At 37.8% G+C, this 230,686-nt stretch carries 197 protein-coding genes, 9 tRNA genes, 1 other RNA gene, 2 pseudogenes, 4 riboswitches and 1 other annotated feature (1 of these 214 cut by a window edge); of the genes and pseudogenes, 112 read left to right on the top strand and 97 right to left on the bottom strand.

The window, feature by feature from the left end; translation table 11 throughout:
* Both nadA and mnmA read left to right on the top strand, forming a co-directional pair.
* Nucleotides 1-293, top strand: partial view of a quinolinate synthase NadA gene (nadA, locus tag H8R91_RS05280; protein WP_022233918.1) — the 3' end only. Its footprint begins 625 nt before the window's first position; 293 of the gene's 918 nt are visible here — the last part of the coding sequence; the start codon falls outside the window, past its left edge; its stop codon occupies nucleotides 291-293.
* A gap of 10 nt (nucleotides 294-303) precedes the next feature.
* Complete coding sequence (gene mnmA, locus H8R91_RS05275; RefSeq protein ID WP_022233919.1) at nucleotides 304-1,377, top strand: tRNA 2-thiouridine(34) synthase MnmA; 1,074 nt, start codon at nucleotides 304-306, stop codon at nucleotides 1,375-1,377.
* Between the two features lie 89 nt (nucleotides 1,378-1,466).
* On the opposite strand, the gene H8R91_RS05270 is transcribed toward mnmA, so the two are convergent.
* Nucleotides 1,467-2,510 (bottom strand): HAMP domain-containing histidine kinase, encoded by a 1,044-nt coding sequence (locus tag H8R91_RS05270; RefSeq protein ID WP_186935171.1) that lies wholly within the window; start codon nucleotides 2,508-2,510, stop codon nucleotides 1,467-1,469.
* A 773-nt stretch (nucleotides 2,511-3,283) separates the two neighbouring features.
* Complete coding sequence (locus tag H8R91_RS12400) at nucleotides 3,284-4,063, bottom strand: sporulation initiation factor Spo0A C-terminal domain-containing protein (RefSeq protein ID WP_186935170.1); 780 nt, start codon at nucleotides 4,061-4,063, stop codon at nucleotides 3,284-3,286.
* A 167-nt stretch (nucleotides 4,064-4,230) separates the two neighbouring features.
* On the opposite strand from H8R91_RS12400, the gene H8R91_RS05260 reads away from it, so the two are divergent.
* The 8 genes from H8R91_RS05260 (at nucleotide 4,231) to H8R91_RS05225 (ending at nucleotide 13,311) form a co-directional block, all read left to right on the top strand.
* On the top strand, nucleotides 4,231-4,608 hold the full coding sequence (locus tag H8R91_RS05260) for a helix-turn-helix domain-containing protein (protein ID WP_186935169.1): 378 nt from the start codon (nucleotides 4,231-4,233) through the stop codon (nucleotides 4,606-4,608).
* 126 nt (nucleotides 4,609-4,734) lie between these two features.
* Nucleotides 4,735-6,990 (top strand): lectin like domain-containing protein, encoded by a 2,256-nt coding sequence (locus H8R91_RS05255; RefSeq protein WP_186935168.1) that lies wholly within the window; start codon nucleotides 4,735-4,737, stop codon nucleotides 6,988-6,990.
* A gap of 20 nt (nucleotides 6,991-7,010) precedes the next feature.
* Nucleotides 7,011-7,679, top strand: a complete 669-nt coding sequence (locus H8R91_RS05250) for a hypothetical protein (protein ID WP_186935167.1) — start codon at nucleotides 7,011-7,013, stop codon at nucleotides 7,677-7,679.
* A 217-nt stretch (nucleotides 7,680-7,896) separates the two neighbouring features.
* Entirely contained in the window at nucleotides 7,897-9,033 is a 1,137-nt protein-coding gene (locus H8R91_RS05245; protein WP_186935166.1) for a PP-loop family protein, read from the top strand.
* Between the two features lie 434 nt (nucleotides 9,034-9,467).
* Nucleotides 9,468-10,514, top strand: coding sequence for a sulfate ABC transporter substrate-binding protein (locus H8R91_RS05240; RefSeq protein ID WP_186935165.1), 1,047 nt, complete (start codon nucleotides 9,468-9,470; stop codon nucleotides 10,512-10,514).
* Between the two features lie 76 nt (nucleotides 10,515-10,590).
* Nucleotides 10,591-11,430 (top strand): sulfate ABC transporter permease subunit CysT, encoded by an 840-nt coding sequence (gene cysT / locus H8R91_RS05235; RefSeq protein WP_022233925.1) that lies wholly within the window; start codon nucleotides 10,591-10,593, stop codon nucleotides 11,428-11,430.
* A gap of 1 nt (nucleotide 11,431) precedes the next feature.
* Nucleotides 11,432-12,253 (top strand): sulfate ABC transporter permease subunit CysW, encoded by an 822-nt coding sequence (gene cysW / locus H8R91_RS05230; RefSeq protein WP_186935164.1) that lies wholly within the window; start codon nucleotides 11,432-11,434, stop codon nucleotides 12,251-12,253.
* Nucleotides 12,253-13,311, top strand: a complete 1,059-nt coding sequence (locus H8R91_RS05225; protein WP_186935163.1) for a sulfate/molybdate ABC transporter ATP-binding protein — start codon at nucleotides 12,253-12,255, stop codon at nucleotides 13,309-13,311. Before cysW ends, H8R91_RS05225 begins: the two co-directional genes overlap by 1 nt.
* A 59-nt stretch (nucleotides 13,312-13,370) precedes the next feature.
* On the opposite strand, the gene H8R91_RS05220 is transcribed toward H8R91_RS05225, so the two are convergent.
* Nucleotides 13,371-14,123 (bottom strand): tRNA threonylcarbamoyladenosine dehydratase, encoded by a 753-nt coding sequence (locus tag H8R91_RS05220; protein ID WP_186935162.1) that lies wholly within the window; start codon nucleotides 14,121-14,123, stop codon nucleotides 13,371-13,373.
* Complete coding sequence (locus H8R91_RS05215; RefSeq protein WP_186935161.1) at nucleotides 14,116-14,346, bottom strand: RDAC family protein; 231 nt, start codon at nucleotides 14,344-14,346, stop codon at nucleotides 14,116-14,118. Before H8R91_RS05215 ends, H8R91_RS05220 begins: the two co-directional genes overlap by 8 nt.
* Before the next feature lie 263 nt (nucleotides 14,347-14,609).
* On the opposite strand from H8R91_RS05215, the gene hemA reads away from it, so the two are divergent.
* From hemA to hemL, 6 genes are read left to right on the top strand one after another with little or no spacing between them, the layout of a single operon-like run.
* A complete protein-coding gene (gene hemA / locus H8R91_RS05210) occupies nucleotides 14,610-15,746 on the top strand; it encodes a glutamyl-tRNA reductase (RefSeq protein ID WP_186935160.1) in 1,137 nt (378 codons plus the stop codon).
* On the top strand, nucleotides 15,746-16,351 hold the full coding sequence (locus H8R91_RS05205; RefSeq protein ID WP_186935159.1) for a precorrin-2 dehydrogenase/sirohydrochlorin ferrochelatase family protein: 606 nt from the start codon (nucleotides 15,746-15,748) through the stop codon (nucleotides 16,349-16,351). The genes hemA and H8R91_RS05205 overlap by 1 nt, the downstream gene beginning before the upstream one ends.
* 1 nt (nucleotide 16,352) lies before the next feature.
* Complete coding sequence (hemC, locus tag H8R91_RS05200; protein WP_186935158.1) at nucleotides 16,353-17,216, top strand: hydroxymethylbilane synthase; 864 nt, start codon at nucleotides 16,353-16,355, stop codon at nucleotides 17,214-17,216.
* Nucleotides 17,213-18,697 carry a uroporphyrinogen-III C-methyltransferase gene (gene cobA / locus H8R91_RS12395; protein WP_186935157.1) on the top strand — a complete coding sequence of 495 codons (1,485 nt, stop codon included), beginning with the start codon at nucleotides 17,213-17,215 and terminating at the stop codon, nucleotides 18,695-18,697. Before hemC ends, cobA begins: the two co-directional genes overlap by 4 nt.
* Nucleotides 18,697-19,668, top strand: a complete 972-nt coding sequence (gene hemB, locus H8R91_RS05190; RefSeq protein ID WP_186935156.1) for a porphobilinogen synthase — start codon at nucleotides 18,697-18,699, stop codon at nucleotides 19,666-19,668. Before cobA ends, hemB begins: the two co-directional genes overlap by 1 nt.
* A 12-nt stretch (nucleotides 19,669-19,680) precedes the next feature.
* Nucleotides 19,681-20,943, top strand: coding sequence for a glutamate-1-semialdehyde 2,1-aminomutase (hemL, locus tag H8R91_RS05185; protein WP_186935155.1), 1,263 nt, complete (start codon nucleotides 19,681-19,683; stop codon nucleotides 20,941-20,943).
* A 55-nt stretch (nucleotides 20,944-20,998) separates the two neighbouring features.
* Here hemL and H8R91_RS05180 read toward each other — a convergent pair whose 3' ends face one another.
* On the bottom strand, nucleotides 20,999-21,442 hold the full coding sequence (locus H8R91_RS05180; protein WP_186935154.1) for an RrF2 family transcriptional regulator: 444 nt from the start codon (nucleotides 21,440-21,442) through the stop codon (nucleotides 20,999-21,001).
* 305 nt (nucleotides 21,443-21,747) lie between these two features.
* Here H8R91_RS05180 and H8R91_RS05175 point away from each other — a divergent pair, with 305 nt between their 5' ends.
* The 19 genes from H8R91_RS05175 to H8R91_RS05085 all read left to right on the top strand — a co-directional run bounded on the left by H8R91_RS05175 (nucleotide 21,748) and on the right by H8R91_RS05085 (nucleotide 39,432).
* On the top strand, nucleotides 21,748-22,980 hold the full coding sequence (locus H8R91_RS05175) for an O-acetylhomoserine aminocarboxypropyltransferase/cysteine synthase family protein (protein WP_022235252.1): 1,233 nt from the start codon (nucleotides 21,748-21,750) through the stop codon (nucleotides 22,978-22,980).
* A gap of 16 nt (nucleotides 22,981-22,996) precedes the next feature.
* Nucleotides 22,997-23,857, top strand: a complete 861-nt coding sequence (locus H8R91_RS05170; RefSeq protein ID WP_186935153.1) for a ferredoxin-like domain-containing protein — start codon at nucleotides 22,997-22,999, stop codon at nucleotides 23,855-23,857.
* Nucleotides 23,850-24,095, top strand: a complete 246-nt coding sequence (locus H8R91_RS05165) for a sulfurtransferase TusA family protein (protein ID WP_022235254.1) — start codon at nucleotides 23,850-23,852, stop codon at nucleotides 24,093-24,095. Before H8R91_RS05170 ends, H8R91_RS05165 begins: the two co-directional genes overlap by 8 nt.
* The gene (trxA, locus tag H8R91_RS05160; protein WP_186935152.1) at nucleotides 24,096-24,413 is read left to right on the top strand and encodes a thioredoxin; all 318 of its coding nucleotides are present in this window, start codon (nucleotides 24,096-24,098) and stop codon (nucleotides 24,411-24,413) included.
* A 13-nt stretch (nucleotides 24,414-24,426) separates the two neighbouring features.
* The gene (thiS, locus tag H8R91_RS05155; protein WP_022235256.1) at nucleotides 24,427-24,633 is read left to right on the top strand and encodes a sulfur carrier protein ThiS; all 207 of its coding nucleotides are present in this window, start codon (nucleotides 24,427-24,429) and stop codon (nucleotides 24,631-24,633) included.
* Entirely contained in the window at nucleotides 24,633-25,445 is an 813-nt protein-coding gene (gene thiF, locus H8R91_RS05150; protein ID WP_186935151.1) for a thiazole biosynthesis adenylyltransferase ThiF, read from the top strand. Before thiS ends, thiF begins: the two co-directional genes overlap by 1 nt.
* Nucleotides 25,442-25,852, top strand: a complete 411-nt coding sequence (locus H8R91_RS05145) for a M67 family metallopeptidase (protein WP_022235258.1) — start codon at nucleotides 25,442-25,444, stop codon at nucleotides 25,850-25,852. Before thiF ends, H8R91_RS05145 begins: the two co-directional genes overlap by 4 nt.
* 15 nt (nucleotides 25,853-25,867) lie before the next feature.
* Nucleotides 25,868-26,779: a thioredoxin-disulfide reductase gene (gene trxB, locus H8R91_RS05140; protein ID WP_186935150.1), complete on the top strand. Its 912-nt coding sequence runs from the start codon at nucleotides 25,868-25,870 to the stop codon at nucleotides 26,777-26,779.
* Nucleotides 26,780-26,817: 38 nt separating this feature from the next.
* Nucleotides 26,818-28,500, top strand: a complete 1,683-nt coding sequence (locus H8R91_RS05135; protein WP_186935149.1) for an adenylyl-sulfate reductase subunit alpha — start codon at nucleotides 26,818-26,820, stop codon at nucleotides 28,498-28,500.
* Complete coding sequence (locus H8R91_RS05130; RefSeq protein WP_022235260.1) at nucleotides 28,484-28,798, top strand: 4Fe-4S dicluster domain-containing protein; 315 nt, start codon at nucleotides 28,484-28,486, stop codon at nucleotides 28,796-28,798. The genes H8R91_RS05135 and H8R91_RS05130 overlap by 17 nt, the downstream gene beginning before the upstream one ends.
* 12 nt (nucleotides 28,799-28,810) lie before the next feature.
* Nucleotides 28,811-29,710, top strand: a complete 900-nt coding sequence (cysD, locus tag H8R91_RS05125; protein ID WP_117704912.1) for a sulfate adenylyltransferase subunit CysD — start codon at nucleotides 28,811-28,813, stop codon at nucleotides 29,708-29,710.
* A complete protein-coding gene (locus tag H8R91_RS05120; protein ID WP_186935148.1) occupies nucleotides 29,710-31,401 on the top strand; it encodes a sulfate adenylyltransferase subunit 1 in 1,692 nt (563 codons plus the stop codon). Before cysD ends, H8R91_RS05120 begins: the two co-directional genes overlap by 1 nt.
* Before the next feature lie 163 nt (nucleotides 31,402-31,564).
* Nucleotides 31,565-31,750, top strand: coding sequence for a hypothetical protein (locus tag H8R91_RS05115; RefSeq protein ID WP_186935391.1), 186 nt, complete (start codon nucleotides 31,565-31,567; stop codon nucleotides 31,748-31,750).
* Nucleotides 31,751-31,910: 160 nt separating this feature from the next.
* The gene (locus tag H8R91_RS05110) at nucleotides 31,911-32,531 is read left to right on the top strand and encodes a TetR/AcrR family transcriptional regulator (RefSeq protein WP_186935147.1); all 621 of its coding nucleotides are present in this window, start codon (nucleotides 31,911-31,913) and stop codon (nucleotides 32,529-32,531) included.
* A gap of 97 nt (nucleotides 32,532-32,628) precedes the next feature.
* Nucleotides 32,629-34,383: an ABC transporter ATP-binding protein gene (locus H8R91_RS05105; protein ID WP_207722734.1), complete on the top strand. Its 1,755-nt coding sequence runs from the start codon at nucleotides 32,629-32,631 to the stop codon at nucleotides 34,381-34,383.
* Nucleotides 34,376-36,115, top strand: a complete 1,740-nt coding sequence (locus tag H8R91_RS05100; RefSeq protein WP_186935146.1) for an ABC transporter ATP-binding protein — start codon at nucleotides 34,376-34,378, stop codon at nucleotides 36,113-36,115. Before H8R91_RS05105 ends, H8R91_RS05100 begins: the two co-directional genes overlap by 8 nt.
* A gap of 70 nt (nucleotides 36,116-36,185) precedes the next feature.
* Complete coding sequence (locus H8R91_RS05095) at nucleotides 36,186-36,968, top strand: ZIP family metal transporter (protein ID WP_186935145.1); 783 nt, start codon at nucleotides 36,186-36,188, stop codon at nucleotides 36,966-36,968.
* A gap of 92 nt (nucleotides 36,969-37,060) precedes the next feature.
* On the top strand, nucleotides 37,061-37,315 hold the full coding sequence (locus tag H8R91_RS05090) for a DUF1490 domain-containing protein (RefSeq protein WP_186935144.1): 255 nt from the start codon (nucleotides 37,061-37,063) through the stop codon (nucleotides 37,313-37,315).
* Entirely contained in the window at nucleotides 37,315-39,432 is a 2,118-nt protein-coding gene (locus tag H8R91_RS05085; protein ID WP_186935143.1) for a heavy metal translocating P-type ATPase, read from the top strand. The genes H8R91_RS05090 and H8R91_RS05085 overlap by 1 nt, the downstream gene beginning before the upstream one ends.
* Before the next feature lie 200 nt (nucleotides 39,433-39,632).
* On the opposite strand, the gene H8R91_RS05080 is transcribed toward H8R91_RS05085, so the two are convergent.
* Together H8R91_RS05080 and H8R91_RS05075 are read right to left on the bottom strand one after the other, a co-directional pair.
* On the bottom strand, nucleotides 39,633-41,417 hold the full coding sequence (locus tag H8R91_RS05080; RefSeq protein WP_186935142.1) for a sensor histidine kinase: 1,785 nt from the start codon (nucleotides 41,415-41,417) through the stop codon (nucleotides 39,633-39,635).
* Between the two features lie 2 nt (nucleotides 41,418-41,419).
* Nucleotides 41,420-42,094, bottom strand: a complete 675-nt coding sequence (locus H8R91_RS05075; RefSeq protein WP_186935141.1) for a response regulator transcription factor — start codon at nucleotides 42,092-42,094, stop codon at nucleotides 41,420-41,422.
* Nucleotides 42,095-42,249: 155 nt separating this feature from the next.
* Here H8R91_RS05075 and H8R91_RS05070 point away from each other — a divergent pair, with 155 nt between their 5' ends.
* The 3 genes from H8R91_RS05070 to H8R91_RS05060 all read left to right on the top strand — a co-directional run bounded on the left by H8R91_RS05070 (nucleotide 42,250) and on the right by H8R91_RS05060 (nucleotide 44,801).
* Nucleotides 42,250-42,819 (top strand): M48 family metallopeptidase, encoded by a 570-nt coding sequence (locus H8R91_RS05070; protein WP_186935140.1) that lies wholly within the window; start codon nucleotides 42,250-42,252, stop codon nucleotides 42,817-42,819.
* Nucleotides 42,820-42,892: 73 nt separating this feature from the next.
* Nucleotides 42,893-43,570: a response regulator transcription factor gene (locus H8R91_RS05065; protein WP_186935139.1), complete on the top strand. Its 678-nt coding sequence runs from the start codon at nucleotides 42,893-42,895 to the stop codon at nucleotides 43,568-43,570.
* A complete protein-coding gene (locus H8R91_RS05060; RefSeq protein ID WP_186935138.1) occupies nucleotides 43,563-44,801 on the top strand; it encodes a sensor histidine kinase in 1,239 nt (412 codons plus the stop codon). The genes H8R91_RS05065 and H8R91_RS05060 overlap by 8 nt, the downstream gene beginning before the upstream one ends.
* 145 nt (nucleotides 44,802-44,946) lie before the next feature.
* Here the strand turns inward: H8R91_RS05060 and H8R91_RS05055 are convergent, their stop codons facing one another.
* The 3 genes from H8R91_RS05055 to H8R91_RS05045 form a co-directional block, all read right to left on the bottom strand.
* Nucleotides 44,947-45,270, bottom strand: a complete 324-nt coding sequence (locus H8R91_RS05055) for a GIY-YIG nuclease family protein (protein WP_186935137.1) — start codon at nucleotides 45,268-45,270, stop codon at nucleotides 44,947-44,949.
* A gap of 84 nt (nucleotides 45,271-45,354) precedes the next feature.
* Entirely contained in the window at nucleotides 45,355-46,071 is a 717-nt protein-coding gene (locus H8R91_RS05050) for a queuosine precursor transporter (RefSeq protein WP_186935136.1), read from the bottom strand.
* A gap of 1 nt (nucleotide 46,072) precedes the next feature.
* Nucleotides 46,073-46,768 (bottom strand): radical SAM protein, encoded by a 696-nt coding sequence (locus tag H8R91_RS05045; RefSeq protein WP_186935135.1) that lies wholly within the window; start codon nucleotides 46,766-46,768, stop codon nucleotides 46,073-46,075.
* Nucleotides 46,769-47,088: 320 nt separating this feature from the next.
* On the opposite strand from H8R91_RS05045, the gene H8R91_RS05040 reads away from it, so the two are divergent.
* From H8R91_RS05040 to H8R91_RS05010, 7 genes are all read left to right on the top strand, one after another.
* Complete coding sequence (locus H8R91_RS05040) at nucleotides 47,089-48,099, top strand: hypothetical protein (protein ID WP_186935134.1); 1,011 nt, start codon at nucleotides 47,089-47,091, stop codon at nucleotides 48,097-48,099.
* A gap of 77 nt (nucleotides 48,100-48,176) precedes the next feature.
* Nucleotides 48,177-49,094 (top strand): YihY/virulence factor BrkB family protein, encoded by a 918-nt coding sequence (locus tag H8R91_RS05035; RefSeq protein ID WP_022235285.1) that lies wholly within the window; start codon nucleotides 48,177-48,179, stop codon nucleotides 49,092-49,094.
* A 52-nt stretch (nucleotides 49,095-49,146) separates the two neighbouring features.
* The gene (locus H8R91_RS05030) at nucleotides 49,147-49,860 is read left to right on the top strand and encodes a hypothetical protein (RefSeq protein ID WP_186935133.1); all 714 of its coding nucleotides are present in this window, start codon (nucleotides 49,147-49,149) and stop codon (nucleotides 49,858-49,860) included.
* A 154-nt stretch (nucleotides 49,861-50,014) separates the two neighbouring features.
* Nucleotides 50,015-50,512 (top strand): MarR family winged helix-turn-helix transcriptional regulator, encoded by a 498-nt coding sequence (locus H8R91_RS05025; protein WP_243237763.1) that lies wholly within the window; start codon nucleotides 50,015-50,017, stop codon nucleotides 50,510-50,512.
* Nucleotides 50,513-50,532: 20 nt separating this feature from the next.
* Entirely contained in the window at nucleotides 50,533-52,281 is a 1,749-nt protein-coding gene (locus H8R91_RS05020; protein WP_186935132.1) for an ABC transporter ATP-binding protein, read from the top strand.
* Nucleotides 52,281-54,185, top strand: a complete 1,905-nt coding sequence (locus H8R91_RS05015; protein ID WP_186935131.1) for an ABC transporter ATP-binding protein — start codon at nucleotides 52,281-52,283, stop codon at nucleotides 54,183-54,185. Before H8R91_RS05020 ends, H8R91_RS05015 begins: the two co-directional genes overlap by 1 nt.
* Before the next feature lie 1,027 nt (nucleotides 54,186-55,212).
* Nucleotides 55,213-55,530 (top strand): nucleoside triphosphate pyrophosphohydrolase, encoded by a 318-nt coding sequence (locus H8R91_RS05010; RefSeq protein ID WP_022233941.1) that lies wholly within the window; start codon nucleotides 55,213-55,215, stop codon nucleotides 55,528-55,530.
* Between the two features lie 446 nt (nucleotides 55,531-55,976).
* Here H8R91_RS05010 and H8R91_RS05005 read toward each other — a convergent pair whose 3' ends face one another.
* Complete coding sequence (locus tag H8R91_RS05005; RefSeq protein WP_186935130.1) at nucleotides 55,977-56,519, bottom strand: TIGR01440 family protein; 543 nt, start codon at nucleotides 56,517-56,519, stop codon at nucleotides 55,977-55,979.
* 174 nt (nucleotides 56,520-56,693) lie between these two features.
* Here H8R91_RS05005 and fucO point away from each other — a divergent pair, with 174 nt between their 5' ends.
* The gene (gene fucO / locus H8R91_RS05000; protein ID WP_186935129.1) at nucleotides 56,694-57,839 is read left to right on the top strand and encodes a lactaldehyde reductase; all 1,146 of its coding nucleotides are present in this window, start codon (nucleotides 56,694-56,696) and stop codon (nucleotides 57,837-57,839) included.
* Nucleotides 57,840-57,943: 104 nt separating this feature from the next.
* On the opposite strand, the gene H8R91_RS04995 is transcribed toward fucO, so the two are convergent.
* From H8R91_RS04995 to H8R91_RS04980, 4 genes are all read right to left on the bottom strand, one after another.
* Entirely contained in the window at nucleotides 57,944-59,680 is a 1,737-nt protein-coding gene (locus H8R91_RS04995; RefSeq protein ID WP_186935128.1) for a glycosyltransferase family 39 protein, read from the bottom strand.
* A 15-nt stretch (nucleotides 59,681-59,695) separates the two neighbouring features.
* Nucleotides 59,696-60,658, bottom strand: coding sequence for an NAD(P)H-dependent glycerol-3-phosphate dehydrogenase (locus tag H8R91_RS04990; protein ID WP_022235045.1), 963 nt, complete (start codon nucleotides 60,656-60,658; stop codon nucleotides 59,696-59,698).
* 119 nt (nucleotides 60,659-60,777) lie between these two features.
* A non-coding RNA gene (gene ssrS / locus H8R91_RS04985) (6S RNA) lies at nucleotides 60,778-60,967 on the bottom strand.
* 44 nt (nucleotides 60,968-61,011) lie between these two features.
* A complete protein-coding gene (locus H8R91_RS04980) occupies nucleotides 61,012-61,311 on the bottom strand; it encodes a DUF1292 domain-containing protein (RefSeq protein ID WP_022235046.1) in 300 nt (99 codons plus the stop codon).
* A gap of 507 nt (nucleotides 61,312-61,818) precedes the next feature.
* Between H8R91_RS04980 and H8R91_RS04975 the strand changes: the two genes are divergently transcribed.
* From H8R91_RS04975 to ispE, 7 genes are all read left to right on the top strand, one after another.
* A complete protein-coding gene (locus H8R91_RS04975; protein ID WP_022235047.1) occupies nucleotides 61,819-62,499 on the top strand; it encodes a sugar transferase in 681 nt (226 codons plus the stop codon).
* A gap of 13 nt (nucleotides 62,500-62,512) precedes the next feature.
* On the top strand, nucleotides 62,513-63,997 hold the full coding sequence (locus tag H8R91_RS04970; protein ID WP_186935127.1) for an O-antigen ligase family protein: 1,485 nt from the start codon (nucleotides 62,513-62,515) through the stop codon (nucleotides 63,995-63,997).
* A gap of 87 nt (nucleotides 63,998-64,084) precedes the next feature.
* Nucleotides 64,085-65,992: an NAD(+) synthase gene (locus H8R91_RS04965; protein WP_186935126.1), complete on the top strand. Its 1,908-nt coding sequence runs from the start codon at nucleotides 64,085-64,087 to the stop codon at nucleotides 65,990-65,992.
* 24 nt (nucleotides 65,993-66,016) lie between these two features.
* On the top strand, nucleotides 66,017-66,499 hold the full coding sequence (locus H8R91_RS04960; RefSeq protein WP_186935125.1) for an LURP-one-related family protein: 483 nt from the start codon (nucleotides 66,017-66,019) through the stop codon (nucleotides 66,497-66,499).
* A 57-nt stretch (nucleotides 66,500-66,556) separates the two neighbouring features.
* Nucleotides 66,557-67,036, top strand: a complete 480-nt coding sequence (locus H8R91_RS04955; protein ID WP_022235051.1) for an Lrp/AsnC family transcriptional regulator — start codon at nucleotides 66,557-66,559, stop codon at nucleotides 67,034-67,036.
* Complete coding sequence (locus H8R91_RS04950) at nucleotides 67,036-68,214, top strand: aminotransferase class I/II-fold pyridoxal phosphate-dependent enzyme (protein ID WP_366477276.1); 1,179 nt, start codon at nucleotides 67,036-67,038, stop codon at nucleotides 68,212-68,214. The genes H8R91_RS04955 and H8R91_RS04950 overlap by 1 nt, the downstream gene beginning before the upstream one ends.
* Complete coding sequence (gene ispE / locus H8R91_RS04945; protein WP_186935124.1) at nucleotides 68,204-69,073, top strand: 4-(cytidine 5'-diphospho)-2-C-methyl-D-erythritol kinase; 870 nt, start codon at nucleotides 68,204-68,206, stop codon at nucleotides 69,071-69,073. Before H8R91_RS04950 ends, ispE begins: the two co-directional genes overlap by 11 nt.
* A 138-nt stretch (nucleotides 69,074-69,211) precedes the next feature.
* Here the strand turns inward: ispE and H8R91_RS04940 are convergent, their stop codons facing one another.
* Nucleotides 69,212-69,448 (bottom strand): hypothetical protein, encoded by a 237-nt coding sequence (locus H8R91_RS04940; protein ID WP_186935123.1) that lies wholly within the window; start codon nucleotides 69,446-69,448, stop codon nucleotides 69,212-69,214.
* Between the two features lie 182 nt (nucleotides 69,449-69,630).
* Nucleotides 69,631-70,323 carry a YoaK family protein gene (locus H8R91_RS04935; RefSeq protein ID WP_186935122.1) on the bottom strand — a complete coding sequence of 231 codons (693 nt, stop codon included), beginning with the start codon at nucleotides 70,321-70,323 and terminating at the stop codon, nucleotides 69,631-69,633.
* A 226-nt stretch (nucleotides 70,324-70,549) separates the two neighbouring features.
* Between H8R91_RS04935 and metE the strand changes: the two genes are divergently transcribed.
* The 6 genes from metE to H8R91_RS04905 all read left to right on the top strand — a co-directional run bounded on the left by metE (nucleotide 70,550) and on the right by H8R91_RS04905 (nucleotide 81,799).
* Complete coding sequence (metE, locus tag H8R91_RS04930; protein ID WP_186935121.1) at nucleotides 70,550-72,826, top strand: 5-methyltetrahydropteroyltriglutamate--homocysteine S-methyltransferase; 2,277 nt, start codon at nucleotides 70,550-70,552, stop codon at nucleotides 72,824-72,826.
* A 64-nt stretch (nucleotides 72,827-72,890) separates the two neighbouring features.
* Nucleotides 72,891-73,487, top strand: coding sequence for a stage II sporulation protein R (gene spoIIR / locus H8R91_RS04925; protein ID WP_186935120.1), 597 nt, complete (start codon nucleotides 72,891-72,893; stop codon nucleotides 73,485-73,487).
* A gap of 76 nt (nucleotides 73,488-73,563) precedes the next feature.
* A complete protein-coding gene (locus tag H8R91_RS04920; protein ID WP_186935119.1) occupies nucleotides 73,564-76,896 on the top strand; it encodes a PD-(D/E)XK nuclease family protein in 3,333 nt (1,110 codons plus the stop codon).
* A complete protein-coding gene (gene addA / locus H8R91_RS04915; RefSeq protein WP_186935118.1) occupies nucleotides 76,896-80,432 on the top strand; it encodes a helicase-exonuclease AddAB subunit AddA in 3,537 nt (1,178 codons plus the stop codon). Before H8R91_RS04920 ends, addA begins: the two co-directional genes overlap by 1 nt.
* Before the next feature lie 46 nt (nucleotides 80,433-80,478).
* Nucleotides 80,479-81,279, top strand: coding sequence for an MBL fold metallo-hydrolase (locus tag H8R91_RS04910; protein WP_186935117.1), 801 nt, complete (start codon nucleotides 80,479-80,481; stop codon nucleotides 81,277-81,279).
* Nucleotides 81,280-81,340: 61 nt separating this feature from the next.
* Entirely contained in the window at nucleotides 81,341-81,799 is a 459-nt protein-coding gene (locus H8R91_RS04905; protein ID WP_186935116.1) for a hypothetical protein, read from the top strand.
* A gap of 258 nt (nucleotides 81,800-82,057) precedes the next feature.
* Here H8R91_RS04905 and H8R91_RS04900 read toward each other — a convergent pair whose 3' ends face one another.
* Entirely contained in the window at nucleotides 82,058-82,630 is a 573-nt protein-coding gene (locus H8R91_RS04900; protein WP_186935115.1) for a folate family ECF transporter S component, read from the bottom strand.
* 87 nt (nucleotides 82,631-82,717) lie between these two features.
* A riboswitch (THF riboswitch) is annotated at nucleotides 82,718-82,814 on the bottom strand.
* 47 nt (nucleotides 82,815-82,861) lie between these two features.
* The gene (locus H8R91_RS04895) at nucleotides 82,862-83,515 is read right to left on the bottom strand and encodes an ECF transporter S component (protein WP_022235061.1); all 654 of its coding nucleotides are present in this window, start codon (nucleotides 83,513-83,515) and stop codon (nucleotides 82,862-82,864) included.
* Nucleotides 83,516-83,637: 122 nt separating this feature from the next.
* Nucleotides 83,638-83,759: riboswitch (FMN riboswitch) on the bottom strand.
* Nucleotides 83,760-83,918: 159 nt separating this feature from the next.
* Between H8R91_RS04895 and H8R91_RS04890 the strand changes: the two genes are divergently transcribed.
* Entirely contained in the window at nucleotides 83,919-84,296 is a 378-nt protein-coding gene (locus H8R91_RS04890; RefSeq protein ID WP_186935114.1) for a GSKIP domain-containing protein, read from the top strand.
* A 48-nt stretch (nucleotides 84,297-84,344) separates the two neighbouring features.
* Here H8R91_RS04890 and H8R91_RS04885 read toward each other — a convergent pair whose 3' ends face one another.
* From H8R91_RS04885 to H8R91_RS04865, 5 genes are read right to left on the bottom strand one after another with little or no spacing between them, the layout of a single operon-like run.
* Nucleotides 84,345-85,070 carry a DNA alkylation repair protein gene (locus tag H8R91_RS04885; protein ID WP_186935113.1) on the bottom strand — a complete coding sequence of 242 codons (726 nt, stop codon included), beginning with the start codon at nucleotides 85,068-85,070 and terminating at the stop codon, nucleotides 84,345-84,347.
* The gene (locus tag H8R91_RS04880) at nucleotides 85,070-86,146 is read right to left on the bottom strand and encodes a glycosyltransferase family 2 protein (RefSeq protein ID WP_186935112.1); all 1,077 of its coding nucleotides are present in this window, start codon (nucleotides 86,144-86,146) and stop codon (nucleotides 85,070-85,072) included. The genes H8R91_RS04885 and H8R91_RS04880 overlap by 1 nt, the downstream gene beginning before the upstream one ends.
* A gap of 2 nt (nucleotides 86,147-86,148) precedes the next feature.
* Nucleotides 86,149-86,937 (bottom strand): hypothetical protein, encoded by a 789-nt coding sequence (locus H8R91_RS04875; RefSeq protein ID WP_022235065.1) that lies wholly within the window; start codon nucleotides 86,935-86,937, stop codon nucleotides 86,149-86,151.
* Nucleotides 86,938-86,986: 49 nt separating this feature from the next.
* Nucleotides 86,987-88,363 (bottom strand): Sapep family Mn(2+)-dependent dipeptidase, encoded by a 1,377-nt coding sequence (locus H8R91_RS04870; protein WP_186935111.1) that lies wholly within the window; start codon nucleotides 88,361-88,363, stop codon nucleotides 86,987-86,989.
* Between the two features lie 21 nt (nucleotides 88,364-88,384).
* Nucleotides 88,385-90,841, bottom strand: coding sequence for a YfhO family protein (locus H8R91_RS04865; protein WP_186935110.1), 2,457 nt, complete (start codon nucleotides 90,839-90,841; stop codon nucleotides 88,385-88,387).
* A 155-nt stretch (nucleotides 90,842-90,996) separates the two neighbouring features.
* Here H8R91_RS04865 and yfbR point away from each other — a divergent pair, with 155 nt between their 5' ends.
* Both yfbR and H8R91_RS04855 read left to right on the top strand, forming a co-directional pair.
* Nucleotides 90,997-91,584 carry a 5'-deoxynucleotidase gene (yfbR, locus tag H8R91_RS04860; protein ID WP_186935109.1) on the top strand — a complete coding sequence of 196 codons (588 nt, stop codon included), beginning with the start codon at nucleotides 90,997-90,999 and terminating at the stop codon, nucleotides 91,582-91,584.
* A gap of 156 nt (nucleotides 91,585-91,740) precedes the next feature.
* A complete protein-coding gene (locus tag H8R91_RS04855; protein ID WP_186935108.1) occupies nucleotides 91,741-92,889 on the top strand; it encodes an LCP family protein in 1,149 nt (382 codons plus the stop codon).
* Nucleotides 92,890-93,057: 168 nt separating this feature from the next.
* Here the strand turns inward: H8R91_RS04855 and H8R91_RS04850 are convergent, their stop codons facing one another.
* From H8R91_RS04850 to queA, 6 genes are all read right to left on the bottom strand, one after another.
* A complete protein-coding gene (locus tag H8R91_RS04850; RefSeq protein ID WP_186935107.1) occupies nucleotides 93,058-94,773 on the bottom strand; it encodes a hypothetical protein in 1,716 nt (571 codons plus the stop codon).
* 39 nt (nucleotides 94,774-94,812) lie between these two features.
* Nucleotides 94,813-96,948 carry a YARHG domain-containing protein gene (locus H8R91_RS04845; protein ID WP_186935106.1) on the bottom strand — a complete coding sequence of 712 codons (2,136 nt, stop codon included), beginning with the start codon at nucleotides 96,946-96,948 and terminating at the stop codon, nucleotides 94,813-94,815.
* Nucleotides 96,949-97,275: 327 nt separating this feature from the next.
* Nucleotides 97,276-97,668 carry a TIGR04086 family membrane protein gene (locus H8R91_RS04840; protein WP_022235072.1) on the bottom strand — a complete coding sequence of 131 codons (393 nt, stop codon included), beginning with the start codon at nucleotides 97,666-97,668 and terminating at the stop codon, nucleotides 97,276-97,278.
* Nucleotides 97,669-97,767: 99 nt separating this feature from the next.
* Complete coding sequence (gene yajC / locus H8R91_RS04835; RefSeq protein ID WP_186935105.1) at nucleotides 97,768-98,184, bottom strand: preprotein translocase subunit YajC; 417 nt, start codon at nucleotides 98,182-98,184, stop codon at nucleotides 97,768-97,770.
* Between the two features lie 82 nt (nucleotides 98,185-98,266).
* Nucleotides 98,267-99,397, bottom strand: coding sequence for a tRNA guanosine(34) transglycosylase Tgt (tgt, locus tag H8R91_RS04830; protein ID WP_186935104.1), 1,131 nt, complete (start codon nucleotides 99,395-99,397; stop codon nucleotides 98,267-98,269).
* 43 nt (nucleotides 99,398-99,440) lie between these two features.
* Nucleotides 99,441-100,466 carry a tRNA preQ1(34) S-adenosylmethionine ribosyltransferase-isomerase QueA gene (gene queA, locus H8R91_RS04825; protein WP_186935103.1) on the bottom strand — a complete coding sequence of 342 codons (1,026 nt, stop codon included), beginning with the start codon at nucleotides 100,464-100,466 and terminating at the stop codon, nucleotides 99,441-99,443.
* A gap of 242 nt (nucleotides 100,467-100,708) precedes the next feature.
* On the opposite strand from queA, the gene asd reads away from it, so the two are divergent.
* From asd to H8R91_RS04795, 6 genes are all read left to right on the top strand, one after another.
* The gene (asd, locus tag H8R91_RS04820) at nucleotides 100,709-101,800 is read left to right on the top strand and encodes an aspartate-semialdehyde dehydrogenase (protein ID WP_366477163.1); all 1,092 of its coding nucleotides are present in this window, start codon (nucleotides 100,709-100,711) and stop codon (nucleotides 101,798-101,800) included.
* A 61-nt stretch (nucleotides 101,801-101,861) separates the two neighbouring features.
* Complete coding sequence (gene dapA, locus H8R91_RS04815) at nucleotides 101,862-102,764, top strand: 4-hydroxy-tetrahydrodipicolinate synthase (protein WP_022235077.1); 903 nt, start codon at nucleotides 101,862-101,864, stop codon at nucleotides 102,762-102,764.
* A 24-nt stretch (nucleotides 102,765-102,788) separates the two neighbouring features.
* On the top strand, nucleotides 102,789-103,556 hold the full coding sequence (gene dapB, locus H8R91_RS04810; protein WP_186935102.1) for a 4-hydroxy-tetrahydrodipicolinate reductase: 768 nt from the start codon (nucleotides 102,789-102,791) through the stop codon (nucleotides 103,554-103,556).
* A 715-nt stretch (nucleotides 103,557-104,271) separates the two neighbouring features.
* Nucleotides 104,272-105,111: a transporter substrate-binding domain-containing protein gene (locus H8R91_RS04805; RefSeq protein WP_186935101.1), complete on the top strand. Its 840-nt coding sequence runs from the start codon at nucleotides 104,272-104,274 to the stop codon at nucleotides 105,109-105,111.
* A 2-nt stretch (nucleotides 105,112-105,113) separates the two neighbouring features.
* On the top strand, nucleotides 105,114-105,764 hold the full coding sequence (locus H8R91_RS04800; protein ID WP_022235080.1) for an amino acid ABC transporter permease: 651 nt from the start codon (nucleotides 105,114-105,116) through the stop codon (nucleotides 105,762-105,764).
* 12 nt (nucleotides 105,765-105,776) lie between these two features.
* Nucleotides 105,777-106,577: an amino acid ABC transporter ATP-binding protein gene (locus H8R91_RS04795; protein ID WP_279287568.1), complete on the top strand. Its 801-nt coding sequence runs from the start codon at nucleotides 105,777-105,779 to the stop codon at nucleotides 106,575-106,577.
* 119 nt (nucleotides 106,578-106,696) lie between these two features.
* On the opposite strand, the gene H8R91_RS04790 is transcribed toward H8R91_RS04795, so the two are convergent.
* Complete coding sequence (locus tag H8R91_RS04790) at nucleotides 106,697-107,329, bottom strand: 4'-phosphopantetheinyl transferase family protein (RefSeq protein WP_186935100.1); 633 nt, start codon at nucleotides 107,327-107,329, stop codon at nucleotides 106,697-106,699.
* A 475-nt stretch (nucleotides 107,330-107,804) separates the two neighbouring features.
* Here H8R91_RS04790 and H8R91_RS04785 point away from each other — a divergent pair, with 475 nt between their 5' ends.
* Nucleotides 107,805-108,071 carry a hypothetical protein gene (locus H8R91_RS04785; RefSeq protein ID WP_022235083.1) on the top strand — a complete coding sequence of 89 codons (267 nt, stop codon included), beginning with the start codon at nucleotides 107,805-107,807 and terminating at the stop codon, nucleotides 108,069-108,071.
* A gap of 237 nt (nucleotides 108,072-108,308) precedes the next feature.
* On the opposite strand, the gene hcp is transcribed toward H8R91_RS04785, so the two are convergent.
* Complete coding sequence (gene hcp / locus H8R91_RS04780; protein WP_186935099.1) at nucleotides 108,309-109,946, bottom strand: hydroxylamine reductase; 1,638 nt, start codon at nucleotides 109,944-109,946, stop codon at nucleotides 108,309-108,311.
* 150 nt (nucleotides 109,947-110,096) lie between these two features.
* The gene (gene hemW, locus H8R91_RS04775; protein ID WP_186935098.1) at nucleotides 110,097-111,197 is read right to left on the bottom strand and encodes a radical SAM family heme chaperone HemW; all 1,101 of its coding nucleotides are present in this window, start codon (nucleotides 111,195-111,197) and stop codon (nucleotides 110,097-110,099) included.
* A gap of 283 nt (nucleotides 111,198-111,480) precedes the next feature.
* On the opposite strand from hemW, the gene H8R91_RS04770 reads away from it, so the two are divergent.
* Together H8R91_RS04770 and H8R91_RS04765 are read left to right on the top strand one after the other, a co-directional pair.
* Nucleotides 111,481-113,070 (top strand): peptide chain release factor 3, encoded by a 1,590-nt coding sequence (locus H8R91_RS04770; protein WP_186935097.1) that lies wholly within the window; start codon nucleotides 111,481-111,483, stop codon nucleotides 113,068-113,070.
* Complete coding sequence (locus tag H8R91_RS04765; protein WP_186935096.1) at nucleotides 113,070-114,476, top strand: aminotransferase class I/II-fold pyridoxal phosphate-dependent enzyme; 1,407 nt, start codon at nucleotides 113,070-113,072, stop codon at nucleotides 114,474-114,476. Before H8R91_RS04770 ends, H8R91_RS04765 begins: the two co-directional genes overlap by 1 nt.
* Before the next feature lie 114 nt (nucleotides 114,477-114,590).
* On the opposite strand, the gene H8R91_RS04760 is transcribed toward H8R91_RS04765, so the two are convergent.
* A complete protein-coding gene (locus tag H8R91_RS04760) occupies nucleotides 114,591-115,307 on the bottom strand; it encodes a hypothetical protein (RefSeq protein WP_186935095.1) in 717 nt (238 codons plus the stop codon).
* Nucleotides 115,304-116,683 carry a Mur ligase family protein gene (locus tag H8R91_RS04755; RefSeq protein ID WP_186935094.1) on the bottom strand — a complete coding sequence of 460 codons (1,380 nt, stop codon included), beginning with the start codon at nucleotides 116,681-116,683 and terminating at the stop codon, nucleotides 115,304-115,306. The genes H8R91_RS04760 and H8R91_RS04755 overlap by 4 nt, the downstream gene beginning before the upstream one ends.
* Before the next feature lie 267 nt (nucleotides 116,684-116,950).
* Between H8R91_RS04755 and H8R91_RS04750 the strand changes: the two genes are divergently transcribed.
* Together H8R91_RS04750 and H8R91_RS04745 are read left to right on the top strand one after the other, a co-directional pair.
* The gene (locus H8R91_RS04750) at nucleotides 116,951-119,050 is read left to right on the top strand and encodes a MutS-related protein (protein ID WP_186935093.1); all 2,100 of its coding nucleotides are present in this window, start codon (nucleotides 116,951-116,953) and stop codon (nucleotides 119,048-119,050) included.
* Nucleotides 119,051-119,286: 236 nt separating this feature from the next.
* Entirely contained in the window at nucleotides 119,287-119,700 is a 414-nt protein-coding gene (locus tag H8R91_RS04745; RefSeq protein WP_186935092.1) for a hypothetical protein, read from the top strand.
* 426 nt (nucleotides 119,701-120,126) lie between these two features.
* Here H8R91_RS04745 and H8R91_RS04740 read toward each other — a convergent pair.
* The 20 genes and pseudogenes from H8R91_RS04740 to H8R91_RS04650 all read right to left on the bottom strand — a co-directional run bounded on the left by H8R91_RS04740 (nucleotide 120,127) and on the right by H8R91_RS04650 (nucleotide 137,317).
* Nucleotides 120,127-120,202 (bottom strand) — tRNA-Gly (locus H8R91_RS04740).
* A 37-nt stretch (nucleotides 120,203-120,239) separates the two neighbouring features.
* Nucleotides 120,240-120,315 (bottom strand) — tRNA-Val (locus H8R91_RS04735).
* Nucleotides 120,316-120,369: 54 nt separating this feature from the next.
* Nucleotides 120,370-120,444 (bottom strand) — tRNA-Cys (locus H8R91_RS04730).
* A 109-nt stretch (nucleotides 120,445-120,553) separates the two neighbouring features.
* On the bottom strand, nucleotides 120,554-121,552 hold the full coding sequence (locus H8R91_RS04725; RefSeq protein ID WP_186935091.1) for a nucleoid-associated protein: 999 nt from the start codon (nucleotides 121,550-121,552) through the stop codon (nucleotides 120,554-120,556).
* A 568-nt stretch (nucleotides 121,553-122,120) separates the two neighbouring features.
* Entirely contained in the window at nucleotides 122,121-123,023 is a 903-nt protein-coding gene (locus tag H8R91_RS04720) for a site-specific integrase (RefSeq protein WP_436286326.1), read from the bottom strand.
* A gap of 166 nt (nucleotides 123,024-123,189) precedes the next feature.
* A pseudogene (locus tag H8R91_RS04715) lies at nucleotides 123,190-124,992 on the bottom strand (VirB4-like conjugal transfer ATPase, CD1110 family); the annotation flags it as partial.
* Entirely contained in the window at nucleotides 124,985-125,350 is a 366-nt protein-coding gene (locus tag H8R91_RS04710; protein ID WP_186935090.1) for a PrgI family protein, read from the bottom strand. The gene H8R91_RS04710 and the pseudogene H8R91_RS04715, both read right to left, overlap by 8 nt.
* Nucleotides 125,351-125,424: 74 nt before the next feature.
* Entirely contained in the window at nucleotides 125,425-125,634 is a 210-nt protein-coding gene (locus tag H8R91_RS04705) for a hypothetical protein (protein ID WP_044761234.1), read from the bottom strand.
* Between the two features lie 342 nt (nucleotides 125,635-125,976).
* Nucleotides 125,977-126,342: a glutamyl-tRNA amidotransferase gene (locus H8R91_RS04700; protein WP_186935089.1), complete on the bottom strand. Its 366-nt coding sequence runs from the start codon at nucleotides 126,340-126,342 to the stop codon at nucleotides 125,977-125,979.
* Nucleotides 126,343-126,356: 14 nt separating this feature from the next.
* Nucleotides 126,357-127,316: pseudogene (locus H8R91_RS04695) on the bottom strand (VirD4-like conjugal transfer protein, CD1115 family); the annotation flags it as partial.
* Nucleotides 127,317-127,556: 240 nt separating this feature from the next.
* Nucleotides 127,557-128,813, bottom strand: coding sequence for a plasmid recombination protein (locus tag H8R91_RS04690; RefSeq protein ID WP_186935088.1), 1,257 nt, complete (start codon nucleotides 128,811-128,813; stop codon nucleotides 127,557-127,559).
* Nucleotides 128,734-128,988 carry a hypothetical protein gene (locus tag H8R91_RS12055; protein WP_243237747.1) on the bottom strand — a complete coding sequence of 85 codons (255 nt, stop codon included), beginning with the start codon at nucleotides 128,986-128,988 and terminating at the stop codon, nucleotides 128,734-128,736. Before H8R91_RS12055 ends, H8R91_RS04690 begins: the two co-directional genes overlap by 80 nt.
* A complete protein-coding gene (locus H8R91_RS12050; RefSeq protein ID WP_366477156.1) occupies nucleotides 128,966-129,589 on the bottom strand; it encodes an AAA family ATPase in 624 nt (207 codons plus the stop codon). Before H8R91_RS12050 ends, H8R91_RS12055 begins: the two co-directional genes overlap by 23 nt.
* Nucleotides 129,590-129,668: 79 nt before the next feature.
* Nucleotides 129,669-129,842, bottom strand: coding sequence for a hypothetical protein (locus tag H8R91_RS04680; protein WP_186935087.1), 174 nt, complete (start codon nucleotides 129,840-129,842; stop codon nucleotides 129,669-129,671).
* A gap of 260 nt (nucleotides 129,843-130,102) precedes the next feature.
* Complete coding sequence (locus H8R91_RS04675; protein ID WP_186935086.1) at nucleotides 130,103-134,815, bottom strand: InlB B-repeat-containing protein; 4,713 nt, start codon at nucleotides 134,813-134,815, stop codon at nucleotides 130,103-130,105.
* The gene (locus H8R91_RS04670; protein WP_207722732.1) at nucleotides 134,796-135,518 is read right to left on the bottom strand and encodes a TetR/AcrR family transcriptional regulator; all 723 of its coding nucleotides are present in this window, start codon (nucleotides 135,516-135,518) and stop codon (nucleotides 134,796-134,798) included. Before H8R91_RS04670 ends, H8R91_RS04675 begins: the two co-directional genes overlap by 20 nt.
* Before the next feature lie 214 nt (nucleotides 135,519-135,732).
* On the bottom strand, nucleotides 135,733-135,978 hold the full coding sequence (locus H8R91_RS04665) for a TnpV protein (protein WP_186935374.1): 246 nt from the start codon (nucleotides 135,976-135,978) through the stop codon (nucleotides 135,733-135,735).
* Entirely contained in the window at nucleotides 135,864-136,235 is a 372-nt protein-coding gene (locus H8R91_RS04660) for a hypothetical protein (protein ID WP_186935390.1), read from the bottom strand. Before H8R91_RS04660 ends, H8R91_RS04665 begins: the two co-directional genes overlap by 115 nt.
* A 549-nt stretch (nucleotides 136,236-136,784) precedes the next feature.
* On the bottom strand, nucleotides 136,785-136,964 hold the full coding sequence (locus tag H8R91_RS04655; RefSeq protein WP_186935085.1) for a hypothetical protein: 180 nt from the start codon (nucleotides 136,962-136,964) through the stop codon (nucleotides 136,785-136,787).
* A 276-nt stretch (nucleotides 136,965-137,240) separates the two neighbouring features.
* A tRNA-Arg gene (locus H8R91_RS04650) sits at nucleotides 137,241-137,317 on the bottom strand.
* Between the two features lie 436 nt (nucleotides 137,318-137,753).
* On the opposite strand from H8R91_RS04650, the gene H8R91_RS04645 reads away from it, so the two are divergent.
* The 3 genes from H8R91_RS04645 to H8R91_RS04635 all read left to right on the top strand — a co-directional run bounded on the left by H8R91_RS04645 (nucleotide 137,754) and on the right by H8R91_RS04635 (nucleotide 138,702).
* Nucleotides 137,754-137,924, top strand: coding sequence for a hypothetical protein (locus H8R91_RS04645; RefSeq protein ID WP_186935084.1), 171 nt, complete (start codon nucleotides 137,754-137,756; stop codon nucleotides 137,922-137,924).
* A gap of 272 nt (nucleotides 137,925-138,196) precedes the next feature.
* The gene (locus H8R91_RS04640) at nucleotides 138,197-138,406 is read left to right on the top strand and encodes a hypothetical protein (RefSeq protein ID WP_022235317.1); all 210 of its coding nucleotides are present in this window, start codon (nucleotides 138,197-138,199) and stop codon (nucleotides 138,404-138,406) included.
* The gene (locus tag H8R91_RS04635) at nucleotides 138,406-138,702 is read left to right on the top strand and encodes a sigma-70 family RNA polymerase sigma factor (RefSeq protein ID WP_186935083.1); all 297 of its coding nucleotides are present in this window, start codon (nucleotides 138,406-138,408) and stop codon (nucleotides 138,700-138,702) included. The genes H8R91_RS04640 and H8R91_RS04635 overlap by 1 nt, the downstream gene beginning before the upstream one ends.
* Before the next feature lie 493 nt (nucleotides 138,703-139,195).
* Here H8R91_RS04635 and H8R91_RS04630 read toward each other — a convergent pair whose 3' ends face one another.
* Nucleotides 139,196-139,897 carry a hypothetical protein gene (locus tag H8R91_RS04630; RefSeq protein WP_186935082.1) on the bottom strand — a complete coding sequence of 234 codons (702 nt, stop codon included), beginning with the start codon at nucleotides 139,895-139,897 and terminating at the stop codon, nucleotides 139,196-139,198.
* Nucleotides 139,898-140,042: 145 nt separating this feature from the next.
* On the opposite strand from H8R91_RS04630, the gene H8R91_RS04625 reads away from it, so the two are divergent.
* The 7 genes from H8R91_RS04625 (at nucleotide 140,043) to H8R91_RS04595 (ending at nucleotide 148,268) form a co-directional block, all read left to right on the top strand.
* Nucleotides 140,043-141,230: a hypothetical protein gene (locus tag H8R91_RS04625; RefSeq protein ID WP_186935081.1), complete on the top strand. Its 1,188-nt coding sequence runs from the start codon at nucleotides 140,043-140,045 to the stop codon at nucleotides 141,228-141,230.
* A 55-nt stretch (nucleotides 141,231-141,285) separates the two neighbouring features.
* Nucleotides 141,286-141,493 (top strand) — a binding site (T-box leader).
* Nucleotides 141,494-141,544: 51 nt separating this feature from the next.
* Nucleotides 141,545-143,488: a threonine--tRNA ligase gene (gene thrS / locus H8R91_RS04620; protein WP_186935080.1), complete on the top strand. Its 1,944-nt coding sequence runs from the start codon at nucleotides 141,545-141,547 to the stop codon at nucleotides 143,486-143,488.
* Nucleotides 143,489-143,656: 168 nt separating this feature from the next.
* Nucleotides 143,657-143,860 (top strand): 50S ribosomal protein L31, encoded by a 204-nt coding sequence (gene rpmE, locus H8R91_RS04615; protein ID WP_117706075.1) that lies wholly within the window; start codon nucleotides 143,657-143,659, stop codon nucleotides 143,858-143,860.
* Between the two features lie 378 nt (nucleotides 143,861-144,238).
* Nucleotides 144,239-144,874, top strand: a complete 636-nt coding sequence (locus tag H8R91_RS04610) for an IMPACT family protein (RefSeq protein ID WP_186935079.1) — start codon at nucleotides 144,239-144,241, stop codon at nucleotides 144,872-144,874.
* Between the two features lie 91 nt (nucleotides 144,875-144,965).
* On the top strand, nucleotides 144,966-146,732 hold the full coding sequence (gene dnaG / locus H8R91_RS04605) for a DNA primase (RefSeq protein ID WP_186935078.1): 1,767 nt from the start codon (nucleotides 144,966-144,968) through the stop codon (nucleotides 146,730-146,732).
* A gap of 59 nt (nucleotides 146,733-146,791) precedes the next feature.
* The gene (gene rpoD, locus H8R91_RS04600; protein WP_022235326.1) at nucleotides 146,792-147,877 is read left to right on the top strand and encodes an RNA polymerase sigma factor RpoD; all 1,086 of its coding nucleotides are present in this window, start codon (nucleotides 146,792-146,794) and stop codon (nucleotides 147,875-147,877) included.
* Between the two features lie 13 nt (nucleotides 147,878-147,890).
* Nucleotides 147,891-148,268: a metallopeptidase family protein gene (locus tag H8R91_RS04595; RefSeq protein ID WP_186935077.1), complete on the top strand. Its 378-nt coding sequence runs from the start codon at nucleotides 147,891-147,893 to the stop codon at nucleotides 148,266-148,268.
* A 186-nt stretch (nucleotides 148,269-148,454) separates the two neighbouring features.
* On the opposite strand, the gene H8R91_RS04590 is transcribed toward H8R91_RS04595, so the two are convergent.
* Complete coding sequence (locus H8R91_RS04590) at nucleotides 148,455-148,760, bottom strand: LysM peptidoglycan-binding domain-containing protein (protein WP_022235328.1); 306 nt, start codon at nucleotides 148,758-148,760, stop codon at nucleotides 148,455-148,457.
* 108 nt (nucleotides 148,761-148,868) lie between these two features.
* On the opposite strand from H8R91_RS04590, the gene eno reads away from it, so the two are divergent.
* From eno to pulA (H8R91_RS04575), 3 genes are all read left to right on the top strand, one after another.
* A complete protein-coding gene (gene eno / locus H8R91_RS04585; RefSeq protein WP_186935076.1) occupies nucleotides 148,869-150,125 on the top strand; it encodes a phosphopyruvate hydratase in 1,257 nt (418 codons plus the stop codon).
* 404 nt (nucleotides 150,126-150,529) lie between these two features.
* On the top strand, nucleotides 150,530-153,403 hold the full coding sequence (gene pulA, locus H8R91_RS04580) for a type I pullulanase (protein ID WP_186935075.1): 2,874 nt from the start codon (nucleotides 150,530-150,532) through the stop codon (nucleotides 153,401-153,403).
* A gap of 59 nt (nucleotides 153,404-153,462) precedes the next feature.
* Nucleotides 153,463-156,633, top strand: a complete 3,171-nt coding sequence (gene pulA / locus H8R91_RS04575; RefSeq protein WP_186935074.1) for a type I pullulanase — start codon at nucleotides 153,463-153,465, stop codon at nucleotides 156,631-156,633.
* A gap of 315 nt (nucleotides 156,634-156,948) precedes the next feature.
* On the opposite strand, the gene H8R91_RS04570 is transcribed toward pulA (H8R91_RS04575), so the two are convergent.
* The 3 genes from H8R91_RS04570 to gltB form a co-directional block, all read right to left on the bottom strand.
* Complete coding sequence (locus H8R91_RS04570) at nucleotides 156,949-158,238, bottom strand: hypothetical protein (RefSeq protein ID WP_186935073.1); 1,290 nt, start codon at nucleotides 158,236-158,238, stop codon at nucleotides 156,949-156,951.
* Nucleotides 158,239-158,414: 176 nt separating this feature from the next.
* A complete protein-coding gene (locus H8R91_RS04565) occupies nucleotides 158,415-159,899 on the bottom strand; it encodes a glutamate synthase subunit beta (protein ID WP_186935072.1) in 1,485 nt (494 codons plus the stop codon).
* A gap of 14 nt (nucleotides 159,900-159,913) precedes the next feature.
* Nucleotides 159,914-164,461 carry a glutamate synthase large subunit gene (gene gltB / locus H8R91_RS04560; RefSeq protein ID WP_186935071.1) on the bottom strand — a complete coding sequence of 1,516 codons (4,548 nt, stop codon included), beginning with the start codon at nucleotides 164,459-164,461 and terminating at the stop codon, nucleotides 159,914-159,916.
* 514 nt (nucleotides 164,462-164,975) lie between these two features.
* Between gltB and H8R91_RS04555 the strand changes: the two genes are divergently transcribed.
* Both H8R91_RS04555 and H8R91_RS04550 read left to right on the top strand, forming a co-directional pair.
* Nucleotides 164,976-167,069 (top strand): glutamine synthetase III family protein, encoded by a 2,094-nt coding sequence (locus H8R91_RS04555; RefSeq protein WP_186935070.1) that lies wholly within the window; start codon nucleotides 164,976-164,978, stop codon nucleotides 167,067-167,069.
* A gap of 112 nt (nucleotides 167,070-167,181) precedes the next feature.
* Entirely contained in the window at nucleotides 167,182-168,882 is a 1,701-nt protein-coding gene (locus H8R91_RS04550) for an ammonium transporter (protein ID WP_186935069.1), read from the top strand.
* A 196-nt stretch (nucleotides 168,883-169,078) separates the two neighbouring features.
* Here the strand turns inward: H8R91_RS04550 and H8R91_RS04545 are convergent, their stop codons facing one another.
* Both H8R91_RS04545 and H8R91_RS04540 read right to left on the bottom strand, forming a co-directional pair.
* The gene (locus tag H8R91_RS04545) at nucleotides 169,079-170,059 is read right to left on the bottom strand and encodes an asparaginase (protein WP_186935068.1); all 981 of its coding nucleotides are present in this window, start codon (nucleotides 170,057-170,059) and stop codon (nucleotides 169,079-169,081) included.
* Nucleotides 170,060-170,098: 39 nt separating this feature from the next.
* Nucleotides 170,099-171,322, bottom strand: coding sequence for a chloride channel protein (locus tag H8R91_RS04540; RefSeq protein WP_186935067.1), 1,224 nt, complete (start codon nucleotides 171,320-171,322; stop codon nucleotides 170,099-170,101).
* A 54-nt stretch (nucleotides 171,323-171,376) separates the two neighbouring features.
* A riboswitch (Fluoride riboswitch) is annotated at nucleotides 171,377-171,448 on the bottom strand.
* 268 nt (nucleotides 171,449-171,716) lie between these two features.
* Between H8R91_RS04540 and H8R91_RS04535 the strand changes: the two genes are divergently transcribed.
* Together H8R91_RS04535 and H8R91_RS04530 are read left to right on the top strand one after the other, a co-directional pair.
* Entirely contained in the window at nucleotides 171,717-172,262 is a 546-nt protein-coding gene (locus H8R91_RS04535) for a DUF3793 family protein (protein WP_186935066.1), read from the top strand.
* A 23-nt stretch (nucleotides 172,263-172,285) separates the two neighbouring features.
* On the top strand, nucleotides 172,286-172,711 hold the full coding sequence (locus tag H8R91_RS04530) for a flavodoxin (RefSeq protein ID WP_022233933.1): 426 nt from the start codon (nucleotides 172,286-172,288) through the stop codon (nucleotides 172,709-172,711).
* Between the two features lie 124 nt (nucleotides 172,712-172,835).
* Here H8R91_RS04530 and H8R91_RS04525 read toward each other — a convergent pair whose 3' ends face one another.
* Together H8R91_RS04525 and H8R91_RS04520 are read right to left on the bottom strand one after the other, a co-directional pair.
* Nucleotides 172,836-172,994: a hypothetical protein gene (locus tag H8R91_RS04525; RefSeq protein WP_186935065.1), complete on the bottom strand. Its 159-nt coding sequence runs from the start codon at nucleotides 172,992-172,994 to the stop codon at nucleotides 172,836-172,838.
* Nucleotides 172,995-173,112: 118 nt separating this feature from the next.
* The gene (locus tag H8R91_RS04520; RefSeq protein ID WP_186935064.1) at nucleotides 173,113-173,655 is read right to left on the bottom strand and encodes a stage V sporulation T C-terminal domain-containing protein; all 543 of its coding nucleotides are present in this window, start codon (nucleotides 173,653-173,655) and stop codon (nucleotides 173,113-173,115) included.
* Nucleotides 173,656-173,875: 220 nt separating this feature from the next.
* Here H8R91_RS04520 and H8R91_RS04515 point away from each other — a divergent pair, with 220 nt between their 5' ends.
* The 17 genes from H8R91_RS04515 (at nucleotide 173,876) to H8R91_RS04435 (ending at nucleotide 190,000) form a co-directional block, all read left to right on the top strand.
* Nucleotides 173,876-174,145, top strand: coding sequence for a hypothetical protein (locus H8R91_RS04515; protein WP_186935063.1), 270 nt, complete (start codon nucleotides 173,876-173,878; stop codon nucleotides 174,143-174,145).
* Nucleotides 174,146-174,451: 306 nt separating this feature from the next.
* A complete protein-coding gene (locus H8R91_RS04510) occupies nucleotides 174,452-175,081 on the top strand; it encodes a class I SAM-dependent methyltransferase (protein WP_022235095.1) in 630 nt (209 codons plus the stop codon).
* 18 nt (nucleotides 175,082-175,099) lie between these two features.
* Nucleotides 175,100-175,903, top strand: a complete 804-nt coding sequence (locus tag H8R91_RS04505) for an SDR family NAD(P)-dependent oxidoreductase (protein ID WP_186935062.1) — start codon at nucleotides 175,100-175,102, stop codon at nucleotides 175,901-175,903.
* 17 nt (nucleotides 175,904-175,920) lie between these two features.
* Complete coding sequence (locus H8R91_RS04500) at nucleotides 175,921-176,643, top strand: cohesin domain-containing protein (protein ID WP_186935061.1); 723 nt, start codon at nucleotides 175,921-175,923, stop codon at nucleotides 176,641-176,643.
* Nucleotides 176,644-176,680: 37 nt separating this feature from the next.
* A riboswitch (cobalamin riboswitch) is annotated at nucleotides 176,681-176,863 on the top strand.
* 100 nt (nucleotides 176,864-176,963) lie between these two features.
* Nucleotides 176,964-178,430, top strand: a complete 1,467-nt coding sequence (locus tag H8R91_RS04495) for a DUF4430 domain-containing protein (protein ID WP_186935060.1) — start codon at nucleotides 176,964-176,966, stop codon at nucleotides 178,428-178,430.
* Nucleotides 178,431-178,451: 21 nt separating this feature from the next.
* The gene (locus tag H8R91_RS04490) at nucleotides 178,452-179,864 is read left to right on the top strand and encodes a prenyltransferase/squalene oxidase repeat-containing protein (RefSeq protein WP_186935059.1); all 1,413 of its coding nucleotides are present in this window, start codon (nucleotides 178,452-178,454) and stop codon (nucleotides 179,862-179,864) included.
* The gene (locus tag H8R91_RS04485; protein ID WP_022235100.1) at nucleotides 179,864-180,376 is read left to right on the top strand and encodes a DUF4430 domain-containing protein; all 513 of its coding nucleotides are present in this window, start codon (nucleotides 179,864-179,866) and stop codon (nucleotides 180,374-180,376) included. The genes H8R91_RS04490 and H8R91_RS04485 overlap by 1 nt, the downstream gene beginning before the upstream one ends.
* Entirely contained in the window at nucleotides 180,376-181,239 is an 864-nt protein-coding gene (locus H8R91_RS04480) for an energy-coupling factor transporter transmembrane component T (protein WP_186935058.1), read from the top strand. The genes H8R91_RS04485 and H8R91_RS04480 overlap by 1 nt, the downstream gene beginning before the upstream one ends.
* Entirely contained in the window at nucleotides 181,212-182,810 is a 1,599-nt protein-coding gene (locus H8R91_RS04475; protein WP_186935057.1) for an ABC transporter ATP-binding protein, read from the top strand. The genes H8R91_RS04480 and H8R91_RS04475 overlap by 28 nt, the downstream gene beginning before the upstream one ends.
* Before the next feature lies 1 nt (nucleotide 182,811).
* Nucleotides 182,812-183,495 carry an ECF transporter S component gene (locus H8R91_RS04470; RefSeq protein ID WP_186935056.1) on the top strand — a complete coding sequence of 228 codons (684 nt, stop codon included), beginning with the start codon at nucleotides 182,812-182,814 and terminating at the stop codon, nucleotides 183,493-183,495.
* An 88-nt stretch (nucleotides 183,496-183,583) separates the two neighbouring features.
* Nucleotides 183,584-187,351, top strand: coding sequence for an InlB B-repeat-containing protein (locus tag H8R91_RS04465; RefSeq protein WP_186935055.1), 3,768 nt, complete (start codon nucleotides 183,584-183,586; stop codon nucleotides 187,349-187,351).
* 103 nt (nucleotides 187,352-187,454) lie between these two features.
* Nucleotides 187,455-188,564 carry an AAA family ATPase gene (locus tag H8R91_RS04460; RefSeq protein ID WP_186935054.1) on the top strand — a complete coding sequence of 370 codons (1,110 nt, stop codon included), beginning with the start codon at nucleotides 187,455-187,457 and terminating at the stop codon, nucleotides 188,562-188,564.
* 215 nt (nucleotides 188,565-188,779) lie between these two features.
* Nucleotides 188,780-188,856, top strand: a tRNA-Arg gene (locus H8R91_RS04455).
* A 4-nt stretch (nucleotides 188,857-188,860) separates the two neighbouring features.
* Nucleotides 188,861-188,937 (top strand) — tRNA-His (locus H8R91_RS04450).
* 3 nt (nucleotides 188,938-188,940) lie between these two features.
* Nucleotides 188,941-189,016, top strand: a tRNA-Lys gene (locus tag H8R91_RS04445).
* Nucleotides 189,017-189,080: 64 nt separating this feature from the next.
* Nucleotides 189,081-189,155: transfer RNA gene (locus H8R91_RS04440), tRNA-Gln, on the top strand.
* 527 nt (nucleotides 189,156-189,682) lie between these two features.
* The gene (locus tag H8R91_RS04435; protein WP_243237745.1) at nucleotides 189,683-190,000 is read left to right on the top strand and encodes a hypothetical protein; all 318 of its coding nucleotides are present in this window, start codon (nucleotides 189,683-189,685) and stop codon (nucleotides 189,998-190,000) included.
* Here the strand turns inward: H8R91_RS04435 and H8R91_RS04430 are convergent.
* Complete coding sequence (locus H8R91_RS04430; protein WP_186935052.1) at nucleotides 189,997-190,296, bottom strand: hypothetical protein; 300 nt, start codon at nucleotides 190,294-190,296, stop codon at nucleotides 189,997-189,999. The two genes, H8R91_RS04435 and H8R91_RS04430, sit on opposite strands and share 4 nt — an antisense overlap.
* Before the next feature lie 104 nt (nucleotides 190,297-190,400).
* Here H8R91_RS04430 and H8R91_RS04425 point away from each other — a divergent pair, with 104 nt between their 5' ends.
* Nucleotides 190,401-191,888 carry a PIN domain-containing protein gene (locus H8R91_RS04425; protein ID WP_186935051.1) on the top strand — a complete coding sequence of 496 codons (1,488 nt, stop codon included), beginning with the start codon at nucleotides 190,401-190,403 and terminating at the stop codon, nucleotides 191,886-191,888.
* A gap of 365 nt (nucleotides 191,889-192,253) precedes the next feature.
* Complete coding sequence (locus tag H8R91_RS04420; protein WP_243237743.1) at nucleotides 192,254-192,832, top strand: type III toxin-antitoxin system ToxN/AbiQ family toxin; 579 nt, start codon at nucleotides 192,254-192,256, stop codon at nucleotides 192,830-192,832.
* 201 nt (nucleotides 192,833-193,033) lie between these two features.
* Here H8R91_RS04420 and H8R91_RS04415 read toward each other — a convergent pair whose 3' ends face one another.
* The 23 genes from H8R91_RS04415 to H8R91_RS04305 form a co-directional block, all read right to left on the bottom strand.
* Nucleotides 193,034-193,948: a hypothetical protein gene (locus H8R91_RS04415; protein ID WP_186935049.1), complete on the bottom strand. Its 915-nt coding sequence runs from the start codon at nucleotides 193,946-193,948 to the stop codon at nucleotides 193,034-193,036.
* Nucleotides 193,949-194,084: 136 nt separating this feature from the next.
* Nucleotides 194,085-194,519: a single-stranded DNA-binding protein gene (locus tag H8R91_RS04410; RefSeq protein WP_186935048.1), complete on the bottom strand. Its 435-nt coding sequence runs from the start codon at nucleotides 194,517-194,519 to the stop codon at nucleotides 194,085-194,087.
* 805 nt (nucleotides 194,520-195,324) lie between these two features.
* Nucleotides 195,325-196,665 (bottom strand): helix-turn-helix domain-containing protein, encoded by a 1,341-nt coding sequence (locus H8R91_RS04405; RefSeq protein ID WP_186935047.1) that lies wholly within the window; start codon nucleotides 196,663-196,665, stop codon nucleotides 195,325-195,327.
* Between the two features lie 109 nt (nucleotides 196,666-196,774).
* On the bottom strand, nucleotides 196,775-198,583 hold the full coding sequence (locus H8R91_RS04400) for a type IV secretory system conjugative DNA transfer family protein (RefSeq protein WP_186935046.1): 1,809 nt from the start codon (nucleotides 198,581-198,583) through the stop codon (nucleotides 196,775-196,777).
* Nucleotides 198,573-199,511, bottom strand: coding sequence for a DUF3991 and toprim domain-containing protein (locus H8R91_RS04395; RefSeq protein ID WP_186935045.1), 939 nt, complete (start codon nucleotides 199,509-199,511; stop codon nucleotides 198,573-198,575). Before H8R91_RS04395 ends, H8R91_RS04400 begins: the two co-directional genes overlap by 11 nt.
* 12 nt (nucleotides 199,512-199,523) lie before the next feature.
* Complete coding sequence (gene mobP3 / locus H8R91_RS04390; RefSeq protein WP_186935044.1) at nucleotides 199,524-203,537, bottom strand: MobP3 family relaxase; 4,014 nt, start codon at nucleotides 203,535-203,537, stop codon at nucleotides 199,524-199,526.
* An 11-nt stretch (nucleotides 203,538-203,548) separates the two neighbouring features.
* Nucleotides 203,549-203,944 carry a hypothetical protein gene (locus H8R91_RS04385; protein WP_186935043.1) on the bottom strand — a complete coding sequence of 132 codons (396 nt, stop codon included), beginning with the start codon at nucleotides 203,942-203,944 and terminating at the stop codon, nucleotides 203,549-203,551.
* Nucleotides 203,932-204,399 carry a hypothetical protein gene (locus H8R91_RS04380; RefSeq protein WP_186935042.1) on the bottom strand — a complete coding sequence of 156 codons (468 nt, stop codon included), beginning with the start codon at nucleotides 204,397-204,399 and terminating at the stop codon, nucleotides 203,932-203,934. The genes H8R91_RS04385 and H8R91_RS04380 overlap by 13 nt, the downstream gene beginning before the upstream one ends.
* An 11-nt stretch (nucleotides 204,400-204,410) precedes the next feature.
* Nucleotides 204,411-204,968 carry a hypothetical protein gene (locus tag H8R91_RS04375; protein ID WP_186935041.1) on the bottom strand — a complete coding sequence of 186 codons (558 nt, stop codon included), beginning with the start codon at nucleotides 204,966-204,968 and terminating at the stop codon, nucleotides 204,411-204,413.
* Between the two features lie 55 nt (nucleotides 204,969-205,023).
* Entirely contained in the window at nucleotides 205,024-206,316 is a 1,293-nt protein-coding gene (locus tag H8R91_RS04370) for a CHAP domain-containing protein (protein WP_186935040.1), read from the bottom strand.
* Entirely contained in the window at nucleotides 206,317-208,719 is a 2,403-nt protein-coding gene (locus tag H8R91_RS04365; RefSeq protein ID WP_186935039.1) for a VirB4 family type IV secretion system protein, read from the bottom strand.
* A 2-nt stretch (nucleotides 208,720-208,721) separates the two neighbouring features.
* The gene (locus tag H8R91_RS04360; RefSeq protein ID WP_186935038.1) at nucleotides 208,722-208,985 is read right to left on the bottom strand and encodes a hypothetical protein; all 264 of its coding nucleotides are present in this window, start codon (nucleotides 208,983-208,985) and stop codon (nucleotides 208,722-208,724) included.
* Nucleotides 208,986-208,998: 13 nt separating this feature from the next.
* Nucleotides 208,999-209,895 (bottom strand): conjugal transfer protein TrbL family protein, encoded by an 897-nt coding sequence (locus H8R91_RS04355; RefSeq protein WP_186935037.1) that lies wholly within the window; start codon nucleotides 209,893-209,895, stop codon nucleotides 208,999-209,001.
* A 12-nt stretch (nucleotides 209,896-209,907) separates the two neighbouring features.
* Nucleotides 209,908-210,273: a DUF3852 family protein gene (locus tag H8R91_RS04350; RefSeq protein WP_186935036.1), complete on the bottom strand. Its 366-nt coding sequence runs from the start codon at nucleotides 210,271-210,273 to the stop codon at nucleotides 209,908-209,910.
* A gap of 14 nt (nucleotides 210,274-210,287) precedes the next feature.
* Nucleotides 210,288-210,974 carry a hypothetical protein gene (locus tag H8R91_RS04345; protein WP_186935035.1) on the bottom strand — a complete coding sequence of 229 codons (687 nt, stop codon included), beginning with the start codon at nucleotides 210,972-210,974 and terminating at the stop codon, nucleotides 210,288-210,290.
* 133 nt (nucleotides 210,975-211,107) lie between these two features.
* Entirely contained in the window at nucleotides 211,108-212,193 is a 1,086-nt protein-coding gene (locus tag H8R91_RS04340) for a GH25 family lysozyme (protein ID WP_186935034.1), read from the bottom strand.
* A gap of 129 nt (nucleotides 212,194-212,322) precedes the next feature.
* Complete coding sequence (locus H8R91_RS04335) at nucleotides 212,323-213,240, bottom strand: exonuclease domain-containing protein (protein ID WP_186935033.1); 918 nt, start codon at nucleotides 213,238-213,240, stop codon at nucleotides 212,323-212,325.
* Between the two features lie 341 nt (nucleotides 213,241-213,581).
* Nucleotides 213,582-213,800: a hypothetical protein gene (locus H8R91_RS04330; RefSeq protein WP_186935032.1), complete on the bottom strand. Its 219-nt coding sequence runs from the start codon at nucleotides 213,798-213,800 to the stop codon at nucleotides 213,582-213,584.
* Between the two features lie 4 nt (nucleotides 213,801-213,804).
* A complete protein-coding gene (locus tag H8R91_RS04325; RefSeq protein WP_186935031.1) occupies nucleotides 213,805-214,638 on the bottom strand; it encodes a class C sortase in 834 nt (277 codons plus the stop codon).
* A 56-nt stretch (nucleotides 214,639-214,694) separates the two neighbouring features.
* Complete coding sequence (locus tag H8R91_RS04320) at nucleotides 214,695-216,203, bottom strand: SpaH/EbpB family LPXTG-anchored major pilin (RefSeq protein WP_186935030.1); 1,509 nt, start codon at nucleotides 216,201-216,203, stop codon at nucleotides 214,695-214,697.
* A gap of 68 nt (nucleotides 216,204-216,271) precedes the next feature.
* Complete coding sequence (locus H8R91_RS04315) at nucleotides 216,272-219,400, bottom strand: SpaA isopeptide-forming pilin-related protein (protein WP_186935029.1); 3,129 nt, start codon at nucleotides 219,398-219,400, stop codon at nucleotides 216,272-216,274.
* A gap of 155 nt (nucleotides 219,401-219,555) precedes the next feature.
* On the bottom strand, nucleotides 219,556-220,494 hold the full coding sequence (locus H8R91_RS04310; protein ID WP_186935028.1) for a hypothetical protein: 939 nt from the start codon (nucleotides 220,492-220,494) through the stop codon (nucleotides 219,556-219,558).
* Between the two features lie 123 nt (nucleotides 220,495-220,617).
* Complete coding sequence (locus H8R91_RS04305; protein WP_186935027.1) at nucleotides 220,618-221,352, bottom strand: hypothetical protein; 735 nt, start codon at nucleotides 221,350-221,352, stop codon at nucleotides 220,618-220,620.
* Between the two features lie 737 nt (nucleotides 221,353-222,089).
* Here H8R91_RS04305 and H8R91_RS12260 point away from each other — a divergent pair.
* Nucleotides 222,090-222,212 carry a hypothetical protein gene (locus tag H8R91_RS12260; protein ID WP_278286537.1) on the top strand — a complete coding sequence of 41 codons (123 nt, stop codon included), beginning with the start codon at nucleotides 222,090-222,092 and terminating at the stop codon, nucleotides 222,210-222,212.
* Between the two features lie 59 nt (nucleotides 222,213-222,271).
* Here H8R91_RS12260 and H8R91_RS04300 read toward each other — a convergent pair whose 3' ends face one another.
* The 7 genes from H8R91_RS04300 to H8R91_RS04270 all read right to left on the bottom strand — a co-directional run bounded on the left by H8R91_RS04300 (nucleotide 222,272) and on the right by H8R91_RS04270 (nucleotide 227,854).
* Nucleotides 222,272-222,853, bottom strand: a complete 582-nt coding sequence (locus tag H8R91_RS04300) for a hypothetical protein (RefSeq protein ID WP_117704789.1) — start codon at nucleotides 222,851-222,853, stop codon at nucleotides 222,272-222,274.
* A 3-nt stretch (nucleotides 222,854-222,856) separates the two neighbouring features.
* Entirely contained in the window at nucleotides 222,857-223,405 is a 549-nt protein-coding gene (locus H8R91_RS04295) for a molecular chaperone GrpE (RefSeq protein WP_186935026.1), read from the bottom strand.
* A gap of 365 nt (nucleotides 223,406-223,770) precedes the next feature.
* Entirely contained in the window at nucleotides 223,771-224,358 is a 588-nt protein-coding gene (locus tag H8R91_RS04290; protein ID WP_186935025.1) for a dockerin type I domain-containing protein, read from the bottom strand.
* A gap of 86 nt (nucleotides 224,359-224,444) precedes the next feature.
* On the bottom strand, nucleotides 224,445-225,698 hold the full coding sequence (locus H8R91_RS04285; RefSeq protein WP_186935024.1) for a ParB/RepB/Spo0J family partition protein: 1,254 nt from the start codon (nucleotides 225,696-225,698) through the stop codon (nucleotides 224,445-224,447).
* The gene (locus tag H8R91_RS04280; protein WP_186935023.1) at nucleotides 225,691-226,491 is read right to left on the bottom strand and encodes a ParA family protein; all 801 of its coding nucleotides are present in this window, start codon (nucleotides 226,489-226,491) and stop codon (nucleotides 225,691-225,693) included. The genes H8R91_RS04285 and H8R91_RS04280 overlap by 8 nt, the downstream gene beginning before the upstream one ends.
* A 103-nt stretch (nucleotides 226,492-226,594) precedes the next feature.
* Complete coding sequence (locus H8R91_RS04275; protein ID WP_186935022.1) at nucleotides 226,595-227,620, bottom strand: ArdC-like ssDNA-binding domain-containing protein; 1,026 nt, start codon at nucleotides 227,618-227,620, stop codon at nucleotides 226,595-226,597.
* A 12-nt stretch (nucleotides 227,621-227,632) separates the two neighbouring features.
* Entirely contained in the window at nucleotides 227,633-227,854 is a 222-nt protein-coding gene (locus H8R91_RS04270) for a hypothetical protein (protein WP_186935021.1), read from the bottom strand.
* 117 nt (nucleotides 227,855-227,971) lie between these two features.
* Here H8R91_RS04270 and H8R91_RS04265 point away from each other — a divergent pair, with 117 nt between their 5' ends.
* Complete coding sequence (locus H8R91_RS04265; RefSeq protein WP_186935020.1) at nucleotides 227,972-228,874, top strand: tyrosine-type recombinase/integrase; 903 nt, start codon at nucleotides 227,972-227,974, stop codon at nucleotides 228,872-228,874.
* Nucleotides 228,875-228,972: 98 nt separating this feature from the next.
* Here H8R91_RS04265 and H8R91_RS04260 read toward each other — a convergent pair whose 3' ends face one another.
* On the bottom strand, nucleotides 228,973-229,257 hold the full coding sequence (locus H8R91_RS04260; protein WP_177379022.1) for a hypothetical protein: 285 nt from the start codon (nucleotides 229,255-229,257) through the stop codon (nucleotides 228,973-228,975).
* Nucleotides 229,258-229,469: 212 nt separating this feature from the next.
* Between H8R91_RS04260 and H8R91_RS04255 the strand changes: the two genes are divergently transcribed.
* Nucleotides 229,470-229,544: transfer RNA gene (locus H8R91_RS04255), tRNA-Gln, on the top strand.
* Nucleotides 229,545-229,603: 59 nt separating this feature from the next.
* Here the strand turns inward: H8R91_RS04255 and H8R91_RS04250 are convergent.
* On the bottom strand, nucleotides 229,604-230,686 hold a 1,083-nt coding region (locus H8R91_RS04250), incomplete at its 5' end, for a PBECR3 domain-containing polyvalent protein (RefSeq protein ID WP_207722731.1).

The following is a 230,686-nucleotide window of genomic DNA, read 5'->3' as shown; positions in this document are numbered from 1 at the left end:
CGGATTATGTAGGCTCAACATCGGGCATTATGAACTACGCAAAGAACAGTGATAAAAAGGAATTTATCATCGGTACCGAAATCAGTATTGCAGAGCATTTGCAGTATGATTGTCCCGATAAAAAATTCCATATTCTTACACAAAAGCTCATTTGTCCTAATATGAAAGCTACCACTCTTATGGATGTGTTCAATTGCCTTAAAGGCGAGGGCGGCGAGGAAATTATCCTTGATGAGCAGACTATTACAGACGCAAAGAAATGTATTGACGAGATGATAAGACTTGGCGGTTAAGGAGAATAATATGACCGAAAGGGCATTAATAGCAATGAGCGGAGGAGTTGACAGTTCGGTAGCGGCTTGCTTGATAAAGGAGCAGGGCTATGACGCTACGGGCATTACTCTTAAGCTTTTTGATAACGAGGATATTGGCGAAAAGAAGGAGAAAACCTGCTGTTCGCTTGATGATATTGACGATGCGAGAAATGTTTGCAGAAAAATCGGAATACCTTATTATGTTTACAATTTTAAAGACAGCTTTAAAGAAAATGTAATTGACCGTTTTATTTCTGCATACGAAAACGGCTGTACGCCTAATCCTTGCATTGACTGCAACAGATATATTAAATTTGAAAAGCTTATGCAGAGAGCCGATGAGCTTGACTTTGATTATGTAGTTACAGGTCATTACTCTGTCATTGAGTATGATGAGGGATTGCAAAGATATTTATTGAGAAAGTCCCCCGATGTAACAAAAGACCAAAGTTATGTACTTTACTCGCTTACTCAAAGACAGCTTTCAAGAACCTTGCTTCCGCTTGGAAAACTTACAAAGCACGAAGTAAGAAAAATAGCGGAAAAATATAACCTTATTAATGCTCAAAAACACGACAGTCAGGATATTTGTTTTGTACCTGACGGAGATTACGCAAAGTTCATTGAGCAGTACACGGGCAGAAAGTATGATTTTGGTGACTTTGTTGATGAAAACGGCAATGTTCTCGGTACACATAAGGGCATTATAAGATATACGATAGGGCAGAGAAAGGGACTTGGTCTTGCTTTGCCTCACCCGATGTATGTCAAGGAAAAGGATATTGCAAACAACAAGGTTATACTTTGCGATAATGACAGACTGTTTTCAAAAGAGCTTTACGCAAAAGATATTAATCTTATTGCTTACGAAAAGCTTGACAAACCTTTGCATATAAAAGCAAGGGTAAGATACAATCAGCCTGAACAGGATGCAACGGTAGAACAGCTTTCAGATAACAAACTGCACATTGTATTTGATAAGCCGCAAAGAGCAATTTCAAAAGGTCAGGCAGTGGTTCTGTATGACGAAGATGTAGTAGTAGGCGGCGGAACAATAGAATAATTTTAATCTGCTTGCTTTAGGTGAGCCGATTTTTATGCAAAAGGCACAGCGAAAATGCTGTTCCTTAATTACTTCATATAAACAAAATATTAATTATAAGTAATTAAAATATCTTCACGGACGATTTTTTCTTTGAGAATTTCGCATCTGTAAGATCTTATAATAAAGTTTCCTTGACCGTCAAACCTGAAAGTAACGGTTTTGGTAAACGGCTTATCGGGTTCGTATTCGGTAATAATAAGACTTGCCTTTGAATTTTTCAGAGAATCAAAAGTTGTCATAAAACCTATGCCGTTGCCGCCGCTTTCTTTGTGAGTGGTAACTCTTTCGGTACCGAGTTTTTGTAAAGTATCGGTTTCAAATTCAATTCCGTTGTCGCTTACGGAAATTTCATATATTCCGTCAACCGAAGAAACAGATGTCAGAATATTTCCGTTCCTTTTGCCTGTGCTTTCAACGGCTATGACAGCGTCTTTTATATGGTCACAAAGCAGGGTTTCAAGTTCGGTTTGCGAAAGAAAATGATTGATAAGGTAGTTAATATCTGTATTTGCTATCAAATCAAAATTAATTTCGTGAGCAGAGGCTTTTATATACATATTAAGCAGAGCGCCGTCAATAACAGAATTTCCCGTAGATGCAAGCACCTTATTTTCTGCCTGTTCTTTTTGCACGAGTTCGTTTCTTTCTTTTGCAAGAGTAAGAAGTTCAGTGATTATTTTGCTTTCCTTTTGTTTATCGTTACAATTGCAAAGTTCTTCTAAAGAATATTGCAAAGAGCTCATAAGGTGGTTGTCACGGTGCACTATTTTTGAAAGAAAGGCATTGGATTTTGTAAGTTCCTCAATATTACTGTTTTTTTCTGCAATAACCGAATTGAAATGTTCGTCAGCTTTTTGCTGCAGTCGGTTTTTATAGTACCGTGTTATGTTTGTTCTTATCCAAATTACAGCACCTATACAACAAATTATCAATCCTATAAACATATATACAAATATAGATTTGTAGTTATCGCCGTCTTGTGCAAGCAGAGCTATGATTAAGAAAATAAAACCTGATATTAACAGACCTATGCCAAAGTTATCGGAATTATTGAAAAAGGCAAGACCGTTTTTTAATCTCTTAATTTTCATTATATAGAATGTTGATAATAAATGTATTATGCCTATAAAAATTGCCGTAAAAATACTTTTCGAATTCAAGAAATCATATGTAACTAATGATATATAGTGTGATGCAATTGCAAAAATCAAGGCAATGATAAATCGTACGCAATAGGAAAGTCCCATTGAAACAATGGAGATGGAAATGGTATTTTTTATATTGTTTTTAGTAAACAGTGTGATAGTTACAATAAACAATATACAACTTGCCAAGAATCCCAAACTGTTGTCAAATAAAAGTACAACAGACGAAATTATATTGACGACAAAAAATGCAGTCAAAAGCAAAGCTAACTTTGATTTGCTGCATTTAATGTTTGTTGTTTTAATAAAAATATAGGCTGATGAAAATAAAGTCGGAGCTTTAATAAAAAAATTCATAGCAAAATTATATAAAAGCTCTGTAATGTTTGTTGACATAATATTTAACTCCGTATTACTATAATGATAATATTATATCATACAAGCTAAATAATGTCACTATATTATTTTCCTAAAAGTTGTTTTAAAAATTCATAAATATCATCCCACATACTTCAGTACCTCCTTTACTTTTGTTTTACAAGTAAAGTGTACCTTTTTTGCGGGAAAATTCTGATTTGTTGCTGTAATTGCTTTATTTTTAATATAGTGAGTAAATATCACATAATGTAAAAATAATAATTAGAAATTGTTATTTTATGATGAATTTATAAATTTTTGTTGCAAAAAAAATCCCGATGCTAATAAACATCGGGATAAATTTACAGGCTTTTTTTGATTTTGGAAGAATAATAATAGATAAATTCCATAACTGTGGGAACGCCTTTTTGCGGATTTATGTATGTGGTATAGTAGCGTTCAAGACTTTCAATATCGGTGTTTCGCCAAGCGTGGTTTATGGCGGTTTGCATTGCACGCTCAACACTTGCATCGGTTTTTTTATATTTTTGCGCCACAATACTGCAAAGATTGGTTACACGCTGATTGCAAGTGATTTCAATAGCGTCTGCAAGGTAATTTCTGCCCTTAAGTTTTGGGCTGATTCCTATTAAATCAAGCTCAACAGAGATTTTATTTCTTATAATTTCGCTGTTGCTTATGCGTTCAGCGGCTTTTGCGGCGCTCGGTGAACTGAAATTTGAGGTCAGCGTTGTTTGTACAATTGAGTTGAGAAACTCAAGTACCATTTTACAGCTGAAATCATTTTGATTTTTAGTTATTATAAAGTCTGCACCTAAATTTCTTGCTATGGAATGAGTAACATTACTGATATTATTGGTAACTACCAGTATAAAAGGCTTGTTTGGCAATGCAAGTTCAGACAACCCTTTTAAAAATAAAAGACCGTTGCCACTGCCCTGATGTAGTTCCAAGTCGAGAATAACAGCATGAGGACAGTATTCTTTTACCATTTCTACGGCTTTTGAGGAGTTGTTTGTAGTGCCGACAATATAAAAATTTTCAAAACCTTTAATATCAGATTTATACTCTTCTACAGTATTATTATCATCTTCTACAATAAGTAAGTTAACTTTGTTCACAATATCACCTCATTATTATATTATACTACAAAAACTAACGAAAACCAACATTTTATAATATTTTGTGTAATAAAAAGTAATATTATTTATTATGTTTGAGTTTTATAATTATACTAAGATTATATTATGAAATCAATGAATAATTTGTAGTATTAAAGGTGAGGGTTATGAGCGATAATTTTGGCGATTTCATTAAGGAAAAAAGGGCAAGATGTAACTATTCTCTTAAATATGTGGCAGAAATAATCGGTATTTCTAATGTGTATCAGTCAAGTATTGAAGCAGGCAAAAGACCTGCGCCGTCATATGATGTTTTAATGAAATTGAGAGATGCGCTAAAACTTAATGATGATGAATTCGGTGAAATGCTTGACCTTGCAGCCGAAAGCAAAAATTCAAGGGCGGTTGCTTATGATCTTGCCGATTACATAAACCAAAATGATTTTATACATAAAACACTGCGATTTTCATTGAAAAATAAAATTCCCGAATCGGAGTGGGTCAGATTTTTTAATGCAATGAATGAAAAATATAAGGATAAATAAATTTATAGGTTTTATTGATATTATAATTAAGTGTATAGATATAGTTAAATAAAAGATTTGAAATTAATTTAATAGAAAGAAGCATCAGTTATTTTTATATAATACTATTTAGAGGAGAGATTATTCATGAAATCAAAAAAATTATTATCAATTGTGTTTGCTTCCTTAATAGTTAGTTCAACAGTGTTTTCATCGAATGTGTTAGTTAAAGCTGTTGAGTTAAGGAAAAATTATGGACTTGATTTAGATACTATTTATAAACCAAGTTTACCTGATAGCGATATTCCAAATATTGGTATTAGTTCTTCGTACGATCCAAGAGATAGAGGTTATACTACTCCGGTGAAGAATCAATATAATCAAGGCACATGCTCCGTGTTTGCAAGTATAGCGATGTTTGAAGAAAAGGCATTTATGCAAACTGGAGTTAAAAATGCTTATTCCGAAGAAACTGCAAAATTTATAACAAGTAAAGAATTGAAAGTTAGTAATAAAGCAAGTAATTATGACGGATTTTACAGTTACGGCTTAACTTCTGGTAGAAATATAGAAACTAATATCCAATATTTGACTAATAGAAATAATCCGCTTATAGATAATAATTCTATTCCTTGGTTATCGTCAAATTATGAAGTTGATGTTCCATATACATATGATTATAATAATGAATTCTATTTATCAAATTATTCCTGTCCTAAAAATATGGACACTTCATATACAAATGCATATGTTTCAGGTATGCAATATATAAGTTTTGATGAAATAAAGGAAAATATAAGAGATAATGGAGCGGTATATATAACAATAGGTTATAATGGTGATTATATATCAAATAATTCCCTTTATAATTCGTCAACGACAATTCTTAATCATGCAGTCACCATTGTTGGTTGGGATGATAATTATTCAAAATCGAATTTTAAGCAAGGTGAACAACCACCACATAATGGAGCTTGGCTTGTGAAAAATAGTTGGGGAGTCCAAAATAATGATAATGGATATTTTTGGGTATCTTATTATGATTTACCGTTAAACGAAAGTGGTTTTGCTTCTGCGATTACAAATGTATCAAAAATGTCAAAAAATGAGTATATGTTATCGTATGATTTTACTCCTTTAACTAGCAAGTCTTTTGCAAATGTTAGCCAAAATAGTTATTACATTGCTAATGTTTATAATTTTAAAGAATATAATGATTTATATGATTCAATAAACAAAGTAATGTTTTATGCAAGTAATATAGGAGATATATATGATATATATATATCTCCTGTAGATAATGGAATGCCTGATGTTTCAAGTTTAGAAGAAAGTTTAGCTCAAGGAGTTGTAAACCATGAAGGTTATATAACAGCAACACTTGACAATATCTATAAAATGTGCGATGATAATAAATATGCAGTTATAGTTAAATTTACTACAAATAATAGTAGTGTATCTATTTCAAGGGAAGCTACTTCAACATCGTACAAAGCTGTAGCTAATAAGGGAGAAAGCTTTTATTATAGAGACGGTGTTTGGAAAGATATGTGTGGCAGTAGAAACAAAACTACAGCATACGGTAATTATTGTATTAGACCAATGCTGTTAAGAAAAAATTCTATAACTGAAAATTCCGAACTTTCTGAGTACGAAAAAAATAATACTGGTAGTGATTTATCAATTACGATGAAATTGAATGGTAATCAGCTTTACTCTATAAAAGAAAACGATAGTTCAGTTTTGTATGAAGATATTGATTATATTTATAATCGTAATAATAATGAAGTTACTTTCAAGAAAGATTATATTAATAATTTAGATACAAATTCAGATACTAAAATTACATTTGAATTTACTGATGGTTTAGATCAAATATTAATTATTAAAGCTAAAGAACGCTTGGGTAAAGTAGTAGTTGATGGCAATTTTGCAATAGGAAGCAAACTTAATGCTACTACATATAATAAACAAAATAATAAAATTGATGGTAATATTTTATCTTATCAATGGCAGTATTCTGATAAAATAACAGGACCATGGAGCAATATTCCAAATGCTAACAGAAGTACATATACAGTTACTGAAAATTATTTTATGAAATATATTAGAGTTAATGTAAAATCAGATAATTATACTTCTGTTGTTTATCCGGGAAATATTTCATCAACTCCTGATATGCAGACAGGACAAGTAATTTTGTATGGAGATGTTGATCTAAATAATACAGTAAATGTCAATGATGTAACAACTTTAAATTACTATCTTTCAGGATTTAGTGCTCTTAATTCGATACAAAAAAGAGCAGCTGATGTTGATGGAGATAGGTCATTAACGATAAATGATGTTACATTGATACAACAGCGTATTTCAGACGGAATAGATAAATTTCCTGTTGAATAATTTTAAGGAGAGGTTTGAATATGAAAAAAATATTGGCTTTTGTAATGGCAGTTGCCACAATTTCCGCAAGCAGTGTTGCTTCTGTAAATGCAGTAAGCTACAACAAACCTAAATTTGAAAATGAATTTAAGAGTTATATTGAAGAAATTGCAGGTTCATCGGCATATTGCGGTGATTATAATGAAAAATATTATCATTACGATGAAAACGGTAATATTGATTGGTGCCTTATAAGTGCATCACTGTCAACAGATCCGGGAATTTGTCATGGTATATTTGATGATATAATTATTTCAAATGCCGGCAGTACCAATCCGTTTAGTTTTGGATTGGCAGTATATGATGTTACAAACAATGAGTATTATGACATTTGCTATGCATGGGACATGGATTTTGCAGATTTACATAACAGCTTTTATAATGTAATGCTTGACGAAAATTCATCTTATAGTTATGGTAATGTTGTTGTTCTCGGTGATGTTGATGGAAACGGTAAGTTGGATATTAACGACACAACACTTATTCAAAAGACAATAGCTGATAATAATACTGTTATTTTTTCACTTGATTTTGAACATAGCGAATTAAAATATGGAAAACCGATTAAAAACCTTTGTGACTATAACAAGGATGGAGTTTGTTCTGTATCGGATGTAACAAGTCTTCAGTTAAAACTTGCAAAAGGATAATTTTAATTTGAATATAGAATATATTGGATTATAACATTTGTAAATAAATATGCCGCTATTAGTGATTAAAAAATCTCCTTTTATTCACTATTTAAGCTGTACCGTTTCCTGTTTTTACAGAAAATCGGTGCAGCTTTTTATTATTTGCGTTAATTGTATTGCTGACAGACGGATTTGGGAGTATAATAGTAGCATATTACTAACAGCAGAGGTAAGTATGAACAGAGAAGAATATGAAATTTCTATTGAAGAATTAAAGAGAGTTGATAAAAACACTTGTACGGTGATTGATATAAGAGATGAGATTTCTTATAACTACGGAAATATTCCAAACTCGGTAAATATTCCGCTTGAGAAAATTAAAAATGATAAAAGCATTTTGCCGAAAGATAAGAGATTGATTATTTGCTGCAAAAGCGGTCAAATAAGCGATACTCTTGCAGAAGAGTTGCGGGAAGACGGCTACGATGCGGTAAATCTTGTGAACGGATATTACGGCTGGCTAAAGGATAAATTTACCGATGATGATTATGCGGCAGATGTTGAAAAAAGTATAAGAAAAAAATTCAGCAAGACCATATGGGGCAGATTTACAAAAGCTGTAATTGAGTATGAACTTGTAAAGCCGAACGACAAAATAGCCGTATGTATTTCGGGCGGCAAAGATTCTATGCTTATGGCAAAACTTTTTCAGGAACTTAAAAGGCATAATAAATTTCCGTTTGAGCTTGTATATCTTGTAATGGACCCGGGATACAGCGTTGAAAACAGAGATGTTATTGAGAACAACGCAAGAAAGCTGAATATTCCGATTACGGTTTTTGAAACACAGATTTTTGAGTCGGTATATAATGTGGAAAAGTATCCGTGTTATCTCTGTGCAAGAATGAGAAGAGGATACCTCTACAAAAAGGCTAAGGAACTTGGCTGTAATAAAATTGCACTCGGACATCATTATGACGATGTTATAGAAACCATATTAATGGGTATGCTTTACGGCGGACAGGTGCAGACTATGATGCCGAAACTGCATAGTACAAATTATGAGGGAATGGAGCTTATAAGACCGCTTTACCTTATAAGAGAGGCGGAAATAAAGCATTGGAGAGATTACAATAAACTTAATTTTATACAGTGTGCGTGCAGATTTACGGATACCTGCACATCGTGCAACCCGAGCAATACAGGCTCAAAAAGACAGGAAATAAAACAGCTTATTGCACAGCTTAAAAAAATAAATCCCCAGATAGAGAGCAACATTTTCCGCAGTGTTGAAAATGTAAATCTTAACACGATTATCTCGTATAAGAAAGATGATTATCAGCACAGTTTTCTTGATGATTACGATAAATAATTTTTAATCAAACTCAGTCATTTTGTGGCTGAGTTTTTTCTTTGGATTTTTAATAATCGGAGTTTATAAAAAGCGGCTGCTTGTCTTAAAAATTGCCAAATCATAATTTTATCACTATTTTTATAGAATTATTAACCGAGTAATTGTATTTATCTGCCAAATAATGTACAAGTTTGAAAAAACACTTGACTTTTTGGCGATATGGATATAAAATATCTCTATCAAGCAAACATACTAAAATGATAGGTATTATAGGTTATTCAAAAATAAGTATGTTTGGCATTATGAAAGGCAAGGGTGGTTTGTATGAAAAATCATTTTAACCGAATAAATAAACGAATGTGCGGTTCTTTTGGCGGTAAGTCGATGTGTTAAAACATTTTATCGGTTTACTTATTAATTTATGATAAAGCTAAAAGAAAGGTTAGATTAAAATGAAAAAAGTGTTTACTAAAAGACTTATATCCGCAATTCTTACAACAGCCCTTATCGGTACTTCTGCCTTTGCTCTTTTCGGCTGCGGAAAAGCTTCTAAAGATACTTCTAATGATGCTAAGGTACATATAACCAATGTTTCATATGACCCTACACGAGAACTTTACGAAAGCTATAATAAAATTTTTGCCGACCATTGGAAAGCAAAAACAGGTCAGGAAGTAGAGGTTACTCAATCGCACGGCGGTTCGGGCAAGCAGGCTCTTGAGGTTGCAAACGGACTTGAGGCAGATGTAGTCACACTTGCGCTTGAGTACGATGTTAATGCCGTAAGAGATGCAGGTCTTATAAATGACGGTTGGATAAATAATTTTGAAAACGATTCTTCACCTTATACATCTACAATTGTATTCCTTGTAAGAAAAGGCAATCCGAAAAATATTAAGGATTGGAACGATCTTATAAAGGACGGCGTCGGCGTTATTACTCCAAACCCTAAGACCTCGGGCGGCGCAAGATGGAACTACCTTGCCGCATGGGCATATGCCGATAAGCTTTATAACGGTGATGAAAGCAAAATTGAAGACTTTGTAAAAAAGCTTTATCAAAATGTACTTGTACTTGATTCGGGTGCAAGAGGAGCAACAACCACTTTTGTGGAAAACGGACAGGGCGATGTGCTTTTAGCTTGGGAAAACGAGGCTTATCTTTCTATTAAGGACCATCCGGACGAATATGAAATTATAACTCCGAGCGTAAGTATTCTTGCACAACCGTCGGTTGCCGTTGTTGATGAAGTAGTTGACAGCAGAGGAACAAGAGAGGTTGCTACCGAATATCTTAGCTACTTATACAGCGATGAGGCACAGAGGATTGCAGGCGATAATTATTACCGTCCATACAATCAGGATATTTTGAAAGAGTATTCAGATGTATTCGATTTAAATATTAACCTTGTTACAATTAGTGACTTCGGCGGTTGGGACGAGGCACAAAAAACACATTTCGCAGACGGCGGAATATTTGATAAAATTTACGAAAAATAATTAACTATGCATATGTGTTCGGCTGTTTTGCGGCTGAACACTATGCTTTGTATTTACAAGAAAAGCGGGTGTAAGAATGAATAAAACTAAAAAAGCAAAACGAGTTATCCCCGGCTTTGGCTTATCTATGGGAGTTACTGTATCAATACTTAGCATAATCGTATTGATTCCGCTTGCTTCTCTTGTGATTTACACAGCACAGATGAGCTGGTCAGATTTTATAGATACGGTTACAAGCGAAAGAGTAATGGCAAGTTATCAGGTAAGCCTTATTACCGCATTCATAGCCTCTGCAATAAATGCGGTTATGGGTGTTATACTTGCATGGGTGCTGGTTCGTTATAAATTTCCGGGTAAAAGAATACTTGACGGAATGATTGAACTTCCTTTTGCACTGCCGACAGCGGTTGCGGGTATTGCGCTTACTTCTTTAACAGCCGATACAGGTTACATAGGCAGTTTTTTCGCACGGTTTGGCATAAGCATTGCGTACACAAGGGTAGGTATTACTTTTGCGCTTGTATTTATAGGTATTCCGTTTGTTGTAAGAGCGGTTCAGCCTGTACTCGAAAAACTTGACCCTGTTTATGAAGAGGCTGCAGGTGTAATGGGTGCGAGCAGAATAAAGATTTTTTGGAAGATTATTTTTCCTGAAATTCTCCCGTCAATTCTTACAGGTTTCGGACTTGCGTTCGGCAGATGTCTAGGTGAGTACGGCTCGGTAATTTTTATAGCAGGCAACAAGCCTTTTGAAACTGAAATTACACCGCTCATTATTATGTCAAAGCTGCAGGAGTTTGATTATAAGAGCGCTACAGCAATTGCACTTGTAATGCTTGCGGCATCATTCTTAATCTTGTTTGTTGTAAATCTTATTCAGGCAAGAAATTCAAAAATATTAAAGGGAGGAAGATAATATGCACGAAGAAACAAAAGGTTCAAAGGTCGTAAAGTGGATATTAATAGGTATCAGCGCTTTGTTTTTATTCATTATGCTTGTACTTCCTCTTGCAACCGTGCTGACAGAGGCATTGAAGAGCGGCTGGCAGGTATTTTGGGACGCAGTAAGCGACGAATATACTTTAAAAGCTGTTTTGCTTACACTTGAGGCAACAGCGTGCGCAGTTGTTTTCAATACAATATTCGGATTGTTCGCTGCGTGGTCTGTAACAAAGTTTCACTTTAAAGGTAAAAAAATTCTTACCACGCTTATCGACTTACCCGTTACCGTATCGCCTGTAATTGCAGGTCTGATATTTGTACTTACCTTTGGCAGACAAAGTGTTTTGTATCCTCTTTTACAGGAACTTGATATAAAAGTAATTTTTGCGGTTCCGGGTATTATTCTTGCAACAATATTTGTTACATTTCCGTTTATCTCACGAGAGCTTATTCCCGTTCTTGAATCGGAGGGAACAGATGAGGAAGAGGCTGCCGCATTAATGGGAGCAAAGGGACTTACAATTTTCAGAAAGATAACATTTCCGCATATTAAATGGGCATTTCTGTACGGCATAGTTTTGTGTGCGGCAAGAGCAATGGGCGAGTTCGGCGCAGTGTCTGTACTTTCGGGACATCTGCGTGGAAAAACCAATACATTGCCCCTCCATATAGAAATTTTATTTAACGAATTTAAAACCGTACCTGCTTTTGCGGTATCGGCAATTCTTGTAATTATGGCGGTAATAATTCTGATTATCAGAAGTGTAATTGAATACAAAGGAAAGAAGGAATCGTAATGTATGTAGAACTTAAAAATATAAATAAAACCTTTGGCAATTACAAGGCGTCTGATAATGTGAATTTCACAATTGAGCAGGGAAAACTTATAGGACTTTTAGGTCCGTCGGGCAGCGGAAAAACCACAATTCTAAGAATGATTGCCGGACTTGAAACTCCCGACAGCGGCGAAATTATTATTGACGGCAAGGTCGTAAATGATATTCCGGCAAGCAAACGAGGAATAGGTTTTGTATTTCAGAATTACGCACTTTTCAGATATATGACTGTATTCGACAACATTGCGTTTGGTCTTAAAATTCAGAAAAAGGACAAAAAATATATAAAAGAAAGAGTAAGCGAACTTGTTGAACTTATCGGATTAAAGGGACTTGAAAAGCGTTATCCGAGTCAGCTTTCGGGCGGTCAGAAACAGAGAGTAGCGTTTGCAAGAGCACTTGCACCTAACCCGACGCTTTTGCTGCTTGACGAGCCGTTTGCGGCTATTGATGCAAAGGTAAGACAGGAGCTTCGCTCGTGGCTTAAAGAAATGATTGAAAAACTCGGAGTTACAAGTATATTTGTAACTCACGACCAAGATGAGGCAATTGAGGTTGCCGATGAAATCATTATTACAAACAAAGGCAGAATCGAGCAGATAGGCACACCGATAGAAATATATCAGAAACCGCAGACAGCCTTTTCCGCATCTTTCTTCGGTCAGACAACCGTGCTTGACGATTATACAAAATTTAAAACCTTTGATGTTGTGGATGGTGCGGACAAAGCTATTGTAAGACCTGAATTTATAAAGATTACCAAGTTGAACGAACCGTTCAGACAAAAAGCGTCCGTATCGGTCGGCGAGGTAGTGAAAACAGCTTTCAGAGGCAACAACATTGAAGTTACGGTAAAATGTGACGGCGGCGTAATTAACGGAGTACGAGGACTTGAAGAACCTGCAGTTTATCACGGCGAAAAGGTAAATGTATTCTTATACAGACTGTTTGTTACAAAGGGAGATAACGCATTTATTCTTGAAAACAAATCTCTCACAGAGGAATCCGTAGTAATTTAATTTACAGACAAACTTAAAACACACCGATTGGCTTTTCAATCGGTGTGTTGCTCTATAGATTATTTTATTAAATCTTTAACCACTTCGCCTGCAATTATAAGACCGACTACTGACGGTACAAATGCTATACTGCCGGGTACTTGTCGCCTTTGTGTGCATTTTCTTGCAGTTCCGGGAGGGCAGATGCAGGTTGTTTTGCAGCTTATTGCCATATCTTCAATAGGGGTGATAGGCTTTTCCTTTGAATATACAACTTTAAGTTTTTTAATGCCGCGCTTTTTAAGTTCATTACGCATTACTCTTGCAAGAGGGCATACGGAAGTTTTGTAAAGATCGGCAACTTCAAAAGCACTTGCATCAAGTTTATTTCCCGCACCCATTGAACAGATTATAGGGGTGTTCGCTTTTTTTGCCTGCATAACAAGTTCTATTTTGCCTGTTACCGTGTCGATAGCGTCTACTATGTAATCATACTGTGTAAAATCAAATTCGGCGGAGGTTTCGGGAGTGTAGAATTTCTGATGCTTGTTTATGATTATATTCGGATTGATTTCTTTCAGCCTTTCTTCGGCAACATCTACCTTGTATTTGCCTACTGTTTTTCTTGTGGCAAATATCTGACGATTAATATTTGTAAGGCATACTTTGTCATCGTCTATAAGGTCAAGCCGGCCTATTCCTGTGCGTGCGAGCGCCTCGGCAGTGTATCCGCCTACACCGCCTATTCCGAATATTGCAACCTTTGCATTTGCAAGTTTTTCCATTGCCTCTGCTCCGAGCAAAAGCTGTGTTCTTGAAAATTGATTAAGCATTGATTTTCTCCTTAATATAAAAACTTAGTTTATCGTCCGAAATTTGTATCTTGTAATTCATATTACGAAAAAAGTTTTCTGCGTGTTTTAATACTTCATCACTCGGTACTTCGTCAAACGAAAAATATTGTCCGCCGCAGGCATCGTGAAAATGCAGATAAGTATTAAAGTTATCCATAAGTTCGTCTTTCAAAATTTTTACCGTATCAAATTTAACTGTCATAGCTGCTCCTTAATTTATAATTCCTATCTATACAATAAGTATTATATTTCAATCATTTGTTTTGTCAATAGCAAAATTAAAAAATTATTGACTTTACTTATCGGTAATAGTATAATAAAACATATTAATTCAGTAGGTTTAATATGATATAGCCCGTTTGTTTATTTTTATTATAAATCTTAACTTAAAAATAATGCATAAAATTGACAACGCTATACCTTAGTATTAAAATAACAGGGTAGAATTAAATTGGGTGGATAAAGATGTATTGCATAAGTGTAAATTATAAAAATTCAGATGTGAATATCAGAAAAAAACTTGCTTTTTCCGAAAATGTACAAAAAGAACTTCTAACTGAACTTATAAACGGAAAAACCGTAAGCGAGTGCGTTATTCTTTGCACCTGTAACAGAACAGAACTTTATTTTTGCGGAAATGAAGACAGCCTAAATACAGTGCAAAATCTGCTTTCAAACTATTCGGGAATAGAATGTGATTTGCTTAAAAAGCATTTGTATTTGTTCTATTCCGATAAAGCGGTAATGCATCTTTTCAGAGTGGTAAGCGGTATTGAATCTATGGTTATAGGTGAGGACGAAATTCTCGGACAAATAAAACTTGCTTACACTATGGCAAAAGACTTGGGTATGACGGGTTACGAGTTAAATATGACTTTTCAATCCGCAATGGCTTGCGCAAAAAAAATAAAAACTCAAACCGCACTTTCAAAAACTTCTGTTTCAACCGCAACCCTTGCGGGAAATGAAATCGCACATTTTAAGGATAAAGTAAATGTTCTCGTTATAGGCGCAACGGGGAAGATAGGCACTGTACTTGTAAAAAATCTTTTGTCGCATAAAAATGTAAGCGTTATTGCAACATCAAGAAAACACAGTGCGGAGTCGGTACAGACCAAAGCAAACATTACAATTGCTAATTATGCCGATAGGTACAGTTATATGGATTCTGCCGATTGCGTAGTCAGCGCTACCGCAAGTCCGCATTACACTGTTACATATTATGATTTAAAGAAGAATATAAAAACCGATAAGCCAAGACTGTTTATAGATCTTGCCGTACCTCCTGACATTGACGGCTCGGTTGCAGAGATAAAAGGTTTAAAGCTGATCGGAATAGATTATTTTGAAAAACTCGCAAAGAACAACAATGAGCTTAAACTTGACAGTGTGGAAAGCGCAAAAGAGATTATAAAAGAAGAAAGCGATGTACTTAAAAAAGACATAGCTTTTCACTTTTTTTTACCGCATATGGAGAGTGTAAAAAATAAACTCAGTGAAAATTCCTTAGAAGAAATATTATATAAATTCAAAGCCGAGTTACCGTCAGAAGAATTTATAAAGATACTTGATGCATTTAAAAGCTGTGGAGAAAAGATATAATGGCATATTTTCCTTTTTATATTGATATAGAAAATAAAAATATTCTTGTAGTGGGCGGCGGAACGGTAGCTTTAAGAAAGATAGAAAAGCTGTCACCTTTTAAGCCGAGTATTACCGTGGTATCTCCGAAAATCTGCGAGGAGATTTTAAAATTTAATGTGAAAGTCGTTGAGCGTGAGTTTGATGACAACGATTTAAACGGTGCTTTTTGTGTTATCAGTGCTACCGATAACGAACAGGTGAACTCGCATATATTTGAATTATGCAAGGAGAAAAATATTCTTGTAAATACTGTTGATGACAAAGAAAAATGCGGATTTATTTTTCCTGCGCTTGTACAAAAAAATTCCGTTACTGTCGGTATTACCACATCGGGCAAAAGTCCGATATATGCAAAGTATTTAAAAGAGCAGTTTTTAAATATGCTTGAAAATACAAATTCCGATACCGCAGAAACATTGTGGCAGTACAGAGAATACATAAAGGAAAACACGGCGGACGAAGAGTTAAGAAAGAAAGTTTTTTCGGCACTTATGAGTATGTGCCTTTGCGGAGAAAGTATTGATACCGATGTTGTTAATAAAATTATAAAGGAAAACAGCTGATATGAAAGTAAGAATAGGTACAAGAAAAAGCAAACTTGCCATTGCACAGACAGAGATGTTTGCAAATGCTTTGAAAAAGAGATTTGACGATATAGATACAGAAATAGTTTGCATTTCAACAAAAGGAGATAAAATTCTTGATAAGCCGCTTGCAATGATAGGCGGAAAGGGAGTTTTTATCTCTGAACTTGAGAATGCTTTATTAAGCGGAGCGGCAGATATGGCAGTGCACAGCGCAAAAGATCTGCCTCTTGAACTTGCAGACGGACTTGAAATATCCTCTGCTTTAAATCGTGGCAATTATCGTGATGTGCTTGTTACAAGAAAAAATGAGCCGATAAAAAACGAAGAAAAATTTATTGTCGGCACAGGCAGTCTTAGACGCCGTGGCTTTATAAAAAAACAGTATCCGCTTGTACAGATTAAAGATATAAGAGGAAATGTTGACACAAGAATTAATAAACTTATTAATAAAGAATATGACGCAATTATTCTTGCGGCGGCAGGACTTGAAAGATTGTCGCTTTATAACAGTGAAAAATACGATGTAACACCTTTTGAATATTCTGATTTTCTCCCTGCGCCTTGTCAGGCAATCGTAGTTGCGGAGAGTAAAACAGGCAGTGCGATTTCAGAAAGGTTAAAAGAAATAAGTCATACAGAAACTATGCTTGAATTTGAAACAGAAAGACAGATTCCAAAGTTGCTAAACGCAGATTGCGGTATGCCTGTCGGCGCTTTTTCAAAGGTAACAAACGGCAAAATAGAGCTTATAATTTCTACAGATTGTAAAAAAACAATATCGGGCAGTGCCGATATTAAAGACAGGTTTAATCTTGCAAAAAGGTTGGTGAGCAAGTTGTGAACAACGGAAAAGTTTATCTTGTGGGAGCAGGGTGCGGCGATTATGACTTAATAACTCTGCGTGGACAGAATTGTCTGAAAAAATGCGATGTCGTTGTATATGACAGCCTTACCGACAAGCTGTTGCTTGAGTATGCGGATAATGCAGAAAAAATTTGTGTCGGAAAACGAGCAGGAAAGCATAGTGAAAAGCAGGAGAATATAAACGAAATTCTCATTGCAAAAGCAAACGAAGGCAAGACTGTTGTGCGCCTAAAAGGCGGAGATCCGTTTGTTTTCGGCAGGGGAGGAGAGGAAGTACAGGCACTTCAAAGTCACAATATTCCTTATGAAGTTATCCCCGGTATTTCCTCGGCAATAGCAGTTCCCGAAATTGCGGGTATTCCCGTTACTCACAGAAATTTAAGCCGCAGTGTACACATAATCACAGGTCATACGGCGCAGGATACCTTACCGAAAAATATACGGGAATACGCAAAACTTGACGGTACACTTGTATTTTTAATGGGACTTAGAAAATTACCCGAAATTGTAAAAGGTCTTACAGAAAACGGCAAAAACGAAAATACGCCTGCCGCAATTGTGTCAAACGGTGCATATGCAAAGGAAAGTACGGTAAGAGGTACTTTAAAAAATATTTGCAGTCTTGCAGAACAAAGCAAAGTTGAACCGCCTGCAATAATCGTAGTGGGAGAAGCAGTGAGGCTTGATTTTTCCGCTACAATAGAAAAGCCGCTCAAAAATAAAACCGTTGCGGTTACAGGTACGCATAAATTGTCTGCGAAACTTGGCAGAGAACTTATGTCGCTTGGTGCGAGAATCAACCGTATTGATTATCTTAGTGTAAAGGAATACCGACAAAACGAGCAGCTTGACAAAGCGCTTTCAAACGTTAATAATTATAATTACATAGTGCTTACAAGTATGAACGGCGCTGAAATTTTTATTAAAAAATTGAGAGCGTTAAAGGTCGATGTTCGCAAACTGTGTAATATAAAATTTGCCGTTATCGGCAGCGGAACAGCGGGTATTCTTGAAAAATACGGCATTTTTGCCGATATTATTCCAAAGGTTTATACTTCTGCAAATTTGGGAAATCTTTTGGCAGATACGGTAAACAAAAATGAGCGTGTGTTGATTTTGCGTGCGGAAAACGGCTCAAAAGAACTTACTGAAATTTTAAGTCGCAATAATATAATTTATGACGATGTAAAGACCTATGACATTCAGTCGGAAAGTAAGTCGGAGGGCGGAATTATTACCTCCGATTACATAACCTTTGCAAGTTCTTCGGGCGTAAACGCTTTTTTTGAAAGCGGATATGCTGTTAGCGAAAACACAAAAATTGTTTGTATTGGCGAGATAACCGCAAAGGCTTTGCATAAGTACAATATAGCCGATTACAAAATTGCAAAAACAAAAGATGTAGTCGGAATTATCAATACAATTATTTCAGATGTTAAAAAAGAGAGTGATTTTTAATGAGAAGATTCAGACGACTGAGATCAAATGAAAGTATACGCAGTCTTGTGCGTGAAACAAGAGTAGATAAGAAAGACCTTATTTACCCGATTTTTGTTGCCGAGGGCGAAAATATAAAAAAGCCCGTGGAATCTATGCCAAATGTTTATCAGTATTCACTTGACAGATTAGATGAAATTTTAGCGGAAATAAGCGAGAGTTCGATTGCGGGAATATTAATTTTCGGTATTCCGAAACACAAGGACGAGCTTGCAAGCGGCGCTTATGACGAAAACGGAATTACCCAGCAGGCTATCCGATATATAAAAGTTAAATATCCGTCAATGCTTATAATTGCCGATGTGTGTCTTTGCGAATATACAAGTCACGGACATTGCGGTGTTGTATGCGGTCATAAAATATTGAATGACGAAACCCTGCCGCTGCTTTCAAGAATGGCGGTAAGCCTTGCAAAGGCAGGTGCGGACATTATTGCTCCGTCAGATATGATGGACGGCAGAGTGTCTGCAATCAGAAATGCTCTTGATGAAAACGGCTTTGCAGATACTCCTATACTTTCTTACAGTGCAAAGTTTGCGTCTGCATATTATTCACCGTTCAGAGATGCCGCCGAGTCCGCACCTGAATTCGGCGACAGAAAAAGCTATCAGATGGACTATGCAAACGGCAAAGAGGCATTGCGAGAGATTGAAGACGATATAGAAGAGGGCGCAGATATGGTTATGGTAAAGCCTGCGCTTGCGTACCTTGATGTTGTAAAAGTCGCAAGAGAGCGTTTTGATTTACCGCTTGTAGTGTACAATGTCAGCGGCGAATATGCGATGGTAAAGGCAGCGGCAGAAAAAGGTTGGATAGACGAAAAGAAAGTTGTTTCCGAAAATTTAATCGCTATGAAAAGGGCGGGTGCGGATATTATAATTACATATCACGCACTTGACGCCGCAAAGTGGATTGACGAATTTTACAAGTAAGAGGTGGCAAAAATGAATATTCAAAATTCGGAAAAGTTTTATGCCCAAGCTCAAAATTTTATGCCCGGAGGAGTAAACAGCCCTGTTCGTGCGTGCCGTGCGGTTGGCAGAGCGCCGTTGTTTATCGACCACGCAAAGGGTTCAAAAATCTATGATGTCGACGGCAACGAATACATCGATTATATTTGCTCATGGGGCCCGAATATTCTCGGACACGCTAACGAAAGAGTTATAAATGCAGTAACCGAAACCTGTCAAAGAGGACTTACATTCGGTGCTTGTCACAGCGGAGAAATCGAACTTGCCAAACTTATAAAAAAGCATTTTCCGTCAATGGAAATGTTAAGACTTGTAAATTCGGGTACAGAGGCGGTTATGAGTGCAATCCGTGCCGCAAGGGGTTATACAAAGAGAGATAAAATAGTTAAGTTTGAGGGTTGCTATCACGGTCATTCGGACGGTCTGCTTGTGAAATCGGGTTCAGGACTTCTTACCAATTCTATCCCCGACAGTGCAGGTGTTCCTAAAGGATATACGGATAATACCCTGCTTGCAAAATACAATAATAAAGAGTCGGTAGAAAAACTTTTTGAGGAGCACGGTGATGATATTGCCTGCGTTATTGTAGAGCCTTGTGCCGCCAATATGGGTGTTGTACCGCCGCAGGAGGGCTTTTTACGGTTTTTGAGAGATATTACGCTAAAATATAATTCTCTGCTTATTTTTGACGAAGTTATTACGGGTTTTAGACTTAGCATTGGCGGTGCTCAAAAATATTACAATGTTAAACCCGACCTTACCACACTTGGCAAAATTGTAGGCGGAGGTATGCCTTTGGCTGTGTACGGCGGTAAAAAAGAAGTTATGCAGTGCGTTGCTCCGCTCGGTTCGGTGTATCAGGCAGGCACACTTTCAGGTAATCCCGTTGCCGTAAGTGCGGGAATTGAAACCTTAAAAATCCTTGAGGAAAACGAAGCTGAAATTTATACAAGGCTTGAGAAAATTTCATTGCAGCTTGAAAATGCTATGCAAGAATCGGGAATGAATGTGAATCGTGTAGGTTCAATTATGACGGTTTTCTTTACCAATGAAAAGGTAAAAGATTATGATACAGCCAAAACTGCCGATACTGCCCGATTTGCCGAATATTTCAGACATATGCAGGACAACGGAATATACACAGCTCCGTCGCAGTTTGAGGCAATGTTTGTTTCGTTTGCACATACCGATGAGGATATAGATAAAACAATCAATGCAATCAAAAGTTTAGAATAATAACGAAAAGAAAAAGTGCAGCAATTCTATAATCTTGCTGCACTTTTTTTCTTTATTACACAGCCTTAGCCTGTGCAATAATTTCGTTTTGTTTGTAATGTTCTGCAATTTCTGCCAGAGTTATACTTTCGGCATAGTTTTGCAGGTATGATGACATTGCGCTCCACAATCTGTCGTTTATAAGCTCCGTCATCATATCGTTTTTATCTCTGCTGTCAAAATAAACATCATTAAGCACCCTTGTGTCAAGAGCGTTTAATATGTCTTTAAAAGTAATTTTACTCAAATCTCTTGCAACTACATAACCGCCGTTAAGTCCCTTTTGCCCACGAATCAGATTTGCGGAGGTGAGGGACGGCAGTATTTGTTCAAGATATTTTTTAGATATATTGTGCCTTTTGGCAATATCGGGAGCGGTGACCGAACAGCCGTTTTGAGAATAAACCGCTATGTCGATTATCGCCATAATGCCAAATTCAACTTTTGTTGATATTTTCAATTAATAATCAGCCCCTTATACAGAAGAAAAGCCTGTTTTGGAGCAGAATATGCCTGACTAAGCGTATTAAATATAGATTAACATTTTTTAAGGAAAAAATCAATACTTACCAAATAAATATGTATTGTATATAATGACAGATTTTAGAATAATATGGAATAAAATTTGTAAAATAGGGAAAATCCTACAAAACCTATTGAAATACTAAGTTAAATGCGTTATAATCTACAGTATCATCTTGCAGATAAGCTTTTGCAGGATAAGCATTGACTAAGCAAATATGATTTAAAAGGGATGGGAAGCTTATGGAGTTTAATACAGCGTTATTGCACAAAAATTTTAGCGGTGATAAGGCGTCGGGCTCTACTATGACTCCTATTTATCAGGTAAGTGCATTTTCGCACAGCTCTGCTGAACAGCTTGAAAAAGTGTTCAACAACAAAGCGCCCGGATATGCTTATTCAAGAATAGGCAATCCTACGGTGACTTCTTTTGAGGCAAGAATTGCCGCCCTTGAAAACGGTGCAGGTGCTGTTGCGTGTTCGTCAGGTATGGCAGCAGTTACAATGGCACTTCTTAATATATTGGAGTCCGGTGACGAAATAATAGTAGGCGCAGGTCTTTTTGGCGGAACTATTGATTTGTTAAAGGATTTAGAGGCATTCGGCATAACCGCTCACTTTGCAGACGAGGTTACACCGCAGAATGTTGAACCGCTTATCAACGAGCGCACAAGAGCAGTGTTTGCGGAACTTATCGGCAATCCGAAACTCGATATTGTGGATATTGAATCGGTATCAAATCTTGCACACAGATACAATATACCTCTTATTATAGACAGCACCACGGCAACACCGTATCTTGTTCACCCGATTGATTTCGGCGCTGACATTGTTGTTCATTCAACCTCAAAGTATATTAACGGCGGCGGAAACGCAATCAGCGGTATAATAATTGACAGCGGTAAATTTGAATGGGATACAGAGAAATTCAAAGGTATGAAAGAATACAAAAAATACGGTAAACTTTCGTATCTTGCAAAACTGCGAAACGGTATATGGCGAAACTTCGGTTGTTGTCTTGCTCCGTTTAATGCATTTTTAAATTCTGTCGGTCTTGAAACATTGGGACTGAGAATGGAGTGTCTTTGCAGCAACGCATTGAAACTTGCACAATTTTTTGAAACCTGTAAAGATATTGAGGTTAATTACCCGGCACTTGAAAGTTCAGAGTATTACGCACTTACACAAAAACTTTTAAAAGGCAAAGGCGGTGCGATTCTTACAATAAGAGCCGGCAGTAAAGAAAAAGCCTTTGAACTTATAAATAATTTGAAGTTTGCAACCAACGCAACAAATATCGGTGACACACGAACATTGGTAATTCATCCGTCAAGCACAATTTACGCACACAGTACAGAACAGCAGAAAGAGAACGCAGGTGTGTTTGACGATACAATCCGAATCAGCGTTGGTATAGAGGACATTGCAGATCTGATTGAGGACTTCGGAAATGCAATAAGTAAAATAAACAATTAGTTTTGGGGGATTCACAATGGCAGTTGATTATTCAACATTAAAAAAAGGCGGATTTATGCGCCAAAAACAAAAAAATAATTTTTCCCTTCGTTTAAGAGTGGTAGGCGGAAATCTTACGGCAAAACAACTTGCCAAGATTGCAGAAGTAGCAGAAAAATTCGGTGACGGCTATGTGCATCTTACCTCAAGACAAAGTGTTGAAATTCCGTTTATTAAACTTGACGATGTTGAAAATGTAAAGGCGGCACTTGCCGAGGGCGATGTTGAACCCGGTGTATGCGGTCCGAGAGTAAGAACAATTACAGCTTGTCAGGGACAGGCAATTTGCCCGAGCGGCTGTATTGATACATATTCACTTGCAAAAGAACTTGACGACAGATATTTTGCAAAAGAACTTCCGCATAAATTTAAATTCGGTATTACAGGATGTCAGAACAACTGCCTTAAGTCAGAGGAAAACGACCTGGGAATTAAGGGCGGAATAAAGGTTGACTGGAGAGAAAGTGACTGTATAGGCTGCGGCGTTTGCGTAAAGGCTTGCCGACAGGGTGCTATCACTCTTGAGGACGGAAAAATTTCCGTTGACAAGTCAAAATGTAATTTCTGCGGAAGATGCTATAAGGCTTGCCCGACCGACGCTTGGGATACCGTTCACGGTTACATAGTTTCATTCGGCGGACTTTTCGGCAACTCAATTAACAAAGGTGAAACAATCATTCCTTTTGTTGAAGATAAAGAAAAACTTTTGAAAATCTGCGATGCGGCTGTTAATTTCTTTGAAGAAAACGCAAAGCCGAGCGAACGCTTTAAGTTCACAATCGACAGAATAGGCAGAGAAAAATTTGAAGAGAAGATATTGGAGGCATACAATGGCTGATTTTATTATTGACGATACGGTAGATATTACCGATGTTGTCTGCCCGACAACATTTGTTAAGGCAAAGGTTGCTCTTGAGGAGCTTGACGACGGTCAGATTTTAAGTGTTAAAATGAATGACGGTGAGCCTGTACAGAATGTTCCGAGAAGTATCAAGGAAGAGGGTCACCAAATTTTAAAACTTATTGATAACGAGGACGGCACTTATAATCTTATAGTTAAAAAGGTTGGTGATTAAATGCCGACAAGAATCAGTAAAGACAATTTTGAAAAAGAAGTTTTACAGGCCGATAAAACTGTACTCGCTGATTTTTATTCAGACAGTTGTGTGCCTTGTAAAAGACTTTCACCGGTACTTTTCACACTTGAAGAAGAATATGCCGAAAAGCTCAAAATTGTTAAAATCAATATAAATTTTGATTCCGAACTTGCCGAAAAATACGAGGTACAGGCAGCGCCGACTTTGGTATTTTTTAAAAACGGCGAAGAGATTTCAAGACTGCGAGGCGCAGTAAAACAAGCAGAAATTAAAGAAGTTATTGAAAAATCAGTTTAAAGGGGTTATTATTATGACAATCACAGTTGCAGGTAATAAAAAAGAAGTAGCAGAAGGACTTACAGTAGCACAGCTTATTATTGACGAAGATGTAGAAACACCGGAGTATGTAACAGTAAGTGTAAACGACGAATTTCTTGCAAGCGGTACTTTTGAAGAAACCGTACTCAAGGACGGCGATGTAGTTGAATTTCTTTATTTCATGGGAGGCGGTCAGTAATGGCATTTACTAACGAACAGCTTGAGCGTTATTCCCGTCACATCATTCTCAAAGAGGTTGGTGCAAAGGGACAGAAAAAGTTGCTTAACGCAAAAGTGCTTATAATCGGTGCAGGCGGACTCGGTGCACCCGTAGCAATGTATCTTGCCGCTGCCGGTATCGGTACAATCGGTATTGCCGATGCTGATGAGGTTGACCTTTCAAATCTTCAGCGCCAGATTATTCACGCTACAAAAGATGTAGGCAAGCCAAAGGTAGAATCGGCAAAGGAAACTATGGAGGCTATGAACCCCGATGTTACAGTAAAAACTTACCATACATTTGTTACAAGCGAAAACATTATGGACCTTATCAAAGATTACGATTTCATCATTGACGGTACCGATAATTTTCCGGCAAAGTTTCTTATCAATGACGCTTGCGTAATGGCTAAAAAACCTTTTTCACACGCAGGTATTATCAGATTTCAGGGACAGCTTATGACATATGTGCCCGGTGAAGGTCCTTGCTACCGTTGTGTATTTAAAAACCCACCGTCAAAGGACGCAGTTCCTACTTGTAAGCAAGCGGGTGTAATCGGAGCAATGGGCGGTGTTATCGGTAGTTTGCAGGCAATGGAGGCTATTAAGTATATTCTCGGCAAGGGTGATTTGCTCACAGGATATTTACTTACATACGATGCACTCAAAATGGAATTTCGTAAGATAAAACTTCCGTCAAACACACATAATTGTGCGGTTTGCGGTGATCATCCTACAATTACCGAGCTTATAGATTACGAACAGGCAGAATGTGACGGTGTTCATTTATGATTAAATTATCAAAAGCTGATTATAATAAAATTGTGGCTCACGCAGAAAGTGAGTTGCCTGACGAGGCTTGCGGATTGATTGCGGGTACGGTTGACGGCGAAAACAAGGAGATTAAAAAAGTTTATCTTCTTTCAAACATCGACCATTCAAACGAGCATTTTTCGCTTGACCCAAAGGAACAGCTTGCGGCGGTAAAGGATATGCGACAGAACGGTTTTGTACCGCTCGGTAACTGGCATTCACATCCCGAATCTCCGTCAAGACCGTCAGATGAGGACAAGCGACTTGCATATGACAGCAAGGCAAGCTATATGATTTTGTCACTTATGGACAGAGAAAATCCCGTGCTAAATTCATTTAAAATCAACGGCACAGCTTCAGAAAAGGAAGAATTGGTTATTTACTAAACAAGGAGGGAAATTATGTACGACATAGTTATTATCGGAAGCGGTCCGGCAGGACTTTCTTCGGCAATTTATGCTCAACGAGCAGGACTTAAGGCAGTTGTGGTTGAGAAAAACTACCTTGGCACAGGTCAGATTTCAGAAAGCGAGCGTGTAGATAATTACCCGGGATTATACGGCGAAAACGGCTTTGATTTGGGCGAAAAGTTCAGATCACACGCAGAAAGCCTCGGTACTGAATTTATAGAGGGAGAGGCTGTTAAAATCAGCAAAAACGCAACTGATTACAGCATTGAACTTGACAACGGAAATTCATTAGAAACTCACACTGTAATTTATGCGGTCGGTACGGAACGCAGAAAACTTCAGGTTGAGGGTGAAAAAGAGTTTTCGGGCAGAGGAGTATCGTATTGCGCAGTTTGTGACGCTGCATTTTATAAAGATAAAATCACAGCTGTTGCAGGCGGCGGAGATACCGCACTTGGTGATGCGGCTTTGCTTTCAAAGTTTGCGAAAAAAGTTTATCTTATTCATCGCAGAGATAAATTCAGAGCCAATAAAACCTTACAGCAAAAAGTTGAAAATATTTCTAATGTAGAAATATTGCTTAATTCGCAGATAAAAAAGATTAACGGCAGTAATAAGGTTGAGTCGATCACAGTTGATAAAAACGGCGCAGAAACCGAAATCAAAGTTGACGGCGTTTTTGTTGCAGTCGGCAGTGTGCCTAATTCGGCAATTCTTAAGGATTTGGTTGAAGTTGACAATAACGGCTATATTGTTGCAAATGAGGACGGAGTAACTTCGGCAAACGGAATATTTGTTGCAGGCGATGTTCGTACCAAAAAGTTAAGACAGGTTGTAACAGCTGTATCGGACGGTGCTAATTGCGTATTATCTGCGGAAGATTATCTTGAAAAAATAAAATGATATGAAAATAAGGTGAGTGTAAAAGGGAGAGGCAGCCTATGAAAATTGAAAAATTAAGTACAGATATTCTGATAATAGGCGGAGGTACAGCAGGCTGTTATGCCGCACTCACTATTTCAGAAAATTCAGATAAAAAAGTTTTAATTTGCGAAAAGGCACACATCAAGCGCAGCGGATGTCTTGCGGCAGGAGTAAACGCTCTTAACGCATACATCGTTGATGGAAGAAAGCCGCAGGATTATGTTGATTACGCAAAAAAAGATGCAGACGGAATTGTAAGAGAAGATTTACTCCTTACAATGTCCGAAAAGCTGAATGAGGTAACGGATAGGCTTGAAAAGTTAGGTCTTGTTATTTTAAAGGATGAAAACGGTAAGTATGTTACAAGGGGTAATAGAAACCTTAAAATAAACGGTGAAAACATCAAGCCTATTCTTGCCTCGGCTGTTGAGCAAGCAAAAAATGTTGAAATCCTCAACAGAGTAAACATTATAGATTTTGCCGTAAAAAACAATAAAATCAACGGTGCTTACGGTATAGGCATTGAAAACGATACATTTTACATAATAGAAGCAAAAGCCGTAATCGTTGCCACAGGCGGTGCGGCAGGTCTTTACAAGCCGAATAATCCGGGCTTTTCAAGACACAAAATGTGGTATCCTCCGTTTAATACTGGCGCAGGCTATGCAATGGGTATTAATGCGGGTGCGGAGATGACAACCTTTGAAATGCGCTTTATCGCACTTCGTTGTAAAGATACAATTGCTCCGACAGGTACACTTGCACAGGGCGTCGGCGCAAAACAGGTAAATTCCCTCGGCGAGGTATATGAAACCAACTACGGACTTACAACTTCACAGCGAGTTTACGGCACAGTAAACGAAAACCAAGAGGGCAGAGGTCCGTGCTATCTTCGTACAGAGGGTATAACAGCCGAGCAGGACGAATCGCTGTTAAAGGCTTATCTTAATATGGCGCCGTCACAGACAATCAAGTGGATAGAAAGCGGCAAGAACCCGTCACAGCAAAATGTTGAGATTGAGGGAACGGAACCGTATATTGTCGGCGGTCACACAGCGAGCGGCTATTGGGTTGATACCAAAAGAGCCACAACAATTGACGGATTGTTTGCAGGCGGTGATGTTGCAGGCGGCTGCCCGCAGAAGTATGTAACAGGTGCACTTGCAGAGGGTGAAATCGCAGGTATGTCGGCTGTTGAGTATGTGAACAATCATACACAAGCACCGCAGCTTGAAGATGAAATAACCGATAAGCACATTGCCGAGGCTGAAGAATTTTTAACAAAAAAAGATACCCGTTATACAACAGAACAGCTTGAAGAGGCAATGCAGACTGTAATGGACAGCTATGCAGGCGGTATAAAAACAAACTACCGTTTTAACGAAAAACAGCTTGATATTGCAGACTACAAAATCAAACAGCTTATTAAACTTTCAGACAGTTTATATGCGGAAGATTTTCAGGAGCTTATGTATATTTACGAGCTTAGGGAAAGACTTACGGTTTGCAGAAGTGTAATTGCTCACTTAAAGGCAAGAAAGGAAACCCGTTGGCACAGCTTTGCGGAAAACCTTGATTATCCGAATAAGGATGACAAAAACTTTAATAAATATGTAAATTCACGCCTCGAAAACGGCGAAATTAAAATAATTATCAGAGATTTGGTAGAGGGAGGTAAAAGCTATGAGCATTGCGATTGACAAGCAGAAGTGCATAGGCTGCGGAAGATGCCGAAATGTATGTCCCGGCAGTCTTATAAAGCTTGACAGTGACAATCGTGCTTACATAAAGTATCCGAAAGATTGCTGGGGCTGTACTTCATGTATTAAGGAATGTCCTGCATATGCAATCAGCTTTTATCTTGGTGCAGATATCGGCGGTATGGGCAGTCTTGTTCATACCGAGAAAAAGGGCGATATACTTAGTTGGATAATTGACAAGCCCGAGGGTGAAACCATTAAGATAGATATTAACCAAAAGGAATCGAATAAGTACTGAGGAGGAATAAGAATGAGTCAGCTTTCACATTTAGATGAGCTTGAAGCAGAGGCTATATATATAATCCGAGAGGTAGCCGCAGAGTGCGAAAAGCCTGTTATGCTCTATTCAATAGGCAAGGACAGCTCTGTTATGCTCCACCTCGCAATGAAGGCTTTTTACCCTGAAAAGCCGCCGTTCCCGTTTATGCACATAGACACTACATGGAAGTTTAAAGATATGATTAAATTCCGTGACGATACAGCAAAAAAACTTGGCATTGAGATGATTGTTTATTCCAACGAAGAGGGAATAAAGCAGGGAATCAATCCGTTTGACCACGGTGCTGCTTATACGGATATTATGAAAACACAGGCTTTAAAGCAGGCACTTACAAAGTATGGTTTTACAGCGGCATTCGGCGGCGGCAGACGAGATGAAGAAAAGTCAAGAGCAAAAGAGAGAATTTTCTCTTTCAGAAATCAGGCGCAGGCTTGGGACCCTAAAAATCAGCGCCCCGAGATGTGGAAACTTTACAACACTAAAATCAACAAGGGCGAAAGCATAAGAGTTTTTCCAATTTCAAACTGGACAGAAAAAGACATCTGGCAGTACATAAAGAGAGAAAATATAGATATTGTTCCGCTGTATTTTGCGGCGGAAAGACCTGTTGTATATCGTGACGGCAATATTATAATGGTTGACGATGACAGATTCCCGCTCAAAGAGGGTGAAGTACCGGAGTACAAGTCGGTTCGTTTCAGAACACTCGGCTGTTATCCTCTTACAGGCGGTATTGAATCAACCGCAACTACCCTTGACGAAATCATTGACGAAACTTTAAGCTCTGTGTCTTCCGAGCGTACCTCAAGAGTTATTGACAACGAGGCGGCAGGCAGTATGGAACGCAGAAAAAGGGAGGGCTATTTCTAATGAAAGGTTTATTGAAGTTTATTACCTGCGGAAGTGTGGATGACGGTAAATCTACACTTATAGGTCATATTCTGTATGATGCAAAGTTAATTTACGCCGACCAGGAAAAAGCTCTTGAGCTTGACAGTAAGGTAGGCAGCCGTAACGGTGACATTGACTATTCGCTTTTGCTTGACGGTCTTATGGCAGAGCGTGAACAGGGCATCACAATAGATGTTGCTTACCGTTATTTTACAACCGATAACAGAAGTTTTATTGTAGCCGATACCCCCGGCCATGAGGAATATACAAGAAATATGGCGGTAGGTGCGTCTTTTGCAGACCTCGCCGTAATTCTTATAGACGCATCTCAGGGTGTACTTGTGCAGACAAGAAGACACGCAAGAATCTGCAAACTTATGGGTATAAGACATTTTGTTTTTGCGGTAAATAAAATGGACCTTGTAAATTACAGTGAACAGCGTTTTAATGAAATCGTAGCACAGATTGACGAGCTTAAAAAAGAGCTTTCCCTTGAAAATATCTACATTATTCCGCTTTCTGCCACAGAGGGCGACAATGTTACGGTAAAGTCACAGAACATTCCTTGGTATAACGGAGTTCCGCTCCTTGAATACCTCGAAAAAGTTGATGTATCTGCCTCGGAAGAGGAAGAGGGCTTTTATATGCCTGTTCAAAGAGTTTGCCGTCCCGATCACACATTCAGAGGTTTTCAGGGACAGATTGAGTCAGGCAGTATAAATGTTGGCGATGAAATCATTGCATTGCCAAGCAACGAAAAAGCTAAGGTTAAGCAGTTGCTTGCGGCAGGCAAAGATGTAAAAACCGCATTTAAGGGTCAGCCTGTTACAATTACACTTGATAAAGAAGTTGATGTGTCAAGAGGCTGTGTAATTGCAAAGGACACAAAACTTGCGTCTTATCAGAAACTTAATGTATCAATTCTCTGGATGGACGACGAACCTCTTGCGGTCGGTACAGATTATCTTGTAAAACTCGGTACAAAGACAATCAGCGGTATTATTACAGGTATTGAATATGCTGTTGATGTAAATACAGGCGAGCATATCAAGGCAGATACTTTAAGTAAAAACGGTATTGCGGTATGTAATCTTTTACTTACCGAGCCGATTGTTGCCGACTTGTTCTCTGCTCACAAAACTTTGGGTGAACTTATACTTATAAACCGTGTAACGAATATGACTTCGGCTTGCGGCGTGGTTGAAAAGGTAAGCCAAAAGGGTGTAGCAGGCTCTGAAAAGGCATCGTTCAAAAACGGCGAGCTTGAGGCAAGAGGCGACATTTTCGAGGAATTTTATTACGATACCACAAGCCTTAATGTACTTAAATATCAGCCTGTAAGAGAAACTTACACTTTCGGTGACGAAATTCCGACAAGCGGCGACAGCTACTCATACCCCGACAACTTTGATATTATTGTACTTCGTGATCTTGTTGCGGTAAGCGTTCGCAATAAGGTGGTTACAGCCATTACTTCGGTTGATGATTACAAATACAGCGGTGTTCCTGTTATTAACGGCAGAGGCTTTGAAATTCTTGCAGACAGCGATGAAAAAATCAAGGCTATGCTTGACGAATACAAAAATCTTGAAGATATTAACGATTCAAAATTCTTTGCGAAATGGGTAAAGTTTAATACATACAGAAAAATTGTAATTCAAAAGCTATAATAACCACAATACATAAAAACAGATGTAAAACGAATTTGAGTTTTGCATCTGTTTTTTTAGCGTTAACATTGCCGATGTAACGATTATCAGAATTTGTCACTTGAAAAAATGTAGATTTGTGGTTTAATAAGTTAGTTAAAGCTAATTTAAAGGCGGTTTGCGTATGATGATAAATAAACGGCTGATCGGTACAGTCTCGGAAAGTAAAAAATATATTGCAGGCAATGTGGTAAGTCAGTGGGTGTCGCTTTGCTCAAATGTTGTAATAATGGGCAGCATAGCAACTTTTGTTGGAAAACTTGCCTGTGCTAAGCCGCAGGCAAACGATATACTTTTACTTGCAGAATAAGCTTTCTGCAAATTTAATTTTCTTACAATATATTCTTAATTTTTTTAAGAGAGTGTACCTTATAACCTGTTTGTTTATGTAAAAAATGTTGACAAAATTATAAAAAAATGATAAGATAACAGTGTTATATAACACTGTTATCTTTTGCGAGGTAATTTAAATGACAGGTAATGAAGAAACAAAGGCAAAAATCGAAAAAGCGGCTCTTGATGAATTTATGGAAAAAGGTTTTGCCAATGCCTCATTAAGACAAATAGTAAAAAATGCAGGACTTACCACAGGTGCGTTTTACAAATATTTTTCTACTAAAGAGGATTTATTTGCTTCGCTGGTTGAACCGTATGCAAATAAAATATATTCTATTTATGATGTTACTTTGCAAAATTTTCAGACTTTGTCGAGCAGTGAACAGCAAAATGCTATGACCAGAGTTTCAACGGATTCCATCACGCAAATGCTCAACTATATTTACGAACATTACGATAATTTTAAATTGCTGCTTTGTAAGGCTGACGGCACGGAGTTTACTTCTTTTATACATAATCTTGTTGAAAGAGAAACGCAGTCAACCCTTAAATTTATTGAAGATATGCGAAAAAGCGGAACGGAAATTCCGCAGCTTGACAAGGACTTTATTCATATGGTGTCGAGCGGTATGTTTTCGGCAATGTTTGAAATTGTGGTTCACGATATGAAAAAGAGCGTTGCGATTGAGCGTGTCAAAAAGCTGAAAATGTTTTATACCGGAGGCTGGGAAAAACTTTTCGGTATATCATTTTAAAATCAGTATAATTTTTTCGTATCTGTATAGGCAGATACGAAAATTTTTAAATAATAGTTAGCTTAAACTAACCATTTTATCAAAGGAGAGTGGAATAATGAAAAAAGAAAAATCCTCTGCGGCATGGATTATGCAGTGGGCAGGCAGGCACAAATCTCTTTACGCAGTAAGCGTAGTGCTTGCGATTTTGAATGTATTGTTCAAGCTGATACCGTTTTTCATTATAGGTGATGTTATAAACAAACTGTTAAACGGTGAGAAAAACTTTTCGGTGTATCTGATTGAAATTGCAATGATAGCGGCTTCTTTTGTTATAGCCGAAATATTCCATTCGATTTCAACTGCTTTTTCACACAAAGCTACTTTCAGCGTACTCGGTCAGATTCGTAAAGAAACCTGCGACAAACTTTCAAGAGTGCCGCTCGGATATGTTAAAGATACATCATCGGGTACGCTTAAGAACATAATGGTCGAGCGAATAGACAGCATAGAAACAACGCTTGCGCATATTTTGCCGGAATTTACTTCAAACATAATTCCTCCGATTGTTGTTCTTGCGTATTTATTCATAATTGATTGGCGAATGGCTCTGCTTTCGCTTGTAACCGTTGTGCTCGGCTTTTGCTCAACCTTTGGAATGTTTATCGGCTATGAAGAAAACTTTAAAAATGCGGTCGAAAAAACCAAGGCGCTTAACAATGCGGCAGTGGAATACATAAACGGCATTGAGGTTATAAAGGTATTCGGCAAGGCGGACTCCTCTTACGAAAAATTCACAAAAGCCGCTAAAGAGGGAGCAGAGGCGTATATCGGCTGGATGCGCAAATGCTGTATTTACCATAGCATTTCGCTTGTTCTTACCCCGTACACACTTCTCACCGTTTTGCCGTTTGGCGCAATGTTTATTTTAAACGGCAGTCTTTCTGTTGCAAATTTTGTAATGTGCATTATTCTTGCACTGAGCATTGTAGGACCGCTCATTGCCGTTATGAGCTACACCGATGACCTCGGCAAAATAGGCACTGTTGTGGGCGAAGTGGCAGGTATTCTCACCCAAAAGGAACTTGACAGACCCGAAAAATCAAAGAAAAAGCCTTATGATTATTCTATAAGACTTAAAGATATATGCTTTGGTTATCACGATGAAGAAGTCCTGCACAACATAAATATGTGTATGGATTCGGGCAGTGTAAACGCTATTGTAGGCCCGTCTGGCAGTGGAAAATCTACTGTTGCCAAGCTGATTGCCTCGCTTTGGGATACCGACAGCGGAAGTATTGAAATCGGCGGAGTAAACATAAGGGATTTGTCGCTTGAAGAATACAATAAGAGCGTAGCTTATGTTGCACAAGACAATTACCTTTTTAACGAAACAGTAAGGGAAAACATCAGACAGGGCAATCTGAATGCGACTGACAAAGAGGTTGAGCAGGCGGCAAGGCTCAGCGGCTGTTATGACTTTATAATGTCGCTTGAAAACGGCTTTGACACCGTAGCAGGCGGTGCGGGCGGACACCTTTCGGGCGGCGAAAGACAGCGAATTTCCATTGCGAGGGCAATGCTTAAAAATGCGCCGATTGTAATTCTTGACGAGGCTACTGCATATACCGACCCTGAAAATGAAGCGGTAATACAGTCGTCTGTTGCAAAACTTGTGGCAGGCAAAACTTTAATTGTAATTGCACACAGACTTTCTACAATTACAGACGCAGACAAAATTTTTGTTATTGACGACGGCAGAGTTTGCGAACAGGGAACTCACAAGGAATTGCTTGAGGATAACGGATTATACAAGCAAATGTGGCAGGCTCATATTTCTGTTAAAGATAACGGAGGTGATATTAATGCTTAAAATTTTAAATAAGTTTTTTGATTTTTGCGGAAGTGTAAATAAAAAGAAGTTTCAAATTTCAATCGTGCTCGGAGTTATTCAGGCTGTTTGCGAGGCTATGAAAATCCCTGCGATTATGATTGTTCTTATGGATATAACCGATAATACGCTTAGTTCAAAAACTGTATTTTTGTCGCTTGCTATAATGTTTGTTTCAATTACGGTTGATTTCTTTGTAAGGAAAAAATCAGCTATGCTGCAGACAGAAGCAGGTTATAATGCGGCGGCAAACAAGAGAATTGAAATTGCACAGCATTTGCGTTATCTCCCAATGGGCTATTTTAATAAGAACAGCCTTGGTTCAATTACCTCCGTAGCAACCAATACAATGGAAAATCTCGGAGATGTTGCAACCCGAGTTGTAATGATGAGCACACAGGGGATTTTAAATACAGCGCTTATAATTGTAATGCTGTTATGTTTTGATTTCAGAATAGGTCTTATTGCCGCCGCAGGCGTAATTTTATTTTTTGTTGTTAATTCTCTTCTACAAAAAGCAGGCGATAAACTTTCTGCCGAAAAAGTTGAATCGGACCAAAAACTTGTAAGTGAAATAATGGAGTATGTGCAAGGCATAGCGGAAGTTAAATCATACAACCTTTTCGGCAAGCAAACTAAAAAACTGAATAAAGCTATTGATAACAATGTAAAAGTAAACACCGAAATGGAATTTGCATTTATTCCGTATATGACAATTCAGAATATTATAACAAAACTTACGGGTGCGGTTATGATGTTTGTTTCTGTTTTGCTTTATCTTAACGGTTCTATGAGCCTTATGATTTGCATTGGTATGACAATTTGCGCATTTATGCTTTACTCAAGTCTTGAACAGGCAGGAAGTTACTCGGCACTTTTGCGTACGATTGATATTTGTATTGACAAAGCGCAGAAAATTCTTGACCTTGATACAATGGATATTGACGGAAAAGATATTATTCCGCAAAACTACGATATAGATGTTAATAATATTGAATTTTCATATGACAAACGAAAAATTATTGACGGCATTTCATTGCATATCCCGCAAAAGACCACAACCGCAGTTGTCGGTCCGTCAGGCGGAGGCAAATCAACCCTTTGCAATCTTATTTCAAGGTTTTGGGATGTTGACGGAGGTAATATCCGACTGGGCGGTATTGATGTACGGGAATACAGTATGGACAGCCTTATGAAAAACTTTAGCTTTGTGTTCCAGAATGTTTATCTTTTTGCGGATACAATAGCAAATAACATTGCTTTTGGCAGAGAAAACGCTACAAGAGAAGAAATTGTAACTGCCGCAAAAAAGGCTTGCTGCCACGATTTTATTATGAGTTTGCCCGATGGTTACGATACAGTGATAGGTGAGGGCGGTGCAAGTATTTCAGGCGGTGAAAAACAGAGAATTTCAATAGCAAGAGCAATTATGAAAAATGCACCTATAATTATTTTGGACGAAGCAACCGCAAATGTTGACCCCGAAAACGAAAAAGAGCTTGTTGAAGCGATTGACGCTCTTACAAAGGAAAAAACAATAATTATGATTGCGCACAGATTAAAGACGGTGCGCAATGCAGATCAGATTGTTGTTGTTGACAGCGGAAAAATAGCACAGCTCGGAACACATACGCAGCTTATGCAGGAGGGCGGAATTTACAAGAACTTTGTTAATGCCCGACAGCAAGCGGCAGGTTGGAAAATTAATGCATAAACTTAAAGAAAGACTGCTTTTTACAGACTTTCTTTGCATATTATAAAACAGTAATATAAGGTGGTGGAAGATGCTTTATCAACAAACAGCAATACTTTTAATACCGTTTTTAGGAACTTCTTTGGGTTCTGCAATGGTTTTCTTTACAAAAAATAAAATCAACGAAAAATTCCAGAAATTTTTACTCGGTTTTGCCTCGGGAGTAATGATAGCCGCATCGGTGTGGTCGCTGATTATTCCGTCTGTTGAAATGTCCGCTAAACAAAATGTAATCGAATGGCTGCCTGCTGCGGTGGGATTTTTGCTCGGAATAGGATTTTTGCTCTTGCTTGACAGTGTAATCCCTCATTTGCATCTTAACAGTGACAAACCTGAGGGTGTAAAGTCAAGACTTTCAAAAAATACTATGCTTGTGCTTGCGGTTACATTGCATAATATTCCGGAAGGTATGGCTGTGGGCGTAACTTTGGCAGGTGCAATTACAGAAAATACGGGTATAACCGTGGCAGGTGCGATTTCACTTGCAGTCGGAATTGCAATTCAGAATTTCCCGGAGGGAGCAATAATATCTCTGCCGCTCAAAGACGGCGGCTGTTCAAAGTTAAAATCATTTTATTACGGCGTGATTTCGGGTGCGGTTGAACCGATAGGTGCAATGATTACTTTGATTTTTGCGGGAATAGTAACACAAATTCTGCCGTATCTGTTGTCTTTTGCGGCAGGTGCTATGATTTATGTTGTAACGGAAGAATTAATACCCGAATCGCAGAGCGGAAAACACTCAAATATCGGTACAATCGGAGTTGCAATTGGGTTCGTAATTATGATGATTTTAGATGTTAGTTTGGGATAACCTACAAATTTCGATTAGATTTTTCTTACAGTATTGACAAATTGTGACAAGTGAGTATAATATAATTATCATAAATCTTAGGAGGAACAGTTATGAAGAATTTTTTTAAAAATGAAAAATTATGGTGCGTTGTTGCAGGCGCAGCAGCAGTTATTGTAGGTAAAAAAGTATTTACTTCACCAAAGACTCGCAGCGTTGCAGTAACCGGTCTTGCAAAAGGTATGAAGCTTCAGAAAGATGCTAAGGCTAAATTCCAGAGCATGAAAGACGATGCGGCAGATCTTTGCTACGATGCAAAGGCAGAAGCCGGCATTGAAGCAGAAACTGAAACAGAAGTTGAAGAATAATGAAATATTCTATTGTATATGATAAGCCGCAGCGAATCAGATTCCGCTGCGGCGCATATGCTTTTGATAAGGCGTATGAGGGTTGTATTTATAATTTTCTTATAGAGAAAAATTATGTAAAAAAGGTTGAAGTAAATTCTGAAAACGGCGGTATCCTTGTTATGTATGACAAAGGCTATCGTCAGAATGTAATTGATGTTATAGCGTCAATAGAGCGCAGTTCTCTTGTAAAAGTTGAGGCAAAGAAAACTGTCAGCGTTCAAGATATTGACAATAATTTTAAACATAATCTGATTTCTTGCGTGGCAAAAAGACTTTTGCAAAAATGGCTTTTGCCCGCACCTATCAGAATGGTAGTTACAATTTACACAAGTATAAAATACATAAAAAAGGCTTTAAAGGCACTTTGGAACTGCAAACTTAATGTTGATGTGCTTGACGGTGCGTCAATTGCAACCTGCTTGTTACAGAGAAACTTTAAAACCGCAGGAACAATAATGTTCTTGCTTACCGTATCCGGTATGCTCGAGGATTATACTCATGCCCGTACAAAAGCTGTGCTTACGGACAGCCTTGCTATTAAGGCGGACAAGGTATGGCTTGTAACCGATGATAATTCAGAAGTACTTATTCCTATGTCTGATTTGACAGAGGGTGATAACATCAGAGTACAGACAGGCAATGTTATTCCTGTTGACGGTGTTGTTGTATCGGGTGAGGCAACAGTAAACGAGTCGTCTATGACAGGTGAGCCGCTCCCTGTTGCAAAGCGTGAGGGCATAACCGTATTTGCCGGTACTGTTGTGGAAGAGGGAAACATTGTAGTTAATGTAAAGGCTCTTTCTTCAAACACAAAAATAAGTAAAATTATTGACCTTATTGATAATTCGGAAAATCTCAAGGCAGGAGTACAAAGCCGTGCCGAAACCTTGGCGGACAGAATTGTACCGTTCAGCTTTTTAGGTTTCTTGGCTACTTTGGTTCTTACAAGGAATATTACCAAAGCTGTTTCTTTGCTTATGGTTGACTATTCCTGTGCTATCAAACTTTCTACTCCGATTGCGGTTATTTCCGCAATCAAGGAGGCGGCCGACCACGATATTACCGTTAAAGGCGGCAAGTATCTTGAGGCATATGCTCACGCAGATACCATTGTATTTGATAAAACAGGTACACTGACAAATGCCGAGCCGAAGCTTGAAAAAGTAATTTCTTTCAGTGATTATTCAGAGGAAGAAATACTCAAAATTGCAGCTTGTCTTGAGGAGCATTTCCCTCACAGCGTTGCGAATGCCGTTGTAAATGCAGCGAATGAAAGAGGATTATCTCACATAGAGGAGCACTCTGATGTTCAGTATATTGTTGCACACGGAATTGCAACCACACTGCACGGCAAAAAGGCTGTAATAGGCAGTAAGCATTTTGTAGTGGAAGACGAGCAGATTTCTGTAACCGAAGAACAGCAGAAAACTATTGATGAAAAATCAGGCGCTTGCTCTGTGCTTTATCTTGCTATCGGCGGTGTGCTTGTCGGTGCGTTATGTATAAGTGACCCGCCACGAGAAGAGGCTGTGAGAGCTATTCAAATGCTTAGAAATCAGGGTATTAAAAGAGTTGTAATGCTTACCGGCGACAGTCAGAAAGCGGCTCAAATGACCGCAGAAATGCTTGGCATTACCGAATATAAATGTCAGGTACTTCCCGAGGATAAACATAAATATGTTGAAGAACTCAAGAAGAGCGGCAAGGGCGTAATTATGGTTGGTGACGGTATTAACGATACACCGGCGCTTGCGGCTGCAAATGTATCTGTTGCTATGCGAGATGCGTCTGATATTGCAAGAGAAACCGCAGATATTACAATCAAAAGCTCCGACCTTACCGAACTTGCGAGAATAAGAACAATAAGTCAGACATTAATGGATAGAATTAACCGCAATTACAGATTTATTGTAGGTTTTAATTCAGCACTGATGGCTTCGGGATTTTTAGGTCTTATTTCTCCGTCTATGTCTGCATTATTGCATAATTCTTCCACCATGCTTATTTGTGCCAAGAGTATGACTCCGCTCACAGAGAAAAAGCATAAAAGAAGAAAACCAAAAGAGAATAATTAACTTATAAAAATAACCGCTCTGTATTTTATGTGCAGAGCGGTTTTTATATGAAAGTTGAGCAATTATGTTTTAGCAAATTGATTTGCCAATCAATTATAAAAGTTTGGTCAACCTTTAAAACTGAATTTTTTAATTATTCCGCTTAACTTGTGCGTTAAACCATAATTTATTAAGATTATCGGCAAATTAAAGACATAACCTTAAATATAAAATCCGATAATCAATCTGCCGCCCGAATATTCGGTATACGGCTTTATTCTATGCAGTTTAAGAATATGCTTTACTATGGAAAGTCCTATACCTGTGCCACGCACCTCTTCGTCTTTTTCCAAACGGTTATACGGTTTCCATATCTTTTTTAAATCTTTTTTAGAAATTTCATCACATTCGTTTGAAATATTAAAATTATTATTTGCAAAGGATATTTTAATATCGGAATTATCTTTTGAGTATTTAACAGCATTCTCAATCAGATTTTCAAACACAAGCTCCATAAGTTCTTTGTCTGCAAAAATTTCCTTGTCATCTGCAGTTACGATAATATTTTTACTTGAAATATTATTGTATTTCTTCGCAATATTTTCAAGTTCTGTTTTAATATTGAACGATTTTATATTAAGTTTTGCAGAGTCTGTTTCAAGTTTTGAGAAATCAAGCATTTTATGTACGAGTATATCCATTTCATTTGCTTGTTCCTGAATAACATTTATGTAATGTTGCTTTGTAAGATAGCCGCTTTCTTCCCGCAGATTTTCGGAAAAACCGTTTATTATGCATAGCGGTGTTTTAAGATTGTGGGCAACTGCGTTTGTCATTTCCATTCTGTGTTGTTCTCGGATTGCCCTGTTTTTAAAGTTTCTCCAAATAATCAGAGAAAGCAAAATGCCGATTAAAATAAAGAAAGCAAGAATAATGCTGTTGCCGATTATAAGAGTAGCCATACAGGCTTTCAGAGGTTCAAGTTTTTGATATACGGTAATCTTGCATGTTTTTTGATTATATGAGTTCATCTCATCAACAGATGAAAATCCATCTGTATAATTTGGGCTTGCTTCGTAGATTTGTCTGTATATAAATGAAAAATTATCAAGAGGTATATATGCGGTGAAAATATCAGAATCTTCGGGATTATTTTTGTTGTATTCTTTTAATTCGTTTTCCTTGCCTCCGTTAAAGAAAAAATCCTTTGTAATTTCATTTTTCTTCATATCGCCTATTGAGTGAATAGGTCCGATTAATACGGTATTGGAAGCGCTATCATTATTTATTTTGTAATTTTCTTCCACTTGTTTTTGTAATTCTTTTATCTCGCTTATTTTGTCTGATGATAAGTCAAAATACTCAATATGTTCATCTTCGGCATACCAAACATGGTTTTCGTTTGTACGCAGAATTTCTAATCGTATTGGTATCATCTCGTCTGTACCGACGCCGTTGTAATTATCCATTGCATATTGATTGACGGACAAAATATAATAATTACCGTTTTCGTCCGGTTCGGAATTAAGATAATCGGCAATTTTATTATACTGCTCATCGGTCATACTGTTTCGGAGAGTAAAATAATCAAGATACCCCCCCAGGCTGTAATCATTTACCATGTTATCGGTATCGGAAAAAGTATCAAAACTTGAATAATAATCGTCAAGTTTAATTGTCATTTTATTTGCGCTGTCAACCGAAATATTATAGTAATCATTTTCCAATGATACATATATGTCATTGTATGAGGAATTACCGTAATAGTAATTGTTGAGATTTGTCACAATAAATGTATTTATTTGACCGCTTTCGGTTATATCAATATATTTTGTATTGTCATAAATATATTTAGATTGCAGTTCAGCCTGATATTGATCGATTTGTTTTGTGAAATTGTATGTCAGGTAAGAAAAAGTACCGATTGTCAGCAGGCAAATAAGCAGAACTATTGAAATTATATTTATGAGAATTTTTCTATTTTCTTTTTTCAGCTTTTTATTCATAATTATTCCTCAATTTTGTAACCTCTGCCGATTACCGTCTTAATCAGCTTTGAGTTATCTTTTAATGCTTTTCGGAGATTTTTTATATGCGTGTCAAGTACACGAATATCAACATTAGAGTCATAGCCCCAAAGCTTGTCTATCAGTTTTGTTCTGGAGATTACAATGTTTTTGTTCTCTAAAAGAAATTTAAGTATTTTGTATTCTTTAGCTGTCAAATCAACTTCGTCACCGTCGGAAATTACGATTCCGTTGTTTGGATTAAGTGTAAGAGTTCCTGCCGTAAGTACAGAGGAACGCACAAGTCCCTTTGACCGCTTGATAAGAGCCTTTACCTTTTCAAAAAGAACAGGCAGGGCAAAAGGTTTTATTATGTAATCGTCACATCCGAGGGCATAGCCGTTAAGCACATCTTCTTCGTTTACCCGTGCGGTAATGAACATAATAGGCACATCGCTGTATCGTCTGACCTCTTTACAGATAGAAAATCCGTCCATTTTGGGCAGGTTTACATCGAGCAGAAGTAAATCATATGGATTTTCGTATGCCATTTGCAATCCGATTTCTCCGTTTGCCGCAACAGAAACAGGAAAGTTTCCTTTGCCTTTGTTAGAAAAATATTCAACAACCATTTCTCTTATGTTTTTGTCATCTTCTACAAGAAGTATTTTGTACATTGCAATCACCATATATAAAGTAACTTTTTTATTTGTGTTTTGTGTGAAGAATAATATTTATTAATAATTTTATACCAAAAAAATTTTATTTGCAACAGCTTGCTAAGCAGGTGCGGTTATGCTAAAATTTGCGTATATATAAAGGAATGATGAAAATGAAGATAGGCGAATATAATGTTGAGGTAAGACGAAGCAAAAGAAAAAGCGCAGCAATAAAAATAACTGCGGATATGCAAATTGTTGTATTTGTACCTCTGTATGTCAGTGACAATGAAATTGAAAGAATGGTAATTTCAAAATCCAAATGGATAGATGAGCATATGCTGAAAGTACAAAGTACAATTGACGAAAGAAGTAAACTTGAAAAAATAACATTTGAACAAGTAAAAGAGCTTGCGGATCAGGCAGTTGAGTATATTCCAAAGAGAGTTAAATATTATGCCGAAAAAGAAAATTTTGTTTATAATAAAATAACAATTAAAAATCTTGTGTCAAGGTGGGGGAGCTGTTCAACTAAGGGTAATCTTAATTTTAACTGCCTGCTTATGCTCACGCCGGACTATGTAATTGATTATATTGTTGTGCACGAACTTTGTCACCTGCGTGAAATGAATCACTCTGAAAAATTCTGGGCAGAGGTAGAAAAAATTATGCCCGACTACCAAAGAGCCGAACTTTGGCTAAAGCAGAACGGTGGAAATTTAATTTCACGAATGAGAGGGTAATATAGGTAATTTAAACTAATCTTAAGGTTTTGACTGTATAATTAAAAAAACAATAATGAGTGGAGGAATAAGTGTGAGATTATTACTTGCAGAAGACGAAAAGGAGCTTTCAAATGCACTGGTTGTAATATTAAAACACAGTAATTATTCCGTTGACGCTGTTTATAACGGACAAGATGCCCTTGATTACATAACAAACGGTGATTATGACGGTGTGGTGCTTGACATAATGATGCCGAAAATGGACGGAATCACAGTTCTTAGAAAGGTAAGAGAAAGCGGAAATTCCGTTCCTGTTTTACTTCTTACCGCAAAATCGGAGATTGACGACAGGGTAACGGGGCTTGACAGCGGTGCTGACGATTATCTTACCAAGCCGTTTGCCACAAAAGAACTTCTTGCGAGAATCAGAGCAATGACAAGGAGAAAAGGTGAGAATACAGGCTCGCTTTTAAAATGCGGAAACATCACTTTAAATCGCAGTACCTTTGAAGTTTCATCTCCAAAAGCAACACTAAGACTTGCAAATAAGGAATTTCAGATGCTTGAAATGCTTATGTCAAACGAAGGTATGATAATTTCTACCGAAAGATTTATGGAGAAAATATGGGGATATGATACCGAAACAAATCAAAATGTTGTGTGGGTTTATGTTTCTTATCTTCGTAAAAAACTTGCGGCACTTGATGCTAATGTTGCAATAAAGGCAGTACGCAACCGTGGTTATGCGTTGGAGGCTGTAAATGATTAAAAAATTAAGACGGCATTTTATTCTTATAACGCTTATTTCTATAGCGTTGGTGCTTGGTGTGATGATGTCGGCGATTAATATTGCCAATTACCATAGCGTAAATGTGAGAGCCGATGAAAAAATATCTGTAATTGCAGATAACGGCGGTACTTTCCCTAAAAAAGACGGTGAAAAAGCCGACAGCAAACCTCTTGATGATAAAAAGCCCGACAGAAAAATGTCGCCCGAAGCTCCTTTTGACACAAGATATTTTACCGTAAAAGTTACAGATATAAATACAATTGTTTCTGTAAACACAGGTATGATTGCGGCGGTTTCCACCGAAAAGGCTATAAATTATACCAATCAGCTTACCGAAAAGAACAAGACAAGCGGATTTATTGATAATTACAAATACACTTGCGTTGATACCGATGACGGAAAAATGTATATTTTTCTTGATTGTGAAAGAGAACTTTCAACTTTTTATAATTTTCTGATTGTTAGCATTCTTGCAAGCGTTGGCGGAATTATTCTTGTGTATCTGCTTGTGCTCGTTTTTTCAAAAATAGTTTTCAAACCTGTTGCAGAAAGCTACGAAAAGCAAAAGCAATTTATTACAGACGCAAGTCATGAGATAAAAACTCCGCTTACCATTATAGACGCATCGACCGAGATTATTGAAATGGAAAACGGCGAGAATGAGTGGACCGAAAGTATTAAAAATCAGGTAAAAAGGCTGACTGCTTTAACGGAAAAACTTATTTTTCTTTCACGAATGGACGAGGAAAGCACAAAACTTATTATGCTTGATTTTTCAATTTCCGATGCCGTACTTGAGGTTGCACAAGGTTTTGAGGCAGTTGCGACTTCTCAAGGTAAAACACTTAACCTTGACATAGACAATAACTTGAGCTATTGCGGAGATGAAACAACAATCAGACAGCTTGTTTCATTATTGATTGATAACGCTATGAAATATTCCGATGAAAACGGAAATATCACAGTTTCTTTAAAATCAAACGGAAAAAGCCGTGTTATTACCGTTACAAACAGTGTTGAAAAAATCGAAAGGGGTAAACACGATGAGCTTTTTGAAAGATTTTATCGTGCCGATTCGTCAAGAAATTCCGAAACAGGAGGTCACGGTATCGGACTTTCGGTAGTAAAAGCAATAGCTAATGCCCATAAAGGCAAGGCAGCTTGCTATAGCAATGACGAAAATTCAATTACTTTTAAGATTACATTGTAAATAAGTTACTGTCTTTAATCATTAAAAAACTTGACCTAAGTTTTAAATTGTTTTGTTTAAACCTGTTATACTAAACTATAATTTACTTAACTTTTATAAAGCTGATAAAAAATAAAAGCCCGACTTCGATGGTCGGACTTTTTGCTTAGTTTACGGAATTTAATTTCATATCGGAATAATTATAATTTTCAATCGGAAGTTTATCTTTTAATACTTCAAGGCTTTTTAAGGATATGATTTCTTCTTTTTGCTTTTTGGTAAGATGTTTAATATGGTATTCAAGTTTAGAGGCTGTGGCTCGGTTTTCGCTTATCCACAGCGATTCGAGTTTTTTAGCTTTATGAGTGCGGGTGTATTTTGCACATTTTTCATTTTGCAAAAAATGCTCGTTCATTCTTTTTTCTATATCCAAGGCAATACCTGTATAAAGGGTATTGTCGCAACACCGCAGTATGTATGTGTAGTACATAAAATCACCTGTAAAATTATAGCATATTCGCATAGTTTTTTGCAATAAAAATCCTGACAATTCAAATGAACTGTCAGGAAAGTTTTATGCTTTTTCGGCTTTTGCATTAAGCTTTTTATCATGAATTTTTCTTGCAATATAAACAAACGGGGTATCGAGCAAACTTGTGAAAATATAGATAACATAGCTTGAAATGAAAATTGAAATAAGTGTCGGAATATCGTATGTGCCCCAGAAAGCGAATGCTGTGAAAAGAGCAGTGTTAAGAATCTGACTGATAAGTGTTGAACCGTTATTTCTAAGCCACAAAAATCTGCGTTTGCTGCCAAACTTCTTTTCTGTAAAATTCCACCATTTATGGTAAAGCCAAACATCAAACATCTGGCTTACGGCATATACAACAAGAGATGCAAGAATCATTCGTGGTGTGTTTGAGAACACTGCTTTTATTGACGGCATAATTGTATCTGTTGCGCTTGGTGTATAAAGCATCCAGCTTTGCGAAAGCACAAGGAAGAATATTGAACAGAATATACCGGCATATACGGCGGTTTGTGCGGCTTTTTTGCCTTCACATTCCGACAAAATATCGGTTATCAAAAATGTTACGGCAAAAAGAACATTACCGAGTGTTTGTTCCATTCCGAATGCGTTTATCATTATTGTAACTTCAATATTTGCAAGAATAGTTGCAATTACAGATATACAATAAAGTCCTGTTTTTCCAAAAAATTTGTATCCTAAAAGTGCTGCACCGTAAATAAATACTACGGAAAATATAAGTATAAGTTCGTTTGGCATATCAGTCACCCACTCCAAAATCAGTATTGTTAATTAAAATATCGGCTCTGTCGTTATCCTTATATATAGGATAAATTTCTTTTATAAAAGCCTTTATAAGTTCTTTATCGGGTTTTACGCTTGTGGAATTTTCGCACATTATATTAATGCAAATTCGTTCAAAATATTTGAGTCCAAGTTCAATATCGTTTCTTATAGACTCAACGGTCTGACCTTTAATTCCAAAAAGGAAATTTGCCTCGTCAAAGTTTTCAGAGATTTTTTCGGGAGATTTCTCTTTAATTCCCTTTTTAAGTACATTTTCTCTGAAATCATAATCAAAGGTTTCAAGACCGAGTTTCATTTTAAGCGTAAAGTCGGAAAACTCTTTTCTCAAATCAGCAATTCTGTTGTTGTAAAGATAGTGCGACTCAAAATGAATTGTGTGGATATTCTTTTGTTTACAAACCTTTTTTATAAGCTCGACGGTATTTTTGTCAAGTTCAAACACCGACCCCGAGTTTATTACTTCAAGGTTTTGAAAGATGCCTGTTACATTTTCAAGCACCTTGCTGTTCAGCCTGAAATTTTCTTCTTCATTTTTACAGCTGTCACTGTAATAGTCGCAGAATGTGCATTTGGTATAAACACACCCACTGCCACGCAGAAGGACAATTTCACGACTGTTTTTTTCGTGAATTATACTGTACCTTTCCATAAATTTGGCATAAAAAAACACCCACAGGGGGTGTACGGACACAGTAAGTCCTATGCCTTTCCTCCTTAGTTTTGATTGAGCAAGCCCCTTTTGGTTAATTGCTCGAGCAGGATGGTTACGAACTGCTTGACTAATATGTTATCACAATAGAGGCTTTTTGTCAAATTATCAAGAACAATATATTTAATAGCAATTATACTTGAATTTATAAGCAAAATTGTATATAATTTATATTGCAAATGATAATATGATATGGCAAATGATAATATGAAATTGTCGTTTGTTGATAAATATTTTATGAAGTTTTGAAAGGTGAAAAAATGAGAGGATTTAGTTTTTATGGAGATACTACTGACAGATTTCCGTTTAGCGGAAAAGAAATGCAGCAGTATCAGGAGCGTGTAAAGCGTATTCGCAGTAATCACAGACTTACGGTGCTTTCTTTTGTACTGTTGGTACTTGCAATAGTCGAAACTATGTTTTTTGTTACGGTTCAGTTAATGCTTAAAAGTTCGGAGTATGTCGGTTTGCTCAGCGTAATTCTTGAGGCTCTTACATTAATAATTGTTGCCGCCACAGTACATGGATACAGAAAAATGTCAATTGACTTGCGTTCGGTTGATTTAGCGGTTCTGATAATAGCGGAATTGCTGTTTGGTTTTTCCGAATTTATGATGTATGTATACAAACAGCCGTTTTATATGTATGTCATTGCAGGCATATCATTTGTACTGATTTTGTATATTCTGCTTTTTGTTAAGGCAAAAATAAAAGAAAGAGTTACTTTTGCCGCTCTGCCGCTTGTAATGCTTGTTGCGGCAGGTTTTTTGAGTATAAATACATCAATATTTACGGTAAGATATGTCTATCTTTCTTCCGATGGTTATTATAATGATGTGAGCAATAATGATATGGCTCATTTTTACTACACAGAGTCTGTTAATGTAACAAACTTTTCAAAGCTCCCGTCATACGGTACAAAAGGAATATACAGTATGAGCGAGTATGAAAATTTTTGCAACTCTTACAAAGGTTCGGTAAATATGAGTGAATTGCTTAATTTCAGCCGCAACTACAGTGACGGATTTTTTAACAGCAATTGCCTTTATGTTGCTCCTGTTGAGCTTGAATCGTCGGCAGACAGAGTCAACTTTAGGGGACTTAGCTATGCAATCAGTTCACAGATTCCGTGTGTTCAATATCAGAAATCAAAGGACAGCAATCAATCAAAGGGCGTTTGTCTTATGCTTATTGAAGTACCTCTAAAAGATGACGAAAAAATCAATAACATAGTAGAACTTAAAACCGATAGCGTGATTATGGCACAATAATTTTTTAAAATCAGATTAAATCAGTCCTAAGTGTCATATAAATACATTATATCTACTCATAAAACAGGAGATTTGCTATGAAAGCAGTAAAAAAAGCTTTTGCTTTTTATGATAAAATAATGAAAAAATATGATCCTATAATAAGCAAATGTATTCACGATAATATTTTTGCCATAGCCGGACAGTCTGCTTTTTTTATTGTGCTTTCATCTGTTCCTTTGTTAGCGTTTTGTTTGTCGATTCTGCAAGGCTTGCATATATCGACTTCGTTTATTGAACAGGCGCTGCAAAGTGTATTTACAGATGTATTTCTTACACAGATAAAGTATTTTTTAACCGAAACATATCAGAATACTATCGGAATTTCTTTTGTTTCAATTGTGGTTACATTGTGGTCTGCATCGCAGGGAATACATGCAATCACTAACGGACTTAACAGAGTTTATGATGCATATGAAAACCGTATGTGGATAGTTTTGCGCTTTCGTGCAATGTTTTATACTGTTATTTTCTTTATATTAATGTCTGCGTCGTTGGTAATAATTGCTCTCGGTTCATATCTTGACGATTGGATCCAACCGTTTATAAGCAGTTTGCCAAACATAATTACAGCAATTTTCAGATCAAGATATTTACTTGTATTTTTAATTCTGACTTTTACTTTTGCGTCTATATACAGGAATTTCCCGTGTATTTCCAAAGAGCAGAAAAAGGAATATAATTTTAAATCTCAACTTCCGGGTGCGGTTTTGTGTACAATTTCGTGGTTTGTATTGGCTCTCGGAATCTCAATATATGTAAAAAGTTTTAATGGCTTTTCTGTTTACGGCGTAATTACAGGTCTTGCTATCATAATGGTTTTGCTGTATTTTTTAATGCTGCTGTTAATGATATGTGCTGAAATAAATTATGTTTATCACGACACTATAAAGAAATTTTCATTTAAAAAGTTAGTTTCACTGATAAAACGGAAAGTTAAAAGGAAAAGTAAATAATAAGTGTGTTAAAGCGCCTTTTTGAGTTATACTAACTCAGGAGGTGCTTTTTATGTTAAAAAAATTTACCTGTACGGCACTTGCTGTTTTAATAATGATTTCCGGTATGATATGCGTATCTGCAACTTCAAAGGCAGATTTTTCACTTGAAAATGCCAAAGAATACTTTACACTTATGAACGGATGTTCAAGGACCGCTCTGAAAAATTATAATGACGAAGATACTGTAGACGCAATTGTATATTGCGGTCTAGATTTAAGCAGTCCGAAAATAATGTTTTATTTATCAATGTTTTATATTGCAAATGATATTGATACGGAAAAAATAACCGCAGACCCCGCATATTGTACACAGATAATCGGTAATCTTAACGCATATCTTGAGAAAAAAGGTATTGTAAACGGCAAGTCGGACGAGTTTTTCAGTAATTATAAAAATGAAATTTCACAGAATAAACTCAGGTTTTCAACGGTAGGCGCATACACTTTTAAGGCTAAAAAAACCGTAGTGCAAAAAATGCTTGATGACGGCAATACGGATTTTGTGATTGTGGGAACAGGATTTATGCTGAAAGAGTGCGATGTAAATGCCGACGGTAAAATTAACGATAACGATGTTAAAACAGTGCAGAATTTGAGTGCGGATATTATTAAAACAGAATGTTCTGATGAAGAAAAATTTGTGTTATATTCGGCAGATTTAGACGATAACGGAAAAATTAATATAAATGACGCTACAGCGCTACAACAAAAAATGACAGCGTAAAGCTGTCTTACATAAAATTAAAATTAGTTCTTGACAAATAAAAACAAAAAGACTATAATGTTATAAAAGTTCGGTATCAAACAATTTAATATATAACAGTTTTATACCGAACTTATATTGAGTTACGATTCGGAGGTGTTTTTTAGTGTGTGATATGTTTGGGGAGGACGAAAAATTAAATGCGGATACAGAGAAAAATTTTGAAAAGGATTGCCATATATGTGACGCAATAGGTCACGAAATTAAGGCGGTAAACCACCTTATGCACAGGAAAATGCTTGAAAGTGCGGCAAAAAACGGTGTGGATAAGGTAACGATTATGCACGGCTGGATAATCGCGTATCTTTACAATAATCAGGACAACGATATTTTCCAGAAAAATCTTGAAAGCGAGTTTTCAATTTCACGCTCATCCGTAACTAATATTTTACAGCTTATGGAAAAAAAGGGGTACATAAAGAGAGAGTCTGTTGAAAATGATGCAAGACTTAAAAAAATTGTGCTTACCGAAAAGGGAATGAGCATAAAAAGCTCGATAGATAAAGCAATTATATCTAACGAGCAGGAATTTGACAGTATTTTTACACCCGAAGAAAAGCAAACCTTTTTGTTTTTAATACGAAAACTTAAGACAGGCATTTCGGGACAATAATATGGTAAAGGAGAAAAAGTATGATAAAAACTTTATCAAAACAGATTAAGGGATTTGTAAAAGAATCTGTACTGACGCCTGTTTTTATGATACTTGAGGTTGTTTTTGAAACGCTTATCCCGCTTCTTATGGCCTCAATTATTGATGACGGTATCAACAAAGGCGATATGAATCATATTCTCTTTGTCGGAGGAGGAATGGTTCTTTGTGCTATCGGCGGACTTATCTGCGGTATTCTCGGCGGCAGCTTCGGTGCAAAGGCATCAGCCGGTTTTGCACGAAATCTTCGCCGCTCAATGTTTGCGAATATTCAGACATTTTCGTTTTCAAACATTGATAAATACTCAACCGCAGGTCTTGTTACAAGACTTACTACCGATGTAACCAACTTACAAAATGCGTATCAGATGATACTCAGAATGTGTATGCGTGCACCGACAAGCCTTATTTGTGCAATGGTTATGGCATTTATAATCAACGCAAAACTTGCAAGTGTGTACCTCGTTGCAATTATTTTTCTTGCGATTGTTCTTGCTTCCCTTATGAAATTTACTATGAAATACTTTAATCAGGTATTTAAAAAGTACGATGATTTGAACGCAAGCGTTCAGGAGAATGTATCCGGTATCAGAGTAGTAAAGGCTTTTGTTCGTGAGGATCACGAAACCAAAAAATTCTCAAAAGCCGCAAACAACCTTTACAAACTTTTTGTTAAGGCTGAAAACTGTATGGTATCTGTAACGCCTATAATGCAGCTTACCGTTTATGCTTGTATCATTGCAATAAGCTGGTTTGGCGCAAATATGATTGTCGGTTCAACACTTACAACAGGTGAGCTTACAAGTATGCTTACATATTGTATGAACATTCTTATGTCACTTATGATGCTCGGTATGGTATTTGTAATGATTACTATGAGTGCCGCAAGTGCAAAGCGTGTAGCAGGTGTTCTCAACGAGAAGAGTAACCTTACAAACGGCGAAAATCCTGTTAAAAATGTGCCTGACGGCAGTATTGAATTTAAAGATGTATATTTCAGTTATAACGAAACAGGCGCAGAACCTGTACTTGACGATATTAACTTAAAGATTAAGTCAGGCGAAACAGTCGGTATCCTTGGCGGTACGGGCAGCTCTAAAACAAGTCTTGTAAACCTTATCGGCAGACTTTACGATGTAACAAGCGGTGAAGTTCTTGTCGGCGGCAGAAATGTTAAAGAGTATGACCTTGAAAAGCTCCGTGACGAGGTATCTGTAGTTCTTCAGTCAAATGTACTTTTCAGCGGTACAATTTTAGATAACCTCCGTTGGGGTAACGAAAACGCAACGGAAGAGGAATGTGTAAATGCCTGCAAACTTGCGTGCGCTGATGATTTTATTCAGACATTCCCCGAAAAGTATAATACATTTATTGAGCGTGGCGGTACTAATGTATCGGGCGGTCAGAAACAGCGTATCTGTATTGCGAGAGCATTACTTAAAAAGCCTAAAATTCTTATTCTTGACGACTCTACAAGTGCGGTCGATACAGCAACGGATGCAAAGATAAGAAAGGCTTTTGCAGAGGAAATTCCTAATACAACAAAGCTTATTATTTCACAGAGAATTTCAAGTGTTCAGAATGCCGATAAGATTATAGTTCTTGATAACGGTAAAATCAGCGGCGTAGGCTCACACGATGAACTCTTGAATAAAAATGATATTTACACCGAAATTTATGAGGCCCAAACTAAGGGCAGCGGTGACTTTGACGCAAAGGGGGAGATGTAATGCCGGGTCCTATGGGTGGCAGAAGACGCCAGATGGGTGCAAAACCTAAGGTTAAAAATCCGGGAAAAATTCTCGGAAGAATTTTAGGATATACCTTTAAGAATTATAAAATTCATATGATAATCGTGTTTATATGTATTATCGTCAGTGTACTTGCAAATGTACAGGGTACATTATTTATTCAGTCGCTTATTGATGATTACATCACTCCGCTTATGAATACAAGTTCGCCTGATTTTACTCCCTTGCTTTTCGCAATAGCAAGAGTAGCAGGTTTTTACTTGCTCGGTGCTGCTTCAACTTTTGCGTATTCAAAACTTATGGTTTATGTAACACAGGGTACAATGCGTAATTTGAGAATTGATATTTTCTCACATATGGAGAGTTTGCCGATTAAATTCTTCGATACTCATTCTCACGGCGATATTATGTCGGTTTATACAAATGATATTGATACTCTCCGTCAGATGATTAGCCAGAGTATGGTTCAGCTTTTCTCAAGTACAATTACAATCGTATCTGTAATTGTAAGTATGATTTCAATCAGTATTCCGCTTACACTTCTTACACTTGTTATGGTTGCCGTAATGTTTATTGTATCGGGCAAAATCGGCGGCAAGAGCAGTAAATATTTTACGGCTCAACAGGATGACCTCGGCAAGGTAAACGGCTACATTGAAGAAATGATGAACGGTCAGAAAGTTGTAAAGGTATTTAATCACGAGGGTAAGGCTGTTGAAGAATTTAACGAACTCAACGACAAACTTTTTGACAGCGCATATAATGCAAATAAATTTGCAAATATTCTTATGCCTATCAATGCACAGCTCGGTAATATCAGCTATGTGCTTTGCGCAATAGTCGGCGGTGTGCTTGCGTTTAATCACTTTGCAGGACTTACACTTGGCGGACTTGTTGCTTTTATGACATTTAACAAAAATTTCAGTCAGCCAATTAACCAAATCAGTATGCAGCTCAACAGCATTATTATGGCTCTTGCAGGTGCAGACAGAATTTTCAAACTTCTTGACGAAAAACCTGAAGAGGACGACGGATATGTAAATCTTGTAAATGCAAAAATTGTTGACGGCAAAATCGAACCGTCTAAAGAGAGAACAGGTGTGTGGGCATGGAAACATACTCACAGCGAGGACGGCACAACAGAGTACCGTCAGCTCAAGGGTGACCTTGTAATGGACGATGTTGACTTTGGTTATACCGATGATAAAATGGTTTTGCACAACATTGACCTTTATGCAAAACCCGGTCAGAAGATTGCGTTTGTAGGTTCTACAGGTGCAGGCAAAACTACAATTACAAACCTTATCAACAGATTTTATGACATTCAGGACGGTAAAATCCGTTATGACGGCATAAATATCAATAAGATTAAGAAAGCTGACTTAAGACGCTCTCTCGGTATTGTATTGCAGGAAACGCATCTTTTCACAGATACAGTAATGGAAAATATCCGTTACGGCAGACTTGACGCTACCGATGAAGAAGTTATTGCGGCGGCTAAACTTGCCAACGCAGACAGCTTTATCCGCAAGCTTCCGCACGGATACGATACGGTTCTTACAGGTGACGGCGGAAACCTTAGCCAGGGACAACGCCAGATGCTTGCAATCGCAAGAGCCGCAGTTGCCAATCCGCCTGCACTTATTCTTGATGAGGCAACAAGTTCAATTGATACCCGTACAGAAAAGATTGTACAGGACGGTATGGATAAGCTGATGAAGGGCAGAACAACATTTGTAATTGCTCACAGACTTTCAACCGTAAGAAATTCAGATTGTATTATTGTTCTTGAGCACGGCAGAATTATAGAAAAGGGCACACATGAACAACTTATAGAGCAGAAGGGTAAGTATTATCAGCTCTATACAGGTAAAACCGCTTAAGGATAGTTAAACACTTTATAATATAGCGCCGACCGATACATAAAGACTGTATCGGTCGGCGCTTTTAGTAAATATTATCAGTTCTGTAAATAGTTTACGCAACTTAATAAAGCCACAAAACAAAAATCTACCGACAGAGTATTCTCTGTCGGTAGATATTGCTTTTATTGAAATTTTAATTTATTATCATCATTACCCGGTAACAATACTTATGTTATCGGCTTTTTATAAACTAAATTTCGGACTCATCTCCAATTATGTATAATTTAGAAATCGTTAAAGTTTACATCGGAATTATCTCCTATACTATAGTATATCTAAATATAAACTTCCTCGTACATCGGCCTTATCTCCAATCTTTAGATTTTTATTAGATAAATTTTATCTGTACATTGGTACGACCACCATATTAACAAGATTTTAAATTATATTAAGTTGTAATCATAATCTCGGATAAACCTGATTACCTTAGAATTGTGATTACTCAAAAGCTCATTTTTACGAATAATAACCTAACAACTACTTTCGCAGACAATCTATATAAAAAATATGAAGTTCTTTTTTGTATTCGTACGCTTTGAATGCAATTGTTTGATTGGTAGTAATCGGAAACCTTGTCTGATTTAAATTAATAATATGTTTAATAACATTGAAATTATCAGCTGCCCGACAAACAAACGAGATATTATAACCTTTTCTAATGTATCAGGTTATTGTTTGTTTGGGGGAAGGCTCCGCATGAAATCTCTGATATATCTTATGTAATGGACTTTTACTTTCATATTAGAAACCTCCTTTTGTTCCTTTTCTTTGTCTATATTATACAGAATAAATCAACCTTTGTCAATATAAATATTAAAAATATTTATATTTTTATTTTATCAAAATCTATTGAAGTGCATTTTGCATTGTGGTATAATTAAATAGTTGGGGTATTGCAAAATACTCCTTTTATTGACTTTTTTGTTGCTGTTGTGTATAATAATTACATATTAATATGATTTTCAACGGATAAGAGGTGTGGTATATGATTAAGAAGTATAATAAACTTGTGAGAGATAAAATTCCGAAGATCATTGAAGAAAACGGTCAGATGTGTGAAACCGAAATTCTTTCTGACGAAAGATACCTTGAAATGCTTGAATTAAAGCTTTCAGAGGAGTGTACAGAGTATCAGATTGATAAAAATACCGAGGCGCTTGCCGATATTCTTGAAGTTGTTTATGCCATTGCCAATGCAAGAGGTATGACAGACGGTGAACTTGACAGATTAAGACTTGCCAAGGCTAATAAAAACGGAAGATATAAAGATAAAATATTTATTAAAGAAGTTACTGAGTGGTAAACAAAAGCACGGTGCATTAAACGCATCGTGCTTATTTTTTTGTGGTTCTTTGTCAAAAGTTGGGGCAAATTATGGTTTAGCAAATTGTTTCGGCAAGTAATTATAAAAGTTTGGTCGACCTTTTCAAAGGTCGTGGGTGTGGGCAAAGCCCACAAATACTTTCCGTTTACGCAATCTAACAATAGCCAAACAGCTCGCTGTTTGGCGGCTTGAACGCAACGGCGTTAGCCTTTAAAAGCGATAGCAATATAAGAAAAGAAATTCGTTATTTCATAATAAAATATAGGTTTTTTAATGTCTGTCGCCTGTTTTAACAAAATTAGTTTTAGCACGCAAACAGCGTGGCTGTTTGCGCCTGATAAATTGTTGTATCGGAAGATTTTATGGGCGCTGCCCAAACCCGCAATTTTTGAAAAAATTGAGTAAACTTTTTTATTTGTTATTATTTACATATTTTCATCATAAACCGCTCTGCAGCCGCCGATAAATTTCGGTCTGGTTCTTGCGGCAAGTAAAATAGCGTTGCCGATATGGTCAAGGCTCAGTCTTACGGGAACAGCTACTTTTTTAAGGTGCATACCTATTAATGTACCGCCAATGTCAAGTCCTGCGTCAGCCTTGATTTCTTCAAGAGCAACAGGATTTTTAAATGTTTTATATGCTGTTGTGGCAAAAGAACCGCCTGCCTTTGGTTGCGGAACAACATTTACAATTTCAGCATACGGAACGGCATCACGCTCTACAATGACTGCACGGTTCAGATGTTCGCAGCATTGAGCGGCAAGATAGATTTTCTTTTCGGTAAGCACTTCATAAATACCCTTGAAAACCTGCTCGGCAACCTCAAGATTAGAGTTTTTGCCGATAGTTCCTCCGGCAACTTCACTTGAAGAACAGCCGACTACAACTATACTGCCTTCCTTAAGTTTGGCAACATTACAAAGCTCTTCGCAAGCCTGTTTTGCTTGAGAATAAATATCAACTGACATATATATCAACTCCTAAATTATCATCTATACTTATTATAGCATTATTTTTATAAAGTACAAGTCTATTAGCTTTTTAAGATAAAAATAATAGAATTTATATAACAATCTTGATTTTTTAGTAAATATGTTATATAATAAAGCTACAAAAATTTTTTAGCAAAGGATGAAAAATATATGAATAGATTTGTATTAAACGAAACTTCTTATCACGGTGCAGGTGCAATCAATTCTATCCCTGAAGAAATTAAGGGAAGAGGTTTTAAGAAGGTGCTTGTAGCGTCTGACCCCGACCTTGTAAAATTCGGAGTTACAAAAAAAGTTACGGATGTGCTTGAAAATGCGGGCATTGAATATACTTTATATTCAGACATCAAACCTAATCCTACCATACAGAATGTTCAGCACGGTGTTGAAGTATTTAAAGAGAGCGGAGCAGATTGTATTGTTGCAATCGGCGGAGGTTCTTCAATGGATACGGCAAAGGCAGTCGGCATAATTATTAATAATCCCGAATTTGCGGATGTTCGCTCGCTTGAGGGTGTTGCACCCACAAAGAACAAAGCAGTGCCGATTATCGCAGTTCCTACAACGGCAGGTACAGCCGCTGAAGTTACAATTAACTATGTAATTACAGATGTTGAAAAGAACAGAAAAATGGTATGCGTTGATGTTCACGATATTCCTGTAGTTGCAGTAGTTGACCCTGATATGATGTCAACTATGCCAAAAGGTCTTACCGCCGCAACAGGTATGGACGCACTTACGCACGCAATTGAGGGCTACATAACAAAGGGTGCATGGGCACTTTCCGATATGTTCCATTTAAAGGCAATTGAAATTATTTCAAAGTCTTTGCGTGGCGCAGTGGATAACACACCGGAGGGCAGAGAGGGAATGGCTCTCGGTCAGTATGTTGCAGGTATGGGATTCTCAAATGTCGGACTTGGTATAGTTCACTCAATGGCTCATCCGCTCGGCGCTTTGTACGACACACCGCACGGTGTTGCAAATGCCATTATTCTTCCGACAGTTATGGAGTATAACGCTCCTGCCACAGGTGATAAGTACAAATACATTGCCGCCGCAATGGGTGTAGATGGTACAGAGAATATGACTGTTGATGAATACCGCAAGGCAGCAGTTGACGCAGTTAAAAAACTTTCTCAAGATGTAGGTATTCCTGCGGATTTAAAAGAAATTGTCAAACCTGAAGATGTACCGTTCCTTGCACAGTCGGCATATGATGACGCTTGCCGTCCCGGCAACCCAAGAGATACCAGCGTAGAAGAAATTGCCGAACTTTATAAGAGTCTTATGTAATTATAATTCGGTAACAGAATATTTATATAACATTGAAAGCCTGCGATTTTCGCAGGCTTTTTGTATAACAAAAATGCAGTCAAAACCGACTGCATTTTTTCGTATTATTTAGATTTTCTTTTGAAGATTTTGCCGTAAAGTTTGGTATCTTTAAAGCCTTTCGGTTGTTTGTCGGGGATTTCTTTTAAGCTGTTTACTACTTTCTTTATGCCTGTATATTCGCTTTCAAGAATTGTGCAGAGCGCATATGCGGCATAGGGGAGGAGAAGAACAATGTATGTCAGTATATACTGCGATTTTCCTTCGAAAAGCAAGTGATAGCCGAATCCTCCGAGCAATACAAGCGGCAGCAATACCGTAGAAATGTTTGTCTTTTTATACAGGAACATAAAGTAAATGCCGAGTGTAAAGAGTATAAACACTGCCATCATATAGAAGTTAAAGTACAATTCAAGGAACTGTCCTGTACTGCCGTCATAAACAGCCTTGCCAAGACCCTCCTGTACATCAACATCGTGTCCTTTAACCTTGCTTACCCAAATGCTTTCGTATGACGGTTCATTCCACTGACTTAAAATTTTGTTGCCAAAGAAATTAATTGCATATTCGGAATCGTTTTTCATTTTATTAAGACGGCTGTTAATATCTGACCATGCTTGCGATTCTGCGGCATCAATATCACAATTGTTGCTTGTATAAAGACTTAGTGCGATATTGTTGTACCAACCGGGAGCCATATAGGATTCGTTAAGTCCCATATCAAGATAAAGTACCTGTGAAACACCGCCCTTAAGTTCGGTGTTTGCTCTTGATGCGTAGCTTTTGATTACAAGATTACTTGTACCGACAACGGCAATACAGAGAGCAAGTGCAAATGCGATACTCTGCCATTTTTTAGCCTTTACGGTGTGAATGATAAGCATAATTACAAAGGCAACAAGGTAAATTAAGTTGTTGTACTTTGCAAGTGCCGATACAACGAGCAGAACTCCGCAAGGGATAAGCACAAGATATTTATCGGTTTGGAAATATTTGATTAGGAAGTGTGACGCCCATATTGCACAGCACATACCGATTATGTTGCCGTATACGAATGTGCAGAAAAGTACAGGCTGAATACAGCCGGCAAGTGCGAGAATTACTATAAATTCAATTTTGTTTCTGCCGAAAATCTGCTTTGTGATTTTTGCAATGCCAAGATATGCCGCCGCAACGCAAAGTACATTTATAACTTGTAGAGGCATTGTGCTGTCTGTACCGAAAATTCTGTAAACGATTTCGCTTATAAGCACAAAGCCGAGTTGGAACGGATAACAATTGTAGTATGAGAATCCGCTGTAGAAATCCTTGTTATAAAAATCGGAACCGTTATGTAAATATGCATAATTGCCTTGTGCCGTTTGTGAGGCGGTTTCGTAAATATTGTAACTGTCTGCCGCAGGAATTGATTGTACAGAGAATATCCATACAAGTCCGATGATTGCAGAAAAAGCAAACAAGCCTGCCTCCATAAATTTCATATTTACTTTGGCGAAAAATGCGGTATGCTTATTAATCTTAAAAAGCAAAGCTGTAAATATCACAAGGCAGAATATATTTATTACAAATAAATCGTCTTGAAACAAAATAACTTCGGAGCTGTAGTTTGCAGGGTCAATAACGCAGGTCTGAAATATACTCATTATTGCAATGTAGCCAAAAACTAAAAACAGCAGTCCGCATATTATATTCACCGCTATGCTTTCGGTAAGGCAATGCTTTGCAACAGCAGTTTTAACCGTGGTTTGAGCCTTTTGCTTAGGCTCTTTGTTTTTTTCTTGATTAGTTGGGTTATTGCTCATTTTTGCACCTTCCTGTTAAAATTCTTTTTTTACAGAGCGCATAAAGAGCTTTCCGAGTGCGTCTTTAGGGTCTACATTGTCAAACAAAACGCTGTAAACGCTTTCGACAATCGGAAGCTCAACATTATTTTCTTTGCCGAGTTTGCACAATGCTTTTGATGTCATAACACCCTCGGCAAGTTTTTCAAATTTAATACCTTTTACATAATTTTCACCGTAACTGCGGTTATGACTCCATTTTGAGAATAAAGTTGCCTCATAGTCGCCGAGATGACAAAGTCCGTAGGCGCTCATTTCATTGCCGCCGAGAGCTTTTATAAGTCTTGCAATCTCTCGTGTGCCTCTTGCCATAAGCGCACCTTTTAATGACGCATAGCCAAAGCCGTCAAGCATACCTGCGGCAATGCCGATAACATTTTTAGCGGCCGCACCGATTTCGCTTCCGATAAGGTCTGTGCCGACATAAAATCTTATGAGTGAGCTTGAAAAACTGTTTACAAGCTTTTCTTTTATTTCGTGATTTTTGCTGTCGATTACCATACAGTTTGGAATACCCTTTACATAATCCTGCGGATGTCCCGGGCCTACCCATACGGCAATAGGTGTTTTTTCTTCGTCAACAAAGTCACCGACAACTTGGCTGAGTCTTTGACCCGTTGCTGCCTCAACACCTTTCATACAAAGCACAATAGTTTTGCCGTCAAGATTGTTTTGAGCGATGCTCTGCATATATGAACGCAAATGTTGAGATGAAATAGAAATAACAATTACTTCTGCGTGATTGACCGCCTTTGCAAGGTCAGAAGTAACCTCTATTGATTCGGGAAAAGTAAGGTAGTCGTTTTTATGTGTTGTGCTTAACTGTATAAATTCGGGAGCGTCGGCAAGTCCGCAGGAAATTACATTGTTGCCTATCTTATCAAGATACCAGGCAATGCAGCTGCCCCAGCGACCGCAACCCAAAACAGAAATATTCATTTATAATCACCTGAAATTTATTTTTTTAATAATATAAACGCAGCCCGCAAAAGGCCTTATCGGCACAAATGCAGGCAAAGTCTGCTTTTAATATGTAATAATATTAAATAAAAAAACAAAATAACCCCGCCTGACCGTATGATTTTTATAATAACCTGCCTACGAGAAAGCAGGTGGGTGCTCTCCTTTAAACATTAGGCTTCCTTCTTCCGCCAAAGCGGGAGGTCTGCACACCGATTAAAGAGCCGGGCTCCCGATTTAAGAGTTGTAGGGTTATTTTAAAATCATTCACGCATCAGGCAGGGAATTTGTCAAATTGCCATTACTGATATTATATGACAGAAAGAGAAAAATTACTCTTCTTCGTCTTCCTCGTCATCATTGTAATAGTTTTCTTCAAAAATAGCAGCGATTCTGTCGAGTTTTTCATCGTCTTCGATTTCGGCAAGCTCTTCTTCACCGTCTTTTTCAAATACTTCCATAATATAGTATTCGCCGGGATCGTTTACAGCGTCTGCCGGGTTCTCATAGTAAGGGAAGAGTACATAGAACTTACCTTCTTCATTTTCAATAATATCAAGAATTTCAAATTCTATTTCTTCGCCCTCATCACTGATTAAAGTAATAAGATCTACATTAAATTCGTTATCCATAAAAATATATCCTTTCGTTTGCACTTAGCAAATAAAAACAGCATTTATATTATAAAACCAAATTTAAAAGAATTATAAAAAATAATTACCCATTGCTGTTTTAATTGTTCAAGATTATTTTACAATTTTTTAAGCGATTAGTCAAGCATTATTCGTATTTAATTAAAATATATATTTTTTTTGCATAAATATTGATAAAAGTATTGAAAAATTACAATTAGTATGATATATTATAGATATATTAAACAATAACTCCCTTTCAATGTGCTTGAGTACTCCATAAAATTACCTAAAAACCGGCGACTTCTCAGTCGCCGATTTTTACTGTATGTAAAAAGTGTTCAGTTAAAATCAAACTTATTTGTATTATCATAGTTATAATTACGCTTGAAAAAACTTTTCAAAAGATATATAATGCTAAATAATGCTGTCTTTAAACAGATTATTGTGCTTATATAAGCGATATTTTAATTTTACGGCAAAATTACTCTAATGAAGGGTGGAACTATGAGAGCTTTTGAAAAATTACCTCCTAAGTTTCAAAATGATGAGGTAAAGCATTATTACGATATTATTGCCAAAAAGTCTTTTTCTCTTGTATTAAAAAGGATTACGGATATTATCTTCTCCCTTATTATTCTGGTTATTCTTATAATACCGATTGCGGTTATTGCCGTAATAGTTAAAGCAACCTCGAAAGGCCCTGTTTTTTACAGGCAGGAGAGAGTTACTTCTTATGGCAGGGTATTTAAGATTTTTAAATTTCGTACTATGGTGCAAAATGCCGACCGTATTGGCACACTTGTAACAACAAGTGGAGATGCCAGAGTAACTAAGGTGGGCAGAATCTTAAGAAAATATCGTCTTGACGAACTCCCGCAGATTTTTAATGTACTTGCAGGCTCAATGACCTTTGTCGGTACTCGTCCGGAAGTACAGAAGTATGTGGATATGTACAAAGACGAATACAATGCAACCTTGCTTATGCCTGCGGGAATAACCTCGCTTGCTTCTATTATGTATAAAGACGAGGAAAAACTTTTACAAAATGTCGAAGATGCGGATAAGGTTTATGTTGAAACTATTTTACCCGAAAAAATGAAGTATAATCTTATGTATCTTGAAAATTTCGGCTTTTTGTCCGACATAAAACTTATGTTTAAAACAGTTAAAGAGGTACTTAGGTAACAGGGGGTGTATAATGAAAGAGCTAAAGAAAAAAATAAAGAGCTTTTCTTGTTACAGAAAGGTTTATATTTTTACTCTGTTTTTTTGTAATGTATCATTTTTACAAATTCCTGCGTATATTCTTGTAGCATTTTTGTTTTGCTGGGGCATATGGCTTACCTATTATAAGCAAAAAACAAACAATACATTTTTTAAACTGCGCTTTGGCTTGTGGGTGTGGGGATTCCTTGCGGTTTCTCTTTTAACCATGCTGCTAAACTTTACTTATACTATTTTTTACAGTGCGTTAATGTTTTTACATATACTGATATGCTTTTTTATATTTTACGGTATGCACACAGAACCTGATTTTGATTTCAAAAACGAGCTTTATACCGTGGCAAGAGGTATTGTGTATATTACTACAATTGCAAACTTCATCGGTATTTTCTGCCTTATGTTTAACATAAGGTTTGAATGGTACTGGATTAAGTTTACAATATACGAAAACAGATTTACGGGTATTTACATAAATCCTAATTTGCTTGGCTTTGTTTCCTGTGTAGCAATTTTTTGCTGTCATATTCTGTGTAAACCTGATTTTCAAAATGCGGTTAATCAAAGGAAAGTCAGCAAAATATGGATAATTGCCTGTGTGTGTACAAGCTTGTTTTCGCTTTTGCTTTGCGATTCAAATGCGTCTATGGTACTTATTCTTGCATATATGATAGTTTATATTGTATATCAGTTTTTTGCTGCAAAAGACGGACTTTCTCCCGCAAAAGTCACGATGAGAATAGTGGCGCTTGTACTTGTAGGAACTTTTCTTGTGGGTTCTTCACTTATGTTCAGGGAAATCTGTCAGCAGGGATTTGCTGTTGTTACGGCAAAGACTTATTCTTTACTTGATGAAATTACAGAAAAAGAGCAGTCGGATACCGATGAACAGCCAAAGCAAAATGATTCCGACAATAATAAAACCGCTGCGCCGTCCGACAAAGGGCCGATAACATTTGAACACGAAAATTCCAATATTGACAGCGGTCGTTTTAAGCTGTATAGAGAATCTTTAGATTTGTTCAAAATATCGCCTGTCTTTGGAATAAGTAACGGAAACATCGTGTTCTACAGTCAGGAATATGCAAACGGTACTTTAAAATATACTTACCATAACAATGATTTGCACAACGGATTTTTAACTATACTTGTATCTACAGGTGTGCTCGGATTTGTTATTTTCGGTATATTCGGTTTCCGCTTTGCAAAACACGCCGCACAACATTTATTCCTGCAAAAAAAGACCTTTAAAAATGACGCTTATCCGTGTATGTTCGCATTTTTAAGCGCATATCTTTTCTATGCGTTATTTGAAAAGGCACTGCTTTACGATATATCGTTTATGGTAATGTGGTTCTGGCTGATAATGGGTTACACAAGCTGTTATATAGCTAAGTTTGAACCGATGCTTGAAACACGCTATCTTTTTCATCAAAAAAGACTCCATAGAAGTCTGCTTTGATACTTGTATAATTACAATTTTTAGGCTATAATAACCGTAGGTATGTTTACCTGCGGTTTTTATTTTTCTGAAAAGGAATTGATATAAATGAAATACGGATTTGTAAAGGTTGCGGCGGCTACACCTATTATCAGAGTATCTGATTGTAAAAAGAATACCGACGCAATAATTGCGCAAATAAAAGAGGCAAATATTGAGGGTGCCGCACTTGTGAATTTTCCCGAATTATGCATAACCGGCTATACTTGCAGCGATTTGTTTTTACAGCAAACTCTTCTTAAAACAGCAGAAAGCTCGGTTTACAGAATAATTGAAGAAACCAAAAATCTTGATATTATATCCGTTGTGGGCGTTCCGGTTGCTTTCAGAGAGGCTCTTTACAACTGTGCGGCAGTTATTTTTAAGGGCAAATTACTCGCTCTTGTGCCAAAGGCAAATATTCCGAATTATTCAGAATTTTACGAGGCAAGACATTATACAAGCGGAAAAAATACGGATTTTGAAATTGAGTATGCAGGTCGGAAAACTGTTTTGAGTGACAAGGTTTTGTTTCAAAATAAAAATATGTCTGACTTTACCCTCGGTGTGGAAATTTGCGAGGATTTGTGGGTGGCGGAGTCGCCGTCAATAGCTCTTGCAAAATCGGGAGCAACGGTTATTTGCAATCCGTCAACCTCCGATGATACCATAGGCAAAGCAGAATACAGACGCTCGCTTGTGAGAATGCAGAGCGGCAAACTTTGCTGTGCATACATTTATACCGATTCAGGATTTGGGGAAAGCACAACAGACACAGTTTATTCTGCACAGAATATAATATGTGAGAACGCATCTTTGTTGAGCGAAAGCGAGCGCTTTACGACAGGCATTACTTATGCGGATATTGATGTTCAAAAACTTATGGGCGAGCGCAGAAGAATGAGTACATTCTGCTACGACAATGAAAATGTCAGAAGAATTTATTTTGATATGCCGCTTACTGATACAAAGCTCTCAAGAAAATTTGAACAGACTCCGTTTGTACCGTCGGCAAAAGATGACCTTAGCAGAAGATGCAAGGAAATTATAACAATGCAGGCAACAGGACTTGCAACCAGACTTGCTCATACAGGAATTAAGAATGTTGTGCTCGGACTTTCGGGCGGTCTTGACAGTACACTTGCGCTTATTGTTTGCGTTCACGCTTTTGATATGCTCGGTATTGACAGAAAAAATATTCACACTGTAACAATGCCTTGTTTCGGTACAACAAAGCGTACCAAATCAAATGCCGAAAAACTTGCAGAGGCTTATAATGTTTCTTTTGAAGAAATTAATATTACCGCAGCGGTAAGACAGCATTTTATAGATATTAAGCACGATGAAAGTGTAACAGACATTACCTATGAAAATTCACAGGCGAGAGAGCGTACTAAAATTCTGATGAACCTTTCAAATAAGTACGGCGGTCTTGTAATCGGTACGGGCGATTTGTCGGAACTTGCGCTTGGTTGGGCAACCTACAACGGCGACCATATGAGTATGTATGCGGTGAATGTTTCTATTCCTAAAACACTCGTCCGTTACCTTACAGCGTACGAGGCTGAAATCAGTGACGGAGAATTAAAAACGGTTTTGCTTGATGTGCTTGATACACCTGTAAGTCCGGAGCTTTTGCCGCCTGATAAAAACGGAGAAATCGCACAGAAAACCGAAGATGTGGTCGGTCCTTATGAATTGCACGACTTTTTCCTTTATTACTTTGTGCGTTTTGGATTTACTCCGTCAAAAATATATTATCTTGCAAGGCATTCCTTTGCGGGAAAGTACAATAACGATACAATTAAAAAATGGCTTGTTACATTTTTAAAGAGATTTTTCTCTCAACAGTTTAAGCGCAGTTGTTTGCCTGACGGCCCAAAGGTAGGCTCGGTAACGCTTTCTCCTCGTTCGGACTGGAGAATGCCAAGTGACGCAAGCGTAAGAATTTGGCTTGATGAGCTTGAAAATCAGTAAATCTGAAATTCAAGGGGGCTTTTTGTGAAATATTTTATTAAAAGAGATGTTTGTGCGGATTTTGGCGCTTTTGAAATTTATGACGAAACGGGCATAGAAAAATATCTTGCTGAATTTTCAAAAAGCAAACGAAGCCGAAAAATTATTATTCACAGTGCTGACGAAATTTTTGTTAAGATAAGATGCTTGTCGGTGTCAAACATTATTGCCTGCAATATAAACGCAGACGGTAAAAAAATGCGCATTTTAATGGGCGTAAACCGCAATGAACTTGTTTGTATTTGCTCCGGTGTAAATTGGAAAATTTGCGGAAATATAGCGCAAAAAAGTTTTTCCGTACATGATGTTGACAATACGGTTATTGCAGTGCAAAAGAGAGTATTTTCGAGTACGGAAAGTTATGAACTCGATGTGTATTCGCCGTCAAATGAACTGTTATCAATATCTGTTGCGGTTTGTATAAATATGCTCAATACAGTTGACAATCCCGTCAGACAGGCGGTATAATTATTAAGTACCCGATTTTTGTCGGGAAAAGTATAAATTCACAGGGGAGGATTTATTATGGATAGATTACTACAGCTTTTAAGTACAAACTCAGGCTTTACCACAGCCGAGATAGCGACAATGCTCGGTGAGCCGGAAGATTACATCAAGGCTCAAATAAAGGAATACGAAACTCAGGGCATTATCAAGGGATATCAGGCAGTTGTAAACTGGGAGAATACCAAAGAAAACTATGTTGAGGCACTTATTGAGCTAAAGGTTACTCCTAAAAAAGATGCAGGCTTTGACGAAATGGCGAAGATGTGTATGGCGTTTGACGAGGTAGATTCTGTTTACCTTATGGCGGGTACATATGATTTTGCGCTGATAGTTAAGGGCGAATCTATGCAGGATATCGCAATGTTTGTATCTAAAAAACTCTCCACAATCGACGGAGTGCTTTCAACAGGCACACATTTCATTATGCGTCGCTACAAAGACAGCGGAATGAATCTCATCGATTTTGAAGGGTCGGATGAGAGGAGTTTAATTCTGTGATTGACTATTCAAAATTTTTAAATAATTCTATACAAGAAATAAAACCGTCGGGTATTCGTAAATTTTTTGATATTGCAAGCGAAATGGACGATGTTATCTCTTTGAGTATCGGTGAACCTGATTTTCAGACACCGTGGCATATCCGTGAAGAGGGTATAAATTCTCTTAAAAACGGCAAGACTTGGTATTCACCGAACCGTGGTTTCGCACAGCTTAGAGAAGAAATTGCCAATTATTATGCAAGACGCTTTAATATATCATATGAGGGCAAAACTCAGGTGCTTGTTACAGTTGGCGGCAGTGAGGCTATTGACCTTGCTTTCAGATGTCTTGTTTCAGAGGGTGACGAGGTAATTATTCCCGAGCCGTCTTTTGTTTGTTACGAACCGCTTACTCATATGGCAGGCGGTAAGGCAGTTATAATTAATACAAAGGCAGAGGATCAGTTCAGACTTAAAGCTGATGACCTCGAAAAGGCAATTACCGATAAAACTAAGCTCGTTGTTTTGCCGTTTCCTAATAACCCAACAGGCGCTATTATGGAGAAAGCTGACCTTGAGGCTATTGCAGAGGTAATTAAAAAGCACGATTTGTTTGTGCTTTCGGATGAAATTTACTGCGAGCTTACATACGGCGGAAAGAACCACATTTCTATTGCCGCTATTGACGAAATGTATGAGCGTACTGTTGTTATTAACGGCTTTTCAAAGTCTTATGCAATGACAGGCTGGCGACTCGGTTACGCTTTAGGTCCTGTTCCGATTATTGCACAAATGACAAAACTGCATCAGTATGGCATTATGTCAGCGCCTACAACCGCACAGTATGCGGCTATTGAGGCTTTGCGCAACGGAGATCCTGATGTTGTAAATATGCGCAATGAATATGATATGCGCCGCCGCCTTGTTGTTGATTCATTCAACGCAATGGGACTTACTTGTTTTGAGCCTTACGGTGCATTTTATGTATTTCCTTGTATTAAGAGCACAGGTATGACTTCAGAGGACTTCTGTACAAAGCTTATTATGGACAAGCATGTTGCAGTGGTTCCGGGAACAGCCTTTGGTGAATGCGGCGAGGGTTTTGTAAGAGTTTCTTATTCTTATTCATTAAACCATCTTAAAACTGCTTTACAGCGTATCAGGGACTTTATAGAGGAGCAGAAAAATGGAAATTAAGGTTCTTGCACCTGCAAAAATCAATCTTACGCTTGATGTCACCGGCAAACGACCTGACGGCTATCACAATATTTTGTCGATAATGCAAAGTGTTGATTTATATGACACAATTACCGTTACCGATAATGACAGCGGTCAGATTACCGTTTCATGTAATTATGAGGGCGTCCCTTGTGATGAAAAAAATATTTGTTACAAAGCGGCGGAAAGATTTTTTATTGCTACCCGTAACGAAGGACAGGGCGTACATATAAATATTGATAAGGTTATTCCTACTCAAGCGGGACTTGCAGGAGGAAGTACAGACGGTGCGGCTGTTCTTATGGGACTTAATAAGATGTTTGACGCATTTTTAAAGCCCGATGAATTGCACGAAATTGCTGAAAAAATAGGAGCGGATGTTCCGTTCTGCCTTGTGGGCGGCACAAAGTATGCTACGGGAATCGGTACAAAACTTCAAAAAATGCCTAATTTTTTGGCATCGCATATTGTTATCTGCAAACCTGATAATATAAGTGTTTCCACGGCCGAGGCATATAAAAAAGTGGATGCGTTAAATCCGCACCCACCTTATACAGATGAAATGATAAAGTCACTTTTCAGCCGTGATATGTTCAGAATTACATCTACTTTATTCAATGATTTTGAGCTTGCATTAAAGCTTGAAGAAGTGAATGATATTAAAAGAATTATGTACAAGCGCAAAGCACTTGGAGCAAGTATGTCGGGTTCGGGTTCGGCTGTTTTTGCAGTCTATAATTCCGAACGCAAGGCTAAAAAGTGCGTTGACGCATTAAAAGAAAAATATGATAAAGTTTTCCTTTGCCATCCGACAAAGGAAGGCTGCAAAATAGTCTGATTATTATCAGGCTATTTTATTTTGTCTTAATTTTTGTTGTTTTTTATCAAAAGTTGGGGTAAATTATGGTTTAGCGGAGTGTCAGTCGGGCATTGAAATTTAGCTAACGCTAAATTATCCTCCCAAAAACAAAAAAGTTTACTCAATTTTTTCAAAAATTGCGGGTTTGGGCAGCGCCCATAAAATCTTCCGATATAACAATTTATCAGGCGCAAACAGCCACGCAGTTTGCGTGCTAAAATTAAGTATGTTAAAACAGGCGACAGCCATTATAAACAGAAATGCTAAAAACATAGTCAACGCATTGCGTTGACTATGAAAATGATGTTTATTTCCTTTTGTTGCTCTCGCAAAGGCTTTCGCCTGTTTGTTCAAGCCGCCAAACAGCAAGCTGTTTGGCTATCGTTAAATTGCATAAACTGAAAGTATTTGTGGGCTTTGCCCACACCCACGACCTTTGAAAAGGTCGACCAAACTTTTATAATTGCTTGATAAAGCAATCAGCTAAACCATAATTTATTAATATTATCCCAACATTTAAAATACAACCCAAAAATCTATTTTAACTTACAAGTCTGTTTATCCTCTTCTTCGGCTTGCAAAAACATAAGAAGAAAACCTGCAAAAAGCAATATGCAGCTGCACCAGATTGTATATTGTTTACAAAATCCGATTATAACATTTTCAATAACCGCTCCGAAAGCAAAGAAGAATATAACTCCGTAGTATATAAGCGATTTTCTAAGACATTCTTTATCTTTATTAAAAATAAAATTAAATAAATTTTGTGTACCTGAACGCAGGTTGCCGATGCACATTGTGGTTGCCGAAGCATTGCCCTTTACTTTTCTGAAACTTTCAACCTGTATACCGCAGGCGAATGAAACAAGCGAGTTCGCAATCATATTGTATTCTTGGGATATAAATCCTACAGAGAATAAAATAATACATTCAAGCAAGACGGTGTATTGTCGCCAATGCAGGATATTGTCAATCGTGCAAAAGCGGTGCACTACCTCCGCAAGAATTATTCCGAACGCAAAGGCAATTACCGGAAAAAGGTACTGCAACATTTTCTCAAAATTTCCTTCCGATAAATTGATTGCAAGCAAAATTATGTTGCCCGTCTGTGCATTTGCAAATACTTCACCGCGAAAAGTGTAAGTATAGGCGTCCATAAATCCGCCCGATACCGCAAGCAATATTGCAAGTCGGCGTGATTCCGAAATCTGTCCTCTTAACTTTTTCATAATCTATTTCTCCTAAAAATTTTTCCAATATGTATTATAGCCTTTTTTGTTAAAAATGCAAGTATATGGATTATAAAACAGAAAATTAAGTTAATCGTATAATTTATAAAAGCAGCGTTAGATATAGTTTAAAACTATATCTAACGCTATTTTTTTAGTATTAACACTTTTTTTACTTTAGCTGTATAATATTTACAGACTTCTTTGAAAGGATTTGTAAATAAATATGAAAACTTCGATAATCGGTTATCCGAGAATAGGTAAACTTCGTGAACTTAAATTTGCGAGTGAAAAATATTTTAGAAATGAAATTGCACAGTCAGAGCTTTTCGATACAGCAAAAAAGTTAAGAACAGAAAACCTTACAGAACAAAAGAACAGCGGTCTTGATTTTATTCCCTCAAACGATTTTTCTTTTTATGACGGAATGCTCGACACGGCTTTTCTTTTGAATGTTGTTCCCGACAGATACAAAAACCTCGGTTTATCTCCGCTTGACGAATATTTTGCGGCTGCAAGAGGTTATCAGGGAGAAAAGGGAGATGTTAAAGCTCTTGCAATGAAGAAATGGTTTAATACAAACTATCATTATATGGTACCTGAAATTGACGATAATACGGTTTTGAAATTATCCGATAACAAACCTTTTGAACTTTTTACCGAGGCATTGGATAACGGAGTAAAAACCACTCCTGTAATAATCGGTCCGTATACTTTCCTTGAGCTTGCAAGATATATCGGCACAAAGACCAAAGAAAACTTTTTCGGCAACATTACAGACGCATACATTCAGATTATCGGTAAGTTTGTAACTCTCGGCGCAGAATGGCTGCAGCTTGACGAACCTTGTCTTGTAAAAGATATGAGCAGAGAGAACATAGAGTTCTTTAATTCATTGTACACCAAGATTCTTGAGAATAAAAACGGTCTTAAAATCCGCTTGCAAACTTATTTTGGCGATGTAAGAGATTGCTACAAAGAAATATGCGCTCTTGATTTTGACGGAATAGGTCTTGATTTTATTGAGGGTAAAAAAACACACGAACTTATTGAGAAAAACGGTTTTCCGTGTGACAAAGTGCTTTTTGCAGGTGTGGTAAACGGTAAAAACATTTGGAGAAATAACTATGAAAAGACAGTGGAGTTATTAAAGAATTTACAGAATAAATCAATTAATACTGTAATCAATACTTCGTGTTCGTTACTTCATATTCCGTATACACTTAAAAATGAAGTTAAGCTTTCGGATACATATAAAAAACATTTTTCATATGCAAGCGAAAAGCTGGTTGAATTAAATGAAATCAAAAAAATTATCGAAACCGAGGATTATTGCAATTTACCTGAATATACAGCAAACATCAAACTGTTTTCCGAAGAAAGAAGCGGCTGCAATACAAATGTAAAAGAAAAGGTAAACGCTTTATCGGAAAAAGATTTTACAAGATTGCCTGTATTTTCGGAGCGTGAAAAAATACAGAAAGAAGAGTTTAAATTACCGCTTTTACCTACAACAACCATAGGTTCTTTCCCGCAGACTTCCGATGTTCGTCAGACAAGAGCGTCATACAAAAAAGCAAATATTTCCGAAACCGATTATGAAAAGTTTATGAAGTCAAAAATTGCGGAGTGTATTGAGCTTCAGGAAAACATTGGTCTTGATGTACTTGTTCACGGTGAATTTGAAAGAAATGATATGGTAGAGTATTTCGGTGAATGCCTTGACGGATATATCTTTACCGAGAAAGCCTGGGTACAGTCATACGGTACAAGATGTGTTAAACCTCCTGTTGTATGGGGTGATATTTCAAGAGCAAAACCAATGACTGTTAAATGGTCAACTTATGCTCAAAGCCTTACAGAAAAGCCTGTTAAGGGTATGCTTACAGGCCCTGTTACAATATTAAACTGGTCTTTCCCGAGAGAGGATATTTCTTTAAAAGAAAGTGCATATCAGATAGCTCTTGCAATTCGTGAGGAAGTTTTGGATCTTGAGGCAAGCGGAATTAAGATTATTCAGATTGACGAAGCTGCTTTAAGAGAAAAATTACCGTTGCGTAAATGCGATTGGAACAAGGAATATCTTGACTGGGCTATTAAAGCATTTCGTCTTGTACACAGCGGCGTAAAATCTGAAACTCAAATTCATACTCATATGTGTTACAGCGAATTTGCCGATATTATTGAGGATATTGACAATATGGATGCCGATGTTATTACTTTCGAGGCAAGCCGTTCTGACCTTACACTTCTTGATGTACTCAAAGCAAAGAAATTCCGTACAGAGGTTGGCCCGGGTGTATATGACATACATTCGCCGAGAATCCCTACAGTTGAGGAGATTAAATCGGCGATAAATAAAATGCTTTCCAAGGTATCTTATAATAAATTGTGGATTAATCCCGATTGCGGTTTAAAAACAAGAGGTAATGAAGAAACTGTACAAAGTCTGAAAAATCTTGTAAAAGCAACAAAAGAAATCAGAGAAGAAAATAATTTATAATTCAGATGAATATTTTAAAAGTAACCTGTCCATACTCCTTAAAAAGAGAGGGCAGGTTATTTTTATGAAATTACTTATAAAATCACTTTGTATTGCATTTGTACTTACCGTCATTTACTCTGTAATACCGTTTGAGGCAGAGTGCGAACAGATTTCCGAAGAAGTGTTCAGACTGCATATTCTTGCAAATTCCGACAGTGCGGAGGATCAGGCATTAAAGCTGAAAGTGCGTGACGCTTTGCTTGAATATACCGATATGCTTTTTGATAAAGCCGAAGACAGTGATGAGGCAGAGAACATTGCAAGGGAAAATTTAAAAACTTTGCAAACCGTTGCACAAAATGTTGTTTATGAAAACGGATATGATTATAAGGTAAACGCTCAAGTTGTAAAAATGTATTTTAATACAAGATATTATGATAATTATACAATGCCTGCGGGTATATATGATGCATTGAGAATTACTGTGGGTGACGGTAAAGGGCATAATTGGTGGTGTGTAATGTATCCGTCAATTTGTATATCATCTGCGGTCGATACGGATGAAAAGGTGGAAAAAACTTTTTCGGAAAATCAGCAGGAAATCGTTAAAGGAAATGATTATCAATATAAGTTTAAGGTTGTGGAGATATTTGAAAAAATAGTTTCTTTTTTTGAGTAATGTTCTTTAAATGACACACCTGTTATGGTATCATAGTAGTATAATTTATTTACTACACTTGAAACGGGGGATAGATTTGCTTAGATTTGTACTCGGAAAAAGCGGTACAGGCAAAACGGAATACCTGTATAATACGCTTACAAAACTTGCGGAATCGGGAGAAAATCGCATAATTATGCTTATTCCCGATCAGAGTTCTTTTGAAACAGAAAAAGTGTTTCTCGACAGGCTCGGCGCAAAAAAGTGTCAGAATGTAAAAGTATTCGGTTTTTCACGCTTTTGCAGATATGTTTTTGATACGATTAATTTTGAACAGAAAAATGTTATAGATGACAGCACAAGAGCGGTAATTATGAGCCTTGCACTCGAACAGCTTGACACAAGCCTTGAAATGTTTGCAAACAGCAGCGGTAAAAAGAGTGTGATTGAGGCAATGCTTTCTGCGCTTAAGGAATGTAAAAAGGCGAAGATTTCTACCGAGATGTTAAGAAATGTATCGGCTTTGGTTGATGATAAAACATTGAAAACCAAACTAAGGGAAACTGCGTTAATAATAGACACTTTTGACGCTATTGTTGAACAAAGTTATATAGACCCACTTGATAATCTTACAAGAGCAGCGGAAATTTTAAAAGAGAAAAATATTTTTGACGGTTTTACGCTTGCTGTAGATTCTTTCAGCGGATTTTCAAAACAACAGCTTGAGGTGTTAAGACTGTTATTTATGCAGTGTGAAAGCGTTATTGTCGCACTTACATTAAATCCTTTTGAAGATGAACAACAAAGCCTTTTCAGCACCACAAATGATACATATAAAAGTCTGAAAGCTATTGCAAAGGCAGAAAATATTGATATAAAATCGCCGATAAAACTTGAAGAAAATTTCAGAAATGAGAGTGAAGAACTAAAAATTCTTGAAAAGAATTTTTATCAAAACAAAAATAATAAATATGAGTTAAAAACAAATGCAATAACTGCTTTTTCTGCCGATACCGTGTACGGAGAATGTGAGTTTGTTGCAAAACAGATTAAAAAACTCATTATCGAGCAAGGGTATTTGTATTCCGACATTGCCGTAATTTGCAGAGATATTGCACCGTATGCGGGTGTTTTGAATACTGTGTTTGACAAATACGAAATTCCATATTTTATGGATATGAGCTATGATATTTATATTAAGCCCGTTATTCGATATGTATGCTCGATTTTCAATGCTGTTTTGAACGGTTGGCAAAAAGATGATTTACTCGCAATTTTAAAAACAGGACTCAGCAATAATTCCGATGAAGAAATATCAGCCTTTGAAAACTATGTTTATGTGTGGAATATTAACGGAGCGGCTTTTAAAAAGCCGTTTGAAAATAATCCCGACGGTTTTTCCGAAAAAATGAGAAAAACTCAAACAGAACAGCTTGAAATGGCTGAAAAAGTAAGAAAAAATCTTGTTGAACCGCTTGTAAAATTCAGAGAGGACATCAAGGATAAAACAGGTAGAGAAATTACCGAAAAGTTATATAATTTGCTTGAACAACTTGAGGTGACAAACGCTGTTTCTCAAATGTTTGACAAGCTGAAAGCCGACGGTGAAATTGCACAGGCAAAAGAGCAAATCAGACTGTGGAATTTGCTTATGGGCACTCTTGACCAAACCGTTGCGGTTGCAGGTGATTTAAAAATATCTTTGAAAAGGTATTTTGAGTTGTTGTCGCTAAGATTGTCGGCACTGCAAATTGCAGATATTCCCCGTACGGTTGACAGTGTATCGGTGGGTACGGCAACCCGTGTAAGACTTAATAATGAAAAAGCCGTTTTCCTTATAGGTTGTATTGACGGAGTATTTCCGGCAGTACCTTCCGCATCGGGACTTTTTTCTGCATACGAATTAAAAACGCTTATTGCCAATAATCTTCCTTTCGGAGATGAACCTGCCGAACTTGCGGATTTTGAAAATTATATGGCTTACAAATCCGCAACAGCGCCGTCGCAAAAACTTTTTGTTTCATTCTATAAAACCGACCTTACGGGCGGCACATATATGCAATCTTCAATTATAAATGAAATAATCGCTGTTTTTCCGAATATTTTATTGCACAGAGAAGAAGAGTATTGCTCGGTTGCGGACAGCATATGGGCTATATTGCCTGCGTTTGAGGAGTGTGCAAGAAATTTTAACAGTGACAGCAATGAAGAAAGAGCGTTAAAAAAATATTTTTCCGAAAACGAAATATTTAAAGATAAGTACAGTGCCGTTGCAAACGCAAGCAAAGCAAAGCCTTTTGTATTTGACGATAAAAGCAATGTAGGTCTTTTGTTTGGCAATGATTTAAACATATCCGCCTCGCAGGTTGAAAAATTCAGTTTATGCAGATTTTCATATTTTTGCAATTACGGTCTGAATGTTCGTGAACGCAGAAAAGCGGAGATAAATCCCCTTGAATACGGTACTTTTATTCATTATATTATGGAAGTATTTTTCAGCAAATACTCTAAAAACGAATTTTCAAATATGAGTGAAGATGAGATAAACAAGGAATGTGACAGTATTCTTGATGATTATGTCAATAAACATTTCGGCGGTTCACAAAAAAATACTCCCCGCTTTATGTACAGGTTCAATAAGATAAGAGAAAATGTACATTTTCTTGTTTTGCATATCATAGAAGAGCTTAAGAACAGCGGTTTTGAACCTGTGGATTGTGAACTTAAAATAGACGGAGATATTCCGGGGTACGAAGTCGTTTTGCCTACGGGGCAGAAAATATTGTTGAGAGGCAGTGTTGACAGGGTAGATATTCTGAAAAAAGGCGAGGAAAATTATATCAGAATTATTGACTATAAAACAGGTTCAAAGGAATTTAAACTGTCTGATATTTTGTACGGACTTAATTTGCAAATGCTTATCTATCTTTACGCCATTACGCTTGGCGGTGAAGAGCGTTACGGTAAGGTTACTCCTGCAGGAATACTCTATATGCCTGCCACCGTAAAGCCGATTTCTGCCGATAATACCATAAGTGACGAGCAGATAAACGAGCAGGTTTCCAAGGGACTTAAAATGAACGGTATGCTGTTAAATTCTCTTGATGTTATTGATAATTCGGATGCCGCTTATATTTCATTCAATACCAAAAATGGAACGCTTACAGCGGGCGGAAGTCTTGCGAGCCTTGAAGAATTGGGTATGATTTTCAAAAAACTTGATATGACGGTTGCCAAAATGGGTACAACGCTTTATTCGGGCAATGTAGAGGCTTCTCCGCTTAAAGGCGGTAAAGATTCCTGCGAATATTGTCCGTATGACAGTATTTGTGCATATCATATGAGTGACTGCAGAAACAGTTTTTCACTTAAAAATGACGAGGTATGCAGAATACTTGAAGAAGAACAGGAAAACGGGGGTGAGGAGTAATGGCTGTTTTTACTGATGCGCAGACCGATGCGATAAATGCTCAAGGCGGCAGTGTGCTTGTATCTGCGGCTGCGGGTTCGGGCAAAACTACCGTACTTATCGAAAGAATTATAAGAATGATAACACGCAGAGAAAATCCCATAGATGTTGACCGATTGCTTATTGTAACTTTTACGAGAGCAGCGGCAAGCGAGATGAAAGAAAGACTTGCCAAAGCCATTAATTCACTCCTTGAAAATGACCCGTACAATTCTCTGCTTTTGCGCCAGCGACAGCTTATGTACAATACAAGCATATGTACAATAGACAGCTTTTGCGGTTCTGTGGTAAGAGAGTATTTTCATATTCTCGGCGTGCAAAAGGATTTTCGCCTTGCCGATGAAAACGAAATAAAAGTAATCGGCAGTGAGGCGCTTGAAAGCGTACTCGAAGATTTTTACAGAGAAAATACCTCCGATTTTACGGCGCTTGTTGACGCTTTTGCAAATAAAAACGGTGACGATAATTTAAGGGCGGCGGTGCTGAAAATTTCTGATTTTCTTGCAACCCAACCGTTCGGCGAAAAGTGGCTTGACGATATGTTGTTAAAGTACAGTCCCGAAATTCCCGTTGAACAATCGCTTTTTGGCAAAATATTAATTAAATATGCAAGGTCTATGGTTGACCACTCGCTTTTGATTACGATTAATTCAATTAAATTGCTTGATGGGGACGAAAAACTCCGAGATGCAAATTTGCCGCTGCTGCTTGACGATAAAGCATATTTTGAAAAATTGTCGGAGCGTTTTGAGGACGGTTCGTGGGATGAAATAAAAAGATTTGCCGAATCTTTTGTGAAAGGCAGACTTAAAACTCCTAAAGGATATAAGGATGACCCGATAAAAATTTCAATAGCAAATTCCCGTGATGATGTCAAGAAATCGGTTGAAAGTATTTGCAATATCTTTATGTGGAGCAGTGAAGAAATAAAAAACGAGATTGGTTATTTAAGCAAAACAGTTGCCGAGCTTTTTGAGGTAGTGAAAGCGTATTTAAGCAAATTTTCTGAAATGAAGTATGCAAAGAATATTCTTTCCTTTTCGGATGTAGAGCTTTTGACCGTAAAATTACTTGCCGAGCCTTGCGGTGACGGATATACAAAAACCGAGCAGGCAAAGGAAATTTCAAAGCGTTTTGACCAGATTATGGTCGATGAATTTCAGGATGTAAACGATGTTCAGGACCTTATCTTTAAATGCGTAAGTACGGACGAAAACAATATGTTTGTTGTTGGCGATGTAAAACAGAGCATTTACGGATTCAGACAGGCAAAGCCCGAAATTTTTATTGACCGCAAGGATAAATACAATGAATATGACCGAGAAAACGAGATTTTCCCTGCGGCTATAATTCTTGATATGAATTTCAGAAGCCGCAAAGAGGTTTGTTCGGCAGTCAATTTTATCTTTAAAAATCTTATGACGAAAACTTCGGCAAAAATGGATTACGGTACTGACGAATATCTGAATGTCGGCGCGGAATATCCTCCGAGTGAAGGCTGTAATTTTGAAGTTGACTATATTCAGTATGAAAGTTCGGACGAAAGCGTAGAGAATGAGGCTGTATTTATAGCAAACAAAATTCTTAAAATGAGGGCAGAGGGATTTACCGTAGGCAAAGATAAAAAGCCTCTTGAATACGGTGATTGTGCAATTCTTTTGAGAAGTACAAAGAGTACGGCGACTGCCTTTGTAAATATTTTAAACAGCCTTGGTGTGCCTGCAAGTTCAGAGATAAAAGAGAGCTTTTTTGATGCGAACGAAATAAAGGTTATGCTTAACTTTTTGCGCTGCATAGACAATCCGTCGCTTGATATTCCTTTGCTTTCTGTAATGTGCAGTCCTGTTTACAGCTTTACCGTTGACGAACTCGCAAAAATCAAAGGCAACAACAGGCATACTAATTTGTATTCGGCAGTTGCCGCTTACGCTAAAAATGACGGTCGCACAGCCGAATTTTTAAAGGAACTTAATTTGCTCAAAACATATTCCTGCACCTGTTCCGTTGATGAACTGTTGGGCAGAATTTATGAGCTTACTTCTTTTTCTGCAGTCATTTCCGCAATTGACGGTTCAAAAGGCATAAAAAATCTTAATCTTTTAAGGGAATATGCCCGTGGCTTTGAGTCGGGCGGTTACAGGGGATTGTCGGCATTTATAACATATATGGATAAGCTGATTGAAAACGGTGCCGACCTTGAATCGTCATCGGGTGCAAACGGTGAAACCGAAAACACAGTAAAAGTAATCAGTATTCATAAATCTAAAGGTCTTGAGTATCCTGTCTGCTTTATTGCCTGTTCATCAAAAAAGTTTAATAAAACCGATTTGAGCGCAGATGTGCTTATTGACAGTAAGGCAGGTCTTGGCATAAGGAGAGTTGACGGATTTTGCAGATACAATACATTGCCGAGAATGGCGGTGGGAGTGGAAATATCGGAAAACGAAATTGCCGAGGAGATGCGTGTTCTTTATGTTGCGCTAACCCGTGCAAAAGAAAAGCTGATTGTAATATCATCGCAAAAAGACCCGAAAGATTATCTAGTAAAATTAAATTCAAAACTTGCAGGCGGTGTAATTGACCCGTATGCGGTTATGAAAGCAAGGTCAATAAGCGACTGGGTGAGTATGTGTGCGCTTGTTCATCCGCTGCATAACGAATTGAGAATGAAATTGCAAATAGGTGAATCGGATTTAATGGGCACGGCATCGGAAGAATTACCGTGGCATATTAATTTTATAAGTCCGTCTGATTTTGTAAGTGAAACAGATGAACGAAGTAATGATGTAAAAAATAATTCTGATAACGAAATATACGATAATTCCGTAATAGATTTATTAAAAGAGAGAACAGGTTTTGTATACAGAAATCAAGCTGTTCTAAAAATTCCTCAAAAAGTCAGTGCCTCTGAACTTGCCCATAATGAGGGCGACAGCTTTGATAAAATTTTTCTTAAACCTGCATTTATGTCTAAGGGGAATACATCGGCTGTTGAAAAAGGTACGGCTCATCATAAATTTTTGCAGTTTTGCAATTTTAAAGATGCTAAAAATAATTTGCAGGCAGAACTTGACCGACTTTTATCAGAAAATATTTTGACGCAAGAGCAGTTTGACGCCATTAATAAAGAGGAAGTTCAAAAATTCCTTGACGGCAGTCTTGCAAAGCGAATTACAGCTTCGCCGTTAATTATGCGAGAAGAACGCTTTACCGTAAATATCAAAGCAGGTATGCTCGACAGCACGCTTGAGGGCGATTCTGCCGATACAAGAGTGGTAATGCAGGGTGCTGTTGACCTTATTTTTAAAGAGGATAACGAACTTGTTGTGGTTGATTATAAAACTGACCGTGTTCGTGATATAAGCAGATTGAAAGAGCTTTATGCTAAGCAGTTAAATCTTTACAAACTTGCGGTAGAGGAGTTTACCGACTATAAGGTAAAAGAATGTATAATTTATTCAATTCACCTTAACGATTATATTTCGGTCGACTGCTAAATAGACAATTAACGGGAAATATGGTATTATTTTACAGGGTGATATTTTGAAACTGACAATACTCGGCACAGGGTGTGCAAGCGTAACCGACTGTTACAATACTTGCTTTGTGCTTTCGGATAACGGGCAGAATTTTATGGTTGACGGCGGTGGCGGAAATACGATTTTTAAACAGCTAAAGTCATCGGGAATCAACTGGAAAAGCATAAGACATATTTTTATTACACACAAGCATATGGACCATTTATTTGGTATAATGTGGTTTGTACGAATGATTTGCCAACATATAAACCGCAATACATATGAGGGAGAGGCGTATATTTACGGTCATGACGAAGTAATAAAAATCATAAGAGATATTGCAAACCTGCTTTTGCTCAAGCGTGAGCTTGACCTTATCGGCAGCAAACTGCACCTTGTTACGGTTGAAAACGGACAGGAGCTTGATATAATAGGGCACAGAGTGCGGTTTTTTGATGTTAGGTCAATTAAGACAAAGCAGTTTGGTTTCACCATGCATTACGGCGACGGTAAAAAACTTACCTGTTGCGGTGACGAGCCGTTCCACGACTGCGAAAAAGAATATGTCTATGGCAGTGAATGGCTTTTACACGAGGCTTTTTGCCTGTATTCGCAGGCGGATATTTTTCAGCCGTATGAGAAAAATCATTCTACAGTTGCAGACGCCTGTAAACTTGCGGAAGAATTGAAAATTAAAAACCTTGTTTTGTATCATACGGAGGATAAGAATTTGCAAAACAGAAAAACTCTGTACTATAACGAGGGCAGAGAGTATTTCAGCGGAAATCTGTATATTCCGAATGACCTTGAGGTGTTTGAGGTTTAATAAAGGGTTGATCACAAAATATATTCTACAACTTTTATTTCAATGAAAGGAGGAATGTAAAGTGAAAAATAAACATATTACAGAAATATTGGCTCCGATAATGACGAGTGTGTTAATTTTTGGAACTATGATTATTGTATGTGGTTGTTTTTTAAATTCTGATTTTGCATTTGCAGAATATACATATTGCTTATTTATGTCAATTTTTTATTTTCCACTTTTTTTATTGACTATTTTTGGTTTTGAAATAAGTGCATTAAGTGTTTTAATAACCATTCTGATTTTAGCAATGTTTTTTGTTTGTCTATATTTAGCTTGGAGTGCGTACAAGAAACCCAGTAAGATGAAATATGGAATATTAATTCTATTGCTTGTAATTGACATTGTCGGCTCTTTTGGTGTTTTTATGTTTAGCTTTATTATAGGTTTAATCAATGTCTGTTTTAAGATAGCCTTAATACTATGCTATGCAAAAAATATAAAATTGTATGACGAAGATATGTACGATTATGCCAATTAACAAACTCTGACAGCTAAACGGTTATTGAAATATTGATGAGATTTTGTGGTCAATCCTAAACATCAAGCCGCTTGGCTATCAAGAATTTGTTATAGTTAAAGCATTTGTGGGCATTGCTCACACCCACAACCTTTTACTTTTGGACTGAAAGTTTAGCTTTTGCTTTACTTTGTTGCCAGACCAAAAGTGTGCTAAAACATTTAGAATAAAACAAAAAATAACGGCTGTTGCAAATTACTGCAACAGCCGATTTTGTTATCAGTTAGCTTTTTGTGGGAGTTTTACTCGTGACATTATCTTACCGCAGGCAAGAATAAGTAAAATTTCAGGAATACATTTAACAGCCTGACTGATAAGTCTTGCTGAAAGGTAAATGAAATATGACTTGCCCGAAGAAGTGCCATACAAGAAGAAGAGCCAATATGCGATAAGGAAGATTTCAACAGCAATGCAGTTGATAACCCAAGCAATGACTACCTTTGGAACAGTTACTTCATTCTTATAGAGAAATAAACCGTAAATAAGGCCTGTGAGAATACCGTTAATTGTAAAACCGGGGAAGTAAGCACCGCCTGTCGGATTCATAATGAATGAAAGAACATCACCAAGCATACCGACAATCATAGCAGGTACAGGGCCAAACATCGAGCCTGTAATTGCTATCGGCAAAAATGCACCGCTTAATTTTACATTGTTGCCAAAGAAAGGCAAGGTGCTGTTGCCGATGAATCCGAGGATGATTCTAAGAGCAAGCAACATTGCAATCATGGCTAGTGACTTAACTGACTTTAGTTCTGTAAAAGAATTATAGAACTTTTTAGAAATTGACATATATTTTCCTCCTAAAGATTTTTTCGGTGTTGCTTTAGGAGAAAAATAAAAGCGGACAGAAATTCTGCCCGCTATCAGTCCCAAAGTAACAGCGGGATGCGAAACTTGTACCGCAGGATACCCTTTCGTTTTTGTGGCAACTCCCCGTCCACAAAACACTTTACGCACAAATTTCTACTCTGTTAAGCAAAAATGCTTACGAATTACATTATATCACTATGTCGAAAAAAGTCAAGCCTTTTCAGCTTTTGAATCACGCTTTTTTGTAAAAGCCGTATTCATACGAACAATCATATTTGAAAGCGGCTTGTAAATAATCATAGCTATAACTGCATCAACTATACCTTTAAATAAGGTAAAAGGCACATTAAAGATGATTAAAGATTTGAGCAATGTGTCTGAAGACGGAAGAAGTAATTTGTACATATTTACAATTACATTCATATCACCGCCTGCCCATAACTCGGCATAAACAGGATAAACTATAAAGTAGTTTGTAACTACGCTTAATACAGCCATTGCAAATGCACCTGCTACGCAACCGATTAAAGCGCCTTTTTTAGTTTTGTTATACTGATAAATAATGCCTGCAACAAACACAAAAATAGCACCGAGTATAAAGTTTGAAAATTCGCCGACAAACATTGAACTTGATACAGGTAAATGAATAAGATTTTTAAGCAGGCAAATAATTATGCCGTACTGCGGGCCCAACACAAATGCGCCGATGAGTTCGGGCAGATCCGAAAAATCAAGTTTTAAGAATGACGGTACAAGCGGAATAGGAACTTCAATGTACTGAAGTGCAATGGCAACGGCAGTTAAAAGTGCCGTTACGGTGATTTTGGTTGTCATAATTTTTTGACTGTTTTGTGCTGTTCTCATAGAACACACTCCTTAGAAATAAATTCAGATGTCCCGAGAAAATAAAAATCCCCGCTACTGCCGTAACGGGGAAATTTTCTGCACAAAAGGTTCAACAAAGCCAAAGGCAATGTTGATTGTTTGCGTTTCTTCTTTCATCCGGACTATACCGTCGGTGTCTGAATTTCACAGACTCGGCAAGCAAATTGCTTGTTCGTGGACTTTTACCACCGGTGGAGAATTTCACTCCGCCCCGAAGACAACTGTTAATTATATTATAATCCTTATGTTTGATTTGTCAATATGAAATAAGATTTGTTTATGTAATGCACAATTTTTGAAACAAACATTTATTATATTGATTTATATTGACAATGAATTATTTATACCTTAAAATAAAATTAACATATTGTGAGGTGAGTGTATGAAAAAATTTCTGATTTTTTTAATTTCAACTCTTATTTTACTTGTCGGCTGTCAGAGTAACAAGGTTAATAATGATGTATATTTTGATAAAATTGCAAGTATTTCTTGGCTAAAACCTGATGAAAATGAAGTCAATTTTAATAAAGAAGATTCAGAGAAAATACTTGATATTCTCTCTAAAGCCGAGTTGTCATCGGATAACGAAGAAACGAACGGCGGGTTATGGCTTAACGCATATACTGATGATAACGAAAAATACAGTATTACGATATGCGGTTATAAAAATATCAGTTTTAGTTTTGATTCGGAGCACAAGTACAAAATATCCGAAAGTGATTACGATACTATAAACAATTTAATAGATTCATACAGGTAATATTAAAGCCAATTAATCAATATGCGATTAATTGGCTTTTGTTATTAATTATTTATGCCTTTTAAGAGTTCTTAAAAACTTTTTATCATCATCTGTAACCCGTCTGCTTTCAATGCACTTTTGAATAGCTTTATTAAAAGTAGCGTCATTAAGGTTATTGTTCAGAAAATATTTATGAGTTTTTTCTTTTTGCTTTGCATATGCTGTTGCAAGCATCCATGCTTGCGCCATTAAAATATAATATTTATCACTGTTTACGCTGTCACAACGAGCAAGCACATCGTCTATAAATTCACTCTCAAGGTAATAATTAAGCATAATTACAAATGCAAAGCGAATGTACCACTCATTTTTGCTTTCTAAGTAATTTGAAAGGAATTCAAAAAATTCCTTTTTATATTTATTGACTTCCTTAAGTCCCGCACAAAAGCCGTCACAAACTGCCCAATTATTTATTTTGGGGACAAAAGCATTTACAAGAGAAACAAAATCGTCAAAACTTTCGGTTTTTATCAGTCCCATAACAAGGGCGGAGATAATACGCTGCTCATAATATTCTGTTTGAGAAATATCAAGAAATTCCCGTGCATTGCCTTTTGAAATTTCTTTTGCAATTTTGCGCATTATCGGCATACGAATTCCAATAATGCTGTTGCTTTCGGTATCGGGAACAAGCGAAGAATGAAAATCTCTGTATTTTAAATCTGCATTGCTTTTAAGGTACTCGGTAAGATTATCGTAGTCATCCGCTGACCAATTGTCGAGTGTAAACATCAGCGTTCCTCCGGTTTCAGGGTATTCTGAATTACCTTGCGTCTTACCTTTTCAATCTTTTCTTTTGCATTACTGTTTTTTATGCTTTTCTGCCATGACGGAATCTGAATTAAGCCGACTATTGTGCCTATTCCGTATGCAATATGGAGCATAGGGAAGATGAACGGCAAAAGTACAAACTGCGGCTGAACATTTTTCATTGTACAGCAACCGACTGTATTTACAATGTCAAACATTCCGTAAACTGCAAGCAAAACATATAAAAACAGCGGAAGTCCGATAAATGCGAGGATAGAACAGAACAGCAATGCCATTACGAAAAGAAACGGAGCAAAATGAAAATAGGAAAGACAACCCGGACATTCCGATAGGGTAAGTCCTATCCACCTGCCGTTTGAATATTTTTGATGAACCATATATTTAAGGTTGTTTCTTGCGTGCTGATATGACACAATGTCAGGGCAACAGCACATCTTATAGCCTGCTTTTCTTATGCGGTAGTGAAACTCATTATCCTCTGTTCTTCCGAGATTTTCGTTAAAACCGCCGACTTTTGCGATTACTTCTCGTCTGTAAGCAGCGTGAAAAAGGCTGTCGAGGTATTCTTTTTGTGCAGACGGTCTGCGATATGAGGCTACCGAACTGCCGAAAAGCGAGTCTTCGGCAGCAAGTAAAGTGAGTTTCCATGAAGAGATGTCGGATGTAATGTTTGGTCTGCCGCCGCCGACTACATTCTCACCGTCTTCAAGATTCATAATATTTCGTGATACAAAATCTTTTGGAATACGGGCATGGGCGTCAACTCTTATTATTACATCGCCACGGGCAGTCATCAAAGCGGCATTCCATGAACTCGCCTGATTTTTTTTCATACACTGTACAATGGAAATATTGCGGAATCCGTAACCGGTTTCTTTGAATTTTTCCATCATTTCATAGGTTTTGTCGGTGGACATACTGTCAACAAATACAACCTCTATTTTGTTGTGAGGATAGTCCTGTAAAGAAATATCCTTAAAAAGTCCGCTAAGAGCGTCCGCCTCGTTGTAGGCTATCATACACAGAGAAACTATCATAGTTAATTCCTACCTTTTTCAATTGATATAAGCCACTTTGCAGAGGTAGCAAAGGAAGTTGAAATATAAGGTAATACATAAAATGCCGGAACCACAAAAAAGCAAAGTGCAATCCAGCCGGCAAAACCGAAATACAATTTCATTGTGTTGCCAAAGTTTTTAACAAACATTTTTACGCCTTTGCCAAAGCAACAAAATACATTTGAATTTGAATCGTCAATAAATAAAAACATAGCATAATTTACGAAGAACAAATAAACAAATGAAATCAAAAGTACCGATACAGCGCCGAATACAATATTTAATACGGCAGTTATAAGCGTAGTAAGAGCGGTATTGCTTGTTTTAAGCGAATCTGTAATCATAGTTACAAGGTAACCAAAGTCAAATGCGAAAAACGCCAAAGACAGAATTACAACAAAAATAAGATTAAGCAGGATAGTCTTAAAATACAATTTAGGTGATTTAAAAAAGCTGAATATTTCCCAAAAGCTCGGTATTTCATTGTGAGCAACAGTATAAACAGATTTAAAAAATCCGTTTATAAGAGGTGTTAAAAAGAACATTACAACCAAATCTATTATGCTTATAAGAGTAAAAGTAAATTCTTTTCCCGATTTTGCCATACCTGTGGCAGTATCAAGTGACTTTGTAATTAACTGAACTATACTTCCCATACTGTATATTGCAATCATTACGGCAGATATTGTAAGAACCATTGCAATCAGAATTATCCATGAGCCTTTTAAGGAGGTCAGCGCCTGATTTTTTATAAGTTTTTCTTTATTCATAAAAAAATCCTTTGTTAATTAAAGTGTGTCTATAAAACAATATAATTTATTAATTTTCGTTGTCAGAAATACCGCAGTACATTCTGTACATTGCCTCAAGGCAGATTTGTGCGTGGGTAAAGAATTTTTCTTTATCAATGCTTTCGTCTGCATTGTGCATATTAACCTCATCATCTTTAAAAGCAGGGCCAAATGCAAGACCTTTACCGCCGAGTTTCCTTGCGTAAGTTCCGCCGCCTGTGGTGTAAAGTTCGGGGTCTTCGCCTGTTACTGCTTTATATGCGCCCGAAAGGAGCTTAACAAGCTCACTGTCCTTTTCAATGTAAAGAGGTTTTTCGTGGTTAAGTACCTTAACATCTAATTTATTATGTTTAGCTGCATATCTGAACTGTCTGTAAACACTGCCGCCTGTAATTGAAACAGGATAGCGAATGTCGAATGCGGCTCTTGCCTCATTACCCTCAATATGAATATAACCGAGGTTTACGGTAAGGTCACCAGAAATACTGCAATGAGTTTTAAGTCCGAGGGAACAACCGTCGGTTTCGTTTCCGAGGGCAATATCAATAAAGTCACAAATCGTACCGATTTCGGTTGATGTATATGCCTTAGCAAGAAGTTCAACAAGCGCTGCTGCGGCATTAAATCCTTTATGCGGTTCGCAGGCATGAGCGGCTTTACCACGGCTGATTACCATAAGACCGTCAATTGTTGAGTTAAATTCAAAATTACCCTCTGTCTTTTTTGAAAGCTCAAGAAGATTTTGCTCATCATAGTTTGAAGAATCAAGCAATGCATAGGCAATATCGGGTACGGCGTTAATTGCTTTTCCCGAATGTAGCTGTGAAAGTACGGTTGCGAGGTTTCCTTTTGTGCTTACTTCAATCTGTAAAATACCTTTTTCGGCATAGCAAATACCGTAATCGCTGTCGGGAGTGAAAGAAAGGTCGGGAACAGGCATTTTTTCAAAATAGCCGTCAATATCTTCCATACCGCATTCTTCGCTTGTACCGTAAATGGCACGGAGAGTATTTACACCGTCAATACCCTCTTCTTTTAAAGCTCTAAGACAGTACAATGTAACGAGTGCGGCACCTTTGTCATCGGCTATTCCTCTGCCGTAAAGTCTGCCGTCCTTTTCTGTGAGAGAATAGGGGAGTACGCTCCAATTATTGCCTGCGGGTACAACATCAAGATGGCTTAAAATACCGCAAAGTTTACCCTTGCTGCCAAGCTGAATGTGCATACTTTCGTCGGTAACCTGTTCACCTGTAAGACCAAAGTCATTTGCTCTCTTGAGCATAAAATTTATTGCATTCTGACATTCTTCGGGCTTTTCGTTTGCAACCGATTCAAAGCCTATGAGCGTGTTGAGATCTGCAAGAAGTTCGTCTTTGTATTTTAATATTTTGTCACCAAACATCATTTTAAAATCCTCCGAATGTAATTATTTCCTCTTTTTTATTAATCTGAATATAATTATTGATAAAATGTAAACAGCAAATGCTGCGGCTGAAAGTACAGAAATAAGAATACCTGCGGAAAGTCCCGGAGTTTCGTAAACAAACTCAATACTGCATTTTGTATTTTCGGGAATATAAACAGCCATAAGTCCGTTATTTACTTTTTCTATATCTGTTTTGTTACCGTTTACATATGCCGTAAAACCGTCACTGTAAGGAACGCTGAAGAAAAGTAAATTTTCGTTGCCGTCCGTATTATCAAACTCGGCAGTAAAGCCGTTATTAGTGTATTTAAATTCCGAACAAGAATTATCGGCGTGGCTTTTACAAATCTTTGTATAGGTGTCTTTATCGTAAGAATAATCGTTAACCTTACTTGTAAATTTTTCGGGTGTTTTACTGTACAAATATTTATAATCTTTATCGGAATATCCTGTAACAGAGGCATATTTTTGCATCTGCTCACGGCTTAAAACCATTGAGTACAGAATAGCCTCGGTTTTGTGAGAATTTGTAATAAGGTCAAATTCTTCGTTTGTAATGAAAGAATCATAGGTAAAGCCCATCGGAATGTAGCAGGTGTTTTCGTAAATTCTGAAACCGTTTTCCGCTTTTAAGAATTTCCAGTAAGGCATTTTTGTTTTGCCGTCTTTTTCTGTAAATGACTTTGAAATATCGGCATCGTCACCCATATAATCAAAAAGATATTTACAGCTTAATAAAGAGCGTATGCCGTACATATTTGTTTCGGGACGTGAGGCAACATCTCTGGTCATTCCGAGAGAATCGTAGAACTCCATAATTGAAGGTGAAACCGAACTTTGGAAACAATTGATGGATTTAATCTGCCAAAACATTGCCGTGTTATCGGGACATTCGTAAAAATCACTTCTTACGCTGTCATCGTCAAGGTCTTCGATATGAATAGTGTCACGCTTGTTTATTATATTTTCTTTTATCGGCTTTATGGTAGAGCTGTATGCGGTTCCCGAGCCGATAATAAATCCGCTTGTGAGCAGAATTGTAAAGCAAAGTGTGACGGTTGTTGTAATATAAAATGCTTTTGTATGGAAACCGAATTTTTTAAATATAAGCACAAATCCTAAAATGCAAACAACTGCAATGAGTGCGTATATCCAAAATCTTCGTGTGTCGCCTGCAATGCCGATTGACCATTCATCTGTTTCGACATCGTTTGTTGTAACGGTGGTAATTTTTGGCATAAATCCTATAAGAACCGTCATAGCAAGGGTGATTCCCGTTGACCATCTTACAGCCCTGCCCCAATCGGACTGATGACTTTCAAATGCACGGATTGTGGCAAGTGTGAGCATCAGTACAAGCATATAGTACCATCTTGCATAGTAAATTGAGCTGTTGAGCATTTGAAAAGCGGAGTTTAAAACAGGGACAAATGCCATAATTATAAGCAGACTGATTATTTTCTTTATCCAGTCACGCTTTTTTAATTGCAGATAAGCAATTGCTCCCGTCATACCGACAAGCGGCAGCCAACCTGCGACAGAAGCCCATTTACAGTTTGAATCGGGCGTAAATGTCGGGAATGCAGGCATATCGGCAGGGAAGAAAAAGCTTGCAATCGACAGCCAGTACCGTTGCGGACTGCTGTGAACAAGTGCGTCCCAACCGTTTGGCAGAGTGTTGAGTCGAGGATTGCCCATAATGCCGAGAACCGACGGCAAAAGTATGAAAGCAGACGCAAGAAAACCTGTTAAAACCTCTACCGCAAGAAGTAAAAATTCTTTTATAGAAAATTTATATGTTTTTGTAAATACAAGCATAAGGAAGTAGATAATCACAAACAGAACTTGTCCCGTAAAGAAGTAGTAATTAACTACGCAGGCGCAGAACACTGCCGGAGCAAAAATGCCACGCTTTTTATCAAATAAAAATGAATCCAATGCCGCAAGCAGTAACGGAAACATTATCATAGGTTCATGAAAATGGAAAAAGAATATATTATAAATCGAAAAACCCGAGAATGCATACAGAAGTCCGCCGATAACGGCAAATTGCCCGTGGCGTACATATCTTTTTAAATAAAGATATGCTGAAAGCGAGGCGAGCGATAATTTCAGAATTAACAATGGGCCTATAAGATAGGGAACAGCCTCACTCGGAAACGGAATTGTCAGCCAAAAGAACGGACTGCCCAACAGATAAAAGCTGTAACTTGAAATTAAATCGGAACCTAAGTCCGTAGTTGTATTCCACCCGAGATTACCGCTTTTTATCGCATCGTGTACCATTTGGTAAAACGGAATTTCCTGTACATTAAAGTCACCGTAGTAATAAAACACTCCGCCGTCAAAAATAATAAACGGAATAATAAGCACACAGGCAGTTACCAAAGCTATCAAAAAAGCCTGTAATCCAAAGTGATGATTTTTATTTGTGTGTCTTTCAAGTTGCCTGCCCATATTATCCTCCATAAAGGGTTAATATTAAAATCAAAATTCTTTACAAAGCCTTTAAATACGGCTATAATTATATTAAAATTTATACTTAATATTTATTATACCACATTGTATGGTAATTTGCACTATATTTTTGGAAAAAACAGGAGAAATCAGCTATGGAACAGTCGAACTTTTATGCTATGATGTCAAGAATGAAATACATAAATCGCTGGGGACTTATGAATAATACAAAATATGAGAATTTAAGCGAGCACAGTTTGCAGGTTGCAATGATTGCGCACTGTCTTGTGCTTATTCATAACAAAAAATTCGGAGGTAATCTGAATGCTGAAAGAGCAAGTATTCTTGCGATTTTCCACGATACCACAGAAATTATTACAGGAGATATGCCGACACCGATAAAGTATTTTAACAATACAATAAAAGATGCATACAAAGAAATTGAAAATGCCGCCGCCGACAGACTTTGCTCACTTTTGCCCGAAGATTTCAGAAAAGATATGGAAGAAATTATAAAACAAAGCGGTAAAGATGACCTAAAACTCAAAAAGTTTGTTAAGGCAGCTGACCGATTTTCTGCTCTTATAAAGTGCATAGAAGAACTGCGTATGGGAAACGAAGAATTCAGAGAGGCTAAAAACGGCATAGAAAAATCAATTTCCGATATGAATATGCCTGAAGCAGATGTGTTTACAAATGAGTTTTTACCTGCATTTTCACTTTCTCTTGACGAAATGCAGTAAAAAAACCTCTGATATTTACATAATTTTACAAAATTATAAAATATCAGACATAAAATTCTTATTTAGAATTAATTATTGTGCTTATATGGTATAATTATTAAATTAGTTATGCTCGGATTGTAACATAATTAAATCTTTGTTTTTCGGAGGAATGTTATGGCAAATCACGATAACAATAACGAAATAAAAGAAGGTTTTGTCGATATAAGCTCTAATAAGCAGGTAAATAAAATTTACAAAAAGAGGGGCAGAGCAATCAGAATAACATCAATTGTTCTTTCAATTCTTTTGCTTATCGGCGGCAGCGGACTTCTTTATTATTATTCGGTTCTTAATTCGCTTAAGTTTGTTGATATTTCGGATAATAATTCAACGAAAGCCACTTCAAGTACATTGCCTACATCTGACGGTACTTTCAGCAAGTCGCAGCTTAGCAATGACGAATTGCTTGAAGATTCAAAAGTCCTTAATGTTATGCTGTTCGGTGAGGATAATGCAAAGGGAGAGAAATTCGGCCGAAGCGACTCAATGATTATGTTGTCTATTGACAACCGTCACAAAAAGCTTAAGATGACTTCTTTCCAGCGTGACAGTTATGTATATGTTGACGGTTACGGTTATGACAAACTTACAAATGCCTATGCTTACGGCGGTCCGAAACTTACAATTCAGACTATTGAATCAAACTTCGGCGTAAAGGTTGACCGTTATGCGGTTGTTGACTATGCAAGTTTTATTGATATTATTGATGTTCTCGGCGGTATTGACCTTGAACTTACTCAGGACGAGATTGATTACATCAACTATCAGCTTTACAAGAACAAGCAGTCGGATACCCGTACAACAATAACTGACGCACCGGGCAAGGTTCACCTTACAGGTCAGCAGGCTCTTTGGTATGCAAGAAACAGAGGTCTTGATTCTTCCGAAGAAGGAATCGGTATTGCCGGTGATGACTGGGACAGAACATCACGTCAGCGTAAGTTACTTGAAACAATGTTCAACGATATGAAAGACGCTGACTTAACTCAAATAATTTCAATCGTAGGTAAGGTTGGTCCTCTTGTTACAACAAACCTCAAGAAAGATGAAATTACAGCGCTTGTATCACATTCAATGACATACCTCACATATTCGGTTGAACAATACACAGTACCTGAAGAAGGTCAGTGGTATTATATGAACGATACTCCTGTAGGTTCGGTAATTGCATTCTCGGATCTTGAAACCCAGAGAAAACTTTTTGCGGAGTTTATTTATGAGGAGCTTATAACAGGAAATACAACCTCAACAAGTTCAAATTAGTATCTAACATAGGTGCTGCATCCTAAATGGGTGCGGCACTTTTTAATTTATAGATTTAAGTTTACATATCTGTCCGGGAGAAATCTACTAAGCAAAGCACTTGCGTATTCATTGCACTGTACAAAAAACGCTTTAGCAACAATTAAGCTTGCTAAAGCGTTTTCTTTATTAAACTACCGAATAAATTTTGTAACCGTCAATTTCGGTTTCAAGTTTATAGAAATAACTTTTGTTTTCTTCTGTCGAGTAATATTTCTTTAAGTAGTTTTCTTTTTTATAGGTGATGTAGTTGTCAATAACATAAACATTTTTTATACTTATAGCCGCCCGGTACACACTGTCTGCTCCCTTTTTGTTGAGCACCGAATTATGATGCATATATCCAAAGCTGTCAACATTGCTCAAATATGAGGATTTAAAGCCCCACATAGGATGGACATAGTTTGTTGAATATTTTGTGTATTCAATTGCAGTCTTTGTATCAAGTATATAGAATCTTTCGGGATGTCTTTCGACCTCAACATACAGTCTGCTCGGTCGGCTTTTGGTATCTATGTTGTTGTGCAGGTGCGACTGATAAACAAGGCAGTTTACAAGTAGCAGTGTTACAACAAGCATAGCCGATACAAAGAAAGTTCCTTTTCTTGCGGCTTTCAGCATTGCATTACAACCGTCTTTAAACGCTGTAAAATCTATGCTGTACAAAAGTACGCAATAAGCCATTATCCACGAAATATATACAGTGTAATAGTAACTGTTGAACAAATATCTCAGTAAAGAGTTTGAAACAATGAGCTGTAAAGTTATCAGGATAGGGAAGAACATATGAGTTTTCTTGTGAAAAACAAGGAACAGTGTAACGAATATAATGTAGATTATGATAAGCATTGCGTCATTATCAAACGAGGCAAGACTTACTCCGCTTGATGAAAGGAAATCCACAAAGCTGTCCCAAATTGTAATAAGATTGTTGTTCTGCTTTTGCAGTGAATCAACAAGTTTTAACGCATCAAGATTAATCGGTGTGCTTTCATCGTAATAACCGTCTTTGAGAAGTTCGTACTCTGTTTTTGTTATTCCCACATTGCTAAAAGCCTCTTTGTTCTTGCTGTAATCGGGATAAGGAAAATTAGCGATTTTCTCTGTCAGTTGATGGTATTCATAGTTGCCTTTTAAAGTATCGTTTTGAGTATTGACTGCTACGGAGTAGTTATGCAGAGCAAAAGTCAAAACCGTAATAAGAACGAATAAAATGAGAAAAGGTCTGAAATACCACATAAACTTATGAAATTTGATTTTATATTTACCTTTTGCAATAAGGTCGGCAATAAGATAAACAATCGCAAACGCCAATGCAACAAAGAAAAGTTCAAAGCAGTAGAACGAGCCAATCAAAATTTCAATTGCGCCAAGCAGGCACATAAATCTGTATCTTTTTCGTCTGATTGCATTAAACATAAGCAGAAAACCCGCAGTAAGCATAATAGCGGATGTCTTTTGACTTGCTATGTCTGCATAGTGGTTAAGTGCAAATAAAATGTTTAAAAATACAGAAAATACAATTCCTATTTTGTATCCGAATTTATCGGTCAGCGCATAGGTGATAGATGAAAAGGCAAGCCAGCCGAATATTACCTGTGCAAATACAAAAATATTGATTGTGGAAAAAATATATTGAATACTGCTTACAGCAAATGCGAGTAAGTAGTTGACTGTATTGTTGTACGGTATGTGATAATGTGAAATAAGCAGAGAATTTTCATAGTCTTTGTAAGAGTCGTATGAAAACGAAGAAACATATATGCAAAAAACCATTATCAAAGCATTTACTGCAAAGGAAACAAATAATTTATTTTTAAATAATTTAATAAAAAATTTTTTCATAAATGATTTATCCTTTTAATGTTTTTGTGTCTGTGGTTATCAGCGAATACCCCTGCTCTTTTGCTCATTTATAATAAGCTGAATGTTAGCCTGCTCATATTCGTTAAATGTTACATTCTTAGAAAACTCCGAAGAAGTGTAGCGTGGTGTGTACCATGACTGTGAATTAAAGTAAGCGGAAAGCTCCGGGTCGGAGAATATCCAGCCTCTCTTAGCGTAAATTTCATTGAGTGCAAGCTCAAGATCGTTGTCGCTAAGGTCTTTTACTTCTGACTGACTGATATATGAAGAATCGCTGTTTGCAAAGATAAAATTGTTTTCGGTCGCAGAACTCTGACTTGATTCTTCTGGTGCTGTGGTTTCGGGTTCAACATACTCTTCGCCGAGTGAAATATCAAGTGTAATTACAGTGCCCGGTTTTGCCTTTGTGCCTGATTCGGGATTTTGAGAAATTACATATCCCTCGCTGTAAAGTGTGCTATAAAGGTGATTGCCCTCCGCAACTTTAAAGCCTTGCTCCTCAAGTTTATTTTTAGCGCTTTCGTAGTCATATCCGATAACTGAAATAATCTCTTTTTCCGCAACGGTTGCAGGTTGAGTAGTCGGTGCAACCGTCGTAGGAGGCACGGTAGTTGCCGCTGTTGTTATCTCGTCTGCCGTGGCAGGCTTTGTATTATTGATTTTTTCAGCAAAAATCTCATTGTAAACAATGTATCCGACAAAGCCGAGAACTGCAAGTATAATAATTACGCTGACCGTGATTATTGCAATTGTAGTGCCCTTTTTGCGTGGCTTTTCGTCCGTTTCTGCATTTTTTGCGTTTTTAGATTTATAATCAATCGGAATACTGCTTTTGATTTCATTCTTTTCGGGTTTCTGCTTTACAGGTTCCGATTTCTTTGTTTCGGTTTCCGAAACGGTATTTTTTACAGGTTCTGCCTTTTTGCTGTCTGTATCGTCAATGTCATCAAAGAACGAACCGTAATCCTTAGTAGATGCTTTTACTTGGGTATCGGGCTTTTTTGTTACCTCGTACTCGTCAAAAACATCGTTTGAAATAGGAACAACGGGAGCAACAGAATTTTCTTTTTCAGCAGTCTGCGGTTTAATTTTTGCGGTATCTTCCGAATTTGTTTCCGTAACCTTTGCTTCATCTTCCTTAACAACAGGTACATCGGGTTTATTTTCAACAGGTTCTTTTGTTTCTTCCGGCTGTGTGGATTTTTCTGTATTGTCTTCTGCTTTTTTGTCCTTTTCGGCTTTTTCTGCCTGTTCAAAAAGTGTCGGCACTGCGCCCGTTACTGCGGGAGTTTCTTTTTCTTCCTGTTTTTCCTGTGCTTTTTCGGGTTCTGCAGTAAGTTTTCCGCAAGACGCAAGCAAAGCGTTTTTCATATTAACGGCATTTTTCCATCTGTTTTCGTTTTTCGGCTGAATAGCTATAACGATAATACTTTTCAGCTTTTCGTTGCCGTTTTTAGGAGCGGTAATTGCCGTACCGTCGGTACGCATTTTAACAGCTTCCGATTTAGTTGTAAGACCGCCCTCGAAAGGTAAAGCCTTATTGTTTGCAAGGCAGTACATAATAAGACCTACGGAGTAAATATCTGTAGTAAGGTCAGGATTTCTGCCTTCTGCAACTTCGGGTGCTGAGAAGTCAAGGTCAGATGCTTTACATTCAAAATCGGAAAAGCCTCCGAGCTTGTACTTACCGTCTGCGGTTACAAAAATATTTTCCGGGCGGATATTGCCGTGAAAAATATTTTTTTCTTCGAGAAACATAAGAATTTCAGCCATCTGCAAGCCGAAATCGGTAATTTCGTCGTCAGTAAAGTTTTTACTGCGCATTACTTTTGAAAGAGGTTCAAGTTCCTCTGTAGCAATATACATATCTGCTTTTTCTTTTGACGGATTATCATAAAGATAAGCGCCAAAGCAGGTGAAATATTCTTTTTTATCAGCTATGGAATTGAGAAAATTAACTTCATCTTCAAAAAAATCGGCTTTCTCATTGCTGTAGTGATTACCGTATGCAAAAATATGGAACAGGTTAGCGAAAACCTCGCCGTTGCTGTCTTTTTTTACAATTCGATATTTATTTTGCCCTTTCTTTTCGGAAACAAGCGAAGTGATTTTCCAATCTTTTAATTCTTCCGGTAATTTAATACCTCTGGCCATTTTTACACATCCTATCTATTACACAAATGTATTGTTTTCATATACCTTCATTACGGCACACTTCCGTATTATGCTATTATATCATATTACAGGATTTTTTTCTATATTTTTTTCTGAATAGTTTATGAATATTTTGTAAACAAACTTGTAAATTTTTACAAAAAACAGAGCTTTGATTCAAAAACTCAAAGCTCTGTCATATTTTGTATAAAGAAAATGTATAAAGAAAAATAATTAGTTCTGTTCCAAATGCTTGGATAATATTAATAAATTATGGTTTATTGCACGAGTTAAGCAAAATAATTTAAAATCGTTAAAATTACATTTTTATTTTATAAATACCTTTTCTTTTTGATTAACTCCCAATACACCGCCCGCACAGCCGCAGATAAGCATTGCGCCGAGTTTAATCAGAGAAAGAGGGGTAAGTACGGCTTCGCTTTGCAAAAGCCCGATTACGGTAATAATTACAAATACCGCCGCTGCTGTGAGTAAACCGCATATTAATCCGGAAGATTTATTGACTTTTGCACAGATAAATCCGCCGCAGAATACCGACATAGCTGTGACTGCCACCATTATGTAGTCGGTAATATCGGCAGGCAGTAACCCCGAGGTTATTATCAGTACGGAGAACAGCGACATAAGTATAATTTCCGTAAGTGCGGATGTAAGTACACCTACAAAAACCGATTTTATGAGTTGTTTTTTATCAGACATAAAAATTCCCCCGAATAATATAAATATTAATATACTCATATATATTCGAGGGAAAGTTATTTAATTCAAAAACTAAGTGAATGAAACGAAAAGATTAGATTACTTGTCCTCTTCGTCCTTTTTCTTTTTACCGAAAAGACCTTTTTTCTCTGTCTTTTCTTCTTTATCAGAAGATTTCTCTTTTGCGGGAGCTTCCTTAACTGTATCAACAGTAGAGATGCACCACTTTTTAAATTTCATTTTAACTCTGTCGGAACCTGTTTCAATAATGATAGCGTCCTCATCATCTTTAATTGCAACAACTCTGCCCATAATGCCGCCGATTGTTGTAATTTCATCACCGATTTCAAGAGAGTTTCTCATCTGTGCTTCTTCTTTTTTCTTCTTTGAGCTTGGGCGCAAAATAAAGAAGTACATTGCAGCGAATACCAAAACCCAAATAAGAATCATACCGTATGTACCGAAAGCGTTGCCAGAAGCAGCGTCAGCAAGTACAACCTGATTTAAAAAATTCATAGCAGTCATTCCTTTCATACATTACATTGATTATAACAGCTTTATATTAATCTTGCAAGAAGTTTTTTAAAAAATATCGGTATTAAATTCTCACTCCGAGAATATTGCGATATTTATTGTAAAATTCTGTGAAAGTGCCGTTGTCAAGCTGTTCTCTGATAACTGCCGTAAGATTATTATAAAAGTACAGATTGTGAAGAACGGCAAGGCGCATACCGAGCATTTCACCGCTTTTGAGGAGGTGTCGTATATATGCTCTTGAAAAGTTTTGACAAACAGGGCAGTCGCAATGCTCGTCAATCGGGCGTTCGTCAACTTCGTATTTTGCGTTGTTAATGTTGCGCACACCCTCCCATGTAAACAACTGTCCGTGTCTTGCGTTACGGCTTGGCATTACACAGTCAAAAATGTCAATGCCTCTTGCGATTCCCTCAAGAATGTTTACGGGAGTACCTACGCCCATAAGGTATCTCGGTTTGTCTTTCGGTGCATAAGGCTCAACTGCTTCGATGATTTCATACATTTTTTCCGTAGGTTCTCCGACAGCAAGACCGCCGATTGAATAGCCCGGAAGGTCAAGGTCTGCAATTTCCTTCATATGATTAATACGCAAGTCATTGTAAATGCCGCCCTGATTTATGCCGAAGAGCATTTGCTCACGGTTGATTGTATCTTCAAGCGAGTTAAGACGGTTCATTTCTGCTATACATCTTTTAAGCCAGCGTGTTGTACGCTCAACGCTTTTCTTTGTATAGTCATACGGAGATGGGTTTTCTACACACTCGTCAAAAGCCATTGCTATTGTAGAGCCGAGGTTTGACTGAATACGCATACTTTCCTCAGGCCCCATAAAAATTTTTCTGCCGTCAATATGAGAGTTGAAATAAACGCCCTCTTCTTTAATATTTCTTAGCTTTGCAAGCGAGAAAACCTGAAATCCGCCGCTGTCGGTGAGGATAGGACCGTCCCAACGGGTGAATTTGTGAAGTCCGCCCATTTGTTTGACTTTTTCGTCACCCGGTCTTAGGTGCAGGTGATATGTGTTGCAAAGCTGAACCTGACATTTTATCTGCTTTAAATCAAGTGCGGAAACTGCGCCTTTGATTGCTCCGCAGGTGGCAACATTCATAAACGCAGGAGTTTGCACGGTGCCGTGAGGTGTAACAAATTCGCCTCGGCGAGCGTTTCCCTCTGTTTTAATAATTTTTAACATATTATAGAAATCTCCTTTTAATTCGCAATAATAATGTTTTTAATTAAGAAATGAACATTGCATCGCCGAATGAAAAAAATCTGTATTTTTCTTCAACGGCGGTTTTGTACGCATTCATCACATTATCATAGCCCGCAAAAGCGCTTACAAGCATAATAAGTGTGCTCTCCGGGAGGTGGAAGTTTGTGATAAGTCCGTCAAGCACTTTAAACTCATAACCCGGATAAATGAATATATCCGTAAATCCCTCGCACGGTTTAATTTCTCCGTAGAATGACGCAACACTTTCAAGAGTACGGCAGGAAGTTGTGCCGACTGCAATTACTCTGCCGCCGTTTTTCTTTGTTTCATTAATAAGTTTTGCGGTTTCTTGCGGAATTTCGTAATGTTCGCTGTGCATTTTATGCTTTGTTACATCATCTACCTTTACGGGACGGAATGTTCCCAGACCGACATGCAGTGTAACATAAGCAATATTTACGCCTTTATCCTTTATTCTTTGCATAAGCTCTTTTGTAAAGTGAAGTCCTGCTGTGGGAGCGGCGGCAGAACCTAATTCGTGACTGTAAACTGTCTGGTAACGCTCTTTGTCTTTAAGCTCCTCCGTAATATAAGGAGGAAGCGGCATCTGACCGATTTTGTCAAGTGTGCTGAAAAAGTTTTCGTCACATTCAAAGTCAACTATTCTGTTGCCGTCATCTTTTACTTCTGCAACGGTAGCTTTTAAAAGTCCGTCACCGAAAGTAAAAGAAGCGCCCTCTTTGGCTTTTTTACCGGGTTTGCAGAGCGCCTCCCAACGGTTGCCGGTAATCTGTCTTAACAGCAAAAATTCAACTCTTGCGCCTGTTTCGTCCTTTATGCCATAAATTCTTGCAGGCAAAACTCGTGAATCGTTTGCCACAAGCAAATCTCCGGGGTTTAAGCTGTCTATAATATCGTAAAAATGCTTGTGGTCAATTTCACCTGTGTTTCTGTCAAGCAGCATAAGTCTTGAACTGTCACGGGGTTCGACGGGGGTTTGAGCGATAAGTTCTTTCGGTAAATCGTAATAAAAATCACTTGTTTTCATTTTTAGTTCCTCTCAAGAAAAAACCTCGAAAATGAGGCTGAAAATTTATAAAAATTGTGTTTGTGATTGCAAAAATAATTGACATTATAAATATTAAATGATATATTATAATTTAATATGAGCAGTTTGTGCGTTTGTTCGACAAAGCTCGGCATTGCAAAACACACTGTCTTAATAATATAATATTTTATCAAATAAGGCAACTGCTTTTTATAAAAAATATTTCATTCGGAGGAATTGTTGTGAATCAGAAGAAATTTAAAGTTGGTATTATCGGTGCAACAGGTATGGTTGGTCAGCGTTTTGCTCTCCTTCTTGAGAATCACCCATGGTTTGAGGTAAAGGTTCTTGCGGCAAGTGCAAGAAGTGCCGGTAAAAAATACGGTGATGTAGTTGAGGGAAGATGGCATATGACAAAGGATCTTCCAGAGAAATATAAAGATATGGTAATTGTTGACGCAGAGAATGTTGAAGAGGTTGCTTCACAGGTTGACTTCTGTTTCTGCGCTGTAAATATGAAGAAAGACGAAATCAAAGCTCTTGAAGAGAGATATGCAAAGGCAGAGTGCCCAATCGTTTCTAATAACTCGGCACACAGATTTACTCCGGATGTTCCTATGGTTATTCCGGAGATTAATGCAGATCATATCAAAATTATTGACGAGCAGAGAAAAAGACTCGGCACAAAGAGAGGCTTTATTGCCGTTAAGTCTAACTGTTCACTTCAGAGCTATGTTCCTGCTATTCACCCACTCAAGGAGCTTGGTGTAAATAAGGTTCTCGCTTGCACATATCAGGCAATTTCAGGTGCAGGCAAAACATTTAAGACATGGCCTGAAATGATAGATAATGTTATTCCTTACATCGGCGGTGAGGAAGAGAAGTCAGAGCAGGAGCCGCTCAAGATTTGGGGCCATATTGAGAACGGCAAAATCGTTAAGACAGACGATATTGCCATCACAGCTCAGTGCATTCGTGTACCTGTTTCAGACGGTCACACAGCTGCTGTATTTATGTCATTTAAGGACGGCGTAAAGAAACCATCAGTAGATGAAATCATCAAGATTTGGGAATCATACAAGGGCAGAGCACAGGAGCTTGAGCTTCCGAGTGCACCAAAGCAGTTCTTACACTACTTTACAGAGCCTGATCGTCCACAGATTAAGAGCGAGAGAAACCTTGAGAACGGTATGGCTGTTTCTGTAGGCAGACTCAGAGAAGACACACAGTATGACTACAAGTTTGTATGTATGTCACACAACACATTAAGAGGCGCAGCAGGCGGCGCAGTATTGCTTGCAGAGCTCCTTTGCGCTGAAGGCTATATGGACTGATTTAAGCCGTCAGCTTTATAAAATTTAATTTTAAATTAAAAATCTTAAATGGAGGTAAATTATGGGAAATCACATTTTCACAGGTTCCGGTGTTGCTCTTGTAACACCTATGAATTCTGACGGCAGCGTAAATTATGATGTACTTGAGCAGTTGCTTGAATTCCATGTTGAAAACGGTACAGATGCCATTATCGCTTGCGGTACAACAGGCGAGGCAGCAACTCTTTCGGAGGAAGAACACTGCAAAGTGCTTTCTTTCGTGTCAGAGAAAATCAACGGAAGAATTCCTGTTATTGCAGGCACAGGCAGCAATGATACTTCAACTGCCGTTATGCTTTCTAAGTCTGCAGAGAAAACCGGCGCAGACGCACTCCTTTGTGTAACTCCATATTACAATAAAACTTCACAGGCAGGTCTTGTAAAGCACTTCAATGTAATTGCAGACGCAGTTGACCTTCCTATCATTCTTTATAATGTTCCGTCAAGAACAGGCTGTAACATTCAGCCAAAGACATATGAGGAGCTTTGCAAGCACCCTAATATTGTTGCTGCAAAAGAGGCAAGCGGCAATATTTCACAGGTTGCGCTCATTCGTTCACTTTGCGGAGATAATCTTGACATTTATTCGGGTAATGACGACCAGACAGTTCCGTTTATGTCACTCGGCGCTTTGGGTGTAATTTCAGTATTTGCAAACATTTGCCCTGCTGAAATGCACAAGATTTGTCAGCTTTGCCTTGAAAATGACTTTGCAGAGGCTCAAAAGCTCCACTTCCACTACCTTGAGCTTATGAACATTATGTTCAACGATGTAAATCCTATTCCGATTAAGACAGCTATGAACCTCTTTGGCTTTGACTGCGGTGAGTGCAGACTTCCGCTCGTTCCTATGAGCGCAGCAGGCTATCACGATCTTAAGGATTGCCTTGCTAAGTACGATCTTCTCGGCAAGCACGTAAAGTAATTCGTACAAAAGGGGAAGTTTAAAATGGTAAATATAGCTCTTGTAGGCTGTAACGGAAAAATGGGTAAGGCCGTTACTTCGGCTGTTCAGTCAAGAAATGACTGTGAAATTGTTTTCGGCGCAGATCCTTTCGGAACACCTGCATACGATTATCCTGTATTTGAGAGCCTTGCCGTATCAGACAAAAAGGCTGATGTTATTATAGATTTTTCAAATCCTGCATCTCTTGACGATATTCTCGCATATGCGCTTGAGAAAAAAATTCCTTGCGTACTTTGCACAACAGGTTATTCACCTGAGCAGGTTGAAAAAATAAAAAAAGCGTCGGAAAGCGTAGCTGTTTTCTATTCGGGAAATATGTCGCTCGGTATCAATCTTCTTATTGAGCTTTCAAAAGAGGCTGCAAAGATTCTCGGTGCGGCAGATTTCGATATTGAAATCGTAGAGAAACACCACAATCAGAAAATTGACGCTCCAAGCGGTACTGCACTTATGATTGCAGACGGCATTTCCGACACACTTGCAGAAGAACCGCAGTATGTTTATGACCGCCATTCTTACCGCAAAAAGCGTTCTAAGAATGAAATCGGTATTCACTCTGTAAGAGGCGGTACTATTGTTGGCGAACACGAGGTTATTTTTGCGGGTCACGATGAGGTGGTAACTATTTCACATCAGGCTCAATCAAAAGAGGTATTTGCAGTCGGCGCAGTAAATGCCGCTGTTTATCTTGCAGATCAGAACGCAGGTATGTACAATATGGGTAATCTCCTTGCCGCAAAGCTTGGCTGATTATTTTAACTTTAAAACGGCACTTTTTATCAGTGCCGTTTTCTTTTTGGCTTTTTATAGTTGGGAAAATTATGGTTTAGGGAGTGTCGGTCGGGCATTGAAATTTAGCTAACGCCAAATTATCCTCCAAAAAACAAATAAGTTTACTCAATTTTTTCAAAAATAGCGGGTTTGGGCAGAGCCCATAAAAATCTTCCGATATAACAATTTATCAGGCGCAAACAGCTCGCTGTTGCGTGCTAAAACTTAAGCTTGAAAAAACAGGCGACAGCCATTAAAAAAAGACCTATATTTTATTAGTGAAATAACTAATTTCTTTTCTTGTTGCTGTCGCATTTAAAGGCTAACGCCATTGTGTTCAAGCCCCAAACCGCAAGCTGTTTGGCTATCGTTAGATTGCGTAAACTGAAAGTATTTGTGGGCTTTGCCCACACCCACAACCTTTGAAAAGGTTGACCAAACTTTTATAATTGCTTGTCGAAACAATTTGCTAAACCATTATTTATTATTTTTACCCCAACATTTAGAATAAAACAGGTTTGTTTTTTAAGAAACTGTTATCCGATTGCAATTTTGCAAACTTGCAGATTGTAATAATGTTATAAAATTTACGATAACAGGGAAAAATCTGTCGAAAACACTTTACTTTGCTAATGTGATAATGCTATAATATAGTGTAGCTTTTCGCTAAGTTAAATTATGGAGGAAAACATTTATGAAAAAGATTTCAGCTTTATTACTTGCAGGTGTTATGGCGGCAACTGCTCTTGCAGGTTGCGGCGGTTCAAATTCAACAACCGCTAAAGGTTCTTCGGAAACTGAAAACGATTGGACTTATATTCAGAATAAAGGCGAATTTGTAATCGGTATTACATATTTTGAGCCGATGAACTATATGGACGAAAACGGCAATCTCACAGGTTTTGAAACAGAGTTTGCTACAAAGGTTTGCGAAAAGATGGGCGTTACACCTAAGTTCCAGAAGATTGACTGGGATTCAAAGGAAGTAGAGCTTAATGCAAAGACTATTGACTGCATCTGGAACGGTCTTACAATTACAGAAGAGCGTAAGGAAAATATGAGCATTTCAACTCCGTATATGGAGAATAAGCAGGTTATGGTTGCTAAGGCAGACATTGCGGATCAGCTTACATCGGCAGATGCACTTAAGGGTAAGACTGTCGTTGCAGAGAAGAAGTCAGCAGGTGAAGAGGTTGCCCAGAGTGATGAATTCTTTACAAGCGCCGATTATGTTTCAGTTGATTCACAGGCAAAGGCTTTGCTTGAGGTTAAGTCGGGCACAGCTGATGTTGCGGTTATCGACTATGTAATGTCAATCGGTACACTTGCAGAGGGTTCTGATTATTCAGACCTTAAGGTAGTTTCTGACAAGGCTTTCTCACCTGAACAGTACGGTATCGCACTCCGTAAGGACGGCAAAGAAACTCTTGCAAAACTCAATGACGCTATTCAGGCTTGCGCCGACGACGGTTCACTTGAGCAGATTGCAGAAAAATATAATCTTCAGGATTTACTCCTTGTAAAGGCAAAATAATTATGAACCAGTTTATAAATGTTACAAACAGCCTTTTAGAGGGTTTTGGACAAAACTGCCTTATCTTTATAGTGACAATTCTTGCGGCTATGCCGCTTGGACTTATTGTTTCTATGGGTTCAATGTCAAAATTTAAACCGATTAAGTGGATTACAAAAACTTTTGTGTGGATAATCAGAGGCACACCTCTTATGCTCCAGCTTTTTGTTGTGTTCTATGTTCCCCCGCTTATGACAAATGGCGGATTCAATTTTTCAAGAATAAATGCGGCGCTTATAGCATTTATTATTAACTATTCGGCATATTTTTCTGAAATATACCGTGGCGGTATTGAGTCTGTGCCAAAGGGACAGTATGAGGCAGGACAGGTGCTTGGTATGACTAAGCCGCAGATTTTCTTTAAGGTTGTGCTTATGCAGGTTGTAAAGAAAATCACAGCACCGATCGGCAACGAAATTATTACGCTTGTAAAGGATACATCACTTTCAAGCGTTATCGCTATTCCTGAAATTTTGATGATGGCAAAAGACTTCTCAATGCAGGGACTTATTTGGCCGTTGTTCTACTCGGCGGTATTTTACCTTGTGTTCTGCGGTGTTTTAACAATTCTTTTCTCGTTTATAGAGAAAAAGCTCGATTATTACAAAGGTTAAGGAGGGGCAGTTATGTCATTGTTAAGCGTTGAAAATATCCGTAAAAGCTACGGCAAAACTCCCGTCCTGAAAGACATCAGCTTTTCGCTTGAGAAAGGCGAGGTGCTTGCAATTATCGGTTCTTCCGGTTCGGGCAAAACCACACTTTTAAGATGCCTTAATTTTCTTGAAACTCCGCAGAACGGCAAAATCAGTGTAGGGGATAAGGTGCTTTTTGACAGCAATGATTCCGGCAAAAACAGTGAGTCGCAAATTCGCAAAAACAGACTGCATTTCGGACTGGTGTTTCAGTCTTTTAATCTTTTCCCGCAGTACAGCGTAATTGACAATATTATGCTTGCTCCACGCCTTGCGGCAAAAGAACAGATAAAGCAGACAGGCGAATATATGGGTGCGAAAAATCATAAAGACGCACAAAAAATTATCCGAGAAACCGCATTGAGCTTGCTCGAAAAAGTGGGACTTTCGGAGAAGAGCGAATCGTATCCCTGTAACCTAAGCGGCGGTCAGCAACAGCGAGTTGCCATTGCAAGAGCGCTTGCTCTTAATCCTGATGTTTTGTGCTTTGACGAGCCTACATCGGCACTTGACCCTGAACTTACAGGCGAGGTGCTCAATGTTATTAGAAGTCTTAAAACTTCTGACAGTACAATGATTGTTGTTACTCATGAGATTGAGTTTGCAAGAGATGTTGCAGATAAAATTATCTTTATGGCTGACGGTGTAATTGCCGAGCAAGGTACACCCGAACAAGTAATCAATAATCCGCAAAATCCGAGAACACAGGCATTTTTATCAAGATTCAATCATTAATCTACCTATTATAAAAACGCTCCGACTGTTTAATTGCAGTTGGAGCGTTTTGCTTTGCAAGTTATTGTTAGTACACGCTTTTACTTAAATGATTATAAAACATTTTGAACAGAACTACTTTATAAGTAATTAAATTCAATTTCAAGCGGAGGTTCTTCCATACTGCATATGGCAAATGAATGATTTTTAAATTCAAAGTGGGTGATATAGCAATTTTTCTCCTTGTTATTTTCAGAAACGGTAATGGTATCTTTATTTATATTAATTTCAAAACTGTTGAGAGGTGTTCGCAATCCCTCGCCACTCTGCTTTATATAACTTTCTTTAATCGTCCAAAGTTTGTAAAATGCATTGCTTGTATTTTCCGAATGAATAATATAATTGTATTCATTTTCGGTGAAAAATCTTTTTGCAACGTCAAGGCGAGGTTTTTTAATGATTTCAACATCACAGCCTATCTCCTTATCGGAACTGACTCCGAAAGCAAAGTTACCGGAGTGAGCCGCATTAAAGAAAATTTTATCAACATACGGTTTGCCGTTACTGCCGTAATAAATTGAATTTATGTCAATATTATTCTCATTGAGAATTTTATTTATAATTAAACCTGCTCCGAGCGAGCGTTTGCGATCGTCGGCAAGTTTATATCTTAGTATCTTTATTTGCCTTTCTTGAGGTAAAAGAGAAATTTTACCGTTATCATTCAAGGGGTCGCAAAGAACTGAAATATCAGCTAAATAGAGCTTTATCAATGTATTCACCTCATCTTTTAGTGTAATTATAGTATTATTTTTGTTTTTAGTCAATTGTAATAGACATATTATTCTGTTTATGAAAAATACAACTTTGTTAAAAAAGTCAAAATATTGTTCTAAGTATCCTTTTATAATAGTAAAGATGATTAAATAATGTAAAAAGCAAATGAAGAAAATGTAAACATATGTTCTAACTGTTATGATATATAGACAAAAATATCAACTTTAAATTAGTTGATATGTACATTTGAGCAGCATATTATACAAATAAATATTTTAAAAAATGTTGACTTTCACGAACTTTTGAGTATAATAATAATTGTCAAGTAAATAGTCCGCTTGACTATCGGCTGATTAAACAGTCACATTACTCGAGTAAAATTAATTAAGTCGAATTTAAGTCTAGATTTTGCCAAATGGTAAATGGCGCACGAAAAAATAAAAATTGATATTTTTAAAGGAGGAAATTTTTATGACACCAATCCTTAATTTACACGACATTGATGTAACCAAATTCCTCGCCGTGCTCGATACCTGCGAGGGCAATGTATATCTCGTTACAAGCGAAGGCGACAGATTAAACCTTAAGAGCAAACTTTGTCAGCTCGTTGGCTTAACAAAGCTTATTGAGGGCGGCAGAATTGCAGAGGCAAGCATCATCTGTGATAATAAGAATGATGAAAGCAAACTTTTCAGATTCAATTTCTTTGGTGATACAGCAGATGCCAAGGTTGGCTGATAACCCGAGTTACATTGATAACACCGTGTTTTCACGATAATTTCAAAACTTCATAAAAACTGAGGACAGCCGCAGCAATGCGGCTGTTTTTTGATATATAAGCAAATCGGGCAAAACAAGCAGAATGTTTTGCCCGTGATTTTTATTTTTATCAAAAGTTGGGGTAAATATCAGTCAGTGAAAAATTTGACGAACTCTTATAATTATTTAATAATAACCGTGCGTTAAACACCAATCTTACTTATTAAAGAAAAGTTTTATATCGTCCTCTACAGAACCGATACCGCTTATTCCGAAGTTTTCTACAAGTACATTTAATACATTCGGAGAGAGGAAAGCAGGGAGTGTAGGGCCGAGATGGATGTTTTTGACTCCGAGGTAAAGCAAAGAGAGAAGAACGATTACGGCTTTTTGCTCATACCAGGCAATATTGTAGATAATTGGAAGTTCATTAATGTCATCAAGACCGAACACTTCTTTTAGCTTAAGTGCAATAACCGCAAGCGAGTAGGAATCGTTGCACTGACCTGCATCGAGAACACGGGGAATACCGTTTATATCGCCGAGATTAAGTTTATTGTATTTGTATTTTGCACAGCCTGCGGTGAGAATTACCGTATCTTTTGGCAATGCTTTTGCAAATTCGGTGTAGTAATTTCTTGACTTTGCTCTGCCGTCACAGCCTGCCATTACAATGAATTTCTTGATGTCGCCGTTCTGCACGGCCTCTACGATTTTATCTGCAAGAGAAAGTACCTGATTATGAGCAAATCCGCCTACAATCTCGCCTCTTTCGATTTCAACGGGAGGTTTGCATTTTTTTGCAACTTCAATGATTTCCGAAAAATCTTTTATTTCTCCGATTTCGCCGCCGATGTGTTTTACACCCGGATAGCCCGCTGCGCCTGTTGTAAACATTCTGCCTTTGTAGCTGTCCTTTGGCGGTACAATACAGTTTGTAGTCATAAGAATTGCGCCGTTAAAGCTCTCAAACTCTTCTTTTTGTTTCCACCATGCGTTGCCGTAATTGCCGACAAAATGGCTGTATTTTTTAAAAGTAGGGTAGTAGTGCGCAGGCAACATTTCCGAATGAGTGTAAACATCTACTCCTGTATCTTTTGTCTGTTCTAAAAGCATTTCAAGATCTCGAAGATCGTGACCCGAAACAAGAATTGCAGGGTTACTGCGTACACCGATGTTGACTTTTGTAATTTCGGGATTACCGTATGCGGAAGTATTGGCTTTGTCAAGCATAGCCATTCCGTCAACGCCGAATTTACCTGTTTCAAGCGTCAGTGCTACAAGGTCGTCAACGGACAGTGTATCGTCAAGCAACATTGACAGCGCTCTCTGTAAGAAAGCGTCAAGCTCTTCATTGTCTTCCATAAGAACATTTGCGTGTTTGCTGTATGCCGAAAGTCCCTTTAAACCGTAGGTTATAAGTTCCCTAAGACTTCTTATGTCTTCGTTTTCTGTGGCAAGTACGCCGACTGTAGCCGCTTTTGCCGCAAATTCACTTTCATTTCCGTTCCATAAAGATGCGCTTGGAAGTGCTGATTTATCGGAAACTTCTTTTAACAAATTCTCTTTTACTTTGAGGGTTGTTTTAATGCGTTCAACGATAACATCTTTGTCAAAATTTGCGTTTGTAATTGTTGTGAAAAGGTTGAGAGTAATAAGATGATTTATGCTTTTGTCAATCTGTTTTCCCTCTGCTCTAATTAGTGTGGTAACTGCCGAAATGCCCTTTGTAACATATACGAGCAAGTCCTGCATATTTGCGGTATCAGGCTTTTTGCCGCATACACCACTTACTGTACAGCCTGAACAATTAGCTGTTTCCTGACATTGATAACAAAACATTTTATAATCCATAGTTGCCTCCAAAATATTTATTTATACAATTGTAAGTTGTTGTAATTACTTACCTTGTGGTATAAGTATAATATTTTTCGGTCGGCAAATATGTTGTTACGGCAACGAAATTAAAATTAACATTATTTTATAAAATTGTTAAAAATTAAGTTATATTAAATCGGCGAGTATTGTGTTTGAAACCAAAAAGCCTTTTGGAGTAAAAGAAAAAGAAGTGCCGTTGTGTTCCATAAAACCGTTTTTTACATACAAATCAGTTTTTTTGAAAAAACTCTGCGGCAACGGAGTACCGTATTTTTTGGCATATTCTTCGGTATCGAGTCCCTTTTTTAATCGCAAAGACAGCATAATAAATTCTTCGGCAGTGCCGCCCTCGCCGTCATTGATAATTTTGTTTGCTTTGAAATTCTCTATACTTCTGTCATAGAAAAATCTTTTACCGTTAAAGAACGAATGGGCGGACGGGCCTATTCCGATGTACTCGCCGCACTCCCAATAGCTTGAATTATGTCTGCTTTCAAAACCTTTTTTTGCAAAATTTGAAATTTCATATTGCATATATCCGTATTGTTCAAGCAATTCAACTGTATATAGGTAGAGTTCGGCCTGCTCGTCATCGCTCGGAAGATTTAATTTTGATTCTATTTGCGCAAATTTTGTGTTTTCCTCAATTTTTAAAATATACGATGAAATATGAGTAACTCCGCATTGAGCGCAAAAGTCAACGGATTGTTTTAGAGTTTCCTTTGTTTGCAGAGGAATGCCTGTCATAAGGTCAAGCGAAATGTTGGTAATTCCCGTAGCTTGTGCAAGCTCTGCCGTATGTTTTGCGTCTTCGGCGGTGTGTATTCTGCCGAGCTTTTTTAATTCGGCGGGTACTGCGCTTTGCATACCGATTGACAAGCGGTTAAAGCCTGTACTTTTCATTAAGGCAAAATCAAGTTTTTTTCCGCTGTCAGGGTTTACTTCAACCGTGATTTCCGCATTGCTTTCGAGTGTAAAATTTTCTTTTACGGAACTAAGAATATCGCAAAGCCTTTCCGCTCCGAGAACGCTCGGAGTGCCTCCGCCGATATATACGGTCTTTACAGTTCCGTTAAAGTGATTGCTCCAATATTTTAATTTTTCTTTTAAAGCAATAACATAGTCGTTATATTCATATTCGCCCGCCCTTGTGCTGTAAAAATCGCAGTAAGGGCATTTGCTTTTGCAAAACGGGATATGCAGATACAGTCCGATTGATTTACTCATAATAATCTCCGTAAAAGAATTTGAGGCAGAAGTAAAACTCCTGCCCCGATTTGGAAGGTATATGAAAAAATAGGAAAAAACAAAATATAAAATGAATTTATTACCTTCATCAACTATATATTACAATAAAATTACATATTTGTCAAGCTTTTGTAGCAATTGATTTTTTATATACCGTAAAACAAATATTTTTCGTCCGTTTTATTGACATATATATAATAAAAATAGTAAAATATAGTATTGTAGAAAAGTATGTAAAATGATTCCGAAAGGATTGTAAAAGATGAGTTCATTAAACGAAGAAATCAGCAAGCGCAGGACTTTTGCGATTATTTCGCACCCTGATGCGGGTAAAACAACACTTACAGAAAAACTCCTTTTATACGGCGGAGCAATCAATCTTGCAGGCTCTGTAAAGGGCAAGCGTACTGCAAAGCACGCAGTATCGGACTGGATGGAAATTGAAAAACAGCGTGGTATTTCCGTTACTTCTTCTGTTTTGCAGTTTAAGTATAACGGCTACTGCATAAATATTCTTGACACCCCCGGACATCAGGACTTCTCCGAAGATACCTACCGTACACTTATGGCTGCCGATTCGGCGGTAATGGTAATTGACGGTTCAAAGGGTGTTGAGCGACAGACTATCAAACTTTTTAAGGTTTGTGTAATGCGCCATATTCCGATTATTACATTTATCAATAAGATGGACAGAGATGCGAAAAATCCTTTTGATTTGCTTGAGGATATTGAAAATGTACTCGGTATTCATACCTGCCCTGTAAACTGGCCTATCGGTTCGGGTAAAGAATTTAAGGGTGTGTATGACAGAAATTCAAAGAAAATTCTTGCATTTACCGCTAACAACGGTCAGAAAGAAGTTGAGAAAAACGTAATTACTCTCGATGACCCGAACATTGATGATGTAATCGGTATGTACCACAGACAGGATTTGTTTGATGATATTGAACTCCTTGACGGTGCAGGCGATGACTTTGACCTTGAGGCTGTAAGACGAGGCGAGCTTACTCCCGTATTCTTTGGCTCGGCTCTTACAAACTTCGGCGTAGAGCCGTTCCTTGAGCAGTTTTTAAAGATTACAACCTCACCTCTTGCAAGAGAAACAGTTGACGGCATTGTTGAGCCGATGTCTGATTATTTCTCTGCATTTGTATTTAAAATTCAGGCAAATATGAATAAGGCGCACCGTGACAGAGTTGCGTTTATGAGAATTTGCAGCGGCAAGTTTGAGAAAAATATGGAGGTTTACCACCTTCAGGGCAATAAAAAAATGCGTCTTTCTCAACCGCAGCAGATTATGGCGCAGGAGCGTGAAATAGTGGAAGAGGCATATGCAGGCGATATTATCGGTGTGTTTGATCCTGGCATTTTCTCTATCGGCGATACAATCTGTTCACCGGGCAAAAAAATTCAGTTCAAGGGTATTCCTACCTTTGCACCGGAGCACTTTGCACTCGTTCGTCAGAAAGACACAATGAAAAGAAAGCAGTTCATAAAGGGTACAAGTCAGATTGCGCAGGAAGGTGCAATTCAGATTTTCCAGGAACTTGACGCAGGTATGGAAGAAGTAATTGTAGGCGTAGTAGGCGTGTTGCAGTTTGATGTTCTTAAATACCGCCTTGAAAACGAATACAATGTTGATATTATTATGGAAAATCTGCCTTACGAATATATCAGATGGATTGTAAATAAAGATGTAAATCCAAAGGAACTTGACCTTGCGTCAGATACAAAGCGTATACAGGACTTAAAAGGCAATCATTTGTTGCTGTTTACAAGTTATTGGAGCATTGACTGGGCGCTTGAGCATAACAAGGGACTTGAATTAAGAGAGTTTGGCACTGACTGGTAATGCTGTACGATAAATTAAAAAAATATTCAAAAAGCGGAGTGTATCCGTTTCATATGCCGGGACATAAACGCAATCTTATGCTTTGTGACGGCATAATGCCTTATGAAATTGACCTTACAGAGATTGACGGCTTTGACAATTTGCATAATGCGGAGGGTTGTATTCTTGAAGTGCAGAACCTTGCGGAGAAATTATATAATGTTAAGAAAGCGTTTTTGCTTGTAAACGGCGCAACGGGCGGAATATTATCTGCTGTTCGTGCCATGACCGACAGGGGAGATAAGGTGATTGTTGCCCGCAACAGTCACAAGTCTGTTTATAATGCGCTTGAGCTTTGCGGATTAACCCCAAAATATATTGTGCCGAAAGTTGATAAAGAGTTTGGTATAAACTGTTCGATTACACCGTTGCAGGCAGAAAAAGCAATCAGGGAAAATCCCGATGCAAAGCTGTTGATTATTACTTCGCCGACCTATGAGGGAGCAGTATCAGATATAAAAGAGATAAGCAGAATTGCGCATTTACATAATGTGTCGGTACTTGTTGACGAGGCGCATGGAGCGCATTTTCCTTTTTCGGACAGCTTTCCTGTTGAGGCAATACAGTGCGGAGCAGATGTGGCGGTGGCAAGTTTGCATAAAACTTTGCCGTCACTTACACAAACTGCGCTTTTGCTCACTTCAAACGAAGAATTAATCAATCCTCTTGCCGAAAACCTTGCAATTTTTGAAACCAGCAGTCCGTCATATGTTTTTATGTCGTCAATCGAAAAGTGCCTTGATTTTTGTAAGAATACAAAGGCTTTTGATGAATATATAATCAGGCTTAATTCTTTTGACGAAAAATGCCGAGAATTGAAAAATATAAAGGTTCTTTGCTGTGGCAATGATAATATTAAAAATCATAATTTTTTTGATTTTGATATTTCTAAAATTACCGTGTCCGTAAAAGGACTGAATATTAACGGCGTTCAGCTTGCGGACAAACTTAGAAACGATTTTAAAATTGAGCCTGAAATGGTATGCTCGGACTATGTTTTACTGATTACGACAGTTTGCGATACTGATGAGGGCTTTGCAAGACTTGTAAATGCGTTACAAAGCATTGACAGCGAATGTTCTGCAAAAGAATTAAATTATAATAATCTGCTTCTTTCACAGCCTTGCATAGCACTGAATCCTTGTGATTGCAGCGGCAAAAGCGGAGATTTTTACAGATTGAAAAACAGTATTAATAAAATTTCACTTGAGTATGTGTGGGCATATCCGCCCGGGATTCCGATTGTGGCAAAGGGCGAAGTTATAACTCAAGAAATTGTCGATACAATTTTTATGCAGATTGAAAACGGTATAAATGTGTATTCTACCAAAGGCAAAGTTCCTAAAGAGATACTTTGTTGTGAATGATTATATTTAATAAGCAGTAGGAATACTGTAAAAGTATTATTGAATAGTTTAAAAATAGGACCTATAATTAAAGCCTGTCGATTAAATCAACAGGCTTTATGCTTAAAATATTAATTACAAAATAAATTTAGTCTTTGGATTTTCAAACTCTGCTTTGCGAATTTCAAAGGCTTTTTTTACATCGTCTTCAAATGCGAGTGCGGTGTTTTCGGCGCCCATAAGTTTTAATAATCTTTTTGTAAATGCGGGGTTATTTACAAGGAGCGGTCCGAGCTGTGCCGTGGCAATTGCATTGTTCACCATAATGCCCTCTTTATCGGACTCTTTATTAATACCGATTCCCTTAATGCATTTGACAAAGAAACAATCGGAATTATCACCAAACCAATATGTAAACTGGCTTCTGAAACCGAGAATTTCTGTTCCGTCTGCCATTGTGCCGTGGTTAAGACCGTTAAATCTTGTATATTGCTCACGCTTTGCGGTAAACGGAAAAATATTAAGCGCAGGGATTTTTCTGCCGTCATAGTTTTCTATCTCTTTAAAAAGAATTTCTCCCGAATTGCCCGTGAAAAGCATAGGAGTGCCGTTGTCAATCAATTCTTTGAGTCTGTCACGGTAGGGGAGCAGAGCTTTTATTATAAGCTCTTGATTTTTTTCGTTTGACGGTGCAAGGTAAATTAAATTTGGCTGTTCGTCTGCAAAAAGCGGTTTGTCACCAAATGCGGTTGAAATAAATTCAGCGTTTGGCAAACATTTTTTCAGGTATTTCATATTGCCCATATCGCCGAAAAGATTGCATATTTCAGGGAATAGAATTTCTATTTTCATTGTTTTGCACCCCTTTCAGCCATTCTGTCACTGATTGTATTTTTTGAAATTGCGGCGTAAGATGTTGTGTAAACATCATAAAGGAAGAAAATTGTATCTGCTTTGTCAAGGTCAACTTCATTTGCCGCATCGGACTCTTTTTCAACACAAGTAATTTTTTCTTCGGGAACGCCTGCAAGCAGAAGTCTTACCTTGTAGTCAGTACGGCGAACACCGCTGCAAATTACCTGTGTAATTGAATCGTCATTTAAAAATTCAAAGTCGGTATCGTATATCCAAGCTGTGTTTTCGCTTGTTTCTTCGGCGTCGCCGAGGTCGTCAAGCATAAGTACAACGGCTTTTTTGCCTGTGTGATTTTTAATGGAAGAAAATACTCTTGAGCAGGCTACGGGGTTCTGTCCCTTTGCAACACTCATAATAACCTGTTTGTCGCCGATTTTTTCTTCGTCATAACGGCTCTTTACAATTTCAAGTTTTTCAACGGATTTCTTAAGCTGCTCTGCGCTAAGACCAAATTCGGAGAGAACGGCAATCGCACCTGCAAGGTTGTAGGTATCCGTAACAGAAGTACCGACTGCTTTAAAATCAGCCTGTTTGCCCTTGAGTGACATTGTAATTCTTCCGGTGCTTTCGTTTACCTTTGTAACATCGTAATCGGCTTTTGGCGAACGGAAACCGCATTTTGTACAGTGAGCCGTACCGATATGATGATAACGGCGGAAGTCATATTCAAGTCTGCTGCCGCACTCGGGGCAAAGCGGAGTGTCGATGATTATTGTATTCTCATTGAGAACCTCGTTGTCCTGCTTCTCAATGCCGAAATATACTCTGTCATTGCCTTTGGCAAGTCTTGCACTTACAAGGTCGTCTGCATTTAAAACAAGTTTTGTCTGCTTTGGAATGTGCTTGTCCAGAATGTCGAATATAAATTCAGAGTGAGCATTACGCTTGTAAGAATCTCTGAAAAGGTTTGTGCAGAGTAAGTATGTCGGATGAACATACGGATATATAAGTCTTGAACTGCGTTCATCAAGCTCAAGTACAGCAAGGTCTTTTACTGTTTTGCCTCTCAAATTAACGGCGGAGATCAAGGTTGTTGCCACACCGCCGAGAATGTTACTGCCTGCACGGTTATTTACAGGAGAATACCCGTTGTCTGCAAGAATATCGTTAATCATATTTGCAGTTGTGGTTTTGCCGTTTGTGCCGGTTATGCCGATGATTGTTTTCGGCTTGTCCATTCTGCCGAGAAAATCGGGGCAGATTTTCATAGCAAGTACGCCCGGCATATGAGTACCGTTGCGGTGCATTACAGAAAGTGCCACAGTCGCAAGCTTTGCGGCATAAAGCGCCGCAAAAAATCGAATACCTTTCATTTATAAAGCTCCTTTAATTACTGATTATAAATTTTATTATAGCAAATTGAGCATAATAGTGCAAGGCTACGAGTACATAAAACAGACTAATAAATCACAATAATTTTATTATATTTTTAAAAATCTTAAATGTTTGACAATCTGCAACAAAAAATCTTTGACATTTAACGAAAATAATGTTATTTTATATATAGTGAAAGTTTAACAATATATTAAACTTAACTTTATGAAGATATAGATATTTTTTATAAAAGGCGGTATAATCTTATGGCTGAAATAAGTTTGTTGAATCCGCAAAATTCAAAAGCGGTATTCAAGAGCCTGACAAAAGAAAGTATAAACGACCTTTCACTTGATTTTATTTGTAAGGCGCTTACCAAAAGTGAATATGAGCAAAATGTTATAATGAAAATTATGACCGAAATTACAGACGATGCAGAAACCGTGAAATATAGGGGAGATGTGTTTGACGATTTTCTTAGATTTCCGAAACTGCGTGATTCTCTTGCTCAACTTCTTGAAGAACTTAACGAGTTGCGTGACATTTCAAGATTTCAAAAGGACACCGAGGCATCTTCTTTATGGAAGTTGATTAACCGTCTGCGAGAGATTGACGGTTATGTTAATTGCATTACAAAAATAAAAGAATGTCTTGAAAGTCTTGATATAAAGTCGGAGGGATTGCTTACCCTGAAAAAAGAAGTTACCGATATTTATGCCAACAGCGGTTTTCCGCAGTTAAAAGCCGACATTAACGAAACCTTTGCCAAGGTGCAAAAAGTAAAGAGCATTACGATAGGAGTAAATCTTGATGATTTGTTAAGACCGAAAAATGCGGGAATTTTGTCGCTTAACGATAAGGCTTTTACATCTTCAGGACTTATGCAGCATTTTATGAAGTTTACCAACAACGGAGATGAAATTCATTTCGGTACAGATATATCGGATATTAAGAAATTTCACCCGTCAAGTCCGAAGTTTAAGGAAAATGATATAGGAATCGGTACTCTTGACGCAGTGCCGACAAATGGTAATCCTCATATAACCTCAAGCGGATTGACAGGCGCCGACCCGCTTTCGGACAGCCTTAAAAAGGCGGTAACCGATATTTATGCCAACAGCGGTTTTCCGCAGTTAAAAGCCGACATTAACGAAACCTTTGCCAAGGTGCAAAAAGTAAAGAGCATTACGATAGGAGTAAATCTTGATGATTTGTTAAGACCGAAAAATGCGGGAATTTTGTCGCTTAACGATAAGGCTTTTACATCTTCAGGACTTATGCAGCATTTTATGAAGTTTACCAACAACGGAGATGAAATTCATTTCGGTACAGATATATCGGATATTAAGAAATTTCACCCGTCAAGTCCGAAGTTTAAGGAAAATGATATAGGAATCGGTACTCTTGACGCAGTGCCGACAAATGGTAATCCTCATATAACCTCAAGCGGATTGACAGGCGCCGACCCGCTTTCGGACAGCCTTAAAAAGGCGGTAACCGATATTATGAGAAAAACAGTCCGTGACATTCAGAGCGTGCTTACAAAGTATGTAAATATCAGCGGATACACGCTTTCTGCACTTATGCCTGAAATCGTTTTTTATATAAGGTGGGCAGAGCTGGTTGAAAAAATCAGAGCAAAAGGACTTGCTATGTGCAAGCCCGAAATCCTGCCGTCGGAAAACAGAGAGATTTTTGCCAAAGGCGTGTATAATCTGAAACTCGGCATAAAGCGTGTGAACGGAGAAGAATTTAATATCGTGGCAAATGATATTGATTTTGACGACGAATCAGGCAGAATTTATATTCTTACGGGTCCGAACAGGGGAGGAAAGACCACTTTCACTCAAGCTGTCGGTCTTGCTGTTTTGCTTGCTCAAAACGGTATTTACGCACCTTGCCGTGAGCTGAAAATCAGTCCTTGCGATAATATTTTTACGCATTTTCCGGCAGATGAAAACGACACAGTTGACCTGGGCAGACTTGGCGAAGAAAGCAAAAGACTTGCGGAAATTTTTGATATTGCAACCGAAAACAGTATGCTTTTGCTTAATGAAAGCCTTGCAACCACAAATGTATCGGAGGGTTTGTTTATTGCAAAAGATGTCGTGCGGGCAATGCGTTACCTCGGAGTAAGGTCTGTGTTTAACACACATATGCACGATTTGGCTAAAAACCTTGACGAAATGAACACCAAAACAGAGGGCAAAAGTATTGTACAAAGCCTTGTAACGGGAGTTGACAACGGTGAACGCTCGTTTAAAGTTTACATTTCACCGCCGCAGGGAAGCAGTTACGCAAGAGATATTGCAAAAAAATACGGTGTAACTTTTGAACAGATAAAATTAAATATTGATAAAACATAATCGGGGATAATTATGTTGAAGAAAGCTGTCGCAGCGGAAGTTTTAATGAGAAGTTATATATATCGGCAGGCACATATACAATAAAAATTTCGGCATACGAAAAAGTAACGGGAAAGTACAGCGTTGACTTTACTTTTACGCCGTTTTATGAATCTTTCTCCGAAACCGAGGAGGGTTCAAACAATACTCTCGAAACCGCAAACAATGCGGAAACCGAAACCATTTACAGCGGACTTTTGACAGAAACCGACAAGGTGGATATTTTTAAATACAGTTTTGACAAGAAAGCAATGCTTGCGGTTCTTGCAACATCTCATATTGACAGTGTGAATGTATATCTTTTAAATGAAAAGGGCGAGGTTATTAACAGTAAAACTCTCGGTAAAGATGAGAAATATACATTCGTAACATCTGTGGCAAAGGGCGGTACTTGCTATGTGGCATATGTAAGCGCAGACAACTCTACGGGCAGTTATGAAATTGATACAACAAAGGCTGTATTCGGAGATTTTAACAGCGACGGTAAGATTGATGTTAATGACGCAACGATTTTGCAGATGTTTATTTCGGACGGACATAAATTATCCTCCCAAAAGCAAAAAAGTTTACTCAATTTTTTCAAAAATTGCGGGTTTGGGCAGTGCCCATAAAAATTTTCTGATATAACAATTTATCAGGCGCAAACAGCCACGCTGTTTGCGTGCTAAAACCAAGTTTGTTAAAACAGGCGACAGCCATTAAAAAAACCTATATTTTTTTAATGAAATAACGAATTTCTTTTCTTATTGCTATCGCTTTTTAAGGCTAACGCCGTTGTGTTCAAGCCGCCAAACAGCAAGCTGTTTGGCTATCGTCAGATTGCATAAACGGAAAGTATTTGTGGGCTTTGCCCACACCCACGACCTTTGAAAAGGTCGACCAAACTTTTATAATTACTTGCCGAAACAATTTGCTAAACCATAATTTATTATTACCCCAATATTAAAAATAGAACCTTAAAATAGAACCTATTTATCAAAAGTTGGTATATAGTTAAAAAGCACTCGTCTTTTGACGAGTGCTTTTTTAATGTTTTTTGGAGCGGATGACGGGGCTCGAACCCGCTACCTCCACCTTGGCAAGGTGGCGCTCTACCAGATGAGCTACATCCGCATAATAAAAAGGGCAAAGGCATAAAACTTTTACCCTTTGGTGGGAACAATAGGACTCGAACCTATGACCCTCTGCTTGTAAGGCAGATGCTCTCCCAGCTGAGCTATGCTCCCATAAAGTTATTGTTATTTGTAAAAGCACCTCTTACGAAGTGCTTTTACAAAATTTGGAGGCGACACCCAGATTCGAACTGGGGAATCGGAGTTTTGCAGACTCGTGCCTTACCACTTGGCTATGTCGCCGAAATACTGTAATCTCAATCAGCGATATTGATTATATCAAATACGGATCGATTTGTCAAGCATTATTTAAAAATTATTCAAAAATTTTTTACGAATTAAAAAAGCGGGTTTATCTGTTTATAAGTTTGCCGATATTTTTAAGTGCGATTGAAATTGTGCCGTCGTTGTTGTTGATAAACTCAATATATCTGTCATCTTCAAAATATTCTACGGGTACGGTTATTTCTATGCCCGTATCGGTTTTTATTTTCTGACTTTTGATGGCTCTTACGGCAGATGCTTTTTCGATTTTTAAGTCTTTGGGTATTTCTTTTTCTTCGATTTTCTTTTCAAATGCCTCTTGCATAATTGGTGACTCCGAAAAAATATTTTCGGCAAGTTCCTGTGTGGAAATGGTGTCGGATTCCTCGCAGTTTTCGACAATGTAGCTTTTTGCCTTTGAAACGGCGACTGCCGAGTTTACTCCGTATTCTTCGGCGACCTCGTTTGCGGTTTCCCTTACGATTTTTACAGCCTCTTTTGCGGAAACGCCCGATGAACATTCGAGCAGTATTTCCGGAAGTACATATACGCTGTTGCCGTCGATTTGGCGCTTTTTATCAGAAAAATGTATTTCTCCCGTTTTCATATTTATAATCGCATATGAATCTATTTTTTGCGACGGGGCAGGCAGGATAGCGTAATGCTTCATAATTTTGTTATGAATACCGTTTTCATCTGTAATTACCTGATGAGTATAGGCGGATTTGTTGGTTATAAGCAGAATTGCAAAGTAGTCGGAATCGTCATTTATATAATCTGCCGCAACAAAATCTATTGCGTCAAGTTTGTCGGAAAGAGAAATATTCTCATAAAGAACATTGGCAATTTGTGAAGTGAAATCTATAAATTCAAGACCTTTGTTGCCGTATTCCGTCAGCGCCGCCGCAAAACCGCTGTCGGCATTAAAAGTACCGCTTTTTCCCGCGGAATCCTTGTGAAGTTTTTCAAGGTGCTTTTGAAGAAATGTGCTTACCGTATCATCTGTACAGTCAAGTTCGTTTTGAGAAAAAACGCTCATTCCCGAATTGAAGTCAAGTATATGTAAAACAGCTCTTTTAATAATCATATCATTTTTCCTAATCTGTGTAATATTTTGTTAAATAAAAACGAATATCGAATAATCAGGCACAGGCCGCCGACATTCCGTTGAAATTTATTATATTCTCATATTAAATAAAAATCAAGAGATACAGAAAAACCCGCACCGAAAGTCATAAAAACAACTCCTCGGTGCGGGTTTAGTTTGGCGTGCCAAAAGGGAATGAACCCCCGACCTTCTGCTTAGGAGAAGCCTCGGAGGGGCATTTTTTATTCCCTCGAAATCCTCAAAAATCCTTGATTTTACTGGCTTTTCCAGGGGTTCACTGTCAATAAATTCTCGTCTAAAACCTGCTAATTTTTCGTGGTTTTTTGCCTTCCTTTTAGCAGGTTATTAGCAAATGCAAAGAAATATGGGAAACATCATTGAGTTAATCTGTAACCCATAAATCACAGGAAACGCATTTCAAGTTTAAGCATTCTCTTATGCAAATAAGAAATCTGTGTCCAAATATTATAATGGCTTTTCGTCTTGATTTCAAGGTTTTTCAGGCATTACAAAAGGCAACCCTGACGGATTGCCTTTTTTTGTATGACTAAATTGTTTTTGCTAAAGCCTTTAACAATGCTGCTGTATCCGGGTTTGATAACAGTTTTGCGAGCAAGGCAGCGTTTTCGTCTGCACTGTTTTCAACAGGCTCTTCTTCAACTTTGCTCTCTTTTTGAACCTCTGCCATCGGGTCAAGCAATTCAACCGAAGTTTCAAACTTGGGCATTGGAGCAGTTTTTCCTTCCTCCACATTTTTGAGACCTTTTGCATTGTAGAACTGTTCCTCAAACTTCTGTGCATTGTATCGCCTGTCCTCGTCAATGATATGGCTGTAAACATCGGCAACCATATCCATTCGGGCGTGTCCTGAGTCGCCCTGAACCAATTTCATATCGCCGCCGTTCCATTTCAGCTTGTAGCTTATACTTGCGTGACGGAAGCTGTGAAACACCACATCGGGTAAGTTGTTGTACTGTATCAGCTTTTTCAAAGCACGGTTGATTACCTGACCTTCCATCGGTTTGCCAGACGAATGGCAGAATACCAAGTTATAATCCAAATACTCATCACCGAATAGCTCTTTCATTTCGTCAATCTGCTTTTTCCTCTCTAACAGCATTTGAGCTACGGTTGACGGCAAGAAGATTTTTCTCACACTGGTTTTGGTTTTCGGTGTTTTCAAAACAAGTGATGTTTGCGTATTTGACAGAGTTCTCGGAAATACACGGATAATGTCCTTATTATCAAGCACCTCCATTACATCTCTGTTTACTCGCTGAAGTTCCTTATCTACATAGATGGAAGCATTGTTGTCTCTCAAGCTTTCCTCCGATATATCAACACAATCCCAAGTCAGTCCGAGCATTTCTCCAATTCGTAGTGAACAAGCAAAGGAAAGATTGATAGCTAAAGAGAGAATATCATCGTCGCACACTTCGAGAGCGTGCATAAGCGTTTCCGCTGTCCAAATCTCTCATTTTTGATGTTCCTCTTTCGGTAGGGTTGCATTGATAACCGGATTTCTTGTCATCAGCTCCCATTTTACTGCCTGATTAAAGGCAATTCTTAAAAACTTATGGATTTCTCTTACTGTATGTACAGTCAGATATTCGTTCTTTTGCAAAGGTATTGAGAGAACCATTGGTAAACAACTCAATGGCAAGGGCAATTTCTCTTGCTTCCGGTTCGTCCTGTTTAAGAAGCTCTGCACGGAAGTCTTGCAAGGTCGGAACTGTACCTGTATATCCTCTTTGCTGATATTCACGATATACGCTTGCAGTACAGCGGTCAATAATAGACTTCTGTTTTGCTCCGAGATTTGTTCCGCCTATAAGTTGCTCGCAAAGTGACATAATGAACTCGGATTTGAGAATTACCGGGTTTGCACCGTCACCGTATTCCTTGTTCATATTCATCGCATTGATATGGCTCGGAGAAGTAGCGGAAATATTGATGATTTCGCCGCCGAGAGCCTTGACAAGCTGAGAATATTCTCGCTCAGGGTCGATGATAATAACATCTGCGTCGGAGGAAAGAATGATATTTTCAATCTCTCCCTTTGCTGCAAAGGATTTACCGCCACCGGATACGCCGAGGATAAAGGAATTACAGTTAAGGAGCTGTCTGCGGTCGGCGATAATCATATTTTTGCTGATAACATTCTGACCGTAGTAAATGCCGTTCTCGTGGTAAATGTCCTGAACACGGAAAGGAATAAATACTGCAAGGCTTTCCGTAGTCAAGGTTCTGAAAGCGTCAATCTTTCTCGTTCCAAATGGCATTGCAGTGTTTAGTCCGTCCATCTGCTGATATTTCAGTACCGCAAACTGACACAAATGCCTTCTTGCCGTAGCAAGCAGAGCTTCGGTGTCGTTATCGAGTTGTTCTTTAGAGTCCGCAGTATGAACCATAGTGAGTACAGCGACCATCATTCGCTGATCACGAGTGGTAAGGTCATCAAGGAACTCTTTCATTTCTTTCTTCTGCTGCTCCATATCATACGGAACTGTGGCAGAAAAGTTGTTATTCATATTCTGCTTTCTCTGACAGTTGGTAATATTGGTTTCAACACCGAGAAGTCGGCTCTCGGCTTCTCGTACCGCTTCGTCCGTAGGAACAGGGATAATGTCAATGGACATCATCAGATTGCGGTTAAGGTCGGTAAGCTCGGCAACCATACTGTCTTTGATATAGGAAGCGTACTCACGCAGAAAAAGGACTCTCCCGTAACGGTCTCCCATTTTGAAGTAGTCCTTTTCAAATTCCATTGTATCCGGGCAGACATAATCCTTGAAGTCGTGTCCCTTTTTTCGTGTTTCCCTGATGTTGAAGTGATAAGAGGTTTCCTCGCCGACACGGAAGAAATCGTGGACAATTCTAAGCCTCTCATCGGTTTCAAGCTCAACGCACTTGCTGCCAAGTCTTGCGAAGTGTCCAATCAAATTTGCGCCCACACGTGCAAAATAGATTCGTGCGTCATCCACATTCTTTTTGTTGATGGAGATAGTGACATATTTGTCCTGAACAATAGCATTTGCCCCGGTTGCTTTATCAAGAAGCATTTTGTTGTATTCTTCTCGATACATATCCAGCTTATCTCCGGCTTCGGGAATAAGTATAGTTTTTTCAAAGTCCAAACGGTTGAGCCGTCTGTTGTTAATAGTGAGTTTTGTTGTAGCACCGCTATCCAAAGGGTTAAGCAGTTCGGAATATTCAAGGAACATAGCATCCTTATCCTCACGACTCGCAACGGCGTAGTTAATATCCGTAAACTTAAAGCTTTTGGAATATTTGTCCTTGCCCACACGGAAAATACCGTCATCATAGATAGCGTAAATGGGAATACAATCCTGCACTCCCTTTGGCACTACAAACTTTTCTTTATCCTGCTTGAACAGGTTTGAAAGTGTTTTAATCATTGTTCTTATATGCCTCCTTCTGTTTATTTTCAATAATTGGTTTCATCAGTTCGTAGTAAGTATTAGTGGAATGAAAGACGAGTTTCTTAGGCATAAGAAATTCCGACTTAATAAAAGCCCATAAAAACTTTTCAGCGGTCATTCCGTTGTATTTCACAAAACCGAGAGCTGCAAAGGGTGCTGCTCCCAATATACAAACCCACGATACTGTTTCTGTTCCTAAATGCGGTTTCAACAGGAAATACAATCCTACCGCAACACCGCAGGCAAGGACAGAAAAAATGAACTGTCTTAACGACAGTCCAAAGAACATTGACTCTGTGTAATTTCGTATTTCTCGGTTAATTTTAATTTCCATAATAATCCTTTCTTGGAAAAAGAAAAACATCAACCATTTCTGATTGATGTTTCCACTCAAAGCATATTCAATTTTTAATCAAATTCATACGGACCTTTGCTAAAACACATCCAATCCAAATCAGCAACATAATCAGGATGTTCTTTACCCTTTTGTTTCTTAATTTGTTTTTGGTTTGTTACTTTGGCTTTGTATGCTTTGTTGTTAGGATTATGCTGATTTGCATAATCATCTAACTGTTGTTTAGTGTGGGTTTTACCCGACACGCCCTTGTTTCGAGCCATAGCGTTTACCTCCTTTCTTCGTAGCAGTTTTTATCAATGATTGCATAATGAAACGGTCGGTTACCTAGAACCCTTTTTGAACCTTACTACGGAAATACGAACAATTTTTCATCAGTAGTGAATCTTGCAAATCATTTTTCTACGACAGGAGTGATTTACGCTTGATATATGCTCGCTCTATCAAATGTAAATCAAACAAGTATATTATAGCTCAATTATATGAAAAAATCAAATTACAAGCCCATCATCTCACAAATGATTCGGTCACTCATTTGTTTCACCTCCTTAAAGATTTGGGGCATACCTTAACAGTAGGTACATTCCATAAGATAACTGTGTTCTTTAACCGGCAATAAGGTTAAGAATTTCCTTTGCAAAGGTAATGATGATACCGCCTGCAAGGGTAAGGAAACCGTTGGCTCTCTGAGATGGGTCGTGAGACTTCAAAGAGAGACCGACCTGAACGATACCGAAGCCAAGCAAAATCATAATCATACCGATTGCACGAATGAGTCCGAAGATAAAATTGGACAAGTTATTGACTACTGCAATAGGGTCATTTGCCGCAAATGCAGTAATTCCCATACTGCAAAGGGCAGTAACAGCTACCACCGCAGCACAGTAAGTACGGAAGCCTCTTTTAACCTTTCCGGTCATAGGGAGCTTCTGAGTTGTTTTCTTTTCATTGTTCTTATTAAAATTAGTCATTGTAAATTTCTCCGTTAGAATAAGTTTTTATTGACTTCAAAGTCCTCATCGGACAGAAGTTCATAGTTTGTTTCTCCGTAATTAACCTCAGGAATTTCATTCGGGTCAATATCAAGAACGGAGAGAGCTGAATGTTTGACGGTAACTTCGCCGTGTTTATAGGCAGCAGCTTTACCGTCTGTGGTAAGCGCCACATTTGGGTGTTTCAAAATATCGTATTTGAAATCCATAACCGGGCGTTCTCCACGAATAAATAAAATGGCATATTGGTTATCGAGCATACGAACCTCGTCGGGAGTAAGTAACTCTCTACCTGAAATTTGATAATTGGTGGAGTAGTTTCCGCTTCGACCGGTACTCTTGCCGTAGGTGTTGGTATCAATCGTTTCTTTGCCGAGAAGCTCGGACACATACTTATGTGTACTTTGCTCATTACCGCCGAGATAAAGGAACTCGTCGCAGTTACCTACGATGCTCTCCCATTGCTTTTCAAACAAAGCCTTGAGCTGTGCAAGGTTCTGTAAGATAATACTGACCGATACACCACGGGAACGCATAACCGACAAAATCTTGTCGAAGTCATCGGGAAGCGATACATTTGCAAACTCGTCCATAAGAAAGTGAACCGGAACAGGTAACGCTCCGCCGTGAATATGGTCTGCCAAATAGAAAAGCTGTTGGAATAACTGTGTGTAAAGAATTGATACCAAGAAATTGAAACTCGAATCGTTGTCAGGTATCAGGGCATACAACGCAACCTTTTTCTCACCCATAGAAGGCAAGTCAAGCTCATCCGTACAAGTCAAAGCCGCAAGACTTTCAAGGTTAAACTTTTCAAGTCGTGCGGCAAGCGTAATCTGTATTGACTTTAATGTTTTAGCTGAGCCTGAATAATAGGAACGGTAATATTTGAGTGCAATATGGTCAGGATTTTTCATTTCAAGCTCGGCAAATAATTCGTCAAGGGGAGAAGGTCTTGTATATTCCTCGTCCTCCGTGAGCGTGATACCTTTCCCGCAGTGCTCGTGGTTGGATGTCCAGCTTGGCGGCATTGCCGTTCCACGAAATGAAGTTGGCTTCCTTGGTATAGCCTTTGCCATTCTCTCCGAGGACGGCGAGGGGCTTGGTAATCGTGCTTGTAATGTCTTTCATTTTCGTACCTCCGTAATTCAAGTGTTGCAGAAGTTAAAAAGTCGGGATAGTAATGGAAGGGATTATCTTTCCCAATCATTTCTGCCCCGACGGTGTTTGGATTGTTCTTTTCGGGTGGCGGCTCTGTCCTCCCATTCCTTGCGCTCCTGCGCTTCCTTGATGCTGAAAAGCTCCTTGACCTTCTCTACAAAGACTTCCACCAGCTTTGGAAAGTGCTCCAGTGCCTGCAAAAACGGCTGGCATTTTTCTTTGAGCCGGTCATAGCGTTCCTGCAATCGTTCCACGGCAGAGGACGCATTGAAATATTGCCTTTGATAGTAGGAAACGCTGCTTTTCAAATCTTGGATTTCTCTGCGGCATGTGATGCCCTCCTTTGCAAGCGCTGTGAGCTGCTGATAATCGTCCTTGGAAACGGCAATCTTACCGGTGAGGGTTTTCTGCCCCATACCCTCAATCTCTGCCATTGTCTTGTGGACTTCGTGAGCAGGTTCATAGCGTACCTGCTCGGCTTCAATGCGTTCCTGAATGTGGGCAAGTCGTTCCTTATCCTTTTGAATTTGATAATCCAGGCTGCTCAGATTCTCCGCTGTGCTGCCTAATACGCCACGCTCAAAGCCGGTGAAGCCCGCTTCGGTCATATGCGCAAAGAGCTTGTCTTGCAGAACGGAATAGGACTTGCGGAACATCGGCTTTCCGTATTTGCTGATAACCTGCTGCCCGTTTTCGTCCAGCAGAGGAACGGTGTTCTTCCACTTCTTTGAGTGGGAAACTTGGTTGATGACCTCCTTGACCGTACATCTCAGGGCTTCGTCCTTGCAGCGTTTCGACCACAGGATTTCTTTTCGGACGGTGGGGATTGCCACGATGTGCAGGTGGTAGTGGTAGACCGGCTTGCCCAGTTCTTCGGACACCGCCTTGTTGATTTCATCGGCGTGCATAACCGCCGACACGATGTTCTCCTTGCCGTAAATCTCACAGCCGAAACGGTAGGCTTCCTCGTAGAACTGCTTAGCGTATTCGTAGCCGCCGTGTTCCTCAAAGTACCTTGTGTTCACATCAATGACCAACTCATTAAAAATGGTTGCACCGGCTTTCTGTCCTCTTGTGGAGATTTTGCCCTCGTCAATGAGCCGCTGGAAATACTCGTTGTAAGTCAGACCGCCCGTGTTCTTGAAGTGAACATTGTGGGCAATTTGCTCGGTGTCTACATTAAGATTTGCGTAGCTTTCATTCTTGCGCTCATTGTGTCGCTCGGTTTTCTGCGCTCCCTCTGCGGAGATTTTCTCTACTCGGATAACGCTCCAAATTCCTTCCGCCATTCTCATCACCGCCCGCCAGCAGGGAACGGATAAAATCCGTTGCCGCTTCCTCACGGGCATTCGGTCTGCCCATCCTCGGCGCAGAAGCAGAGAAAGCATCCTCCGCACTTAGCTCCATCTCATCAAGAAAGTTTACGCCCTTGTCGGCTACCTCAAAGAGAATAGCCGACCCCATCGGTGCAAGATTGCTCTTGACCTGCACCAGATAGCGCTCGGCGGGGATCTGCTTGTTTGCCGTGCGGGTGACAGCAAGAATGCTTCTCGCTGCACCGGCAATGTCGATAGAGCCGTTGGTACGGTGTGTCCTTTGCCTTGTTCATATGGGCGATGATGACGATGGCGCAGCCGGTGTCCTTGGCAACGGCAATCAGGTGGTTAAACTCGGCTCTCGTTTCGTTGGCGTTGTTCATCGAGCAGATGTCACCGATATACGAACTCATCGGGTCGAGGCTCAGTAGCTTGGCGTTGTACTTCTCCACGGCTTCACAGATACGGTCGTCCCCGAAGGTCAGGCTCTTTTCGTCCTCCTTGATGAAGATGAGCCTGTCTCCATCACCACCTGCCGAATTAAATCTCGGCACAACGGTATCGTCTGCATCGTCCTCGGTGGTCTGATAGATAACGGTCATCGGCTCGCCGCTCTCGTCCTCATCGGCAAAGGGAAGCGGTGCTCCCTTGGAAAGCAAAGCGGCAAGAGAAAGCATCAGCTTACTCTTGCCGTCGCCGAGGTCGCCTTGCAGCAGTGTGACCTTGCCAAAAGAATATACGGATACCACAGCCAGTGCACCCCCTTGGGTATAATTTCGCTTGCCATGATGATTTCCAGCTTTGCTGGGGTGTTGTTCGGATAGTCTGTCATTGTCTTGTTCTCCTTTTTGATAGATAGTGCGGGCATTGGATAACGGCGGCACGGAAGCTCTGCTTGCAGCTCCTTTCGCATTTCCTGCAAAGCTCGTAGTATTTCTTCCTGCCACGCTCATCAAGAAAGAACGCCCATTCTCTCTTGAGGTATTTCGGCATACGGGGCATAGGGGCCACCTCCTTATCGCTGCCTATTGCCGATTTGCTCCCGAAACGCAGAAACGCCCAAAACCTGACCCCGCTGTATGGTTTCGGGGTGATTTTGGGCGTTTTCTTTCGATATGAGCGGCTTTATTTTGGCGGCGGTATCCCCTTTATCGTCCGTCATTCAAAAGCCGCTGTTTGTCGCTTCCGGGTAACAAAAAAGCGCCGTATTTCTACGACGCTTTTGTTTTGCTCGGAAGCTGGAGCAAGGGAACGCTATTCAATTATCTGTTGTACTTTTTCTTTCTGCTTACAACCGTTGTACCAATGGCAGCACCGCCGCTGACAAACAGCAAGGCAATCCACAAAGCAAGGTTGCTTGTATCGCCGGTCTGCGGAGATTTGGAATCGTCCTTCAGCTTCGCCGTTACGGTGTCGGCTTTTTTGATTTCCTTTGTACCGTCCTTGTCGCTGTAATATTTACCACAGCCTTCGCAGTACCAGTACTCGATATTGCCCTCGGCAGTCTTGGTCGCCGCCACTGCCGGGAAGTGTTTCAAATCAGAGTGGTTGTTTGCATTCAACTCTCCGTAGCTTTCGCCACAGAACTCACACTTTGCCTTATCCTTGCAGGTGGCCTTACCGCCGGAGTGCTCACTGAGTGCCTTGCCACAGAGATCGCACTTGTGATCCTTATTGGTATCGGTGCACTCACTCAAAACCTTGTCGCAAACATCGCACTTATGATCCTTGTTGGTATCCGTGTGCTCGGCTTCATCTGTTTTTGCTCTGCACTCGGTACACTCGTGCCAATGGCTTGCTTCACCCGTTGACCACTTGACTGAATAGCTGTGCGGCTTCAGATCGCCGTACTTCTCACCGCAAATCTCACAGGTTGCCTGCTCCGTGCAGGTTGCTGTTCCGCCGGAATGTTCGTTCTGAATGGCTACGGTCTTTTCGGCAGAGAACTCAAAGCCGTCAGCGGTCTTTGCACTTACGATCAGCTTGAAGCTGGTTTCTTCTGCCGGATAGGCGGCGGATTTTATAACGCCGCAGTACATACCGCCTTCAAAAGTAGGGGTAAGAGGACCGTCGCCCAGACCGATAAACTCGTATCCGTAGGCTGCGTCGGTAGCACCCTCCGGCAAAGTAAAGCTGAATTTGTAATCCTGCATCCGGCAAACCTTATCTGCACCACTGATGTTAATGGTCGGAATATCCTTTTTTGCAGTTTCGTGATTGCAGAATTTACACTTCTGCCAATACTGCCCGTTTTCGCTCTGCCACTCGTAGGTGTGTCCGTCGTTCACGGTTACGATAACCCTTGTTTCATTGCCCGCCTTGTCGGTGACAACGATTCTCTGCTCGCCGTCTGCGGGAGCGAGGGTAAAGCTGCCGGTTGCGTCAAGCGTGACCGCCGTGCCGTTTACGGTAACGGTATCCACATATTTCTCGGTGATCGTGACCGTCTGCGCCTCGCAGTAGGTCTTGCCGTCCTCAATGCCGGTGATCACCGGGCTTGTGCCGTCAAGCACAATGCCGTCCGAGCAGATGTAGTCCGTATTGCCTGCATTATCGGTCAGTCTGACATAGATAATGTATTCGTTATCGGGGTCAATGCCAAACGGTGCAGTGTACGCTGTGAAGGTCATGCCGTCAAACTCCGCTTTTGTCAATTCCTTATCTGACAGCAGATATTCAACCGTTACCGTTTCACCGCTGTTGTCGGCGGCGTTTATCGTCACCGTTTGCGTGTCCTTAAAGAACAGACCGAAGGTGATATTGTTGAGGAACGCTTTCCAACTGTTCTCGTTGATTTTAATTTCGCCCGTGGGCTTTTCGCTGTCTTTCCACCGTGCTTTAAGCGTTATATTCTCGGCAGGCATGGTCACGGGAATATCCCTATCCCAGCCGATAAAGGTGTAGCCCTCTCTTGTCGGATTGTCAGGGGCGGTAATTTCTGTACCGTAATCCTGTGTAATGGTTGCAATCTCACTTCCGCCGTTGGTATCAAAGGCTATTGTATACTGATTGATTTCCCATTGTGCTTTAACCGTTATATTCTCCGCCGGCATGGTTTCGGGGATTTCCTTATCCCATCCCTTAAAGGTATAGCCTTTTCTTGTCGGGTTGGCGGGAGCGGTAATATTCGTGCCGTAGTCCTGCGTAATGGGTGCAATCTCGCTGCCGCCTGCGGTGTCAAAGGTGATTGTGTACCGATTGATTTCCCATTGTGCTTTAACCGTTATATTCTCTGCCGGCATGGTTTCGGGGATTTCCTTATCCCACCCCTTAAAGGTATAACCTTTTCTTGTCGGGTTGGCGGGAGCGGTAATATTCGTGCCGTAGTCCTGCGTAATCGGAGCAATCTCGCTGCCGCCTGCGGTGTCAAAGGTGATTGTGTACCGATTGATTTCCCACTGTGCCGTGACAGTAATATTCTCGGCGGGCATGGTTTTGGGAATTTCCCTGTCCCAGCCGATAAAGGTGTAGCCCTCTCTTGTCGGGTCGGCAGGGGCGGTAATATTCGTGCCGTAGTCCTGCGTAATGGGTGCAATCTCGCTGCCGCCTGCGGTGTCAAAGGCTATTGTATACTGATTGATTTCCCATTGTGCCGTGACAGTAATATTCTCGGCAGGCACGGTTTTGGGAATTTCCCTGTCCCAGCCGATAAAGGTATATCCTTCTCTTATCGGGTCGGCAGGGGAGGTAATTGGTGTGCCGTAATCCTGCGTTATGGTAATATCCGCTTTGCCGTTTTCGGGTTTGACTGTGATGGTATATTGATTGATCTCCCACTTCGCCCAATATTCCTTATTGCCCGTTTCGGTGTTGCTGATCGCCGTAACAGGAGAGCCGGTCAGATTTTCGTTGTCATACCAGCCCTTGAACGTATATCCCGTATAGGTCATATCGTCGGCTGTCGGAAGTGTTGCACCCACGCCGTAGGTGTATTCGGTGACATTGCCGTTGTTGATCGTGCCGCCGTTTGCGTGCAGGGTTACGGTATAGGTCGGGGCTGTCCACTGCACCGTCAGTTCCGTCACATCAGCAGGAACGCTGTCGCCGGGTTCGTAGGATTTGCCATTGCCGTCAAGCCACATGAAGTAGCTGCCTGTATTTCCGTCCGGGCGGGTCAGGCCGTCGGACGCAGGGGCGGTAAATGCTCTGCCGTTTTTCACGATGATGTGAATAGCATCGGAGCTGCCGCCCAGCTTGCCGCCGCCAAGGTTGAGGGTAACGGCTTTCAGTCCGTCAGAACCCAGTGTGCCAGGGTTCAGGACTTCAAGGACGGGGCGGAAACCGAGGTAGACGTTCCGAAACGAGGACGAGGTGTAATACCAGAAGCGGGCCGAGTTGTACCCACGGTACGCCCGGAACGACTCGGCGGCAGAAGAAGTATCCTGTCCCCACGAATACATTTTATTCCAGTTTTGGATATATCCGCTGTTCTTGTTCAGCATCGTGTCCCATTCGTTGCTTTGGGGCACGCCGCGTTCGGAATTGCCCAAACCTATAAAGTTACTTCCCACAGACGGTGCGCGCAGGGTATAGTCCACGCCGCCGCTGGCATAATCTTTGCCGAAAATCAGACTTTTCGTATTTAAGTCATCCCAGCTTACCGTATGCGTTACGACATAGTCCGCAATGAATAGGCTGTGGGGATATTTATTCTTCTGAGCATACTCCTCGGTGGTTGCCATTTCCGATGTGAGCTTATAAGCGTTGACCGTGCCTGCATAGGTAAAAGGCACATAATGAAGTGTGCTGTCCGGCAGATTGCTGTTTACCGTTCCGGGGATGTTCATCGCCGAAAGGTCAAAATAGTATCTGCCACCGGGGGTGAGGGTAAACTGCTCGTCAGGCTGACTTTCCACCGTCAGCGTGACATCCGCAAAAGCACTTGCAAGGTCGGTCTTGCAGTCACCGTTATACTGCTCGCTGAAGACCTTCATGGTATAGTCGCCCGGTGCAATGTCAGACGGGATTTTGATTTCAACCGTTCCGCTTTCGGCAGTAGGCTGTGCTACTCTGCCGTAATACTGTGCGCCATTGTTATCCGCCAGGATGACAGAGATATATTCATTTTTCCCTGTGGTCGCCCCTTTGTAATTCAGCGTAACGGTATCGTCGGGGGCGGCGCTGACAGTTTTTTCCGTTACGGCAAAATTGCGTCTACTATCTAAAAGCGTCAGTTTCCATTCGTTTCCGCTGTATTTGGAAACTTCGGTCAGCCCTCCGTCAGGCTTTCCGCCCACAGCGGCAGATGCAAAAAGGACAGAGTTCAGATTTAAGTTAAAAGCGGGACGAACAGTCCGATGATTATTGAAAATGAGCATAGTGTACCCAGAGTATTCGACAGAACCATCACTACGCACGACGGCGACATTATATTTATTGGAGCCGGGGGAGCGCAGCCACCAAGCGGTTGTCACCCAATTCGGATGTGCAGGATTCAAGGCACGCAGATCGTTGTTTACAACAATAGCCTCTTTTGCGGAAAGTGGCCAGAATACAGCGTTATCCACCTGCCCTCCCGCTACACAGTCGGTATTCTCTCCGTCGTAACTTCCGCTTGTAAGCGCCCGTTTCTTTACGGCAGCATTTTCTTCTGTCGTCAGCTTTTCCGCAAGCGCATCTATTGTGGCTTTCAAATTACTCGGTGCGTATTCGTTGTTTAATATGGTATCGGCAAATGGTATAACTCCCATAGCGCCTGCCGCGAGCAGGGTAATATCCCCCTGTGAGCTTGTAACACCGCTTCCGTCATAGCCGATAACTCGCCATGCAGCGGGATTATTTTCATGGTTTTGCCCGAAATACACAGTCGGTGCGGTCGCTGTGTTTACATTTTTACTTAACACACTTAGTGCATCTGTACCAAGCTGTATCGCAGCAGAGTCCTCTGCCCCAACCTCCTCGGCGAATACGCTTATCGGCGTAAGGCAGAGCGTCATGCATAAAGTCAGCAAGATACTAAGTATTCGTTTTTTCATATTCTGTTACCTCCGTTTCGCCGTTCTTTGACAGCTTAAAATCATATTTCATTTCCAGCATGGCAAACAGCTTATACATAACCTCTGTGGCAATTGCCTTGATATCCAGCGATTGAATAAAGGCAAGCACCCTTGCCTGTTCCTCCTCCGGCACCTTATACACTCGCATGGCCTCCGTCAAAAAGCGGCTGAGCTTGCGCTCCATCGGGAAATGAATATCGCATTTTCTCGCCATATAATTGCGCATCAGTCCTGCCGTGCCGATTTCCATCTCGTAAAAGTCGCTGTCGCTGTAATCCGGGAAATTTGCGCTGAAGATCTGCTTCAGCTCTGCCGTGGTATGCAGGTAAATATATTCCGACGTGTCGGGTAGGGAATAGGCCTCAATGTAGATTTCCCGCAGGTTCTCGTTTAACTCGGTCAGTGTCAGCTGGATAGCCGTTTCCACCGCATAGGCGTAAACCGGCGGCAGCTTGCTGTCTGCGATGCTTCTCGCCACGCCGAACTGTCCGCCGAACATCGTTTCGGTCAAATCCAGCAAAACTCTGTCCTTGGTCGGAAACAAATTCAAATAGCTTCCTCTTGCCACGTCTGCTTCGTCCACAATCTGACTGACAGAGGTGTTTTTATATCCCTGTTCCAGAAAGAGACGGACGCACACGGTCAGTATTTTCCTCTTTGTTTCACTGCTGTCTCTTCGCAAATATATTACCTCTCTTTAAGTGTTTTAGTACGCATACTAATAATATCATAACAAGTGCAAAAAGGCAAGTGAAATTTGAAACTTTACCTCCGTAAATTGTGACATTTCCGCAAACGCTGGCTTCTTCCATTACTCACGAAACTTTATGACTTCTTGGATACTTCCCGAAAAGGAAAAGCCGCCGTCTGTTGAAAGTGACTTTTCTTGCTTAGTATTAACAGTATATAAGCTCACTCGAAACGATTTCCATAGCAGCGCTGCGGATGTTGTTCAACCTCTGTACCCACAGCATTTGGTTTTCCGCTTTGAGGGCTTCCGTTACGCTCTCCTTTTCGGAAAGCTGCTTTACCAGCCGAGAAAACATTGCTTCTGCCTGCTGATGGGCTTTTGTACAGTCAGTATTGCAAAACCTCTGCCTTGTGCTGTTCGGATAAAACTCTTTGCCGCATTGTTCGCAGATACGCTTCGGGTACTTATGACCTTCATTCGCCGCCCAGCGTTCCGCCTTGGCTTTGGCTTGATGGGCAACATTACTCTCACGCTGCCGTCTTTTCTTGCGCTTTCATCGGCTCTAAGGTCTCCGTACTTGTCAACATACCATTCGGTGTAGTCGGTATCGGAATAAAGGCAATCTTTGATATTGCCGGAGTCAATCATTTTGTACCCCATAACTCCGCCTTTTTGATTGCATATAGCAATCGTTTTGCAGTTCGACACTTTGTGCGTCCTCCTTTCGTAGTATTCATAGCCATCGCAGTATGGCTATGTACTTGACCGGCTCATTTCCTAACCGGTCAGGCAATATTTGTTCTCAACACCCCTTGCCGAGCAAACGCTCACGGGAAGTCACTAAGGAACAGATTGCTAATCTGTATCATAGGAGTTTCACCTCTGCCGGGTTCTCCGCCAGCTCCGTAGGGAAGTATCATTATCGCTTGTGTAGGTCGTCGCCATATCGGGAGCAGCCCGATACTCACAGACGGAATTAGCGCTCGCTCCTGAAAGGAGGTCGTGGCGTACCGCTGAGGTAGCTTTACATTTCTGCTTACACAAGTAACGTACTTGAAAAAATGATATTCAGTTGTCAAAGGTCTGTGAAAAGGTCTTTTCTGATTGCTCGGAAAAAAGCCCTTTCACCTATACCCAATGGGAGAGGGTGTTTTTTAAGTCTATTTTCAAAATTTTTTTATTTTTTTTGAAAAAAGTTGAATAAACGCAAAAAAGCCGCCTGCTCCAATTAAGGAACAGACGGCTAAATAGCTTGATTTAAATGTATATTACCTTTATATTCTTTTTTCGGACTTTGTATAGCTTGACGATGATTTCATCCAATACATCAGTGTATTTACCCTGAACAATCATTTCATTTTTGAGGTCAATAAGTGATTTCAAAACCTCGGAGCGTTCTTCATTCGTAAGATATATATGGTATTTAGGATCTTTCATAATAATCACTTACTTATACCATTATTATATATAGAAAGGATTTGTTTTCAATTATGCGAATAAACTACCACCATACCGCACAACTAATCTGTTAGCAGAGATTAATTGGAATTTTTAACGCTGTTAGCAAAACGACGGTTTTTGTTAGCAAAATCAGCGATTTCGTGCTAACACCTGTTAGATAACCACACACTTTTGTTAGCACGATCACGGAAGCGGAAGCCGTAAAAAGAGAAAAGCCGCTTTCAATGAAAAATCATCAAAAACGGCTTAAAATGGCGTTCCCGAGGTGATTCGAACACCCGACCTACCGCTTAGGAGGCGGTCGCTCTATCCAGCTGAGCTACGGAAACATCTTTAAAATCTATTCAATTATGGACTTAAACTAACTTATTGTCAATCACTTTTGCTCCAAAGGCGGTCGTCATAACATATTCTTAGGAGGCAGACGTTCTATCCTGCTGAGCTATTGGCACATATCTGTTAATATTCTATTATAAATATTTTGCTTTGTCAAGAAAGTTTAACAATAAAACAGTTGAAGTTTGTCAGCTTTAAAATTAAGTATTGTTTGAAAATCCTTTAAATTATACTGTTAGTGATATATACCAATCACTGTTGATTTTTATATGAGAAATTATGAGGAAAGTGTTAAGTTTTTTTATACTAACTTTTATATGCGGAATTTTAATTTTTACGGCAGGCTGTAATTTCGATGATTTATTTCTACCTTATTGTGATGATGAAAAATTACAAATGGTTTATTCTATTGATAAATAGTTTATTCTATTGAGCGGCTGTTTTGATTCATTTGCTTATGACAATAATTTTGCGTATTTGAAAATCAGAAATACTTATTATGTAGTAGATATAGCAAATGAAGTGAAAAACGAATACAGTGACGATGAGTTTTCTGAAATGTATCCCGATTATGAAAATTTTAATTGGTATGATGCATAACAGTTATATATTCTCTTTATTTAAAAATCATAACCGACATTAAACCGATATTGAGTTTTTTATCAATGTCGGTTTATTTTTTGTTCTGTTAATAATTAAAAAAACAATTAGCAAAGTACTGAAAAAGGGACTTTGTTCATTAAAATCAGTTAAATTAGAACAAATGTTCTAAAAACTCTTGATTTTGTGATTTTTTCTCTCTATAATATTATATAGAGAACCAAGCCCCGTTGGTTCTTATTTGATGAATAGTAAGCGGAAAGGATGTTAATATGAACAATTATCTTGAATGGTCAAAAGAATACAGGGCAGAGGCAGACAAAATGCTGTCTGTTGTTGATAAATATAAAAGTATGTTAAAAACTAAAAGTTTATTAAATAAAAAGGAAATCAATGAGAAAATTTGCAGATACAGAGGTTATTACCTTGAGTGCCTTGATATTGCAAATTTGCTTGAGGCAAGATATAAGGGGGTAATGTGATGAGAAGTAAACTTATACATTTTTCCGATTTAAATTCCGATAAGATTTGCTTTGAAAAAAGCCTTATGGACGGCGAAACCAACAGCGAAAACCGTCAGAAAGTTTTAAAAATACTAATGAATGTCATAGAGAATGACCTTACCGACAGACAGCGCCATTGCGTTTTTGAGTATTATTTTAACGGAAAAAAGATGAAAACCATTGCAAGCGAACTTGGTATAACTCCGCCCGTTGTCACAAGACATATTCAAATGGGAGCGGCAAAACTCTATAAAATTGCAAAATATTATATGTGAATATTGAATTTTGGTTGAGTTCTAAATGTTGGGGTAACATTAAATTATGGTTTAGCGGAGTGTCGGTCGGGCATTGAAATTTAGCTAACGCTAAATTATCATCCCAAAAGAAAAAAAGTTTACTCAATTTTTTCAAAAATTGCGGGTTTGGGCAGCGCCCATAATATTTTCCTATATTACAATTTATCAGGCGCAAACAGCCACGCTGTTTGCGTGCTAAAACTAAGTTTGATAAAACAGGCGACAGCCTTTTAGAAAAGAAATCATTAACTTTTTCATTATATAACGAATGTCTTTTCTTGTTGCTATCGCATTTTTAAAAGGCTAATGCCGTTGTGTTCAAGCCGCCAAACAGCGAGCTGTTTGGCTATCGTCAGATTGCATAAACGGAAAGTATTTGTGGGCTTTGCTCACACCCACGACCTTTGAAAAGGTCGACCAAACTTTTATAATTACTTGCCGAAACAATTTGCTAAACCATAATTTGCCTCAACTAAAGAATCTGAATTTTAAAATTCGGCAGATACCATTGCAAAGCCTCTTCGTAGCTGTATCCGTCATTACAAAGATAATTTATTCCGTTAAGGCTTACTCCGTAATATTCCCCGTCATCGGCATTTGCATAGCTGTCCCAAGGGGAGGCAACAGCGGTAAGGTACGGATATTCGCTGTTCGTTGAAGTTTTGCCGTTGGTAAAATCGCAAAAAGGTATATAAAACGCTTTGCCGTCTGCGCAGAGCGCTTTTTTATATACGGAAGATACGGCGGATTTGATTTTATTGTAATTTTCTTTAACGGAATTTTCTGCTTTGCTTTCGGGCAAACATATGTCAATATCCGACAAATCGTAACTGTCGGGAGATACAATATAATTCGTATAAAGAATTATTGTCAATGCTTTTAAGGTTTCTTCGCAGTAATTTTCATTGTATTTTGCCGCTACCATACCGCAAAGGTCAGATTCGGTGAGCGGCGATTTTTCTGATTCGGAATTTTCTTTTGCGACAGATTCGGTTGTAGTTTCAACTATGGTTTCGTTTTTTGACGGCTCATTTGCGGTAACGGGTTCTGCTGCTTTATCCGCAGTCGAATTTGAAGTGACAGCGGTTTGAGGCGACGAGCACTTAGAGATTATTATGGGCAAAAAAGCCATTGTAAGCAAAAATATTATTATAAATATAACTTTTGTTCTCATAAATTCCTCTCTTTTCGTATAACTTTGCAAAAGTGAATTTTTACTTTAATAATTCTTGACATAAGCGTGTAATTGGCTTAAAATAATATATGTAAAAAATTCGGCTAAAATAACCGTTATATTGTTTGAAGAAACGGAGATAAGTATGAAGATTAAATTATCATGGATTCCATTTATCCCTGCCGCTCTTGCCATGGTTGCGCTTAGACTTTTAAGTGTATTCGGTAATGACGATACAGGAACGATAAGCGGAATGAACGCATTGTTGTTTTCTTATTTAGCAGTTGGAGTTGCACTTGTTCTTTTTGTGCTGTGCATATTTTTTAATATTTTGGACAAAAAAACCGCACCGGTTTATGAGTCAAAACGAAATGTGCCCGCGGGTGTTTTTTCGGTGCTTTCCGCCGCATTTGCGCTTGCATATTCCGTAATGACCATTTTGACAAGAAAAGACAGCGAGTATTTGCTGATGTCCATTATTTGCGCATTCCTTGCAATGCTTGCCGCTATCGGACTTGTTTTTATGGCAAGAACTCATTTTACGGGTTTTGCTCCGGTGTCTAATATTGCTTTTCTGTATATTTTCCCGACACTCTGGGCAGTTTCGGAATTGATTTCGTGTTTTCTTGAGGCAACAAAACTTTCAGTATCGGCATCCGATATGTCGCTTTTGTTCTGCTTTATTTTCCTTACCTTAAGTTTGTTCCCACAGGCAATGGTAATTTCAAAAATTCCCGGAAGAAACCCTGTTAAAGCAACATTTATCTATGGCTTGCCGTCAGTCGCTTTCGGACTTTCGTACGGTGCGTTCCTTATAGCACGAGTTATTATTGACAATGCAGACGGTATGGCTCTTATTGCAGGTGTAATGTTTATTTCTTTCGCTTTGTATCAGCTTTTCTATATTATTGAGCTTACAAGAGGCGCACTTAAGAAAGATGATGTGCAGATTGTAGATGCTTTTACAGATGATGACGATACAGCCGATAACAGCGGCAAGAGCGATGAACTTGTTTTCTCGGATAAAGAGAAAAAAGACGAGGATTATTCTCAAAACGCTACTGCAGATACCGATGATTTTATTATGGGTTATGAGGCTGACGACGATGTTCCGAATATTTCCGCTCATAAAGTTATAGGCGATAAAAATTCGGAAGACGATATTACAGGCGGATTTTTCTTTGGCGTAGGTGCTGATGATGACGATGATGATTCGTCACATGGTATTTTGGAAACAAGACGACAGAAGAAAGAAGAAAAACTTATGGGCGAGATTGACAAGTTGCTTGCAGAGCTTGACGAACAGCAGCAGGAACTTAACGACAAGAAATAAGTTTTGAAAATTAATGCTTGACATTTCAATTCGGCGGTGTTAATATTAAGTAAAATAAAGAACTTCGATAAGGACACGGTTTAAAAACCTACTTTTTCAGAGAGCGAAAATGTTTGCTGTGATTTTTCGCATAAGTAATTTTAAGCTACCACCTTTGAGTCTGCACAGGAAATGGTGCGGCGTATGACTGCGTTAAGGTTGTAAAGAGGGCATAGTTATTATGCCAAAGTTGGGTGGAACCACGAAGTATATTCGTCCCGATATTCCTTTTGGAATATCGGGCTTTTTATTTCTTATGATCAAGGAGAATGAATATGATTAATGTTGAATTAAAGGGCGGTACAGTCAAGGAGTTTGAAAGCGGAGTAACTCCTGCTGAAATTGCAAAATCTATCGGTATGGGACTTTATAAGTCTGTATGCTGTGCAAGAGTTGACGGCAATGTTGTCGACTTGCGTACACCTATTACAAAGGATTGCAGAGTAGATCTTCTTACTTTCGATGAGCCTGACGGTAAAAAAGCGTTCTGGCATACTGCATCACACATTCTTGCACAGGCTGTTAAGCGCCTATATCCAAGTGCCAAGTGTGCTATCGGCCCTGCCGTTGACAACGGTTTTTACTATGATTTTGAAGTTGAAAAGCCGTTTACATCCGAAGACCTTGAGAAAATCAAGGAAGAGATGAAGAAAATCGTTAAGTCGGGTATTGAGATTGAGCGTTTTGAGCTTGCTCCCGACGAGGCGGTAAAAATGCTTGAAGAGATGAACGAGCCTTACAAGGTTGAACTTGCTAAGGAACATTCCGATAACGGCGAACACATCAGCTTTTATAAGCAGGGCGATTTTACAGACCTTTGCGCAGGTCCTCACCTTATGAGCGTTGCACCTATTAAGGCTGTTGAACTTACAAACTGCACAGGCGCATACTGGAGAGGCGACGCTAACAACCATCAGCTTTGCAGAGTTTACGGTGTAGCGTTCCCTAAAGCATCTATGCTTGAGGAACACCTCACAATGCTTGCAGAGGCAAGAAGCCGTGACCATAACAAACTCGGCAGAGAACTTGAGCTTTTCACAACATCAGATGTAATCGGTCAGGGTCTTCCTATCCTTCTTCCAAAGGGCGCAAGAATCGTTCAGCTTTTACAGAGATTTGTAGAAGACGAGGAACAGCGTCGTGGCTGGTTACTTACAAAAACACCTTTTATGGCTAAGAGCGACCTTTACAAAATCAGCGGTCACTGGGACCACTATATGGACGGTATGTTTGTACTCGGTGATCCTGAAAAAGATGATGAAGTATTTGCACTTCGTCCTATGACTTGCCCGTTCCAGTATCAGGCTTATCTTAATCGTCAGCGTTCATACAGAGATCTTCCGCTCCGTTACAATGAAACTTCAACACTTTTCAGAAATGAAGCAAGCGGCGAGATGCACGGACTTATCAGAGTTCGTCAGTTCACAATTTCCGAAGGTCATCTTATGTGCTTGCCTGAACAGCTTGAGGACGAGTTCAGAAACTGTCTTGAGCTTGCTATTTATATGCTTAAAACACTCGGTCTTTATGAAGATGTATCTTACAGATTCTCACAGTGGGATCCTAAGGACAGAAATAAGTATATCGGTACTGCCGAGCAGTGGGACGAAGCACAGGGCATTATGCAGAAAATCCTTGACCACCTTGAAATTCCTTATGCTATCGGCGTAGGTGAGGCTGCTTTCTACGGTCCTAAACTTGATATTCAGATTAAGAATGTTTACGGCAAGGAAGATACACTTATTACAATTCAGATTGACCAGATGCTTGCAGAAAAATTCGGTATGGAGTATGTAGATAAGGATGGCTCAAAGAAAAATCCTTATATTATTCACAGAACTTCAATCGGTTGTTACGAGAGAACGCTTGCACTTCTTATTGAGAAATATGCCGGTGCATTCCCGATGTGGCTTGCTCCTGTTCAGGTTAAACTTCTTCCTGTTGCAGACAGACACCTTGACTATGTTTACGAAATCAAAAAGGCTCTTGACGCTTGCGGTATGCGTGTTGAGGTTGACTCAAGAAGTGAGAAAATCGGATATAAGATTCGTGAGGCACAGCTTGAGAAAGTTCCTTATATGTTCATTATCGGTGACAAGGATGTAGAGGCTAATACTGTTTCTGTTCGTCACAGAAAAGAGGGCGACCTCGGCGCAATGAAACTCGAGGACTTTATTGCAATGGCACAGAAAGAAATTTCTACAAAGGAAATTAAATAACTTGTAATAAGAATTATTTGATTTGTAAATATTATTTAAAAACTTCAAAAGTAAGGAAAATAAAAAGTATTGCGAAATTTTGAAAAAAGTTTTGAAAAACACTTGCATTTTGCTTATTTTTGTTGTATAATCTATCTGTTATTATGCAGAGTCAGGCAGGTGAGGAAAATGAAAGAGAACATCCATCCAGATTATCAGCAGACAACAATTACATGTGCTTGCGGTAATGTTATTGAAACAGGTTCAACAAAGAAGGACATTCGTGTTGAAGTTTGTTCAAAATGCCACCCATTCTTCACAGGAAAGCAGAAATTGGTTGATACCGGCGGACGCGTTGACAGATTCAAGAAGCGTTTCGGTATGGACAAATAATTTTTTATATCGTAATTGTTGAGGCGGCACTTAGTGCCGCCTTTTTGACTGTTATCCCCAAAAAGGCGGTTATTTTTCAATAGTTGGGGTGAATTATGGTTTAGCAAATTGATTTGCCAATCAATTATAAAAGTTTGGTCAACCTTTTATAAGGTTGTGGGCAAAGCCCACAAATACTTTCCGCTTACGCAATCTAACGATAGCCAAACAGATTGCTGTTTGGCGGCTTTAACACAATGGCGTTAGCCTTTAAAAAGGCTTGACCTAAATTTTTAAATTATTTTGCTTAACCCGTGTGTTAAACCACAATTTTATTATTGTTACCCCAAACATTTATAATAGAACCTTAATTAATAACATAAAACGGAGGTGTACTTGTTGGCAAAGGATTACAAAACCGTGCTTGAAAACGCAAGCGATGAATTTGTGGAAAAGCGTTCTCGGTTTATCGGATATTGCAAACCTGTTAAAACAGAGCAGGAGGCAATAGATTTTATTAATGAAAAGCGCAGTGAACATTGGAATGCTACACATAATGTATATGCCTATTCATTGAGAGAGGGCAACATAAAGCGCTACAGCGACGACGGAGAACCCTCAGGTACAGCCGGTATGCCTGTGCTTGATGTTATAGTAAAAAATGAAATTTTTGATGTCGTGGTTGTGGTTACACGATATTTCGGCGGTGTACTCCTTGGTACGGGCGGTCTTGTGCGTGCGTACTCTCACGGTTCAAAAATCGCAGTCGAGGCGGCAAAGCCTGTAATTATGCAGAATTGCCTTGTATGCGAGGCAAGATGCGCTTATAATCAATACGGCAAGGTATCATCTCTGATAATAGGTGTGGGTGCTGCCGTTGACGATACTGTATATGAAAGCGATGTACTTGTAAAATTTCACATTAAACCCGATTTGCTCGGTACGCTGAATAAAAAACTTGCGGACGCAACATCGGGTGAAGTTACGGTTGAACAGAAAGACGAACAGTATTTTGCTGTGCAGATAAATGAATAATACAAAATATTTAAAATTTTTTTGAAATAAAAAAGGAATATTTGCGAAAAAATCGTAAATAGCTAATAGGAAACAGAAAAGGGGGAGTTTTGTGCCTTTTCCGGACAGTTTTTTGCAGGAATTAAAGCTTAGAAGCGATATAACGGAAATTGCTTCGTCATATGTAAATCTTAAGCGCCACGGCAGAAATATGGTTGGATTGTGCCCGTTTCACGGCGAGAAAACTCCGTCTTTCAACATTTACACCGAAAACGGCTCGTTTTATTGCTTTGGCTGCGGTGCCGGCGGCGATGTCATTACCTTTATAATGAAGATTGAAAATCTTGATTATGTCGAGGCGGTAAAGTTTCTTGCACAAAGGGCAGGTATGGAAATGCCTGAAAATACCTATGATGACAGCCTAAGTAAATTAAGAATGAGAATTTATGAGGCAAACCGTGAGGCGGCGAGGTTTTTTCACGCAACACTGCTTTCACAAAGAGGGCAGAGCGGACTGAATTATCTTAGAGGCAGAGCTTTATCTGACCGTACGATAAGGCATTTCGGACTCGGTTTTGCCGATGACGATTGGAACTCGCTTTGTAATCATCTGAAAAACAAAGGCTTTTCGGAATATGAAATTTACTCCGCAAACCTTGCTTTCAAAAGAAAAAACGGTAACGGAATTTATGACCGCTTTGTAAACAGAGTAATGTTTCCGATTATAGATTTGCGCGGAAATGTTATAGCTTTCGGCGGCAGAATTATGACCGACGAAAAGCCTAAGTATCTCAATACTTCCGATACTCCTGTATTTAAAAAGAGCGAAAACTTGTTTTCTCTTAACAATGCCAAAAGCTCGGGTACACGCACGCTGATTCTGTGCGAGGGATATATGGATGTTATTGCGCTTAATCAGGCGGGTTTTACGAATGCGGTTGCAACACTCGGCACTGCTCTTACAAATGAGCAGGCAGTCCTTATGAAACGCTATGCCGATGAGGTTATAATTTGTTATGACGCTGACGGAGCAGGTCAAAAAGCTACGGCAAGAGCAATAGACATCTTGCGAAACGCAGGACTGCCGATTAAAATTCTCACTGTGCCGAGTGGTAAAGACCCTGACGAGTTTATCCGTTCAAAAGGCGATAACGGCCCTGCGGCATTTAAACTTTTAATAGAAAAATGCGGCAACGATATTGAATATCGACTTATGAAATTAAAAGAAAATTACAATCTCAACACAACTGACGGCAAGGTAGCTTTTTTAAACGAAGCTGTAAAAATAGTTGCGACAATTGAAAGCCCGATTGAAAGAGATGTTTTTGCATCGAAACTTTGCGCCGAACTTGAGATTGATAAAAATGCTTTTCTCGAGCAGATTTCAAAGGTCAAAAGGCGGGACAGACGGGAGAATATTAAAAAGGAAACCCGTCAGATACAGGCGGAACTTAACGGTCAGAGTGACAAGATAAACAGAGAGCACTACAAAAAACCGAGAAGTTCAAGTGCCGAAGAGGCTCTGCTCGTTTATTTAATCAATAATCCCGATTACGCAAACAGCATTTCGGAAAGGGTTACACCCGATAAATTTTCAAATTCGCTTATAAAACGCTATTATGAGTATGTACTTAGCAAAATAAAAAGCGGATACGAGCCGCTTACAAGCGTATCTTCGGATTTTAATTCCGACGAAGTTTCGTATCTTTATAAGCTGATTTCCACCACAATTCCCGCCGCATCCACAAGAGAGGCGGTAGAGGAATATATTAATGTAATTAATGAAGAGAGTAACAAGCTGACTTCGGACAAGCTTGCCGATATGTCGGCAGATGACATTAACGATTACATAATGAAGATGAAACAAAATAAAAAATAGGAATATTTATTTTGTCTTTTAATATATAATCTTTTGTACATTCAGAAAGGAAAATGAGTATGAACGCACCTCAGGACAAAAAATCAGTTGTAAAAGAGCTTTTAGAGCTTGGCAAACAAAAGGGACAGCTTAACAATCAGGATATTCTTGATGCTATCGGTGAGATTGACTTTGACCCCGAACAGCTCGAAAAACTTTATGACAACCTTGAACAGCAGGGTATTGAAATCGTTGAGGATATGGGCGACATCAAGATTGATGATATTGACCTCGGCGAAGGCAAGGATTCTGATTTTGTTGCAGACGGTGCTGTCACCGTTGACGATCCTGTTAAAGTATATTTGAAAGAAATCGGCAGAGTACCGCTCCTTTCATCCGAAGAAGAAATTGACCTTGCCATCAGAATTGCCAACGGCGATGTACAGGCAAAACAGCGACTTTCAGAGGCAAACCTTCGTCTTGTTGTAAGCATTGCAAAGCGTTACCTTGGCAGAGGTATGCAGTTTCTCGATCTTATTCAGGAGGGCAACCTCGGCCTTATCAAGGCGGTTGACAAGTTTGATTATACAAAGGGATTTAAGTTCTCAACATATGCCACATGGTGGATCAGACAGGCAATCACAAGAGCCATTGCCGACCAGGCAAGAACAATTCGTATTCCTGTTCATATGGTTGAAACTATCAATAAGGTAAAAAAAGTTCAGAGCCAGCTTTTGCACCAGAACGGTCATGAGCCTACCCCCGATGAAATTGCAGACGAGCTTGACTTGCCTGTTGATAAGGTAAGAGAAATTATGCGTGTGGCTCAAGAACCTGTATCTCTCGAAACACCTATCGGTGAAGAGGAAGACAGCCACCTCGGCGACTTTATTCCGGATGACGGTGCACCCGCACCTGCCGATGCCGCTTCACACACAATGTTAAGAGAACAGCTTTCGGATGTTCTTTCAACTCTTACTCCGAGAGAGGAAAAGGTTTTAAGACTTCGTTTCGGTCTTGAAGACGGCAGAAGCAGAACTCTTGAAGAGGTAGGCAAAGAGTTTAATGTAACCCGTGAGCGTATCCGTCAGATTGAGGCAAAGGCATTAAGAAAGCTAAGACATCCGTCAAGAAGCAGAAAACTTAAGGATTATCTTGATTATTAATTAGGTATTGATTATGGTTACTTTTGAAGAATGTGCTCAAATGCTTGATGAAATTGCAAACTCAATGCCGCAGGAACTTTTCCGTGACCTTAATGCGGGAATGTCGCTTGAACCGCAAGCAAAGTTACATCCGCAAAGCGTAAGGGGAGAGCTGTATATCCTCGGAGAGTATGTAAGAAATTCAATAGGCAACTCAATTGTGTTTTACTACGGCAGTATTATGAAGGTGTACGGAGGTTTGTCAAATGACAAGCTGTACACGGAGCTTGAGAAAATAATGCACCACGAAGTAAAGCATCATAACGAACATCTTGCAGGTTGTGATGACCTCGGAATCTGCGATGATGAACAGATAGAATCATATCTTAGAAGTAACGGTATAACCGGATAATACATAAAAGCTGTATCGAATTTATCGGTACAGCTTTTGCTTTTTGTAAAGTGTTGTGGTGAGTTATGGTTTGGCAAAAAGTTTGTGTTAAATAATTTGAAAATTCAGGTCAAGTCTTTTTAAATGTTGACCAAATTTTTATAATTGCTTGGTAAGATATTCTTTTAAAAGCTAATTTAATAATATTTACACATTCAATATTTGTCCCGGATAGAGAACATTGGGATTGCCGAGATTGTTTTTATTCATAAGATCCTCTACCGTCATATTGTACATCTTTGAGATATACCAAAGGGATTCTCCCGGTCTTACAATATGTGTGCGTGGCGACTGTGAAGTTCCTGCCGGAATTGCCAGAGTTTCACCTACATAAATTCTGTTTGCGTCAGCAATGTTGTTGTATCTTAAAATGTCGTTTACCGTAGTTTGAAAAAATTGCGCAATGCCAAACAAAGTATTTCCCGGTCTGACAGTATAGTAAACAATATCCAAATTATTTCCTCCTTTGCTTTTTTTAATATAATATGCTTTTTTTACCTCCGTGCCACTGCTCTGAATATTTTTTGACAGTTACGGCAAAATATATTTGGAGGTAATAAAATGAAAATAACCATTAATTCTGTAGTCGGCAGAGAAATTATTGATTCAAGAGGTAATCCTACCGTAGAGGCTACCGTAGGACTGACAGACGGAACTTTTGCAAATGCGGCAGTACCGTCGGGAGCATCAACAGGTGCTTATGAAGCTGTTGAACTGCGTGACGGCGGTGATAGATTTAACGGCAAGGGAGTAAAAAAAGCAGTTGCAAATATCAGCAAAATTATTTCACCTGAAATTTGCGGTATGTCACCGTTTGACCAATGTGCAGTGGATAACAAATTATCAGAGCTTGACGGGAGCAAAAACAAGAAAAATCTTGGTGCAAATGCGATACTTGCCGTGTCAGTCGCAGTTGCAAAGGCAGCGGCAAAATCGCTAAGACTTCCGCTTTACCGTTATCTCGGAGGTATTTATTCGGTAAAACTTCCCGTGCCTATGATGAATATTCTCAACGGCGGCGCTCATGCAGCAAATAACATTGATATACAGGAATTTATGATTATGCCTGTAGGTGCGAATACTTTTTCCGACGGTTTGCAGCAATGCTGTGAAATATACCACAGTCTTGGCAAAATTCTTTCACAGAAAGGTATGGCTACTTCTGTTGGCGACGAGGGCGGTTTTGCACCGAATCTTGAGACCGACGAAGAGGCAATTGAGTTGATTATTCAGGCGGTTTGTGATGCGGGATACAATACAGAGAATACTAAGATTGCAATTGATGCGGCGGCATCCGAATGGTTTAACGACGGCGTTTATTACTTGCCGAAAAGAAAATCTGTACTCAAGACAAGTGACCTTATTAATTATTTTGAAAAACTTTGCGACAAATATCCGATATTTTCAATTGAAGACCCTCTTTCGGAATACGATTGGGAGGGTTGGAAAGAAATCACGGATCGCATCGGTAAAAAAGTTCAGCTTGTAGGCGACGATTTATTTGTTACAAATTCAGAAAGACTTTACAAGGGCATTTGTGTCGGCGCAGGTAATTCTATTTTGATAAAAATGAATCAAATCGGAACTCTTACAGAAACTTTTGGGGCGATTGATATGGCACAAAAGGCGGGTTACACAACGGTGATTTCGCATAGAAGCGGTGAAACCGAAGATACTACAATTGCGGATATTGCGGTTGCGGTAAATGCCGGGCAGATAAAAACGGGAGCACCTTGCCGTACCGACCGAGTATGTAAATATAACAGATTATTAAGAATTGAAAGTCTATTTAAAGGTTCGTCCGTATATGGGCTTTAAAATATAATAATTGTCAAAATTTTGCCAATATTAAAAGGTTATTCGATTATTGTACGAATCGAATGACCTTTTTTGTCTTTATTTTGTTATTTGGGACTTTATTTGAAAAAATGCATAAAAATCTGAGTTGATATGTAGCAAGTTGCACAATAAAAGTGTTTAAAATTCTACATCGTGAATCCTCATATTTAAAATATAATTCTTTAAAAGATATAAAATCACTTGGAAATTATGTTAAAATTATATAAAAGAAAATATAATTATTTATTATGTTCAATACTGTTCGTATATTAAACAGTATGATTTTGGTCAATACTAAAACTGAATATTTTGTTTCTGATAGCGGCTTGGTAAGCAGACAAGAATTCTGAAAGGTATTGCCGCAGAGTCAGGAGGCATTTTTATTGTTATTAAAAAGATTAATTACAGGAGTATTAACGGCAATGATTATGGCAGGTATGTGCGCATCGGCAATCAGTGCGGCGGAAGAAAAGAAAGTTGAAAACAAAAAGGTTAATTATCAGACTTATGAAGCCGAACTTGATAAAACAGCTTATTCGGGCAGTGACCTCGGTGCGGTTTGGTCTGAAGATTCAACTACTTTTAAAGTTTGGGCGCCTAAGGCTGCTACGGTAAAGTTAAATCTTTATGAGCACGGCAGTGACGAAGAGGGCGACGGCGGTTCTATTGCCACAAAAACAATGGAGCTTGACAAAAAAACAGGCGTATGGAGCATAAAAGTAAGCGGTAACCTTGCAGGAAAGTATTATACTTACAGCGTTAAAAACGGCGATACGGTTACCGAAACAGGAGATGTTTATGCAAAAGCCTGCGGTGTAAACGGCAAGCGCAGTATGGTAGTAAACCTTAACAGTACAAATCCGGATGGTTGGGAAAACGATGTTCATGTAACTGTTTCAAATCCTACCGAGGCATCTGTATGGGAAGTTTCCGTTGCCGATTTTTCATCTTCGGAATCAAGCGGCGTATCTAAATCAAACAGAGGTAAATTCCTTGCTTTTACAGAGGAAGGTACAACTGTAAACGGTATTCAGGGCGGTACACCAACATGCGTTGATTACCTTAAAAAACTCGGTGTTAAGTATGTTCAGATTATGCCTTTCTGCGATTTTGGCTCTGTTGACGAATCAAAAGACATTATGTCGCAATACAATTGGGGCTATGACCCTGTAAACTATAACTGTCCCGAGGGTTCGTATTCTACAAATCCTTATGACGGTAATGTTCGTATCAAAGAATGTAAGCAGATGATACAGGCACTTCATAATGCAGGTATCGGCGTAATTATGGATGTTGTTTACAATCATACTTATTCAACGGATTCCGTATTCCAAAATACAGTTCCTAACTATTATTACAGAATGAACGAGGACGGTACATTCTCAAACGGTTCGGGCTGCGGCAACGATACTGCATCCGAACACAAGATGTTCCGCAAGTATATGATTGATTCTGTTACTTATTGGGCAAAGGAATATCATATTGACGGTTTCCGTTTTGACCTTATGGGCCTTCACGATGTTGAAACACTTAATCAGGTAAGAGATGCGCTTGACAAACTCTATGACAACGACATCGGCAAAAAGATTATTATGTACGGTGAGGCTTGGAATATGCCGACTGCTTGCAATGAAGGCACGGTAATGGCTAATCAGGGTAACCTCAAGCAGCTTAACGACCGTATAGGTGCTTTTGACGATACTATCCGTGATGCAATCAAGGGCAGTACAGGCGGTACAGACGGTGCATTTGTGCAGGACGGAAGTAAAAAGGGCAACCTCAAGGTTGGCATTGCAGGTCAGTCCGACCGTACTTCGGGTTGGGCAAATGTTCCGTCACAGTGTGTAACATATGCGTCTTGTCATGATAACCTCTGTCTTTACGATAAACTTGTTGATTCGGTTTACGGCAGAGATTCTGAATACAGAAAGCGTTATGAAGATTTGGTGGCAATGAATAAACTTTCAGCCGCTATTGTAATGACATCACAAGGTATTCCGTTTATGCTTGCCGGTGAGGAATTTGCAAGAAGCAAAGACGGTGACGAAAATTCCTATGCGTCAAGCCGTGAAAAAAATATGCTTGATTGGAACAATATCAATGAATACAGCGATATTGTTGAGTATTACAGAGGTTTAATGCAAATCAGAGAAGAATTTGCGGCATTTAAAGATTGCACGGCAAAGAGTGCAAATGCAATTAATTATTTAAACGACTTGCCAAAAACAGTTGTAGGTTACAAACTTAACAACACAGAGCAGGGCAAATGGAATCAAGTTTGCGTTCTCTTTAACGGCGGCGATGAGTCACAGAATGTTAAAGTCGAAGGCAAGTGGGTAATCGTTGCGGACAACGAAACAGCAGGATTAAGAAACCTCGGCGAAGTTGACGGCAGTGTAGAGGTTAAAGCTCATTCGGCTGTTGTTATGGCTGATAAGCAGGGCTTTGACAATGCACAGCTTACAATCCGTGAGGGTGCGGTAGTTGTAAATTATTATGACAATAAAACACATGACCTTATTTCTACCCAAACCGTAACAGGCGGTATCGGTAAGGCTTATGACCTTGCTGAAAATGCTTTTACTCTTAACTATGACATAAAGAAAACCGACGGTGACGCAAAAGGGTTCTTTACAGACGGAGTTCTTCACGCTAAGGTTTATGTTGAAAAGTACGATGGCACTTTTTCAACAGTTACTTACCACTTTGTTGATAAAGAGAGCGGTAAAGATTTAGTTGACAGCTATTCAATTAAAAACAGAACAGGGGTTGAGTATTACACCCCCGAAATTCCCGGTATTGAAAATTACAGACTTATACTCGACGAACTTCCGAACAATGCTTCCGGTGTTCTTCCTAACAAAGATTTTGATGTAACCTTTAAATACGAAAAGATTGCGGATGATGACAAGTCAAAGGACGAATGCAGAGTAAATGTAATTTATATGGACGGCAGCGGTAAGGTTGTTGAAAAGACAACTCTTACAGGTGCAGAAGGAGAGGCTTATACGGCAGAAGAAAAAGAATTTGAAGATATGACATTAAGATTTGTTCCGTCAAATGCGAACGGTAATTTTACAAAAACAGAAGTTAATGTAATTTATTCATATTCAAACGACCCTGACCCGCTTAAGTCGGTTATGGTTGTTGTATATATTGCCGCAGGTCTAATTCTTGCAGGATGCGTTGCAAGCACTCTTTATACAAATATTAAAAGGAAAAAGGCTTTTGCCGAGTCTATGGATATAGACGAATGATTTTAGGTAGTTATTCCCACAAGGGATAGATTATAAAAATAAAAGGAGGAAATAAAACTATGAAAAATACAAAGAAATTTGTATCTGTTGTCCTTGCATTTTGTATGCTCGGTACAACAACAGCAGTTACTTCAATGGCTGCAACAACCGATGCGGAAACAGTATCAGGCGGTTCTGTAGCAGTAGATACAACTGCTACAAAAGCACTCGAAGAACTTGACGCAAATTACAGATATGATGGAGATGACCTCGGCGTTACATACACTAAAGATGCCACAACTTTCAAAGTTTGGTCACCTACAGCAACTGACATTAAGGTAAATATTTTTACAAAAGGTTCAGATGATGAACAGGGAGCAAGTAAGGTAGCCTCTTACCGGCTTGAGAAAGAAGACACTACAGGCATTTGGAAGATTAAGCTTACTGGCGAATGGAAAGACTACTACTACACCTACACAATCACAGTAGTTAATCCTACAACAGGCGAAACAACAACAAGTGAAACACAGGATGTATACTCAAAGGCAGTCGGTGTAAACGGTAACCGTTCAATGATTGTTGATCTCGACTCTACAGACCCTGACGGTTGGGACAAGGACACTCATGTATTCCAGGATGAGGTTACAGACAGCACTGTTTGGGAACTCCATGTAAAGGACTTCTCATATGACGCTTCTTCAGGTGTATCTGAAGAAAACCGCGGTAAGTACCTTGCATTTACAGAAAACGGCACAACACTTAACGGTGAGGGCAACATTTCTACATGTATTGACTATCTAAAAGAACTTGGTGTTAATACAGTACAGCTCAATCCATTCTATGACTATGCTTCAGTAAACGAGGCAGGCAACGATGAGCAGTTTAACTGGGGCTATGACCCACAGAACTACAATGTTCCTGAAGGCTCTTATTCTTCAAATCCATATGACGGTAATGTAAGAATTAAGGAATGTAAGGAAATGATTCAGGCACTCCATGATGCAGGCATCAGCGTTGTAATGGATGTTGTTTACAACCATACATATTCAACAGACTCTTGCTTCCAGAAGACTGTTCCTAACTATTACTACAGACTTAACAGAGCAGGCAAATTCTCAAACGGATCGGGTTGCGGCAATGAGTGTGCAACAGAGCGTGCAATGTACAGAAACTATGTTATTCAGTCTTGCCTCTACTGGGTAAATGAGTACCATATTGACGGCTTCCGTTATGACCTTATGGGTATTATGGATGTTGAAACAATGAATCAGATCAGAGATGCTCTTGATCAGGTTGATAATAGGGTTACAATGTGGGGCGAAGCATGGACAGGCGGCGACTCATACCACCCAACAAACACTTGTGACGGTACAAAGTTTGTGCCGGCTATTCAGTCAAACGCAGGCTCACTTAGCGAGAGAATCGGTATCTTCAATGACTCTGTTCGTGACGCTATCAAGGGCGGTGCTATGAGCATTGCAAACACAGGTTTTGTTCAGGGCTCAAAGGGTGCTGCTAAGGGTATTTCTTTCGGCTTGTTCGCTAACTCAAACGGTAACTACAAGTGGAAAGCTAAAGCTCCTTCACAGTCAGTTACATACGCTGACTGCCACGACAACGCTGCTCTTTACGATCAGCTCGTTGCTTCTACAGCTTCAGGTGACTACGGCAACCGTTACGAAGACCTCGTTAAGATGAATAAAATGGCAGGTGCTATTGTAAATACTTCACAGGGTATTTCATTTATGCTTGCAGGTCAGGAAATGGCTCGTACAAAGTACGGCGATACAAACAGCTACAAGTCTTCACCTGAAATCAACAAGATTAACTGGAACAACATTCTGGAGTATCAGGATCTTGTATCTTACTACAAGGGACTTTACGAAATCAGAAAGAACTTTACACCATTCACAGCAATGGATAAGTCATATTCATCAGCTTACACACTTAACAAGTCAATGGGCAGTGCATTCTCTAACCAGGTAGCGTTTACTGTTAAGAATGATCAGCCTGACGAGTGGCAGACAATGGCTGTTATCCACAACTCAGCTAAAAAAGCAGAAGAAGTTAAGCTCAAGGATGAAAGCTGCACAGAGTGGGTAATTATTGCTAACGATAAGACAGCCGGCTTAAAGAACCTTGGTGAGGTTTCGGGTTCAACATTTACAGTGCCTGCAATTTCAACAGTAATTGCTGTTGACAAGGCAAGCTTTGATAAGCTCGCTCTTGATGATGGTATGGGTCAGGTAACTGTAAACTATGTTTACGAAAAGACCGGCGAAAACCTCGTAGATCCTGAAGTAATTCAGGGTACAATCGGTACAGGTTATACAACAGCCGAAAACTCAAGCATTAGTAATACATATATATTGAGCAAGGTTGAAGGTCCTGCAACAGGCACTTATTCAGAAACACCGGCAGTTGTAACATACTACTATGATGACTATGTTCCTGAATCATTCAAGAACGCAGACTTTAACAATGACGGTGCTATTGATGTTCGTGATGTAACATTAATGCAGTCTATTATTACAGATCCTGCAAGTGTAGATGCTGACACATATGCAAAGATAGATGTAAACTACGATACAAGGAAAGATGTAAATGATGTTACAGCTCTTCAGACTTATACTACCGGTAAGCCGGTATCATCGGGCAGTGTTACAGTAAACCATTTCTACACAGCTGAGGACGGCACAGTCGAAAAGATTACTCCTTCAACAGTAATTTCGGGCAGAGTAGGCGATGAATACACAACAACAAGCTACCGTACAATCGGTTATACTGTTGATACAACAAAAACACCTAAAAATGTAAACGGTCACATTCCTTATGGTGTAGATATGAGCGTTGATTACTACTATGTAGCGTCAAGTATGGATGTTAAACTCCATGTTAAGCACAATGGTTCACTTACTTGGAATCCGTCACTTTGGCTCTGGGGTTCAGATACAAACGGTGTTGATGCTGACAACTACACAACATCAGGTGAATGGCCGGGCGATACACTTACAGAAATGGATGAAAACGGTTGGTATGTTAAAGACTTCACTTGTACAAAGGCAGGTTCTTACAATATAATTGTTTCTGACACAGGTACAAATCAGACAATTGACTATAAGGGCTTTATTGACAACGAGCTTTGGATTGTAATCGATGACTCTAATGTAATGGGTGGTACATACCTCACATTCTATACAGAGAATCCGGATAATAACCCAAATGCACCAATCGCAGTTCCAATTAGCTAAGCTAATAGTTAAATAATTCAAGCCGACCTCGAAAGGGGTCGGCTTTTGCTATGTATGTGAAGTTAGTTTTTAAATAAAAAATAAAAAATTAGAGATATAACTGTTAGTAATTATTAATTTAAAATATTTTATATTTGTTATCTTTACATTAAAAATTCCTAGCCATTTTCAAAGAATTATAAGTTTTAAAAATTATTTTTTACAAATTAATATTTTACTCTGAGTTTAAACTATAAGAAATATAACAAAATATTGTAATACTCATTTTGTGAAAAATAACGAATATTGCGAGCGTTATTTATATATTCGGACTTTTTAATTAAATAAAGCACGACATCTATCATTATTTAAAATAATGCTGCAAATAGTTTGAAGAGTAGGTGCTGATTGTGTATTATACCTATAATAGGTTAAAATATCAGTGTTTAATTCTTCAATAAAAATATTTCCCTCATAATTGGGTTCTATCTTATTTTTAATTTCATAATAATTATTACTGCCAAAAAGAGTTTGAATATCAGGGTTGATAAAATCTAACACTGTAATAGTAAGCATTTCAAAGTATACGTTAATAGGATTAATACCACTACCAATATAATATGTATTATTTTCAACAACGTGTAGAAGTGGTTCGCTTTGTATTTTATTCAAAGATGTTTTATACGAAAATTCTCTTACATTAAAAATTTCTTCATAAATCTCTCTTGTTATGTTATAGGCGATACCTTCTTTTCCTAATCGCTCATTCAAGTCCTTATATCTAAAGTCACTTGTTTGTTGAAATGTACTTCCTGGTACTGCGTTTATTAAGCCTTGACTTTCTGCGACACCATTTCCTCTTTGATGTATCAAAATATAATTTGATATTTTATCATCTTTCCTTACATTTTTTAGTACTAACAATGTAACAATTCCTATTGTTGAAAATCTATTGGAAAAATCATATATAGAATTATTATTTCTTATTATTAATTTATTTTTATTTTTATAACTTAATGCAAGTTCAAGGCCATATGGAAAGCAAGAATTAATAAAATCAAAATAAAAACCTTCTTTAATTGTTATTTTGATAGTATTGTCATCAATATCAATATTGCTTAAACCATAACAAGGTAGATTGTAAATATGAGAATTTTGATATATTAGTAGATTATCAGATAGAGAAAGATCATTATTAGGCAAAATATTGTATTTTTTAAAAGTTTTTTTAATAATTGAATAATCTGAATTGTTTTGCTTGGTATCTGCGATAAGTGATATTTTGCTAATTGGAATAGGATTTTTATCTAAACACATCCAGTCATTTTTATAAAATAATAGATTTTCATTGTTTTTATTTATGCTAAATTCTATATCATTAAGATATTGTCTTAATTGATATTGATTTTGAGAAAAAATTGAGTATATAGAAGAAAATTTTTCTTTTCTGTTTTCTTCTTCACTTTCTCTATATTCAACTATTGCTATGATTGTTGCAGAAATTGCAAGTATTATATTAAAAATATCAACAAATTTACTCCAAATTTCAGAGGGCAATAAAATTGAAATTACGAATAAAAAAATGATTATAATCGGTATTAGTATTAAATACTTTTTGTTATTCATGATATTACCTCTAATTTAATTTAATTTTAACATATTATAACATAAAAATATATAAAGATATAGTGGTTTTAAATTTATTTACATTTATAAACTTATATGTTTTGCAAAAGCAAATGCACAACGATAAAAACCGTTGTGCATTTTTTAGATAATGGAAGATTTAATTATTATTAAATTTAAAGATTTGTGTAACCTATAAGGCTTAAATCAACCTCTTTGGCAACATCTCTGCCTTCACGAATTGCCCATACTACAAGTGACTGTCCTCTGTGCATATCTCCGGCTGTAAATACATTTTTAACATTTGTTGCGTGGGAGCCTTCTGCGGTTGCCACATTTGTTCTTGCGTTTACTTCAACGCCAAATGCTTTTGTAACATAACTTTCCGAACCTAAGAAACCTGCCGCAATGAGTACAAGCTCAACATCAACAGTGTATTCAGAACCCTCGACTTCTTTCATCATAAGTCTGCCTGTCTTTTCGTCCTTTTCAGGCTTTAACTTAACAAGAACAGCACCCTTAAGGTTGCCCTTGTCATCGGAGATAAATTCTTTTACCGTTGTCTGATAAACTCTTGGGTCATGACCGAATACCTCAATAGCCTCTTCCTGGCCGTAATCTGTCTTGCAGACTCTCGGCCACTGCGGCCATGGGTTGTCGGCAGTACGCTTGTCGGGTAATTTTGGCATCATTTCAAGCTGGAGAACTGATTTAGCGCCGTGACGAATACTTGTACCTACGCAGTCATTACCTGTATCGCCGCCGCCGATAACCATAACATTTTTACCTTTAGCGGAAATATAAGTGCCGTCCTTTAAGCCGTTGTCAAGCAATGCTTTAGTAGTTGATTTAAGAAAATCAACAGCAAAGTAAATGCCTTTAGCTTCTCTGCCTTTAACCTTAATATCTCTTGGGTTGGATGCGCCGCAGCAGAGTATAACTCTGTCGTATTCGTCAAGCAATTTTTTAGCTTTTACATCTTTGCCTACATTGACGCCTGTTTTAAATTCAACGCCCTCTTCTTTCATAATAGAAATTTTACGGTCGATAACTTCTTTTTCAAGTTTCATATTCGGAATACCGTACATAAGCAAACCGCCTACACGGTCGGAACGCTCGAATACAGTAACAGAGTGACCCCTCTGATTGAGCTGGTCAGCGGCGGCAAGTCCCGAAGGACCTGAGCCGATGATTGCAATTTTTTTACCTGTTCTTACCTTTGGAGGATTTGCCTCTGCAAGTCCCTGTTCGTAAGCATTTTCGATAATGCCGTACTCGTTTGCTCTTACGGTAACAGCATCACCGTTAGCGCCGCAAGTGCAAGCCTTTTCGCAAAGGGCAGGGCAGACACGGGAGGTAAACTCCGGGAAGTTATTTGTAATTTTAAGTCTGTTATATGCCTGTTCCCAACAACCTTTGAAAATAAGGTCATTCCATTCAGGAATAAGATTGTTAAGAGGACAGCCGGAGAATGCATTGCCAATCTGCATACCTGCCTGACAGAACGGAACACCGCACTCCATACATCTTGCGCCCTGCTTTTCCTGATCCTTTTTGCTTAAAGGTGTGTGAAATTCATTATAGTTTTGTATTCTTTCTTTGACTGAAAATGCCTCGGCATCTTCACGATTATAATCCATAAAACCTGTTGGCTTTCCCATTATTGTTGCCCTCCTTACTTATTGTTGATAATCTGATAGAATGCTTCAATTTGAGCCTGTTCACTGCTAAGACCTTTTTCTTCCATAGAAGCAATCGCAGACATCATTTCTTTGTAATCGTGAGGAACGATTTTCTTGAACTTTGGAAGATACTCGTCAAAGTTATCAAGAATTTCTTTACCCTTAGTTGAGCCTGTTGCGGCTGTGTGTTCCTCAATGAGGGATTTAAGCTCTATAATATCGTACTTTTCTTTAACTTCGGAGAAGAGTACCATTTCTTTGTTAAGCTTTGTATAAAGATCTCTGTCCTCGTCAAGTACATAAGCTACACCGCCCGACATACCTGCGGCGAAGTTTTTACCTGTTTTACCTATAACTACAACTCTGCCGCCTGTCATATATTCACAGCCGTGGTCGCCTAAACCCTCAACAACTGCTACGGCACCGGAGTTTCTTACACAGAAACGCTCACCTGCAACACCGTTGATAAATGCTTTACCGCTTGTAGCACCGTAGAAAGCAACATTACCGATGATAATATTGTCTTCAGGTTTGAAAGTTGAACCCTTTGGAGGATATACAATAAGTTTACCGCCTGACAAACCTTTACCAAAGTAGTCGTTGCTGTCGCCGACAAGCTCAAGTGTAAGTCCCTTTGGAATGAAAGCACCAAAACTCTGTCCGCCAGAACCGTTACATATAATCTTAAATGTATCGTCTTCAAGCTTATCGTCAAACGCTTTTGTGATTTCAGAACCGAGAATTGTACCGAATGAACGGTCTGTATTCTTAACATCAACAGTAATTGTCTTGCTCTTACCGTTTGCAAGGTTAGACTTAAATTCCTTTAAGAGTACCTTTTCGTCAAGTGTAGAATCAAGCTTAAAGTCATAAAGATTCTTTTTCTTGTATTCAATCTTATTTGAAACAAAGTCAGTGTTGAGAATATTTGAAAGGTCAACCTCGGCAGCCTGTCCCTCAATATTGTCTTTTCTCTTAATAAGGTCAATTCTGCCGACAAGCTCATCAATAGTTTTAACACCGAGCTTTGACATATACTCTCTTAACTCCTGCGCAACAAAACGCATAAAGTTCATTACATATTCAGGCTTACCCATAAATCTCTTTCTGAGTTCAGGGTTCTGGGTAGCAACACCAAACGGGCAAGTATCAAGGTTACATACTCTCATCATAGCACAGCCGAGTGTTATGAGCGGAGCGGTAGCAAAGCCGTATTCCTCAGCACCGAGAATAGCCGCAATGGCAACATCTCTGCCGTTCATAAGTTTACCGTCTGTTTCGATAACAACCTTGTTTCTGAGGTCATTCATAATAAGAGTCTGATGAGCCTCGGCAAGACCAAGCTCCCATGGCAAACCTGCATTGTAAATTGAACTTCTCGGAGCAGCACCTGTACCGCCGTCATAACCCGAAATAAGGATAACGCCTGCGCCTGCCTTTGCAACACCTGCTGCAACTGTACCTACACCACATTCAGAAACGAGCTTTACAGAAATTCTTGCGTCTGTGTTTGCGTTCTTAAGGTCATAAATAAGCTGTGCAAGGTCTTCAATTGAATAAATATCATGATGAGGAGGAGGGGAGATAAGTGATACACCCGGAGTTGAGTGTCTTGTCTTTGCAATCCAAGGATATACCTTTTTGCCCGGAAGATGGCCGCCCTCGCCCGGCTTAGCACCCTGTGCCATTTTAATCTGAATTTCATCGGCAGATGTGAGGTACTTTGAAGTTACACCGAATCTGCCAGATGCAACCTGCTTGATAGCAGAGCAACGGTTGTCGGCTGTGCCCTTTGTGAGAAGTCTTTCAAGGCTTTCGCCACCCTCACCCGAGTTTGATTTGCCGTGTAATCTGTTCATTGCAACAGCAAGAGCCTCGTGTGCTTCCTGTGAAATTGAACCGTATGACATAGCGCCTGTTTTAAATCTGCGAACAATTGAATCAACGCTTTCAACCTCGTCAATCGGAACAGGAGTTTCGGCATAATTAAAGTCAAACAATCCTCTGATATTTACAGGGTCCATTTCTTCTGAAATCATATGAGAATACTTTTTATAAAGCTCATAGTCGCCTGTTCTTGTTGACTGCTGGAGCATATAAATTGTCTGCGGGTTATAGAGGTGTTCTTCCTTACCGCTTCTGAACTTATGGCTGCCTCTTGATTCGAGTTCAGGGTTTGTGTTAAGTCCGAGTGGGTCAAATGCGGAAGTATGAAGTCTGTCAACATTCTTTTCAATATCCTTTAATGTGATACCGCCTATTCTGCTGACTGTGCCTGTAAAGTAATTGTCAATAACATCTTTGCCGATACCGATTGCCTCGAAAATTTGTGAGCCATGGTATGACTGGATTGTTGAAATACCCATTTTAGATGCAATCTTAACTATGCCATGAAGAATAGCGTCATTGTAGTCATCAACAGCCGCATAGTAATCCTTGTCGAGAAGGTCATCTGCGATAAGCTCGTGGATAGTTTCCTGCGCAAGGTATGGGTTAATAGCACTTGCACCGTAGCCAAGAAGTGTAGCAAAATGATGTACCTCTCGTGGCTCGCCACTTTCAAGAATGATAGCGCATGATGTTCTTTTCTTGGTAACAACTAGGTGCTGGTGAACTGCCGAAACCGCAAGCAATGACGGAATAGCAAGGTGGTTTTCGTCAACGCCACGGTCCGAGAGGATGATGATGTTTGCACCCTCGCTGAAAGCCTTGTCTGTTTCAATAAAAAGTCTGTTGATAGCCTTTTTAAGGCTTGTGTTTTTATAATAAAGAATCGGAACGGTGGCAACCTTAAAGCCGTTGATATGCATATTTTTGATTTTAAGAATATCCGTAGAAGTAAGAATTGGATTATGAATCTTAATTACCTTACAGTTTTCCGGCTTTTCTTCAAGAATGTTGCCGTCCTCGCCGATATAAATTGTTGTTGATGTTACAACTTCCTCACGAATTGCGTCAATAGGTGGGTTTGTAACCTGTGCGAAAAGCTGCTTAAAGTAATTGAAAAGCGGCTGCGGCTCTTTTGAAAGTACGGCAAGAGGACTGTCTGTACCCATTGCTGAAATCGGCTCGCTTGCATTTTTAGCCATAGGGAGGATAGATGTCATAACCTCTTCATATGTATAGCCAAATGCTTTCTGGAGGCGCTGTCTTTCGTCATAAGAATGTTCCTCAACCTTTACATTAGGAATCTTGAGGTCTTTAAGACGAACAAGGTTGCTGTCAAGCCATTCGCCGTACGGCTGTTTTGACGCATAATATTCCTTAAGCTCGTCATCGTCGATAAGTTTGCCCTGTACAGTATCTACAAGGAGCATTTTACCGGGACGAAGTCTTTCCTTAGTGACAATCTTTGCGGGGTCAATAGGAAGTGCACCGACTTCTGATGAAAGAATAAGGTTGTTATCGTCTGTAATGTAGTATCTTGACGGACGAAGACCGTTTCTGTCAAGAACCGCACCCATAATATCACCGTCAGAGAAAAGAATTGAAGCAGGGCCGTCCCATGGTTCCATCATTGTAGCGTAGTACTGGTAAAAATCTTTCTTTTTCTGAGAAATTGTGTGGTTTCTGTCCCAAGGCTCAGGAATTGTAATCATAACGGCAAGAGGAAGCTCCATACCGCTCATTACCAAAAATTCAAGAGTGTTGTCGAGCATTGCGGAGTCCGAACCCTCAGTATTTACAACAGGGATAACCTTGTCGAGGTCGCCTTTGAGGTGCTCCGACTTCATTGTTTCTTCACGGGCAAGCATTTTGTCTGCGTTGCCTCTGATTGTATTGATTTCACCGTTGTGAACAATCATTCTGTTTGGATGCGCTCTCTGCCAGCTTGGGTTTGTATTGGTAGAGAATCTTGAGTGAACCATAGCGATTGCAGATTCATAATCAGGATCCTGCAAGTCTGTAAAGAATCTTCTTAACTCGCCTACAAGGAACATACCTTTATATACAATAGTTCTGCTTGAGAGAGAAACTACATATGTATCTTCGTTGCTCTGCTCAAATACTCGTCTTGCAACATAAAGTTTACGGTCAAAAGGCAAGCCTTTCTTAACACCTTTCGGACGCTTGATAAAGCACTGCATAATGTGAGGCATACATTCAACTGCTCTTTTGCCAAGCACATCAGGGTTAGACGGAACATTTCTCCAACCGAGAATCTCAAGTCCCTCTTTTTCCGCAATAATTTCAAACATTTTTTTAGCCTGATTTCTTGCAAGCTCGTTTTGAGGGAAGAAGAACATACCTACAGCATAATCTCTCTCCGCAAGAAGCTTGATTCCAAGATCTCTCTGGGCTACTTTTTTGAAAAACTTGTGTGAAATCTGGAGCAAAATACCTACGCCGTCACCTGTTTTGCCTTCGGCGTCTTTACCTGCTCTGTGCTCAAGGGTTTCTACTATAGTAAGAGCATTTGCAACCGTATCGTGAGTCTTGATACCGTTAATGTTTACAACCGCACCTATACCGCAGTTGTCATGCTCAAACTGAGGAGAGTAAAGTCCCTTAAAGTCTTGTCTGTTTGAGATTTGTTCCAATTTAATTCACCCTTTCCCGCTCAATTCTTCAACATTTGTTCTACACAGCATACTATATAATATAGTATAGTAAATGGAGTACGATAAATGGATTGAGCTGTTAAATACATTTTATATTTTTGCTAAAACATATTAATTATATGTAAAATGTATGCTTTGAAATATTCTGTCGCAAAACAGCACATTTGCAATAACTTTATTATATAGCCTGTTACTATAGTTGTCAATAGAAAAATGCAACTTTTTTATAACAAACTTTCATATTTTGCAAGAAACCCGACAAAAAATCAATAAACTAATGTTTAAAAGTAGAATAAGTGCAGGAAAATTACTTAAACTTGCAAAAGCTGAAATATTTTTTGAAAAAATTTTAAAAAAGCTATTGACAAATAACGCAAAAGGGTTTATACTACAGACAATGACAAACAGCAAGGGCGCTGTGAGCCGAAAGGTTCACAGTGCCTTTTTGTTTTCTAAAAATAATTTCTTTAAAAAACGGATAGGAGAGATTAAAATGGCAAAAGTTCCTGAATTATTTGGCAGTATGGTATTTAACGATCAAATGATGCTTGAGCGTCTTCCTAAGGCTACTTACAAGGCACTTAAGAAAACAATCCAGAATGGTGAGCCTCTCGACGAGAGCGTAGCTAATGTAGTTGCAAGCGCAATGAAAGATTGGGCTATCGAAAAGGGCTGCACACACTATACACACTGGTTCCAGCCAATGACAGGTATCACAGCAGAAAAGCATGACAGCTTTATCACACCGAACGGTGACGGTCAGGTTATCATGGAGTTTTCAGGTAAAGAGCTTGTAAAGGGCGAGCCTGATGCATCTTCTTTCCCAAGCGGCGGTATTCGTGCTACTTTTGAGGCAAGAGGTTATACAACTTGGGACCCGACTTCATATGCTTTTGCTAAGGACGGTACACTTTACATTCCTACAGCATTCTGTTCATACACAGGTGAGGTTCTCGATAAGAAAACACCTCTTCTTCGTTCAATGGAGAGAATCAGCACAGAGGCTTGCAAAGTTCTTAATCTTCTCGGCAAAACAGATGTTACGAGAGTTACAACAACAGTAGGTCCTGAGCAGGAATACTTCCTTATAGATAAAGATGTTTATGACCAGAGAAAAGACCTTATCTACACAGGCAGAACACTCTTTGGTGCAAAAGCTCCTAAAGGACAGGAACTTGACGACCATTACTTCGGCGCAATCAAGACAAGAGTTGCCTCTTTCATGGCAGACCTTGACAACGAGCTTTGGAAACTAGGTATCCTCGCTAAGACAAAGCACAACGAGGTTGCTCCTTCGCAGCACGAGCTTGCTCCTATTTTTACAACTACAAATATCGCAACCGACCACAACGAACTTACAATGGAAGTTATGAAGAAGATTGCTGAAAAGCACGGTCTTGTTTGCCTCCTCCACGAAAAGCCTTTTGCAGGTGTAAACGGTTCAGGTAAGCACAACAACTGGTCAATTTCTACTAATACAGGTGAAAATCTCCTTGATCCGGGTAAAACACCTGAAAACAATATTCAGTTCCAGCTCTTCCTTGCAGCTATCGTAAAGGCTGTACACGAGTATCAGGATCTTTTAAGAATCTCTGTTGCATCGGCAGGTAACGACCATCGTCTTGGCGCTAACGAAGCACCGCCTGCAATCATTTCAATGTATCTCGGTGATGACCTCGGCGCATTGGTTGACTCAATCATCAACGGTACAGAGTATGTAAGTAAGGGCAAAATTAAGATGTCAACAGGTGTTGATGTTCTTCCTGACTTCAAGAAAGACACATCAGACCGTAACAGAACATCACCGTTTGCTTTCACAGGTAACAAGTTTGAGTTCAGAGCACTCGGTTCGGCTCTCAACATTGCTTGTCCTAACATAATGCTTAACACAATGGTTGCCGAGGAACTTTCAGAGTTCTATGATGAGTTGAAAGACGCATCCGATCTTGACGCAGCGGTTAAGGCTCTTATTAAAAAGACATTTACAGAGCATCAGGCAATTATCTTCAACGGCAACAACTATGCACCTGAATGGGTTGAAGAGGCAGAGAAGAGAGGTCTTCTTAACCTTAAATCACTTCCTGATGCAGTTGAGCATTACATTGATCAGAAGAATATTGACCTCTTTACAAAGAACAAGATTTATTCTGTAGATGAAATTCATGCAAGATATGAGATTGAGCTTGAAAACTATGCTAAGATTATCAATATCGAAGCACTTACAATGATTGATATGGCTAAAAAAGATATGATTCCTGCCGTTACTTCATATGTAAGAGAGCTTACAGATACAGCGCTTGCTAAGAAAGCTCTTTCAGACGCAATCCCAACATCAGTTGAGGAAGACCTCATTACAAGTCTTTCAAACAAACTTGTTTGCTTCAGCAAAAAGACAGCAGAGCTTGAGAACGCTGTTATCGGCGCAAGCGAATATGAGGGCGATGTTCTTGCTTATGCTAAGTATTACAGAGAGAGCGTATTCTCGGTAATGACTGAACTTCGTGCAATCGGCGACGCTATGGAAACAGAAACAGCCGCTGATTACTGGCCATATCCTTCATACGGCGAAATGCTTTACGGTGTATGATCGATTGACTGATTTTTAAATTTTCAATTTGGTGACACAATGGCGTGTAACGAACAGACAAAAACTGTTTGGTACACGCCATTTTTGTTATTTTAAAAAAGGGGAGATCTATATGGCAGATATGATTTTTGGCAGTACAGGCGTATGGTATATGATAGGCGCCTTGCTCGTATTCTTTATGCAATGTGGTTTTGCGATGGTAGAAACCGGTTTTACAAGAGCGAAAAACGCCGGTAATATCATTATGAAAAACCTGATGGACTTCTGTATCGGTACAGTTGTTTTCAGCTTACTTGGTTTTGGACTTATGATGTCGGAAAACTATATTGCAGGTTTCATCGGCGTTCCTAATCTTACAATGTTTACAGATTGGGCAAGCTTTGATTGGAACTCATTTGTATTCCAGCTTGTATTCTGTGCTACAGCCGCAACAATTGTTTCCGGTTCTATGGCAGAGCGTACAAAGTTCTCTGCATACTGTGTTTACAGTGCAGTAATTTCATTGGTTGTTTATCCTATCGAGGCAGGCTGGGTATGGAACGGCCAGGGTTGGCTTGCACAGCTCGGTTGTATTGACTTTGCAGGTTCAATCGTAATTCATATGGTTGGCGGTATCTCTGCTCTTGTAGGCGCAATCATTCTCGGACCTCGTATCGGTAAGTATGGCAAAAACGGTAAGGTAAACGCTATCCCGGGTCACAGCATCACACTTGGTGCTTTAGGTGTATTCATTCTTTGGTTTGCTTGGTACGGCTTTAACGGTGCTGCTGCAGAAGACGGTTCAAGACTCGGTCAGATCCTTCTTACAACAACAATCGCTCCGGCTGTTGCTACAGTAACATGTATGCTCTTTACTTGGATTAAGAACGGTAAGCCTGATGTTTCAATGTGTCTTAACGCTTCACTTGCAGGTCTTGTTGCAGTAACAGCAGGTTGTGCAGATGTTGATGCTATCGGTTCTGCAATCATCGGTATTGTTTCAGGTATCCTCGTAGTAGTTGCAGTAGAATTTGTTGATATTAAACTCAAGATAGATGACCCGGTTGGTGCATTCTCAGTACATGGCGTAAACGGTATGTGGGGCGGCCTTGCAGTAGGTCTTTTTGCAACAGGCAACGGTCAGGACGGTATCACAGGTCTTTTCTACGGCGGCGGTTTTGCACAGCTCGGTAAGCAGGCTCTCGGTATCCTTTGCGTAGCATCTTGGACAATCGTTTGTATGATTATCGTATTTACAATCATCAAAAAGACAATCGGTCTTCGTGTAACTAAGGAAGAAGAAATGAAGGGTCTTGATATTTGCGAGCACGGTCTTGTAAGCGCATATGCAGACTTTATGCCAATCGGCGTTGGTACAGCTTCACTTGACGAAACATTTGATGTTGAGGGCAATGTTCCTGTAACTAAGGCAGTTCCTGTTCAGCTTGCAGGCAAGTATGATATGGCTACCGACGGTACAAAGATTACTAAGATTGATATTCTCCTTAAGCAGTCAAAACTTGAGGCACTCAAGGAAGAAATGGATAAACTCGGTATTACAGGTATGACAGTATCACAGGTACTCGGTTGCGGCGCTCAAAAGGGTAAGGCAGAGTATTACCGTGGTGTTGCTATTGAAAGTAATCTCCTTCCTAAGATGAAGGTAGAAATCGTAGTTTGCAAAGTTCCTGTAAAGGCTGTTGTAGATGCCGCTGTAAAGGCACTCTATACAGGTCATATCGGTGACGGCAAGATCTTCATTTATGATGTTGAAGATGTTGTAAAAGTAAGAACCGGTGAAACAGGTTACGATGCAATGCAGGATATTGAGTAATCCTATTAAAATTACCTATCCTTTTTAATTCACATAAACCGAGGGGGTCGACACGAGAAATTGTGTCGGCCCTTTTGGCATAACGCACATCAAAACAGCACCGCTTTTTTGATCCGCCCCCAAAAAGTCAGACTAAGAATCTAACGGTTTGGAGGTCACATCACTTTGTCGGTGCTGTAGTTTTATGTTTATAGATTTATAATATATCTCCGCCGATGGATTTTGAAAAGGCTTTATAAATGTCTTTTGCATTGTTTTCGCATAATATCCATAGCTTAATATAAGCAGAAATCGGAGTGACAGTAGGGAGTACCTGAATGCCTAATTTTGAATAAAGTTCTTTGCTTTCGTAAAAAAATCCTGCCTCACTGCCTGTTAAAAATACAGGAATGTTAAATTGTTTGGCTGTATTGCAGAATTTCTCCAAATCTTTGCTTGCGGTATTAACAGTTCCCGAATGATAGCTTTCCGTCAATACGGCTTTAATATTTTTATTAAGCTGCGGATAAGCCATTCCAACATACGGTGTAATTTTAAGTACAGGGGAAGTTGATTTGAAAACAGGCATATTCTCAAATTTTATTTCATCTTGCTTTTCTGTATAATTGATATTTTTAATAAAATTGCCGTTAATGATTTCACCGTAGTAAATATTATTAACGCTTTCGATTTTATCCGAATAAGCAAGGTGTTTTTGCAGGCGAGAGGCACGGTGAATGTTTGCATGCTCGCCGTTATTTTTGTATGCGACAAATACACCTTTATTATTGCCTGATTTAATGAAATCCACGGCAGCGGAAAAATTCTCGAGTCCGTTTGATTTTTCGCTCTCGAGCGGATAATTTGCAGACACAAGCACAATAGGAGTATTACACAAGCCGAACATATAAGAAAGCACAGCGGAAGTGTATTGCAGTGTATCTGTACCGTGAGTAACAATGATGCCGTCATAATTATTTATATTTTCTTTGACGGAATTATAAAGTGAATTAAAATACTCGCCGTTTAAGTTTTCGCTAAGTACCGTGTAAGGAGAGATCGCATCGAATTCAGCATAACCTCCGTTTTGTTTGTACATTTCGATTAACTTGTAACGGGTGCTTGAATCGGGAGAAATTACACCGTCATTGTAGCAGCTGCCTATAGTTCCGCCTGTAAAAACAACTAAAATTTTCATACAGCACCTCCGATTATTTCTTTTTATATTGTATCATATTTATTCGGAAAAATCAGCCTTTGCTGAAAACAGACTTTTACTTAGCTTTCTTTCCTGTGAAGAGTAAATTCCCGACTTGCCCGACGCTATAAAACTTATCAGACTTGCAAATACAAAATAAGGCGCGGCTTCGGCGCCGAAAAGCTCAATACCGAGCATAATTGTGGTAATCGGTGTGTTTGCGGCAGAACCGAACACGCAGATTAAGCCAATTGCCGCAAGAAAACTCGGTTCAATGCCGAATAAATTTGCATACCAGCCGCCGAATGACGCCCCTATGTCAAACAACGGAGTTACTTCACCGCCTTGAAATCCTGCTCCGAGTGTGAGCGTTGTCAAAATGAATTTTACGGGCATATCGTACCAATTTGCATTGCCCTCGAATGCGGTTGTTTGCTGCCAAGTGCTAAGTCCTTCATATTTGTTGAGATTTAATAAAATGATTAGCAATGTGACAACAACAGAGCCTGCCAATGCAGAGAGAACGGTATTTTTAAAAATTTTTGCGTATAATAATTTTAAATATTTGACCGCAAGAGCAAATAATTTTCCGAGAAGTCCGAAAAATACAGATGCGGAAACAAATATCAATATAAGTTTAAAATCAAAGTTAGGAACACTTGCGATAGTATGTACTTCGTGTGTTGCGCCGAGCAAAAGCGTAACAGCATTTGCCAGATAAGATGATAAAAAGCATGGAATAACAGCGCTTGCGGAAAGCTGACCTATGCAGCAAACTTCCATACCGAAGAATGCACCTGCAAGCGGAGTGCCGAATACGGAGCCGAATGCCGAACTTAATCCGCTTAAAATGATAGTTTTTCTGTCCTCTTTTTTAAATCCGAACTTGTCGGCAACATTGCTTGTAAGAGCGCCGCCGATTTGAACGGCAGTGCCCTCTCTGCCTGCCGAGCCACCCGAAAAGTGTGTCAGCAGTGTAAAGAAGAATGTAAGAACTGCAAGCCTTTTAGGTACTTTTACACCCTCGTTTGCACTCTGAATTATAAGATTGTTGCCTTTTGAGGACTCACCGCCGTATTTCTTATATACAAAAGCGGTAAGCATACCCGAAAGTGGCAAAAACCATATGCAATAAGGAAAAGACTCCCTGAATACGGACGATAATCCGAGCATTTTTAAAAACACGAAAGAAATTACGCCCATAACAACGGCACAGCAAAGAGATGCCGTCAATACCTTGAAATCAACAAACTTTCTTTTCATAATTCACCTCAAAATTTTGTAATAAAAATGGCATAAAAAAAGCCAATGCCCCTGTATAAAACAGAAGTCATCAGCAAAAGCGGTTTCGGAAAAAATCCGTGGGAGAACCTCATTCCCATACATATATTGTGCATTTATGGATATAGTATATACTGTACCGACAAAAAATGCAAGAGCAAAAAATAAATTTTAAAAATTTAAAAATAGGTGTTGACAAATAGAGAAAGATGTTGTATTATAATTATGCGAAAGGTTAGCGACAACTAACTTAAAGCAAGAATCTTTCCATTATTGTAATTGTGCCTCTATAATTACAGAAATAAATGTAAATCAACGCCTGTAAGGGCGTTAATTATGAAATAATAGTTAGTTAAAGCTAACTAAAAGGAGTATTATGTCTGAAGAAATTTTAGTCCGCCACTGCTCACCGACATTGGCGAATATAAAAACAGGAAATTTGGTTAATTGCCGAATTGACAGCGTATATAGGCTGAAAAAAGATATTATCTCCCTTAACTCTGTTCTCAACGCAAAAGGTGTGTCAATCCGTGTACTGTACTGTTCGTCCGAAAGAGCGTTGATTTATGTTTATCGTCCGGAAAAATTAAACGCAGATATGCAAAACGGCAAAAACAAAAAGTTTTTAAATTTAATAGGGTATAGAGGAACTACCAATGATGAGCTTATAAACGAGCTTTCGGCAAGAGTTTATTCTTGCGGCGGATTTCCTCACGAGATAGGATTGTTTTTAGGCTATCCGATTGACGATGTAATAAGTTTTATTGAAAATAAAGGAAAAAACTTTAAATGCTGCGGATGTTGGAAAGTATATCACGATGAAGATAATGCTAAAAAGACATTTGAAAAGTACAAAAAATGTACTAATATATACTGCAAAAAATATTTGCAGGGTTCGTCGCTTAAACGACTTACCGTATAAATTTACAAAGGAGTAATTAATTTATGAGTAAAATAGCAGTAGTGTTCTGGAGTGGAACAGGCAACACAGAGGCAATGGCTGACGCTGTTGCAGAGGGCGCAAAAGGCGCAGGCGCAGAGGTTTCTGTATTTAATGTAACAGATTTTTCTGCAGATAAAGTAGACGAATTTGACGCAATTGCATTCGGTTGCCCGGCAATGGGTGCCGAAACACTCGAGGACAGCGAGTTTGAGCCTGTTTTTAATGAATGTGAACCAAAGCTCAACGGTAAGAAAATTGCCCTCTTCGGCTCATACGGCTGGGGTGACGGCGAATGGATGAGAACATGGGAGGAAACCTGTAATTCGGCAGGCGCAGTTCTCGCAGCAGAAAGTGTTATCTGCAATGATGCTCCCGATGACGAAGCCACGGCAAACTGTAATGCACTCGGTGCAGCACTTGCAGGCTGATAAATTAACCAATCCCTTATACATTTCATATTTTTTCTTAAAGACTGTCGCTTGTAATGAGCGGCAGTCTTTAATTGTAAAAAGTTTATTTAAAAGGGTAATTAGGGTTTAACAGAATACTTCGTCAGTCAATTATAAAAGTTTGGTCAACATTTTCAAAGGTTGTGGGTGTGGGCAAAGCCCACAAATACTTTCCGTTTATGCAATCTAACGATAGCTGAACAGCCACACTGTTTGTGCCCGATAAATTGTAATATCGGAAGATATTATGGGTTTTGTTCAAACCTGCAAGTCTTTAAAAGACTTGACCTAAATTTTTTATTATTTCACTTAACTCGTGCAATAAACCATATTTTCATATAATAAGGGTTGTCACACAAGCCTGTGGCAACCCTTATAGTTTATTCTTCCATTTGTTTTCCTAAAAAAGCGGCCGCTGAATGAGCAAGTTTAACTTCTGTTTCAGTAGGAACTTTATTATCTTCGCCCATCAGCATTACAACTGCACCCGTAACATCGCCTGCGGCAATAATAGGGTATATGACTGCCGCTCTGTGTTCCACACCTTCAACCGGTTGAATATCACCGACCGTTGCCTGTGTTGCAGTATAACTTTTACGGCTTTCCATATAATTTTCAAGAACAGGTGAAACCCGTCGTTCAAGTAATTCTCTTTTAGATACTCCCGATGCGGCAATAACATGGTCTTTGTCGCAAATAATAACGGGTAAACCGCTTACTCTTGAGAGAACTTCCGCATATTGTGAGGCAAATGCCGATAATTCTCCTACAGGTGAATATTTTTTAAATATAACTTCGCCGTCGGTAGCAGTATATATCTCAAGCGGGTCGCCCTCACGAATACGCAGGGTGCGACGAATTTCTTTTGGTATAACAACACGACCGAGGTCGTCAATTCTTCTGACAATACCTGTTGCCTTCATATCAAAACTCCCCTGAATTTGTAATATTTGCAAAATATTGCATTAATATTGTTTGACTTGTAATCTCTTTTATTCCGCTTTTTTACAAAATAAAGCCGTTTTGATTTTGTTAATTTATGGAAAAATAAAAGTGTAGAATTTTTATTGCTACACCTGAGCTTGTAAAATAAAGTGTGTAAGTTAGAAAAATAATTTGCACACTTTTTGCAATTGGGAAAAAGTGTGCTACAATGAAAGAAAGGAAAAAGGAATGAACGAAATGGCAAAAAAGAGAGAAAGCACACCGGGTGAGAACCTCGCAAAGCAAATTATTGAACAGTACAATCCAAAAAGCGTAGCCGATATCTCGGATGACACCGACAAGCTCGAAGGCTTCAACAACAAGATCAAGGTCGCTAAACGAATCGGCTACGGTTACCTTGATTCGCTATCTCTCTATTCCTTCTGTCCGTTCACCATTCCACAAAAAATCTTGATGAGGTATTATTAATTAATTCGGAAAATAATAATAAAGCGGTTTCGGTTGAATGGTACGGAAAGAACATAGTATTGTAAAATTAAATATGATTTTGGCTTTTGACAATAAAACCTAAAAGGGTATATCGGATATGCATTGTATGAGTGACGATTATTTGGTGCAGGAACTTATTGATGAACAAAAATCAAATAAAATAAATCAATAAGTAATTGTAAAATGTATAAATATGTGTTATAATCGATAGCACAATAATGAGTTTAAAGCAAAATTAATATATTTGATAAAGTTAATATGTGTTTTACGGAAAGGAAGATTCTTGTGAAATATCATAAGCTGTTGGAAAATGCCAAGAAGCCGAAGGGCTTTTGGGGCAAAAAAATGATTAGTTCCATGAATGAAGGACATTACGAGCTTACCGGTTGGGCGCTTGATCATATAAATTTTGAAAGACATTATCGTGTGCTTGATGTTGGCTGCGGCGGCGGTCTTACCGTGTCACGAATAGCAGAGAGAATCGGTAACGGCAAGGTTTACGGAATAGATTATTCTGCGCTTTGTATCAAACATTCAAAGGCACAGAACAGAAAAAACATTCTCTGTAATAAGGTTAAAATCGTACTTGCCTCGGTTTCGTCTTTGCCGTTTGAGGATTGCAGCTTTGATGTTGTAACTGCGGTAGAAACCTATTACTTCTGGCCGGACAAACTTAATGATTTAAAAGAAATTTATAGAGTGTTAAAGCAAAACGGCAGGATTATGCTTGTATTTGAAATGCTGAAAACTCCCGAAGAGCCTGATAAATGGAAGGCTGTAGAGGACAAGGTAGGCATAAAAACAGTGACAGAGGAGGAGATACGGGAAATGCTTGCAAAGGCAGGCTTTGAAGACATTGAAACCCATAAAAAGGACGGTACTACATGGCTTTGTGCCATCGGTGTCAAAAAATAAATAAAAGCAGGTGAATATATGAAGGCTTTAATTACAGGAGCAAGTTCGGGGATTGGTAAGGAAATTGCGAGAATCTTGGCTGCAATGGGGTATGATTTGATAGTTGCGTCAAGAAACTATGATAAGCTGACAGAGCTTAAGGCTGAACTTAAAAATGTAAATGTCAGAGTAATCACCATTGATTTGTCACGGGAACAAGACGCTATTGATTTGTATGAGCATTTAAAAGACGAGGATATAGATTTTCTCGTCAATAATGCAGGCTTTGGCGCATATGGCAGATTTTTGGATGTACCGCTGAAAAAAGAGCTTGATTTAATTCACACAAATATAAGTGCAGTGCATATTCTGACAAAATGCTTTTTGCAGGATATGGTTAAGAAAAATAAAGGCTACATTCTTAATGTAGGCTCGTCAGCGGGCTTTTTGGCGGGTCCGACTTTTTCAAGTTATTATGCATCAAAAAATTATGTTGTAAGGCTTACAGAGGCTGTTCACGAAGAACTGAGGCGAAAGGGCAGTAATGTTAAAATTTCCGTGCTTTGTCCCGGTCCTGTGAATACTAATTTTAATAATGTTGCGGATGTAAAGTTTTGCCTTAACGGACTTTCGCCGGATTTTGTTGCTAAGTATGCGATTGAGAAAACTATGAAAGGCAAAATGGTTATTATTCCCGGCTTTACAATGAAAGTAGCAAAAGTTGCTCAACGGTTTGTGAGTGAAAATATGCTTACACGCATTTCCTACAATGTGCAGAGCAAAAAAGAGGGACAAAGGTCAGATACCGAACAAAAAAATTTTAATAAAGCAGAACACGCTTAAAAAGGAGCGGAGAAAATATGAAAAGATTTGTATTATTAATGTTTACGGTTCTTTTCATAATTTTCTCCGCTGTTTCTGTTTTTGCCGCCGATACAAACGGCGTAACTTTTAAAACAGAAGATATAAATTGTGATAAAGGCAGAATTTTTAAGGTTGATGTAAAAGCAAAATCGTCAGAAAAAATCTCTGCCGTATTATTAAAATTTACTTATGACAGAAATATAATAGAATACCGTTCAATCAGCACCGATTCGGACAGCCTGGCTTATGCTTATGATAACGGAAGTACATTAAATGTATCTTACCTTTGCAAAGACGGCAAAAATATTGATAATGACACGGTAATACTTACTTTAGAATTTAAGGCAACAGCCGAAGGTCAGAGTAATTTGCAATATACAGCCTATGACTGTGTTAATTCTTCGGCAGAAAGCGTTGAAATTTCGCAATGTTCAAGCGGTAAGGTAAGTGTTACAAAACAAGGCAGTGAAAAATCAAATGATAATGAAAAATCGGATACAACGGAATATAAATCCGAAAACAATGAAAGTACAGGAAATTCAGAAAAAAGCAGTATTGACGAACTCGGTTCATTAAACGGCAAATTTTCAGACAACACTGTATTTATGCTTATAGTTGGAGTTATTTGCGGACTTGCTGTCGGTGTTTTGTGTTTTATGCTGTATTTATCTGTGATAAAGCGGAAAAATAAGGCAAAAGAGGAAAAAGACAGGCATTAACTTGACATAACACCGATTATGCTATAAAATTTAATTTGAACTTAATATTTGTTATGGTTTATTCATTTAATTAATAGGGAAGACGGTGCAAGTCCGTCACAACCGCCATTACTGTAAACAGTTATAGCCTTGGCTCATGCCATTGGGAAACCGAGAAGGCGCCTTGGCTGCTTTAATGCAGACTGTAAGTCAGGAGACCTGCCATAACATAGTTTGAAAAACTTTCTTGGGCAGTGGGAGAATAGTTATTGGGTAAATTATTACCCTTTATATAGCTATGCCTCTTTTAAGGGGCTATTTTTTATTTAAGGAGAATGTTTATGAAAACAACAGCAAAATTTATTTCTGCTTCACTTGCTACTTTGCTTGTTTCTGCATCTGCAGTTACGGCATTTGCGGCAGAAACAAAGGACATTACAGTTTCACTCCGTATTGAGGGTGTGAATTCTTGTGTGCTTTATGACAATTATCAAATTCCACAGGGCAGCACGGCAGCTGACTTAATTCAGTATGCAGACAAGCTTTCTGATGATGTTACGGTAACAGGCGCCGAAAATAATTACATAACAGATGTAAACGGCGAAACAGCAGGCAAATTCGGCGGCTGGGACGGCTGGCAGTATATTGTAAATTCAGTTTCACCAAATGTTGGCGTAGGTGATTACACACTTAGCGACAATGATACAGTTGTTCTTTATTACGGTGATTTTCCTTGTCTTCTTCCGCAGATTGATACTTCGGCATTAAACAGTGACGGAAAAATCAGTTTTAATGCAGAGTCAACTACATATGACAGCGACTGGAATCCGACCGTAAGCACAGTTGCTATTGCAGATATGACAGTTACTTTTGACGGTCATACTTATACAACAGATGAAAACGGCACAATCACACTTTCAAAGGCTGACTTCACCTCAGGCGAGCACAGCGTACAGGTTGAAAAGAAAAATTCAAACGGTGCTCCTGCCGTACTTCGTTATGCTGACGACTTTACAGTTAATATTGCAAGAGAAAACACAATTAATGTAAATCTCAGAATTGAAGGTCCGGAGGCTTGCTACCTTAAAGACACATTTGAAATTGCAAAGGACAGCAATGTCGGTCAGCTTATCTCATATGCAGACGAAGTTTCTGATAATATCGAAGTAGTAGGTGCAGATGCAGGCTATATTTCAGAGGTAAACGGCATTGCAGCAGGTTCATTCGGCGGCTGGGACGGCTGGTATTATGCTGTAAACAGCGTAGTTCCTAATGTAGGAGTAAGCGGTTATACACTTAGTAATAATGATACAGTAGTTCTTTATTACGGTGAGTATCCATGCTACCTCCCGATTGCAGATACTTCATTGCTTACAAGCGAGGGTAAAATTACATTTACAGCAAACGCTACATTCGGTGACGCTGTTCTTCCGATTGATAATATGACAGTATATTTTGACGGCAAAGAATACACAACAGATTATAACGGTGTAGTTGTAATTGATAAGGATCAGCTTACATTCGGTTCTCACAGCTTACAGGTTGAAAAGTACGGTTACAGCGGTGCTCCTGCAGTTCTTCGTTACGCAGATGACTACACAGTATTTGTAGATACAAAGATTGTCAATGATGTAAACCTTGACGGTAATGTAGACATTAACGATGTTACAGCTATTCAGACATACCTTAGCAATTATAACAATATTAGCGAAGAACAAGTAAGAATTGCTGATGTAAACAAAGACGGAAAAGTTGATGTAAATGATGTTACAGCACTTCAGACAATTCTTTCGGGTGAAACAGAATAATTCTAATAAGGAATGATAATTATGCTGAAAAAACTGACAGCTTTACTTATATGCGCAGTAATGTTATCTTTATCGGTAACGGTAAATGCGGCTGAAAACTACACAAAAGAAGATATTTCAAAAACTATAGACGGAATTATCTCGTATAAATCGGCAATTTTAAAGGCTGACGATACAGCTTCGTTTGTACAAAAACTTTCTGAAACCACGGATAATTCGGAAACACAGTGGTATATTATTTCTTTGTCAAAATACGGTACAGATGTAACTGCTGTACAAAGTTCTATGATAAAATCTGCCGAAAAGTTATATAAATCAAAAAGCAAAGCTACAGATTTTCAGCGTACCTCACTTGCACTTTATGCCTGCGGACTTAATCCTGAAAATATCAACGGCAAAAATTTGCTCAGTGACGGAGTTTATAACAGTGAAAATGTGAACAAGCAAGGCATAAATGCATATGTTTATGCCTTGCTGTCACTCGACTGTGCAAATGCAAAAGTTCCGAGTGAAGCAAAATATGACAGAGAATATTTTATTAAAAAAATTATAGGCTTACAGCTTTCGGACGGTGGCTTTACACTTATGGGAAAGTCTGCCGATACCGATGTTACCGCAATGTGCTTACAGGCACTTGCTCCTTATAAATCTGACAGTGCGGTAAAAGAATCTATTGACAGAGCACTTGATGTTTTATCTAAAAAACAAAATGAAAAAGGCGGATATTCTTCTTTCGGCACAGTAAATTCCGAGAGTGTTTCCCAAGTTATTTCTGCGCTTGTTGCACTCGATATAGATGTGCAGTCGGATTCAAGATTTATTAAAAACGGCAACACTCTTGTTGACAATCTCATGACTTTCAAAAATTCGGACGGCGGTTTTTCTCATATTGAAAACGGAAAATCGAATAATATTGCGTGTTATCAGGCATTAAACTCACTTGTTGATTTATATAAATATATGTCAAAGGGCAATACCGAGATTTTTGAATTTGACGATACAAAGAAAAATAATTCTAATAGCGAAAATTCCCGACAGAACACTGAAAATTCAAACACAGACAGTTCTGAGGTTAATATAGACAGCAACAATAAAAATAATTCTGTAAATACAGGTGATATTACAGAAAAACATAATTCGCAAGTTGACGAAGAACAGCAGGAAACAACTGTAAAGCCCGAATCCAATAATGCGGAAAATTATGATGATCAGGTAATGGCTTTGGCAGATGACAATTACGAGCCTTTTACGCTTGCATCTACTCCGGATTCCGTAGCGGCGGCAAATTCGGATGACGACAATAATTTTATTTTCTATGTTTCTCTTATAGGACTTGTAGCAGTAGCGGCTGTGCTTTTAATTATAAGATTAACAGTGCTGAAAAAAGACGGTGAGCCTTTCAGATTATTCGGCAAAAGAAAAGGTGACAAATAATGAAATTAAAACTTTTATTACTTGTATTGATAATTACTGCCGTGCTATGCGGCTGTTCGGTTCAGACTCCCGATGACTACTATTCCTCTTCATCTCAAAAAGAGGGAATGGAGGTTACTTTTTCAATCAACTGCTCAACCATTTTAAATAATATGGATCAGCTTGAAAGCGGTCTTGAAAGCTATGTTCCGAGTGACGGCGTAATTCTCAAGCCTACAAAGATTACTCTTGACGAAAATGCTACCGCATATGATGCGCTTAGTGAAGCCTGCCGTCAGAATAAAATTCAATATGAATACGAGGGAACGGACGCAGATATTTATATTGAGGGTATCGCAAATCTTTATGAATTTTCTTGCGGTCAGCTTTCGGGTTGGGAATACTGCGTAAATGATGTTTTTCCGTCGGTAGGCTGCAATTCTTATGATTTACATGACGGAGATACAATTAAATTCTTATATACCTGCGATTTGGGCGCAGATATCGGAAACGAATTTACAGGAGAAGAATAATGCTAAGATTTAATTCCTTTAATCCGCTGGCACAGCTTATATATTTTGTATCTGTGCTGTTGGTATCAATGTTTACATGGAATTATATAATTTTACTGCTGTCGCTTTTCGGAGCGGCGGCTTATTCTGTATTACAAAAGGGTTTTAAATTATTTTTAAAATCCTTTTTTGGTTATGTGCTGATTTTTTTACTTGTAACAATAACCAATCCGCTTTTCTCACACAAGGGAGTAACACCGCTTATATTTATAAATGATATTCCTATTACTCTTGAGGCTATAGTTTACGGTGCGGTGCTCGGACTGATGCTTTTGAGCGTAATACTTTGGTTTTCGGTATTCAACAGCGTGTTTGATTCCGAAAAACTTATATATATTTTCGGAAGATTTTTACCAAGACTTGCATTATTGTTTTCGATGGTACTTCATTTTGTGCCTAAATTTATTCTTGTGTTTAAGCGCACATTGGCGGCTCAATCCGATTTTTGCGGTAAAAATAAATTTAAACAATACATAGGTGCATTTTCTGCTTCGGTTTCCGTAATGCTTGAGGGTTCGGTTCAAACTGCCGATTCAATGAGCGCAAGAGGATACGGAGTTAAAAAGCGCAGTTTTTACTGCCGCTTTCCTTTTACAAAAGCAGATGCGGTTTTTACTGTACTTTCTCTGGGAATGTTGACTACAGTGCTGTTTGCTTTAGCGACAGGTCAACTTGATTTTCTTATATATCCGCATATCGAGATGTGTGATATTACAATATTATCTGTAATCGGAATGTCGGCTTTCGGTGTACTATCATTTATGCCGTTTACCATTGAGTTAAAGGAGGAGCTTGTATGGAAATTTTCTCTGTCAAAAATTTAAGTTTTACTTATCCGCAGATGCAGGAAAAGGCTTTGGATAATGTGAATTTCACTGTGAAAAGGGGAGAGTTTTGTGTTATCTGCGGTCAGTCCGGCTGCGGAAAAACAACACTGCTAAGACTTTTAAAGCCGCAGGCAGCTCCTCACGGCACAAAAACGGGAGAAATATTTTTCTGTTCCGAAAATATTGAAAAATGCAGTGAAGAAGATACGGCTTTTAAAATAGGCTATGTTTCGCAAAATCCCGAAAATCAAACAGTAACCGATACCGTACTCCATGAACTTGCCTTTACGCTTGAGAATATGGGAATGTCGAGTGAAGAAATAAATATTAAAATAAGTGAAACGGCTACTTACTTTGGACTTTCAAAAATAATAGAACAAAAGACAAACTCACTTTCGGGCGGTCAGATGCAAATTCTTAATCTTGCGGCGGCATCTGTTGCCGAGCCTGATGTATTAATTCTTGACGAACCCGCAAGTCAGCTTGACCCTGTATCGGCAGAAAACTTTTTTACAATTCTTGACAAACTTAATAAAGACTTGGGTATCACTGTAATTATTACCGAACACAGACTTGAAAAACTGTTTCCCGTTGCGGATAGAATTATTGTTATGGAGCAAGGAAAAATAATTACCGATACAGCACCTATAGATACTTGCAATGCTCTTAGCAAAATTTCAAAAAATCATCCTATGATGCTCGCTTTGCCCGTGCCTGCACGGCTTTATTCCGTAACGGATTGTAAATCGCAATGCCCCGTTACGGTCAAAGAAGGCAGAGAACTTTTTGCAAAATATAGCAAAAATAATTCTTTTACAGAACATACATTGCAGAATAATAATTCCGACCATGAAATATTATCGGTTAAAAATGTATATTTCAGATATGATAAAAAGTCTGATGATGTGCTCCTCGGTCTTAATTTATCGGTAAACAGAGGAGAGATTTTTTCGGTTGTCGGTGCAAACGGCAGCGGAAAATCAACTTTGCTTTCCGTAATAGGAGCAAGGCTTAAGCCGTACAGAGGCAAGGTAAAACTAAATGAAAAAACTGCTACTATGCCTCAAAATCCACAATTGTTATTTGTTAAAGACAGTTTGCTTGAAGACTTTAAAAGCGTGAGCGGGGATTTGGAAAAAATTAATAAATTGTCAGAAAAGTTTAATGTACACCATCTTTTAAATCACCATCCGTATGACCTTAGCGGAGGTGAAATTCAGCGTGCAGGTTTTGTAAAACTTTTACTTCTCGAACCGAAAATATTATTGCTTGACGAACCGACAAAGGGTTGTGACAGTTTTTCAAAAGCAGAACTTGCAAAAACTTTAAAAGAACTTTCCGACAACCAAATTACAATATTACTTGTTACACATGACCTTGATTTTTCGGCTGAAGTTTCCACCGTATGTGCAATGCTTTTTAACGGTACTCTTTCAAAAAGACTTGAACCGCACGAATTTTATTGCGGAAAACGATTTTATACGACTTCTGCAAATAAAATTTCACGAGGTATAAAAGACGGCATTATAACAACGGAAGAGTTGATTTCCGCTGTTAAGGAGGAGTAAAATGACTGCTAAAAAGATAATAAAATACTTATGTGTTTTTGTGGTTGCGCCGCTTATTGTACTTTGCGGAGTGTTTTTCTTCGGCGACCGCAAATATGCCTTTATATCGCTTGTTTTGTCGGTGGTTGCCTGTATTCCGTTTTTTATTTCTTTTGAAAAAGGTAAAAACGATGCACGCAGAATTGTTATAATAGCTGTTATGACGGCATTGTCGGTAGCGGGCAGGTTTGTATTTGCTCCCATTCCGTTTTTTAAGCCCGTTACTGCAATTGTAATTATTACCGCTATTTATCTTGGCAGTGAAGCAGGTTTTATTACAGGATCTTTTTCTGCTGTGGTTTCAAATTTCTATTTTGGACAAGGACCGTGGACTCCGTTTCAAATGCTTGCGTGGGGACTTATCGGATTTTTGGCGGGCTTGCTTGCTAAAAAACTTGTTGAGAGTAAGGTAATGCTTATTATTTACGGCGCTCTATCGGGCATAGTATTTTCTTTTATAATGGATGTATGGACAACTCTCTGGGCTGACGGCACATTTAATATAGCAAGATTTGTGGCAAGCATTACAACCGCAGCACCGTTTACCGTTGTTTATATGGTTTCAAATGTAATATTCCTGTTGCTGCTTACAAAACCAATCGGAAGTAAATTGCAGCGATTAAAAACTAAATACGGAATTTTTTAGGACAAGGGGAAGTTTAGCTTTCCCTTTTTATTTTGCCGTGTATTATTTGCCTGTCTTCTGCATATAATCATTTGCATGGAGGTAATATATGGCAATGTTAAAAAAACACAAAAAAACGTTGTTGTCAGCATTGCAGAGAGTTTTCTGCTTTATATTGGCAGCAACAATTTTGGGTGCGGTGGGTGTTCCCTCGGCCGTACTTGCACTTGACGGTGCAAATCCGACAGTAGAAATTGTCGGATTTATGAGGGGCGACAGTAAAGACCTTCGTTCAAGTGAGCTTTTAATGGCAAAAGTAAGCAATTACGACGGTAATCCTCAAGAGCTGACTTACGAATGGAAAAATAAGCTTGGCACTTATCTGTATGTATTTGACAAGCACGATATGGCTGTGGTGCGTGGCACAAAAAGTGAAATTGAAATTTACAATTCGGATAAAGGCTTGTTCGCATCTGATAATATGAGCGGCAGATCTTATAACCGCAGCTATTCGCACAAAGGCTTTGCTTATGCGGCAGTTTACGGTGCATCTGTTAACGCTGAAAAATTAAAAGGCGGCATTTCCGTAACAGTAAAGGATTCTGACGGAAATATCATTGCGACAGCATCGTATGATGACGATTTTAAAAATTATGACCTGTCAAAAGATATGGCAAACGCAGTGTTTGGTGTGTTTGAGGGTGAGAGCGTTGATATTCTTAACCTCTTAGGTCAAAGCTCGGTTGTTCATGTTGTATGTCCTGCCTGTTATGTAAGTCAGGGAACAATAATTTCCGGCAGCGATTGCATAAGTTTAAGCAAGTCAGAAAGCGGTTACTCAATAACCGGTTTAAAAGCCGGTGAAGGTGTAATTAAAATTAATCTTCAAAAGAGAAACTGCAAATTCCATAAAAACTCGGAAAACAGTTCGACTACAACCGTAATAGTATTTAAAAAACCTAACACTTCCACAACTGCAACAACACTCACTCTTACAAATCTTGATGACAGATGCGAATATTATCTTGAGGGTGTTAAGGGTGAAGTAATTGACGGCAAAATAACTTTTAGCAGTCTTACTCCCTCTACTGAATATACCATAGAGGTACGGGGCAGTTATATTGACGAGAACGGTACAACTAAAACTGCATACGCCTATGTAAAAGACACAACAAAGGACTGCTATACATCAAGTGTGGTTTTCAAACTTGATGATACTGTAGCGGATACCGAAAGCATATTCGGTAAACCGTACGAGGTTGCCGTAAAGTCTGACAGTGATTACATTGTCTTGCAGAGCGGTGATAACGGTTATACTGCAGAACTTGCTAAAGGCAATTATAAAGTGTTTTTAAAAGACGGTAATGATTATAAACAGATTGATAATGCGGTTCTTACCGTTGACAGTGATGATAACAGCATAGAGATAAAATATTACTCTGTAGTTTATAATCTTGATGGTGGTACACTCAACGGCGATACAAAATTTGTTTACCGTGAGGGTGAATCCGTAAAAACAATTGATAATAAATCAACTAAGTATGAGTATGTATTTGACGGCTGGAAGTGCGGTGAAAGCACTTATAGCAACAGCCAACAAATTACAGATTCAATTGACAGAAAATATGAATTGACAGCAATATGGGAAGTAGATAAGATAGGCAACGGAGAAAAGCCTGACGGAATACCGGATAAATATCAGAAGAAAGTAACCTTTAAAGTAGTAAACGGTACTTGGGAAGATAAGAGTGCAAATGATATTTCTTACTATGTAACTTTGCTTGACAAAGAGGGTAAGTGGAATGTCAACGGTACTGCAAGAATTAATATTCCAACAGGTATGACAGCAAATTACGGTTATGAAAACGGCAAGTGGGATGTTGAGCCAAAGTCGCCTGTAAAGGGAACAAATGCGGAAACTTACACTTATACTTTTACAAAGAAAACAGACCCGAAAGTTGATTACAAAGAACCAAACGAAAACGATAAACCAACACCTGCTACACAGGTAGTAGAGTATGGAAAGAAAATACAGGTAAAGCCGAACGGCGGTGTATGGGTTCACGATAACAAGACTTATTCGGGTGATGATGTCGCAACATTTGTTCTTGAAAAGAATATAAAACTCGAAGATCCGACAAGAACAAATTATGTATTTATGGGTTGGGATAAGCAGAAAGGCAAAGACGATGTAGCCTATATCTTCACAGCAATATGGGAAGTAGATAAGATAGGCAACGGAGAAAAGCCTGACGGAATACCCGATAAGTATCAGAAAAAAGTAACCTTTAAAGTAGTAAACGGTACTTGGGAAGATAAGAGTGCAAATGATATTTCATACTATGTAACTTTGCTTGACAAAGAGGGTAAGTGGAATGTCAACGGTACTGCCAAAATCAATATTCCAACAGGTATGACAGCAAATTACGGTTATGAAAACGGTAAGTGGGATATTGAACCAAAGTCGCCTGTAAAGGGAACAAATGCGGAAACTTACACTTATACTTTTACAAAGAAAACCGACCCGAAAGTTGATTACAAAGAACCAAACGAAAACGATAAACCAACACCTGCTACCCAGGTGGTAGACTACGGAAAGAAAATACAGGTAAAGCCGAACGGCGGTGTATGGGTTCACGATAACAAGACTTATTCGGGTGATGATGTAGCAACATTTGTTCTTGAAAAGAATATAAAACTCGAATATCCAACGAGAACAAATTATGTATTTATGGGTTGGGATAAGCAGAAAGGCAAATACGATGTAGCCTATATCTTCACAGCAATATGGGAAGTAGATAAGATAGGCGACGGAGAAAAGCCTGACGGAATACCCGATAAGTATCAAAAGAAAATTACCTTTAAAGTAGTAAACGGTACTTGGGAAGATAAGAGTGCAAATGATATTTCTTACTATGTAACTTTGCTTGACAAAGAGGGTAAGTGGAATGTCAACGGTACTGCAAGAATTAATATTCCAACAGGTATGACAGCAAATTACGGTTATGAAAAAGGCAAGTGGGATGTTGAACCAAAGTCGCCTGTAAAGGGAACAAATGCGGAAACTTACACTTATACTTTTACAAAGAAAACCGACCCGAAAGTTGATTACAAAGAACCAAACGAAAACGATAAACCAACACCTGCTACACAGGTAGTAGAGTACGGAAAGAAAATACAGGTAAAGCCGAACGACGGTGTATGGGTTCACGATAACAAGACTTATTCGGGTGATGATGTAGCAACATTTGTTCTTGAAAAGAATATAAAACTCGAAGATCCGACGAGAACAAACTATGTATTTATGGGTTGGGATAAGAAGAAAGGCAAAGACGATGTAGCCTATATCTTCACGGCAATATGGGAAGTAGATAAGATAGGTGACGGAGAAAAGCCTGACGGAATACCCGATAAATATCAGAAGAAAGTAACTTTTAAAGTAGTAAACGGTACTTGGAAAGATAAGAGTGCAAATGATATTTCTTACTATGTAACTTTGCTTGACAAAGAGGGTAAGTGGAATGTCAACGGTACTGCAAGAATCAATATTCCAACAGGTATGACAGCAAATTACGGTTATGAAAACGGCAAGTGGGATGTTGAACCGACTGAAATTGTATCCGGAATTGAAGATGTTGTTTATGTTTATTTGTTTGATAAAATAGCAGAAACAGAGCCACAACCGCAACCGACAACTGTACAGCCGACTCCTACAGTTAAAACCGTTGTTCAGGAAAAAACGGTTTATAAAACACAGTATGTTGAGCCTATTACCTTAAAAACAGGTGATAATCTCACTTTCTTAGGTGTGCTTGTCGGTTTGTGTGCAGCAGGTTTTGCAGGAACAATAATTTTCGGTAAAAAACGAAGTAAGTAATATTAAAAAGGCGATTGCAGATTAATTTTGCAATCGCCTTTTTTCAAATACAGAATAATAATAAATATTTCAAAGGTTATAATAAATTAAATGAGGTGAATTTATGGCTGAGGTAATTAAAATAGTTTTGACAGGCGGTCCATGTGGCGGTAAAACAACTGCTTTGAATTTTTTGAAAGATGAACTTGAAAAGTTAAATATAAAAGTTTTTATATTAGAAGAAATTGCAAATAATTTATTGAGCAACGGCATTACTCCGAAAAAACTTGGTGTATATGAGTTCCATAAACAACTTTTTGAAACTCAATTAAAAGAAGAAAATTCTCTCGAAGAGAAAGCTAAGGCATACAATGGGGAAAAGGCTGTAATTTTATTTGACAGAGGATTGCTTGACAGCAAAGCATATGTTACCGATGCCGAATTTAAAAAATATATTTCAATAAGTAATAAAAATGAAGATGTATTAAGAAATTCGTATGATGCTGTATTTCATTTAAAAAGTGTTGCTTGTACAGATGAAAACACTTACATTAAGAACTGCAATTCTGTCAGAAAAGAAGATGTAAAGCTCGCCAAGGAACTTGACGAAAAATTACTTTCTATATGGACAGGCACATCACACTTGCGAGTTATACCAAATAACATTGATTTTAATAAAAGGCTCGATAATTTGCTTAAAGAAGTATTAGGGTTCATCGGTGTTCCGGAACCTCTTGAAATTGAGCGTAAGTTTTTGATAGAATACCCTGATATTGATTATCTTAATAATATGACTGCTTGCAGAAAGGTTGCGATTACTCAGGCATATTTAAACACTCCCGAGGAAGGAATGTTCAGAATACGGAAACGTGGTTACGGCAAAGATGCAGTATATATTAAAACGGTAAAAATCAAGATTAATGATTTAAAAAGGATAGAAAAAGAATCTTATTTGACACAAGCCGAATACAATAATTATCTTTCAAGAAAAGAATGTATAACGGGTATTATTTCAAAGGACAGATATTGCATAGTGTATGATGACGAATATTTTGAACTTGATGTATATCCGTTTTGGAATGACAGAGCAACGCTTGAGATAGAATTGCTGTCAGAAGATCAGCCTTACAAACTTCCTCCTTTTATTAAACTTATAAGAGAAGTAAGTCACGAACCCGAATACAGAAACATTGCACTAGCGCAAAGAATGGTTCATAATAAAGGGACTGATTAAGATAACTTAATTGATAACAACATTTCGATATTAATACCAAGTGATATTGACATTATTATCTGCAATGTGTTAAAATGCCTATATCATTAACTTCATTATCAAATTAAAACAGGAAAATAATTATAAAAAATTAAAAAAAGTGTTGACAAATGGAGTTTGCTGATGTATAATAATGAAGCTGACTTAAGGGAAAAACAAATTTTTAAGTTAAGTATGCGGCAATAGCTCAGCTGGATAGAGCAACTGCCTTCTAAGCAGTAGGTCAGGGGTTCGAGTCCCTTTTGCCGCGCCACATGGTGGGATTAGCGTAGTTGGTTAACGCGCCAGTTTGTGGCACTGGAGACCGACGGTTCGAATCCGTCATTCCACCCCATTTGACTCATTAGCTCAGTTGGCAGAGCACTTGACTTTTAATCAAGGTGTCCGGAGTTCGAATCTCCGATGGGTCACCATAAAGCCGCACATTTTACTTTTGTGCGGCTTTTGATTTAAAAACCACGAGTTGGGTTTAAATGGTGGGCTGTCGCCAAGCGGTAAGGCAACGGACTTTGACTCCGTCACCCGTGGGTTCGAATCCCGCCAGCCCAGCCAAAAGTAAAGTGATTTAAATAGTTAAGCAAAACTACTTAAATCGCTTTGCTGTTTATTTAACAGTAATAGGTTTCAGATAGTCGCTTCCTCTCGTTGGATTGTCGCATTAGCTAACATCAGTTCAAGCCGATAACAACCACGAGGTAACTACACAAAGGGATAAGGTGATGTAAGCACCTGTTTCCGCAGTGGAAAGAAATACCCCTATCTGTCCTTTATTAACTTTATTTGCAAAAAAGTAAGACCTGCACCACCGGATAAATAGTACAGGTCTTGACAAAATATCTAAAAGCGTATAGAATTAAGCAATACGCATGTTTAGCTTCTCAAGTTCTGAGTACGGTCAATACTCGGGGCGCACGCTTATCAATTACGCCAATAATTGATAAGCTGAGGGGCTTATTTTATTTGCATTCACATTTTACCATTTTAAGAGAAAAATGTCAATATGTAATGGGAAATATAGTAAAATTTAGTTTTACTATTTAATTAAGTGTCCCACCGTGGGACAGATGGAGGTATTAATTATGACAGAAGAACAAATTAAACATCAGATTGAATACTTGCGTTCTCAAAAGGAAAATCCTACCGGCTTTTATAGGCAATATCTTGTGAATTTATATCACTTGTTTTATGACGGAGCTAAAGCGAACGGTACTGATTGGTGTCCTAATGTAAGTCTTAGTAAAATGATAAAGGCTACTTATGCTAATATAAATCCTGATCATCAAGCCAAAGATATGGTTCTGAAATGGAAAGGAGATTTAAAAAAATTAGGATATATTAAAGATTGCAATGTAAATGGTGAGTGGCGAACATATATCCTCAAAGAGCTTGATTTTTAATTCGTTTCGGAATCAATGCTGTTTTGTGCAGACTCATCAATAGAAATTTGACAAACGGACTGTTCAGGAATATTTTCGTGACTTTTAACAATGTACAATAAGTGATGAATAGGATTATCATTTTTGATTATCATAATATCTCCCCTATATGTCTTGTCAAAAGGTAAATTTTCCGGATCTTCAACTTCAATGCTGTCAACACTAAACACTGTGTTTTTATACTCCTCGGCATTTATGTCAATGTTTAGTTCTGATTTAATGACTTCTGAGATAGGTTTTAGGAATAAAAAATTCATATGTATTCTCCTTAAAATAAATATTTGCTTTGTATAAGCATTATTGTTTTATCATTCCTATAACTTTTTGTCAATATAATTAATAATAAAATGGAGTTCTTTTTATGAAATATATATTACTGGATACAAATATTTATATAAATATGTTAATTGATAGAAGAAATAACATAAAAAACGATATGTTACTAAATTTCATTAAACTTCTTAATTTCGATGAAATTAAGTTAATAGTTCCATCTATTGTAGTACACGAAACTATTAAAAATCTTGGGATAGAATATAGAAATGTTGATAAAAAACTTAAAGATGCAAAAAATAGTGTTAATAATATATGTGGCATTAATACAGGGGATTCCGAAAGCAATTTTGATGTAGAAGAAACTAAAACTTCCATTAGTCAAGAATTAAATATGTTAGGAGAAAAATATAAAGAAAATAGTTCTCAAATATTTGAACAGATTTGCAACATTCTTGAAGAAAATTTGTTTAAACATGATAATTGTATTATTATTGAAGAAAATAAAGAGATTGTATATAATTGTTTGATAAGACGAATTTATAAGAAAGCACCATTTCATGAAAACAGTAAGGATTGTTATGCCGATGGTATAATAATTGAAAGCTTATTATATTTCTTGAAGAATAATAAGTTTAATCATGACGATAAAATATTTTTTGTTTCTGACAACCCAAAAGATTTTTCTGAAAAAGATAATAAAGAATCCTTGGACAATGATATTTTAAAAGAAATTCAGAACATTGGACTTAATGCTGAATTTAAATATGTTCTTCAGTTTAATAAATTAATCGGAAAGTGTTTGAAAGATGAAGTAAATAACGCTAATTTGAACAATGTTTTTGAAAAAGAATTTGAAGAAGATGAAGTAGAATCTTATTTTGATGATATGCAAAGATCATCAGCCGGCTTAACTTCTTTAGGTGAATTTGAAGAAAAATTTATAGAAGATTTTCGTAATTCAAATTTTTCAAATGAAATTGTTTCGTTATCAGAACGCTTTGCAAAATGTTATAAACAATTAGAAGATTTTCCATATTTTTATAAAGAAGAATTTCAAAATTATTTAATGCAATTAAATTATAGTGAAATCAGCGAATTTGCTAATAAATCAGCTATGATATGTGATATGAATTTAGATGAAGATAATTTAAGTTCATTAATAGATATAATTGAAAGAAAAGCTGACATATTGGACTTTTCTTGTTTAAACTTTGAAAATATAGACTCTTTAGATTATGGCGATACAATGTTGTTTTATGATAAAAACAAGAGAAAATATAAATTAAAAATGCAACCATTGAATCTTTCTTGTATAAATGGTGGAATGGATACTCTTGACATTGATTTATTTGATGATAACAATAATAAAATATCTTCAGGAAGTATTGAAATTATATATGGATATGTTGATTATAATGATGATAATAATGTGGGTGATGCTTGTGGTGAGGAATTTAGATATAATATATACGCTATTATTGAAAAAATTGCAAGTATAGTAACAGATTTAGAAGAGTTTGTAAGAAAAGAAAGTGAAATAGTTAAAAAGTTAAAAATTGAATTTAATCTTTAGTTTTAATTAAAGACACAAGTGTCCCACCGTGGGACACTTGCAGTAATACGGTATTATTATTGATGATTGCTTTTCATAAGACTATAATAAAAGCGGTTCTCTCAACCAACCAAAATGAGAATTTAAAAAGTATTTTCAAAAATTATTGATTTTTTTATAAATATATCATATAATATAAGTGGACACAATGGTGTCTTTAATGAGGAGTGCCTTGCAGCTCTAAATGCAAGTGATTTATGTTGAGTGCCCTGCAGCTCTAAATGTAGGTGATTTATGTTGAGTGCTCTGCAGCTCTAAATGCAGACCGTAATGTATAAAAAAGGGAGCGAATTTTCGTTCCCTTTTTGTTTTAAGGAGAAATGCATTTGAAAGACCTTGATTTTTATATTGTACCAAATAGTTATATTACATACTTACAAAAGGCCGAGAGTATAAAGCGGGGTTTTACTCGTGTTCCGAATATGGATTATGGTAAAAATCATAAGCCTAAGTTTATATGTGGTATTGTACTTAAGATTAATGATGTAAGTTATTTTGTCCCAGTATCATCTTATAAATTTAAGAAACCTGATAATTTTCTGATTTGCGATAAGAACGGAAATACAATCTCATCTTTAAGGTTTAATTATATGTTTCCTGTTCCGTTAGAAATTATTAAACAGCGAAGAATTGATATTGAACCGGACTTAAAGTACAGAGCTTTGTTGGCCCAAGAGCTTAAATATTGTAAAGACAATCAAGATACTATAAGAAATTTAGCTAAAAGAACGCATAAAAGGGTAATGCTTGCAAAAAGCCCAACACTTGTTAAAAACAGTTGTGACTTTTCTTTTCTTGAGCAAAAGTGTCAGGAATATGAAAATCAGTTATTGCAAACCCAACAACCGATTTTACCAAATCAAATACCGCCTGTTCCTACAAATGGATTTACACAAGGAATATAATAAAAGATGCTGTAAAAAAACAGCATCTTTTTTGTTTCTTTAGGTTCTATCCTGAGAGATAAATATAAGAAATCTAAAATTTTTTATAGAAATAAAAGTATCTATTGATATTAATTGCTTATTTAAAGGCTATAAAGCGAATAATAATTTTTGAATATATATGTTTAAAAATCAATATTTCTAAAGTGAATATTAATAGAATTATTTAATAATATTATTTTTTGATATATGTCTAAAATACATATATCCTAGTTCTGTTTGTATGAGTTTTTCATAATAAGGAAGTACTCTATATATAAATAGGTTTTTAAAATCATTTCCAACTAGAGATTCTTTTTGAATATTAGATGTGAATTTTTCTCCGTAGGAAGATATTGTTAATATTCCATGGACAAAAACTTTACCGTTATTTGAGAAATTAATTTTTGTCGAAAATATGGAACCTATTCCATTAAAGCTTTTATCACGATTTCCCATATGATATTGGTTTAAATCGACTCCTATTTTTTTATCATCAATATATATATATTTTTTTTTCGAATTAATCAATTGATAGTAGACGGTGTGTTCATAATTTACGAAATCATTTAAATCTAGTTTTGTTTCAATTTCTTTTCCTGTAATCCATTTCCAATTTGTATCGTTTTTATCAGTATCTTCGGAATATCTATATATAAATGAAACAGATAAATATTCATAATTGATTGATGTTATTTGAGAAACAAGGGCGTTGAGTTCATAGCATATATATTCAATATAGTCGTGTACATTATAAGGTAAGATATTTTCAGAAAAGTTTATCTTATCAGAATTAGTTTTATTGTCATATGTACGTTGTAACAATCTGTTGCGTTTGTTTTGAATGGTTTTATAGGCACTCGTATAGGCAAAGGCTGTTATTTCATTGGTGTTATTTAGTTTAATTTTCTTTTGTTTTTTTCTTAAAATTATTATTGAAATTATCATGCTAAATATCGCTATTAATGCTAACATAATATTTTTAGCATTAGCAGAGATGTATATATCTGGTATTAATGATATTAGGGGGGCAACACATGGGATAAGTGTTATAAAAATCCATTCGTAAATTCCATTGTCTTTAATAAACTTTTTCATAATTTACTCCTTTTTTGATTTTTTTGTGATATTTTATCACAGATTTTCTTTTTTGTAAAGACTAAACTCCCGATACAATCGGAGTGTTCGTTGCACAAAAAGAACAAGTGTCCCACGGTGGGACACTTGTTAATTATCAAAACGGTAAATCATCATCAATAGGCATATTTTCAAAATCGGGTTGTGAGGGCAAGGGCGGCTGTTCAGATGTAGTTGAAGAAGAGTCTTTATTATTATTATTTGCTTTTTGCACACGCTCTCCGGTAAAAGATACCGTGTCTGCGACAATCTCCGTTACATAGCGTGTACTTCCGTCATTGGCCTGATATGTACGACTTTGTAGTTTGCCTTCAAGAGCAATCATATTGCCTTTTGCAAAATAGCGACATACAAATTCTGCTGTGTAGTTCCAACAGACAACATTGAAAAAATCAACTTTTCTTTCTTCACCGGATTTGTTGTAATTGCGTTCAACTGCGATACTAAAGCTCGTTACACTTTTTCCGGTAGTAGTTGATTTGAGTTCAGGGTTAGCAGTAAGCCTTCCCATGAGTACAATTCGATTTAACATATTTACGACTCCTTTTTTATTAATATATCGGTTAAGTGTCCCACCGTGGGACACTTGTGGGCAAACAAGAGATTGTTTATTTATTTTTTCTCTGCTTTCGGGTGTTTAATTGTAGGCGAGTAGCTGCACAGGTTATGACTTTGCAAAAGTTATTTTACAGTCAACTTTAAAATAGTGTAGGGGAAGAGCTGCCGGCGTAAGTTATGCTGCATTTTTACGAGCAATCGTCTTGTTCTATTTTTTTCTCTGCTTTAGGGGCTTTTGCCGAGCCTGAAAACCTTGCATATTTTAGCTTTTACGCTGTTGCCGTTGAGTATATTTTCTTTTTAACCTGCAATTATTTATCGGTAATTCTGATTTTGAAGTAATCTTTTGAGAAACAGCAGCTTTTCCCTAAGTTCAAGTGTCCCACCGTAGGACACTTGAGGAGGTAAGCTATAACTGTCCCACGGTGGGACACCAAAACAATATTTTGCCACGGAAAGTAGGGTAGTAAAATTTGCAGGATAAAGACTTAATATTGCAAGCAATATTAAGTCGGTCACAAATGTCGGCAGTGCCGACATTTTCGATAACATTAACTTTAATATCATCGACTAAGCCTTTAATATCACTTTTAGATTGCTGTTTTATTTTCATCAGATAAAAGCTGACTTTTTAGTAACATTGATTTTAATATTGCTAAAATTTCAAGACAAAAAGTTGACAAAATGCTGATAGCAGAAAAGAAAAAGCCTTGATTTTTGCGTAAATTCGATTTATTCCCCATAAGAGTGAAATTACATCAGCAGACAATAAAAAACGCTTACAAGTCAAATTTGGCTAAGTTAAACGCAAAGTTTGTAATGTTGTCAAAAAGTAACGCTTTGAGATAATTTGAACAATTACGGATTTCATATTCTTTGCTTGCTTCTTCATAATTCAAAAGTGTATCCGAAATCAAGTCACATAATGAATTAGCTTTTGCAATACCGTGCTTTGTAATGCAGTTGTTAATTGAATAAATAAGTGTACGCTGTGACACAGTAGTTTTATTATAGGTTTGAGATGTGTTGTTGGTTGCCATATCACAAAGTAAATCAACGGCTTTGCAGTATAATCTTGAATATATATCGTTCTCGTAAGCAACATAGCTTTGATATGCATTATAATCTGTCAATTCTTTAATCGATTCAATAATCTTGTCATTGTCAGTTGTAAAAGGTACAGTAAGGTTAATTCTGTCAATGATTAGATTATGATCTGATTTACTGTTATTTATGGTATTGTTATATATGGTATTGTTATAATGTCCGAAATTTTGGGACACGGTATTGTCCGAAGAATTAGGACACGGCAATGTCCTGCTTTTTAGGACACGGTTATTTTCATTGTCCTGTTTTTTAGGACATGGTGAGAGTGCAGATTTTATCGCATTTTTTACATTGTCCGAAAATTTAGGACACGGTTTATTACTTTCTTTTTGCTGTTTCTCTATAACGGTAGGATTAGTGTTAAGTATGTAGTTATTTACACAAAACTTACCGTTTTTACCCTTACGCTTAATTACGGATATATAGCCATAAGCTATAAGTTCATTTAGTGTATTGTAGTATGTCTGCTTGCTTATACCGAGAATTTCCATAGTATAATCTCTTGTGGGAAATACTGTGTTTGATGATTGAGCAAGTGAATAGAATAAAGCAATCATACCACGAGCCTTAACAGATAAACGAGTATCACACATAATTAGTTTTGGCATATTTCCGTAGCCGTATGAATAAATATTATCAAGCGAAAGTGTATGATGTTCTGCAGAAGCAGACGGTGGACAACCTATAGCATTAGGATTACTGCATATGGTGTACACATTTTTATTTAGAAAGCCTTTAGCTTTTGAAATTGAAATATAACTCTTTTCAACAAGCCTGTTCAGATATTTGTAGTAGGTATCCTTGTTCATATTTAGGTCACGAAGTATTGTGCTGCGTTTTGGATAAATTTTACCTGAACCTGCATAAGAAGCTAAGTAGGCATAAATAGCCTTGCTTTGTAAAGGCAGTTCTTTGTCAAGCATAACTTTTTGAGCAAGCATACCAAATCCCTGTGCATATACGCCGTCAATTTCTACTGCGATTTCTATGTCTTTGTTATTTAATTTTTTCATTATAATTCCTCCGTATTTTGAAGCTGCTTGAAACGGACTTTTTTAATTGTTCAAGACCGTGTGAATTAAGCAATTAAAAAAGTCTGCTGCAAGAGCAACAGACTTAGTTTTAAATATATGTTTTTAGTACAGGCTTTTTTTCGTGAGTCTGCACCGGTTCTGAAGATGAGCCTACAGGTGGGTTATATGCCTTTGCTGTAGGATATTTTCTCAATAGAGCCGAAAATAATCTTGTGCGGTCGGCATAGCTTACCTCTCTTATAGTGCTTTTCTTTGCTTTATAGGGTTCTTCGTTAAGTGATAGTCCCCAGTCCTCGCTTTTGAGGAGTTTCATTTGTGCCGGGTGCATACCTGTTTTCATAAGCACCCAGTCACCTTTTTTCATTCTTTTAATTTGCCCCGGTGTCATTAAAGGCTTTTTTGTCATATTGTAAGTAACGGAATTTGCGTTGTTATTGTTTGAAAAGCTGTTTTGCTTTTGCGAAACAGAGCCTGACATTACAGTCTGATTATCAAGCATTTTTGAAAAAGTTTCTGCGTCAGGGGAAGTAGGTGCTATGTAACTGAACATTACATTCTGACAGCTTGATTTTATAACGCTTGCTGTATTCTGATCGTATTTTTGATCAAGCTGCGTTGTAGTTTGTAAAAATGGGCAGCAAATGATACCTCTTGATCTGCCTGCAGAAAACATCTGATCAACTCTCTCTATGGCTGTGTATGTGCCAAATTCATCAAGGTAGTAGTATACTCGATGTGGCAGCTTGTTGTTCTCAAAATGTTCAGAGGCACAAAGTAATTCGTTATAAGTTTGCCTTACAAGTAAGCTTACTAAAAAATTTTTAGTGCTTGATTTTTCATCAACAACAAAGAATATTGCTTGTTTGCCGTTAATAAAGTTTTCAATATCAAGGTCACTGTTAAAGCATATCATTTGTTCCATTTCTGTATCAATGAAGGAAAGCATACGGCTCATTGCTGTTGACATAACGCTTGCAGTAGTCTGAAACGCACCGGAGGCTGTGGCAGACATAAACCATTTTGCTTTATGATTAGTCGGCAGCATTGTATATAATTCAGTCAGATAAGTTGTAGGCATTACTCCTTTTTTATTTACTGTTCGTGGGTCAATTTCAAGGAGCTGTTCAATTATTTTAAAAACTGATACTATGTGCTTTTCTTCGGGTTCACAAAGTTCGGATACAAGTAAGATAACGCCTGTAATAATGCCTTCTGCAGATTCGTAAAAGTATTGATTTTGTCCTGCACTTTTGAAACCGTCCATATGTACGATTGAGTTCGAAAGAACTTTTGCATATGTTTCAGCCCGTGCTTTGTCTGCAAGACTTTTTGTTGATTCATAGCGGTCATTGTATTTATTGACAAGATACATCAGATTGTAACTGTCACTGCGAGTAGGATTTCTTAAATCTATTACATAAGTTTTGTACCCGTAATATTTTTCCAAAACAGGTGCATATGTCTGATGAGCGTCACCTTTTGTATCTGTGACGAAAAAAGGATTGCCAACGGCCGCTAAAAATTCAAGATTAGGATAGACGAAAGAAGATGTTTTACCGCCACCCGGAGCAGATACGGAGAGAGTATGATTATCAGATGTATCAATGTATGCAGATACTTTTTTACCGCTTTTTACTGCACCGAGTATAATGCCCTCAAGCTGTGGCCTGTTTTCGCCATTTCTCCACTTTTCGGGTTCATATGGTATAATAACAAGATTATTATTTAATTCTTGTTTGGTGGCCCATTTTTGGTCACCGAATTGGCCGTCACCGACAGGCTTGCTTTTAATAGAGTTTAAATTTTTGCCGCTTGATGATATAAAGTACGCAGCTATAAGTACAACTAATACGATTATTGAAAATATAATAATTCCGCTTGTTGAGCTACTTCCCATAACTTTGACTCCTTTGTTTTAAAATTTCGTTCCAATCTTTTAGCTTAGGGGTTATTATTTCAGTTTTATATTTGACCTGAAATAATTTTTGTGCTTTTTTAGCAAAGTCTTGTCCGTGATTTTTGCCGTCAGAACTGTTTATATCATTATCTGTACATATATAGATTTTCTTTATATGCGGGTAATCTTTAACACATTTTTTCAAAGCTTCTAAATTCAGTCCTCCTAAAGCTATATAGTTGTATGTGTGCCAGTTTTCGTCAAGCTGATACAAAGTAATAAAACTGAATAAGTCAATAAAAGCTTCAAAAACAAAAAGCACATCAGACAAACCAATGTGCTTAAAGCAGTATATTTTGTTACTTCCGGTAATCTCACCTTTAAAAGATTTAACAGTAAGCGTACCTTTTAATCCGGCATACCTGACTATTCCTTTTTTATCTTTGCCGAGAAATACAATGTTGTGGTTGCTTTTATCTTCATATATAAAACCTTTTTTTACAAAGTATCTGACGACACTGTAATCAATACAGCGTGAATTGCACAGATAAGCATACAAGCGTTTGTTGTTTGTGTTTTTTTGAGGTAAAACCACTCTGTCTTTTTTATGGTAAATATCAGGTTCATTTATAAAATCAACAGGCTTTGAATTGCTTGTAGCTTTGTAATTTCCGTCAAGCAAAGTTATTACTGCTTCTTGAAAACTAAAATCAAAAAATGTCATCAGAAAATTTACTGCCGTACCCGATTCACCTGTAGAATGTCTGTACCAAATATGACCTCGTATTTTTACGCTGTCATGTGTTTCCCACATATATTCTGTACCGCTATGTAAAACTTTTTCTCCTATACTTTCAAGATATTCTTTAATATCTTTATGATGAGCCTGATACAACTCTTCATCTGTAAACGGAATAAATTTTGACATTTTTTAACCTCCTTAATAGTCATAGCTGATTGGATTGTCAGATACAGCGTGACCTAATTGTATTTTTTGTATTTTTTCATCTCTTAGCTGTTTTGAATCAGATGTGTATTTTTGCTTTGCGGCGGCAATTGTTTCTGTATTTATAATTTTGCCCATATGAGCGGCTATAGAGGCAAGATTAAGCACTGTTATTTGCTGTTGCGTGTTAGTTTCTTCAATTTTTTGCTGTGCTTTTATATTTCCGAGTTCAACAGCCTTTTTATACCACAAAAGAGCCTTTTCAATATCTCGTTCGATTCCCAATCCGTATTGATAAAAAGTACCTATTCGCAAAGCTAATTCTGAATCTGTTTGATTGTTATTAAACCGGATAAGATAAGCCGATAATGCTTTTCTAAAATAATTACTTGCAAGCTCATTGTTTTGTAATCCGTATTTTTCGGAGTGATAGATATAACCGAGCTGATAAGCTGCATTTGCATTTTCAAATTTTTCAGCTTCGGAAAACCAATATATAGCTTGATTAATGTTCATATCGGTTCCTAACCCTTTTAAATACATATTACCAAGACGATAAGCAATATAATCATTAGGATTTTGCTTGTAATCTGTTATATAAAGATTTAGAGCATTACTGTAGCATAGCTGAGCTTTTGAAATATCATATAGTCCGTAACTTTCATTTGAATGAATTTTAGCAAGATTGAACCAAGCGTTAGATATATTTCCTTGTGCTGCATATTGAAAATGTTTTATAGCATTTTCAATATCATTGTTTTCAAATGCTATTTTACCTAACTGATAGGCAGCATTTGTATTGCCGAGTTTTTCAGCTTGTGAAAACCAATGTATAGCTTTATTTATGTCAATATCAGTACCTAAACCGTTAAAATACATTTTTCCGAGTCTATAGGCTGTAAAGTCATCAGGATTTTGGGTATAATCTGTTATGTAAAGATTTAAAGCATTACTGTAGCATAGCTGAGCTTTTGAAATATCATATAGTCCGTAACTTTCGTCTGAATATATTTTACCGAGTTTAAACCAAGCGTGAGATATATTTCCTTTTGCTGCTTCTTGAAAATTCTCAACAGCTTTTTCAATTTCTCCCTTTTGAAGAGAAATTTTACCGACTTGATAGTTTGCATAGGAGTTACCGAGTACAGCAGATATTTGATAATAACTGTATGCCTCTTCAATATTCTTTTCGACGCCTTCACCGTTTTCGTATAGCTTTGCAAGCGTGTATGCAGATGAAGCACTACCGTTTAATGTAGCCTTTTTTAGCCAAATTACAGCTTTTTGAATATCTTTCTCAACACCGTAGCCGTTTAGATACATCTTACCAAGTCTGCTTTCAGCTGTAACATTACTGTTTTCTTCTTCTGCTTTCTCATATTCCAAGCAGGCTCTTTTATAATTTTCGTTAGCCTTTTGTTCATCAATGATATTGTATTTTTCGGAAGAGTATATGTAACCAAGCTGATATGCTGCATTTGGATTATCTTGTTTAGCTGCTTTATTGAGCCACTCAATTGCAGAATTAATGTTAATATCTGTGCCTTTTCCTGCAAGATACATATTTGCTATACGCATTTCTGTAAAAGCATTTTGTATATCGTTTTCTTCTTGTTCTATCATACCCTCCAATGCTTTTTTATATAAGCCGTTAATATAGTCTTTTGAAACATTATTAAAATCATCGGCATAATCCTCATACAGCTTTGCAAGGTCATAATTTGCAAGCACAACTGTTTTAGTTGCTTTTGAAAAATAATGCTCTGCCTGCTGTATATCAATATTTACACCCTCACCGGACAAACACATTTTACCAAGTCTGTATGCCGCATATTTATCACCTTTTCTATCTGCTTTTAAGTAATAGTCAAATGCTTTTTCATAATCTTGAGTAAAACCAAGGCCATAATAAAATTGATTGCCAAGGTAGTAGTAAGCATGCGAATAACCGTTTTTTGCAGCAAGACTAAAAACATTACTTGAGCAGCGATAATCCTGTTCAACACCTTCGCCTTTAAGGTACATTCGGCCTAACAGGTATTCAATATATGCTTCATAAGAATCAACTTCACTGTAATAATGCAAATTGTCAGAATCGTTTTCGAGTTCATAAAAGTAATTTCTGTTTTTTAACCCATCTCTGAATTGAATAAAAGCTGTTTTGCAATAGTAGTTGCCAAGTTCTTTATTGATTTCTGTATCTTTAGTACCGTATAAATACATTTGTCCGAGTTTATATGCAGACATACTGTCACCGTAACTGTCCGCAGCAATACCGTACCACATTTGAGCTGCATTATAATCTTTTTCCGTACCTTTTCCGTAGTAATAACAATCCGCAAGTTTTCTGCAAGATTGTGCAGTTCTGGTTTGCAAATCACTTGAATTTTGATACGCTTTTTTAAAATCTATAACTTCCTTTCCTTCATTTCCAAGTATAAATGAGGGAATTTTTTGTAACTCTGTATATTCGTATTCTTCCGGCTTTGTATCATCAATAAAACCGTTATCATCATCTGCTGATTGCGGTTCTGTTTCTGTAGGAGCTGTAATATTCGGTGGGTGAGAAATCGTAATATCATCAGTTGCAGTTATAAATGTTCCGCTTTGATTCATAGATTTTGCACATTCTAAGATATAATTCTTGATAGATGTAAATTTATCAATTTTGGAAATGTCAGGCTTTACAAATTCTTTTTTTGAATAGTATTTACTCAAACTGTAGCTTTCATCACACCACTTATCATAAAGATTTGACAGTTGGTTGTTATTGCTTACAAGTGTGGTTAGAATATCATCTACAAGTTTTTTCTTGTCAGGTGAAGAAAAGCCGTAAGTATTTCTTCCTTTGCTGAAATCTTTGCTTGAAAGGGTCAACATTTGATTAACTAAGTATTTTAAAGTTTCATCGGAAATATATTGATTAGGTTCGGAAAGCAGATTATTTAGTAAAGCTTTACTCTGACTGATTAGCTCGTTTAGGTATTTGTCTTTATTAATATATATTTCCTGTCGTTCATCTTTGAAAATTTCATTAACAAACTCTGATTTTAAATTCTTAATATTTTTCTTAGACAAAAAGCCTTCTTTTGGGTCTGTTGAGTAAACAAATAAATGTACATGCGGGTGATGACCTGTATTGTGCATAGCAGCATACCATTGCAGATTATTAATGTTTATACCGTGAGCTTCTGCGATAAGATCAACTTTAGACATTATTAAATCTTTCCATTGCTTTTGACAGTCATAACCGAGCCTGTCAGCGTCCTCTCGTCTGAGCGAGAGAATGTCAGTCCATATGTTTCCGTCATGAGTTGATATTTCTTCTGCAACTCTGTCAAGATCTACATCAGGGTATGATGAAAATAAACCGTGCTCACCGACTTTATAAGCACCCGGTCTTTTAGCTGCATATTCTATCAAATTTCCTGCTTCGTTGAACAGTAATTCTTCCGCAAGTCTTGATATAAGGTCAGAAGCATTTGACATAGTCGGATTATTAATATAATCGGTGTATTCCAACGGTTTATCCTCATCATCTTTATAATTTAATTGTTCAAGAAATTCTTTAATAGTTTCTTTTTGTTTCTTTGTTGCAGGTCGATTTTTAACATCATAAAACTGTGCCAATCTGATAGCTTCATTTACTATGTTTTGTTCCGATAGATTTAATGAAGTATTTTCAGAAAGCTTATTTGCCAAATGCAGCATTAAACTTGAAGCATTCGCTCTTGTAGGATTAGCTTCATAAGCTTTGTATTCTTCACACTCTGCACTAAGACCTTTTTCTGTATAGAGATTAAGTAAATCTTTAACAGATACTTTTTGCTTAAAAGTAATCGGTAAATCATCTGCCATATCAATGTTTTTGTCAACGGTTTCCCTTGTACCGCAATACCGTACAAGATTTGCTGCATGCTCACCGCTTAAGGCGTGATCGCTTAGCTTTTCTCCGGGTTTGGCTATATGAAAGTAACGGGAGTTTAAAATAAACCTTGTGCCAACCATAATAGCCTCCGTTATGTTTGAGCTTCATATGCTGATATAATACCTTTGCTTGCCTTAACATCTTCTACAGCTTTTCTACGCATTTTATCATATGAGTCTTTGTCAAGTTCCATCATACTTGCAACGATACGAGTAAGCACATTAATTTCAACAGCTTCTTTGAATTGCAATTTTGAGGTTCTGTTTGAAGCATTGTTTATCATACCTTCAATTTTTTGTCCTACGATAGAGCATAGATAATCTTGCGTAATTTCAGATGTTTTATAGCCAAAGTAAAAATCAACAGCTGATTCAATTATCTTATTTCTGCTTGTTTTGCCGTCATCAAGTTTCTTTAAACTCTCAATTTTATTTATCGTTGATAAAGGCAATTGAACGCTTATCTGCTGTTTGTTTACTGATTGCATACGCTATTCTCCTTTAAAACTTCATTACGCTTATTAATTAAAAGTGTAAGGTATTCATCTGAACAAAGATAGTTATAATACTGCTCAATTGCTATTTGCATTACAAATCCTCTTGAAATATAAAGCTCTCTTTTAAGAAACATCAGCATTCTATAACTCTTTTTGGTAATATAAAGACTTTTTTGCTTTTTAGGAATTATATCAAATTTTTCTCTTTCTTCTCGAAAAATACTTTTTATTTTTTCGGGATCTTCAAGATATTTTTGGTATAAATATTCGACAGAAGCGTTATAAACGAAAGAAAGAGTGTTTGAATTAAGAATATTTTTGGCTTTAACAGCAGTTTCGTCTATTACTTTTGATGTAAGATAAAAGCAAGAACCTAATAATTTATTATCAGGTATATTATCATTGGTTAAAGTTAATTTGTTAAAAAATCTATCTGACTGTATCATAAAATCACCTCTTAAAAGATTTTCTCGACTGAACGAATTTTACATATATTATCGTAATATCCCATATTGAAATTGTATGTTACATTTGAGTTTGACACTTCATCGTTGTATATGATTGTCTGACTGCAAATAGCCATAACATTAAACGAACCGTTATCCTCATAGTCAGAAACATACAATTGTACCAAGCCTGTAGCTTGCTCATAATTATCATCGTATGTGCTGTGACCTATTGTTGTTTGTAATTGATTATAATAATCATCTGATAAGTAATCCTTGAGCTGAGAAATATTATTACTTTGTGAACCGGAGTAGGAGAGGTAAAGCTGACAATATTTATCAATGACATCTTTGACTTCAATATTAAACAGTCTGTCATATTTGAGCTTTTCACTTTCCAATTCCTCAATCCTTTGCTGCAAATTTTCTGTGTTCATAGTTGTGGTTTTAACTGTAACAGGAGCAGTAGTCGATTCTGTTTTATTAGTATCATCTTTCAAACCACACCCTGTTACAATAACTGTTATTGCAGAAATAACGACCGTTGCTATAATAAATTTCTTTTTCATTTTTCTTCCTTTCATATACCAAAGTAGCAACAAGTGTCCCACCGTGGGACACTTGTTAGCTGAAATCCGTGTCAGATAAGCCTTTTAGGTAGTCATATGTCCATTTTCGTCTTGTTTCATAGCTGTAGTTGCTGTCACTCCAAGCCCTTTTAGAAGAATAAACAGAATCAAAAGTTGCGTTAGATACACCGTATAAAACACCGTTATGACCGTTGCCGTAAACATTTTTATCAAACGAACCTGTGCCAAATTGATTTAATATATCTGCACAGTAAACGATAGCTCGCTTATCATTGATATTATTTTCCTGACAAATTGCGATATATTCTTCCGCATTTTCTGTTGATGTTTGATTTTGTGCTTCTATGCCTGCATTTGTAAGCAGCATTGCTTTAATACATGAGCAAGTATAGCTGTCAGGGACATAACTTGACCAATCGCTTCCGTTTGTTATAGCGGCAATAACTTTCCTACCGGTATTTGAGTAAGATAAAGCTACTCGGTTAATTTCTGCATTGCTTATACTGTATGCTTTACGCAAGAGTGATAATGCGTTATTACCGTGCCAACCGTATGCACCTACTGACAGAGCACCGTTATCATTAGCTGTAACTGAACCGAAATCACTGTTATCAAGTTCGCTGTAAAATATACCTACTTCATTGTGAGTAATAACATTTCTTGTTACATTTGCAAGCCCTTTTTCAATTGCTGACCCAACCGCTCCATAGCAAGCTATGCTGTCATCGTTTAATTGTAATGTGTATTTATTTACATAACTTACAGTTGCCCAGTTGGAGGTTTGGCCATTGTACTCATTGCCGGCAATTACTGTAACAGAATTATCTTTTACTTCAACAACTATGCCTATATGATCTACATTACCGGTTGCTTTATAATGGCTTCTGCCACCGTAATCGAAGAAAATTAAGTTGCCGACTTGCGGTGTATAGTTATCGGCACTTTTTAATTTTCCAAGCTCTTTTAGGTTGTTTGTCCACATAATAGTTCCCGGTGCAAAGCCAAAATCTTTTGTTTCATAGCCTGATTCCTGAATACAGTAACCGACAAAATAACAGCACCAATCTGTCACAGAAGATTTAAAATATGAGCAATAGCGTTCACCTTGACAGGATAAATTTTGACTGCCTGGAGTGTGAGTTTGCCAAAAGCTGTACTCTTCTTTTGCTTTTTCTGCAATTGGTGCTGCATTTTGTTGTGTAGATTCATATGTAAACATCAACAGAAATAAAACGGCGGCTATAACACCTATGACTATTCCTATAATTGTATTTCTTGCTTTCTTGTTATTAATGATAAGCAAAAAATACTTAACTGCTGTAGTCATTTATTTACCACCTGCTGTGCCGAATAACTCTTTTTTGTATTCCGGTGCAATAATTTGTAAGTAGTAGCGTTCATTACCGCAGCAGTACAAGCAATGACCTCTTTTACTTATTTGTATAAGCTCCCATTCTTCATCAAGCATATTAGTTATAGCTTTGTACTCCTTAATATTGACAGTGCCGGGATAGAAGAGAAAACGGTGAGTAGGTATTGAGAAGAACGGCTTTGTATATTCAACAACCCCCGGAATCATTAAATCCTCAATATTTTGTGAAGCGATAACGAGGTTACTGTTTTTCTTTCTGCCACGCTTAACAAATGATCGCAGATACATAATTACAATTAAACTTTTAATTACCTCGTGCAGCTCATCAACAATTACAACCGTATTGCCTTCCGTCAAAAATTTATTATTCATAAACGAAAGAATATTGAAATACATTGCATTTTTTAAGTTTTCGTTTGTGTTTAATAAATTCTTTACATCAAAATTTATGTGGTCTGCATTCGGAATGTTTGTATAACCATTAAAGAATGTAGAGTCTGTACCGATACATATTGAACGAATACAAAGTGCAAGATTACGGAGAGTATCTTTTGTAAAAAGCATTTCTTTTCCGTTGATTTTTGAAACTTCATCATAAATATTAAGCTGTCTTTCAACTTCTTTGAACAAATCTGAAAGTATAGGATAATCAACATTTGTAAGCTTGTTCAAATCGGTACGGTCTGTAATATGAAATTTTTTGTACAGTTCTTCAAGCATTATTTCAAGAGTATCAAGTTCAGCTGTTGTAATAGCAGGATTATATGTTTTAAAGAAATCTTTGAGAAATGCTATATGTTGAGAAATAATTGTTTTATGCTTAAACGCAACAGGTTCATCATCAGTATAGCTGTCATCAAGAGGATCATTCAAAAGGCGAGGCTGCATTACATTTATAAAATACTTGCCTGACAGCATATCAATGTTTGTGCCGCCGAGTCCGTTAGTTACATCTATACATTCTTTGTCAGAATCCATACTGTAAACTTTTTTCTGCTGTTGTCGGAAAAGACATATAAGCAATTTTATAAGGAATGACTTACCTTCACCGGAGTTACCGAAAATTGCTATATGACCGTTGGTTTTATCGGTATCTCTATGGTCAATATCGGCAAGAATATTGCCACCGTGAACAGCTCTGCCAAAGAACAATCCTTTTGGATCTGTTTTGCCTGAGTACGAAAAAGGGAAGAGGTTAGCCACTGAGCTTGCAGGCAATACTCTTGCAAATTCTTTGTCAAACATATCGAGGCCAAAAGGCGCTACAGAAGCAAAGCCGTCACGCTGCTGCATATACAATTCATCATATTTTATGTGATTTTTGTTGAGCGTTGAACAAACTTTTGTTTGCATATCTCTTAGTTCTTTAAGAGAATTAGCTATTACTTCTACATAAACAGAGCAATGTATAAACTCTTCTTTTGTTCGGTGCGATTCTTTGAGTATTTTTTCTATGTCTAAAATATTTTCCTTGCTGTCTATTGACTTAGACATAGTTTTTGCCTCTGCAATATCGCCCATATTTTTTCGTTCTGCTTTTTCAAAGATTTTTTCTTGCTCTGACGGTGTAACTCTTTCATTATATATATGTAATGTTACACCGCCCATTTCACCGATTTCAGAAAGTATTGCAGTTTGTTCCGTTTCGGTTTTATATCTTCTGATAGCAAAAACTTTTCTGTATGTATTACCTACTATGTAATATCGCCTGTGCTTAAAATCCATTATAGACGGTGCAATTATATCTACAAAGCTTTTAAGACTTTCGTATTTGGGCAATCCGTACTGCTCACCGTCCCAATCGGTCAATTCCTCGTCATACGAAGTATGCTCAAGATAAATTGACAACATCTTTTTAATATCTTTTTTCTCTGCAAGCTGTACATTGAAATTTTGCTCGGCGCATAGCTGCAATGCGTGATTTACAAGCTGTCTGCTGTCCTGCTGAGAAGTTCTTAAAATAATAAAAAATGATCTGCTTGTTGACATAGCAGATTTTATATTATTCATATATTCAATGTCTTTGATGTCAAGAGCTGCAATGGCTGCGTTATTTTCTTTGCTTTTCAGATTTTCGAGATGCCTTATGTTATTTTCATAGTTTTGTGAATTATTAAGACACAAAATTTCAGATTTAGGCAGTTCAGAAATGATATTTGTAAGTGAGTCAATAATACCAAGTCTTATGGGCTTTGAGAGAACAGTAATGTTTTTTGGCTTAACTTCAAGAAAATATTTTTCCTCATTGCGTGTAGTAAGAATATGATCTTCTTTAATCTCAGCTATTTCAAAGAAATTCTGCACTCTTGTATTATTGTTCTTAATTGCTTTGTTAAGTTTGCGATCTTTTTTTGACAAGTTTATCGCCTCCATTTCAAAATAAGTACATCAGTAAACAAGAACCTTATGAACAGCACAAATAATCTGATTACTGAATAATCCACAAAGCGGGCAGACAAAAATGCGTATGCAGGCAGAAAAGCTATAAAAAACCAAATATGTAATGATAAAAACATTATTATTGAAAAAGCAAATATACTTACCATTACAAACAGATCTGTTATAGTCCAATATTTATATAGCTTTACTGCCGTAAGATTATCGGGATAGTAAAATTTTCTCATTTTTAGCCTCCTTTTAGTGAGCAAAAGAGCGGATTATTGATGTAATACCGCTTGTAGCAAAAATAGCTTGAGATACATTAGCTTTTACGCTTGTATCAAGTCCGAATTGCTGTAAAATTCTCGGAGCTTCTGCCGCAGCAAGCATAACACCTGTGGCTAAAATCAAATCCCATACATCTGCACCGTCTTGAGTACAATATACAACCGCACCTAAAACGATTAGTATATTTGATATAAAAGATGTTGCACAAATGCCGATTACTTGTTTGCACCACCCTGAAAACGAATCTAAATATCCTCGTGGTACATTGAATAAGTGCAAAGAACCGACAAACATTTGAATTATTAAAATTCCGCCTCGTTTTATATTTGCAAGGAATACTTTAATTACACAAACAAATGTAATCAGCATAAATATAGCGAATCCCCACCCGGAAAAGAAATTTGCTGAACTTGTACTGTTATCTGAATTTATTTGGACGATAAAATTTATAGTAATATCATCTGTAAATGCCTGACAAATAATGTTACAAATATGATTTGTAAAAATCAGCAAGGATACAGGCAGGGTAGTTATTAGTAATGAAGCTAACAGACCTTTGAAAATATTAAGCAGGAGATTAATAGGAGAAACTCGTTCTCCCTCACCGACTGAAACAGCAAAGTCAAATACTGCAAAAGCTATACCGGACACTAAAAGCAATCCGGCAAAGCTTTCTATAAAAAACAAAAAATTTGTAACCATACTATTATCAAAAAGGCTTGTTGTATAATTATTATTTTGATTGATTATGTCGGTTGACCAACTTGCAAGACCAATAGACATAAACTGAGCAATTGTATAGTGTAAGTCTTTTGTTAAATCCATACAAAATATATCAGCAAGGATTAAAAGTAAAGAATCTATCATATGCTGCTCCTTTTAGCTTAAACCAAACCAACCAAAGAAGCCTGCTCCGGCAACCACGCCACAAACAATAGTAGCACCAAATGCCATTCCGATTCCTGCCCATGGAATTTCAGTTCCCTGATTACGATGGCTGAGCAATCCTTTAACAAGCTTTGCAACTGCGACTGTTAATGCTACAAGTGTCAAAAATCCAAAAATGACTGCGACTACATCCTTAAATTGTATTTTTACTTCATTAATTGCTTTATTAATGCCGCCAGAAATATCAACACCGGCGTTGTTATCGGCAGCATAAGCATTAATTGCTGTTATAGATGAAATCAGTGCTGATGTGATTGAAAATGATAACACTTTGTTTTTGATTTTTTTAAGATTCATAAAAATTACCTCCGTTAATTAACTGTTACATAGCAGGTATATGACCTACCGTTATATGTTGCTGTTACTGTTGTTGACCCTTTTTTCAATGCTTTAAAGCTGCATTGATTTCCACCACCTCCATAATTTTGAAGAATATACGAGTTACCGACTGACCATGAAACTCCGTTATCTGCTCCGATTAAGTTAAGAAATAAAACATCATCTGTATGTATAGAAACTGACGAATAAGAAAAATATATATTATCTTTAGTTGTTTCTTGCGGCTTTACATTAGGTTTTGAAGTTGGCTTCTCAACTTTTTTAGTCGTTTGAGGCTCTTGAACCTTTGTCGGTTCAGGTTTTGGTGTTTCAGATTGCTGTGGTCGGTAATAGTTGTTATTGCTTTGTGATGAATTATGAGAACTGTTGTTTATGCTGTTTTCATTAGGTTCTTGTGATTGTTCGTGCTCTGAATCTTCAGATTTACTTTCACTTTTTGATTGTGATTCTGAACTTTCGGAGCGTTCACTATTAACGCTTTGAGAAGATTGTTGTGTTGCTAATTCACTGCTGTTTTGCCACTTAGAAATACTTTGTGTTGTTTCTGCGGCATTAGTGAATTTTATAACTGAACTTGAATAAGAAGCTGTAGTATTTACTTCTTCTTTCTCTGTTTTGCCATTAACCGCAAGACTTACGATTATAACAACTGCAATCATTACTACAATAATTCCTGCACATACAATAACGAATACAGGGTTGATTTTTCGCTTGATGATCTATACCTCCTTTTTTATTTGTTATATATTAAAAGCAGTGTATGTTTTAATACACTGCTCCTAAATATCGAAATCAATTTAAGTTATATATGTAGTTTAAATCAACATCACCTCTTATACCGTCAACCTTGCCGTTCCAACTGTACTGATGAATGTCAACAAATGCCGGAAGCTCATTGTACGAATTATTTGGTGCTGCCATCCAAATTAAATATTTACTTGCAAGCTCATCGGGATAAGCACTGTCAACAAGCATTGATTTTGCCGAATACAAACCCGACTCGAAGCCGTTGCTTTTTATGCCGTCACAAAATGTTGAAATTATATCAGTTAGTGTTCTGCGTGGCAAAACAGCTTGTCTGTATTCTTCTACATCAAGAAAAACCGGCAAGTCAAACTCTTTACCTTGAATGGTTTTCATACAATTTCTTACTTCTGCTTTTGCCGCATCGACAGATGTAGCGTAGCTGTACCAATACGCACCTACATTTAAGCCTGCGGCTTTAGCCTGTCTATAATACTCATTGAATTTATTATCTTCTTGGTTCGGGTCTTTTCCGTAGCCTGCTCGGAGAATAACACAAGTTATGCCTGCGTTTTTTACTTTGCTAAAATTAATATCACCGTTCCACTCAGAAATATCAATACATTTTGCTTTATCAACATTGAACTTAACTGATACGGACTTAGAACATTGTTGGGCGGTAACGGTAGCGGTGCCGACCTTATTAACTTTCACTTTTACCATATTTTTATCAGACGAAACAATCTTTGCAACTGTACTGTCTGATGATGAGTATGTAATGTCGCTTATAGCGTTATTGGTTATTATTGAAAATGTAACTGTATCACCAACATTTTTCTTATACTCATTTGTCACTACAGATAGTTTTGTGTTCGCCTCAATGTTTTTAATATTGTTGTTTGAAATTTCTATTTGTAATGTTGAAATATCGTTTACATCAACTCTGCCGTCATTGTTCAAGTCATAGTCCATATTGTCGGTAAATCCTGATAGTTCGTTCTGTAAATAAGTAACATCATTCACATCAACTTTATTATCCGCATTAATATCTAAACCTTTTGCAAATACAGACATTCCACAATTGATAAGTACAATACTTGTAATTACACCAATTATTATATTTTTTATTTTCATTTACTCATTAATCCTTTATTTAATAAATCATCACATTCGCCGGAAGCAATAAACAGTGTGTACACTATAAATGTATCAGTTATCGCTAAAAAACTCATTACACACCAAGTTAAAGCCATTATGCTCACCTCACATATGTTCCTCTTGCAACATTTTTTGATAGCAATATAAAGTAGCTTTACAATCAGCTAAACTATCGTGAGCAATGTCTGTTCCCCAATCATATCCGTAATATTCTGCACATTTAGTGAGTTTTTGCCATTTGTGACAGCCATATTGCTCGCTCCATTCTCCGTATATGTCTGCAAAATCTTGCATAACATCTATGACAGTCGCCTTGCTGTTTTCAATGCCGACAGCAGAAAGAAAACTTAAATCAAAATCTACATTGTACCCTATGATAGTATGAGCAGAATTGATAATACGACTGATTTCCTGCTTCACTTCAAGAATATTCGGTGCAGTGGCAACTGTTTCGGGGGTTATGTGATTAACCGCCATAGCTTTATTCCAATTATCTGTATAAAGCGGCTTAATATAGCTGTTAAAAAGAGTGTTGCCCTGACTGTCTATAATTGACACCTGTAACAGCTCATCGGTATCGGCATTAAGTCCTGTTGTTTCTGTATCTATGACTATTTCGTCATATTCATATTCTATGCCTGAATCAAAATTTTGAGCTGTAAAAGTGTTTTTAATAATGCTTTTAACAATGTCCTGTGTGATTTCTCGACGCAGTTGCAGTAACTCTTCTTCCTTCTTTACCTTTTGTTGCTGTAAAAAGGCTTTTTGACGAGCAACACGCTTTTCTTTCTCTTTTGTTCGATAGGCTGTAAGTTCTTCATCAGTCATTTTGCGTACTTCCTCATCCCAAAGATACAGTTCTTGATTAGGACAATAAGCATTTACCCAAAGATACCTACCGCACTTATCATCAATTTTGATATAATGCTTGAGCTTCCACTGCCTTTCGGTCAGCAAAAGTCTATCTTGCTTAACATTTATCCTTGTCCTTACGCTTGTTTTATAATCGTCCCAAATGCTCATATATACGCTCCTTTCTATCAATCACCTTTATAAGCTAACTGTGAGTCAATATCACTTTGTAATCATAGAGTGCTATATCAACAGTCTTGGCAATGCATACTGAATTATTGATTATTTTATTTCTCATTGGTTTTATCATATTAAAACTCCTTTTTATACAAAAACCATATTTTTATACACATCTTCTCTTGTAATCAAGCGAAGATTATTAAGTAATTCTTGTAATTTCATATACATACTTCCTTTTTATATATCACATTCGTTGGAAGCAATAAACAGTGTGTCCGCTATAAATGTATCTGCTATTGCTAAAAAACTCATTACATCGAAAAATAAAGCCATTATGCACACCTCACTTTAAATGCTTGTTTAGCTTCACTTTCGCTGAAAAAAGCATTTTTACCAACAGTCCAAAATTCATCGCCTGATGTTTTGCACCTTACGCTCATACTGTTTTCTTCTATAAGAATTGCGGTGACGGTATCACTGCACATCAGCATTTCTCCGTCACCTAAGTCATCAATCAAGAAAACTTTTTTGCCTATCATATTTTCAATCACATTCTTACCTCCTTTTACAAACTGTTCTCTTAACACAAATAATTAAAACAACTAACAAGCTAATACCTAAAATGATAAACACAAGCGTTAAATCATTATGATTATCATTGCTAATCACCTCATCAGCTGTTGCAGTATCAGTAATCGTATCTTCAACCCTTTCGCCACGCACACACAATCTGTGCGTATTAATTGAGTACGGATAGCAAGTGACCAATGTCACATAGTCTTTGCCGTTCTCAATTTCAAGTTTACTTGAATCATCAGGGTCAACTATATTAATCTCACACACCTTGTATGTGAGTGTTTTATTCAGTACATTTATTTTAAAGGTATCTCCGATTTGCAGTTTGTCCAACTCATCAAAGAATACCTGTTCAGGATAACCGGAGTGAGCGGATATAACAGCGTGTGTGCTTGCACCGCCAATGGGCAAGGAAGTGTTTGCCAAATGTACACAGCCTTTTTTGAGCTTTTCTTCTCTGTTGGTGCTGTCGTGATACACCGGTAAGTCAACATTTATCTTCGGAATTTCGATAGTACACATTATATCGTCATAGTTGAGAATGTTCTCGTACTCTGACATTGCTGCATTGTATTCGTCTTTTTCTTCATCGTTTAATGCACTCTTTGCAAGCAATTCGTTAAAATTTTGAGCCTTAGCAAGCTCATTGTAGATTTCATAATCAGACATTGTTTGAGTGCTTTCACTGTAGTTTTTTATAACTGTTTCATTGCTTTTACTGTTGATGTAATCGGCAATGTTGGGATATACTATAAAGCCTATTCCGACCGCAGCAAGAACGCAGAGGGATATAAAAAATATTTTAGTTTTCATAATTTTTCGTGAGCAAGGGCCACCGATAAATCGGCAGCCCTTTTGTTATAGTTTAATTATTTAGCTGTCTTAGCCGATTTCTTCTTGATGAGGTATGCAAGTACCAACGCAAGAGAAATGCCTACACAAGCCACACCAGCCACTCTGATGAAGCCTACATATCCGCCTGTCTTAGGGAAGAATACGATTGTATCAGTTACGGTAATTTCAACTGCGCCGTTTGTCGGTGCATTCTTTACCCAAGTGTTTTTAGTGAATACCGAATTATACTGAACAGGGATTTCAACTTCAATTACCTTGCCGTAAACATTGTAACCGGCAGGAGCAACAGTTTCTACAATGTAATATGTTCCGCTCTGTACTTTCATTTCTTCGTTAGCGGAGTTCATAAACTTAACTGTGCCGTTGCTGTCTGATGTACCTGTTGCAATAGCGTTTTTCTGTGATTCAGCGTCAGCCTTTGTCTTGTAAAGGTCAAAGGTTGCACCTGCAAGCGGATTGCCTGCCTCATCGAGCTTGTTTACGCCAATGCGATAAGTGTAAACATATACCTTATTGCCCGGAACGCTGTCAACACCTGAATCATTACCGTATTCAAGTTTTACATCTTCATTCGGGTTGCCTGCTGTACCGACTACAGCGTATTTGTTGACTGTTGTAGAATATGTTACAATAACAAATTTTGCGTTGCTTGTATAAAAATCTGACTTTGCAAGATACTCGGAAGTAAGAGCGACATTAAACTTTGTGTTTTTGCCCTCACCCTCGCTTGTTACATTCACCTTGTAATCTGTGCCTTTAGTAAGGTCAGCTACTTTAGCACCTTTAGCGTCAACAAGTGTAACCTTGAATGAGCTTTTGTTAAGTGTAAGACCGGCTGACATATCATCATATACAGCATATGTTGTGAGCTTAATGTCATTTGAGCCTGCTACTGTATTCTTAAGTTTAAAGTTTACAGTGTCACCAAGTGATACATCTGTATAGTTAGTATTGTTCTTTGTGCTGTTGGTAATTGACTTTTCTGTTGATGGTGTGCTGTCAGCTACTTTGCTTGCAAGATTGATTTCAGCGTAGCTGTATACCCACTCACCGTTATTGTAATATGGGAGAGCAAGAACAGAGTTTGTGATACTTGTAACACCGGCAGGGTACTTAACACACTTGATATAATAAATACCCTGTGCAAGGCTTGAAAAGCTCTGTGTTGTGTTTGTTGCCGATGAAGTAAATGTACCCTGTGATACTGCTGTGCTTAAATCAGCGTTATCGAGTGCGTCAAGAGCAGCCTTTGAATCGCCTGCAAGAATTTCAGCACTTACAGAAGAAATAAGCGATGTGTATTCTGTTTTGAACGGAGTAGCTGTTGTGCTCTTGAGGTCCGCAACTCTGAAAAGTTCAAAAGTATAGCCCGGTTTAGTGCATTTCACACTGATATTTACCTTTTGATTTGTCTTAAGTGCAGTAGCCGCACTTGCTGTTGGGATCGCCGCAAAGAGTAATGTCAACATCATTACTACTGCGAGCAGTTTGCCTGTGAATGATTTTCTAATTGATTTTCTCATAAGAAAACCCCTCCTTAAAAATTTTTTTGCGGACAATTTGTCCGTTGTATGGAAAAAGCCCAACAGATTTACTGTTGAGCCTTTTTGCCAATGTGTTTTTTCTTTTTTCTTATACCTAAACCAATAGCACCTGCAAGAACAGTAAATGCTAATACAGCGGCGCCGATTTCAATGTAAATCGGTCTGTTGTTGCCTGTTCCGCCTGTTTCAGGAATAAAGACACTGTTATTCTTAACCGTAAGCTGTATATCAAGCGTATCTAAGCTGTCGGGCGAAACCGTAAAGTTAATCTTGCCTGCATACGGCATATTACCCTTTGAATTTGTTTCAAGAAAGTAATAATCGCCCGGCAAGAGGTTATTTACAATAATTCTGCCGTCGCTGTCGGTAACGAGCTTTGTTACCGTATCAGCTGTCTTGCTGTCGGCAGCTTCGTACATAATACTGCTGTTTTTATTTATAACATTAACAATGCCTGTTTTTGTGTTATAGAGTTCAAACTCAATGCCCTCAAGCGGATTGCCGTTGCCGTCTGTTTTTAAAAGCTCTACACTGCCACGCTTGAGCAGGTTTTTCATCGTAACTACAAAGCTTTTGCCGTCCTCAAGTGTAACTGTCTGAGCCGCAGGCTTTACATACTTCGTGGGGAAGTAATATGTACCGTCTGCATTTTTAAAGCCTAATTCGTCAACGATGTATTTAACCTTTTCATTGCTTGTATTATATACAGCAAGGTTAGTAAGCTCTGCAGAGCCGTCAGCACCGGTTACAAGCATCTTATTTGTTTTGCCGTCATCAGACTTTACCGAGAAGTAAAAACCGCTTATAATGCCGTCCTCAGACTCTTTTTGAACGATTAAGCCTGTCTTTTGCAGTCTGTTTGCAAAATAAAATGAAAGAGTAACATTTTCCTTTAGCGTAACGGTTTTTTTAGCAGGAAGAATATATCTGTCAGGTATCGAGTATGTACCGTCTGCATTTTTGTAGCCAAGCTCTGTGATTATGTATTTTACATATTCTCCGCTTGCTTTGTAAACAGGCAAGTTGCTGAGCGTTGCTGCACCGTCTATGCCCTTGCTTTTTGTTACTATGTTTTCGTCTGTCACTCCGTCATCAGACTTGACATTAAACCATACATCCTTAGCAGTATTAGCTCCTCGCTTGCTGTCATCAGCGGTTTTGTAGATTGTAAGATTGCCGTAAACGGTATCTCGTGGTTCAGGCACTTCAATCTCATTAAATGTTGTGATTGAGCCTGTGGCTTCATCAACCTTAATTTGTCGGATAAACAATTCAGGATTGATTTTGTAACCTGTCGGGGCTTTGGTTTCCTGTATTGTTATAGTGCCGAGTGGCATAGCCGGGTTAGGGTTTTCCGCACTTGTTACATAAAATGGCTCTCCATAGTCGCTATCAGCTCTATAACTTTCATCTAAACGTGTATAGCCGTCACTATCGGTTTTGAGTATCCATTTTCTCTCAGGTAATTTGCCGACAAGTTCATTTTCAGAGTAGTAATAACCACTATAGTATTTTACAGTAAACTCTGCATTTTCCATATTAGTGTATTGACCGGTAACTGCGTCTTTTTTTCGTAAGACAATACGAATAGGGTCATTAAGAGGTGTGTCAGAAATAGTTGCTGATAATACAACAAAACCACCGTTTGTGCCATTTATAGTCATTTGCACCGGACGGTTGTACTTTTTAAAACCTTTCGGTGCTGCCATTTCGACAGCATAGTAACTGTCACTGTATGCAATTTTATACAGGTCTGAATTTGCGTTATAGTCCCAAGAGTTGCCGTCTTTAGATATAGCTTTGCAATCACCGTTGCTGTCGGTAATGAAGTACCTGACGATGTTATTCTTTGCACTGTTATCAGATATATAATCGTATGCACTCTTTTCGTCAGAAAAGACAGCAAACATACCGCCGTCTAATGAATAGCAATCATTGTCGGTTGTCAACTCAGGATTACTGCTTTCTTTTTTGAATTTCAGCTTAACGATTTCAGTATCAGATAGTTGAAGAATATCAAGTATTCTTTCGTTATTGCAATCGTCTGTTGTGACTGTAACATTGTATTTTTTGTTGCTAAGAGTGAAGTAACCGTTTGCCGGTGCTTTTGTTTCCTTGAGGTAATACTGACCTGAAACAAGCTCAAAGTAATTCTTTGTAATCCAGTCCTGATTGGAGTACGAATACTTAATTTTTGCAATATTACCGTTTTTATCAAGCTCTGCAACTGCAACTACTTTGTTATCATCACTATACAATGTGTACTGTGCACCTGCGAAATTCAAGTAATCTTTATCAGTTGTCTGTTCTGTCAGGTTTTTGATTTCTTCGCTTGTACCTGACTTTTCAAGATATAATTTAGCTTTTTTCGGTATTCTTACTATTAAGTGCTGACAAAAAGTGCCGTCTTTGCCTTTTGGCTGTGTAATATAGTAATTGTTGGTTGCACAACTACGCTTGATAGCTGAATAATCACCTGTGGATTTTACTATATTCTTTGTGTAATCTACTAAGCGATTAATCATTGTGTTAACATCTTTGTAGTTGCTCCAAGTTTTCCAAGATGTACCGTCATTTACAAGCTCGTGATAAAGCTGTGAGAGCGTATAATGCGATAAGAAATAATACTTATCCTCTCGTGTGCTCATCTTGTTAAATAAAGATGAATACACACCGTCAATAAATCCGTCCATTATGGACTTAGCGGATTTACCGCCGTTCTCGAATGTTGAGAAATAATCTCCGTAACCGCCGTAAAGAACACTTAAACCTACTATAAGAGCCTTTTCTTTTTCATCAGTCGAATTAGGGTCAAGTTTTATTACTTCTTTACCTGTATCACCCGAAAACTGCGTAAACTCCATAGTCTTGCCGTCTGTCTTTTGTGCCGGCAACTGTGGGTCAATACAATAACCGACCTCACCGTTGATAAGGAATTTATATGCGTCAAGTTTGCCTGCACTTCCGTTGTCAATAAGGACTAACGGTTTTTCCGAAGATTGAATCAATACCTTGCCGCCGATTTCACTAAGCCCCGTATATGAATAAGCACTTGCCGAAATATTAGCGACAGGCAGCATAGCAAAGATTGTTGTTAATGCAACTGCCAATGATGTCAGCTTTTTAGGCTTGCAAAAAGAAATAATCGCCGACTTTAGCTTTTTAAATTTGTTCATAAAACTCTCCTTTCAATGAGATAGTATATTTTTCTTTCTGTTGGTGGACTCCTTTTTCCGCTCATAATACCGCTCCTTTTCTTTATAGGTATAAAAAAAGCAGTCAAGCTCTTGCTTAACTGCTTTAATTGATGTGTTTAATTTTCATATATATATCAATACCAACCTGCTGCTCTTACGAGAGTTGTTTTTGTTTCATAATGTCCTTTTTCGGGAACGGTTATTGTTTCATAACCGACTAAAGTATCAACCATTTCATTACGATAACTAAAATCATCACCATAGGGTAAATGATATGTTTTATCGTGACCTGTTATATCTTCCGTAATATCTGCACCACAGATATTACAAATTGTTCTATCGTGTGTTTCATAAATCGGTTTCTGCCAAGTGTAACCTTCTTCATCAACTACCCAAACTTTTTCGGTTTTGTACTCTGCATCGTGCCAAGTTTTGCCCTCGTGTGGGTCTTTTGTTGCAGGCTGTGTAGCCGGTGCAGGCTTACTTGAAGATGATGAGCCGGAGCCGCTTGACGGCTTGCTCTGACTTGAGCTGCTTGATGAACCGCCTGACGGTTTACTCTGACTTGATGAACCGCTTGAGCCTGAATTGCTTGCAGGCTTATTTGTGCTGCCTGATGAGCCGTTGCTCTTGCTTGTCTGACCGTTGCCGGCATTGTTATTATTGTTGTTAGTCTGATTGCTGTTGCCGTTGCTGTTATTGTTGCTCTGACCGCCGTTGTTCTGCTTGTTGTCGGTCTTTGCTGCACTCTGTGCATTAACTTCCGTAGCTTTTTCCGACTTCTCCGCAGGCTGTGTCTGCTTAACCTCAACAACCTTAGTTTCTTCTTCAATATGTGTATTGCCCTGACTGTCCGTCACAACCTGTGTAACAGTCTGAACAGATGTACCGATAACTTCGTCTGCTGTTGCAGTAGGCTTTTTATTTCCGCAAGCGGTCAGCATAGCAATAATGACCGCCGCCACAGTTACTGCCGCAACCGCAACAATACCAATAGCCTTTTTCTTATTCGTTTTTTTCTCTGCCGGTTCATTCGTATTTGTAATGTTTGTGTTCATTTCCTGTGTAGTCATACTTCTGACCCCTTTCGTATTAGTGTTTATACTTATATTGTATCGTTCACAATTTTGTTTGTCAATCCAAATAAAAAAGCAGTCAAGAAATTCACTTAACTGCTCCGATTGGTATATTGACTTTTAATTTTTATGTTTTATATATTTTTTAATAAGTTCATTATCTCTTGTGATTTCCATTTTATCATTATATTCTTTTATCCAATAGGAATGAATATTACAAAAAAGCAAAGCCAAACCATTGATTATTAATAATGGAAATAAAGAAAAGTCTAAATAATTAATCCACTGATTTTCTATTGTAGCTATAGCTTGATGTAATTCATCTATGCTTGCTTGATTTAAAGTTACAAAATTACTATTTGAACTTATTGTATTTTCAAAAAAATAAACGATCATAATTTTTGTTAAAGAAAATAATGCTAATAATATTTCTATAATAGTATTGGCTGTTATAGCTATATTACTATTTGAGATTAAACTTAAAATAATATATATAATTACATAGATAAAAAAGAAGTATATATCAGAATTAATCTCTAACAACTGAGAAATTATATAAGATAATATAAAATTAATTATTATCGATAAACACATATATCCTCTTAATGTAGTGAAAAGGCAGTAAAAATACTGATATATTATATCTATATAATACAAAAAAATACTTACCCCAGAAATACCTGATAATATATATACTATAATTATATAGTTATTTTGATTTATATGAAAATAATTACATAATAAAATTAAGATAAGTAATACTGTGAAGGGTAAAGCAAATGTAACTTTTGTAATTCTTTGAATTATCGCAAAAATATCATAATCTATATTTTCAAAAAATGCTTTTGTTTTCATTAATCGTAACTGACATATCCAAAAAAAATTAAAGAAATAATTTACAATTATCATGATTTTTAATAACTCCTAAAGATATAGGATATTATATCATTTTTTGAAAATAGTTTCAATGATAGCTTTTAATAGTTTCTTTGTTATTGGTATTAACATAACACAAAGGCAAGGAATTACATAAAAAATACAGTTATTAAACGATAAAAAAGTTAAAAAAATACTAAATATGTCAATTATTAATTCTATTTTTTTATTTGAAATTTTATTAAATATTTGATAAAATATCATATTCAAACTTAATAATACGATTGACAAAGGAAAGTACAAATCAAACTTATTGATAACGACATAATGAAAAATTTGGCAAAGAAGCACAACTATAAAGTTGTCACAATTTATGCTTATTCTTTTATTTTTATATTTAGATATTACCGTTTTAAAAAACATATAGCACGAGATAATGATTGATATAATTATAGGAATGTACTGCAACCAATATGCTGTTTTTAAGATAGTCAATATAATTTTTATTGACATAGAGCCTGCCCCCATTTCTTATATATAAAGCTAATCTTCTTATTAGGTGCGAAAAAAGCAGCTAAGTTTTCACTTAACTGCTCCGGTCTTGTCCTATTCATTGATTAACCTCTCCTTTGTTGATTTTTATATCTCTTTATATTTATTATATACCACATATCACAATAATAACATTGTCAAATATATAAAAGGGTGAGATGTAAATGGATAAAATAAATAAGAGAAGTATTCCAAAAGAAAGAGAGTTTATTTGCAAGATGTGCGGAAACACATTCAAATCAACTGCTACACACGCAAGCTATTGCAAATATTGGAGCATAAAATGAGTTTTAACGAATTTATTAATACTTGCATTGATTATTACATAAAAAATCATAAAGACTGATTATTCCAATTCGTTTTTATGTGATTTATCAGATGCCTTTAAATAATCTTCGATACTCTGACGGGCAAACTCAAGTTCTTTTAATTCGCTTACTGTTTGTTTGTACTGCTCGTTTAATTCTTTTATATCTTCAATCAAGTGATTTCTTTCGTTTGTTAGTTTTTCAATCCTCGGCGATGTTTTGTCAGGATACAAATTTAATAATTTATTAACGGCATCATCGTACTTATGTAGTGCGTTGATGTTTTCTTTTTTATAACGGCTCGGATTTTTTGAATTTTGCAAACCTGTATGAACAGCTTTGTATTTTTCGTATGTGTTAATGAGTTTTATTGCATCTCCGATTTCATCAACCTGCCGTTGTTTCTTGTATGCAAAGATTAAGGCAACAACGCCGCCTATGATTGCAACGCCAACAAAACTTAGAATTATTACTTGTGGAGTACTCATACCACTTGTAATTTCAGCCGAATCAGATGTAGCTACCTTATCATATTCAGATACAGCAGATACGCTTACAACAGATACAACAAGCATAGCTGCAATCATTACAGCAACTATCAATTTTTTTATAATCCTCATATTTTACATCTCCTTTGCTTTCCACCATTCGTTGACTTTTTCGACTTCTTTCTCCCAGTCGGCTTTCTCATTCTTTTTGAGATAGTCCGATTTGATTTCTGCGATTTGCTTCTCCCAGTCATCAATATCGGTTTTCAAAAATTCGATTTCTTCCTCGTCAAAAACACTCTGGTCTTTTTTGTAATCTTCCAGTTCTGCATATCCATTTTCAATATCATCTATGATTTCTAAAAAATCATCATACACATCATAACCCGTGTACAAAAGAAATTTTAAAAGTGTTTCTTCGGGGAACATTCCAAACCAACAACGCTTGAACCACTTGTTGGCATAATCTCTTTCATCACTTCCGTTTGAGTAAGTACCACCAACTAAATCTCCGACAAAATTCTCTATCAGCTCTCCAATAGTCAGACCATACTCCCCACACTTTCTCGCCAGTCGGTCACAATCTGCGTCCGAAAGCCTTACAGTGATTTTTCTCTCTTTTATTGTTTCAATTTCTTTCTTCTGTTCGTTGTCCCAACTCATATTCTTTACTTTTACTTTCATATTAACAAATCCTTTCCTCTTGAGGTGCGAAAAAAGCTAATAAATATTTAAAATATATTTTAAAATCGAATAAATAAAAATATTACACCTATGATTTCAACAGCAAACCAAGTAGCTGTCATTAATATTCCATATTTATCTACAAGTTTTATTTTTCTGTATATTTTAATGGTGTTGTAAAGTGAAATTGCTATAAAAATCGGTGAAATAATTATTATAATAAGTAATAGTATAATCATAAATTTCCTTTCATTTATATAATAAATTATGTTTAGTACAAACACTGCAGTTCCGCACTAACTGCAGTGTTTCTTCATTTTAATAAAAGGAGAAGGGGTATGTAAGGTGCGGTTTATTCTTTAATTTCACTTAAACTGAATAGATTTAAATTTTGGACAATTATAAAATGAATTGCTCCACTTGAGGTTTTTATTATAAGCATAAACAGTTGTAAGTTTGCTGCAATTATTGAAAGCCTTATCGTTAAGCTTTCCGATATTTTGAGGCAAAGTTACTGTTGCGATTTTTGAATTGTTTGAAAATGTATTAGAACCGATTTCGGTAACTACATAGTTGTAGCCGGGGAGAAATCCCGGTACTGTTACATTTGTATCATTGCCAAAATATGATTGAGAAATCAACTTTGAATTACTGCTCATTTGAAATATAAAATCACCATACACAATGATTGATTTTGAAAGATACTGTTGCAATAAAGATATATCGTTAATGTCTAATTTTCCGTTGCGGTCAAAATCAGCATATGCCGAGTAAAATTTCATATCTTTATATCCTGCGAGATATTGCTGAATTAATGATACATCTACAATATTAATTATGCCGTCAAGGTTTACATCACCCATTTTCGGTGCTGCGTTTACCGGTGATGATAATAATGCTGTTGATAAGCTAAGTGCTGCTAATGAAGCACAAATTATTCTTTTAATTTTCATATTTACCTCCTTGTGGGGTGTTGGGCTGTTCCAAATGTTTTGAAACAGCCCTGTATTTCTATCATCGGGGAACGATGAGAAGAAAACTATGTATTTGATATAAGTTCAATGAGTTTTTCTTTTGGAAAGAACTTTCTTAAATATCTGCGTATAAACTCATCAAGTTCATTGTAAGCAACTGTATATTTATTATTGTTAAGATAAAATTCAAGCTGCTTTTTAAGAAACTTTAATTTGTATTCGCAATTTTGATATTCCTGATATGGAACATAATTTTGTGTATTACCGTTTGCAGAAAAATTCTTAAATCGTTGACTAAACATATTAACTGATTCGGCAGTGGTAGGAAATGCAGTTGCGTAATATTTTAATACCGAGCTTGTACAGTTTAAAACTGTAGCTGATAAGGTCATAGTCAGTTCGTTCGGTAACTGCTCTTTTTCCTTTAAGTGTCCCACCGTGGGACACTTGTGGTTGTTTGGTTCAGGATTAATTGCCTTTTCAGATGAATTATTAACTTTTTCTTTCTCTGCTTTAAGAGGTTCAATTTCAATATTTTCTTCCTCAATATCAGCTTCTTCTTCAAATAATACCGGCACATCAACTTTTTGATAAAAGATTTCTTGCAGATTGTCAGGTTCAAGTCTTATTCTTCTTGCAATGTCTTTATCAATCTTTTGGCAAACCGAGGCATTATTAAGAATAAAATTAAGCAATGAGATTTGTTGTTCCTCTGAAAGGAATGAAAGTTCATATCCTGCACCGACTGTAATTGCTCCGCTGTCAACTTTGTTAAGTAAAGGTTTAATGAGATATGTAAGTCTGATGTGTCGATGAACAGCTTTTCTGTTTGTGTTGTTTTGCTCTGCTATAGCTGATACGGTAGATTTACTGCCAAGTTTTTTTAATAGTTCGGATTGTTCCGCATAACTGAAAGCAAGTTCAGAAGGGAGATAGTCTGTATTGCGGTCATTATTAGTGGCCAATAAGATTAGCCTTTGCTTGTCCGGGTCGGTTTCGCTTTTTATTATTGCTTTAACAGATTTTTGCCCATTCAGTAGGCATGCTCTTTTTCTGTGCCTGCCTGCAAGTAAAACATATCTGCCTTCTTTTTTTGACTTCACAACAGTAACAGGGTCAATCTGTCCTATATGCTTCATACTTTCAGCTATGTTTTCAATTTTGTCTTGATGTATGCTTTGTGGCTGATCATCTATTTCATCAATCAGAGATATGTCAATTTCTACAACTTGATTTTCGGTACTGCCGCCGAGCAATTCAGAGTATGCCTGCTCCGGGGTTTTTAATATTTGCTTTTTGGGTTTAAAAAAATCAGGCATTTTCACTTTCCTCCATAATTCTATGTGCAGCCTCTATGTATTGAGCACCTACAACTGACTTGCAGTCTGAAACGCTGCTACGGTGAAAACCGACTGAGTTTTTTGTTTCTGTTCTGTACGATATATATGTGTTAAAAACGAGATCGTTATAACTTTCTTTAAGTGCGTTGTAAATTGTAGCGGAATGTCTTGTATTAGTCTGATACATAGTAACAAGCATTCCGAGAAGATATTTACGAATATCGGTATCTTTCTTAATTCGCATAAAACTGTCAAGCATTTGTTCTACGCCCTCATAACTGAGTAAATCTGCCTGAACAGGAATAAGCAGCTTATCACAAGCGTTGAGAACATTTGTAACAAGCAAATCAAGAGCAGTTTGACAATCAAATATAATGTAATCGTAATTTTCGTTAAAATAGTCATTTTCAAAAATTCTTGAAATTACAGTTGAACTGTTATCATCTGCAGCAATAATTCCAAGCATACCGGCAAGCAAATTGATCGAAGGTATGAAATCAAATTTTTCTTTCTCGCAAGGGCGAATACAGTTTTTGAAATCCACATTCTGCTTTGTTACGGTGCTGAAAATAATATCGGATGTTGTAGGTTTGCCGTCAGCTTCCCAATCGAGCCAGTTCGATAAGTGGTGCTGTGGGTCGCAATCAACAAGCAATACTCTGCGATTGTTGACAGCAAGAGCTGCTCCGAGATTTAAAACAGTCGTAGTCTTACCTACGCCGCCTTTTTGATTTGATACTGCAATTTTAATTGCCTTATTATTAACTTTCATTTTTCGTTCCCCCGATTAAATGATAAATTTTTTACTAAGTGTCCCACCGTGGGACACTTGTTTGTTTGAGTAATAAAAAAGACTGCCAAAAACGCAGTCATAATTACATCATCATAGCCATTCCCATATCGGGCATTGCTATTTGATTTGGTAAAATGGGTTGTGTCACCTGTGCAGCCTGAACATTTTTAATTGATGGCGTAAGTTCGGGTTTTAGACTATTGTTGATGTTATCCGCAACTGATTTATATGCTCTGTGAGAGTGATCAAGTGATTTTGTAATGTCAGCCGAAGAGATACTTTTGTCTGCACACATTGTTTTGTATTGATCGGCAAGATGTCTTTGCCTGCTCTCAGGTATTTGCAAGCCAAAGTATGACTGCAACATTACCGATGTTGCGTCAGCTTCAAATTCCATTTGAGCTTCACTTTTAATTTGAGTTTTATCAAGCTCTTTATGTAAAATAGCGTGTGCGGTTTCGTGTGTAAGTACTGATAATTTTGTTGAATCGTCAAACATACCGCTAAGCGAAATTGAATTGCTTGCAGGATCAAAGAAGCCTCGCAGTGATACTGAATTAAATTGATTTTCGTGCACTTTACAATTCAACTCTTTTCCGCAATATGTTTTCATAAGTTCGTATAGCTGTTTATGCTGTTCTGATGTGTAACCAAGATCGAAATATTTAGGATAATCTTCTTTAGGACAATTTGTTTGTGCTATGTCAAAAACAGTACCGACTTTAAAATGTATTCGTTGCTCTGCCTCAATTCTATGTAGCTTGTAAGCCTCTTTCTGTTCTTTTGTAGCTTTACTGAGAGGAATAGGGCTGCCGTCAATATTAAGGTATGTCTTTATAGTTGGCACAAGTATTTTCATTCCGTGTTCGCCACGCTTAACCGAATAACCCATATCCTGATATGCTTTATAGCTGTTACAAAACATTGCACCCGGATTTTGCTGATAAATAAGCATTGTGTTTCTTGAACTGTAGTTATAAAAACGAGTTGAAAATTGCAAGTATTCAATCATATTCTGCGGATTATCTTTAAAGTTCTTAGCAAGTTCAATGACCTTTTGCTTCATTTCTTCTTTTGTCTGTTCTGATTTTGCCGGATCGTAAGCCAAATTCAACACCTCTCAATCTGCATATTGATTTATAATCCCTTTTTGTACATCATACGGCAATTCTGCAATACTTGTTAAATCTTTTGGAGAAATAGTTTCTCCTATTTCAATAAGATTTTTGGGTATTTCACAGAAAAATAATTCGCCGTCCTCACGCTTGACAATAAGTTTATCTTCATAATATCCGACAACCTCGTTGTCTGTGTACGGTTCTTCAAAACTTAATATACTCATAGCTGCCTCCTGATTTTATTATTATAAAAATACCCCATAAACAAATTTGTATATTATTGACCATATTATTACAATATGTTACAATACTGTTACCTAATTGCTTACGAGGTGTATTTTATGACTTTATGTGCTGTTTATCAGCAGTTCTTGAAAGAAAAAATTTCTGAAGGTGTAACTGAACACACTCTAAAATATTATAAATATAATTTACCGAAGTTCATTGAATGGTGTGTAGATAACAAAATAGAAAATGTCGAAGATGTTTATACTCATTTATTTGAAGATTACAAACTCTATTTAATTGAAAATAAAAACGGTACTAAAAAAATATCACTGCAAACTTATACAAGAGCAGTGAAAACATTTTTGCTGTGGCTGAATGAAAATGAGTTGCTTCAAAATGTGGGTAAATTGAAACTTATTAAAGCTGAAATTGCCAATATAGTTCCTTTGTCAGATGTAGAAGTAAAGATACTTCTCAATAATTTTGATAACTCATACTTTGGTATTCGCAATAAATTAATGGTAATGTTTATGCTTGATTCAGGTCTGAGAAGAGGAGAAGTAGTAAGTCTTGAATCAAAAAACATATTTATGCATAACAACACTATGTTAGTTAATGGCAAGGGAGAGAAACAGCGTTTAGTGCCTTTTGGTGAAGAAACTAAGCGATACATTAATCGTTATTTCAATATGAGAAACGAATATGAAAAACGCTTTTTCCAAAAAGAAGATGGTACACCGATTACCGATAATACAATCAAGATGTATTTTCAAGATTTAAAAGAAAGTACAGGAATTATCAGACTACACCCGCACTTGTTGCGGCATACTTTTGCTACAAACTACATTCTTTATGGCGGTGATGTTGAAGAATTGAGAATACTTCTCGGACATACAAGTTTACAAATGACAATGAAATATGTGCATTTAGCTACACAACAAAGAATACTTAACCAGCGTTATCATAGTCATATTGATAAATTATTTTGTCAGTATGATAATAAATTGGCTCAGTAGAAGGGATAGCTTAAAAAGCTGAGAAAATAACTGTTCAGCAAGTCTATATAATTTTAACTTATCAATAGCAGCATACATTTTTAATGTCTCCTTTAATTTTATTTTTCTTTAACAATGTAAAATTTGAATAAATCGTCATAATCAACGATATAAGAAACATCAGAATTGCGTTCAGTTAAAAGAACTTTGCAACAATTAACAAATAAATGAAATTCATAACCACTACATTCAAGCACATAAAAACTGTCACGCTGATATTTGAAAAAGAAGAAATCTGATAATTTTTTATTTAAAATCTCATGAAAATAAAACTTACACAGCTTAACCATATTTGTTTTATTTACATTAAGCTTAAGTTCTTTGAATTGTGTGTTTTCAAGCATTTTTAATGTCCCCTTTTCAATAAAGAAACACTACTGTTCCTTTTAATCAAGGTGTCCGGAGTTCGAATCTCCGATGGGTCACCATAAAGCCGCAAGGTATATAGCCTTTGCGGCTTTAACTTTATAATAATCTGCTGTAAATAGCAATTTGCACAAGCGGTAACGGCTAATGCACTTAACCGGGTACAGCAATTTGCATAAATTTAATATATTGGGCTGTCGCCAAGCGGTAAGGCAACGGACTTTGACTCCGTCACCCGTGGGTTCGAATCCCGCCAGCCCAGCCATAAGCACCGATTTTTGAAGTCGGTGCTTTTCTTTTTGGAGTGTTAAAAAATCAAGGTGTCTAAGTCAAGGTGTCTAAATGACTATCAAACTTATTATTCACTAATTGCATTTGTGCCGCACTTTTATATATTTTCGCTACTGCTATTACAGGATTTTTTTCAACTGCCTTTTCGTAGTCAATTCCCTGCGGTGTGCTTTCATCATCAAGCCAATCATTAATGGTATCATCTGTTGCGTACTTTATGTCGGAAATGTTATCATTTTCTTTTATATTGACTTTGTTATCCTCATGTGCTAATATTTTATAGGAAGCTGTACCACTAAGCGTTTCGGACGTTTGCGAGAGGGATTTATTTTCACTTGGCGTAGTGGCAAGGCTTTCTTTATTTTTGCCTGAATACATAGTTTGAAGTGTTAAATCGTGATGCTTTGCTGAAACATATGTCACAGCTGTTGTTTTACCATTAATGGTTTTTACAAATATAATTACAGGCTTATTTTCAAACTTTTTATCTCCTAAATATATTTCATCAGGATTAGTAATTATTTTAGCAAAATTCAAAAAGTCACTTTTAACAATTGCTCTTTGACCTCTCAAATTTTCTTTTATTTCATTGCCATGATCATATTTTAAAATTTTTCTTATTTCTGATGAGCGTAATACTAAATTATATCCTGAAATATTTAAACCTGTTTTGCTATATATAAATTCGCCTAATTTGGAAGAAATTTTACCTATATATATTTTCTTATTAATATCATTATTTAATGATTTTGTGATAAAATCTTCAAATTGTTCATTATCACGATATATTAATATATTTTTGCTTGACTGCCAATTTTCTTTTTCTTTATCAGAATATTTTTCTATACTTTTTTCATCCGCTGAATATTTCACATATTCATTATTAGCAAATACAACATCTTTCCTGTCAATGTCCGGACGGATGTTTTTTCTTTGCTCTGCATTGTAATCTCTTCTGGCAGAAACATCTCTTGCTTCTCTTTCTCCGGCAGTGTTGTAATACATTGCCATTGCTTCTTCATCGCTGTATCCGAGATTTTTCCAGTATTCCAAATTACTTCCGTTCGCAAAATTTTCTATTCCCTGTATTGCGTGCTGAATTTCGTGAATAATCGC

It is taken from the genome of Ruminococcus intestinalis, from assembly GCF_014288065.1.
GTDB lineage: Bacteria > Bacillota > Clostridia > Oscillospirales > Acutalibacteraceae > Ruminococcoides > Ruminococcoides intestinale_A.
This window is presented reverse-complemented; position numbering and strand designations above follow the sequence as displayed.

Coding starts and splice junctions, on each gene's coding strand:
- H8R91_RS05130 (WP_022235260.1), top strand. CDS start 28,484: ATGAGCATTGCGATTGACAAGCAGAAGTGCATAGGCTGCGGAAGATGC.
- H8R91_RS04460 (WP_186935054.1), top strand. CDS start 187,455: ATGGCTGAGGTAATTAAAATAGTTTTGACAGGCGGTCCATGTGGCGGT.
- H8R91_RS05010 (WP_022233941.1), top strand. CDS start 55,213: ATGATTAAGAAGTATAATAAACTTGTGAGAGATAAAATTCCGAAGATC.
- H8R91_RS04890 (WP_186935114.1), top strand. CDS start 83,919: ATGAAAAAATTTCTGATTTTTTTAATTTCAACTCTTATTTTACTTGTC.
- cysW (WP_186935164.1), top strand. CDS start 11,432: ATGCACGAAGAAACAAAAGGTTCAAAGGTCGTAAAGTGGATATTAATA.
- H8R91_RS05260 (WP_186935169.1), top strand. CDS start 4,231: ATGAGCGATAATTTTGGCGATTTCATTAAGGAAAAAAGGGCAAGATGT.
- trxA (WP_186935152.1), top strand. CDS start 24,096: ATGCCGACAAGAATCAGTAAAGACAATTTTGAAAAAGAAGTTTTACAG.
- H8R91_RS04635 (WP_186935083.1), top strand. CDS start 138,406: ATGAGAAGTAAACTTATACATTTTTCCGATTTAAATTCCGATAAGATT.
- spoIIR (WP_186935120.1), top strand. CDS start 72,891: ATGAAATTACTTATAAAATCACTTTGTATTGCATTTGTACTTACCGTC.
- H8R91_RS04995 (WP_186935128.1), bottom strand. CDS start 59,680: ATGAGCAATAACCCAACTAATCAAGAAAAAAACAAAGAGCCTAAGCAA.
- H8R91_RS04850 (WP_186935107.1), bottom strand. CDS start 94,773: ATGAAAAAATTTTTTATTAAATTATTTAAAAATAAATTATTTGTTTCC.
- H8R91_RS05145 (WP_022235258.1), top strand. CDS start 25,442: ATGATTAAATTATCAAAAGCTGATTATAATAAAATTGTGGCTCACGCA.
- hemA (WP_186935160.1), top strand. CDS start 14,610: ATGTATTGCATAAGTGTAAATTATAAAAATTCAGATGTGAATATCAGA.
- H8R91_RS04565 (WP_186935072.1), bottom strand. CDS start 159,899: ATGGGAAAGCCAACAGGTTTTATGGATTATAATCGTGAAGATGCCGAG.
- H8R91_RS04310 (WP_186935028.1), bottom strand. CDS start 220,494: ATGACTACACAGGAAATGAACACAAACATTACAAATACGAATGAACCG.
- hemC (WP_186935158.1), top strand. CDS start 16,353: ATGAAAGTAAGAATAGGTACAAGAAAAAGCAAACTTGCCATTGCACAG.
- H8R91_RS12055 (WP_243237747.1), bottom strand. CDS start 128,988: ATGGGGTCGGCTATTCTCTTTGAGGTAGCCGACAAGGGCGTAAACTTT.
- H8R91_RS04855 (WP_186935108.1), top strand. CDS start 91,741: ATGGCAAATCACGATAACAATAACGAAATAAAAGAAGGTTTTGTCGAT.
- H8R91_RS04395 (WP_186935045.1), bottom strand. CDS start 199,511: ATGTCAAAATTTATTCCGTTTACAGATGAAGAGTTGTATCAGGCTCAT.
- queA (WP_186935103.1), bottom strand. CDS start 100,466: ATGAAAACAAGTGATTTTTATTACGATTTACCGAAAGAACTTATCGCT.
- H8R91_RS04335 (WP_186935033.1), bottom strand. CDS start 213,240: ATGAGCATTTGGGACGATTATAAAACAAGCGTAAGGACAAGGATAAAT.
- H8R91_RS04700 (WP_186935089.1), bottom strand. CDS start 126,342: ATGACTAATTTTAATAAGAACAATGAAAAGAAAACAACTCAGAAGCTC.
- H8R91_RS05255 (WP_186935168.1), top strand. CDS start 4,735: ATGAAATCAAAAAAATTATTATCAATTGTGTTTGCTTCCTTAATAGTT.
- H8R91_RS04385 (WP_186935043.1), bottom strand. CDS start 203,944: ATGCAATCAGTAAACAAACAGCAGATAAGCGTTCAATTGCCTTTATCA.
- H8R91_RS04990 (WP_022235045.1), bottom strand. CDS start 60,658: ATGAATATTTCTGTTTTGGGTTGCGGTCGCTGGGGCAGCTGCATTGCC.
- H8R91_RS04270 (WP_186935021.1), bottom strand. CDS start 227,854: ATGAGTATATTAAGTTTTGAAGAACCGTACACAGACAACGAGGTTGTC.
- H8R91_RS05240 (WP_186935165.1), top strand. CDS start 9,468: ATGAAAAAAGTGTTTACTAAAAGACTTATATCCGCAATTCTTACAACA.
- H8R91_RS05045 (WP_186935135.1), bottom strand. CDS start 46,768: ATGGAAAGGTACAGTATAATTCACGAAAAAAACAGTCGTGAAATTGTC.
- H8R91_RS05135 (WP_186935149.1), top strand. CDS start 26,818: ATGAAAATTGAAAAATTAAGTACAGATATTCTGATAATAGGCGGAGGT.
- H8R91_RS04725 (WP_186935091.1), bottom strand. CDS start 121,552: ATGATTATTAAAAGAGCTGTTTTACATATACTTGACTTCAATTCGGGA.
- rpoD (WP_022235326.1), top strand. CDS start 146,792: ATGAACGCACCTCAGGACAAAAAATCAGTTGTAAAAGAGCTTTTAGAG.
- H8R91_RS04410 (WP_186935048.1), bottom strand. CDS start 194,519: ATGTTAAATCGAATTGTACTCATGGGAAGGCTTACTGCTAACCCTGAA.
- H8R91_RS04290 (WP_186935025.1), bottom strand. CDS start 224,358: ATGAAAATTAAAAGAATAATTTGTGCTTCATTAGCAGCACTTAGCTTA.
- H8R91_RS04435 (WP_243237745.1), top strand. CDS start 189,683: ATGACAGAAGAACAAATTAAACATCAGATTGAATACTTGCGTTCTCAA.
- H8R91_RS04865 (WP_186935110.1), bottom strand. CDS start 90,841: ATGGGCAGGCAACTTGAAAGACACACAAATAAAAATCATCACTTTGGA.
- H8R91_RS04265 (WP_186935020.1), top strand. CDS start 227,972: ATGACTTTATGTGCTGTTTATCAGCAGTTCTTGAAAGAAAAAATTTCT.
- H8R91_RS04690 (WP_186935088.1), bottom strand. CDS start 128,813: ATGGCGGAAGGAATTTGGAGCGTTATCCGAGTAGAGAAAATCTCCGCA.
- H8R91_RS04755 (WP_186935094.1), bottom strand. CDS start 116,683: ATGAAAGGTATTCGATTTTTTGCGGCGCTTTATGCCGCAAAGCTTGCG.
- eno (WP_186935076.1), top strand. CDS start 148,869: ATGAAAATAACCATTAATTCTGTAGTCGGCAGAGAAATTATTGATTCA.
- H8R91_RS04355 (WP_186935037.1), bottom strand. CDS start 209,895: ATGATAGATTCTTTACTTTTAATCCTTGCTGATATATTTTGTATGGAT.
- H8R91_RS05080 (WP_186935142.1), bottom strand. CDS start 41,417: ATGAATAAAAAGCTGAAAAAAGAAAATAGAAAAATTCTCATAAATATA.
- H8R91_RS04800 (WP_022235080.1), top strand. CDS start 105,114: ATGAACCAGTTTATAAATGTTACAAACAGCCTTTTAGAGGGTTTTGGA.
- H8R91_RS05050 (WP_186935136.1), bottom strand. CDS start 46,071: ATGCCAAACGAACTTATACTTATATTTTCCGTAGTATTTATTTACGGT.
- H8R91_RS05250 (WP_186935167.1), top strand. CDS start 7,011: ATGAAAAAAATATTGGCTTTTGTAATGGCAGTTGCCACAATTTCCGCA.
- H8R91_RS04405 (WP_186935047.1), bottom strand. CDS start 196,665: ATGAAAAAATTAAATAACAAAGACATAGAAATCGCAGTAGAAATTGAC.
- H8R91_RS04280 (WP_186935023.1), bottom strand. CDS start 226,491: ATGAAAGTTAATAATAAGGCAATTAAAATTGCAGTATCAAATCAAAAA.
- H8R91_RS04425 (WP_186935051.1), top strand. CDS start 190,401: ATGAAATATATATTACTGGATACAAATATTTATATAAATATGTTAATT.
- H8R91_RS04705 (WP_044761234.1), bottom strand. CDS start 125,634: ATGGCTCGAAACAAGGGCGTGTCGGGTAAAACCCACACTAAACAACAG.
- H8R91_RS05015 (WP_186935131.1), top strand. CDS start 52,281: ATGCCGGGTCCTATGGGTGGCAGAAGACGCCAGATGGGTGCAAAACCT.
- H8R91_RS04370 (WP_186935040.1), bottom strand. CDS start 206,316: ATGACTACAGCAGTTAAGTATTTTTTGCTTATCATTAATAACAAGAAA.
- H8R91_RS04490 (WP_186935059.1), top strand. CDS start 178,452: ATGCTGAAAAAACTGACAGCTTTACTTATATGCGCAGTAATGTTATCT.
- H8R91_RS04480 (WP_186935058.1), top strand. CDS start 180,376: ATGCTAAGATTTAATTCCTTTAATCCGCTGGCACAGCTTATATATTTT.
- H8R91_RS04475 (WP_186935057.1), top strand. CDS start 181,212: ATGGAAATTTTCTCTGTCAAAAATTTAAGTTTTACTTATCCGCAGATG.
- H8R91_RS05020 (WP_186935132.1), top strand. CDS start 50,533: ATGATAAAAACTTTATCAAAACAGATTAAGGGATTTGTAAAAGAATCT.
- H8R91_RS05215 (WP_186935161.1), bottom strand. CDS start 14,346: ATGACAGTTAAATTTGATACGGTAAAAATTTTGAAAGACGAACTTATG.
- H8R91_RS04750 (WP_186935093.1), top strand. CDS start 116,951: ATGGCTGAAATAAGTTTGTTGAATCCGCAAAATTCAAAAGCGGTATTC.
- H8R91_RS04975 (WP_022235047.1), top strand. CDS start 61,819: ATGAGAGCTTTTGAAAAATTACCTCCTAAGTTTCAAAATGATGAGGTA.
- H8R91_RS04935 (WP_186935122.1), bottom strand. CDS start 70,323: ATGAAAAAGTTAAGAGGACAGATTTCGGAATCACGCCGACTTGCAATA.
- H8R91_RS04375 (WP_186935041.1), bottom strand. CDS start 204,968: ATGAAAAAGAAATTTATTATAGCAACGGTCGTTATTTCTGCAATAACA.
- ispE (WP_186935124.1), top strand. CDS start 68,204: ATGGAAATTAAGGTTCTTGCACCTGCAAAAATCAATCTTACGCTTGAT.
- H8R91_RS04415 (WP_186935049.1), bottom strand. CDS start 193,948: ATGAAAAAGTTTATTAAAGACAATGGAATTTACGAATGGATTTTTATA.
- hemW (WP_186935098.1), bottom strand. CDS start 111,197: ATGAGTAAATCAATCGGACTGTATCTGCATATCCCGTTTTGCAAAAGC.
- H8R91_RS04720 (WP_436286326.1), bottom strand. CDS start 123,023: ATGCACGCTCTCGAAGTGTGCGACGATGATATTCTCTCTTTAGCTATC.
- H8R91_RS05040 (WP_186935134.1), top strand. CDS start 47,089: ATGAGAGGATTTAGTTTTTATGGAGATACTACTGACAGATTTCCGTTT.
- yfbR (WP_186935109.1), top strand. CDS start 90,997: ATGGAACAGTCGAACTTTTATGCTATGATGTCAAGAATGAAATACATA.
- trxB (WP_186935150.1), top strand. CDS start 25,868: ATGTACGACATAGTTATTATCGGAAGCGGTCCGGCAGGACTTTCTTCG.
- H8R91_RS04805 (WP_186935101.1), top strand. CDS start 104,272: ATGAAAAAGATTTCAGCTTTATTACTTGCAGGTGTTATGGCGGCAACT.
- H8R91_RS05055 (WP_186935137.1), bottom strand. CDS start 45,270: ATGTACTACACATACATACTGCGGTGTTGCGACAATACCCTTTATACA.
- thiS (WP_022235256.1), top strand. CDS start 24,427: ATGACAATCACAGTTGCAGGTAATAAAAAAGAAGTAGCAGAAGGACTT.
- H8R91_RS05005 (WP_186935130.1), bottom strand. CDS start 56,519: ATGTCAGTTGATATTTATTCTCAAGCAAAACAGGCTTGCGAAGAGCTT.
- H8R91_RS04295 (WP_186935026.1), bottom strand. CDS start 223,405: ATGAAAGTAAAAGTAAAGAATATGAGTTGGGACAACGAACAGAAGAAA.
- H8R91_RS05225 (WP_186935163.1), top strand. CDS start 12,253: ATGTATGTAGAACTTAAAAATATAAATAAAACCTTTGGCAATTACAAG.
- H8R91_RS04840 (WP_022235072.1), bottom strand. CDS start 97,668: ATGTCTGATAAAAAACAACTCATAAAATCGGTTTTTGTAGGTGTACTT.
- H8R91_RS04360 (WP_186935038.1), bottom strand. CDS start 208,985: ATGAGAAAATTTTACTATCCCGATAATCTTACGGCAGTAAAGCTATAT.
- H8R91_RS04505 (WP_186935062.1), top strand. CDS start 175,100: ATGAAGGCTTTAATTACAGGAGCAAGTTCGGGGATTGGTAAGGAAATT.
- H8R91_RS04300 (WP_117704789.1), bottom strand. CDS start 222,853: ATGAGGATTATAAAAAAATTGATAGTTGCTGTAATGATTGCAGCTATG.
- H8R91_RS04680 (WP_186935087.1), bottom strand. CDS start 129,842: ATGCCCCGTATGCCGAAATACCTCAAGAGAGAATGGGCGTTCTTTCTT.
- H8R91_RS04305 (WP_186935027.1), bottom strand. CDS start 221,352: ATGAAAACAAAAGCATTTTTTGAAAATATAGATTATGATATTTTTGCG.
- H8R91_RS04980 (WP_022235046.1), bottom strand. CDS start 61,311: ATGGATAACGAATTTAATGTAGATCTTATTACTTTAATCAGTGATGAG.
- cysD (WP_117704912.1), top strand. CDS start 28,811: ATGAGTCAGCTTTCACATTTAGATGAGCTTGAAGCAGAGGCTATATAT.
- H8R91_RS05110 (WP_186935147.1), top strand. CDS start 31,911: ATGACAGGTAATGAAGAAACAAAGGCAAAAATCGAAAAAGCGGCTCTT.
- H8R91_RS05205 (WP_186935159.1), top strand. CDS start 15,746: ATGGCATATTTTCCTTTTTATATTGATATAGAAAATAAAAATATTCTT.
- H8R91_RS04340 (WP_186935034.1), bottom strand. CDS start 212,193: ATGAAAATAAAAAATATAATAATTGGTGTAATTACAAGTATTGTACTT.
- H8R91_RS04535 (WP_186935066.1), top strand. CDS start 171,717: ATGTCTGAAGAAATTTTAGTCCGCCACTGCTCACCGACATTGGCGAAT.
- rpmE (WP_117706075.1), top strand. CDS start 143,657: ATGAAAGAGAACATCCATCCAGATTATCAGCAGACAACAATTACATGT.
- H8R91_RS04495 (WP_186935060.1), top strand. CDS start 176,964: ATGAAAACAACAGCAAAATTTATTTCTGCTTCACTTGCTACTTTGCTT.
- H8R91_RS04970 (WP_186935127.1), top strand. CDS start 62,513: ATGAAAGAGCTAAAGAAAAAAATAAAGAGCTTTTCTTGTTACAGAAAG.
- H8R91_RS04895 (WP_022235061.1), bottom strand. CDS start 83,515: ATGAGAACAGCACAAAACAGTCAAAAAATTATGACAACCAAAATCACC.
- H8R91_RS04260 (WP_177379022.1), bottom strand. CDS start 229,257: ATGCTTGAAAACACACAATTCAAAGAACTTAAGCTTAATGTAAATAAA.
- H8R91_RS04885 (WP_186935113.1), bottom strand. CDS start 85,070: ATGTTTACACTCGACAATTGGTCAGCGGATGACTACGATAATCTTACC.
- H8R91_RS04540 (WP_186935067.1), bottom strand. CDS start 171,322: ATGAAAAGAAAGTTTGTTGATTTCAAGGTATTGACGGCATCTCTTTGC.
- H8R91_RS04675 (WP_186935086.1), bottom strand. CDS start 134,815: ATGAAAAAACGAATACTTAGTATCTTGCTGACTTTATGCATGACGCTC.
- H8R91_RS04400 (WP_186935046.1), bottom strand. CDS start 198,583: ATGGGAAGTAGCTCAACAAGCGGAATTATTATATTTTCAATAATCGTA.
- H8R91_RS04875 (WP_022235065.1), bottom strand. CDS start 86,937: ATGAATAAAGAAAAACTTATAAAAAATCAGGCGCTGACCTCCTTAAAA.
- H8R91_RS04285 (WP_186935024.1), bottom strand. CDS start 225,698: ATGCCTGATTTTTTTAAACCCAAAAAGCAAATATTAAAAACCCCGGAG.
- H8R91_RS04325 (WP_186935031.1), bottom strand. CDS start 214,638: ATGAAAACTAAAATATTTTTTATATCCCTCTGCGTTCTTGCTGCGGTC.
- H8R91_RS04630 (WP_186935082.1), bottom strand. CDS start 139,897: ATGAGAACAAAAGTTATATTTATAATAATATTTTTGCTTACAATGGCT.
- hcp (WP_186935099.1), bottom strand. CDS start 109,946: ATGGATTATAAAATGTTTTGTTATCAATGTCAGGAAACAGCTAATTGT.
- H8R91_RS04545 (WP_186935068.1), bottom strand. CDS start 170,059: ATGAAAATTTTAGTTGTTTTTACAGGCGGAACTATAGGCAGCTGCTAC.
- H8R91_RS05095 (WP_186935145.1), top strand. CDS start 36,186: ATGCTTTATCAACAAACAGCAATACTTTTAATACCGTTTTTAGGAACT.
- H8R91_RS05115 (WP_186935391.1), top strand. CDS start 31,565: ATGATGATAAATAAACGGCTGATCGGTACAGTCTCGGAAAGTAAAAAA.
- H8R91_RS04595 (WP_186935077.1), top strand. CDS start 147,891: ATGGTTACTTTTGAAGAATGTGCTCAAATGCTTGATGAAATTGCAAAC.
- H8R91_RS04655 (WP_186935085.1), bottom strand. CDS start 136,964: ATGAAAGATCCTAAATACCATATATATCTTACGAATGAAGAACGCTCC.
- H8R91_RS05075 (WP_186935141.1), bottom strand. CDS start 42,094: ATGTACAAAATACTTCTTGTAGAAGATGACAAAAACATAAGAGAAATG.
- H8R91_RS04520 (WP_186935064.1), bottom strand. CDS start 173,655: ATGAAGGCAACAGGTATTGTCAGAAGAATTGACGACCTCGGTCGTGTT.
- H8R91_RS04710 (WP_186935090.1), bottom strand. CDS start 125,350: ATGGAAATTAAAATTAACCGAGAAATACGAAATTACACAGAGTCAATG.
- H8R91_RS05220 (WP_186935162.1), bottom strand. CDS start 14,123: ATGCTTAATCAATTTTCAAGAACACAGCTTTTGCTCGGAGCAGAGGCA.
- H8R91_RS05070 (WP_186935140.1), top strand. CDS start 42,250: ATGAAGATAGGCGAATATAATGTTGAGGTAAGACGAAGCAAAAGAAAA.
- H8R91_RS05245 (WP_186935166.1), top strand. CDS start 7,897: ATGAACAGAGAAGAATATGAAATTTCTATTGAAGAATTAAAGAGAGTT.
- pulA (WP_186935074.1), top strand. CDS start 153,463: ATGAAAAATACAAAGAAATTTGTATCTGTTGTCCTTGCATTTTGTATG.
- H8R91_RS05030 (WP_186935133.1), top strand. CDS start 49,147: ATGTTAAAAAAATTTACCTGTACGGCACTTGCTGTTTTAATAATGATT.
- H8R91_RS04880 (WP_186935112.1), bottom strand. CDS start 86,146: ATGATAGTTTCTCTGTGTATGATAGCCTACAACGAGGCGGACGCTCTT.
- tgt (WP_186935104.1), bottom strand. CDS start 99,397: ATGTTAAAAATTATTAAAACAGAGGGAAACGCTCGCCGAGGCGAATTT.
- H8R91_RS04965 (WP_186935126.1), top strand. CDS start 64,085: ATGAAATACGGATTTGTAAAGGTTGCGGCGGCTACACCTATTATCAGA.
- fucO (WP_186935129.1), top strand. CDS start 56,694: ATGAATAGATTTGTATTAAACGAAACTTCTTATCACGGTGCAGGTGCA.
- H8R91_RS04900 (WP_186935115.1), bottom strand. CDS start 82,630: ATGTCAATTTCTAAAAAGTTCTATAATTCTTTTACAGAACTAAAGTCA.
- H8R91_RS04570 (WP_186935073.1), bottom strand. CDS start 158,238: ATGAATAACAAAAAGTATTTAATACTAATACCGATTATAATCATTTTT.
- mnmA (WP_022233919.1), top strand. CDS start 304: ATGACCGAAAGGGCATTAATAGCAATGAGCGGAGGAGTTGACAGTTCG.
- H8R91_RS05035 (WP_022235285.1), top strand. CDS start 48,177: ATGAAAGCAGTAAAAAAAGCTTTTGCTTTTTATGATAAAATAATGAAA.
- H8R91_RS04530 (WP_022233933.1), top strand. CDS start 172,286: ATGAGTAAAATAGCAGTAGTGTTCTGGAGTGGAACAGGCAACACAGAG.
- H8R91_RS05100 (WP_186935146.1), top strand. CDS start 34,376: ATGCTTAAAATTTTAAATAAGTTTTTTGATTTTTGCGGAAGTGTAAAT.
- H8R91_RS04315 (WP_186935029.1), bottom strand. CDS start 219,400: ATGAACAAATTTAAAAAGCTAAAGTCGGCGATTATTTCTTTTTGCAAG.
- H8R91_RS05170 (WP_186935153.1), top strand. CDS start 22,997: ATGGCAGTTGATTATTCAACATTAAAAAAAGGCGGATTTATGCGCCAA.
- H8R91_RS04795 (WP_279287568.1), top strand. CDS start 105,777: ATGTCATTGTTAAGCGTTGAAAATATCCGTAAAAGCTACGGCAAAACT.
- H8R91_RS04870 (WP_186935111.1), bottom strand. CDS start 88,363: ATGATGTTTGGTGACAAAATATTAAAATACAAAGACGAACTTCTTGCA.
- dapA (WP_022235077.1), top strand. CDS start 101,862: ATGGGAAATCACATTTTCACAGGTTCCGGTGTTGCTCTTGTAACACCT.
- H8R91_RS05060 (WP_186935138.1), top strand. CDS start 43,563: ATGATTAAAAAATTAAGACGGCATTTTATTCTTATAACGCTTATTTCT.
- H8R91_RS05090 (WP_186935144.1), top strand. CDS start 37,061: ATGAAGAATTTTTTTAAAAATGAAAAATTATGGTGCGTTGTTGCAGGC.
- H8R91_RS04785 (WP_022235083.1), top strand. CDS start 107,805: ATGACACCAATCCTTAATTTACACGACATTGATGTAACCAAATTCCTC.
- H8R91_RS04760 (WP_186935095.1), bottom strand. CDS start 115,307: ATGAAAATAGAAATTCTATTCCCTGAAATATGCAATCTTTTCGGCGAT.
- H8R91_RS04770 (WP_186935097.1), top strand. CDS start 111,481: ATGAGTTCATTAAACGAAGAAATCAGCAAGCGCAGGACTTTTGCGATT.
- thiF (WP_186935151.1), top strand. CDS start 24,633: ATGGCATTTACTAACGAACAGCTTGAGCGTTATTCCCGTCACATCATT.
- H8R91_RS04345 (WP_186935035.1), bottom strand. CDS start 210,974: ATGATTGCAGTTGTTATAATCGTAAGTCTTGCGGTTAATGGCAAAACA.
- H8R91_RS04320 (WP_186935030.1), bottom strand. CDS start 216,203: ATGAGAAAATCAATTAGAAAATCATTCACAGGCAAACTGCTCGCAGTA.
- H8R91_RS04550 (WP_186935069.1), top strand. CDS start 167,182: ATGGCAGATATGATTTTTGGCAGTACAGGCGTATGGTATATGATAGGC.
- mobP3 (WP_186935044.1), bottom strand. CDS start 203,537: ATGGTTGGCACAAGGTTTATTTTAAACTCCCGTTACTTTCATATAGCC.
- H8R91_RS04350 (WP_186935036.1), bottom strand. CDS start 210,273: ATGAATCTTAAAAAAATCAAAAACAAAGTGTTATCATTTTCAATCACA.
- H8R91_RS04555 (WP_186935070.1), top strand. CDS start 164,976: ATGGCAAAAGTTCCTGAATTATTTGGCAGTATGGTATTTAACGATCAA.
- H8R91_RS04500 (WP_186935061.1), top strand. CDS start 175,921: ATGAAAAGATTTGTATTATTAATGTTTACGGTTCTTTTCATAATTTTC.
- dapB (WP_186935102.1), top strand. CDS start 102,789: ATGGTAAATATAGCTCTTGTAGGCTGTAACGGAAAAATGGGTAAGGCC.
- H8R91_RS04430 (WP_186935052.1), bottom strand. CDS start 190,296: ATGAATTTTTTATTCCTAAAACCTATCTCAGAAGTCATTAAATCAGAA.
- H8R91_RS04845 (WP_186935106.1), bottom strand. CDS start 96,948: ATGGCCAGAGGTATTAAATTACCGGAAGAATTAAAAGATTGGAAAATC.
- cysT (WP_022233925.1), top strand. CDS start 10,591: ATGAATAAAACTAAAAAAGCAAAACGAGTTATCCCCGGCTTTGGCTTA.
- H8R91_RS04765 (WP_186935096.1), top strand. CDS start 113,070: ATGCTGTACGATAAATTAAAAAAATATTCAAAAAGCGGAGTGTATCCG.
- addA (WP_186935118.1), top strand. CDS start 76,896: ATGGCTGTTTTTACTGATGCGCAGACCGATGCGATAAATGCTCAAGGC.
- H8R91_RS12260 (WP_278286537.1), top strand. CDS start 222,090: ATGGATAAAATAAATAAGAGAAGTATTCCAAAAGAAAGAGAGTTTATT.
- H8R91_RS04625 (WP_186935081.1), top strand. CDS start 140,043: ATGAAGATTAAATTATCATGGATTCCATTTATCCCTGCCGCTCTTGCC.
- H8R91_RS04640 (WP_022235317.1), top strand. CDS start 138,197: ATGAACAATTATCTTGAATGGTCAAAAGAATACAGGGCAGAGGCAGAC.
- thrS (WP_186935080.1), top strand. CDS start 141,545: ATGATTAATGTTGAATTAAAGGGCGGTACAGTCAAGGAGTTTGAAAGC.
- H8R91_RS04955 (WP_022235051.1), top strand. CDS start 66,557: ATGGATAGATTACTACAGCTTTTAAGTACAAACTCAGGCTTTACCACA.
- hemL (WP_186935155.1), top strand. CDS start 19,681: ATGAATATTCAAAATTCGGAAAAGTTTTATGCCCAAGCTCAAAATTTT.
- H8R91_RS05025 (WP_243237763.1), top strand. CDS start 50,015: ATGTTTGGGGAGGACGAAAAATTAAATGCGGATACAGAGAAAAATTTT.
- yajC (WP_186935105.1), bottom strand. CDS start 98,184: ATGAATTTTTTAAATCAGGTTGTACTTGCTGACGCTGCTTCTGGCAAC.
- H8R91_RS05165 (WP_022235254.1), top strand. CDS start 23,850: ATGGCTGATTTTATTATTGACGATACGGTAGATATTACCGATGTTGTC.
- hemB (WP_186935156.1), top strand. CDS start 18,697: ATGAGAAGATTCAGACGACTGAGATCAAATGAAAGTATACGCAGTCTT.
- H8R91_RS05085 (WP_186935143.1), top strand. CDS start 37,315: ATGAAATATTCTATTGTATATGATAAGCCGCAGCGAATCAGATTCCGC.
- H8R91_RS04380 (WP_186935042.1), bottom strand. CDS start 204,399: ATGATACAGTCAGATAGATTTTTTAACAAATTAACTTTAACCAATGAT.
- H8R91_RS04485 (WP_022235100.1), top strand. CDS start 179,864: ATGAAATTAAAACTTTTATTACTTGTATTGATAATTACTGCCGTGCTA.
- H8R91_RS05105 (WP_207722734.1), top strand. CDS start 32,629: ATGAAAAAAGAAAAATCCTCTGCGGCATGGATTATGCAGTGGGCAGGC.
- metE (WP_186935121.1), top strand. CDS start 70,550: ATGAAAACTTCGATAATCGGTTATCCGAGAATAGGTAAACTTCGTGAA.
- H8R91_RS05120 (WP_186935148.1), top strand. CDS start 29,710: ATGAAAGGTTTATTGAAGTTTATTACCTGCGGAAGTGTGGATGACGGT.
- H8R91_RS04470 (WP_186935056.1), top strand. CDS start 182,812: ATGACTGCTAAAAAGATAATAAAATACTTATGTGTTTTTGTGGTTGCG.
- H8R91_RS05270 (WP_186935171.1), bottom strand. CDS start 2,510: ATGAAAATTAAGAGATTAAAAAACGGTCTTGCCTTTTTCAATAATTCC.
- H8R91_RS05175 (WP_022235252.1), top strand. CDS start 21,748: ATGGAGTTTAATACAGCGTTATTGCACAAAAATTTTAGCGGTGATAAG.
- H8R91_RS04465 (WP_186935055.1), top strand. CDS start 183,584: ATGGCAATGTTAAAAAAACACAAAAAAACGTTGTTGTCAGCATTGCAG.